At 59.3% G+C, this 230,686-nt stretch carries 194 protein-coding genes and 2 pseudogenes (1 of these 196 cut by a window edge); 95 read left to right on the top strand and 101 right to left on the bottom strand.

Annotated features, from left to right (window positions below):
- Positions 1-1,081, bottom strand: partial view of a monovalent cation:proton antiporter-2 (CPA2) family protein gene (locus ACM6I5_RS30130; RefSeq protein WP_414885270.1) — the 5' portion only. It extends 728 nt beyond the left edge of the window; the window shows 1,081 of its 1,809 coding nt (coding positions 1-1,081); its start codon is at positions 1,079-1,081; its stop codon lies off the left edge, out of view.
- Positions 1,082-1,265: 184 nt separating this feature from the next.
- Between ACM6I5_RS30130 and ACM6I5_RS30125 the strand changes: the two genes are divergently transcribed.
- Positions 1,266-1,571, top strand: coding sequence for an RcnB family protein (locus ACM6I5_RS30125; protein ID WP_414885269.1), 306 nt, complete (start codon positions 1,266-1,268; stop codon positions 1,569-1,571).
- 144 nt (positions 1,572-1,715) lie between these two features.
- Here the strand turns inward: ACM6I5_RS30125 and ACM6I5_RS30120 are convergent, their stop codons facing one another.
- The 3 genes from ACM6I5_RS30120 to ACM6I5_RS30110 all read right to left on the bottom strand — a co-directional run bounded on the left by ACM6I5_RS30120 (position 1,716) and on the right by ACM6I5_RS30110 (position 4,258).
- Positions 1,716-2,789, bottom strand: a complete 1,074-nt coding sequence (locus ACM6I5_RS30120) for a diguanylate cyclase domain-containing protein (protein ID WP_414885268.1) — start codon at positions 2,787-2,789, stop codon at positions 1,716-1,718.
- A 66-nt stretch (positions 2,790-2,855) separates the two neighbouring features.
- Positions 2,856-3,197, bottom strand: coding sequence for a protealysin inhibitor emfourin (locus tag ACM6I5_RS30115; RefSeq protein WP_414878446.1), 342 nt, complete (start codon positions 3,195-3,197; stop codon positions 2,856-2,858).
- Positions 3,194-4,258 carry a M4 family metallopeptidase gene (locus ACM6I5_RS30110; RefSeq protein WP_414885267.1) on the bottom strand — a complete coding sequence of 355 codons (1,065 nt, stop codon included), beginning with the start codon at positions 4,256-4,258 and terminating at the stop codon, positions 3,194-3,196. The genes ACM6I5_RS30115 and ACM6I5_RS30110 overlap by 4 nt, the downstream gene beginning before the upstream one ends.
- A 143-nt stretch (positions 4,259-4,401) precedes the next feature.
- On the opposite strand from ACM6I5_RS30110, the gene ACM6I5_RS30105 reads away from it, so the two are divergent.
- Entirely contained in the window at positions 4,402-4,740 is a 339-nt protein-coding gene (locus tag ACM6I5_RS30105) for an FKBP-type peptidyl-prolyl cis-trans isomerase (RefSeq protein WP_414885266.1), read from the top strand.
- Between the two features lie 41 nt (positions 4,741-4,781).
- On the opposite strand, the gene ACM6I5_RS30100 is transcribed toward ACM6I5_RS30105, so the two are convergent.
- Positions 4,782-5,090, bottom strand: a complete 309-nt coding sequence (locus tag ACM6I5_RS30100) for a hypothetical protein (RefSeq protein WP_414885265.1) — start codon at positions 5,088-5,090, stop codon at positions 4,782-4,784.
- Between the two features lie 23 nt (positions 5,091-5,113).
- On the bottom strand, positions 5,114-6,355 hold the full coding sequence (locus ACM6I5_RS30095; protein ID WP_414885264.1) for an S-type pyocin domain-containing protein: 1,242 nt from the start codon (positions 6,353-6,355) through the stop codon (positions 5,114-5,116).
- Positions 6,356-6,503: 148 nt separating this feature from the next.
- Between ACM6I5_RS30095 and ACM6I5_RS30090 the strand changes: the two are divergent.
- Positions 6,504-6,659: pseudogene (locus tag ACM6I5_RS30090) on the top strand (FKBP-type peptidyl-prolyl cis-trans isomerase); the annotation flags it as partial.
- 21 nt (positions 6,660-6,680) lie between these two features.
- On the opposite strand, the gene ACM6I5_RS30085 reads toward ACM6I5_RS30090, so the two are convergent.
- The 3 genes from ACM6I5_RS30085 to ACM6I5_RS30075 all read right to left on the bottom strand — a co-directional run bounded on the left by ACM6I5_RS30085 (position 6,681) and on the right by ACM6I5_RS30075 (position 9,895).
- A complete protein-coding gene (locus ACM6I5_RS30085) occupies positions 6,681-7,424 on the bottom strand; it encodes an SDR family NAD(P)-dependent oxidoreductase (protein ID WP_414885263.1) in 744 nt (247 codons plus the stop codon).
- Between the two features lie 185 nt (positions 7,425-7,609).
- On the bottom strand, positions 7,610-8,674 hold the full coding sequence (locus tag ACM6I5_RS30080) for a D-cysteine desulfhydrase family protein (RefSeq protein WP_414885262.1): 1,065 nt from the start codon (positions 8,672-8,674) through the stop codon (positions 7,610-7,612).
- 108 nt (positions 8,675-8,782) lie between these two features.
- Positions 8,783-9,895: a cytochrome P450 gene (locus ACM6I5_RS30075; protein WP_414885261.1), complete on the bottom strand. Its 1,113-nt coding sequence runs from the start codon at positions 9,893-9,895 to the stop codon at positions 8,783-8,785.
- An 82-nt stretch (positions 9,896-9,977) separates the two neighbouring features.
- On the opposite strand from ACM6I5_RS30075, the gene ACM6I5_RS30070 reads away from it, so the two are divergent.
- On the top strand, positions 9,978-10,742 hold the full coding sequence (locus ACM6I5_RS30070; protein ID WP_414878451.1) for an ArsR/SmtB family transcription factor: 765 nt from the start codon (positions 9,978-9,980) through the stop codon (positions 10,740-10,742).
- On the opposite strand, the gene ACM6I5_RS30065 is transcribed toward ACM6I5_RS30070, so the two are convergent.
- Positions 10,739-11,347, bottom strand: coding sequence for a LysE family translocator (locus ACM6I5_RS30065; RefSeq protein ID WP_414885260.1), 609 nt, complete (start codon positions 11,345-11,347; stop codon positions 10,739-10,741). The two genes, ACM6I5_RS30070 and ACM6I5_RS30065, sit on opposite strands and share 4 nt — an antisense overlap.
- A gap of 94 nt (positions 11,348-11,441) precedes the next feature.
- Between ACM6I5_RS30065 and ACM6I5_RS30060 the strand changes: the two genes are divergently transcribed.
- Complete coding sequence (locus ACM6I5_RS30060) at positions 11,442-12,374, top strand: LysR substrate-binding domain-containing protein (protein ID WP_414885259.1); 933 nt, start codon at positions 11,442-11,444, stop codon at positions 12,372-12,374.
- Positions 12,375-12,449: 75 nt separating this feature from the next.
- Here ACM6I5_RS30060 and ACM6I5_RS30055 read toward each other — a convergent pair whose 3' ends face one another.
- The 5 genes from ACM6I5_RS30055 to ACM6I5_RS30035 form a co-directional block, all read right to left on the bottom strand.
- On the bottom strand, positions 12,450-13,469 hold the full coding sequence (locus ACM6I5_RS30055; RefSeq protein WP_414885258.1) for a branched-chain amino acid aminotransferase: 1,020 nt from the start codon (positions 13,467-13,469) through the stop codon (positions 12,450-12,452).
- A gap of 242 nt (positions 13,470-13,711) precedes the next feature.
- Positions 13,712-15,094 (bottom strand): dihydrolipoyl dehydrogenase, encoded by a 1,383-nt coding sequence (lpdA, locus tag ACM6I5_RS30050; protein WP_017339476.1) that lies wholly within the window; start codon positions 15,092-15,094, stop codon positions 13,712-13,714.
- Between the two features lie 3 nt (positions 15,095-15,097).
- Entirely contained in the window at positions 15,098-16,369 is a 1,272-nt protein-coding gene (locus ACM6I5_RS30045) for a dihydrolipoamide acetyltransferase family protein (protein WP_414885257.1), read from the bottom strand.
- Complete coding sequence (locus tag ACM6I5_RS30040) at positions 16,370-17,428, bottom strand: alpha-ketoacid dehydrogenase subunit beta (RefSeq protein ID WP_414885256.1); 1,059 nt, start codon at positions 17,426-17,428, stop codon at positions 16,370-16,372.
- A gap of 1 nt (position 17,429) precedes the next feature.
- Positions 17,430-18,665 carry a 3-methyl-2-oxobutanoate dehydrogenase (2-methylpropanoyl-transferring) subunit alpha gene (locus ACM6I5_RS30035; RefSeq protein WP_414885255.1) on the bottom strand — a complete coding sequence of 412 codons (1,236 nt, stop codon included), beginning with the start codon at positions 18,663-18,665 and terminating at the stop codon, positions 17,430-17,432.
- Between the two features lie 185 nt (positions 18,666-18,850).
- On the opposite strand from ACM6I5_RS30035, the gene bkdR reads away from it, so the two are divergent.
- A complete protein-coding gene (gene bkdR / locus ACM6I5_RS30030) occupies positions 18,851-19,339 on the top strand; it encodes a Bkd operon transcriptional regulator BkdR (RefSeq protein ID WP_017339472.1) in 489 nt (162 codons plus the stop codon).
- A gap of 95 nt (positions 19,340-19,434) precedes the next feature.
- Here bkdR and ACM6I5_RS30025 read toward each other — a convergent pair whose 3' ends face one another.
- Positions 19,435-20,298 (bottom strand): MBL fold metallo-hydrolase, encoded by an 864-nt coding sequence (locus ACM6I5_RS30025; protein WP_414878458.1) that lies wholly within the window; start codon positions 20,296-20,298, stop codon positions 19,435-19,437.
- A 161-nt stretch (positions 20,299-20,459) separates the two neighbouring features.
- Here ACM6I5_RS30025 and ACM6I5_RS30020 point away from each other — a divergent pair, with 161 nt between their 5' ends.
- The 4 genes from ACM6I5_RS30020 (at position 20,460) to nahK (ending at position 26,626) form a co-directional block, all read left to right on the top strand.
- Complete coding sequence (locus ACM6I5_RS30020) at positions 20,460-21,266, top strand: sulfite exporter TauE/SafE family protein (protein WP_414885254.1); 807 nt, start codon at positions 20,460-20,462, stop codon at positions 21,264-21,266.
- A gap of 175 nt (positions 21,267-21,441) precedes the next feature.
- Entirely contained in the window at positions 21,442-22,626 is a 1,185-nt protein-coding gene (locus tag ACM6I5_RS30015) for a porin (RefSeq protein WP_414878459.1), read from the top strand.
- 270 nt (positions 22,627-22,896) lie between these two features.
- On the top strand, positions 22,897-24,060 hold the full coding sequence (gene nosP, locus ACM6I5_RS30010) for a nitric oxide-sensing protein NosP (protein ID WP_414885253.1): 1,164 nt from the start codon (positions 22,897-22,899) through the stop codon (positions 24,058-24,060).
- Positions 24,029-26,626, top strand: coding sequence for a hybrid sensor histidine kinase/response regulator NahK/ErcS' (gene nahK / locus ACM6I5_RS30005; protein ID WP_017339467.1), 2,598 nt, complete (start codon positions 24,029-24,031; stop codon positions 26,624-26,626). The genes nosP and nahK overlap by 32 nt, the downstream gene beginning before the upstream one ends.
- Before the next feature lie 161 nt (positions 26,627-26,787).
- Here the strand turns inward: nahK and ACM6I5_RS30000 are convergent, their stop codons facing one another.
- From ACM6I5_RS30000 to ACM6I5_RS29975, 6 genes are all read right to left on the bottom strand, one after another.
- The gene (locus tag ACM6I5_RS30000) at positions 26,788-27,453 is read right to left on the bottom strand and encodes a response regulator transcription factor (RefSeq protein ID WP_017339466.1); all 666 of its coding nucleotides are present in this window, start codon (positions 27,451-27,453) and stop codon (positions 26,788-26,790) included.
- Positions 27,454-27,509: 56 nt separating this feature from the next.
- Positions 27,510-28,067 (bottom strand): PQQ-dependent catabolism-associated CXXCW motif protein, encoded by a 558-nt coding sequence (locus ACM6I5_RS29995; RefSeq protein WP_414885252.1) that lies wholly within the window; start codon positions 28,065-28,067, stop codon positions 27,510-27,512.
- 142 nt (positions 28,068-28,209) lie between these two features.
- Positions 28,210-29,001, bottom strand: a complete 792-nt coding sequence (locus tag ACM6I5_RS29990) for an ABC transporter permease (protein WP_414885251.1) — start codon at positions 28,999-29,001, stop codon at positions 28,210-28,212.
- A complete protein-coding gene (locus ACM6I5_RS29985) occupies positions 28,998-29,729 on the bottom strand; it encodes an ABC transporter ATP-binding protein (protein ID WP_414885250.1) in 732 nt (243 codons plus the stop codon). Before ACM6I5_RS29985 ends, ACM6I5_RS29990 begins: the two co-directional genes overlap by 4 nt.
- Positions 29,726-30,685, bottom strand: coding sequence for a YVTN family beta-propeller repeat protein (locus ACM6I5_RS29980; protein ID WP_414878462.1), 960 nt, complete (start codon positions 30,683-30,685; stop codon positions 29,726-29,728). The genes ACM6I5_RS29985 and ACM6I5_RS29980 overlap by 4 nt, the downstream gene beginning before the upstream one ends.
- Positions 30,686-30,720: 35 nt before the next feature.
- On the bottom strand, positions 30,721-31,905 hold the full coding sequence (locus ACM6I5_RS29975) for an ABC transporter substrate-binding protein (RefSeq protein ID WP_414885249.1): 1,185 nt from the start codon (positions 31,903-31,905) through the stop codon (positions 30,721-30,723).
- 157 nt (positions 31,906-32,062) lie between these two features.
- Here ACM6I5_RS29975 and ACM6I5_RS29970 point away from each other — a divergent pair, with 157 nt between their 5' ends.
- Genes ACM6I5_RS29970 through ACM6I5_RS29960 form a run of 3 tightly spaced genes read left to right on the top strand, consistent with a single transcriptional unit; the run spans position 32,063 to position 34,085 of the window.
- The gene (locus ACM6I5_RS29970) at positions 32,063-32,185 is read left to right on the top strand and encodes a hypothetical protein (RefSeq protein WP_017339460.1); all 123 of its coding nucleotides are present in this window, start codon (positions 32,063-32,065) and stop codon (positions 32,183-32,185) included.
- A 2-nt stretch (positions 32,186-32,187) separates the two neighbouring features.
- The gene (locus ACM6I5_RS29965; protein WP_414885248.1) at positions 32,188-33,450 is read left to right on the top strand and encodes a histidine kinase; all 1,263 of its coding nucleotides are present in this window, start codon (positions 32,188-32,190) and stop codon (positions 33,448-33,450) included.
- Positions 33,447-34,085, top strand: a complete 639-nt coding sequence (locus tag ACM6I5_RS29960) for a response regulator transcription factor (protein WP_017339458.1) — start codon at positions 33,447-33,449, stop codon at positions 34,083-34,085. Before ACM6I5_RS29965 ends, ACM6I5_RS29960 begins: the two co-directional genes overlap by 4 nt.
- A 141-nt stretch (positions 34,086-34,226) precedes the next feature.
- Here ACM6I5_RS29960 and ACM6I5_RS29955 read toward each other — a convergent pair whose 3' ends face one another.
- Both ACM6I5_RS29955 and exaA read right to left on the bottom strand, forming a co-directional pair.
- A complete protein-coding gene (locus ACM6I5_RS29955) occupies positions 34,227-34,877 on the bottom strand; it encodes a pentapeptide repeat-containing protein (protein WP_414885247.1) in 651 nt (216 codons plus the stop codon).
- A gap of 232 nt (positions 34,878-35,109) precedes the next feature.
- Positions 35,110-37,002 (bottom strand): quinoprotein ethanol dehydrogenase, encoded by a 1,893-nt coding sequence (gene exaA / locus ACM6I5_RS29950; RefSeq protein ID WP_414885246.1) that lies wholly within the window; start codon positions 37,000-37,002, stop codon positions 35,110-35,112.
- Between the two features lie 254 nt (positions 37,003-37,256).
- Between exaA and pedF the strand changes: the two genes are divergently transcribed.
- From pedF to ACM6I5_RS29885, 13 genes are all read left to right on the top strand, one after another.
- Positions 37,257-37,718 carry a cytochrome c-550 PedF gene (gene pedF / locus ACM6I5_RS29945; RefSeq protein WP_017339455.1) on the top strand — a complete coding sequence of 154 codons (462 nt, stop codon included), beginning with the start codon at positions 37,257-37,259 and terminating at the stop codon, positions 37,716-37,718.
- Between the two features lie 3 nt (positions 37,719-37,721).
- Complete coding sequence (locus ACM6I5_RS29940; RefSeq protein ID WP_017339454.1) at positions 37,722-38,600, top strand: substrate-binding periplasmic protein; 879 nt, start codon at positions 37,722-37,724, stop codon at positions 38,598-38,600.
- Positions 38,597-39,358, top strand: coding sequence for a quinoprotein dehydrogenase-associated SoxYZ-like carrier (locus ACM6I5_RS29935; protein WP_414885245.1), 762 nt, complete (start codon positions 38,597-38,599; stop codon positions 39,356-39,358). The genes ACM6I5_RS29940 and ACM6I5_RS29935 overlap by 4 nt, the downstream gene beginning before the upstream one ends.
- Positions 39,359-39,374: 16 nt before the next feature.
- Positions 39,375-40,313, top strand: coding sequence for a quinoprotein relay system zinc metallohydrolase 1 (locus tag ACM6I5_RS29930; RefSeq protein WP_414885244.1), 939 nt, complete (start codon positions 39,375-39,377; stop codon positions 40,311-40,313).
- A 270-nt stretch (positions 40,314-40,583) separates the two neighbouring features.
- Positions 40,584-42,359, top strand: coding sequence for a PQQ-dependent methanol/ethanol family dehydrogenase (locus tag ACM6I5_RS29925; protein ID WP_017339451.1), 1,776 nt, complete (start codon positions 40,584-40,586; stop codon positions 42,357-42,359).
- 278 nt (positions 42,360-42,637) lie between these two features.
- On the top strand, positions 42,638-44,158 hold the full coding sequence (locus tag ACM6I5_RS29920; RefSeq protein ID WP_052909709.1) for an aldehyde dehydrogenase family protein: 1,521 nt from the start codon (positions 42,638-42,640) through the stop codon (positions 44,156-44,158).
- Positions 44,159-44,417: 259 nt separating this feature from the next.
- Positions 44,418-44,489: a pyrroloquinoline quinone precursor peptide PqqA gene (gene pqqA / locus ACM6I5_RS29915; protein ID WP_003253598.1), complete on the top strand. Its 72-nt coding sequence runs from the start codon at positions 44,418-44,420 to the stop codon at positions 44,487-44,489.
- A 55-nt stretch (positions 44,490-44,544) separates the two neighbouring features.
- Entirely contained in the window at positions 44,545-45,459 is a 915-nt protein-coding gene (pqqB, locus tag ACM6I5_RS29910) for a pyrroloquinoline quinone biosynthesis protein PqqB (protein WP_414885243.1), read from the top strand.
- 108 nt (positions 45,460-45,567) lie between these two features.
- Entirely contained in the window at positions 45,568-46,320 is a 753-nt protein-coding gene (pqqC, locus tag ACM6I5_RS29905; RefSeq protein ID WP_414885242.1) for a pyrroloquinoline-quinone synthase PqqC, read from the top strand.
- Complete coding sequence (pqqD, locus tag ACM6I5_RS29900) at positions 46,317-46,589, top strand: pyrroloquinoline quinone biosynthesis peptide chaperone PqqD (RefSeq protein WP_017339446.1); 273 nt, start codon at positions 46,317-46,319, stop codon at positions 46,587-46,589. Before pqqC ends, pqqD begins: the two co-directional genes overlap by 4 nt.
- Positions 46,567-47,709, top strand: coding sequence for a pyrroloquinoline quinone biosynthesis protein PqqE (pqqE, locus tag ACM6I5_RS29895; protein ID WP_017339445.1), 1,143 nt, complete (start codon positions 46,567-46,569; stop codon positions 47,707-47,709). The genes pqqD and pqqE overlap by 23 nt, the downstream gene beginning before the upstream one ends.
- A gap of 204 nt (positions 47,710-47,913) precedes the next feature.
- Positions 47,914-49,077 (top strand): alcohol dehydrogenase-like regulatory protein ErcA, encoded by a 1,164-nt coding sequence (ercA, locus tag ACM6I5_RS29890; protein WP_017339444.1) that lies wholly within the window; start codon positions 47,914-47,916, stop codon positions 49,075-49,077.
- On the top strand, positions 49,061-50,788 hold the full coding sequence (locus ACM6I5_RS29885; RefSeq protein ID WP_414885241.1) for a NahK/ErcS family hybrid sensor histidine kinase/response regulator: 1,728 nt from the start codon (positions 49,061-49,063) through the stop codon (positions 50,786-50,788). Before ercA ends, ACM6I5_RS29885 begins: the two co-directional genes overlap by 17 nt.
- On the opposite strand, the gene ACM6I5_RS29880 is transcribed toward ACM6I5_RS29885, so the two are convergent.
- The 5 genes and pseudogenes from ACM6I5_RS29880 to ACM6I5_RS29860 form a co-directional block, all read right to left on the bottom strand.
- Positions 50,773-51,651, bottom strand: a complete 879-nt coding sequence (locus ACM6I5_RS29880) for an aldose 1-epimerase (RefSeq protein ID WP_017339442.1) — start codon at positions 51,649-51,651, stop codon at positions 50,773-50,775. The genes ACM6I5_RS29885 and ACM6I5_RS29880 overlap by 16 nt on opposite strands.
- Before the next feature lie 26 nt (positions 51,652-51,677).
- Complete coding sequence (locus ACM6I5_RS29875; RefSeq protein ID WP_414885240.1) at positions 51,678-52,565, bottom strand: SMP-30/gluconolactonase/LRE family protein; 888 nt, start codon at positions 52,563-52,565, stop codon at positions 51,678-51,680.
- Positions 52,566-52,618: 53 nt separating this feature from the next.
- Positions 52,619-53,437, bottom strand: coding sequence for an NAD-dependent epimerase/dehydratase family protein (locus ACM6I5_RS29870; protein ID WP_017339440.1), 819 nt, complete (start codon positions 53,435-53,437; stop codon positions 52,619-52,621).
- 283 nt (positions 53,438-53,720) lie between these two features.
- Complete coding sequence (locus ACM6I5_RS29865) at positions 53,721-55,022, bottom strand: OprD family porin (RefSeq protein ID WP_414885239.1); 1,302 nt, start codon at positions 55,020-55,022, stop codon at positions 53,721-53,723.
- Positions 55,023-55,152: 130 nt separating this feature from the next.
- Positions 55,153-55,282 (bottom strand): annotated as a pseudogene (locus tag ACM6I5_RS29860) (copper resistance protein CopD); the annotation flags it as partial.
- Between the two features lie 363 nt (positions 55,283-55,645).
- Here ACM6I5_RS29860 and ACM6I5_RS29855 point away from each other — a divergent pair.
- Positions 55,646-56,266, top strand: coding sequence for a TetR/AcrR family transcriptional regulator (locus ACM6I5_RS29855; RefSeq protein WP_017339437.1), 621 nt, complete (start codon positions 55,646-55,648; stop codon positions 56,264-56,266).
- Positions 56,267-56,381: 115 nt separating this feature from the next.
- Here ACM6I5_RS29855 and preA read toward each other — a convergent pair whose 3' ends face one another.
- The 3 genes from preA to hydA form a co-directional block, all read right to left on the bottom strand.
- The gene (gene preA, locus ACM6I5_RS29850) at positions 56,382-57,656 is read right to left on the bottom strand and encodes an NAD-dependent dihydropyrimidine dehydrogenase subunit PreA (RefSeq protein ID WP_017339436.1); all 1,275 of its coding nucleotides are present in this window, start codon (positions 57,654-57,656) and stop codon (positions 56,382-56,384) included.
- A complete protein-coding gene (locus ACM6I5_RS29845; protein ID WP_414885238.1) occupies positions 57,657-59,024 on the bottom strand; it encodes an NAD(P)-dependent oxidoreductase in 1,368 nt (455 codons plus the stop codon). It abuts the gene before it with no gap.
- 157 nt (positions 59,025-59,181) lie between these two features.
- Positions 59,182-60,621, bottom strand: a complete 1,440-nt coding sequence (gene hydA, locus ACM6I5_RS29840) for a dihydropyrimidinase (RefSeq protein ID WP_017339434.1) — start codon at positions 60,619-60,621, stop codon at positions 59,182-59,184.
- 554 nt (positions 60,622-61,175) lie between these two features.
- Between hydA and ACM6I5_RS29835 the strand changes: the two genes are divergently transcribed.
- The 8 genes from ACM6I5_RS29835 to ACM6I5_RS29800 all read left to right on the top strand — a co-directional run bounded on the left by ACM6I5_RS29835 (position 61,176) and on the right by ACM6I5_RS29800 (position 73,477).
- Complete coding sequence (locus ACM6I5_RS29835; RefSeq protein WP_414885237.1) at positions 61,176-62,660, top strand: NCS1 family nucleobase:cation symporter-1; 1,485 nt, start codon at positions 61,176-61,178, stop codon at positions 62,658-62,660.
- Between the two features lie 41 nt (positions 62,661-62,701).
- Positions 62,702-63,985 carry a Zn-dependent hydrolase gene (locus tag ACM6I5_RS29830; protein WP_414878476.1) on the top strand — a complete coding sequence of 428 codons (1,284 nt, stop codon included), beginning with the start codon at positions 62,702-62,704 and terminating at the stop codon, positions 63,983-63,985.
- Positions 63,986-64,266: 281 nt separating this feature from the next.
- Positions 64,267-65,037, top strand: coding sequence for a hypothetical protein (locus tag ACM6I5_RS29825; RefSeq protein WP_414885236.1), 771 nt, complete (start codon positions 64,267-64,269; stop codon positions 65,035-65,037).
- An 83-nt stretch (positions 65,038-65,120) separates the two neighbouring features.
- Entirely contained in the window at positions 65,121-66,617 is a 1,497-nt protein-coding gene (locus ACM6I5_RS29820) for a PAS domain S-box protein (RefSeq protein WP_414885235.1), read from the top strand.
- A 177-nt stretch (positions 66,618-66,794) separates the two neighbouring features.
- Positions 66,795-67,043, top strand: coding sequence for a DUF1652 domain-containing protein (locus tag ACM6I5_RS29815; protein ID WP_017339429.1), 249 nt, complete (start codon positions 66,795-66,797; stop codon positions 67,041-67,043).
- Positions 67,044-67,890: 847 nt separating this feature from the next.
- Positions 67,891-69,528 carry a hypothetical protein gene (locus ACM6I5_RS29810; protein WP_414885234.1) on the top strand — a complete coding sequence of 546 codons (1,638 nt, stop codon included), beginning with the start codon at positions 67,891-67,893 and terminating at the stop codon, positions 69,526-69,528.
- Positions 69,529-69,929: 401 nt separating this feature from the next.
- On the top strand, positions 69,930-71,273 hold the full coding sequence (locus ACM6I5_RS29805; RefSeq protein ID WP_414885233.1) for a hypothetical protein: 1,344 nt from the start codon (positions 69,930-69,932) through the stop codon (positions 71,271-71,273).
- 266 nt (positions 71,274-71,539) lie between these two features.
- A complete protein-coding gene (locus tag ACM6I5_RS29800) occupies positions 71,540-73,477 on the top strand; it encodes a hypothetical protein (protein WP_414885232.1) in 1,938 nt (645 codons plus the stop codon).
- A gap of 91 nt (positions 73,478-73,568) precedes the next feature.
- On the opposite strand, the gene ACM6I5_RS29795 is transcribed toward ACM6I5_RS29800, so the two are convergent.
- From ACM6I5_RS29795 to ACM6I5_RS29775, 5 genes are all read right to left on the bottom strand, one after another.
- Entirely contained in the window at positions 73,569-74,336 is a 768-nt protein-coding gene (locus tag ACM6I5_RS29795; RefSeq protein WP_017339427.1) for an SDR family oxidoreductase, read from the bottom strand.
- Between the two features lie 38 nt (positions 74,337-74,374).
- Positions 74,375-75,442, bottom strand: a complete 1,068-nt coding sequence (locus tag ACM6I5_RS29790; RefSeq protein WP_414885231.1) for a phosphotransferase family protein — start codon at positions 75,440-75,442, stop codon at positions 74,375-74,377.
- Between the two features lie 143 nt (positions 75,443-75,585).
- The gene (locus ACM6I5_RS29785; protein ID WP_017339425.1) at positions 75,586-76,569 is read right to left on the bottom strand and encodes a 2-hydroxyacid dehydrogenase; all 984 of its coding nucleotides are present in this window, start codon (positions 76,567-76,569) and stop codon (positions 75,586-75,588) included.
- 112 nt (positions 76,570-76,681) lie between these two features.
- On the bottom strand, positions 76,682-77,266 hold the full coding sequence (locus tag ACM6I5_RS29780) for a TetR/AcrR family transcriptional regulator (protein WP_414879310.1): 585 nt from the start codon (positions 77,264-77,266) through the stop codon (positions 76,682-76,684).
- A gap of 30 nt (positions 77,267-77,296) precedes the next feature.
- Positions 77,297-77,680: a tautomerase family protein gene (locus ACM6I5_RS29775; protein WP_017339423.1), complete on the bottom strand. Its 384-nt coding sequence runs from the start codon at positions 77,678-77,680 to the stop codon at positions 77,297-77,299.
- Positions 77,681-77,981: 301 nt separating this feature from the next.
- Here ACM6I5_RS29775 and ACM6I5_RS29770 point away from each other — a divergent pair, with 301 nt between their 5' ends.
- Complete coding sequence (locus ACM6I5_RS29770; protein ID WP_414879309.1) at positions 77,982-79,262, top strand: serine/threonine transporter; 1,281 nt, start codon at positions 77,982-77,984, stop codon at positions 79,260-79,262.
- Positions 79,263-79,414: 152 nt separating this feature from the next.
- On the opposite strand, the gene acnB is transcribed toward ACM6I5_RS29770, so the two are convergent.
- Positions 79,415-82,024, bottom strand: a complete 2,610-nt coding sequence (gene acnB / locus ACM6I5_RS29765) for a bifunctional aconitate hydratase 2/2-methylisocitrate dehydratase (protein ID WP_017339421.1) — start codon at positions 82,022-82,024, stop codon at positions 79,415-79,417.
- Positions 82,025-82,591: 567 nt separating this feature from the next.
- Between acnB and ACM6I5_RS29760 the strand changes: the two genes are divergently transcribed.
- Positions 82,592-83,062 carry a DUF1289 domain-containing protein gene (locus ACM6I5_RS29760; RefSeq protein WP_017339420.1) on the top strand — a complete coding sequence of 157 codons (471 nt, stop codon included), beginning with the start codon at positions 82,592-82,594 and terminating at the stop codon, positions 83,060-83,062.
- Positions 83,063-83,209: 147 nt separating this feature from the next.
- Here the strand turns inward: ACM6I5_RS29760 and ACM6I5_RS29755 are convergent, their stop codons facing one another.
- Positions 83,210-84,073, bottom strand: coding sequence for a universal stress protein (locus ACM6I5_RS29755; protein WP_017339419.1), 864 nt, complete (start codon positions 84,071-84,073; stop codon positions 83,210-83,212).
- Between the two features lie 160 nt (positions 84,074-84,233).
- Here ACM6I5_RS29755 and ACM6I5_RS29750 point away from each other — a divergent pair, with 160 nt between their 5' ends.
- From ACM6I5_RS29750 to ACM6I5_RS29740, 3 genes are all read left to right on the top strand, one after another.
- Entirely contained in the window at positions 84,234-84,842 is a 609-nt protein-coding gene (locus ACM6I5_RS29750) for a tRNA-(ms[2]io[6]A)-hydroxylase (RefSeq protein WP_017339418.1), read from the top strand.
- A gap of 244 nt (positions 84,843-85,086) precedes the next feature.
- On the top strand, positions 85,087-85,794 hold the full coding sequence (locus ACM6I5_RS29745) for a winged helix-turn-helix domain-containing protein (protein WP_017339417.1): 708 nt from the start codon (positions 85,087-85,089) through the stop codon (positions 85,792-85,794).
- Positions 85,795-87,081, top strand: coding sequence for an ATP-binding protein (locus ACM6I5_RS29740; RefSeq protein WP_017339416.1), 1,287 nt, complete (start codon positions 85,795-85,797; stop codon positions 87,079-87,081).
- 65 nt (positions 87,082-87,146) lie between these two features.
- On the opposite strand, the gene ACM6I5_RS29735 is transcribed toward ACM6I5_RS29740, so the two are convergent.
- The 10 genes from ACM6I5_RS29735 to ACM6I5_RS29690 form a co-directional block, all read right to left on the bottom strand.
- Entirely contained in the window at positions 87,147-87,941 is a 795-nt protein-coding gene (locus tag ACM6I5_RS29735) for a MipA/OmpV family protein (RefSeq protein ID WP_414885230.1), read from the bottom strand.
- Positions 87,942-88,262: 321 nt separating this feature from the next.
- Complete coding sequence (locus ACM6I5_RS29730) at positions 88,263-90,512, bottom strand: TonB-dependent siderophore receptor (protein ID WP_414885229.1); 2,250 nt, start codon at positions 90,510-90,512, stop codon at positions 88,263-88,265.
- Between the two features lie 99 nt (positions 90,513-90,611).
- Entirely contained in the window at positions 90,612-91,100 is a 489-nt protein-coding gene (locus ACM6I5_RS29725; RefSeq protein WP_017338231.1) for a GFA family protein, read from the bottom strand.
- A 57-nt stretch (positions 91,101-91,157) separates the two neighbouring features.
- A complete protein-coding gene (locus ACM6I5_RS29720) occupies positions 91,158-91,589 on the bottom strand; it encodes a PaaI family thioesterase (protein WP_414885228.1) in 432 nt (143 codons plus the stop codon).
- Between the two features lie 206 nt (positions 91,590-91,795).
- Positions 91,796-92,284 (bottom strand): copper chaperone PCu(A)C, encoded by a 489-nt coding sequence (locus ACM6I5_RS29715; protein WP_414885227.1) that lies wholly within the window; start codon positions 92,282-92,284, stop codon positions 91,796-91,798.
- On the bottom strand, positions 92,284-92,889 hold the full coding sequence (locus ACM6I5_RS29710; RefSeq protein ID WP_017338234.1) for an SCO family protein: 606 nt from the start codon (positions 92,887-92,889) through the stop codon (positions 92,284-92,286). The genes ACM6I5_RS29715 and ACM6I5_RS29710 overlap by 1 nt, the downstream gene beginning before the upstream one ends.
- A 233-nt stretch (positions 92,890-93,122) precedes the next feature.
- Positions 93,123-93,359 carry a hypothetical protein gene (locus ACM6I5_RS29705; protein ID WP_414885226.1) on the bottom strand — a complete coding sequence of 79 codons (237 nt, stop codon included), beginning with the start codon at positions 93,357-93,359 and terminating at the stop codon, positions 93,123-93,125.
- Between the two features lie 143 nt (positions 93,360-93,502).
- Positions 93,503-94,120, bottom strand: a complete 618-nt coding sequence (locus ACM6I5_RS29700) for a DNA-3-methyladenine glycosylase family protein (protein ID WP_017338235.1) — start codon at positions 94,118-94,120, stop codon at positions 93,503-93,505.
- A gap of 84 nt (positions 94,121-94,204) precedes the next feature.
- Complete coding sequence (locus tag ACM6I5_RS29695) at positions 94,205-95,287, bottom strand: bifunctional transcriptional activator/DNA repair enzyme AdaA (protein WP_414879656.1); 1,083 nt, start codon at positions 95,285-95,287, stop codon at positions 94,205-94,207.
- Between the two features lie 242 nt (positions 95,288-95,529).
- Positions 95,530-96,663 carry an aminotransferase class V-fold PLP-dependent enzyme gene (locus ACM6I5_RS29690; RefSeq protein ID WP_414885225.1) on the bottom strand — a complete coding sequence of 378 codons (1,134 nt, stop codon included), beginning with the start codon at positions 96,661-96,663 and terminating at the stop codon, positions 95,530-95,532.
- Between the two features lie 857 nt (positions 96,664-97,520).
- Here ACM6I5_RS29690 and ACM6I5_RS29685 point away from each other — a divergent pair.
- The 4 genes from ACM6I5_RS29685 to ACM6I5_RS29670 all read left to right on the top strand — a co-directional run bounded on the left by ACM6I5_RS29685 (position 97,521) and on the right by ACM6I5_RS29670 (position 100,263).
- Positions 97,521-97,904: a hypothetical protein gene (locus ACM6I5_RS29685; protein ID WP_414885224.1), complete on the top strand. Its 384-nt coding sequence runs from the start codon at positions 97,521-97,523 to the stop codon at positions 97,902-97,904.
- Between the two features lie 143 nt (positions 97,905-98,047).
- On the top strand, positions 98,048-98,602 hold the full coding sequence (locus tag ACM6I5_RS29680) for a GNAT family N-acetyltransferase (protein WP_414885223.1): 555 nt from the start codon (positions 98,048-98,050) through the stop codon (positions 98,600-98,602).
- Positions 98,603-99,167: 565 nt separating this feature from the next.
- On the top strand, positions 99,168-99,719 hold the full coding sequence (locus ACM6I5_RS29675) for a chalcone isomerase family protein (RefSeq protein WP_017338239.1): 552 nt from the start codon (positions 99,168-99,170) through the stop codon (positions 99,717-99,719).
- Between the two features lie 19 nt (positions 99,720-99,738).
- The gene (locus ACM6I5_RS29670; protein WP_017338240.1) at positions 99,739-100,263 is read left to right on the top strand and encodes a DUF3833 domain-containing protein; all 525 of its coding nucleotides are present in this window, start codon (positions 99,739-99,741) and stop codon (positions 100,261-100,263) included.
- A gap of 153 nt (positions 100,264-100,416) precedes the next feature.
- Here the strand turns inward: ACM6I5_RS29670 and ACM6I5_RS29665 are convergent, their stop codons facing one another.
- The 3 genes from ACM6I5_RS29665 to ACM6I5_RS29655 form a co-directional block, all read right to left on the bottom strand.
- Positions 100,417-101,247, bottom strand: coding sequence for a type 1 glutamine amidotransferase domain-containing protein (locus tag ACM6I5_RS29665; RefSeq protein ID WP_414885222.1), 831 nt, complete (start codon positions 101,245-101,247; stop codon positions 100,417-100,419).
- A gap of 234 nt (positions 101,248-101,481) precedes the next feature.
- A complete protein-coding gene (locus tag ACM6I5_RS29660; RefSeq protein ID WP_017338242.1) occupies positions 101,482-101,841 on the bottom strand; it encodes a DUF6124 family protein in 360 nt (119 codons plus the stop codon).
- Positions 101,842-102,223: 382 nt separating this feature from the next.
- A complete protein-coding gene (locus ACM6I5_RS29655; protein ID WP_017338243.1) occupies positions 102,224-103,120 on the bottom strand; it encodes a DMT family transporter in 897 nt (298 codons plus the stop codon).
- A 103-nt stretch (positions 103,121-103,223) separates the two neighbouring features.
- Between ACM6I5_RS29655 and ACM6I5_RS29650 the strand changes: the two genes are divergently transcribed.
- Together ACM6I5_RS29650 and ACM6I5_RS29645 are read left to right on the top strand one after the other, a co-directional pair.
- Positions 103,224-104,555 carry a PLP-dependent aminotransferase family protein gene (locus ACM6I5_RS29650; RefSeq protein ID WP_414885221.1) on the top strand — a complete coding sequence of 444 codons (1,332 nt, stop codon included), beginning with the start codon at positions 103,224-103,226 and terminating at the stop codon, positions 104,553-104,555.
- Positions 104,556-104,640: 85 nt separating this feature from the next.
- A complete protein-coding gene (locus ACM6I5_RS29645) occupies positions 104,641-105,228 on the top strand; it encodes a LysE family translocator (protein ID WP_414878276.1) in 588 nt (195 codons plus the stop codon).
- 211 nt (positions 105,229-105,439) lie between these two features.
- On the opposite strand, the gene ACM6I5_RS29640 is transcribed toward ACM6I5_RS29645, so the two are convergent.
- The 4 genes from ACM6I5_RS29640 to ACM6I5_RS29625 form a co-directional block, all read right to left on the bottom strand.
- A complete protein-coding gene (locus tag ACM6I5_RS29640) occupies positions 105,440-106,273 on the bottom strand; it encodes an AraC family transcriptional regulator (protein ID WP_414885220.1) in 834 nt (277 codons plus the stop codon).
- A gap of 108 nt (positions 106,274-106,381) precedes the next feature.
- Entirely contained in the window at positions 106,382-108,862 is a 2,481-nt protein-coding gene (locus ACM6I5_RS29635; RefSeq protein WP_414885219.1) for a TonB-dependent siderophore receptor, read from the bottom strand.
- Between the two features lie 102 nt (positions 108,863-108,964).
- Entirely contained in the window at positions 108,965-109,948 is a 984-nt protein-coding gene (locus ACM6I5_RS29630; RefSeq protein WP_414885218.1) for a FecR domain-containing protein, read from the bottom strand.
- Positions 109,949-109,952: 4 nt separating this feature from the next.
- Positions 109,953-110,477: a sigma-70 family RNA polymerase sigma factor gene (locus ACM6I5_RS29625; RefSeq protein WP_017338249.1), complete on the bottom strand. Its 525-nt coding sequence runs from the start codon at positions 110,475-110,477 to the stop codon at positions 109,953-109,955.
- Between the two features lie 282 nt (positions 110,478-110,759).
- On the opposite strand from ACM6I5_RS29625, the gene ACM6I5_RS29620 reads away from it, so the two are divergent.
- Positions 110,760-111,008, top strand: a complete 249-nt coding sequence (locus ACM6I5_RS29620; protein ID WP_017338250.1) for a hypothetical protein — start codon at positions 110,760-110,762, stop codon at positions 111,006-111,008.
- A 99-nt stretch (positions 111,009-111,107) separates the two neighbouring features.
- Here the strand turns inward: ACM6I5_RS29620 and ACM6I5_RS29615 are convergent, their stop codons facing one another.
- Positions 111,108-112,031 carry a LysR family transcriptional regulator gene (locus ACM6I5_RS29615; protein WP_414885217.1) on the bottom strand — a complete coding sequence of 308 codons (924 nt, stop codon included), beginning with the start codon at positions 112,029-112,031 and terminating at the stop codon, positions 111,108-111,110.
- 115 nt (positions 112,032-112,146) lie between these two features.
- Here ACM6I5_RS29615 and ACM6I5_RS29610 point away from each other — a divergent pair, with 115 nt between their 5' ends.
- The 5 genes from ACM6I5_RS29610 to ACM6I5_RS29590 all read left to right on the top strand — a co-directional run bounded on the left by ACM6I5_RS29610 (position 112,147) and on the right by ACM6I5_RS29590 (position 117,160).
- Positions 112,147-112,992 (top strand): oxidoreductase, encoded by an 846-nt coding sequence (locus ACM6I5_RS29610; RefSeq protein WP_414885216.1) that lies wholly within the window; start codon positions 112,147-112,149, stop codon positions 112,990-112,992.
- A gap of 297 nt (positions 112,993-113,289) precedes the next feature.
- Complete coding sequence (locus ACM6I5_RS29605) at positions 113,290-113,745, top strand: (2Fe-2S)-binding protein (protein WP_010459764.1); 456 nt, start codon at positions 113,290-113,292, stop codon at positions 113,743-113,745.
- A 10-nt stretch (positions 113,746-113,755) separates the two neighbouring features.
- Positions 113,756-115,924, top strand: a complete 2,169-nt coding sequence (locus ACM6I5_RS29600) for a molybdopterin cofactor-binding domain-containing protein (protein WP_414885215.1) — start codon at positions 113,756-113,758, stop codon at positions 115,922-115,924.
- Position 115,925: 1 nt separating this feature from the next.
- Positions 115,926-116,504, top strand: coding sequence for a hypothetical protein (locus ACM6I5_RS29595; RefSeq protein WP_414885214.1), 579 nt, complete (start codon positions 115,926-115,928; stop codon positions 116,502-116,504).
- Positions 116,505-116,578: 74 nt separating this feature from the next.
- Positions 116,579-117,160 carry a GGDEF domain-containing protein gene (locus tag ACM6I5_RS29590; RefSeq protein ID WP_414878267.1) on the top strand — a complete coding sequence of 194 codons (582 nt, stop codon included), beginning with the start codon at positions 116,579-116,581 and terminating at the stop codon, positions 117,158-117,160.
- A gap of 41 nt (positions 117,161-117,201) precedes the next feature.
- On the opposite strand, the gene ACM6I5_RS29585 is transcribed toward ACM6I5_RS29590, so the two are convergent.
- A complete protein-coding gene (locus ACM6I5_RS29585) occupies positions 117,202-117,627 on the bottom strand; it encodes a VOC family protein (protein WP_414885213.1) in 426 nt (141 codons plus the stop codon).
- A gap of 114 nt (positions 117,628-117,741) precedes the next feature.
- Between ACM6I5_RS29585 and ACM6I5_RS29580 the strand changes: the two genes are divergently transcribed.
- Positions 117,742-118,629 carry a LysR substrate-binding domain-containing protein gene (locus tag ACM6I5_RS29580; protein WP_414885212.1) on the top strand — a complete coding sequence of 296 codons (888 nt, stop codon included), beginning with the start codon at positions 117,742-117,744 and terminating at the stop codon, positions 118,627-118,629.
- 67 nt (positions 118,630-118,696) lie between these two features.
- Here the strand turns inward: ACM6I5_RS29580 and fabI are convergent, their stop codons facing one another.
- The 8 genes from fabI to gloB all read right to left on the bottom strand — a co-directional run bounded on the left by fabI (position 118,697) and on the right by gloB (position 129,511).
- Positions 118,697-119,491, bottom strand: coding sequence for an enoyl-ACP reductase FabI (gene fabI, locus ACM6I5_RS29575; protein ID WP_017338258.1), 795 nt, complete (start codon positions 119,489-119,491; stop codon positions 118,697-118,699).
- Between the two features lie 21 nt (positions 119,492-119,512).
- The gene (locus ACM6I5_RS29570; protein WP_414885211.1) at positions 119,513-121,123 is read right to left on the bottom strand and encodes an ABC transporter ATP-binding protein; all 1,611 of its coding nucleotides are present in this window, start codon (positions 121,121-121,123) and stop codon (positions 119,513-119,515) included.
- A 1-nt stretch (position 121,124) separates the two neighbouring features.
- Positions 121,125-122,144, bottom strand: coding sequence for an ABC transporter permease (locus ACM6I5_RS29565; protein ID WP_017338260.1), 1,020 nt, complete (start codon positions 122,142-122,144; stop codon positions 121,125-121,127).
- A gap of 1 nt (position 122,145) precedes the next feature.
- Complete coding sequence (locus ACM6I5_RS29560) at positions 122,146-123,219, bottom strand: microcin C ABC transporter permease YejB (protein WP_017338261.1); 1,074 nt, start codon at positions 123,217-123,219, stop codon at positions 122,146-122,148.
- A 3-nt stretch (positions 123,220-123,222) separates the two neighbouring features.
- Positions 123,223-125,064, bottom strand: coding sequence for an extracellular solute-binding protein (locus tag ACM6I5_RS29555; RefSeq protein ID WP_414878263.1), 1,842 nt, complete (start codon positions 125,062-125,064; stop codon positions 123,223-123,225).
- Complete coding sequence (locus ACM6I5_RS29550) at positions 125,061-126,869, bottom strand: extracellular solute-binding protein (RefSeq protein ID WP_414885296.1); 1,809 nt, start codon at positions 126,867-126,869, stop codon at positions 125,061-125,063. Before ACM6I5_RS29550 ends, ACM6I5_RS29555 begins: the two co-directional genes overlap by 4 nt.
- Before the next feature lie 332 nt (positions 126,870-127,201).
- A complete protein-coding gene (locus ACM6I5_RS29545) occupies positions 127,202-128,644 on the bottom strand; it encodes a transglycosylase SLT domain-containing protein (protein ID WP_017338264.1) in 1,443 nt (480 codons plus the stop codon).
- 99 nt (positions 128,645-128,743) lie between these two features.
- Complete coding sequence (gloB, locus tag ACM6I5_RS29540; protein ID WP_017338265.1) at positions 128,744-129,511, bottom strand: hydroxyacylglutathione hydrolase; 768 nt, start codon at positions 129,509-129,511, stop codon at positions 128,744-128,746.
- Positions 129,512-129,576: 65 nt separating this feature from the next.
- On the opposite strand from gloB, the gene ACM6I5_RS29535 reads away from it, so the two are divergent.
- From ACM6I5_RS29535 to ACM6I5_RS29515, 5 genes are all read left to right on the top strand, one after another.
- Positions 129,577-130,335 carry a methyltransferase domain-containing protein gene (locus tag ACM6I5_RS29535; RefSeq protein WP_017338266.1) on the top strand — a complete coding sequence of 253 codons (759 nt, stop codon included), beginning with the start codon at positions 129,577-129,579 and terminating at the stop codon, positions 130,333-130,335.
- A 91-nt stretch (positions 130,336-130,426) separates the two neighbouring features.
- Positions 130,427-130,879: a ribonuclease HI gene (gene rnhA / locus ACM6I5_RS29530; RefSeq protein WP_003180633.1), complete on the top strand. Its 453-nt coding sequence runs from the start codon at positions 130,427-130,429 to the stop codon at positions 130,877-130,879.
- Between the two features lie 71 nt (positions 130,880-130,950).
- The gene (dnaQ, locus tag ACM6I5_RS29525; protein WP_017338267.1) at positions 130,951-131,715 is read left to right on the top strand and encodes a DNA polymerase III subunit epsilon; all 765 of its coding nucleotides are present in this window, start codon (positions 130,951-130,953) and stop codon (positions 131,713-131,715) included.
- Positions 131,716-131,853: 138 nt separating this feature from the next.
- Positions 131,854-134,109: an Orn/Lys/Arg decarboxylase N-terminal domain-containing protein gene (locus ACM6I5_RS29520; protein ID WP_414885210.1), complete on the top strand. Its 2,256-nt coding sequence runs from the start codon at positions 131,854-131,856 to the stop codon at positions 134,107-134,109.
- A 14-nt stretch (positions 134,110-134,123) separates the two neighbouring features.
- Positions 134,124-134,738, top strand: a complete 615-nt coding sequence (locus tag ACM6I5_RS29515) for a GNAT family N-acetyltransferase (protein ID WP_017338269.1) — start codon at positions 134,124-134,126, stop codon at positions 134,736-134,738.
- Here the strand turns inward: ACM6I5_RS29515 and ACM6I5_RS29510 are convergent.
- A complete protein-coding gene (locus ACM6I5_RS29510; protein WP_214383755.1) occupies positions 134,704-135,597 on the bottom strand; it encodes a LysR family transcriptional regulator in 894 nt (297 codons plus the stop codon). The genes ACM6I5_RS29515 and ACM6I5_RS29510 overlap by 35 nt on opposite strands.
- Before the next feature lie 88 nt (positions 135,598-135,685).
- Positions 135,686-135,946 carry a hypothetical protein gene (locus ACM6I5_RS29505; RefSeq protein WP_017338271.1) on the bottom strand — a complete coding sequence of 87 codons (261 nt, stop codon included), beginning with the start codon at positions 135,944-135,946 and terminating at the stop codon, positions 135,686-135,688.
- 174 nt (positions 135,947-136,120) lie between these two features.
- On the opposite strand from ACM6I5_RS29505, the gene ACM6I5_RS29500 reads away from it, so the two are divergent.
- From ACM6I5_RS29500 to ACM6I5_RS29490, 3 genes are all read left to right on the top strand, one after another.
- A complete protein-coding gene (locus ACM6I5_RS29500) occupies positions 136,121-136,681 on the top strand; it encodes an NADPH-dependent FMN reductase (protein WP_017338272.1) in 561 nt (186 codons plus the stop codon).
- A gap of 190 nt (positions 136,682-136,871) precedes the next feature.
- Positions 136,872-137,156 (top strand): ArsR family transcriptional regulator, encoded by a 285-nt coding sequence (locus ACM6I5_RS29495; RefSeq protein ID WP_414885209.1) that lies wholly within the window; start codon positions 136,872-136,874, stop codon positions 137,154-137,156.
- 28 nt (positions 137,157-137,184) lie between these two features.
- Positions 137,185-138,468 carry an arsenic transporter gene (locus ACM6I5_RS29490; protein ID WP_414885208.1) on the top strand — a complete coding sequence of 428 codons (1,284 nt, stop codon included), beginning with the start codon at positions 137,185-137,187 and terminating at the stop codon, positions 138,466-138,468.
- Positions 138,469-138,527: 59 nt separating this feature from the next.
- Here ACM6I5_RS29490 and ACM6I5_RS29485 read toward each other — a convergent pair whose 3' ends face one another.
- Positions 138,528-139,478, bottom strand: coding sequence for a DUF1853 family protein (locus ACM6I5_RS29485; protein WP_017338275.1), 951 nt, complete (start codon positions 139,476-139,478; stop codon positions 138,528-138,530).
- A 123-nt stretch (positions 139,479-139,601) separates the two neighbouring features.
- Between ACM6I5_RS29485 and ACM6I5_RS29480 the strand changes: the two genes are divergently transcribed.
- The 8 genes from ACM6I5_RS29480 (at position 139,602) to ACM6I5_RS29445 (ending at position 150,725) form a co-directional block, all read left to right on the top strand.
- Positions 139,602-140,492 (top strand): NAD(+) kinase, encoded by an 891-nt coding sequence (locus ACM6I5_RS29480; protein WP_007906781.1) that lies wholly within the window; start codon positions 139,602-139,604, stop codon positions 140,490-140,492.
- Positions 140,489-141,463, top strand: a complete 975-nt coding sequence (locus ACM6I5_RS29475; RefSeq protein WP_193393031.1) for a metallophosphoesterase — start codon at positions 140,489-140,491, stop codon at positions 141,461-141,463. The genes ACM6I5_RS29480 and ACM6I5_RS29475 overlap by 4 nt, the downstream gene beginning before the upstream one ends.
- On the top strand, positions 141,460-142,341 hold the full coding sequence (locus ACM6I5_RS29470) for a rhomboid family intramembrane serine protease (protein ID WP_414878260.1): 882 nt from the start codon (positions 141,460-141,462) through the stop codon (positions 142,339-142,341). The genes ACM6I5_RS29475 and ACM6I5_RS29470 overlap by 4 nt, the downstream gene beginning before the upstream one ends.
- 22 nt (positions 142,342-142,363) lie before the next feature.
- On the top strand, positions 142,364-142,624 hold the full coding sequence (locus ACM6I5_RS29465; protein WP_017338278.1) for a YeaC family protein: 261 nt from the start codon (positions 142,364-142,366) through the stop codon (positions 142,622-142,624).
- Positions 142,621-143,451 (top strand): DUF2797 domain-containing protein, encoded by an 831-nt coding sequence (locus ACM6I5_RS29460; RefSeq protein ID WP_017338279.1) that lies wholly within the window; start codon positions 142,621-142,623, stop codon positions 143,449-143,451. Before ACM6I5_RS29465 ends, ACM6I5_RS29460 begins: the two co-directional genes overlap by 4 nt.
- A gap of 10 nt (positions 143,452-143,461) precedes the next feature.
- Complete coding sequence (gene pepN, locus ACM6I5_RS29455; RefSeq protein WP_414885207.1) at positions 143,462-146,119, top strand: aminopeptidase N; 2,658 nt, start codon at positions 143,462-143,464, stop codon at positions 146,117-146,119.
- 1,119 nt (positions 146,120-147,238) lie between these two features.
- Positions 147,239-148,312: a WD40/YVTN/BNR-like repeat-containing protein gene (locus tag ACM6I5_RS29450; protein WP_414885206.1), complete on the top strand. Its 1,074-nt coding sequence runs from the start codon at positions 147,239-147,241 to the stop codon at positions 148,310-148,312.
- Between the two features lie 28 nt (positions 148,313-148,340).
- Positions 148,341-150,725: an efflux RND transporter permease subunit gene (locus tag ACM6I5_RS29445; protein WP_414885205.1), complete on the top strand. Its 2,385-nt coding sequence runs from the start codon at positions 148,341-148,343 to the stop codon at positions 150,723-150,725.
- A gap of 62 nt (positions 150,726-150,787) precedes the next feature.
- Here the strand turns inward: ACM6I5_RS29445 and ACM6I5_RS29440 are convergent, their stop codons facing one another.
- The 3 genes from ACM6I5_RS29440 to ACM6I5_RS29430 form a co-directional block, all read right to left on the bottom strand.
- Positions 150,788-155,485, bottom strand: coding sequence for a dermonecrotic toxin domain-containing protein (locus ACM6I5_RS29440; RefSeq protein ID WP_414885204.1), 4,698 nt, complete (start codon positions 155,483-155,485; stop codon positions 150,788-150,790).
- Positions 155,486-155,668: 183 nt separating this feature from the next.
- On the bottom strand, positions 155,669-156,388 hold the full coding sequence (locus ACM6I5_RS29435; protein WP_414885202.1) for a FadR/GntR family transcriptional regulator: 720 nt from the start codon (positions 156,386-156,388) through the stop codon (positions 155,669-155,671).
- A gap of 207 nt (positions 156,389-156,595) precedes the next feature.
- Complete coding sequence (locus tag ACM6I5_RS29430; protein WP_414878258.1) at positions 156,596-158,332, bottom strand: IlvD/Edd family dehydratase; 1,737 nt, start codon at positions 158,330-158,332, stop codon at positions 156,596-156,598.
- Positions 158,333-158,526: 194 nt separating this feature from the next.
- Here ACM6I5_RS29430 and ACM6I5_RS29425 point away from each other — a divergent pair, with 194 nt between their 5' ends.
- From ACM6I5_RS29425 to ACM6I5_RS29385, 9 genes are all read left to right on the top strand, one after another.
- Positions 158,527-159,849: an MFS transporter gene (locus ACM6I5_RS29425; protein WP_017338446.1), complete on the top strand. Its 1,323-nt coding sequence runs from the start codon at positions 158,527-158,529 to the stop codon at positions 159,847-159,849.
- A 65-nt stretch (positions 159,850-159,914) separates the two neighbouring features.
- Entirely contained in the window at positions 159,915-160,907 is a 993-nt protein-coding gene (araD1, locus tag ACM6I5_RS29420; RefSeq protein ID WP_414885201.1) for an AraD1 family protein, read from the top strand.
- Positions 160,908-160,917: 10 nt separating this feature from the next.
- On the top strand, positions 160,918-162,498 hold the full coding sequence (locus ACM6I5_RS29415; RefSeq protein WP_414885199.1) for an aldehyde dehydrogenase (NADP(+)): 1,581 nt from the start codon (positions 160,918-160,920) through the stop codon (positions 162,496-162,498).
- Positions 162,499-162,636: 138 nt separating this feature from the next.
- Positions 162,637-162,933, top strand: a complete 297-nt coding sequence (locus ACM6I5_RS29410; RefSeq protein ID WP_031318834.1) for a DUF5629 family protein — start codon at positions 162,637-162,639, stop codon at positions 162,931-162,933.
- Positions 162,926-164,095, top strand: a complete 1,170-nt coding sequence (locus ACM6I5_RS29405; RefSeq protein WP_017338450.1) for a lactonase family protein — start codon at positions 162,926-162,928, stop codon at positions 164,093-164,095. Before ACM6I5_RS29410 ends, ACM6I5_RS29405 begins: the two co-directional genes overlap by 8 nt.
- A gap of 155 nt (positions 164,096-164,250) precedes the next feature.
- Positions 164,251-164,430 (top strand): hypothetical protein, encoded by a 180-nt coding sequence (locus ACM6I5_RS29400; RefSeq protein ID WP_031318838.1) that lies wholly within the window; start codon positions 164,251-164,253, stop codon positions 164,428-164,430.
- 211 nt (positions 164,431-164,641) lie between these two features.
- Positions 164,642-164,767: a hypothetical protein gene (locus ACM6I5_RS29395; RefSeq protein ID WP_017338452.1), complete on the top strand. Its 126-nt coding sequence runs from the start codon at positions 164,642-164,644 to the stop codon at positions 164,765-164,767.
- Positions 164,768-164,882: 115 nt separating this feature from the next.
- Complete coding sequence (locus ACM6I5_RS29390) at positions 164,883-165,095, top strand: hypothetical protein (protein WP_017338453.1); 213 nt, start codon at positions 164,883-164,885, stop codon at positions 165,093-165,095.
- A complete protein-coding gene (locus ACM6I5_RS29385; protein WP_017338454.1) occupies positions 165,092-165,349 on the top strand; it encodes a hypothetical protein in 258 nt (85 codons plus the stop codon). Before ACM6I5_RS29390 ends, ACM6I5_RS29385 begins: the two co-directional genes overlap by 4 nt.
- A 149-nt stretch (positions 165,350-165,498) precedes the next feature.
- Here the strand turns inward: ACM6I5_RS29385 and ACM6I5_RS29380 are convergent, their stop codons facing one another.
- The 20 genes from ACM6I5_RS29380 to ACM6I5_RS29285 all read right to left on the bottom strand — a co-directional run bounded on the left by ACM6I5_RS29380 (position 165,499) and on the right by ACM6I5_RS29285 (position 195,592).
- Complete coding sequence (locus ACM6I5_RS29380) at positions 165,499-166,095, bottom strand: glutathione S-transferase (RefSeq protein ID WP_414885198.1); 597 nt, start codon at positions 166,093-166,095, stop codon at positions 165,499-165,501.
- Complete coding sequence (locus ACM6I5_RS29375) at positions 166,092-169,733, bottom strand: AAA family ATPase (RefSeq protein WP_017338456.1); 3,642 nt, start codon at positions 169,731-169,733, stop codon at positions 166,092-166,094. The genes ACM6I5_RS29380 and ACM6I5_RS29375 overlap by 4 nt, the downstream gene beginning before the upstream one ends.
- Entirely contained in the window at positions 169,730-170,974 is a 1,245-nt protein-coding gene (locus tag ACM6I5_RS29370) for an exonuclease SbcCD subunit D C-terminal domain-containing protein (protein WP_017338457.1), read from the bottom strand. Before ACM6I5_RS29370 ends, ACM6I5_RS29375 begins: the two co-directional genes overlap by 4 nt.
- 265 nt (positions 170,975-171,239) lie before the next feature.
- Positions 171,240-172,880 carry a BatD family protein gene (locus tag ACM6I5_RS29365; RefSeq protein WP_017338458.1) on the bottom strand — a complete coding sequence of 547 codons (1,641 nt, stop codon included), beginning with the start codon at positions 172,878-172,880 and terminating at the stop codon, positions 171,240-171,242.
- On the bottom strand, positions 172,877-174,613 hold the full coding sequence (locus tag ACM6I5_RS29360; protein WP_414878252.1) for a tetratricopeptide repeat protein: 1,737 nt from the start codon (positions 174,611-174,613) through the stop codon (positions 172,877-172,879). The genes ACM6I5_RS29365 and ACM6I5_RS29360 overlap by 4 nt, the downstream gene beginning before the upstream one ends.
- A complete protein-coding gene (locus ACM6I5_RS29355; protein ID WP_414885197.1) occupies positions 174,610-175,689 on the bottom strand; it encodes a vWA domain-containing protein in 1,080 nt (359 codons plus the stop codon). Before ACM6I5_RS29355 ends, ACM6I5_RS29360 begins: the two co-directional genes overlap by 4 nt.
- On the bottom strand, positions 175,682-176,176 hold the full coding sequence (locus ACM6I5_RS29350) for a DUF4381 domain-containing protein (RefSeq protein ID WP_017338461.1): 495 nt from the start codon (positions 176,174-176,176) through the stop codon (positions 175,682-175,684). The genes ACM6I5_RS29355 and ACM6I5_RS29350 overlap by 8 nt, the downstream gene beginning before the upstream one ends.
- Positions 176,173-177,117, bottom strand: coding sequence for a DUF58 domain-containing protein (locus tag ACM6I5_RS29345; RefSeq protein ID WP_017338462.1), 945 nt, complete (start codon positions 177,115-177,117; stop codon positions 176,173-176,175). Before ACM6I5_RS29345 ends, ACM6I5_RS29350 begins: the two co-directional genes overlap by 4 nt.
- A 5-nt stretch (positions 177,118-177,122) precedes the next feature.
- Positions 177,123-178,082, bottom strand: a complete 960-nt coding sequence (locus tag ACM6I5_RS29340) for an AAA family ATPase (RefSeq protein WP_008150800.1) — start codon at positions 178,080-178,082, stop codon at positions 177,123-177,125.
- 285 nt (positions 178,083-178,367) lie between these two features.
- The gene (locus ACM6I5_RS29335; protein WP_414885196.1) at positions 178,368-178,721 is read right to left on the bottom strand and encodes a hypothetical protein; all 354 of its coding nucleotides are present in this window, start codon (positions 178,719-178,721) and stop codon (positions 178,368-178,370) included.
- A 174-nt stretch (positions 178,722-178,895) separates the two neighbouring features.
- The gene (locus tag ACM6I5_RS29330) at positions 178,896-179,282 is read right to left on the bottom strand and encodes a BrnT family toxin (protein ID WP_414885195.1); all 387 of its coding nucleotides are present in this window, start codon (positions 179,280-179,282) and stop codon (positions 178,896-178,898) included.
- Complete coding sequence (locus ACM6I5_RS29325) at positions 179,266-180,495, bottom strand: MFS transporter (RefSeq protein WP_414885194.1); 1,230 nt, start codon at positions 180,493-180,495, stop codon at positions 179,266-179,268. The genes ACM6I5_RS29330 and ACM6I5_RS29325 overlap by 17 nt, the downstream gene beginning before the upstream one ends.
- Positions 180,492-188,744 carry an amino acid adenylation domain-containing protein gene (locus ACM6I5_RS29320; RefSeq protein WP_414885193.1) on the bottom strand — a complete coding sequence of 2,751 codons (8,253 nt, stop codon included), beginning with the start codon at positions 188,742-188,744 and terminating at the stop codon, positions 180,492-180,494. Before ACM6I5_RS29320 ends, ACM6I5_RS29325 begins: the two co-directional genes overlap by 4 nt.
- Positions 188,741-188,947 carry an MbtH family protein gene (locus tag ACM6I5_RS29315; RefSeq protein WP_414885192.1) on the bottom strand — a complete coding sequence of 69 codons (207 nt, stop codon included), beginning with the start codon at positions 188,945-188,947 and terminating at the stop codon, positions 188,741-188,743. The genes ACM6I5_RS29320 and ACM6I5_RS29315 overlap by 4 nt, the downstream gene beginning before the upstream one ends.
- Complete coding sequence (locus ACM6I5_RS29310) at positions 188,928-189,980, bottom strand: alpha/beta fold hydrolase (RefSeq protein WP_414885191.1); 1,053 nt, start codon at positions 189,978-189,980, stop codon at positions 188,928-188,930. The genes ACM6I5_RS29315 and ACM6I5_RS29310 overlap by 20 nt, the downstream gene beginning before the upstream one ends.
- The gene (locus ACM6I5_RS29305) at positions 189,977-190,846 is read right to left on the bottom strand and encodes a fatty acid desaturase family protein (protein WP_414885190.1); all 870 of its coding nucleotides are present in this window, start codon (positions 190,844-190,846) and stop codon (positions 189,977-189,979) included. Before ACM6I5_RS29305 ends, ACM6I5_RS29310 begins: the two co-directional genes overlap by 4 nt.
- A gap of 8 nt (positions 190,847-190,854) precedes the next feature.
- Positions 190,855-191,583, bottom strand: a complete 729-nt coding sequence (locus ACM6I5_RS29300; protein WP_414885188.1) for an SDR family oxidoreductase — start codon at positions 191,581-191,583, stop codon at positions 190,855-190,857.
- Positions 191,580-192,782, bottom strand: coding sequence for a hypothetical protein (locus ACM6I5_RS29295; protein WP_414885187.1), 1,203 nt, complete (start codon positions 192,780-192,782; stop codon positions 191,580-191,582). The genes ACM6I5_RS29300 and ACM6I5_RS29295 overlap by 4 nt, the downstream gene beginning before the upstream one ends.
- Positions 192,783-192,801: 19 nt before the next feature.
- A complete protein-coding gene (locus ACM6I5_RS29290) occupies positions 192,802-193,746 on the bottom strand; it encodes a chlorinating enzyme (RefSeq protein WP_414885186.1) in 945 nt (314 codons plus the stop codon).
- A 4-nt stretch (positions 193,747-193,750) separates the two neighbouring features.
- Complete coding sequence (locus ACM6I5_RS29285) at positions 193,751-195,592, bottom strand: amino acid adenylation domain-containing protein (RefSeq protein ID WP_414885185.1); 1,842 nt, start codon at positions 195,590-195,592, stop codon at positions 193,751-193,753.
- An 825-nt stretch (positions 195,593-196,417) separates the two neighbouring features.
- Here ACM6I5_RS29285 and ACM6I5_RS29280 point away from each other — a divergent pair.
- Positions 196,418-201,319, top strand: a complete 4,902-nt coding sequence (locus ACM6I5_RS29280) for an NAD-glutamate dehydrogenase (protein ID WP_414885184.1) — start codon at positions 196,418-196,420, stop codon at positions 201,317-201,319.
- A gap of 163 nt (positions 201,320-201,482) precedes the next feature.
- On the opposite strand, the gene ACM6I5_RS29275 is transcribed toward ACM6I5_RS29280, so the two are convergent.
- The 4 genes from ACM6I5_RS29275 to ACM6I5_RS29260 form a co-directional block, all read right to left on the bottom strand.
- A complete protein-coding gene (locus ACM6I5_RS29275) occupies positions 201,483-202,193 on the bottom strand; it encodes an ATPase (protein ID WP_414885183.1) in 711 nt (236 codons plus the stop codon).
- Positions 202,194-202,423: 230 nt separating this feature from the next.
- Complete coding sequence (locus tag ACM6I5_RS29270) at positions 202,424-202,834, bottom strand: cupin domain-containing protein (protein WP_414878248.1); 411 nt, start codon at positions 202,832-202,834, stop codon at positions 202,424-202,426.
- A 191-nt stretch (positions 202,835-203,025) separates the two neighbouring features.
- Entirely contained in the window at positions 203,026-203,319 is a 294-nt protein-coding gene (locus ACM6I5_RS29265) for a putative quinol monooxygenase (protein WP_414878247.1), read from the bottom strand.
- A 123-nt stretch (positions 203,320-203,442) separates the two neighbouring features.
- The gene (locus tag ACM6I5_RS29260; protein ID WP_414885182.1) at positions 203,443-204,876 is read right to left on the bottom strand and encodes a PLP-dependent aminotransferase family protein; all 1,434 of its coding nucleotides are present in this window, start codon (positions 204,874-204,876) and stop codon (positions 203,443-203,445) included.
- Positions 204,877-205,081: 205 nt separating this feature from the next.
- Between ACM6I5_RS29260 and ACM6I5_RS29255 the strand changes: the two genes are divergently transcribed.
- The 4 genes from ACM6I5_RS29255 to ACM6I5_RS29240 all read left to right on the top strand — a co-directional run bounded on the left by ACM6I5_RS29255 (position 205,082) and on the right by ACM6I5_RS29240 (position 207,799).
- A complete protein-coding gene (locus ACM6I5_RS29255) occupies positions 205,082-205,522 on the top strand; it encodes a carboxymuconolactone decarboxylase family protein (protein ID WP_414885181.1) in 441 nt (146 codons plus the stop codon).
- Between the two features lie 75 nt (positions 205,523-205,597).
- Positions 205,598-206,578: a LysR substrate-binding domain-containing protein gene (locus tag ACM6I5_RS29250; RefSeq protein WP_414885180.1), complete on the top strand. Its 981-nt coding sequence runs from the start codon at positions 205,598-205,600 to the stop codon at positions 206,576-206,578.
- A gap of 76 nt (positions 206,579-206,654) precedes the next feature.
- Positions 206,655-207,176, top strand: coding sequence for a GNAT family N-acetyltransferase (locus tag ACM6I5_RS29245; protein ID WP_017338471.1), 522 nt, complete (start codon positions 206,655-206,657; stop codon positions 207,174-207,176).
- Between the two features lie 128 nt (positions 207,177-207,304).
- Complete coding sequence (locus ACM6I5_RS29240; protein ID WP_017338472.1) at positions 207,305-207,799, top strand: hypothetical protein; 495 nt, start codon at positions 207,305-207,307, stop codon at positions 207,797-207,799.
- A 137-nt stretch (positions 207,800-207,936) separates the two neighbouring features.
- Here ACM6I5_RS29240 and ACM6I5_RS29235 read toward each other — a convergent pair whose 3' ends face one another.
- Positions 207,937-208,158, bottom strand: coding sequence for a hypothetical protein (locus ACM6I5_RS29235; protein ID WP_017338473.1), 222 nt, complete (start codon positions 208,156-208,158; stop codon positions 207,937-207,939).
- A gap of 15 nt (positions 208,159-208,173) precedes the next feature.
- Complete coding sequence (gene ccoN / locus ACM6I5_RS29230; protein WP_017338474.1) at positions 208,174-209,601, bottom strand: cytochrome-c oxidase, cbb3-type subunit I; 1,428 nt, start codon at positions 209,599-209,601, stop codon at positions 208,174-208,176.
- Between the two features lie 364 nt (positions 209,602-209,965).
- Here ccoN and ACM6I5_RS29225 point away from each other — a divergent pair, with 364 nt between their 5' ends.
- From ACM6I5_RS29225 to ACM6I5_RS29210, 4 genes are all read left to right on the top strand, one after another.
- A complete protein-coding gene (locus ACM6I5_RS29225) occupies positions 209,966-211,639 on the top strand; it encodes a nitrite/sulfite reductase (protein WP_414885179.1) in 1,674 nt (557 codons plus the stop codon).
- Positions 211,636-212,115, top strand: coding sequence for a DUF934 domain-containing protein (locus tag ACM6I5_RS29220; RefSeq protein WP_414885178.1), 480 nt, complete (start codon positions 211,636-211,638; stop codon positions 212,113-212,115). Before ACM6I5_RS29225 ends, ACM6I5_RS29220 begins: the two co-directional genes overlap by 4 nt.
- 157 nt (positions 212,116-212,272) lie before the next feature.
- Positions 212,273-213,241 carry a hypothetical protein gene (locus ACM6I5_RS29215; RefSeq protein WP_414885177.1) on the top strand — a complete coding sequence of 323 codons (969 nt, stop codon included), beginning with the start codon at positions 212,273-212,275 and terminating at the stop codon, positions 213,239-213,241.
- Between the two features lie 159 nt (positions 213,242-213,400).
- Positions 213,401-214,072: a DUF3313 domain-containing protein gene (locus ACM6I5_RS29210; RefSeq protein WP_017338478.1), complete on the top strand. Its 672-nt coding sequence runs from the start codon at positions 213,401-213,403 to the stop codon at positions 214,070-214,072.
- Positions 214,073-214,462: 390 nt separating this feature from the next.
- On the opposite strand, the gene ACM6I5_RS29205 is transcribed toward ACM6I5_RS29210, so the two are convergent.
- On the bottom strand, positions 214,463-215,254 hold the full coding sequence (locus ACM6I5_RS29205; protein ID WP_017338480.1) for a hypothetical protein: 792 nt from the start codon (positions 215,252-215,254) through the stop codon (positions 214,463-214,465).
- Positions 215,255-215,568: 314 nt separating this feature from the next.
- Here ACM6I5_RS29205 and ACM6I5_RS29200 point away from each other — a divergent pair, with 314 nt between their 5' ends.
- On the top strand, positions 215,569-216,534 hold the full coding sequence (locus ACM6I5_RS29200) for a hypothetical protein (protein WP_144425264.1): 966 nt from the start codon (positions 215,569-215,571) through the stop codon (positions 216,532-216,534).
- Positions 216,535-216,605: 71 nt separating this feature from the next.
- On the opposite strand, the gene ACM6I5_RS29195 is transcribed toward ACM6I5_RS29200, so the two are convergent.
- A complete protein-coding gene (locus tag ACM6I5_RS29195) occupies positions 216,606-217,031 on the bottom strand; it encodes a YciI family protein (RefSeq protein ID WP_017338482.1) in 426 nt (141 codons plus the stop codon).
- A 454-nt stretch (positions 217,032-217,485) separates the two neighbouring features.
- Here ACM6I5_RS29195 and tpx point away from each other — a divergent pair, with 454 nt between their 5' ends.
- From tpx to ACM6I5_RS29160, 7 genes are all read left to right on the top strand, one after another.
- Positions 217,486-217,986: a thiol peroxidase gene (tpx, locus tag ACM6I5_RS29190; RefSeq protein ID WP_008030203.1), complete on the top strand. Its 501-nt coding sequence runs from the start codon at positions 217,486-217,488 to the stop codon at positions 217,984-217,986.
- A gap of 178 nt (positions 217,987-218,164) precedes the next feature.
- Positions 218,165-219,481, top strand: a complete 1,317-nt coding sequence (locus ACM6I5_RS29185; RefSeq protein WP_414885176.1) for an MdtA/MuxA family multidrug efflux RND transporter periplasmic adaptor subunit — start codon at positions 218,165-218,167, stop codon at positions 219,479-219,481.
- On the top strand, positions 219,478-222,582 hold the full coding sequence (locus ACM6I5_RS29180; protein WP_414878240.1) for an MdtB/MuxB family multidrug efflux RND transporter permease subunit: 3,105 nt from the start codon (positions 219,478-219,480) through the stop codon (positions 222,580-222,582). Before ACM6I5_RS29185 ends, ACM6I5_RS29180 begins: the two co-directional genes overlap by 4 nt.
- Complete coding sequence (locus tag ACM6I5_RS29175) at positions 222,579-225,686, top strand: efflux RND transporter permease subunit (RefSeq protein WP_414885175.1); 3,108 nt, start codon at positions 222,579-222,581, stop codon at positions 225,684-225,686. Before ACM6I5_RS29180 ends, ACM6I5_RS29175 begins: the two co-directional genes overlap by 4 nt.
- Positions 225,683-227,158, top strand: coding sequence for an efflux transporter outer membrane subunit (locus tag ACM6I5_RS29170; protein ID WP_414885174.1), 1,476 nt, complete (start codon positions 225,683-225,685; stop codon positions 227,156-227,158). The genes ACM6I5_RS29175 and ACM6I5_RS29170 overlap by 4 nt, the downstream gene beginning before the upstream one ends.
- 213 nt (positions 227,159-227,371) lie before the next feature.
- A complete protein-coding gene (locus tag ACM6I5_RS29165; protein ID WP_414885173.1) occupies positions 227,372-229,453 on the top strand; it encodes a putative bifunctional diguanylate cyclase/phosphodiesterase in 2,082 nt (693 codons plus the stop codon).
- A 122-nt stretch (positions 229,454-229,575) separates the two neighbouring features.
- On the top strand, positions 229,576-230,322 hold the full coding sequence (locus ACM6I5_RS29160) for an SDR family oxidoreductase (RefSeq protein WP_017338488.1): 747 nt from the start codon (positions 229,576-229,578) through the stop codon (positions 230,320-230,322).
- A 133-nt stretch (positions 230,323-230,455) separates the two neighbouring features.
- Here the strand turns inward: ACM6I5_RS29160 and ACM6I5_RS29155 are convergent.
- Positions 230,456-230,686, bottom strand: a 231-nt coding sequence (locus ACM6I5_RS29155; RefSeq protein ID WP_414885172.1) for a hypothetical protein, incomplete at its 5' end; no start/stop codon positions are given.

Below are 230,686 nucleotides of genomic sequence, written 5' to 3'. Positions count from 1 at the left end.
ACAGGCGCGGCTCGAACAAGCCCTGATCCCGTCCGATCTTGAACACCACGAACGCGAATTCACCACCGGCGGCGAGCACGATGCCGAGGCGAATCGCACTGACCTTGCCCAGGCCACCGGCCAGTCGACCCACCACAAACAGCAGCGGCAGCTTGATGGCGATCAGCAGCAGTGTCAGCGCCAGCACCGTGATCGGCGCGCTGAGCAGCAAACTCAGGTTCGCGCCCATGCCGACGCTGATGAAAAACAGTCCCAGCAGCAAACCCTTGAAGGGTTCGATCTGTGCTTCCAGCTCGTGGCGATACTCGGAGTCCGCCAGCAGCAAACCGGCGAGGAACGCGCCCAGCGCCATCGACACGCCCACCAGGTCCATCAGCCACGCCGTGCCAATCACCACCAGCAACGCGGTGGCGGTGGAGACTTCCGGTAAACCGGTCCTGGCCACCACGCGGAACACGGGTCGCAGCAGATAGCGACCACCAATGACCACCACCGCAATGCTGCCCAATACCCGCAAACCGTGATTCAAATCCTCGGCCGCACTGCTGGTGTGATCGCCGCCCGCCAGCAGCGGCACCATGGCAATCAACGGGATCGCGGCGATGTCCTGGAACAACAGAATTGCAAAGGCCAGGCGCCCATGCGGACTGGTCAGTTCCTTGCGTTCAGCCAGGCTTTGCAAACCAAACGCAGTGGACGACAAAGCCAGGCCCAGGCCCAGCACAATCGCGCTGTTCAACGGCTGGCCAAACACGAACAGCGCCAACACGCCAATCACCGACCCGGTCAGCAGCACCTGCGCCAGGCCGACGCCAAACACTGACTTGCGCATCACCCACAAGCGCCGAGGCGACAGTTCAAGGCCAATGATGAACAGCAGCAACACCACGCCGAGTTCGGAAATATGACTGACACTTTGCGGATTGCCGATCAGGCCCAGCACCGACGGCCCGATAATCACGCCAGCAAACAGATAGCCCAGCACCGCCCCCAGTTGCAGGCGCTTGGCCAAAGGAACGGTGAGCACCGCCGCGAACAGAAACACGACAGCGGCTTGCAACAGGTTGCCTTCATGGGGCATTGGGAAACTCCAGAACTCGGTACGGCGGGGGGCACAAGGATAAAGGCTGCGACGGCAGGCGTCAGCCCGGATGGCAATGATTGTATGAATGGTGCGTCGTTGCCTCTGTCACGCAACCACAAGGAATGTTTCTGTGCTGCCGCAGTCGGAGTTCAGAGACCACGACATTACTGGAGCTTCATCCATGAACAGCAAGACCCTTATCGCCAGCCTCGCCCTCGTCGCAGGCATCGCCGGCATCAGCTCGATCGTTCAAGCCGATGAACCGCAAAAAACCGTCCAGCCCGGCGTCAACAACACCCGCGAGCTGGTGGTCGGCGACCGCGCCCCGGATGTTTACCAGCGCAGCGAGAAGGCCATCGGCAACTGGAAGGCGAAGGGCCTGAAAGCCCCGAAGGAACAGGCGCAGTGTGTGCAGATCAATGACAAGTACATGATGGTGATGATCACCAACGGGACGATCATGGATATCACGCCGGTGGAGCGTTAGGCCGCCAGCAACAATTGGGCATGGACGGTTGATTGTCATTGTCCAGGCTCGCGGTAAAGCTCCACGGCGATGTCGTTGACTGGACGTCTGGAGCGACTCGTTTTCAACGACGTTGCCTATGGCCAAGGTTACGACTGAACAGTTTCACTCAACCCGACTATGACTCAACGTCTGCTCACCCAGCCGATACTGGTTATTCCCGCTGCGTTTTGCCTCATACATCGCCAGGTCGGCAATATGAATCAACCGGTCCATGCTCGGCGCATGGTCCGGAAACACCGCGACGCCCAGGCTGGTGCCGATGTGGCGATGGTCGTTGCCGATGGTCACTGGCGGTGAGAGTTCGACGAAAATTTTCTGGCAGATACGTCGGGCTTCGTCTTGCAGGCAGCCACCTTGAGGCAGGCCCTGGAGGATGACCACGAATTCGTCGCCGCCGATGCGGGCGACGGTGTCGGTTGCGCGCAGGATCTTCTTCAGGCGCGTGGCGGTGGTGACGAGTACGCGGTCACCGGCGGCATGGCCGTAATGGTCGTTGATGGCCTTGAAACCATTGAGGTCGACGAACACCAGGGCTACTCGCGTGGCAGTGATTCGCGCCTGCTCCAGTGCTTGGGACAGGCGTTCTTCGAGCACCAATCGATTGGGCAGGCCGGTCAACGGATCGAAGTGGGCCAGGTGCTGCAAGTAACTGGCGGAAGCTTTTTCCTCGGTGATGTCACGGACCACGCCCATCATCTTGATCGTTTCATCGTGATCGTTCTTCACCACGTTGCCGGTCTCGCGTAGCCAGCGAACGGTGCCGTCGGGCCAGATCACCCGGTATTCCTCGTCATGATTCTCGCCGGTTTCCAGGCAACGCAGCTCACCGGCCCGCACCCTGACCCGGTCGTCGGGGTGCACGCAGGCGCAAAACAAGGCGTAGGAGGGCGTCACTTCGCCGATCTTGAAGCCGAACATGCCGTAGATCGCTTCCGACCAGTAGAGCCGGTCGGTGTCGACATCCCAGTCCCAGGTGCCGATCCTGGCGAAATACTGGCTGCGTTTGAAGCGTTCGGCGTCGCCATCCTGGTGGATGGTTTGTCGTTCGGACAGGTTGGTAATCAACGCACGGTACTCGGCCAACTGCTTTTGCTGCGAGCGTTCGCGGCAGATCAGCAGGATGATCAGGGCAACTACTAATGAGCCGAGGGCTGCGCTGGTCCAGACAAAATTCATTCAGGGTTTGCCATCATGGCGTGCCATCACACGAAAAGGTGTGTTTATGTTAGTTCAAGCGCTTGCTCAATTGCACGGTCCCCCCTGAAGAAGTACACCTTTGTCCCACAACTGCACCAGTTCCCCCGGTGCCTGATCCTCGGGAACATTCAGCACCCAACCACCACCCTGATCATTGACGCGCGAGCGCACTTCGATTTGATAGAAGCGTTGATCGCCCTGACCGCAAGACTCCCGGGCCAGTGGCAGGCAACCCTCCAGCAACGTGCAGATACGCGCGCGCTGATCGAGATCGCAGTGCGTGAACTCGATTTCACGGGGGCGGGTCAAGGCGTGGACCCTCGCGAAACCACCCTGACGGGACAGACGAACGACGGTTTCATCGCCCAATGCTGGCAGCGTTTTCATGAACCCTCCTGACTCGGTTTAACACCTACTTCGGCCCATCCGTGTTTTACCGCTCGGGCTTCGTCGGTGCCGAAGCGGTTGCGAGCGTGGGCAACGGTCAGTTGCGCGAACTGCTCGAACGACGCTTCGCCGGGCAGACGTTTGTCGCACAGCGTGTCGTACCAGATGCGCCCGGCCTTCTCCCACGCAAATCCGCCCAAGGTTTCGGCCACCAGATAAAACGCTCGATTAGGGATGCCGGAATTGATGTGCACACCGCCATTGTCTTCCTGAGTGATGACGAACTTGCGCATGTGATCCGGTTGCGGGTCCTGGCCGAGCAGCGGGTCGTCGTAAGCCGTGCCCGGATGAGCCATTGAACGCAAACCGACGCCCTTGATGCGAGGCGTCAGCAAGTCAGCGCCGATCAGCCAGTCCGCCTCTGCGGCTGTCTGACCCAGCACGCGTTGCTTGATCAGCACCCCGAAAACATCCGATATCGACTCATTCAATGCCCCGGACTGGTTGGCATAGACCAGGCCGGCTTCGCTTTCGATCACGCCGTGGCTCAGTTCGTGGCCGATCACATCCAGCGAGCGGGTGAAGCGCTCGAAGATCTCGCCGTCGCCGTCCCCGAAGACCATTTGTGCGCCGTTCCAGAATGCGTTTTCGTAATTCTGGCCGTAATGCACACTTCCGATCAGCGCAAAACCCTGATTGTCGATGGAGTCGCGCCCCAGCACCTTCCAGAAAAAATCGTGACTGGCACCCATTGCATCATAAGCCTCGTCAACCGCTGCGTCGCCCGTCGCGGGCTGGCCTTCAAGGCGCGCGGGCATTCCCGGCAGCAGCATTTTGCCTTGCGCATCATGAATGCTGCGCTGGACCTGACCGGGTTGAGCCGAAGTGGGCAGGATCGCCGCAGCGGAAGAAGGCACCGACAAACCCGGCGTGTGCCGAAGCGTGCGCACGTGGGTCAAGGTGATCATCGCGCTGGAGCGCTGACGCTCGGAACCGTGGGCGATGATTCGATTGAGAATGTAGGGCGGAATGAAACTGCGCGGTGATCGTTGATCGGTCATCTGAGCGTCCTTTGCTGAGCACGAGGTCGATACTCATGTGAGCGGAAGCCAAGGGCTTCGGTTCCATGGATTGCCTTCTGTGCAGAATTCTGCGAAAACCTTCGTCCGCGCCCCGGACCGGGCGACCGTAAACGAGTAGAAGCATGAACGACGAACTGCAAATCATCGATATTGAGCCGGGCGATGGCAAAGCCGCCGTCAAAGGTGCACTGATCACCACCCAGTATCGTGGCTGGCTGGAAGACGGTACCGAATTCGATTCTTCCTACAGCCGAGGCAAGCCTTTCCAGTGTGTGATTGGCACCGGGAGGGTTATCAAGGGCTGGGATCAAGGGATCATGGGCATGCAGGTCGGCGGCAAGCGCAAGTTGCTGGTGCCGGCGCACCTGGCCTATGGCGAGCGCACCCTGGGCAAGATCACGCCGAATTCGAACCTGGTTTTCGAGATTGAATTGCTGGAAGTGCTGACGCGGGATGATTGATTGCCGTATTAGCTGAAACGACAAAACTTTCTTTTGGCGACTCAGGTGAATGCGTCGATATCGTCGAGGGTATCCGCAACGATGCCTTCCAGGGCGGGAAATTTGTTCTTGACGTTTTCGAGTGCTAGAAGCACCGGTTTCCTATCTAGCTCGCCATGCCTGCGGGCTAGATGGCCGAGTGCGGTGACAGCGGACGCTGCAACCGATTCCACCTCACTCGTGAGGTGTTTAAGGCAAGTGTTCTGAGCCCATATTCTGTCTTCTTCATTCAGACCAATGGAAAGCAATGCCGCAATAACATTTGCATTTACGTCGCTGGTAAGGAGGTTCGTCGCTTCATCGTGGCTCATTGATGGATCTTGATAAAGAAGGCTCACTTGTTTTTCCCCAGAGTATTGCCCTTGTTGTCTGTCTTCTTAGCTTTGATCAGCGCATTTTTCATATTTTGGTGGAGTTTATCCCATGGTCTGACGTGGCCGTGATAAACGTCTCCTCCCGTACGATCAAAGACTACGAACTCATTTGTGTCCGGATCAACGCCAATCCTGCGTGGGGATGTAGGTTTCACCTGAACCGAGTTCTCCAGTGCTTCCTGTCCATTCGTGGGGCCCTTACTTTTGACCGGAGTGTCCGTCTTGCCATGGTAACTAGCCGCACCAAACTCCAGACTTAAGACAATATAAAGAGGTTTGATACCGGAGTCGGCAGGAAATACCAGGATGAAGTCACGGTACTCGGGAGGATAGATCGGGTTTACGATGATGCTGTCTGCCTGTTCAGTAGGCGGATAAATCCAGATGTTCGGAGCTTGTGGGGCACCTTCTAAAGCTGGGATTCCTGACGTGTTGGTCGGGTCGATGGCTGGAGTCCATATCAGTCTTGTCCCGTTGCCGAATTCAGCCACTTGCTGAGAGCCATGAGCTACGAATCGCACTACAGGAATCATTTCCCAATCGCTACGCTTCTGGGTGTTGTATCCGTATCCCCTTAAGGTGCCATCGGCCTGTTGTTCGAGATGCAGTCGGACACGGGTCCGGCCTTCGTCGAGCGACTTGAGCTGTTCTTCTGTGTAAAGGGAACTGTCCCCCAGACTTGAGGGCCAAAGCAGAGCCACCACCCCAGTCAATGCTCCAACAGCAACGCCTCCCGTAACGACAACTGCTCCACCAGCAGCACTTGTTCCGGTGCTGGCAGCACCAACCCCGCCTAGGAGAAGTGTTCCCAGTGCAGCAGGTAATGCACTGCCACTGATTTTTTTTAGAGGGATGTTTCCCTGTGTGTCCCTTTCGCGCCCGCCCAGCAGGGAGAACTTTCCGTAATCGGCCAGCCTCTCCACAGGGACAAACCCTGCTGGGTTGTCGTGGTTGATTACGCCGTCGGGAAGGTTGCAGCTTTTGGCGAACACACATCCCTTGGAACTGAGCTGGCCCTTTTGTTGAGGCCGTCTTATGAGGTGGTCTTCATATGCCTGTTGTCGGGACAACATATCGTCATAAGTTTTTTGTCTGGTTTCGCGCGCTGCTAGTTCTGTGGCAGTCATGTAGCGGCTTGTGACATGGTGTCCGTCGCCTGAAGGTGGATTCTGAACCCTCGGTATGTCTGTATTGCGAGCCATGAGCGTCCTTGATTCATCTTCTGAAAGCGATGCGGACGCTATATCAAACGGTATTTTATTGATGTAAGACGGTTCTGAAGTTCGAGCTGTTGTTACAAATGAAGCTCCTCGCTCAATCTCAGCTTGTCGCTATACGCTGGGCCGAAACGATCAGAGGATCATGGGCATGCAGGTCGGCGGCAAGCGCAAGTTGCTGGTGCCGGCGCACCTCGCCTATGGCGAGCGCACCATGGGCAAGATCACGCCGAATTCGAACCTGGTTTTCGAGATTGAATTGCTGGAAGTGCTGACGCGGGATGATTGATCCCACATCAGCTGAAACGCCTTATCGCAGCGTGTAACCACTGTCGACAATCCAGTCCTGCCCATGCACGCTGCGAGCACCGCGACTCAGCTGGAACAGGATCACGTCCGCCACCGCAGCGGCTTCGAGGAATTTTCCATCGAGCAGCCTCAGGTTGACCGCGGTGGCAACGTCACCCAGCTCTTCGGTCTTGAGCCCCAAGGTCGACCAGATCGGCGTCGCCGTTGGGCCGGGCGAGACGGTGTTGATGCGGATTCCGAAGGGGGCCAGCTCAACCGCCAGGGTTCGTGCATGGGCGATCAGTGCTGCCTTGGAGGCGATGTAAGCGGCCAGGCCGGGAAAGGTGATTCCGACCAGGAACGTGCCAATGAATACCACTGAAGCGGAATCGGCCAGGTGGCTGCGCAGGCACGCCAGGGTATTCAGCGCCCCTGCACCGTTCACTGCCCATTGCCGGTCGAAAGCTGAAACATCAAGGCCATCGGCCAGTTGCGCGATGCCAGCGTTGGGGACCACGAAATCCACCGGTCCCAGGACTTTGGCGCGCTCGGCTAACCGGTCGAGATCCTCCTGGCGGGTCACATCCCCATCGACCCAGGCCAACTGGTCGCTGAAGCGTTCCGCCAATCCCGCCAGTCCACCGAGCTGGCGTGACATTGCCAAGACGCGAGCGCCCTGTTCCAGCAGGCGTTCGGTGACGGCCAGGCCAATGCCGGAGCTCGCGCCGGTGACGACCGCCAGGCGATTCTGAAATTCATTGTGCATGCAGCAATCCTTTTACTCATGGGCAGCCTGTTTTTTGGTTGGTGCGTTCGCAGGCCAATCGAGCGCGCGAGAACGTCTTCAAAAAACGGGCCAATGCCAAAAGCCTTGCAGATTGCGGTTTGCACGGAGGGTGTTGTTATTTTGACTAAGTCATTGAAGAGTCTTAGTGACTGCTTTTGCAGTCATTAAGACTCTTCCTGTTTCTTGAGGATCGGCTTTTTATCCTGAAACGTTTCCCGATAGGCATACAACCCAGGCGTCCCGCCGGTCATCACGAACAGCACGTTGTCGCCGTCACGGAAACGACCTTGTTTCAGATCGGCCAACAGGCCCGCAAACGCTTTGCCGGAATACACCGGGTCGATCAACAGACCTTCCGCGCGCGCCATCAGGCGTACGGCGTCTTGCATGGCCTGGGTCGGCAGACCGTAACCATCGCCCAGCTGACTGCCGTCAATCACGATGTCCTCGGGCGGTACGAGGGCGTTGCTGCCCAGTAAAGCCAGGGTGTCCCGGGTCAGTTTCAGGGTCCGGGTCGCTGACGAGTCGCGATCCGATAACACCGAGTAAGACTTGACGAGGGATGTGCCTCGGCCCAGCAACTGGAAACCGGTCGCGAGCCCGGCGTGGGTGCCGGCGCTGCCGTTGGGCACCACGACCTGGGTGAAGGTTAGGCCGAGCGCCGTCTCCTGCTCCGCGATTTCCGCTGCGCAACGCGCATAGCCGAGACTGCCCAGCGGGGTTGAGCCGCCCATGGATATCACCAGCACCTTGCGCCCCGATTCCCGAAGTTGCGCCGCTCGCGCCTCGGCCCGGGCGAGTGAGTCGGTGCCTGCGGCCAGCACTTGCAGCTGTGCACCAAACAATTGGTCGAGCAGCACGTTGCCGTTGAGTTCGTAATCCACCTCGGATTTGGGCACCGAGCGGGTGAGGATTAATTCGCAATCGATTCCCAGACGCGCGCAGACCGCCGCGGTCAGTCGCGCATGGTTGGACTGCACACCGCCCACGGTAATGACCGTATCGATGCCGGTCTGCTGCGCGGCACCGATGTGGAATTCGAGTTTGCGCAGCTTGTTGCCGCCACCGCCCAGCAACATGTGATCGTCGCGCTTGAGAAACAGGCGGATTCCCCGGGTCTGCAGGCCCAACAGCTGTTCGAGACGTTCGGCGCGCTGAATGGGCGTTGGACCTTGCAGGAGGTCTGCTCGCGCAAAAGCACTCAGGGACTTGTCCAGTTGGGTTTGCATCGATGGCGCCTCGCTGACTGTTATCAGCCTGACTCTATGGAGAAAGTCCGTCGTGATAAACGCATCGCCAGTCATTTCACCTTTAACCTGATGTAACTAATTGGCCCTTCATGCGAACAGTGGAATTCGACCATTCAGGGAAGGGCGGTAGTGCCAGGTCAATCGGCCCAGCAAGGGTTTCAAGGCCAGGATCTGCGCCAATGTGGCGCTGGCGATGTTCAGGGCGAGCGTCTGGCCCGGGCATTGATGACGTCCCGAACCGAAAGTGAAGCTGTGACGCTGCGGACGCTCGAACATGAAGGTATCAGGCTGATCATTGAGCTGCAGGTCACGATTGGCCGAAGCCAGCAGCACCAGAATCACATCGCCGGGCTGCAGGCTCACACCTTCGATTTCACAGGGGGCGGCGACAAACCGGCGGGTGTTCTGAACCGATGGATCGAAACGCTGGGCCTCAGCTACCAGGTCGTCAATGCTGATCGAATCACTCAGCCACTGTGGGTTTCGAATCAACGCCAACAACGCGTTACCGATCAGCCCGGCGGTAGCCTCATAGGTCTGGGAGAGCAGGCCGATGAGATTGGCGATCATTGCATCGCTGTCGGCGGAACCCGCCGCAAACCGCTGGCGAATACCGGCGAGCAAGGCGCTTTGATGGTCCGGGTCATCCAGCAATTCAACGAAATAACCGCTCAACTGTTCCGCCGCCGCATGGGCATCGTCCAGTTGTGCCTGATCGCTGAGGGGCGACAGGCACGCGACGAACTCCGCGGTCAGCTCACTGACGATCCGGCCCTGCGCAGGCGTGAACCCCAGCAGGGCCGCCACCACGCACACCGGGCCACGGAACATCGCCTTGTGCAGCCCATCGGCATCCGCACTGATCAATCGCGCGCCGACCAGCGCAGTGATCTCATCCCTGTCGATCATCGCCAGCCCTGGTTGAATGGCCGACCTCGGGCAGCGCTGGCGTTCGCCTTCATTCATCCGCATCAACTGACTGAAGACCTTGCCGGCCACACCGCTGGCAATGGCCTTGGGCACCGGCTCATGAGCCGGCCGCACATGACAGTCAGCATGCGCGAGCACCGCCGCCACAGCCTTGGCGCTGCTGGCGACCCACAGCTTTAGTCCTTCGTGAAAAACCAGCCCACCTTGAGCGCGCAATTGCGCGTAATAAGGATAAGGATCGGCGTGAGTCAAAGCGATGATCGGGTCCATGGGGCGCAGCCTTGTTCGTGGTTGAAAAAGTGTTGCTACTATCTCCAGTCCGAATGGCCCTTGATTCGTCCGGGAGCGAAATATGAACGTAGAACAACACGACATCGGCGTTTCTCAAGTGGCCGCCGCGATTGCGGAACCGGCGCGGACCAGGATCCTCTGCTCATTGATGGACGGCCACGCCCGCACCAGCACCGAGCTGGCGGCGATTGCCGAGGTCAGCGCTTCCACCGCCAGCGCGCACCTGGCCAAGCTCAAGGAGTTGGCGCTGGTGCGCCTGCATGTTCAGGGGCGCCATCGCTACTACAACCTGGCGGACAAGCGCGTGGCCCAGGCACTGGAAGCATTGATGGTGATCGGCCAGAACACGGCGCCGACCTTCAACCCGCGCACGCCGGACCGCCTGCAATTTGCCCGCACGTGCTACGACCATATGGCCGGCACGCTGGCGGTGTTGTTGCATGACCGGCTGCTGGAAAACGGCTGGTTGCTGGACACCGATGAGCAGGCCTATCGGCTGAGCGACAGCGGCGAAGCGCTGTTTGAAGGATTGGGCATTGAGGTCAAGGACCTGAGCACCCTGAGGCGGCGGTTCGCCTGTCCCTGCCTGGACTGGAGCATGCGCCGGCCGCATCTGGGCGGTTCACTGGGGGCGGCGTTGCTGCAGACGGCGATCCAGCGCAAATGGGTGACTCAGGATCTGGACAGCCGCGCGCTGACGTTGACGGCAACGGGGCGAAAGGAATTCAGCAGCCGGTTTGCCGTTGAACTGCCGGTTCAGGTCACGACAGCACAGCCTGCGTCCACCGAGCCCAAGCGCCGCGCGATCGCCAGTTCTGTGCCTTAACGATTGGCCGAGGCCATCAGTACGCCGAAACCGGCGAAGGTCACGCCCGAGACTTTCGCCGCCAGCCAGGAACCTTTCGCGCTCGATAACCAGCCTTTGGCGGCATTGGCGAGCAAGGCATAGCTGCCATGCACCAGAACAACCAGTACGGCGTAGGAGGCGACGAGCTTGAAGAACTGGGTGGAGAAGTGCGCCGAGGTGTCGATGAATTGCGGGAACACCGCCAGAAAGAAAAACACAGCTTTGGGGTTCAAGAACTGGATGGAAGCCGCTTCAAGGAAGCGATAGCCCGGACTTGAGGGGCGCGTTTCAAGCTGCATACTGAAACGATCCGAGCGCCAGCTTTTGTAACCCAGGTACAACAAATAGATGGCCCCTGCGTATTTCAATACGGTAAAGGCATTGGCGGAGGTGCCGAGGATCAGGCCGACACTCGTGGCGCTGATGGTGGCTACGACAAACGCCCCCGACGCGATCCCCAGAATGCCCGGCACCGCCCCTGTCCATCCGTGGCGCACCGCGTTGGAAAGGGTCAGCACCACGCCAGGTCCTGGGCTCAAAATGGTCAGGGTGGCAAACAGTAGAAAGAGTCCGTAGCTGTTCATGTCTTGCTCCGTCAGGTGGTGCAGGCAGATTGGCGCGACGACGTGGGCGTGACAAACTCTTTAAATGCAGCGCATAGGTGACTAAATTAGACGCATGATTAATCAACTACCACCGCTTAATGCTGTGCGCGCTTTCGCTGTTGCTGCTCGTTATCAGAGTTTCAGCCTGGCGGCCGAGGAGCTGCATGTCAGTCACAGTGCCGTCAGCCGACATATCAAATTGCTTGAGGAACACTTGGGGGTGCTGCTGTTCGAGCGGCGTATCCGCCAATCGGTGCTGACGCCAGCCGGTCAGCGCTTTTATGAACAAGTCAGTGCCGGGCTGGCGCAGATCGCCAACGCCGCCGCTGCGCTCAAACACCATGCGTCGCTGCCGACCGTGAAGATCAATGTCCGTCCCTCCTTTGCCATGCTCTGGCTGATGCCCAGGCTGGAGGATTTCATTGCGCAGCACCCGGACATCACGCCGCAGGTGATCACCCAGACCCAGGCACCGGATCATGCACGCGACGGGTTTGACATCGTCATACGCCGTGGTCGTGACGATTGGGCCCCGGCGATTGAGGCGCAAGCCCTCTTCGAAGACGAGCTGTTGCTGGTCGCGGCACCCTCGCTCATCCAGCGCCAGGCCCTTGAGGACCTCGCGTCCCTGGGGCGGCACACGTTACTGACCGCCAAGGCGCGTCGCGAAGACTGGCACAATTGGGCCCTGCACTTTGGTCAAACCCAGTCAGCCGCTCAGCTCACCCGGCAGTTTGATCACATGCACCTGGTGCTTGAGGCCGCCGTGGATGGGCAGGGCATCGCCTTGTGCCCGACCTCTTTGCTGGGCGCCCACCTTTCGAGCGGTCGCCTGATTTGCCCATTGCCCGAGTTGCGGATGCCGTTGCCGCGTTATTACTACGGTGTTGCGCCGGATGTGACGGCGCAGGCACGAGTGTTTGTCGAGTGGTTGTTTGCGCGGATCGAAAAGGATTCCGGACAGGTGGGGGCGCAAGGTGATTCGCCTGCAAGTGACCGGCGCTGAAAGACGGCCGGCCAACAAAAAACCCACCCGACGCATTCGCGAGGGGTGGGCTTCTTTAGTGCCTGAAGCGCTGGATCAAACCTTGACGATCCAGCCTGCTGGCGCTTCGATCTCGCCAGTCTGTACGCCCGTCAGCTCTTTGTAGAGCTTCTGGGTAACCGGGCCGACCTCTGTTTCGCTGTGGAACACATGCAGGTGGTCGTTGTAGCTGATGCCGCCGATCGGGGTGATCACGGCAGCCGTGCCGCAAGCGCCGGCTTCCTTGAAGTCGGACAGCTTGTCGATGAACACGTCGCCTTCAACCACTTCCAGGCCCAGACGCGTCTTGGCCAGCTCGATCAACGACAGGCGGGTGATGCCCGGCAGGACCGACGGCGAGTTCGGGGTCACGAACTTGTTGTCGTAGGTGATCCCGAAGAAGTTGGCCGAACCGACTTCCTCGATCTTGGTGTGGGTCATCGGGTCCAGGTAAATGCAGTCGGCGAAATGCGCTTTCTTGGCCTGGGAACCTGGCATCAGGCTGGCGGCGTAGTTGCCACCGACCTTGGCCGCGCCGGTGCCTTGTGGAGCGGCACGGTCGTAGCTGGAGATCAGGAAGTTGTGCGGGGTCAGGCCACCCTTGAAGTAAGCGCCGACCGGGATGCAGAAGATCGAGAAGATGAATTCCGGTGCGGTACGCACGCCGATGTTGTCACCCACGCCGATCACGAACGGACGCAGGTACAGCGCGCCGCCGGTGCCGTAAGGCGGGATGAAACGCTCGTTGGCACGGACCACGTCCTTGCAGGCTTCGATGAACTGCTCGGTGGACACCTGTGGCATCAGCAGGCGGGCGCAGCTGCGTTGCATGCGTGCGGCGTTCTGGTCCGGGCGGAACAGGTTGATCGAGCCGTCCTTGCAACGATAGGCCTTCAGGCCTTCGAAGCACTGCTGGCCATAGTGAAGGGCAGTGGAGCCTTCGCTGATGTGCAGCACATTGTCTTCGGTCAGGGTGCCTTTGTCCCACTCGCCATTACGCCAGTGCGACAGATAGCGCTTGTCTGTCTTGATGTAATCAAAACCCAGCTTGTCCCAATTGATGCTTTCGTTACCCATGACACCCTCTATCACTTAACAACCGCCGAAACGGTTCAAGGCTTCTGACGTTTTTTGGATGGGGACAACAATACTTCATTCCGGGCCTGTTTCGCAGCCCGGACTATCGGATGACAGGCAGATAAATCGGGTTGGCCTCAAGAAATCGCCAGCAGGTTAGCTCCCACAGGAGAACGCATTCCAAACGTGGGAGCTAGCCTGCTGGCGATGGGGCCATCTCTGCCGCCATCCTTTTCTCTGAATCACAGGTGCAGCGCATGCCCCAAAGCACGCAACGCGGCTTCCTGCACCGCTTCACCCAAGGTTGGATGCGCGTGAATCGTGCCCGCAATGTCTTCCAGCCGGGCGCCCATTTCCAGGCTCTGGCCAAACGCGGTCGACAATTCCGAAACACCCACACCGACCGCCTGCCAACCGACAATCACATGATTGTCCCGACGAGCGACGACTCGCACGAAGCCGCTTTTCGACTCCAGCGTCATCGCCCGGCCATTGGCCGCGAACGGGAAGCTCGAAACGATGCAGTCCAGGCCCGCCGCCTTGACGTCGTCCGGGGTCTTGCCGACTACCACCAGTTCCGGGTCGGTGAAGCACACGGCGGCAATAGCGGTCGGGTTGAATTCGCGGGTTTTACCGCTGATCAACTCGGCGACCATCTCGCCCTGAGCCATGGCCCGGTGTGCAAGCATCGGTTCGCCGCTCAGGTCGCCGATGGCGTAAACGTTACGCATGCTGGTCTGGCAGCGGTTATCGATCTTGATCGCCGAGCCATTCATGTCCAGATTCAGCGCTTCGAGGTTCCAACCCTGAGTGTTCGGTTTGCGGCCCACAGCCACTAGCACCTGATCGGTTTCCAGGTTCATCGTGTCGCCACCCGGTTCAAGAACTTGCAGAGTATTGCTAGAAGAATCAAAGCCTTGGACGCTATGTTTCAAGTAAAGCTTCACGCCAAGTTTTTTCAGTTCATCGTGAACAGGCTGGGTCAGTTCGGCGTCGTAGGCCGGCAGGATACGATCCTGCGCCTCGACCACGCTGACGTCGGCACCGAGCTTGCGATAGGCAATCCCCAGCTCCAGGCCGATGTAACCGCCGCCGACCACGACCAGGCGTTTCGGTACAGCAGTCGGCGCCAGGGCTTCGGTGGAGGAAATGATCGGCCCGCCAATCGGTAGCATCGGCAGGTTCACGCTTTTCGATCCGGTGGCCAGCACCAGGTGCTCGCACTGAATCCGTGTGTCGCCGACTTCAACGGTCTTGCCGTCGATCACTTTCGCCCAGCCCTGAATGACCTGAACCTTGTTTTTCTTCAGCAGCGCCGAGACGCCGGTGGTCAGGCGATCAACGATGCCATCCTTCCACTCGACACTCTTGCTGATGTCGAGGGTCGGCGCGGAAACGCTGATGCCCAATGCCGAGTTTTTGCTGTGGTGCTGAGTCTGATGGAATTGTTCGGCAACGTGAATCAAGGCTTTCGATGGAATACAGCCGATGTTCAGGCACGTCCCGCCCAGCGATTCGCCTTCCACCAATATGGTTGAAATGCCCAGCTGGCCAGCACGAATTGCCGTCACATAACCGCCAGGGCCGCCGCCGACGATCAGCAACGTGGTGTTCAAAGTCTGCATGTCTTACTCCACGAACAGGGTGGCGGGTTGTTCGAGCAGGCCACGCACGGCCTGGATGAATTGCGCCGCGTCCATGCCATCGACCACGCGATGATCGAAGGAACTGGAGAGGTTCATCATCTTGCGGATCACGATCTGGCCTTTGACGACCATCGGGCGTTCGACGATTTTGTTGACGCCGACGATTGCCACTTCCGGCAGGTTCAGCACTGGCGTACTGACGATCCCGCCCAACGCGCCGAGACTGGTCAGGGTAATGCTCGAGCCGGACAGTTCATCGCGAGCGGCCTTGCCAGTGCGCGCGGCGGTGGCCAAACGGGAGATTTCCTGAGCGTTGTCCCACAAACTGCGAGCTTCAGCGTGACGCACCACCGGCACCATCAAGCCGATGTCGGCCTGGGTGGCGATGCCCACATGCACCGCGCCGAGGCGGGTGATGACCTGGGCTTCGTCGTCGTAACGGGCGTTGATCTGCGGGAAGTCGCGCAGGGCGACGACCAGCGCACGGACGAGGAACGGCAGCAGTGTCAACTTGCCCCGGGTCGCGCCGTGTTTTTCATTCAGGTGTGCGCGCAACTCTTCCACGGCCGTGACATCGATTTCTTCGACATAACTGAAGTGGGCAGCGCGTTGCGTGGCGTCCTGCATGCGCTGGGCAATCTTGCGACGCATGCCGATGACCGGGATTTGTTCTTCGTCGTTGCGCTGTGCGTATGCGGCAGTGGCGGTCGATGCATTCGACTGACCTTGCGCCAGATAGGCCTCGAGGTCTTCGTGCAGCACGCGACCGGCAGGGCCGGTGCCACGCACCAGACGCAACTGGATGCCGAGATCAAGGGCATGTTTGCGTACGGCCGGGGACGCCAACGGGCGTTCATCGGCTTCGCGAGCCACCATCGGGCCTTGGCATACGGCTGCTCGTGGCGCCGCAGCAGGGGCTGGTTTGCTTTCCACAACGGCTTCGACTTTCGGCGCCGGTGCTTCTTTCACGGCAGCAGCCACAGGCTGAGCCGACTCTTTAACATTGCCCGCGCCTTCGACTTCAATGCTGATCAGGACGCTGCCCACCGCCATGACTTCGCCGGGCACACCGCCCAGCGCGATCACCTTGCCGTGCACCGGCGAAGGAATGTCGACCATCGCCTTGTCGGTCATTACATCGGCCAGCACCTGATCTTCGACGACCATGTCGCCGACCTTGACGTGCCACACCGACAGTTCAACTTCTGCAATGCCTTCGCCAATGTCCGGCATTTTAATAACGTGCGTGCCCATTCAGACCTCCATGACCCGTTTCAACGCCGCGCCCACCCGGGACGGACCAGGGAAATACGCCCACTCTTGCGCGTGCGGGTAGGGGGTGTCCCAGCCGGTGACGCGTTCGATCGGCGCTTCCAGGTGATGGAAGCAATGCTCTTGCACCAGGGCGACCAGTTCGGCGCCGAAGCCGCAAGTACGGGTGGCTTCGTGAACGACCACGCAACGGCCGGTTTTCTTCACCGACTTGACGATGGTTTCCAGGTCCAGTGGCCACAGGCTGCGCAGGTCGATGACTTCAGCGTCGATCCCGGTTTCTTCCGCGGCGACTTGCGATACGTAGACCGTGGTGCCGTAAGTCAGGATGGTCACGTCCTTGCCTGGTCGGGTGATGGCAGCCGCGTCCAGCGGCACGGTGTAGTAACCGTCCGGCACTTGCGCAGCCGGGTGTTTCGACCACGGGGTGACGGGACGTTCGTGGTGGCCATCGAACGGGCCGTTGTACAGGCGTTTCGGCTCAAGGAAGATCACCGGGTCATCGTTTTCGATGGAGGCGATCAGCAAGCCTTTGGCGTCGTACGGGTTGGACGGCATGACCGTGCGCAAGCCGCAGACCTGAGTGAACATCGCCTCGATACTCTGGCTGTGGGTCTGGCCACCGTAGATGCCGCCGCCGCACGGCATGCGCAGGGTCATCGGTGCGGTGAACTCGCCGGCCGAGCGATAACGCAGGCGGGCGGCTTCGGAAATGATCTGGTCTGACGCCGGGTAGACGTAATCGGCGAACTGGATTTCGGCCACCGGGCGCAAACCGTAAGCGCCCATGCCCACGGCAACACCGACGATGCCGCTTTCGGAGATCGGTGCGTCGAATACGCGGGAGGTGCCGTACTTGTTCTGCAAGCCTTCGGTGCAACGGAACACGCCACCGAAATAGCCCACGTCCTGGCCGAACACCACGACGTTGTCGTCACGCTCAAGCATCACATCCATGGCCGAGCGCAGGGCCTGGATCATGGTCATGGTGGTCGTGGTCATGGCGGTTTCCAACTCGATTTTATTGTTGTGATCGTTCATGTCAGATCCCCAACTCTTGACGCTGGCGCTTCAAGTGCTCCGGCATCTCTTTGTAGACGTCTTCGAACATGGTCGCGGCGCTCGGAATCTGGCCGCCGGCGAGGGTGCCGTACTGCTCGGCTTCTTTCTGCGCGGCGATCACTTCAGCTTCCAGTTCGGCGCTGACGGCAATGTGTTCCTCTTCGGACCAGTGGCCGATTTTCACCAGGTGCTGCTTGAGGCGCGTAATCGGATCGCCCAACGGGAAGTAGCTCCAGTCGTCGGCAGGACGGTATTTGGACGGATCATCGGATGTCGAGTGCGGGCCGGCACGGTAGGTGACCCATTCGATCATGGTCGGGCCGAGGTTGCGGCGGGCGCGTTCGGCGGCCCAGGCAGAGGCGGCGTAGACCGCGACAAAATCGTTGCCATCGACCCGCAGGGAGGCAATGCCGCAACCGACGCCACGACCGGCAAACGTGGTCGCTTCACCGCCGGCAATCGCCTGGAAGGTGGAGATCGCCCACTGGTTGTTGACCACGTTGAGGATCACCGGCGCACGGTAAACGTGAGCGAAGGTGAGGGCGGTGTGGAAATCGGATTCAGCCGTGGCGCCGTCGCCGATCCAGGCCGAGGCGATTTTGGTGTCGCCCTTGATCGCCGAGGCCATGCCCCAGCCTACGGCTTGTACGAATTGGGTGGCGAGGTTGCCGGAAATGGTGAAGAAGCCGAAATCCTTGACCGAATACATGATCGGCAACTGACGGCCTTTGAGCGGATCGCGCTCGTTGGACAACAGTTGGCAGATCAGGTCTACCAGCGGCACTTCACGCGCCATCAGGATGCTTTGCTGACGGTAGGTCGGGAAGCACATGTCATCGACATTCAGGGCCAGGGCCTGGCCGCTGCCGATGGCTTCTTCGCCAAGGCTCTGCATGTAGAACGACATTTTTTTCTGGCGTTGAGCGACAACCATGCGGTTGTCATAGATCCGCGTCTTGAGCATGGCGCGCATGCCTTTACGCAGGATCTCGACCGGGACGCCTTCGGCCCATGGACCGAGGGCATTGCCCTGATCGTCGAGCACGCGAATCAAACCCTTGGCCAGGTCGGCGGTGTCGGCGGGTTCTACGTCAATGGCGGGTTTGCGCACCGTGCCAGCGTCGGTCAGACGCAGGTAGGAGAAGTCGGTTTTGCAGCCTGGGCGGCCCGAAGGTTCGGGAACGTGCAGGCGCAGCGGTTCGTACGCTTGGTTCATGGCTTCTACGCTCGATCTTGTGAATTTCTTGTAGTGAGCTGACCGTCATTCCTCTGTGGAGGAAATCTTGTCCTACAACAATCATAGGCCCGGCCAAGAAGAATATTTCTCTCTGTTTCGTTGCGCTTGAGATCATTTGAGGATAAAAAATCTGCATAAACATAAAAAACAGGTGGTTTTGTCTCATGCGCAAACTGGACCGTACCGACATCGGCATTCTCAACAGCCTCCAGGAGAACGCCCGCATCACCAACGCTGACCTTGCTCGCTCGGTGAACCTGTCGCCGACGCCGTGCTTCAACCGGGTCAAGGCGATGGAAGAATTGGGCCTGATTCGCGAGCAAGTGACGCTGCTGGACGCCGATCTGCTGGGGTTGCATGTGAACGTGTTCATTCACGTCAGCCTGGAAAAACAGGTGGAGGAGGCGTTGCAGCATTTCGAGGAAGCGATCTCGGATCGCCCGGAAGTGATGGAGTGCTATTTGATGGCAGGCGATCCGGATTATCTGATCCGGGTGCTGGTGCCGACCATTCAGTCGCTGGAACGCTTCATGATGGACTTCCTCACCAAGGTTCCCGGCGTGGCCAACATCCGTTCGAGCTTTGCGCTGAAGCAGGTGCGTTATAAAACCGCGCTGCCGTTGCCGGCGAATGGGTTGACACTGGCCAATTGAAAATCAAAGGATCGCAGGCTTCGCCGCTCCTACATTGACGGTATACGCCGTGACACCGAATCCTGCAGGAGCCTGCGATTCTTTGATTGTGATTTTCAGAGCTTGTTGATCGGGATCTTCAGGTATATGACGCCATTCTCTTCAGCCGGCGGAAAATGCCCCGCCCGCACGTTCACCTGAATCGCCGGCAGCAACAGCGTCGGCATGCCCAACCCCGCATCCCGCTGGGTGCGCATCGCAACGAACGCGGCTTCGTCGATGCCGTCGTGAACGTGGATGTTGCTCTTGCGCTGCTCGCCGACCGTGGTCTGGCATTGGGGCTCGCGCGTTTCAGGCGGATAGTCGTGACAAACGTAGAGCCGCACGCTGGCCGGAAACGCCAGCAACTTCTGGATCGAGGCAAACAACTGGCTGGCATTGCCGCCGGGGAAGTCGCAGCGCGCGGTGCCTACATCCGGCATGAACAAGGTATCGCCCACCAGAATGATGCTGTTGCCGATCAGATAGGCCATGTCCGCCGGGGTATGACCGGGCACATGCAGGGCCTTGGCCTTGAGGTTTCCGATCATGAACGATTCGTCCGGGGCGAACAGATGATCGAACTGCGAACCGTCCACCGCAAATTCCGGTTCAAGATTGAACAGGCTTTTGAACACCCCCTGAACCTTACTGATCGACTGGCCAATCGCAATTCTGCCGCCCAGCTTCCGGCGCAGATACGGCGCGGCGGACAAGTGATCGGCATGGGCGTGAGTTTCCAGCAGCCATTGCACCTGCAACTGATGTTCACCCACGAAAGCGATGATTTTATCGGCCTGGGTGGTGGCGGTGCGTCCGGCGGCCGGGTCGTAGTCGAGCACCGGGTCGACGATCGCACACGGGCCGCCGTCGGCTTCGTAGATCACGTAACTGTAGGTCGACGAGGCTGGGTCGAGGAAGGCTTCAATCAAGGCGGGCATGGTGGCCGTTTCTTTTGGGACAAGCCTTGAGGGTAGTGTCAATTTCCCTGCGCTGACCAGCCCTACAACAATTCAATTGATGTAAAAAGCTGCGCGGGTTCTATCCTGTCAGTCATCGATACCGGGCGTTCCCGGCTTTTGTCATGGATTACGAGCGTTCTATGTTGCTGGCAAGTTTTTTTGGTGTGGTCATGGGCCTGGTCCTCGGCTTGACCGGTGCCGGTGGCGGCATTCTTGCGGTTCCGGCCCTGGTGCTGGGGTTGGGTCTGACCATGACTCAGGCGGCACCCGTCGCCTTGTTTGCGGTGGGAAGCGCGGCGGCGGTCGGGGCGATTGACGGGTTGCGCCATGGTTTGGTGCGTTATCGCGCAGCGCTGTTGATTGCATTGCTGGGGGCGATTTTTTCTCCGGTCGGCATCTACTTCGCCCATCAGTTGCCGGAAAAGATCCTGATGATTCTGTTCAGCCTGCTGATGGTCATGGTGGCCTGGCGGATGCTGCGCCGCGAGCGCCAGGACGAAGGCCCGAGCGACCACGGGCACGCCAACTGGGGCCAGAAAAACTGCATGCTCGATCAACAGACCGGACGCTTTTCCTGGACGGCAAAGTGCACCGCGACTCTCGCGGCATTGGGCGCGGTGACCGGTGTGGTTTCCGGTCTGCTCGGGGTCGGCGGCGGGTTCCTGATCGTCCCGGCGTTCAAGCAACTGACCGATGTGCAGATGCGCGGGATTGTGGCGACGTCCCTGATGGTGATCAGCCTGATTTCCGCCATCGGCATGATCGGTGCGTTTCATGCCGGGGTGCGGATCGATGGCCTGGGCGTGGCATTCATCATCGCAAGCGTGGTCGGCATGATCATTGGCCGACAGCTGTGCGCTCGAGTCCCGGCCAGGGTCCTGCAGGTCGGCTTCGCCAGCGTCTGCGTCGTGGTCGCGGCCTACATGCTGTTCAGAGCGGGTGTCTAACGGTCTTACACCCTAAGTTCCGGGCCCTCGTCGTGGCCCGGTCTTACGCCGAATTTGCTGCACTCCACCCGCCACGCCAAAGCACTTCAATACCCCCTCCAAGGCAGCGTATGACGCCGCCGGTCAGCTTTCGATAATCGCCTCCGACATCCAGTCCCCCGCTGCGGAGCGCGTCATGCACAACAATAAGAATTTCAAGCATCGTTACTTGCCAGCCTTGATCGCCGGCCTGTCGACCCTCGGTTTGAGCTCAATGGCCGAAGCCGAGATCATGCTGTACGACAAGGACCAGACCACATTTTCCACCGACGGCTATATCAACGCGTTTTACGTGAACAGTGATGTGGACCGTGCCGGTGATCAATACGATCGTCGACAGGCGCGGGTCAAAATGGGCTTTCTGCCCAACTACCTGGGCTTCAACATGGGCAAGCAGGTCGATGATCTCAAGCTCGGCGCCCGGGCGTCGTTCTGGGTGACGATCAACGACAGCGAAACCAACGGCACCGACACGGCTATCGATGTGCGGCAGTTCTACGGCACGGTGGCCAACCCTGAATGGGGTGAAGTGCTGATCGGCAAGGACTTCGGCCTGTTTGCCCGTTCCAACATCCTGCTCGATGAATTGCTCGCCGGTTACGGTCAGGTCAGCGATACCCTGGGGCTGGTGGATGGTGGCGGGGTGTCGTTCGGCAACATCGGCAGCGGTTATCCGTACCCGTTCCCGACCTCGCAGATCACCTATCGCACCCCGGTGATGGACGGCTTGCGGGTGGCGGTGGGGATCATGGACCCGGTGGACACCAACGACAGCAGCCCGACGGGCAAGGCGTATCAGGAGAACCCGCGGACCGAGAGCGAGATCACCTATCAGTTCGACGTCGCCGGAGCGAAGATTTACAGCTGGGTCAACGGCAGCTACCAGACGTCGGACAACACCGACTCCACGGTGCAGTCCGTCACCTCCAAAGGCGTCGGCTATGGCGTTCAAGCGAAAATGGGCGGGTTGTCGCTGACCGGTTCCGGCTTCCAGGCCAAGGGCATCAACCCGTTCTTCACCAATAACGCCGGCGAACCGACGTTGCGCAACGTCGACAGTGACGGTTACCTGTTGCAGGGCTCCTACAAACTGGGGAAAAACCGCCTGGCCTTGTCCTACGGCAAGACCAAGGACGATGGCAACGGCGTGGTCGGCAGCGGCGCAGACTACGAGACTCGTGGCATTGCGCTGTTCCATGACGTCAACGACAACCTGAAGCTGGTGGCCGAGTACAACCAGTTCGAAATCAACGGTCACGACACCAGCGCGCAGAACGAAGACACCGACACCTTTGCAGTGGGGGCGGTGCTGACCTGGTAACCGCTGGCGATGTAGATCATCTGTGGTGAGGGAGCTTGCTCCCGCTGGGGCGCGAAGCGACCCTGGTTCTGGTCGCGCATCGGCCGGTTCCGGGCCTGCTTCGCAGTCCAGCGGGAGCAAGCTCCCTCGCCACAAATGTTTCAGCGACCAGCCTTTGATGTCCGACTCTCATCCCATCGAACCGCCTGACCGCTACCCAAGTAGCATACGTGGCAGCCCCTGGCCTTCGTACACTCCAACCTCATACATGCGCACCTGCGGGAGGCGACGATGCAGCAGGTCCAGAGCGAAGGTGTCGTCAGTGCAATGTCCCAGTCGACCGATGCCGAACAGGTGGCTCAAGAACTGGCGCGGCAACTGTTGCATCCGCATTTGGGGTTCGTGTTGTTTTTCTGTTCCGCCGAGTACGACTTGCAGGCGCTGGGTCAGGCCTTGCAACAAAGCTTCGGCGGTATTCGCCTGGTCGGCTGCACCAGCGCCGGTGAAATCACCCCGCTGGGCTACGGTCGCAACTGCGTGACGGCAGTGGGGTTCGACCATCGGCATTTTTCCATCGACGCCGAACTGATCGACGAGATGGAGCGATTCAGCCTGATCGACGCCCAGCAAATGGTCGAGCGTCTGGTCAGTGGCTGTCGCAGCAACACCCTGGCGCCGATCAAGGGCAACAGTTTTGCCCTGACCCTGCTGGATGGTTTGTCCAGCCGTGAAGAAATGGTCCTCGCAGCGCTGAGCGCAGCGTTGGGCGACATCCCGCATTTCGGTGGTTCGGCCGGCGACGACAATTACCTGACCCATACCCACGTCTATTTTAATGGCGAGTTTCACAGTGGCGCGGCGGTGGTGGTGCTGGTCAACACCTGGCTGGATTTCGAAGTCTTCACCACCCACCACATCCTGCCGCGGGCGGAAAAACTGGTGGTCACTGGCGCCGACAGTGCTTCGCGCCGGGTGTTCGAACTGAATGCCGAACCCGCCGCCGAGGAGTACGCCCGGCACATCGGCGTGCCCGTCGCCGAGCTCGATCACCGGGTCTTCGCCGCCCACCCGCTGGCGGTGCGGATCAACGATCAGTACTACGTACGGGCAATCCAGCAGGTTCATCCGGACCTGAGCCTGAGTTTCTACTGCGCGGTGGAAAACGGCATCGTCCTCACGGTCATGACGCCGGGCCCGATGCTGCCGAACCTGCAAAATCTGTTCGAGGGTTTGCAGGACCGCCTCGGTGACCTGTTGTTGACCATCGGCTGCGATTGTTTTCTCAGGCGTCTGGAACTGGAAGACGGCGGCAGCCTCGAGCAGATCGGTACGTTTTTGCGGGACCAGCGGGTGATGGGTTTCAACACCTACGGAGAACAGTTCAATGGCATGCACATCAACCAGACCTTCACCGGGGTTGCCATTGCCCGAGGCCGGTCCCCTGGACATCGTTGAGCTTCAGGCGCAAGTCGCCAGCCTGCGACACGAAAACCAGAAACTGCAGCGCATCAATGGCGCGCTGATCGAACGGATCGAATCCGGTATCACCCGCGGCAACGACCCGTACGCGGCGTTCCAGCATTCGGTGGTGCTGGCCGAACAGGTGCGTGAGCGCACCGACGCCTTGAACCAGGCCATGGCCGAACTCAAGTCGGGCAATCATTTGCTCAGCGAAGCGCGCTTGCGTGCAGAAACCGCGCATCAACACCTGATCGACGCCATCGAGAGCATTTCCGACGCTTTTGTACTGTTCGATGCCGACCAGCGAATCGTGCTGTTCAACAGCCGCTTCAAGGCGTTCTGGGGCAACAGTCGGGTGCGGATCAACGCCGGCATGCGCCTGGCTGAGGTCAAGCGGCTGATGCTGTCCACCGGCCTGTTCACCGAAGAACCGCGCGGGCAGGCGGACGAAAATCTGCTGTTCCGTTTGCAGGACGGTCGCTGGCTGCAAGTCAGCGAACGGCCGACGCAAGAGGGCGGGCGGGTGATCCTGTTCACCGACATTACCGACGTCAAACTCAGCGAAACGGTGCGCCGCGAGCAGGCGGTGGCGCAGAAATCCCATTTGCTGCAACGGGCGGTCGACAACCTGTCCCAAGGCGTGGCGATGGTCAACGCCGACGGCATTCTGGAGTTGTGGAACCGGCGCTTCCTTGAACTCAGCGGCCTTGCGCCGGTGGCAGCGCATCGGCCGTTCGCCGAAGTGATCGCCGACAGCGAGTTGAACCTGTTGACCCCGGCCAGTCGAGACGGCAACGGGCGCCCGGTGCAGGAATGCGAGCAGCGCCTTTACGATGGCCGGGTCTTGGAAATCCGCACCCATCCGTTGCCCACCGGCGGCTTCGTCAACACCTTCACCGACATCACCGAACGCTACCAGCACGCCGAAGCGCTGAGTGAAAGCGAGCGCTGGATTCGCCTGATCACCGACCACGTACCGGCACTGATCGCCTACCTCAATGCCGATCTGGTCTACGAGTTCACCAACAAGGTCTACGAAGAATGGTACTGCTGGCCGCGCGGCGTGATGCTCGGGCAGAGCCTGCGCGAGGTGCACAGCGAGCAACATTATCAGCGGCTGGAAGCCTACGTGGCCCGGGCATTGGCCGGTGAAAGCGTAACGTTCGAGTTCGCCGAAACCAACATCAACAATCAGGAGCGCTACATGCTGCGCTCCTATGTGCCGAATCGGCTGGCCACCGGAGAGGTGGTGGGGATTTTCGTGTTGATCCGCGATATCACCGAGCGCCGCCGCACCGCCGAGGCGCTGCACCAGGCCTATCAGAACCTTGAGCTGCGGGTACGTGAGCGCACGGCGGAACTGACGAACCTCAATGACCAGTTGCTGCGCGAGATCGATGAGCGTCGGCGCGTTGAATCACGCCTGCGCGAAGCCAAGCTCGAAGCCGAACAGGCCAACCTGTCGAAAACCAAATTTCTCGCCGCCGTCAGCCATGACTTGTTGCAGCCACTGAATGCAGCGCGACTGTTTACCAGTGCCTTGCTCGAACGCCGGGAACCGGTGGCCAACGAGATTCTGGTGCGCAATGTCAGTAATTCCCTGGAGGACGTGGAAAACCTGTTGGGCACCCTGGTGGATATTTCCAAACTCGATGCCGGGGTGATCAAGGCCGACATTGCGCCGTTCGCCTTGAGCGAGTTGTTGGAAAATCTCGCCGCCGAGTACACCCAAGTGGCCCGCAGTGAGGGGCTTGAGCTGCATTTCATCGCGTGTTCGGCGCTGGTGCGCAGCGACATTCAATTGCTCGCGCGGATCCTGCGCAACCTGTTGAGCAACGCGATTCGCTACACCTACAGCGGCCGGGTGGTGCTCGGTTGTCGGCGTCATCATCAGCGGCTGACGATCGAAGTCTGGGACAGCGGAATGGGCATTGCGGATAACCGTCTGGAAGAGATTTTCCAGGAGTTCAAGCGTGGCGATGTGCAGCGTCCGGATCAGGATCGTGGTTTGGGCCTGGGGCTGGCGATTGTCGAGAAAATTGCCGGGATTCTCGGGCACCGCATTCACGTGCGTTCGTGGCCGGGCAAGGGTTCGATGTTTTCCGTCGAAGTACCGCTGAGCGCCACGGCACCCATGGCGCCGCCGAGCCTGCAGATGAGTGAGCCGATGCTCGAGCGTCTGCGTGGCGCGCGGGTGTGGGTGCTGGACAACGACGCGGCGATTTGCGCCGGCATGCGCACCTTGCTTGAAGGGTGGGGGTGCCTGGTGGTGACGGCGCTGTCGGAGCAGGACCTGGCGCGGCAGGTGGATAACTACCATGAAGAAGCGGACTTGCTGATCGCCGACTATCACTTGGATGACGAGCAGAACGGCGTGGATGCGGTGGCCCGGATCAACGCCCGGCGCGGTTCAGCCATTCCGGCGATGATGATCACCGCCAACTACAGCAATGAGCTCAAATTGCAGATTCGCGAGCTGGGGCACACCTTGATGCACAAACCGGTGCGGCCGATGAAGCTGAAGACGGCGATGAGTCATTTGCTCGGCCTGTCCCGTTAACTCCCTCCGGACACTGAATCTGTGGCGAGGGAGCTTGCTCCTGTTCGACTGCGAAGCCGTTGTAAATCAGGCCACTCGGCTTATTGGGACGTTTGCAGGGGGCCGCTTCGCGACCCGGCGGGAGCAAGCTCCCTCGCCACAGAGATTGGTAATCCCGACATTCAACGCCGCAGATAAGACCCGAAATCAATATCCCCGGCACTCAGGATCGCCTGCACCCGGTTGTGCACGTTGAGTTTGCGCAGGATCGCCGAGACGTGGGCCTTGACCGTGGTTTCGGCGATTTCCAGGGTGTAGGCGATCTGTTTGTTCGACTCGCCCTTGGTCATGCGTTCCAGCACCAGCAACTGTTTGCGCGTCAGGGCCTGGAGCAGTTCCGGAGGGAAACTCGGGTTATCGTTCATCCGGCGGTGGGTGCCGCTTTTCTGCGTGCGGATGATGTCCGGCGGCAGGTAGACATTGCCGTTGAGAATCTGCTGGATCGCCTCGGTCATTTGCACCCGCGGCGAGGATTTGGTGATGAAGCCCACCGCACCATAGGTGATGGCTTGCAGCACGATCTGCTTGTCCTGCTCGGCGGACACGATCACCACCGGAATGGTCGGCGCCTCGTTGCGCAGGTTGATCAGGCCATTGAGGCCGTGCATGCCGGGCATGTTCAGGTCGAGCAAAATCAGGTCCAGGTCGTCATGTTCCTGAGTCAGCGCCAGGGCGCTGTCGAGGTCGGCGGTTTCCATGACCTCGCTGCCCGGGAACCCGTCGCTGATGACGTTATGAATCGCTTCGCGAAACAGCGGGTGATCGTCGGCAATCAGAATTTTGTACATAGCCTTTCACCTCATTATTTTGATTATGGTGTGGCAACAACACGCACGCGTAAAGGTCACGGAAAGGGTTCGGGCCGGGCGGGCGCCACGGGCAGGTTTGCCGCTTGCCACGCATCCAGGCCGTCGCGATACCAATACAGAGTCTTATAGCCCAAGGCGGCGGCACGTTTGACCGCGTTCCAGCTCAACCAGCAGTCGGAGCGGCAGTAGAAGACCAGCGGTCGCGCAAGGTCGCCCGCGGTCAATGTGTTCAGGTTACGCGCAAAATAGCCCTGCCAGTCGGGCGTCAGGTCGCCATCGCCGGTATTGGCCAGCCAATGACTGCCGGGCAGGTTCTCATGGGGCTGGTCTTCGATGAAGCGACCTTGCAGCCACTGACGGCGATAGACGTCGATCAGCACCGGACGTGGTGTCTGGGTGAGCAGGGTTTGCAGGGCCGGCGTATCGATGATGGACGCGCCTTGCAGTTGATTCGGGGTCGGACTGCGGTAAAGGCCGATGCGATAGCCTTCGGCGGAGAACAGCGGTGTTTCGGCCTGTGCCGCGCCCAGCAGCAGGCCCAGCGACAGCGCAGCGAGAGAAGGGCGTAGCAGACGACGTCGGGCACGCGGCATGGGGTTCAATCCTTATAGTTATGAACCCATTACATGCCAGTCTCGGTGCGTTGGGAATGCGACGATAGACAGGAAAACCAGTACTAAAGTAGTAATTTTCCCCCGTGTTCAACACGAATCCCCTGTGGGAGCGACGGTTTTGTCAGTTGGCTTTGCGCAAGGCTGCATGCTGCGGGTTGAAGGTCAGTACCGCCAGCAGCGCGAACACCAGCGTAAACCCCGCGCACACTATCAGCGCCAACGGATTGAAGCGTTCATACAGCGCAAACCGCACCAGCTCCACTGCATGGGTGAACGGGTTCACGGCGCACAGCCAATACAACCACTCGCTGGACTCACGCATCTTCCACAGCGGATACAGCGCCGAGGACAGGAAAAAAAGCGGGAAGATCACGAAGTTCATCACCCCGGCGAAGTTCTCCAACTGGCGGATGGCGTTCGACAGCAACAACCCCAGCGCGCTGAGCATCAACGCGACCAGCAACAACGCCGGCAGGGCGATCAACAGTCCCATGGCCGGTGGCTGCACGCCGTACACCCAGGCAATCGCCAGAAAGGCGTACACCTGCAACAGCGAAATCAACGACGTCGCCAACAATTTGCTGCACAGCAGAAAGGTCCGGGGCAAGGGGCTGGTTAGCAGTACGCGCATGCTGCCCATTTCCCGGTCATAGACCATCGACAATGAACCTTGCATGCCATTGAACAGCAGAATCATGCAGGCCAGGCCAGGGATGATGTAGACCTCATACGGGATGTACGTGTCGTAGGGCTCGATAATGGCAATGCCCAGGGCCGCGCGAAAACCGGCGGCGAACACCAGTAGCCACAGCAACGGCCGGACAAGCGCACTGAGAAACCGCGTGCGCTGCAACACAAAACGCAGCCATTCGCGCAGCACGATGCCGCTGAAACATTGCCAGTAAGCATTCATCGGGCGGCTCCGGAGGTGGTCAGGCGAGCGAAGGCGGAGCCGAGGTCGCCGCCGTGTTCCAGGCTCAGTGCATCGGCTTGTCCGCTGGCCACCAAATGCCCTTGGTGAAGAATCAGCAAATCATCGCTGGGCTGTACTTCATCCAGTAAATGGGTGGTCCAGAGCACACTGATGTGTTGCTCGCGGCACAAATTGCGGATGTGTTGATTGAGCGCCAGGCGACTGGCCGGATCGAGGCCGACGCTGGCCTCGTCGAGCAATAACAGACGTGGCTCATGCAGCAGCGCGCGGGCGATTTCCACCCGGCGACGATGTCCGCCATTGAGTTCGCGCACCCGCTCGCGCCGGCGTTCGGTCAGCGTTTGCCGCGCCAGTTCGGCGTCGACCCGCAGGCTGGTCTGGCGGCGCGACATCCCATGCAGCGCGGCGTGATACCGCAGGTTCTGCTCGACGCTGAGGTCCAGGTCCAGGGTACTTTGCTGAAACACCACACCCAGTTGTCTCAGCGCCGGGCGCAGCGCGTTACGCAGTGAACAACCGCCGACGCGGATATCGCCACGCTGCAAATCGTAGAGCCGGGTGAGCAGTGCGATCAGGGTCGATTTTCCTGCCCCGTTGGGCCCCAGCAGCGCCGCGAAACGCCCCGGCTCCAGGCAGAAACTCACCTGGCGCAACGCCTCGCGCGCGCCATAGGCAAAGCTCAGGTCGCTGACTTCCAGCGCGTTCATGGCGTCACCACCACGCCCCACGGATAACGCCCGACCTTCACCGATTTGCTCACTTTGAGGCTGTCGACATCGATCACCGACACATCGCCGCTGACACCATTGGTTGCCAGCAATTGCTTCTGATCCGGGGTAAACGCCATCTGCCAGACGCGGCGGCCGACCAGCAGATAATCGAGGATCTCGAAGGTTTTGGCATCGATCACCGCCACATGATTGGCCGGGCCAAGCGCGACGAAACCGTACTTGCCGTCGGCGCTGAGTTTGATGCCCACCGGCTGCACCTTGTCCGGGTGCACGCCTTTGATCTGGAAGCTCAAGGTCTTGAGCACCTGGCGGGTCGCGACGTCGAGAATGGTCACGGTGCCGCCGATTTCAGCCGAGGCCCAAAGTTGTTTGCCATCGGGCGCGAACTCGACGAAACGCGGTCGCTGATCCACCAGCGTGCTGTCGGCCAGGGTCTGGGTGCTGGTGTCGATCCAGTGCAGCATGTTGGTGGTTTCGCTGGTGTTTACCGCCCATTTGCCGTCGGGGCTGACCGCCATGCCTTCGGGTTCGACGCCGACGTTGATCTGGCCCAGCACCTTGGAAGTCTCGGTGTCGATCACTGTCACCAAAGCATCGTCCTCGTTGGAAACGTAGAGCCAGCGATTGTTCGGGTGCAGGGCGAATTGCTCGGGGTCCTTGCCTGAAGGCAGTTCCTTGATGATCTTGCGCGTGGCGACGTCCATTACCTGAACCCGGTCCGAATCGCTGGCGCAGATGTACAGCAGCTTGCTGTCGTGGGACAGCAACAGACCGCGCGGGCGCTGGCCGACCGGCAGGGTGTCGGTGACTTGCAAGGTCTGCATGTCGATCAGGCTGAGGCTGTTGTCTTTCTCGTTCGAGACCCAGGCGGTGCTGGCCACGGCATGCCCGGCAGCGAGCAGCAGGGCGCATGAAAGCAGGGTGCGGCGCATGGCAGATTCCTTATTGTTGTCGTTGTTGTGGAAGATCAGGGAAAGCGGCAGCTGACTTCGGGCTTGTCGTAACCGAGGCTGTCCATTTCGTTGAAAGGGTGCAGAAAGCCGTCCTGCGGCGAGGTGCTGACCAGCGCCCGGGGCTGGACGATGGGGATCGGCTGGCGCAACTGGCCGTTCCACGGGCGATAACTGAGCTTGCGACCCTTGAAACCATCCAGTGGCAATTGATCGCTGATTTCCAGCGTGCGGATCGCCATCGGATCGGTCTGACGCAATTTGCTCACTGCACTGGCGATGCTGCGCACGGCCATCCACGCGGCAAAGTCGCGGTCGTTCATCCAGCGCCCGGCCATGGCTTCGAAGCGCTTTTGCAATTGGGCGGCGCCGTAGGTTTCCACGGTCTTGTGCCAACCCACCGGGGTCAGGCCTTGAGTGCCGGCCACCGGGCGCGGATACCAGGTCTGGTAGGGCACGTATTCGCCGAAGTCGCCGCGTTCATCGGCCACCAGCACCACGTCGTACTCGGCAGTCTGGGTGAACAGCGGCATGTCGGCCTGGGCGCTGCGGCGCTGGTCGTTATCGAAACTCCAGGCTTTTTCTGCGACCAGTTGCACGCCGAAGCGCTTCGCCGAGCGGCGCAGGGCGGCGGCATAGGCTTGATCGTCAGCGGTCGGGCCGACGATCAGCAGCGCCCGTTGCCATTTGCGCACCACCAGAAACTGCGCCAGCGCATCGGCCAGCATCGCCCGGCTCGGCAGCGTGTGCAGCACGTTCGGCAAGCAGTCGGTGGTGCGCAGGCTGTCATCCGGGCTGCCGGCGTTGAACAGCAAACTGTCGGGCAGTGCGGCGCTGAGTTGGCGAAGGCTGGCCACTGGCGCGTTCACCACAAACAGGCGCAGACCTTGCGCGTGCTGAGTCTTGGCGGCTTCAAGCAAGGCCTCGGGACTGTCGACGTTGGCGCTGGACAGGCTGTAACTGTGGTTGAGAAAGCGCCCGGTGCTGTTGCTGTCGGTGATCGCCAGCTCGGCGCCACGCCCTCCGGCATCGACCGGCTCGGGAATCACGTTGGACAGCAACGGTCCCGGATCAGGGCGATAACCCAGGTAGCCGATCTGCACCTGCAAGGGCGCGTCGGCCGCCTGGCTCTGGGTCGCCAGCCCGGCGGCGCAGGCAATCGCCAGCACGTAGATCAGGGCGTAAGGGGCAAGCTGGCGCATAAGGCACTCCACGAGGGTTAGCGCCAGCATAGGAAGCCTGAGGACAGGATGAAATATGCAGAAAGTACCAGTGAGGCAGTACCAAGGTAGTAACTCGCCGAGGGCGGCGCGGTTTTAGCATGGACAACAACGGCCATCACTCTGGAGGAGATCGACCATGCGTATTCTCAAAGCGCTGCTCCTGCCGTTACTGCTGATCCTGAGTCTGATCGGCGTCGACAAGCTCCACAGCCCGCGCCCCGCGTCGCTGCAGGTTTTGCCCGCGACACCGGGGCGCTAGGCATGTCAGCGCTATGGCGGATCAACCTCTGGGTCTGCGGATTCTTCGCCCTGGTCACCTTTGCGTGCATGGGCTTGCTGGTGCACCAGGCGCTGGCGGATGTGGAGCGTGAGCTGCAATCCGCCGAGGCGGTGGTCGAATACTTGAGCGAAACTGCCGAGCGTGATCCCGTCAGCCTGCAACCACGGCTGACGCAAAGTCTGCGTCACGTACGGGTGCGCTGGCTCGAACCGGGCGAGGCGGTACAACTGCCGACGCAGGACGGGCTCGACGCCTGGCTCGGGCGATTGCTGTTTGCCGAGGCCCGACACCACGCGCGGGTCCTGGATTTGCAGGATGGCCGACGCGTGCAGATCGCGGTCGACCCACGGGATGAAATCGATGAAGTCTGGGATTCCCTCCAGCAATTACTGAGCCTGTGCGGTCTGGCGTTGTTGTTGAGTCTGTTGACCATTCGCTGGGCCGTGCGCCGGGGCATGGGCCTGCTCGACGAGTTGCTGCGCGCGTTGCGGCAGGTCTCCGGCGGCCAGCTCAAGGTGCGATTGCGTGCGCAAGGACTGCCGGAAGCGCAGCAACTGGCGACGCATTTCAACCGCATGACCGAAGCGCTGGAACAGGCATGCGCCGACAACACGCAACTGACCCAGACCTTGCTGGCGGTGCAGGAACAGGAACGCACCCATCTGGCGCAGACCCTGCACGACGACCTCGGTCAATACCTGGCGGGGATTCGGGCTCAGGCCTGTCTGTTGCGGTTGGTCGCCGATCAACCCGACACCGTTGAGCGCACGGTGCGTGAGCTGGAGCACAACTGCGAACACCTTCAACACGGTTTCAGAGCGTTGGTTCACGACCTCTACCCGGTGGTGTTGCAACACCTGCCACTGGCCGAAGCCCTCGGGTTGCTGGTGGAACACTGGCAAGCCCGACAAGGGATCGATTGCCGGTTACGGGTCAGCGCGCACTTGCCGTCGTTGTCCGCACCGGACAAGACCCATCTCTACCGCCTGTTGCAAGAAGCCTTGACCAACGTCGCCCGCCACGCCGGTGCCAGTGAAGTGCGGGTGCGCCTGCACCACCGTGGCGGGCGGTTGCGCTTGCTGGTGCGTGACAACGGTTGCGGTGCGCACCCGCCACAGCGACCGGGCGTCGGTTTGTATTCGATGTTCGAGCGCGCCCGCAGTCTGGGCGGCGAGCTACGCATCATCAGCCACCCCGGCGCCGGTTGGGCGCTGGCCTTGAGCATGCCTTTGGAGGCGTCATGAATATTCTGCTGGTGGATGACCATGCGGTGGTCCGTCAGGGCTACGCGAGTTTGTTGCGCGCGTTGTTGCCGGCGATGGAAGTGCGTGAAGCCGCAACGGGTGAAGAGGCGCTGACCAAGGTTCAGGAAGCCGTGCCGAATCTGGTGATCATGGATTTCGGCTTGCCGGGGATCAGCGGGCTGGAAACCACGCGCCGCCTGCGACAGCGCCTGCCGCAATTGCGCGTGCTGTTTTTCAGCATGCACGATGAGCTGCCGTTGGTGCGCCAGGCGCTGGACGCGGGCGCCTCGGGCTACCTGACCAAAAGCTCGGCGCCGGATGTATTGATCGAGGCTGTGCGGCGCATCCTCGCCGGCCACGCGTACATCGAACAACCGCTGGCCACTCAACTGGTCTGTCATCCGCAGCAGGACGCCAGTGATCCGCGTTTGCAGAGCATGACCCAGCGTGAACTGGAGATTTTCGTGATGCTCGCCAAAGGCACCCCGGCCCGGTTGATTGCCGAGCAGTTGAGCATCAGCAGCAAGACTGTCTCCAATCACCTGACCTTGCTCAAGAGCAAATTGCAGGTCAGTTCCCACGCCGAGCTGGTGCATTTGGGGATTGATATGGGGGTGGTGCGGGTGGCGAGATGATTCAATCCACGGCAAGACCCTGTGGAAGCGAGCCTGCTCGCGATGAGGGCGTAACATTCAACATTGATATTGGCTGCCATACCGTCATCGCGAGCAGGCTCGCTCTCTCAGGAGGTCTGTGTTGCATTGTCGATTCGGGTCTCACTTATTCCACGTCGTCGGGCAGCCGCTGCAACCCTCCATATTCGCATCCTGAAAATTCGCATAATGCTGGCGCGAGCCATTGAGGTTCGCCTGCTCCAGGTTGCTTTCGCCAAACTTGGACTCCTGCAAATTGGCATCGCTAAGATCCGCGCCTTTGAGATCAGCCTTGCTCAGCCAGGTCATCTCCAGGTCGGCCGCCCGCAGGTTGGCGTTGTGCAATCTGGCCCCGGAGAGCCGGGCGAATTGCAGATAGGCGCCGCTGAGGTTGGCGTCTTCGAATTGCGCGCCTTGGGCGAACATTCCCCAACCCTGAATCGCCATCAGCGTCGCGCCGGTGAAATCGGCGAGACGCAGGTTGCTCTGTTGCAGGCTGGCCCGGGTCAGGTTGGCGCCTTGCAGCTGGGCTTTTTCCAGATTGGCGAGGTCGAGGCGGGCGTGACGCAAGTCGGCATCGCGCAGGTCAGCGCCGCTGAGGTTCATGTTGCGCAGGTCCTGATTGCTCAGGTTGGCGCCTTTAAGATTGGCGCCGGGGCAGGGGCTGTGTTCGGCGATGGTGCAGCCGTTGATGATCAACGGGGTGTCTTCGCCGTCATCGGTGGCGTAAGCCGGAAGTGCAGTCAGCAACAGTATCAAAGGTAGATAGTTCATGGCAGGTCCTCGGAATGGAGAGGCGGCGGGATACACAAAACTGTGGCCAGGCAGGTTCCTGTGGCGAGGAAGCTTGCTCCCGCTCGACTGCGAAGCAGTCGCAAACCCAGACAACCCGGTATTGCTGAAGTATGGAGGGGCCGCTTCGCGACCCAGCGGGAGCAAGCTCCCTCGCCACAGAAGGGCTTGCTGAATACAGGCAAGCCCCCTGTGACTACAGGGGGGAGGCGTGTTACTTCTTCGCCACCTTGCTATCCCAGCTCGGAATCTTGAACACCCAGAACGACCCGCCCTGAGCCACCGGTTTGGTCAGCTCGGCCATGTCGCCGCCCCACAACGGCACCGCACCGCCATACCCGACGGTCACGCCGATGTACTGCTCGCCGTCCTGTTCCCAGGTGATCGGCGGCGAGACGATGCCGCTGCCGGTCTGGAACTTCCACAGCTCCTTGCCGGTTTTCGCGTCGAAGGCCTTGAAGAAACCATCGCCGGTGCCGGTGAACACCAGGTTGCCCTTGGTCGCCAGCACGCCGGCCCACAATGGCAGGGGTTCCTTGTGCTCCCACACCACTTTGCCGGTGGTCGGGTTCATCGCGCGCAAGGTGCCGACGTGATCGTCGTACATACGCTTGATGCGGAAACCCATGCCCAGATACGCCGAGCCTTTCTTGTAGTTGACCTCTTCGGTCCAGTATTCCTCTTTCCACTGGTTGCCCGGAATGTAGAACAGCCCGGTGTCCTGGCTGTAAGCCATCGGGTTCCAGTTCTTGCCACCGAGGAACGGCGGCGACACTTCAACCGGTTTGCCTTTGGTTTCGCCCGGCAGCGGTTTCGCCGGACGCTGGCCTTCGTTCTCGACCGGCCGCCCGGTCTTCAGGTCGATGTGGCTGGCCCAGGTGATGTTGTCGACGAAGGGGAAGGCGTTCTGCAATTTGCCGTTGTTGCGGTCGACGACGTAGAAGAAACCGTTGCGGTCGGCGTGGCCGGTGGCCTTGACCGCTTTGCCGTCCTTGTCCTTGTAGTCGAACAGCACCAGCTCGTTGTTGCCGGAGAAATCCCAGGCATCGTTCGGGGTGTGCTGGTAGAACCATTTCACCTCGCCGGTGCTCGGGTCGACGCCGACCTGGCCCGAGGTGTAGAGGCTGTCGTAATCGTGCGGGTTGCCATCCTTGGAGGTGCGCGCCCAGGTATTCCACGGGCCAGGGTTGCCGGCGCCGACGATGATGGTGTTGGTTTCCGGATCGAAACTGGCGCTCTGCCAAGGGGCGCCGCCGCCGTGGCTCCAGGCTTCGACCTTGCCGGTTTCGGTGGTCGGATCGTTCGGCCAGGACGGCGCCTTGACGTCACCGGTCGGGGTACTGTCCTTGCCGTTCAAACGACCCATGTGGCCTTCGACGAAAGGCCGCATCCACACTTCTTCGCCGGTGTCCGGGTCGCGGGCAAACAGTTGCCCGACCACGCCGAACTCATCGCCGGAACTGCCATGAATCAGCAGTACCTTGCCGCTGGTCTTGTCCTTGATCAGCACCGGGGCGCCAGTCATGGTGTAGCCGGCGGCGTGGTCGCCGAATTTCTTGTTCCACACCACTTTGCCGGTGTTCTTGTCCAGCGCGATCAGGCGCGCGTCGAGGGTGCCGAAGTAGATTTTGTCGCCATAGATCGCCGCCCCGCGATTGACCACATCGCAGCACGGACGAATGTTGTCCGGCAGGCGATGGTTGTAGGTCCACAGGCGCTTGCCGGTCTTGGCATCGAGGGCAAATACCCGCGAGTACGAACCGGTGACGTACACCACGCCGTCACTGACGATCGCCTGGGATTCCTGGCCGCGCTGCTTCTCATCGCCGAATGAATAGGACCAGGCGGGCGTCAGTTTGAATACGTTCTTGTCGTTGACTTGGGCCAACGGGCTCCAGCGCTGGGCGTTGGTGCCCATACCGTATTGCAGAACATCCTTGGTGGTCAGGTGATCGTTGGCAATGTCTTCCCAGCTCACGTTGTGTGTCGGCTTCGCGGGTTCGGTCGCGGCTTGGCCGGCAGCGCTCAGGGTCAGGCTGCTCACCAGCAAAAAGGCTTGCACGGCGAGGGTCAAAGGGGAAAGGGCGGGTAGCGATCTTATTGTCATGGTTGCAGTTCCCAGTGGAGGTTTTGGCCTGCACAGGGTGGTGTGTACGACGGGGTGGCGAATACGGAAAAAGTCCCGCTGTTGCCGGGAATATTTCCCATGCGGCACCTGATTTGGGTGTGCGCCACAAGCCCTACTACCAAGGTACTGGACGGCGGCCACCAAAGCAGCATGGGGCTTGCGTGAAACGCTTCCTAAGATGGTTGCCATAGCCTCTGCCAAGAGGTTTTGCGTGCAATCCTGAGGGCATAACAATGACAACAAAACGCAACGCCTTGCTCGTTGCCGGACTGCTGGCCGGCTTTATCAGTGCAGGTTCGGTCTGGGCCCACGGCAACGTGGTGCCACAAGCCGTCGAAACCAAGGGACTGACCCCGATCAAGGACGCCGGCGTGCAGGTTGATGGCGATGGCTGGGCGGCAGTAAACCCTTACCGTACGACAGCCGAGCACGATAAAGCCGTCGAAATCGGCTCATCGGCCTACAACCAGAACTGCGCGGCCTGTCATGGTCTGGAAGCGAAATCTGGCGGCATCGCCCCTGATTTGCGCATGCTCGACGTCGGCGAGGCCGGTGATGAATGGTTCGTCGAACGGGTCCGCCACGGCGCCGTGAGGGATGGCCGGGTGTACATGCCGAAGATGGCTGATTACCTGAGTCAGGAAGCCCTGTGGGCTGTGCGCACTTACCTGGACAGCGTTCACGTCGAGGAGTAATGCATGCGCCTGCTCGCTGTGTTGATCAGCGCTGTGCTGCTGTGCTGCCAGGTGGTGCAGGCGCAGATTCGTACCTATGACGAAATGATCGCTGCCGGGGAGCTGAAGGTGGCGGTCTACAAAGACTTTGCTCCCTACAGTTTCGAAGACGCCGGCCAGCCCCGTGGTGTGGATGTCGAACTGGCCGAGGCCTTGGCCAAAGCCCTTGGCGTTCACTTGAAACTGATCTGGGCGCCTGCCGGCGAGAAGCTCGACGACGACCTGCGCGACTACATCTGGCGCGCCAGCCAGTTGCACGATCTGCAACTGGCCGACCTGATGATGCGCGTGCCCTATGACCAGGATTACGCGCGCAAGCGCAACGAACTGGGCGAGCTGGAAAACGGCCATGTGGTGATGTTCGGTCCGTACCAGAACGAGCAATGGCAGGTCGCGTATGACCGCCGCCGGCTGGAGTCGGTGGGCAGCGTCGCGGTGTTCGAGCACCACCCGATTGGCGTCGAGGTCGACAGCGTGCCGTCGTTCTACCTGACCTCGGTGTTCAGCGGCATGCTCGCCGGCAAAACCCGCCACTATCCCGGTGTGCCACAGGCGTTCGCGGCCATGAAGGCCGGTGAAGTCGACGCGGTCATGGCGATGCGCGGCGAGATCGACTGGCAGGTTCACGAGGCGGCGGACCCGCAACTCGCGCTGGCGGAAAACGCCTATCCGAACATGGGCAAGCAACTCTGGGAAATCGGCATGGCGGTGCACGAAAGCAATCGTCAATTGGCCTATGCCGTGGAAGAAACCCTGGAAACCCTGATCCGTGAAGGCTCGGTCAAAGCCATTTATGCCCGTTACGGCCTGCGCTATGACGTGCCGGAGATGTATCAACAGTGAACTGGAGCGCGTTTTGCCTGTTGGCCTGCTGGCTACCCTTCGCCGCGCACGCGGCAGTCATCGAACCGGGTAAAGACCCGGTGCCGTCGGTGATGTGGGCCTTCTATCACAAGCAAATGCTTGGCGATGCGCCGTTCGTGTTCGACGAGCGGGTCAAGCTGATGGCGCCGCCGTTCGCCGAAGATGCCCGGCAAGTGCCGCTGGAAATCGACGCCCGGGCGTTCAAGGGCGAGGTGGTAAAAATCCTTGCCTGGGCCGAGCTTAATCCGTTGCCGAAAATTGTCGATTTTCAACCGCTGGATCGCGTGCTGCCGTGGCTGTCGATCCGCATTCGTGTCGAACAAGCCACGCCGTTGCGTGCAGCGGTGCTGACCCGCGATGGATTGTGGCATGTCGGCTCGACCCTGATCGATGCGGCGGGCGGCGGCTGCACGGCGCCCAGCGTGGTGCGCACCCAGCCGGGTTGGGAAGAACACATTGGCGAAGTCATCGGCGGGCGCTACCCGCGTGGCGAATACAGCCGCTTGCGCTTGCAGGTGGCGCATCCGATGGACAACGGCATGGTCAGCGGTATCCCGGAATTCTTCATCAACCATGCCGAGTTGCGCGATCACAACGACCGGTTGCTGGCCCGCCTCGAACTGTTTCCCGCCGTCAGCGAAAACCCCAGCCTGGCGTTCGACATTGAAGGGGCAGGGCAGACGCGCTTGTTGCTGCGCGACAACAGCGGCAACCAGTTTGATGCGGCCATACCCTGACTCAAAGGAGCGCGTGATGCGCTGGATGCTGCTGTTGTTAATGAGCCTGAGCCTTCCTGCGTTGGCTGATCTCGACTATTCACTCAAGCCCCGGCAGATCGCCGCAGACACCTGGCTGCTGGAAGGCAGCACCGACAATTTCGCCAAGGACAACGGTGGCAACATCGTCAACACCGCGTTCATCGTCACCGAACGCGGCGTGGTGGTGGTCGACACCGGGCCGTCCAGGCGATACGGCGAAGCGATGCGCAAAGCGATTGCCGCGACCACCGACAAACCGGTGATCCAGGTGCTGCTGACCCATCATCATCCCGATCATGTGCTGGGCAATCAGGCCTTCAGCGACGTACCGATTGGCGCGTTGGGCGGTACAGTCGAGCTGTTGAAACAGCAGGGCGATGCCATGGCCGAGAACATGTACCGACTGGTGGGCGACTGGATGCGTGGCACCGAAGTGGTGTTGCCGACCGAGACGCTGACGCCGGGCGTGCGAACTTTTGGGAATCACGATCTGCGTCTGCTGAGCCTGGGTGGGCACACGGGCGCTGATCTGGCTATTCTCGACCAGACAACCGGCGTGCTGTTTGCCGGGGATCTGGTGTTTTATCAACGGGCGCTGACCACGCCCAACAGTCCGGGTTTGTCGGTGTGGCTGGCGGACATTGCGACGCTGCAAGGCTTGCCGTGGACGCTCATCGTCCCCGGCCACGGCCCGGTCGCCACGGACGCAAAACCCTTCGAGCAAATGCGCGATTACCTGGGCTGGCTCGATCAACTGATGCGTGATGGCGCGGCCAATGGCAGCGACATGGGCGAGATGATCCGCAGTCCCATCCCTGAACGGTTCGCCAGTATCAGCCTGAGTCGCTATGAGCTGATTCGCAGCGTCAGTCATCTCTACCCGCGCTACGAGCGTGCACAAATGCCCCGAGTCGATTCCGCCGCAACCAAGTGAAAACACGCAACCCTGTGGGAGCGAGCCTGCTCGCGATAGCGGTGTAGCAGTCAATAAAGATATCGACTGTCAGGCCCTCATCGCGAGCAGGCTCGCACACAGGGAACTGGTGTCGATCACAAAAACCGGTGTTCATCTCCTCCGACCCGCTACTAAGGAACTAGCAATCTCCGCACTGCGGGCAATTGTTGCAAGGGCGGCGGCGCCCAAGAATCTGCACCAGACCGGGAAAATTTCCCGGGTATAACAAAAACCGCAGAGGCAGCCGTCATGACCCAACCCGCACGTCGCCAACCCTTCGTCTTGAGCCTGTTGCTCAGTGCCATGCTGTTGTCCGGCACGGCATTGGCCGCCGTCACCGACCAGGACATTCTCCAGGACCCCAAGAACCCGGAGCAGATCGTCACCAACGGTCTGGGCGTCCAGGGTCAGCGCTACAGCCCGCTCGACACCCTCAACGTCAACAACGTGAAGGATTTGCGGCCGGTCTGGGCCTTCTCCTTCGGCGGCGAAAAACAACGCGGTCAGCAAGCACAGCCGATGATCAAGGACGGCGTGATGTACATGACCGGTTCCTACTCGCGGGTGTTTGCGGTGGACGCGCGCACCGGCAAGAAGCTCTGGCAATACGATGCGCGCCTGCCCGATGACATCCGCCCGTGCTGCGACGTGATCAACCGGGGCGTGGCGCTGTACGGCGACCTGGTGTTCTTCGGCACCCTCGACGCCAAACTCGTGGCGCTGAACAAAGACACCGGCAAAGTCGTCTGGAGCAAGAAAGTCGCCGACCACAAGGAAGGCTATTCCATCAGCGCAGCGCCGCTGGTGATCAACGGCAAGCTGATTACCGGTGTGGCCGGTGGCGAGTTCGGGGTGGTCGGCAAGATTGAAGCCTATGACCCGAAAAACGGCGACTTGCTGTGGAGTCGCCCGACCGTCGAAGGGCACATGGGTTATGTCTACAAGGACGGCAAAGCCGTGGAGAACGGCATTTCCGGTGGCGAAGCGGGCAAGACCTGGCCGGGCGATCTGTGGAAAACCGGCGGCGCGGCACCTTGGCTCGGCGGTTACTACGACCCGGAAACCAATCTGTTGCTGTTCGGCACCGGCAACCCTGCGCCGTGGAACTCGCACCTGCGTCCTGGCGACAACCTTTATTCCTCGTCACGTCTGGCGCTGAACCCTGACGACGGCACGATCAAATGGCACTTCCAGAGCACGCCCCACGACGGTTGGGACTATGACGGCGTGAACGAGCTGGTCTCGTTCAACTACACCGAAGGCGGTAAGGAAATCAAAGCGGCGGCAACTGCCGACCGTAACGGTTTCTTCTACGTGCTGGACCGCACCAACGGCAAATTCATTCGCGGCTTCCCGTTCGTGGACAAGATCACCTGGGCCACCGGGCTCGATAAAGAGGGCCGGCCGATCTACAACGAGGCCAGCCGTCCTGGCGCACCGGGCACTGAAGCCAAAGGCAGTTCGGTGTTCGTCGCACCGGCGTTCCTCGGCGCGAAAAACTGGATGCCGATGGCCTACAACAAGGACACCGGGCTGTTCTACGTACCGTCCAACGAATGGGGCATGGACATCTGGAACGAAGGCATTGCCTACAAGAAAGGCGCGGCGTTCCTCGGTGCCGGTTTCACCATCAAGCCGTTGAACGAAGACTACATCGGCGTGCTGCGCGCCATCGACCCGAAAACCGGCAAGGAAGTCTGGCGTCACAAGAACTTCGCGCCGCTGTGGGGCGGGGTGCTGACCACCAAGGGCAACCTGGTATTCACCGGCACGCCGGAAGGTTTCCTCCAGGCATTCAACGCCAAGACCGGCGAGAAAGTCTGGGAATTCCAGACCGGCTCCGGCGTGCTGGGTTCGCCCGTGACCTGGGAAATGGATGGCGAGCAGTACGTCTCGGTGCTGTCCGGTTGGGGCGGTGCTGTTCCGCTGTGGGGTGGTGAAGTGGCCAAGCGCATCAAGGACTTCAACCAGGGCGGCATGCTCTGGACGTTCAAGTTGCCGAAAGACCTGGTCGCCAAACACTGACCCAACCACCACAACCCTGGGGTAATGACGTACCTGTGGCGAGGGAGCTCGCTCCCGCTCGGCTGCGAAGCAGTCGTAAATCCGTCTGGGTTCGGGAGCGCTTCGCACTCCAGCGGGAGCAAGCGCCCTCGCCACAAAAGCCTGCTGACCCGGCGGCGACTACTACCAAATAACGAGAACCCCCCTGCCAACGGCGCATTCGTTCGGCACGCGGGGCTCTCTACTATCGGTTCATCGCCTGTTTGCCCGACAGGCATCGACCCAGACAGAGGCTCACCATGATCTACGCACAACCCGGAACACCAGGCGCCGTCGTCACGTTCAAGGCGCGCTACGGCAACTTCATCGGTGGCGAGTTCGTCGCGCCAGTCAATGGCGAATACTTCACCAACACCTCGCCGGTCACCGGTGAAGTGATCGCCGAGTTCCCGCGCTCCAGCGCCGCCGACATTGACAAGGCCCTCGACGCCGCTCACGCCGCTGCCGATGCCTGGGGCAAAACCTCAGCGCAGGACCGCTCGTTGGTGCTGCTGAAAATCGCTGATCGCATCGAGCAGAATCTGGAAATCCTCGCCGTCACCGAAACCTGGGACAACGGCAAGGCCGTGCGCGAAACCCTGAATGCCGACGTGCCGCTGGCCGCCGACCATTTCCGCTACTTCGCCGGCTGCATTCGCGCGCAGGAAGGCGGCGCCGCCGAGATCAACGAGCTGACCACCGCCTATCATTTCCACGAACCGCTGGGCGTGGTCGGGCAAATCATTCCGTGGAACTTCCCGCTGCTGATGGCCGCGTGGAAACTCGCCCCGGCCCTGGCGGCCGGTAACTGTGTCGTGCTCAAACCGGCCGAGCAAACGCCGTTGTCGATCATGATCTTCGCCGAACTGATCGCCGACCTGCTGCCGGCCGGTGTGTTGAACATCGTGCAAGGTTTCGGTCGCGAAGCCGGTGAGGCGCTGGCCACCAGCAAGCGCATCGCCAAGATCGCCTTCACCGGTTCCACCCCGATTGGTGCGCACATCATGAAATGTGCGGCCGAGAACATCATTCCAAGCACCGTCGAACTGGGCGGCAAGTCGCCGAACATCTTCTTCGAAGACATCATGAACGCCGAGCCGCAGTTCATCGAGAAAGCCGCCGAAGGCCTGGTGCTCGCCTTCTTCAACCAGGGCGAAGTCTGCACCTGCCCATCGCGAGCGCTGGTGCAGGAATCGATCTACGACGACTTCATGAAAGTGGTGATGAAAAAGATCGTCAAGATCAAGCGCGGCAACCCGCTGGACACCGAAACCATGGTCGGCGCCCAGGCGTCGGAGCAGCAATACGACAAGATCCTCTCGTACCTGAAAATCGCCCAGGAGGAGGGCGCCGAACTGCTCACCGGCGGCGCGGCCGAGCGGCTCGAAGGCGACTTGTCGACCGGTTACTACATCCAGCCGACCCTGCTCAAGGGGCACAACAAGATGCGCGTGTTCCAGGAAGAAATCTTTGGTCCGGTGGTGGGCATCACCACGTTCAAGGACGAAGCCGAAGCCCTGGCGATTGCCAACGACAGCGAATTTGGCCTCGGCGCCGGCCTGTGGACCCGCGACATCAACCGTGCGTACCGTATGGGCCGGGCGATCAAGGCCGGGCGTGTCTGGACCAATTGCTACCACCTGTACCCGGCGCACGCTGCGTTCGGTGGCTACAAGAAATCCGGTGTCGGCCGTGAAAACCACAAGATGATGCTCGATCACTATCAGCAGACCAAAAACCTGCTGGTGAGCTACGACATCAATCCGCTCGGGTTCTTCTAACCCCCGCAAGAACACCACAATCCCCCTGTGGGAGCGGGCTTGCTCGCGATGAGGCCAGTACATTCAACATTGATGTTGACTGTCACGCCGCCATCGCGAGCAGGCTCGCTCCCACATTGGTTTGTGTGTGCTTGAACTCCCCGCCATACCCCCTACCAACGCACCCCACAACCTCCTTCGAAAGTAGCATTCGGGCGCCTGCCGCCCCGTGCATTAATGGCTTTACCGGAATCGTCCGGCACAAGAAGAGGAATGACCCATGTGGACTAAACCCGCGTTTACCGATCTGCGCATTGGCTTCGAAGTGACGATGTATTTCGCCAACCGTTGATCGTCCACCCGGCCAGCCGCTGCGTTGGCCGGGCCTGCCTTCTGGAGCATCGCCCATGTACATTCGGGTTCTCGGTTCCGCCGCTGGCGGTGGTTTTCCGCAGTGGAACTGCAACTGCCGCCAGTGCGCCGGTATGCGCAATGGCAGCCTGCGCGCGCAACGACGCACGCAGTCTTCCATTGCCCTGAGCGAAAACGGTGTGGATTGGGTGCTGTGCAATGCGTCCCCGGACATTCGCGCGCAACTCGAGAGTTTCGCGCCGTTGCAACCGGCCCGCCGCTTGCGCGACACGGCGATTGCCGGCGTGGTCCTGATGGACAGCCAGATCGACCATTGCACCGGCCTGTTGAGCCTGCGCGAAGGTTGCCCGCATTCGGTCTGGTGCACCGAGCGGGTTCATGAAGACCTGAGCAGCGGTTTCCCGTTGTTCACCATGCTCAAGCATTGGAACGGCGGCTTGCAGTGGCAACCCGTGGGGCTTGACCGCGAGCCGTTCACTATCGCGGCGTGCAGCCATTTGCAGTTTCGGGCGATTCCATTGGTCAGCAACGCGCCGCCGTATTCGCCCAATCGCGGCAATCCGCAACCGGGCGACACCATTGGCCTGTTCATCGAAGACCTGCGCACGGGCGGGTCGCTGTTCTATGCCCCGGGCCTGGGCCAGATCGACGCTGAGGTGCTGAGCTGGATGCAACGTGCCGATTGTTTGTTGCTGGACGGTACGTTGTGGCGCGATGACGAGATGCGCGTGTGTGAAGTCGGCCAGAGCCTGGGCAGTGAAATGGGCCACCTGCCGCAAAGCGGACCGGGCGGCATGCTTGAAGTGCTGGAGGGTTTCAGCCGCCAGCGCAAGGTGCTGATCCACATCAACAACACCAATCCGATCCTCGATGAAGACTCGGCTGAGCGGGCGTTGCTGGAGCGGCGGGGCGTTGAGGTCGCGTTCGATGGCATGAGTATTGAGCTGTAGCTGATGGCCTCATCGCGAGCAGGTTTGTGTACACCGCAGATCCCTTGTGGGAGCGAGCCTGCTCGCGATGGGGCCAGACCAGACACCGCATATTCCCGGAGAACCGCAATGACTGACACCCCAATGACCCCCACCGAATTCGAAGCCGCCCTGCGCGCCAAAGGTGCGTACTACCACATCCATCATCCTTTCCACCAAGCCATGTACGCCGGACGCGCCACTCGCGAGCAGATCCAGGGCTGGGTCGCCAATCGCTTTTACTACCAGATCAACATTCCGCTCAAGGATGCCGCCATCCTGGCCAACTGCCCGGACCGCGACGTGCGCCGCGAATGGCTGCAGCGGATTCTCGACCACGACGGCGCGCCCGGCAGCGGAGGCGGCATCGAAGCCTGGCTGCGCCTCGGTGAAGCGGTGGGCCTGGATCGCGAACAGATCCTGTCCCAGGAACTGGTATTGCCCGGCGTACGTTTCGCCGTGGACGCCTACGTCAATTTCGCCCGGCGCGCCTGCTGGCAGGAAGCGGCCAGCAGTTCGCTGACCGAGCTGTTCGCGCCGCAGATCCACCAGTCGCGGCTCGATGCCTGGCCCACGCATTACCCGTGGATTGACGTCGCCGGCTACGACTATTTCCGCACGCGCCTGAGTCAGGCGCGGCGTGATGTCGAGCACGGTTTGCGCATCACCCTGGCGCATTACGTCACCGTCGAAGGCCAGCAGCGGATGCTGGAAATCCTTCAGTTCAAGCTCGACGTGCTGTGGAGCATGCTCGATGCCATGAGCATGGCTTACGAGCTGCAACGCCCGCCGTATCACACGGTGACGACCGAACGCGTCTGGCATCGGGGGATTGCGCTGTGAGCCTGATCAACCGTGCGCAGGCGCCGACGTTGCGCCAGGGTTTCCGCTTGCAGTGGGAGCCGCGTCAGGACTGCCATGTGCTGCTGTACCCCGAAGGCATGATCAAACTCAACGCCAGCGCCGGGCAGATTCTCGATCTGCTGGACGGTCAACGCAGTGTGGCGGCGATCATTGATTTACTCTCCGCGAGTTTTCCCGGTGTGCCGGGGATCGACGAGGACGTGCTGGCGTTTCTGGAGGTGGCCCATGCTCAATTCTGGATCGAATGATTCGCGCCCGGGACCGCCGCTGTGGCTGTTGGCGGAGCTGACTTATCGTTGTCCGCTGCAATGCCCGTATTGCTCCAATCCACTGGATTTCGCCCAGCAAGGCGCGGAGTTGAGTACCGAAGAATGGATTCGCGTGTTCCGCGAGGCCCGCGAAATGGGCGCTGCGCAACTGGGCTTTTCCGGTGGCGAGCCGTTGGTGCGCCAGGACCTGGCGGAGCTGATAAAAGCCGCACGGGACATGGGTTACTACACCAACCTGATCACCTCGGGCATCGGTTTGACCGAGCAGAAAGTCCATGATTTCAAAGTCGCCGGGCTCGACCATATCCAGATCAGCTTCCAGGCCGCCGACGAAGCGGTCAACAACATGCTCGCCGGCTCGCGCAAGGCTTTCGCGCAGAAGCTTGCCATGGCGCGCGCGGTGAAAGCCCAGGGTTATCCGATGGTGCTGAACTTCGTCACCCATCGGCACAACATCGACGAGATCGCGAAGATCATCGACCTGTGTCTTGAGCTGGAAGCGGATTTCGTCGAACTGGCCACGTGTCAGTTCTATGGCTGGGCCGAGCTCAACCGCGTGGGCCTGTTGCCGACCCGCGAGCAATTGCAGCGCGCCGAACGCATCACCAACGAATACCGTGAGCGGCTTGAGGCGCAGGGCCATCCGTGCAAGCTGATCTTCGTCACCCCGGATTACTACGAAGAACGGCCCAAGACCTGCATGAACGGCTGGGCCAATCTGTTTCTCGACATCACCCCGGACGGCACGGCGTTGCCCTGTCACAGCGCCCGGCAGTTGCCGGTGACGTTTCCGAATGTGCGTGAACACAGCATCGAGCACATCTGGACTGATTCTTTCGGCTTCAACCGCTTTCGTGGTGATGACTGGATGAAGGAGCCGTGCCGCTCCTGTGATGAAAAGCACAAGGATCTCGGCGGCTGCCGCTGCCAGGCGTTCATGTTGACCGGTGACGCCGCCAATGCCGACCCGGTGTGCAGCAAGTCGCCGCACCACGGCGTGATCCTCAAGGCTCGCGAGGAAGCCGATGCACCGGGGCAGGGCATGGAACACCTGACGTTGCGCAATGAAAAGGCCTCGCGCTTGATCTATCGCGGATGAATACAGCGACACAAATCCCTGTGGGAGCTAGCCTGCTAGCGATAGCGGTTTGTCAGGCAATACAGATGTTAAATGTGCCGCCCCCATCGCGAGCAGGCTCGCTCCCACAGGGATCTGCGGTGTACCCATTGGTCTGATTGCATTCGCAGCCGGATGGGGTAGTGTGGGTTTACCTTTCAAAACAATAAAAAAACAGGCTTTCCAATGAGCCAGAGTCTCAGCCAGCTGCGTAAATTCGTTTCACCTGAAATCATCTTTGGTGCCGGTTGCCGGCACAACGTCGGCAACTACGCCAAGACCTTTGGTGCCCGCAAGGTCCTGGTGGTCAGCGATCCTGGCGTGATCGCCGCCGGTTGGGTCGCGGATGTCGAGGCCAGCCTGCAAGCCCTGGGCATCGATTACTTCCTCTACAGCGATGTTTCGCCCAACCCACGGGTCGAGGAAGTCATGCTCGGCGCCGAGTTGTACCGGGAAAACCACTGTGACGTGATCGTCGCCGTCGGTGGCGGCAGCCCGATGGATTGCGGCAAAGGCATCGGCATTGTTGTCGCTCACGGGCGCAGCATCCTCGAGTTCGAAGGGGTGGACACCATCCGCGTGCCCAGCCCGCCGCTGATCCTGATCCCGACCACCGCCGGCACCTCGGCGGACGTCTCGCAATTCGTGATCATCTCCAACCAGCAAGAACGCATGAAGTTCTCCATCGTCAGCAAAGCGGTGGTGCCGGACGTGTCGCTGATCGACCCGGAAACCACCCTGAGCATGGACCCGTTCCTGTCGGCCTGTACCGGCATCGACGCGTTGGTGCACGCCATCGAAGCCTTTGTGTCCACCGGTCACGGCCCCTTGACCGACCCGCATGCGCTGGAAGCGATGCGCCTGATCAACGGCAACCTGGTGCAGATGATCGCCAACCCGAGCGATATCGCCCTGCGTGAAAAAATCATGCTCGGCAGCATGCAGGCCGGGCTGGCGTTCTCCAACGCGATCCTCGGCGCGGTGCATGCCATGTCCCACAGCCTTGGCGGCTTCCTCGACTTGCCCCATGGGCTGTGCAACGCGGTACTGGTGGAGCACGTGGTGGCCTTCAATTACAGCTCCGCGCCGGAACGGTTCAAGGTGATTGCCGAGACGTTCGGCATTGATTGCCGTGGCCTCAATCACCGGCAGATCTGCGGGCGTCTGGTTGAGCATCTGATCGCGTTGAAACATGCGATTGGCTTCCATGAAACCCTTGGTTTGCATGGCGTCAGCACGGCGGACATCCCGTTCCTGTCGCAACACGCCATGCATGACCCGTGCATCCTGACCAACCCACGCGAATCCAGTCAGCGCGATGTCGAGGTCGTCTATGGCGAAGCCCTCTGACGAGCAACAACGGGCGCTGGCGGGGTTACTCGGATTAGGCAGTCACTCGGCGCGCAAGAGCCATTACCCGGAACTCGCCGCGCGCCTCGACGAGCTCGAAGCCGAGCGTAATCGTTACAAGTGGCTGTTCGAAAATGCGGTGCACGGGATCTTCCAGGCCAGCCTGCTCGAAGGTATGCGCGCCGCCAACCCGGCGCTGGCGCGGATGCTCGGCTATGAAAACCCTCAGGACGTGCTGTTTTCCCTGGCGGATCTGGCAAGTAACCTGTTTGTCGGCGGTGCGCGGGAACTGGAAAACATCGGTGAGATCCTCCGGCATCAGGGCAGTCTGCACGGTTATGAAACCCAGTTGCGGCGCAAGGATGGCAGCAGCCTCGATGTGCTGATGAACCTGCTGCTCAAGCCTGATCAAGAGGCGCTGGTGGAGGGTTTTGTCGCCGACATCACTGAACGCAAACAGGCGCAGCAACGGCTGCAACAGCTCAATGACGAACTGGAGCAGCGCGTCACTGCGCGCACCGACGAATTGCTCGAAGCCAATCGCAACCTGCAGCAACAGATCACCCAGCGTAAACAGATCGCCGAGGCTTTGCGCGATGCCCGGGACGCCGCCGAGGCCGCCAATCGCAGCAAGGACAAATACCTCGCCGCCGCCAGTCACGACCTGCTGCAACCGCTCAATGCCGCGCGTTTGCTGATTTCGACCTTGCGTGAACGCAAACTGCCGGACGTCGAACAGGTGCTGGTCGAGCGCACGCATCAGGCCCTGGAAGGGGCGGAAGACTTGCTTACCGATTTGCTCGACATCTCCCGGCTCGATCAGGCCGCGGTCAAACCGGATGTCGCGTTGTACCGCCTCGATGAATTGCTCGGGCCGCTGGCGTCCGAGTTCCGGTCAGTGGCCGATGCGGCCGGGTTGCGTTTGCGCGTGCACATGGGCGATTTCGCCATTCGCACCGACCTGCGGCTGATGACCCGTATCCTGCGCAACTTCCTCAGTAACGCCTGCCGCTACACCGACGAAGGCAGCATTCTGCTCGGGGCCCGGCGGCGGGGTGACAGGCTGCGCCTGGAAGTCTGGGACACCGGGCGCGGGATACCGGCGGATCGCCTCGACTCGATTTTCCTCGAGTTCAATCAACTGGACGTCGGCCGCGCCGCCGACCGCAAAGGTGTGGGGCTGGGGCTGGCCATCGTCGAGCGCATCGCCAAGATCCTCGACTACCGGATCCAGGTGCATTCGCTGCCGGGACGCGGCTCGATGTTCAGCATTGAGGTGCCGATCTCCCATGAGATTCCGTTACCCATCAGCCTCGCGGCGCCCCAGTCGGGGACCGGAAATCCGTTGCCGGGCCGGCGGTTGCTGGTGCTGGACAATGAGGTGAGCATTCTGCAAAGCATGAGCGCATTGCTCGGGCAGTGGGGCTGCGAAGTGGTCGTCGCCACCGACGAAACCTCGGCACTGGCCGCGTTGCAGGGCCAGGCGCCGGAACTGATCCTGGCGGACTACCACCTCGATCACGGGGTGGTGGGGTGTGAGGTGGTCCGGCATCTACGCGAGCATTTCAGCCAGACCATTCCGGCGGTGATCATCACCGCCGACCGCACGGACCAGTGCCGACGCTCGTTGCAACGACTCGACGCGCCGCTGCTGAACAAACCGGTGAAACCCGGCAAGTTGCGCGCAGTGCTGAGTCAGCTATTGGGGTAGGCGCGGTACTGCATGCTGAAAGCCAGTTCAGCGGACTGATCCTGCTCCAGCAACACCAATCCCGGCCGGCCGGGCAAGTGGTGCGCATTGACCGGATGGCTCACCGGTTCGATGCAGAAAAACGCCAGGTCCACCGGGCAGTAGAGCAAGTAGTAATCGCTGCCGCTGGCCTGGCATTCCAGTTCATAACCGAGGTCGGGTTGCTGGATCAGGCAGTGGCCATCCCATTGGCAGAATCCGTTGTCGACCAGCGTGCCGGGCAAGGCCTTGAGTTGCTGAAAGTCCCAGTCGGCCGGCAATGTGCTGAGCCGTGTGGGCAGTTTGGCCGCGTCGCATAACCAGACTTGCCCGGCTTTTGCCTGCAACCGCGTGCCAGCGGTGCGCGGCAGATACGGGTGCAATCCCAAGCCATGCCACGCAGCGCGTTCGGCCAGATGCGAGACGTGCAATTCGATGCTCAGTTTGCCGTTGCTCAGATGGATACGCTGCCGGGCGCGATACGCGAACGGTGTGGTGCTGTCGAGTTGCAGCACGACTTCATCCTGCGTTTGCAAAACCACCTGCCACGGCTGCTGCCAGGCGCTGCCATGAATCGGCAGCGGATCAGTGAGGCTGTTGGGCTCGAGCGCGAGCCAGCCATCCGGGCGATCAAAACCACCGTCGGAAATGCGGTTCGACCATGGCACCAGCGGAAAACATCCGAGCTTGCCCGGCAGGCCGGTGTTGAGCGCGTGAGCGTCGCTGTGGCGCAACAGCGGCTGACCCGAACTGCGCACGGTCCAGTTGACGATGCTCGCACCGAGTTCGGGGGCGAGGGTGAGGAGGGTGAGTCCGTCGTTGAGTTCGAGCAAGGTTGGCGTCATGTTCACCAGCGATACGAGCGTTTCAGTCAGTGGTTGAAAACGGGTTCCGGCAATCCCTTTACACCGGGTTCAAGGGCGAACACGCCCCCGGCCAGTGACTGTGGGTCGTGGTCGTCACCGGGGCGGATCGAGGTCACGAACAGCGTGTCCAGTCGACTGCCACCGAAGGCGCACATGGTTGGTTTTTTCACGGGTACGGCGAGGGAACGATCAAGACGACCGTCGGGAGTAAAACGGTGAATCAGCCCAGCGTCGTTGGCGCAGATCCAGTAGCAGCCATCGGCGTCTACTGCGGCGCCGTCGGGGCGGCCAGGGAACTGATGCATATCGACGAACAGCCGCCGGCTGGACGGCGTGCCGCTGTCGATGTCGTAGTCGAAAGCCCAGATCTGCTGGACCGAGGGATGCGAGTCCGACAGGTACATCGTGCGGCCATCCGGGCTGAAGCCGAGGCCATTGGGCACGATGAATCCACCCAGTTGCGCGCCGAGCGGCCCGCGCTGTCCGGCACTGTAGCGATACAACGCGCCGTCGGCCGCATTGGCGCCCATGTTTAGCACCATGCTGCCGGCCCAGAAACGCCCCTGACGGTCACAACGACCATCATTGAGGCGCATGTCGGTGCGGGAATGGTCGACGTGCGCCAGCAATTCACTGTCAAGGCTGCCATCGTTGTGCGTGTGAAGGCGAAAGAATCCGCTTTCCATCCCGGCGACCCAACCGCCGTCAGGGCTTCGCACGATGCAGGCGAGCATTTCCGGTGCGGTCCAGGCCTCGACACGGCCGGTTTCGGCGCTCCAGCGTTGCAGGCCCCCGGCGGGAATGTCGACCCAGTACAGGGCGTTTTCCTCAGGAACCCAGACCGGGCTTTCACCGACCCCGTTTCGGGCATCGACAATCAATTCGGCTTGCATGGCGACTCATTCCCTTGGTTTTTTGTTGTGGAGATCAAGTGAAACGAATGGGGTCAGTCGCCGAACGGGCCGGACGTGACGAAGGCACCACCCTGATAAACCATGGCCGGGTCATCTGCGGCCGGCATCGGCTGGGCTTCGACTTTGTCGCGGAACACTTCAGACGTGTCCTTTGGTACGTAACCCAGGGCGGTAGCATAGCGGTTATCCCACCAGACCTTCTTGTTGTCGGAGGCGCCGTAGACCACGGTGTGGCCGACACCAGGAGCGTACAGGGCGCGTTCGATCAAATGGGTCAGGTCGCCGAAACTCAGCCAGGTGCTCATCATCCGGCGGTTTTGCGGTTCCGGAAACGAAGAGCCGATGCGGATGCTGACGGTCTCGATGCCATAGCGATCGAAGTAGAAACTGGCCATGTCCTCACCGTAGGACTTGGACAAGCCGTAGTAGCTGTCCGGGCGGCGAGGGGAGTGGGCGTCGATCACTTCATCCTGTTTGTAGAAACCGATGACGTGGTTGGAACTGGCGAAAATCACCCGCTTCACGCCATGGCGGCGTGCGGCTTCATAGATGTGGAATACACCGCAGATGTTGGCGCCGAGGATGTCTTCGAACGAATGTTCCGTCGAAACGCCGCCGAAGTGCAGGATCGCATCCACGCCTTCCACCAGTTGATGCACGGCTTGCTTGTCCGCGAGGTCGCAGGTCACGACTTCTTCGCGATCATCGATGGCGGGGGCGATGTCAGCGATGTCCGACAGGCGAATCACGTTGGCGTAAGGCCGCAGGCTTTCGCGCAGGACTTTACCGAGGCCACCGGCGGCACCGGTCAGCAGCAGGCGATTGAAAGGGGCGTTGGGCGTAGTGGTCATGGCAGTTCCTGGACGCAAATTATTGTTGTCAGAATTGTTGTAGGTTGTCGTATGACTTGGTCGGAGTATCGTTAGGCTTTCCGGGTCTTGTCAACGCGACTTTGGTGGAAATGGACGGAGGGTTGTCAAGCGCCCATCTGTGGCGAGGGAGCTCGCTCCCGCTGGGGCGCGAAGCGGCCCCTGCAATCCTTCAGCAAGACTGGATTGTCCGGTTTTGCGACTGCTTCGCAGCCGAGCGGGAGCAAGCTCCCTCGCCACAGAGTTGTCCAGGCTTCTAAAGGTTTTACAGCAACGAAATCGGATAGCTGACGAAAATCCGGTTCTCATCGAATTCATTGGTGCTGAAGTCTTTGCGGATGCTCGCGTTGCGCCATTTGACGTTGAGGTTTTTCAGCGGGCCGCTCTGGACGGTGTAGGCCAGTTCCGATTCGCGACCCCATTCCTTGCCATCGGTAATCACCCCTGTGTGCACGTTATCGCCGCTGATGTAGCGGTTCATCATCGTCAGGCCGGGAATGCCGAGCGCCACGAAGTTGTAGTCATGACGCAGCTGCCAGGATTTCTCCTTGGCATTGTCGTAGCTGGAGTTGTAGCTGTCGTTGGCCAGGGTGCCGCCGCTGGTGCCGTTGACGCGCATCCAGACATCGTCGCCGCTGAGTTTCTGCAGGCCGACATAGAACGTGCTGCCACCGTACTTGGCCGAGAGCATGGCGAACGCGGTTTTGTTGTCGAGGTCGCCGGCCAGGGCGCTGCCGTCTTCCTTGCCGATGAAGTAACCGAGGTTGGCGCCCAGGGTCCAGTCGCCGATTGGCTGGCTGTGGCTCAGGTTGAAATACTGCTGCTGATAGATATCGCTGAGTTCCGCGTACCAGACACCGACCTGGGTACGTTTTTCGTTGAACGCATATTCACCGCCGCCGAAGTTGAAGCGGTCCGAGGTAAAGGCCGCCGATTTGCCGTTCATGAACATGTCTTCCATGCTCGCATCGTTACGCGGGCTGTTCTGGCGGAACTGGCCGCCGTAGAGCGTCAGGCCGCTGATCTCGGTGGACGTCACCTGGCCGCCACGAAAGGTTTGCGGCAGAGAGCGACCATCGTCAGAGCGCAGGATCGGCAGCACCGGCATCCATTCCCCGACTTTCAATTCGGTCTTCGAGACTTTGCCTTTCAGCGCCACGCCCATCCGGCCGAAATTGTCCGCCGGGCGGCCGTCATCGTGAATCGGCAGCAACTGGGTGCCACCCGTGCCTTTGCCGCCGTCGAGTTTCTGCGAGTACAAGCCGAGCACATCCACGCCGAAGCCGACCGGGCCCGGAGTGAAGCCGGATTTGGCGTCGAGGATGAAGCTTTGCGTCCACTCTTCAGCCTTGCCTTGAGGGTAGGCCGGGTTGGTGTAGTTGCGATTGAAGTAGGCGTTGCGCAGGTTCAGCGTGGCCTTGGCGTCATCGACGAATCCTTCGGCGTTGCTGGTCATGGGCATGGCGAGTACGGCCAGGCTGCTGCAACCGATCAGGCTCAGGGTATAGCGGCGTACTAAGGTTGGGCGAGGGGTGCAGGCGAAGGAATTACGGACGTGCTTGCTCACTGTGACGCTCCCGATGTTTCTTGTTGTTTTTATTGTTGTCATACGTCGTCGTACAACATTAGGGCGATTATTTGCGAGGGTTTAGCGGGTTGTCAATCGGAAGTTATACGATGACTTGGGGATTGTGCTGTCAGCTAGAAATCATGGGAGGCATGGTGCCCAGGAGGGAGACCGCAGCCACTGCGCCCATCCCCACCAACCATTCCGCAATCCTTGATCTGCAACCGATTGAACAGCACCAACCGCAAGATGCAGGAAACGGCACAGCACCAGCGCGCTCGTCATGAGTGACCCGCCAACCTTGAAGCTGTACGCGCCTTCGCTTTTATGGGTGTCGACCGACGCAAGTCCGACGGTGCACTCACGGCGCTGTCAGCGGCCGGGGTCTGGCCTTTCAGATGGGCGTGGCAAATACCGACGAGGCGGCGAGCAGCGAGCCGAGGAGGACGGCGATGGAGAGGGATTTCTTGAAAAGCATCGCGGAGATCTCAGAGGCAGGTTCGAAGAAGGGCGACAGTTAACTGCGAGCGTGAGCGGGTGGTGGTACGAAGTTTCGTTTTCCGCTGTCGCCGCGAGGTAGAGCGGATGCTAGTCTTGAGCAACGCTGTTGCCAGGGAGCCCCCATGGGCAATCACAAGATCGAGATTCGCCGCAGTAACGTCGAAAAAATCCTGCTCGGGGCCGAAAAGGTCTTTGCCGAAAAAGGCTTCGGCGGCACCGCCATGGCCGACATCGCCGCCGAAGTGCAACTGCCGCGTTCCAACCTGCATTACTACTTCAGCACCAAGACCGAGTTGTACAGCGCCGTGCTGTTCGATTTGCTGGAGGTGTGGAAGCAGGACGCCCTGTGTTTCGAGATGTTCGATGATCCGCGCGTGGTGCTCAGCAGCTACATCCGCGCCAAGATGAACCACTCCCGCAGCCGGCCTTACGGCTCGAAAGTCTGGGCCAATGAAATCATCCACGGCGCACCGACGTTGGGTGAGAAACTGGACGTCAGCCTGTACGACTGGGCCAAGATGAAAGAGGCGAAAATTCGCCAGTGGGTGGACGACAAACGCATCTTGCCGGTGGAGCCTTCAAGCCTGCTGTACATGATCTGGGCCTCGACCCAGCATTACGCTGACTTTGATCATCAGGTGAATATCCTGAACGATCATCAGCCGCTGTCGGACATGCAGTTCGAGCGGGCGGTGCAGACGGTGACGAGTGTGATTTTGCGGGGGATCGGTCTGGAGCCTTAAAATCTCGAGTGGTGCTGCCGGCCTCATCGCGAGCAGGCTCGCTCTCACATTGGAATGCATTTCAAATGTAGGAGCGAGCCTGCTCGCGATGGCGTCAGTTCAGGCGCCGAAGATTTCAGACCGCAACGTGATACGGATTCCTCGGATCATGATTCCAGTCCAGAAACGGCTTCCCGTTCTCCATCGGCACCATCTCTATGCAGTCCTGTACCGGGCAAGTGATCTGGCACAAATTGCAGCCCACGCACTCCTCGTCGATGACTTCATATTTATGCGTACCGTCCGCCTGCTTGAGACTGGCCACGGCCTGATGGGACGTGTCTTCGCAGGCAATATGGCAACGCCCGCAGCCGATACACGCTTCCTGGTCAATCTTCGCAATGACCTGATAGTTGATGTCCAGGTACTTCCAGTCAGTGGTATTGCCCACCGCGCGCCCGGAAAATTCCGACACGCTGGCGTAACCCTGACTGTCCATCCAGCGTGACAAACCGTCCTTCATTTCCTCGACAATCCGGAAACCATGCAGCATCGCCGCCGTGCACACCTGCACCGAGCCGCTGCCCAGCGCGATGAATTCCGCCGCATCGCGCCAGTTGCCAATGCCGCCGATGCCGGAAATCGGCAAGCCTTGCGTCTGCGGATCGCGGGCAATCTCGGCGACCATGTTCAGCGCAATCGGCTTCACCGCCGAACCGCAATAACCGCCGTGGGTGCTTTGGCTGCCGACGGTGGGGTTGGCGACCATGCGCTCAAGGTTGACGCTGGTGATCGAGTTGATGGTGTTGATCAGCGACACCGCGTCGGCACCACCGCGATGGGCCGCACGGGCGGCGACGCGGATGTCGGTGATGTTCGGCGTCAGCTTGACGATCACCGGCAGCGAGCAATACGTCTTGCACCAGCGCGTGACCTGCTCGACATACTCCGGCACCTGACCGACCGCCGCGCCCATGCCCCGTTCCGGCATGCCGTGCGGACAACCGAAATTCAGTTCGATGCCATCGGCACCGGTGGCTTCCACCAGCGGCAGGATGTATTTCCACGATTCTTCGACGCAGGGCACCATCAGCGACACAATCAACGCCCGATCCGGCCAGTCTTTTTTGACCTGGGTGATTTCCCGCAGGTTGATCTCCAGCGAACGGTCGGTAATCAGCTCAATGTTGTTGAAACCCAACACTTCACGGTTGGCCCCGAAGTGCGCCGAGTAGCGCGAGGACACGTTGACCGCCGCCGGGTCTTCACCCAGGGTTTTCCAGACCACGCCCCCCCAACCGGCTTCGAAGGCGCGGACCACGTTGTAGGCTTTGTCGGTCGGTGGCGCGGAGGCCAGCCAGAACGGGTTGGGGCTTTTGATGCCGGCGAAGACAATCGAAAGATCGGCCATTTACGCAGCCTCCACGTTGAGCATCAGTTGAGCGTTGATGGCCTCGGCCGCCAGTTTGCCGTGCTGCACCGCTTGCACGGTGAGGTCCTGATCGAGGCTGGTGCAGTCACCGCCGGCATACACGCCCGGAATGCTGGTGCGCAGGTGTTCATCGACTTGAATCCGATCGCCCGAACGCTTGAGTTCGCGAGCCAGCGGATCGCCAAGAGCGCTCGAGTCGAAGGCCTGGCCGATGGCTTTGAAAATCGCATCGGCCGCCAGTTCGAAGGTCTCGCCGGTGGTTTGCAGGCGACCTTCCACCAGGTGCGTGCGAGCAAAGCGCATGCCGCGCACGTTGCCTCGATCGTCGAGCAGCACTTCTTCGGGTTGCGCCCAGGTCAGCAAGCGCACCTGATTGGCTTTGGCGATGTCTTGTTCGTGGTGAGTGGCGCCCATGTCCTCGACGCCGCGGCGATACACCAGATTCACGTCATGCGCGCCGAGGCGGGCCATTTGCACGGCCATGTCGATGGCGGTGTTGCCGGCACCGAGGACGATGCAGCGGTTGGCCAAAGGCAGTTGTGTCAGATCATCGGCCTGGCGCAACTCACGGATGTATTCGGTGGCGGCGAGCAAGCCCGGTGCATCTTCGCGGGCCAGCCCAAGCTGTTTGCTGGCGTTGAGGCCAAGTCCGAGGAACACGGCGTCGAATTGTTGATGCAGCTCGCTGAGGGTCAGGTTCTCGCCGAGTTTTTGTCCGTGACGGATTTCGATGCCACCGATTTGCAGCAGGAAATCCAGCTCCTTCTGTGCGTAGTCGTCCACCAGTTTGTACTTGGCGATCCCGTATTCGTTGAGGCCGCCAGCCTTTTCCCTGGCTTCGAAAATCACCACGTCATGCCCGTGCATGGCGCTGCGATGAGCGCAGGACAAACCGGCCGGGCCGGCACCGACCACGGCGATGCGCTTGTCGGTGGCTGCGGCGCGACGGAAGGGGTGTTCGCTGAAGTGCGCGTTGTCCACGGCGTAGCGTTGCAAAAGGCCGATCAGCACCGGCGCGCATTCATGGGCGTTGTTGCGCACGCAGGCTTGCTGGCAAAGGATTTCCGTCGGACAGACCCGGGCGCAACTGCCGCCGAGGATGTTCGCCGAGAGGATTTTCTGTGCGGCGCCTTGCACGTTGTCCTGATGGATATTGCGGATGAACGAGGGAATGTCGATCTCACTCGGACAGGCATTCACGCACGGCGCGTCGTAGCAATACAGACAGCGCGAGGCTTCCAGATGCGCCTGGCGGTCGTTGAGCGGCGGCGCCAGATCGGTGAAATGGCCGGCGAGGGCGGCCGCATTCTCATAGGGATGCGGGAGGTGGGTCAGGGTCTTGATCACGGTGTGGGCCTCACGGTTATTGAGGTGATGCCTCTGGTGGGCATTGGTTTGTGCGGTGTCTGAACGGGCCTCATCGCCAGCAGGCTGGCTCCCACATTTGGAATGCGTTTACCCTGTGGGAGCCAGCCTGCTGGCGATGAGGTCGAAGGTCTCGATCTCAGCGTTTCACAGCAACCGGCTGATTCAACTCAGCCCGCTTGCTCAACAAATCAAACACCGCCGGATACGCCGGCCGCTCGACATACCGCCCGGCCCCACGCTCGGCGCGTAAATCCCCATCGGCCCAGACCACGCGACCCTGGCTGATCGTATGGCTCGGCACGCCGCGCACGGTCTTGCCTTCGAAGATGTTGAAGTCGACTTGCTGGTGATGGGTCTTCGCCGAAATTGTTCGTGTGCCTTCGGGATCCCACAGCACCAGATCCGCATCGGCACCGACGCGAATCGCACCTTTACGTGGATAGAGGTTGAAGATCTTCGCGGTGTTGGTGGAGGTCAGCGCGACAAATTGCTGCATCGAAAAACGCCCGGTGTTCACCCCTTCATCCCAGAGCACCGCCATGCGGTCTTCGATACCCGCGGTGCCGTTCGGGATCTTGCTGAAATCGTCACGCCCCGCGGCTTTTTGCTCGGCGCAGAAGCAGCAATGGTCGGTGGCGGTGGTGTGCAGGTTGCCGGATTGCAGACCATGCCAAAGTGCTTCCTGATGGCCGCGTGGACGGAACGGCGGGCTCATCACGTAGCCGGCGGCGGTCTGCCAGTCCGGGTGTTGATAGACGCTGTCGTCCAGCAGCAGATGACCTGCGAGCACTTCACCGTAGACTTGCTGGCCCTTGCTGCGGGCGTAGGTGATTTCGTCGAGGGCTTCCTTGGTCGACACGTGAACCAGATACAGCGGCGTGCCCAGGGTTTCGGCGATGCGGATGGCCCGGCTCGCCGCTTCACCTTCGACCTGCGACGGGCGCGACAGCGGATGCGCTTCAGGGCCGGTGATGCCCTGGGCCATCAGCTTGCGTTGCAGGTGATAAACCAGCTCGCCGTTTTCCGCATGCACCGTCGGCACCGCGCCCAGTTCCAGGCAGCGTTCGAAACTCGCTACCAAGGTGTCATCGGCCGCCATGATCGCGTTCTTGTAAGCCATGAAATGCTTGAAGCTGTTGACGCCGTGATGGCTGACCAGCTCGGCCATTTCCTCGCGGACCTGCTCGCTCCACCAGGTGATCGCAACGTGGAAACCGTAATCGGAGGCCGACTTCTCGGCCCATCCGCGCCACTGATGAAAGGCTTCCATCAGCGATTGCTGCGGGTTGGGAATCACGAAGTCGATGATCGACGTGGTGCCCCCGGCAAGGCCTGCCGCCGTACCGCTGAAAAAGTCCTCACTGGCCACAGTGCCCATGAAAGGCAGCTGCATGTGCGTATGCGGATCGATGCCGCCGGGCATCAGGTATTGGCCGCTGCCGTCGAGCACTTCGGCGCCTGCCGGAACATCAAGATTGTCACCGATGGCTTTGATCACGCCGTCGGCGCAATAGACGTCGGCGCGATAACTTTCATCATGGGTAATAACGGTGGCGCCACGGATCAACAGAGACATTCCGAGTTCCTCGCAGGCAATGACCGACTGGTGCCGGTTCTAAATGTTTTATATGAAGCAGGCGTAGACAGGAGTATTCCTGTCAACACTGTCAGGAATAGAAACTAGTATGAGTTCGTGGAATCAGCAAGAATAATTTTTATAAGCATATAACTGATTTAAGTATTTGAAATATAAGTACTAAAACGATTAATCACCAAAATGGTGAGGCCTCTCACCATTTTGACGCACTTGACAGGTTCCAAAAATGGTCAAGATTTCTTATGTGAAATCAGCCGCTTGAGGATGGTCTATGGTTGATGCGCAACTTTGAAAAAATGATCGACGCACCAGATTGAGTCCTGACGGTTCGGACCACTGGCCTGGCCTTTTAGCCTGAGGAAACAGGCAAGTCACCGAGGACTCACCAGATATATAAATAAAGCTGATAAACATCAGTGCTTTACGAAGCTTTTATGGAACTGCCCGATGCGCAATCGGGGTGCCCGGCACGTTTATTGATGCCACCAGCCCCTTGTTGAGCAAAAAATAATTCAAAGAACAGTGGAGCGGCCATGCAACAGATCAGATCGCAAGTGACCGAGCGCGACGGCTTGTTCGAGCTCGAAGCCGGCAGCGATGTCCTCGACAGTCCCCGTTACAACCACGATATGGCACCGACCAAGGTGCGCGAGCGAACCTGGAACAAATGGCACATCACCGCGCTGTGGGTCGGCATGGCGATCTGCGTGCCGACCTATACCCTCGGCGGGGTGCTGACCGCTTACTTCGGCCTGAGCGTCGGTGAGGCGCTGCTGGCGATTCTGTTTGCCAACATCATTGTGTTGATTCCGCTGACGCTGAACGCGTTCCCCGGCACCAAATACGGCATCCCGTTTCCCGTCCTGCTGCGTTCATCCTTTGGCATTCTGGGCTCCAACATTCCCTGTCTGATTCGCGCCTTGGTGGCGTGTGGCTGGTTCGGCATCCAGACGATGTTTGGCGGGCTGGCGATTCACCTGTTCCTGGGCTCGGTGTTCGAGGGCTGGAAATCCCTTGGCGCCACGGGTGAGGTCATCGGTTTCATGGTGTTCTGGGCCTTGAACCTGTGGGTGGTGATTCGCGGCGCCGAGTCGATCAAATGGCTGGAAACGCTGTCCGCGCCGCTGTTGGTGCTGGTCGGTGTCGGGCTGCTGGTGTGGGCCATGCCGAACGTATCGATGAGCGAATTGATGGCGATCCCGGCCAAGCGTCCGGAAGGGGCGAGCGTGGTCAGTTACTTCGCCGCCGGGCTGACTGCGATGGTCGGGTTCTGGGCCACGTTGTCACTGAACATTCCGGACTTCAGCCGCTACGCCAAAAGTCAGAAGGACCAGATCGTCGGGCAGATCATCGGCCTGCCGCTGACCATGTTCCTGTTCGCTTCACTGGGCGTGGTGATGACGGCCGCGTCGGTCAAGCTGGTGGGCGTGACCGTGTCCGACCCGGTGACGCTGATCGGGCACATCCAGAGCCCGGTCTGGGTCGCGCTGGCCATGGCGCTGATCATCATCGCCACGCTCTCCACCAATACCGCCGCCAACATTGTTTCGCCGACCAACGACTTCCAGAACATCGCGCCGAAGGTGATCAACCGCACCAAGGCGGTAATGCTCACGGGGGTGGTTGGCCTGGTGCTGATGGCGCATGAGCTGCTGAAGAAGCTCGGGCTGATCGTTTCCGATGTGAGCCTGGAAACGGTCTATTCGAACTGGCTGCTGGGCTATTCCAGTCTGCTCGGCCCCATCGCCGGGATCATGGTGGTGGATTATTTCCTGATCAAGAAACAGCAACTGGACCTGGCCGGGCTTTATCGCGATGACGTCTATCCGGCGTGGAACTGGTGCGGGTTTATCGCGTTTGGTGTGCCGGTGGTGTTGACGCTGCTGTCGCTGGGCAGCGATGCCTTCAGCTGGTTCTACAGCTATGGCTGGTTCACGGGTTCGGCGCTGGGTGGGTTGATTTATTACGGGTTGTGCTCTGTTCGGCCCAGTCCGTCTGTTGCGAAAACTGCGGTGTAGGTACAGGCATACACCTATGACAACTTCCTGAGGAGATCACCATGAACGCGGCCGTAGACGTTCTGCAATCCACCCATCAGCACATCAACCGCGACCGCCTGTGGCAGTCGCTCATGGACCTGGCCAGACTCGGCGCCACAGTCAAGGGCGGCGTCTGTCGCCTGGCCCTGACCGACCTCGACCGCCAGGCCCGGGACATCTTCGTCAAGTGGTGCGAGGAGGCCGGCTGCACCGTCAGTATCGACGCCGTCGGCAACATCTTCGCCAGGCGCCCCGGGCGCAATCCCAACCTGCCACCGGTGATGACCGGCAGTCACATCGACACTCAACCCACCGGCGGCAAGTTCGACGGCTGCTTCGGTGTGCTCGCCGGCGTCGAAGTCTTGCGTACGCTCAACGACCTCGGCGTGGAAACCGAAGCGCCGCTGGAGGTGGTGGTCTGGACCAACGAGGAAGGCTCGCGTTTCGCCCCGTGCATGATGGGCTCCGGCGTGTTCGCGGAAAAATTCACCCTTGAAGAAACCCTGGCCAAGGTCGACGCCGAAGGCATTACCGTCGGCGAAGCACTGAACGCGATTGGCTATGCCGGCCCGCGCAAGGTCAGCGGTCACGCCGTCGGCGCCTATTTCGAAGCCCACATCGAACAGGGGCCGATCCTTGAGGACGAACGCAAAACCATCGGCGTGGTCATGGGCGCCCTCGGCCAGAAATGGTTCGACCTGAAACTGCGCGGCGTCGAAGCCCACGCCGGACCCACCCCGATGCACCTGCGCAAAGACGCATTGGTCGGTGCGTCCGTCATTGTCGGCGCCGTCAATCGCGCCGCCCTCGGCCATCAACCCCACGCCTGCGGCACTGTCGGTTGCCTGCAAGCCTATCCTGGCTCGCGCAACGTCATCCCCGGCGAAGTACGCATGACCCTGGATTTCCGGCATCTGGAACCGGCACGCCTGGATTCGATGATCGCCGAAGTCCGCGAAGTGATCGAAGCCACCTGCGAAGAGCACGGCCTGACCTTCGAACTGACACCGACCGCCGACTTCCCGCCGCTGTACTTCGACAAAGGCTGCGTCGAAGCGGTACGCGGCGCGGCCCAAGGGCTTGGCTTGTCGCACATGGATATCGTCAGCGGAGCAGGGCACGACGCCATCTTCCTCGCCGAACTCGGCCCGGCCGGGATGATCTTCGTACCGTGCGAGGGTGGTATCAGCCACAACGAAATCGAAAACGCCGCACCGGACGACCTGGCGGCAGGGTGTGCGGTGTTGTTACGGGCGATGCTGGCGGCGTCGGCGGCGATTGCCGGAGGGCAAATCGCGGCATGAAGATCCGACGTTCGTGTTTTCAGGTGCACGCAACCCCAGGAGCCGAGCTTGCTCGCGAAGACGTCGGATCAGGCGGCGAAGATGTTGCATATGATGGACTCTTCGTGAGCAAGCTTCGCTACGACGTAGGTGTTGTGATTCTATTTTGGCTATTAAAAAGGCTGTTTATTCGAATTTGATTCTAAGCAACTGTCATATTTGACAGTGGCGCTGTAGTTTATTTTCTCTAATAGTAGTCGCGCATAGGCTGGTGTGTGAATCAATTAGAGGGAGATTGCATTATGGGAACTGTCGTAGATGCTGAATCAAGAAATGACCCGTACGATAATCTATTCATGGAGATCAACCAGAACAGACTAACGCGTGGCGCGCCTCTGCTGCTGCAAAGTTCTTTCGCAAATAAGTTGAGCATTAATATGCCCGGCTCGTTGGGGGAGTTTCGTCTGGGGGTAGTCTCTGATGGACAACCCATCTATTTAGAGCCGGGTACCGATACGTGGGTGAAACCGGTGGCTGGTAAGTTAAAGTGGACGATAACACCTGGAAGTACGGTAGAGCGTTTCACTTTGGTACTGTACAGCCGGGACTTTAATCAAACGTTGGCATTTCACTGCGAATCCTATGCGGCCGATCACCCTTGGTATTCAAGTTCAAGGTTTTACGTTTTTACGCCAACCAATAATGGATTTTTTGCTCATAAGGGTATTTTGCGCCTTACTCAAACTGACTACCGAAATGGCATCCAGCTTTGGCCCGTTGGGAACAGATTGTTTGGTAAAAAAATAACAATGACATTGACGGGGGAGCATGGAGTTCCCGATGTTACGCCTGCCGAGCCTCAGACGATGGGTCACTTAGAATTGAAGTGGAATTTTAGTTTCGATAAATTCGATAAAGTAGTGCCGGTAACCGCACGGTTTGAGGCTGAAGGTGTGCCGTTAGCTACTAGTTTTGACTTTTCGCCCACAGCAGATGTCATGACTGAAACCGTATCTGGCAAGTTGGAGCATTCAGAAGCAATTGAGAGTTCCACAGATTCAGCCAAGGAGTAGAAGTAACGCACGATCACAAACCCCTGAGGTCGTAATCTTCACAGAGCGCCGCACGTTGGCGCTCCCGCGATTGTGGAGATCCAATGAGCCAAGACGTCCTGACCACTGAAACCAATCGCCGTCAATTGCAGCAGATCATCGCCGGTCTGTCCGACGGCGTGATCCTGCTGGAGCTCGATCAGACCCTCCTCTGGGCCAATGAAGCCGCGCTGACCATGCACGGTGTCAGACGGATCAGCGAACTGGGCGCCAATGCCAAGGAGTACGCGAAACGCTTCGCCTTGCGTTATCGCAACAATCATCCGGTGCCGGCCGACAACTACCCGATCAATCGCGTGGCCCGTGGTGATACGTTCAGCGATGTATTGGTGGAAGTGACTCCGCTCGACGATGAAGCGCGTACCTGGGTCCACAACGTACGCAGCCTGGTCCTGACCGACAGCGGCGGCGAACCGGAGTTGCTGGTGCTGATCATGGACGATGTCACCGAGTGGGCCAGCGCCGAGCAGCGTTTCGAAAAGACCTTCAATGCCAACCCGGCCCCGGCGGTGATTTGCCGCCTCAGCGATCTGCGCTACATCAAGGTCAATGCCGGCTTCCTTGAAATGACCGGCTACAGCCGCGATCAGGTCATCGGTGTGTCGACCTATGAGCTGGACATTCTTGAAGGCGCCGAAAAGAAAGACCTGGCAATCGAGCGCTTGCGTGAACACGCCACTATTCCCCAGATGCAGGCCGAGCTGAAATTGCCTGAAGGCGGCAGCAAGCAGGTGATCGTCGCGGGCCAGCCGCTTGAGCTTAACGACGAAGACTGCATGTTGTTTTCCTTCGTCGACATGGAACCCCGGCATAAGGCCGAGGTTGCCCTTCGCCAGAGCGAGGAACGGTTTGCCAAGGCTTTCCGCCTGACACCGGTGCCGATCCTGGTGTGCAACGCCAGTGATCAAGTGGTGCTGGACGTCAACGAGGCGTTCCTCGAAACCCTCGCTTATCCGAGTGAAGAAGTGCTCGGCAAGACCATCGCCGAGATCGATTTCATCCATGACACCGGCGCACGCACTCGTCTGTTTGCGGCACTGGAGAAAACCGGCAGCCTGGATCGCATCGATGTCAGCGTACGTAAAAAAGATACCGAACTGATCGATTGCGCGATTTCCGCCGACACCGTGAACATTCAGGACAGCCCTTGCTACCTGCTGGTGTTGATGAACATCACCGAACGCAAACGCACCGAGCTGGAATTGGTGGCCGCGATTGAAGAGGTGATGAAAGACGCGTCCTGGTTCAGCCGTACGCTGATCGAAAAACTGGCCAACGTGAAAAGCGTCAACTCGCCGAAATTGCCCAGCGTCTCCTTCACTGACCTCACCGCCCGTGAACGCGATGTGCTTGGCCTGATCTGCGAAGGCCTGGCTGACAAGGAAATCGCAGCGCGCCTGAAACTGGCCCCCAACACCGTGCGCAACCATGTTTCGACGGTGTATTCCAAGCTGGACGTGCACAGTCGCAGTGAAGCGATTGTCTGGGCGCGCGAGCGCGGATTGTTCTCCAGCGAACGCCGACCGAAGCGGCAAAGGTAAGGTGCAATTGCACTAGATTAGCCAGTGCAAATGGATGTTCTGACCGGGCTTGGCGGTTCTTAAGCTGTAAGGGTGCGATACGAGTCTTCGCGAACCCCTTCGATACATGAAAAGGAACCGTCACATGGTCACGTTCACAGCGCACTGTTTGATGCGCCGCCGCCAAGGTGAATTGCAATGATTTCCCTGGCGCAATTACGTCTGCAACTGGAGCGCAGTTTTTCGCCGCTGGCTTGTGAGTGCACGCTGACGGGGGATCATTCGTTGACGGTGAAACTCTATCACCCGGTTTCCGGGCAGGTTGACTTGGTAGTCAGTGGCTTGAGGGTCCCGCTTGCGACTTTGGAAGCGGTAGAGGCACTGATTGAAGAACTGCGTTATGAACTTGAGAGCAACACGCTGCATCGCCCCGACCCTGTCCGATAGCGCGTGCCGGTTAGATCCTTGCTATGAAAAAGCCAAGCGATCTCAACCATGCGCCTATAAGAAAAGTGAACGTTTGTTTGCCGTGACCGGTCCACACTTTTGTAGTGTTTGCTGTTTGTCGCGGAATATGTCGATCACTTATCGCGGGTCAGTTTATGAACAGTCTTGGGAAATGCACGTTTGCATCATTGTCGCTCGCCTTTTGCATAACGATACTCGGCGGTTGTGCCAGTCCTCCGCCACCGCCGCCCGCCGCTCCACCTCCGATGCCTCAACGCACGTGTGAAACGTCCGAAAAAACCGATGTACTGGGTGATGTAAGGGCGGAGGGTGAGGTCACACGAGTGACTACGTTGACTCGGTGTGTGACTCAGTAGCGGCGTGTTGTTTATGAAAAATTGGCTTTTGATCGCAATTGGTTCTAGCCGAACTGTCAACTCTGACAGTTCCATAATTCATGCACTGTCTCGATAGTTGAGTGGTCGGTATTTCTTAATCCCACCCTGGATGTCGAGGCGGTGCTATGAGTCATCACAAGTCAGGTGAAATCAGCACACGCTGTAGCTGCATGGCTTGCTGATTTGTCCAGACGATAAAAAATTTTTGCTTCGCGAATTTTGAATCATTACCCGTCGCTTGAAAAAAAAGGCAGCCAAGGTTGTCTTTTGCTCATTCTACAAAACGAGCAATGCAATCTATTTTATGGCACCGATACGCTCGTCAATTCGTGTATTAATCGCGATTTGTTCTAACTTTGCTGTCAAATATGACAGTTCCATAAACCTGCATTTTTTCCGATAGTCGAGCAGTCTTTTTTAATGCGACTGCTGACTAACGGGATAACGCCATGACCTTCGAACGCCACGCCGGATCAACGTTACAACGCTTCTGGGATAACGCCAGGTTATTTATCAACGGCCAGGAGTTCCAGGAAGGGGAGGAGTTTTTCTTGCTCCGCGGCCAGCCAAATCAAGTAAAGGTGGAGGTGTCAGCGGATGTCGCGAAGCAGATAAGGTTGGAATTGGCTGAAGATGACGAGCTGGATCTTGTTTCATCGCCGGGATTTGGCGATTGGGTGGAAGGCGAATTCGCATGGGCGATTACACCGGGCGATGGTGCCAGTGGCCGTATCACGCTGGTGCTGATCAGCAAGGAAGTGGAGGTGCCTTGGGTGCTCTCTTGCCGCGTGATGTCAACCAACCTGCTGGACGAAGTGGACGGTGTACAGGTGAACGGTGCCCCTTATCCGACCCAGGGTGTCGTGCTGTTCAGGGACGAACCTCAGACCGTCACCCTGACCTATAAGCCGGGCAGCCCCGTGCAAGGCTGGCCTCTGGAATTGACGGCCACCTTGCTCAGCGGATTGCAGGATGGCGACCTGGTGGTCACTTTGGCCGGGCCGCATTCGTGGACGATTGTGGCTTCCAACAACAGCGGTACGTTCAAGCTGGATTTGACGGGGGCGGGCTTTACCGCAGGCGTCTCGACTCCTGTCAGCAAGGTGTTGTCGCGCAATCTGGCGGATGAGGCAACGGTTCAGATAGACGGAAAAGATGCGGAGCCCGGGACGCTTTATTTCAGGGGCGGGGTACACACGCTGACGCTTGTCCCCAAGGCAGGCAGCCCGATTGCGGGTTATGGGGTCGGGTTGTGGCTCGGGCGGTCGCCGCTCGTGACCAGCAACCCCCCGGCGGAAACCTTTACCGGGTTGCATTCCTGGACCATCACCTTCGCTTCGGACAGAAGCGGCACGTTTCATTTTGAGCTCGCAGGCCATGGTTTCGGGAGGGGCAACATAAAAATTGATGCCAACAAACTGTTGTCGCCGGATTTGGACGATGAGGTAACGGTTTTGCTGGACGGCGTGGCGCTACCGTCTAGCGGGGCGGATTTTACTGGGGGGCAGCCAAAGACACTCACGTTGAGTTACAAGAATTCAGATGTGTTGAATGGCGTCCCATTGGCCGCTGCCTTCGTGCCTGTCGAGGGAATTGGAACAGGTGATTTTTCCAGTCAACCGTCTTTTGGCGAATTCACCCGAGCGCACCAATGGAGGCTCACAGGTGCGCAGAACAAGGTGGGGACGTTCAAGCTGAAGCTGTTCAGCGAAGAAGAGAAGTCGGTGCTTTTTACAGCAATTAACCGATTGTCAAAACCTGATTATTCAGAGGCCACATTAAAGTTCTCGGTATTTGGCGTAGACGCACCGCTACCCCCCGAGTCAGTGAAAGTGAAGACGACAGACATATATCTTGTGAGTATAAAACTCCGACTGTCCGGTAATGTTCCGATTGCCAATGCCCCTGCAGAGATTGTACTTCCGGAGTGGGGCCGGTATGCCGGTACAACGACAGCCAACGGAAACTTCGTGGCGAAAAATGGCTCGTACAGAACCGTAGGCGTCAGAAGGATCACTGCAGAAGTGGAATTGCCGGACGGCACGGCGCGGACTGCAACATTGTTACTCGATGTTCGGGATTCCTAAAAATAATCATTCCAGGTGTTGGAAGAACGTCACGAAATATTCATCGAACGACAGAAAAGTAGCGCTGAGGTTGGGCTCCTGAGTTATAACAGCCATGGTCGTTGGCGATAGCACTTTCGAGAGTGCTATCGCCTTATATAGGCGTACTTAATTGCTTGTTGTCAACAGGCCGATCCTTGCTCTCCGCAATTGAAATTTTGTCATGGCTCTTAATATTGGAACTGGATCAAACAGTCTAGCCGCTAGTGTGGCCATTGGCAGCCAACAGAAATCTGGGGCAGTGTTGAGTTTTGCCTGGTTTATCGCAACTTTGTCTAAATTTACTGTCAGTTATGACAGTTACCCAGTCAATGTTTTTCCTCAATACTCGAGCGGCCAATTCGATATCTGAGAGTACCGTCATGACCAATGAAATCAAATCTGTATCAGCTCGGCCAAATGGTTGGGAAGACGCCAAGTTGTTCTTCAACGACAAACTGATCGAGGGGCCCATTATGCTGTGGCGTGGGCAGGTACACGATATAAGGGTGGAAGTCCCCTCGTCCTTTACTGGACAGATATCTCTCACGAAAGAGGATTCCCGCGACCTGGCCATCACCGCTTCCCCGGAGTTCGGCACCCCTGCCGATCCGGTCGGCAATGCATTCCGCTGGAAGGTTACGTCGGTAGAAGATGGCAAGAGTGGCAATATCTTCTTGGTTTTTTCGAGCAAGGACGTGATTACGGAATGGCGGGTTCCATGTGTGGTGCGCTCGGACTATGTGGGCGATGACTGGGGTTTCACGCTTTGGGATGATCCTCTACCTGCTGAAAAAATGCTGATAAGGAAAAATACCGGTATCAAATTAAATCTGGTTAACAAAACCGGCGTTGACTTTAACTGGGAAGCGTTGCGGATGAGTAAACGCGTCTTTCCGCCACTGGTACCGGCTGATGTGGAGATTTTTTCGGGTGGGAATGAATGGTATGTTAACGGATATAAAAATACAGGTGGGCGGTTTGAATTAATATTCGAGGAAGAGGGTATCCCTAAGCCGCTCACCTTGCACTGTCTGTTGCTGGCAACGGAGTTGGAAGATGAGGGGAGGATCAAAGTTGGAGGTGAAGACATTGCCGCTGATGGCTATGTTTTTTTTCGGGATCAACCTGTTTCCATTACCTTCGAGCCCAATCCTGGCAGCCTCATCAATGAAGTTCAAATGTGGTTGACGGGTAAAGCCAATTCTCCACTTCTTCCTGGCGATATTAGAAGTATGCCGGAGTTTGGCGTGAAGCAAACAGGAAAATATGAATGGGACGTCACCGGGTCAAACCGAAGCGGAACCCTCGTGATAACTCTTCGGGGCGGGAACGGAGGTACCGGATTTGGAGCAGAAGGTAACTATCTGGTTAACCTGCCTGGCAAATTACTATCGCGTAATCTGGAAGATGAGGTTGATGTCCTTATTGACGGTAAAGAACCTGTTGAGGGTATGAAGTTCGTTCATGACGTCACCTATTTTCTTACGCTCAGGCTTAAACCAGGTAGCCCATTGGGGGGGCATGCTCTACAACTGCATTGCGCTGGCCTGGAGGGGTTTAACCCTGGAGACCTGAAGTGTGAACCTGGCTTTGACCGGCCGATAACTTCTAACTATCTATGGCTCTTGACCGGTTTACAGGGGAGCGGAAGGTTTCAACTGAGCCTGTCCGGCGAGGGGATGGAGAAGGCGATCGACCTGCCGATTTATCAGGTTGGCGAGTGAAGTCTTTCCTGTAACGCCAAATTCCGAAAGTAAAGTGTCAGTAAACCCAAGGAGCTCCGGTCGTTCTGAGCTCCTTTTTTCAATGCTTGATCCTGACAATGTCGACTACCGGGGCTTCGGCGTTGAAAGGTTAAGGGAAAGGAAATTTACTGTTGTTATCGCGTTTTGTTCTATTAGTCTGTCAGTTTTGACAGTTACCCTGCCCTGTTTTTTCTTGAATAGTCGAATGGCCTTTTTCAACCATTGTCGATGTTCGAGGAAATGCCATGACCATCCAGATCAGGTCCAGTTCAGCCGAAAGAGCCGTATACCTCTGCTATGGCTCCGATAGTCATACGCTCAGAATTGAAGGCGCTGAGGATAGCCCTTGGGTCAGTCAGGGAGTGAGCCTCAATCACGCTTCCGCTGATTCGCCTTTGATCTTCGCCGACCCTGGATATGGCGAACTTCAGAAACTTGAACCTGAGGGCTCGGAATGGAAGCTCCGCTGTCCGGCCGATGGCATCGATCACGACTTCGAGTACTCGATTCAAAGTGAATTTACCGCCGTGCCTTACAAAATCTCGATGCGGTTGGGGCACTATCGTCGTGAGGTTCTGGACAGCCGCAGCCCAATCAGTGCGCCGGTGATAGGAGACACAGTAAAGGCCCAAATCACGGTCGGATCGTTCTACACAAAACAGGCGCTGGAAAATATTGAGGTCAAGTGGTCGATTGGTGGGACGACAACGACAGTACCGACATCGACGTCGGGCGTAAGCCAGTTCACCCATACGGTTCAAACATTGGGTGAGCAGACGATCACGGCAGAATTCTACAGCCCGTATGACGATAAAACGGTGAGTGAGTCTTTTGAGATCAAGGTTTATGAGACAAGTCCTTGGGAAGACGCGAAGTTGTACGTCAATGACAGGGAAGTGATGTGGGGCGATCCCATTGGGCTGACTCGCGGAAGAGCAAACGCTTTAAGAGTCGAAGTTGCGCCCGAGATTGCGAAGGTGTTGCGTCTGGGGGTGGGTGAGTCTGGAGGCTTGAACCTTGTATCAAACCCGCCTTTTGAAAGCGATGTCAGCCCGGTCGGCGAAACGTTCAACTGGACGGTCACACCGGACGATGGGCTAAGCGGTCTTGGCATGTTGGTTCTTTTCAGTACGGATGTGGTGTTGCCTTGGGAGCTTCCGTTCTGGGTGATGTCGCGCAATCTGGCGGATGAGGCCGATGTACTGATTGGTGGCAACATTGTTCCTCCAGAGGGTATCGACTTCAAGCATCTGCAACCCCAGGTCCTTACGCTAAGGTATAAAACCGACAGTCCATTGCCGGGACATCCCGTAAAACTGAAGTGCAGAATAGTAGAAGGGTTGGAAGAGGGAAGCTTGCCGAGTGAACCTGATTATGGCGAGGAGCAAACTACCCACCGCTGGACTATGACCGGTTTAAGAGGGGTCGGAAAGTTTCAACTGAGTCTGGCGGGCAACAACATGACCAGTGAACTCGTTGTTCCGGTCTGTCATTTGTTGGAGGGCGGTGTGCCGGATTACTTTACGGTTCAGTTCGATGGTAGTTCATTGAAACCTGGCGATAAGGCGCATGCGACACGATATGGGCGGCATACCATTACACTCATACCGAAGAGCGGCGCTCCCGATAACAAAGTCAAGCTCGATTGGGGCATTGAGGCGCCTGACGGGGTGACAATGACACCTGCCCCGGGTGTCTCTCAGGCGGTCCATCCGACAGAAGGGGCCACTTGGGAGCTGAGGTGCCTCGGCGTGGATGCCGAGTTTTCAGTGAAAGCGGAGTGGGAAGGGGCATCTTTGACTGCTTTGGAAACTCCAGTGTCGTTGAAGGCTGGAACCTACAATATGCGCTTCAAATTTCTTGACATACTTATGCCTTATCCACCGACAGAAGTACTCGCTGCGGAATTGATTCCCGGAGCAGGGTGGGGCGTTCAGCCTGCGGTACAAGTGACTACGCAGGAAGGGGTTCCGGTTGCGGGCGTTAACGTCGAGTTCATTACACCTGATCACCCAGTCGGTTTTGGAACAACTAACGCAACCGGGGGGGCCGGAAGCTCCGTGGCGATCAAGTATTATCCTAAAGAAAGGCATGTCATTGAACTTTTGGCAAAAACGACCGAAGCAACAGGTCGTGTTTCCATGATTCGGTTACTGTTATTACTTTTTCCTGCTAATGCGTAAGAAGGGCAAGGAGCTCCTGTCATTTGGAGCTCCTTTTCTCAATGCAAGATTCTGACCGCATCAATTGCCAGGCGCGCTGCCTACCATCAAATCAAGACAAGAACCCCCCATCCACATTCAGCGAAACCCCCGTCGTATAACTCGACGCATCACTCGCCAGATACAACACCGCCCCCGCCATTTCACTCGGATCCGCCACGCGTTTCAGTGGAATCTGCGCCAATGCCGTGTTCAAAATCGCCTCGTTCTTTACCAGCGCCGACGCAAACTTGGTGTCGGTCAGCCCCGGCAACAGGGCATTGCAACGAATCCCGAACTGCGCACATTCCTTGGCGAACACTTTGGTCATGTTGATCACCGCAGCCTTGGTCACCGAATAGATGCCCTGGAAGATCCCCGGCGAGATGCCGTTGATCGAAGCCACGTTGATGATGCTGCCGCCGCCGTTGTCGCGCATCAGCTTGCCGGCTTCTACCGACATGAAGAAGTAGCCGCGGATGTTCACGTCGACGGTTTTCTGGAAGGCGCCGAGGTCGGTGTCCAGTACGTTGCAGAACTGCGGGTTGGTCGCGGCGTTGTTGACCAGGATGTCCAAACGGCCGAACTGTTCGCGGATGCCGGCGAAGACCTGGCTGATCTGTTCCATCTCACCGATGTGGCAGGCCACGGCGGTGGCTTTGCCGCCGGCAGCGATGATTGCATCGGCGACGTGCTGGCAGCCCTCGAGTTTGCGGCTCGAGACAATCACATGGGCGCCTTGCTGGGCCAGCAGTTTGGCGATGGCTTCGCCGATGCCACGGCTGGCGCCGGAGACGAAAGCGATCTTGCCGTCGAGGTCGAACAACTGAGTCTTGGACATGGGATTCCCTTGTGAGAAGTCTTATTGGATGGCCTGGATCAGAGGCTGGATTTCTGGATGACCTGCAGGCTCATCTGCTCCAGCAGTTTGTTCATGTGAATGAACTGCGCGAAGCGTTTGTCCTGGGTCTGACCATGGAAAAAACGGTAGTAGATCTGCTGCACGATGCCGGCCAGGCGGAACAGGCCGTAGGTGTAGTAGAAGTCGAAGTTGTCGATCTGGATGCCCGAACGCTGGGCGTAGTAGTCGACGAACTCGCGGCGGGTCAGCATGCCCGGTGCGTGGCTTGGCTGGCGACGCATCAGTTGCACCGGCGCCGGGTCGTCGGCTTCGATCCAGTAGGCGAGGGTGTTGCCCAGGTCCATCAGCGGGTCGCCGAGGGTGGTGAGTTCCCAGTCGAGCACACCGATGATCTGCATCGGGTTGTTCGGGTCGAGGATCACGTTGTCGAAGCGATAGTCGTTATGGACGATGCTCGATGTCGGGTGATCGGCAGGCATCTTGTCGTTGAGCCAGGCCTTCACGGCTTCCCACTTCGGCGCGTCCGGGGTCAGGGCTTTCTCGTAGCGGTCGCTCCAGCCTTTGATCTGCCGCGCCACATAACCTTCGGGCTTGCCGAGGTCGCCCAGGCCATAGGCCTTGTAGTCGACCCGGTGCAATTCGACGAACTTGTCGATGAAGCTTTTGCACAGGGCTTCGGTTTTCGCCGAATCCAGGCCCAGTTCCGGTTGCAGTTCGGCGCGCAGGATGATCCCCTTGACCCGTTCCATCACATAGAACTCGGCGCCGATCACCGATTCGTCGGTGCAGTGCACGTAGGCTTTCGGGCAGTAGGGAAAACCGTCGCGCAGTTGATTGAGGATGCGAAATTCGCGACCCATGTCATGGGCGGACTTGGCCTTGTGACCGAACGGCGGCCGACGCAGGACGAATTCCTGCTCGGGGTATTCCAGCAAGTAGGTGAGGTTCGACGCACCGCCGGGGAACTGGCTGATCTGCGGCAAACCGCTGAGGCCCGGAATGTGGGCCTTGAGGTACGGATCGATCAGGCTGGCATCGAGTTCTTCGCCGGTGCGGATACGGGTGGACTGGTCAGTAAGCGCCATGCTTATCCCTTCTGCTTATTCTGGAGGCCTGAAACTATTGGCTAATCTAATGCGCACACCCCGTACCCACAACCACGATCGGCCCTTATAGGTGAGGGTGTTGCCGGGCAATCATTGCTTTTGATACACCTGTTTGAATTGCCCTACAGAACCGCCTTGTTTTCGGGCGGCGTCACCGATGCCGACGCCGGCAGGTCGATGGGAGTGAGTACCGGTTGGCCGGAAAAGAAGGCCATTAGGTTACGCCCGACCAGCTCGACGGTGCCCCGGGTTGCTTCGGGTGACAGCCCGGCAACGTGGGGCGTGAGAATCACGTTACTCAGTGACTTCAACGCATCAGGCACCTGCGGTTCATGATCGAAGACATCCAGTGCTGCGCCGGCAATGCGTCGTTGCTCCAGGGCGCTGATCAGATCGGCGGTCACCACCACGCTGGCCCGGGCAATGTTGACGAGGAATCCGTTGGGGCCCAACGCGTCCAGCACCGAACGGTTAATCAGGCTGCGGGTGCCGAGCCCGCCGGGCGTGGCCACCACCAGGAAGTCCGATGCGCGGGCCAGTTCGCTCGGTGTCGAGCAGAAGCTGTACGGCACGTCGCTGCGGTGCTGGCGGTTGTGGTAACTGACGGTCATGTCAAAACCGTTGGCTGCGCGTTTGGCGATGGCCATGCCGACGGCACCGAGGCCGAGGATGCCCAGGCGTTTGCCGGCCACGGAAGGGCGCATGATTTTCGGCCACTCGCCTCGGCGCACGGCGGCGTCGCAACGGGGGATGTCGCGCACCATTGAAAGCAGCATCGCCATCGCGTGGTCAGCCACCGACGAGGCGTTGACCCCGGCGCCGTTGGTCACGGTCAGGCCCCGGTCGGCTGCGGCCTGCAGGTCGACATGTTCGTAACCGGCACCAATCACGCAAATGATCTTGAGTGCCGGCAGCGCGGCGATTTCATCGGCATACAGGCCCAGCGGGCCTCGGGTCAGTACCGCATCGATACGCGCGCCGTGGGTCGAAATGGCCTCGGCCCGCTCGGCGGGGGTAGGCGCCAAGATCAGGTGAAAGCCCTGATGTTCGAGAATCGGCAAGTAATCATTGATCGTTTCAACCAGTACCAGAACGGTTGCGGGCATGCTGGGCTCCTGTGGCTTGAATATCCCTAGAGATTGCTGGCTTCAAAACGCATGGGCAACGATCAAAGATCGCAACACTGCCAGATGATCATAGCGGAACAGCAGCAGCAGGTTATGGCGCCGTCAGAAAGGTGCGCGCAGCCTCCAGGATTTCATCGGACAAAGCATCGCCACGGGTGGCGCGGGCGAGCGTCAGCGCGCCGACCATGAGGGCGTATTGCACCAGCGCCTGTTGACGATCACTGGCGTTGTCGCCGGTGTCCATCAGGGGGGTGAAGGTGTCGAGCAATGAGCCGAGGCCTTCCATAAAGGTCTGGCGCAGGCCGCTTTCGGCGGCTTCGTGGCACATGTCACCGGCAAACGCCACCACCGGGCAGCTATCGCCCGGGTTGTCGCGGCTGGCGGCCGACAGGTAGGGGCCGATCAAGGCCTGACGGGCGACGTTCTTGTCTTCGTTGGCGGCGATCCAGTCTTTCCAGCGGTCTGTCGATTGCTGGAATGCGCGGCCGCTGGCCTCCTGGGCCAGGGCTTCCCTGGACTCGAAATGCCCATAGAAGCCGCCATGGGTCAGGCCCGCCGCCCCCATCACATCAATCACGCTGATACCATGCAGACCCCGTTCGCGAAACAGGCGCGTGGCCGCCTCGACGATGATTTCGCGGTTGAGTTCGGCTTGCTTGCGGGAAACACGGGGCATTGGCGGCTCACAATGTTAAATGGCTGGTGATCATAGGGCGTACTGGGCAATTCCGTTGCCGAACGACCAGTTCTCTTTTTTCACTTCGACCAGATTAATGAATACATCCTCCAGCCGCACCGCCAGCTCCGCGTTCAGGCTCTCGGCGATGGTTTTATAGAGCAGTTTTTTCTGATCGACGGTTCGGCCTTCGCTCAGGGTGATCTGAATCACCACCAGTTGGTCGGAGCGATCGATCCCCAGGTATTGCGGATCGAAGATGAAGTGCTGCTCATCGTGTTCGGCGAGTATCTGGAAGTTATCGTTTTCCGGAACGCCAATGGCGCTGTGCATGGCGGCGTAAATCAGCTGGCCGATGCGTTTGGCGTGGGTGGGGTCCTGATGCTTTTTGATGTCGATACGAACCAGGGGCATGGCATTACTCCGGAAGAAATATCGGTCAGTTAAAAATACATGACGAACAACCTTTATCAAGCAGGATTTTTTGTCTGGCGATGAAACGCAGTCAAGCAAATCTCGAAGACAGTCCAAATCCCCCAGGGTTTATGTCGTCCACTATTATCTGACCCGTACAACCATTCCTCACCTAAGTCTTTGCTTCTGCTAATTAATCCCGGACAATCGCGCCCCTGTTTCGGCCAGGGCGCTGCCTGTCGGATTTTTCCGACTCGTCCTGACCGGGTAGCAACTGACCGGAATGTGGAGATCCCACCGGATGAATGATCAGGCCAATAGCGTCAACGAACGCTATGTAGCGGCGAAACCTGTCAGCCTTGAAGGCTGGAACCGCCACGACACCACCTGGATGCTCGGCCTGTTTGGCACGGCCATCGGGGCCGGTACGCTGTTTTTGCCGATCAATGCAGGCTTGGGCGGTTTCTGGCCGTTGCTGTTCCTGGCGCTGCTGGCATTCCCCATGACTTTTTACGCACACCGTGGCCTGACACGTTTCGTATTGTCCGGACGAGAAGGGGCGGACATCACCGAAGTGGTGGAAGAACACTTCGGCATCAAGGCCGGTGCGCTGATCACCCTGCTGTACTTCTTCGCGATCTTTCCGATCCTGCTGATCTACAGCGTGGCCCTGACCAACACCGTCGGCAGTTTCCTTGAGCACCAACTGCACATCATGCCGCCACCGCGCGCCGTGTTGTCGTTCGTGCTGATCCTCGGCCTGCTGGCGGTGGTGCGTTGCGGTGAGCAGGTGATCGTCAAGGCCATGAGCCTGATGGTGTATCCGTTTATCGTGGCGTTGCTGTTCCTGGCAGTGTTCCTGGTTCCGCACTGGAATGGCGGCATCCTGACCACTGCATCGACGCTGCCTGAGCCGTCGGCGCTGTTGAACACGTTGTGGCTGGCGATTCCGGTGATGGTGTTCTCGTTCAACCATTCGCCGATCATCTCGGCGTTCGCGGTGGACCAGAAGCGTCGCTACGGTGATCACGCCGAGGAGCGCAGCTCGCAGATTCTGTCCCGCGCGCACGTGTTGATGGTGGTGATGGTGCTGTTCTTCGTGTTCAGCTGCGTGCTGACCCTGTCCCCGGCACAACTGGCGGAAGCGAAGGCGCAGAACCTGTCGATCCTGTCGTACCTGGCTAATCACTTCAGCAACCCGACCATCGCCTTCGCGGCGCCGTTGATTGCGTTCGTGGCAATTTCCAAGTCGTTCCTGGGGCACTACATCGGTGCCAGTGAAGGCCTGAAGGGGCTGATTGTGAAGAGCGGCAAGCGTCCGGCACCCAAGACGCTGGATCGCATGACCGCGGCGTTCATGCTGGTGGTGTGCTGGATCGTGGCCACGCTGAACCCGAGCATTCTGGGGATGATTGAAACCCTGGGTGGCCCGATCATCGCGGCGATTCTGTTCCTGATGCCGATGTACGCGATTCGCAAGGTGCCGGCGATGGCGCGCTATCGTGGTCAGGCGTCCAATGTGTTTGTGACGGCGGTGGGTTTGGTGGCTATTTCGGCGTTGATTTATTCGCTGAGTGCCTGATTGGTGCTGCTCGTTTGATTTGATGACGGCTGATCCGCATTGCGGGTTGGCCGTTTTTTTTGAGCGGACATGTACACAAAACCCCAATCATCCAGCCATAAAAAAACGCCGCACATCTCACGATGGGCGGCGTTTTCTACAGCGTTGTAACGTTAGGCTTGAACGACCGGGATATTGGCGTTCGCAGCAGCCTCACGGAACTCGGCGATCTGGTCGAAGGACAGGTAGCGGTAGACATCAGCCGCCATGCTGTCGATCTTGCCAGCGTATTCCATGTACTCCTCGACGGTCGGCAGGCGACCCAGGATGGAAGCAACGGACGCCAACTCAGCCGAAGCCAGGTAAACGTTCGCGCCGTCACCCAGACGGTTCGGGAAGTTACGGGTCGACGTCGACACCACAGTCGAGTTCGGCTCTACACGTGCCTGGTTACCCATGCACAGCGAGCAGCCCGGCATTTCCATGCGTGCGCCGGCCTTGCCGTAGATGCCGTAGTAGCCTTCTTCGGTCAGCTGGTGAGCATCCATTTTGGTCGGCGGCGACAGCCACAGACGGGTTGGAAGCTGACCCTTGACCTGATCCAGCAACTTGCCGGCAGCGCGGAAGTGACCAATGTTGGTCATGCACGAACCGATGAACACTTCGTCGATCTTCTCGCCAGCAACGCTGGACAGCAGACGGGCGTCGTCCGGATCGTTCGGCGCGCAGAGCACAGGCTCTTTGATGTCGGCCAGGTCGATTTCGATGACTTCGGCGTATTCGGCGTCAGCATCGGCAACCATCAACTCAGGGTTGGCAACCCAGGCTTCCATCGCTTGAGCACGACGTTCCAGGGTACGCGCATCGCCGTAGCCTTCGCCGATCATCCAGCGCAGCAGGGTGATGTTGGAGTTCAGGTACTCGGTGATCGACTCTTTCGACAGCTTGATGGTGCAACCGGCAGCCGAACGTTCGGCCGAGGCGTCGGACAGCTCGAAAGCCTGCTCGATGCTCAGGTTGTCCAGGCCTTCGATTTCCAGGATGCGGCCGGAGAACGCGTTCTTCTTGCCTTTCTTCTCAACGGTCAGCAGGCCAGCCTGAATCGCGAAGTAAGGAATGGCGTGAACCAGGTCACGCAGGGTGACGCCCGGTTGCATTTTGCCTTTGAAGCGCACCAGGATCGATTCCGGCATGTCCAGCGGCATGACGCCGGTGGCTGCGGCGAACGCAACCAGACCGGAACCGGCCGGGAACGAAATGCCCATCGGGAAACGGGTGTGCGAGTCACCACCGGTACCGACGGTGTCCGGCAGCAGCATGCGGTTCAGCCAGCTGTGGATGATGCCGTCGCCCGGACGCAGGGAAACACCGCCGCGGGTCATGATGAAGTCTGGCAGGGTGTGGTGGGTGGTCACGTCGATCGGCTTAGGGTAGGCCGCGGTGTGGCAGAAAGACTGCATCACCAGATCGGTCGAGAAGCCCAGGCACGCCAGGTCTTTCAGTTCGTCACGGGTCATAGGACCAGTGGTGTCCTGAGAGCCGACGGTGGTCATTTTCGGTTCGCAGTAGGTGCCAGGACGAACGCCTTTGCCTTCTGGCAGACCGCACGCCTTGCCGACCATTTTCTGTGCCAGGGTGTAGCCCTTGCCGGTGTCGACAGGTGCTTCAGGCAGTTTGAACAGATCGGTAGGGCCCAGGCCCAATTCGGCACGCGCCTTGTCGGTCAGGCCGCGACCGATGATCAGCGGGATACGGCCGCCGGCACGAACTTCGTCCAACAGGACCGGGGTCTTCATTTCGAAGGTGGTCAGGACTTCGTCAGTGCCGTGTTTGCAGACTTTGCCAGCATGCGGATACAGGTCGATCACGTCGCCCATGTTCATGTTGGTGACGTCGAATTCGATCGGCAGTGCGCCGGCATCTTCCATGGTGTTGTAGAAGATCGGAGCGATCTTGCTGCCGAAGCAGAAGCCGCCAGCACGCTTGTTCGGCACGTAAGGAACGTCGTCGCCGAAGAACCACAGCACCGAGTTGGTGGCGGATTTACGCGAAGAACCGGTACCGACCACGTCACCGACGTAAGCGATAGGGAAGCCTTGGCCGCGCATTTCTTCGATCTGCTTCATCGGGCCGGTAACGCCCTGGACGTCCGGAACGATGCCGTCACGGGCCATTTTCAGCATGGCGAGGGCGTGCAGCGGGATGTCCGGGCGGGACCAGGCGTCCGGGGCAGGGGACAGGTCGTCGGTGTTGGTTTCGCCGGTGACCTTGAACACGCGCAGGCTGATCTTGTCGGCCAGGACCGGGCGGTTGCGGAACCACTCGCCGTCAGCCCAGGACTGAATCACGCCTTTGGCGTGTTCGTTGCCGTTACGGGCTTTTTCCGCGACGTCGTGGAACGCATCGAACATCAGCAGGGTGTGCTTGAGTTGAGCGGCGGCAACAGGAGCCAGTTCGGCGCTGTCGAGCAGGTCAACCAGGGTCACGATGTTGTAGCCGCCCTGCATGGTGCCGAGCAGTTCAACAGCGCGCTTCTTGTCGATCAGAGGGGAGGTGGCTTCGCCTTTGGCCAGGGCAGACAGGAAACCGGCCTTTACATAGGCCGCTTCGTCCACGCCAGGTGGAATGCGATTGGTGATCAGGTCAACGAGGAAAGCTTCTTCGCCAGCCGGGGGATTCTTCAGCAGCTCGACCAGGCCTGCAGTTTGTTCGGCGTTAAGCGGCTGGGGAACGATACCCAGTGCTGCACGCTCTTCGATATGTTTGCGGTAGGCTTCAAGCACAGTTATTACCCTCATCAGTGGTCCCAAATGGGTGTCCGGGACGCTCATCCCGAAATTGCCGTACTCATGCGCTGCGTGGCGTTGTGGGCCACTTAGCCAGAATTACCGACAATTCCTTACAGAAGCTGCTTTCAAAGTTTTACGCCTGCAGAACGGGGAGCTGATGAGGGTTGGCGTAGAGCTTTTCCCCGCTGGAAAAACCCTTCGCCAACACCGCTCTGAAGGAACGACTGTGCTCGTGACGCTTTGAAAACAGCTTCTAACGGACATTGGCGCCTTAAAAGGCTGGCTGATTCTACGGCAAAAAAAATTTAAAGGTAAGTGAGGGGCTATTGGACTTTGGTGGCGAGTCGCGATGTGTGCCTGCGTGTGCAAGGCAAGGCGGGGGATGCCGCTGATGGTTGTTCCCTTGGCAAATCCCGCGACGCCACCTCGCGCACGTAGGCGCGCAACGCGGCCGGCACCAAAGTCCAAGAGACCCTCAGCCCTTTCACTTTGAGGGGTGATGAATGTCAGACAAAGGGCTAACATGCCGGCCTGTTCTGCTTTCCCGTGTTTTTCTTATCTATGCCAAATCAGACCATCAAGACCCCCTGCGTCGGCCTCTGTTCCACTGTTTACGGTGACTTGGTCTGCCGTGGCTGCAAGCGTTTCCACCATGAAGTGATCCACTGGAACGGTTACAACGAGGAAGAAAAACGCGCGGTATGGCTGCGTCTCGAACAGCTGTTGTCCCAGGTGATGGCCGGCAAGGTAGAAATTTTTGATCCGGCGCTGCTGAGAATGCAGCTGGAACAGCGCAAGATCCGCTTCGTGCCGCATCAGTCGGAATATTGCTGGGCCTATCAGCTGATCGCTCGCGGGGCGCGGGTGATCAACAATCTGGACGCCTACGGGATGGTCCTGCTGCCGGAGTTTCGCGAGTGGAACCTGCCTGAGCTGCGGGATGCGATTGATCGGGAATTCTTTTTGCTCTCTGAAGCGCATTACCAGCGCTACATTGCGCCGGGCTTCCTCAAGGACGCCTTCGGCGGCTGACTCTCAGTCCTGTGGCGCTCCCGCTCGACTGCGCAGCAGTCGCAAATCGGCTGGCGAGTATTACCTGATAACACTGCGCCGTACGAATTGGGGTCGCTTCGCAACCCGGCGGGAGCAAGCTCCCTCGCCACAAATGCACCGCAAGTCTCAATGATGAGACACGATCTCCTGCAGATGGTCCTCAATCTCCAGCGTTTTCAGCACCAGCACATCACTCTCCACTGCATCCAGCACCACTTCCGCTGTATTCCCGATCAACGCCCCGGACAACCCGGACCGCGCCACGGTGCCAATCACCGTCACCGCCGCACCCAGTTTGTGCACCATGTACGGAATCAACACATCCGCCGGACCTTCCGCGATATGCAGGTGCTCATCATCAATGTCGAATTCGGCCTGAAACGCCTTGCACTGGTCACGATAACGCGCCTCGATCGTTTCACTCAGCTGCAACGTCGGGTCGGCCGCCGACAGCATCGGTGACGGATGGGCGCTGACCACATGCAGATGCGCCTTGGCCAGACTGGCGATGTCATAACCGTAATCGATGATGGTGTTGTGCAGGTGGCGGTGTTCGTTATCGGTATTGCCGACGTCGATCGCCGCCAGAATCACGCCGCCCGTCCAGGGCTTCGAGGTTTTGACCAGCAGCACCGGCGTCGGGCAAAAGCGCAGCAGTTTCCAGTCCGCCGGGGTCAGCAGGGCTTTTTTCAACGAGCTGTCGGGATAATGCTGTTTTATCACCAACCCGCAACCTTCCGCCTGCTGCACATCGACAATGGTTTCGTGCAGGCTTTCGTTCCACGCCTGCTCTGTAGTGACGCTGTAGCCGTCCTCAAGCAGCGCCGCCTTGAGCACGCCGAGCATGCCGCTGTGGTCATGCTTGCGGTCACAGACCAGCAGATGCAGATGCGCCTGGGTCACGCCGGCAATCAGCTTGGCCCGTTTGAGCGCCAGGCTTTCCGAGTGTTGGGGCTCGATGACCACCAGAATGCTGCGAATGGCTTGCATGATCGGGATCTCCAGAGGTTAAAAAAGCATGGCGTTGCACAACTATAGTTGTTGCGAGGCAACCGGGGAGTTGATGCATATCAACGGTCGTGACTGGTGGTCTGGCGGCGGGCCGGTATAATCGGCGCCCTTCGTTTTGAACCCTTTATCCGTGAGCCCCATGATCCTTCCCGAAATTCACGAGTTCCTTGGCTGCCGCACCCCTGACGGCTGGGTCCGGGCCGCGCTGGCCGATCAGGAAACCTTGCTGATCGACCACAAGAACTGCGAATTCAAGGCCGCCAGCACGGCATTGAGCCTGATCGCTAAATACCACTCCCACGTCGACCTGATCAACCTGATGTCGCGTCTGGCTCGGGAAGAGCTGGTGCATCACGAACAGGTCATGCGCCTGATGAAAAAGCGCAAGATCGAGCTGCGTCAGTTGTCCGCCGGGCGATACGCCTCGGGCCTGCGCAAAGTGGTGCGCAGTCACGAACCGGTCAAACTGGTGGATACCCTGGTGGTGGGCGCGTTCATCGAAGCCCGCAGCTGCGAGCGTTTCGAAGCGCTGGTGCCGCATCTGGACGAAGAGCTGGGCAAGTTTTACTTCGGTTTGCTGAAAAGCGAGGCCCGACATTTCCAGGGGTATCTGAAACTGGCTTATCAGTACGGTGACGCCAAGGATATCGCTCAGGTGATTGACCGGGTTCGTGCCGCCGAGCAGGAGCTGATCGAGTCGCCGGACGTGGAATTCCGCTTTCACAGTGGCGTCCCTGCTGCGGCGTGAAGATCAAAAGAGCGCCGCCTCGTTTCACTCGACAGCTCCTGCATTGGAGCGCATTTCCTGTAGGCGCTGTCGAGTGGAACGAGACTGCAATCTTTGCACGTGAATTGTTAAAAACTCTTAAGAGTATGAAAGATCACTGAAAACCGGCCCAAGAGGCCGGTTTTTGCTGCCTGGCATCACCGTCCCGTCACCGATTGGCGCCATAATGCCGCCCACTTCACTCAAGGGTTGGCAAGCGTTCGTTATGGATAACCTGGGTTTTGGCAAAGTATTGCTGGTGGAAGACGATGAGAGGCTCTCCGGGCTGATCGCGCATTTCCTGTCCCAACATGGCTTTGAGGTGTTGCAGGTGCACCGCGGTGACCTCGCGTTGGCGGCTTTCCTCGACTTCAAACCGAAAATCGTTGTACTCGACCTGATGCTGCCGGGCCAGAGCGGCCTGCACGTATGCCGCGAGATCCGCAGCGTGTCCGACACGCCGATCGTCATCCTCACCGCCAAGGAAGACGACCTCGATCACATCCTCGGCCTGGAATCCGGCGCTGATGACTACGTGATCAAGCCGATCAAGCCACCGGTGTTGCTGGCTCGCCTGCGCGCGTTGCAACGTCGGCAAACGCCGGACAGCAGCGTTTGCTGCGCGCTGGAGTTCGGCCATCTGAGTATCGACCGCAGTTGTCGCGAAGTGCGGCTGGCGGGCGAGGGCATCGAGTTGACCACCATGGAGTTCGAGTTGCTGTGGTTGCTGGCCAGCGCCGCCGGCAAGATTCTGTCCCGCGATGACATACTCAATCGCATGCGCGGCATCGCTTTCGATGGGCTCAACCGCAGCGTCGACGTTTACATCAGCAAGTTGCGCGGCAAGCTCAAGGACAACCCCCGCGAACCGGTGTGCATCAAGACCATCTGGGGCAAGGGTTACCTGTTCAATCCGTTCGCGTGGGAGCTGTAAATGCTGCGGTTATTTCTCGGGCTGTTTCTGGTGATGACGGTTGGCCTGGTCCTGGGGTTGCAAACCGTCGAGCGCACGTTCGATGCGCTGCTCGACGGTCAGATGCAAAGTTACAACCGAGAGGCGGTGCGTGGTCAGGCCTGGTCGCTGGTGGAGCAATTGCGCGGCCTCGACAATGAGGCCCGGGAACGCCAACTGGAAGCCGTGCGCCCTCACTATGGTTTGGGCCTGAGCCTGGTCGAAAGCGCTCAACTGGCCCTGACCGATCAGGAGAAAGCCGAGTTGGCCCAAGGCCAGCTGGTACTTCGCGACAAGTACACGCAGTTCATCTCGCGCATTGACGACGGCGCCCAACTGCTCAGCATCAAGCTGCCGGCCGAGCCGAGCCTGATGCCGTTCTACATTGCCACGGCCTATCTGATGATTGCGGTGATGATCGGTCTGGTGTTGATTTTCTGGGTGCGTCCACACTGGCGAGATCTGGAAAAACTGCGCCTGGCCGCCGAGCGTTTCGGCGATAACGACTTGTCGTCGCGTATCCAGCTGTCAAAGCGCTCGAACATCCGCGACCTGTCCGAACACTTCAACCTGATGGCCGCGCGTATCGAAGGCCTGATCGCCAATCAGCGCGAGCTGACCAACGCGGTGTCCCATGAGTTGCGCACGCCCATTGCGCGACTGTCGTTCGAGCTTGACCAGCTCAAGCAACAACCCGACCCGACCCGGAACCGCGAGCTGATTGCCGACATGTACGCCGACCTCGGCGAGCTGGAGGAGATGGTGTCGGAACTGCTGACCTACGCCAGCCTCGAGCGCGGTGCCACGGTGATCACGCGAGAAAATATCCAGGCCAACAGTTGGCTCGACAGCGTGGTCGGCAGCGTGGCGCTGGAGGCCGAGGCGGCCGGGGTGCAGCTGCTGATTGTCGAGTGTCGTGTCGATGAGGTGCGCATCGAGCCACGCTTCATGGCGCGGGCGGTGATCAACCTGCTGCGCAATGCCATTCGCTATGCCGAGGCGCGGGTGGAAGTGTCGTTGGTGCGCACCGGCGATCATTACGAAGTTCAGGTCAATGACGATGGGCCAGGCGTGCCGATGGCCGGACGGGAGAAAATCTTCGAGCCGTTTTCGCGCCTGGACGCCAGCCGTGATCGCCGCACGGGTGGTTTCGGTTTGGGCCTGGCGCTGGTCCGGCGGGTGTCGCAGTCCCATGGCGGGCAGGTGGAAGTGGCGGATTCGCCGTGGGGTGGGGCTTCGTTTCGTATGACGTGGGCGCATCAGGATTAATTGTGGCGTTCTTGCGTACGCCATCGCGAGCCTGCTCGCGATGGCGTCATCCGCATCACCTCAAATCAAAAGCTGTACACCACCTGCCCAGCCAAGGATGTCTGCATCCGCCGCTCGACAATCGGGCTGTCCGCGGCCTCTTTGGCCAGATACTGCACCGCCAGCACCGTCGACACATTCCATTGATCATTGACCGGCAACGACCAGGTCAAATCCGCCCCGCGACTCACCAGCCCGCCATGAGCGTCATACGCCCGAAACTGAGTGCGCGACGCCTGACCAGCGCTGACGCCGTACCAGGTGCGCATGTAATCGCCGTCGCCAAACTGACTGTTGAGGCTGCCGACGACCTTGCCATGCTCACCTTCGTAAAACGGCGCGCTGATGCTGAGTTTCAAGCGATTCCAGGCTGAACCCGTGTCCTCATCGTCATCGTCATCGTCCTTTTCCAGCGCATGTTCAAAACTCGCGCCGAGAATGATCGGCCCCATGTGATACGTGCCGTCGAGCCCCAACACCGGGCGGGACTTGATCGAGCCCATGCCGTCCAGCTCGTCCGAACCTTTGAACCCGGTCTTGCGATCCTTGCGCACATCGCTGGCGCCGACGTACACGCTGAGGCCGTAGTCATCCTCGTCAAAGGCCCAGCCCAGACCCTTTTGAGTGTCGAGAAAGACACCGTAAGGGCTGACGATTTTTCCACCCAACAGCGGCGCCACGACGCGTTCATCGCTGCCGCTGTAACGCGGCGCACTGGCCGCGCCGGCACGCAGGCTGTAATGCCAGTCTTCGGCATGCACGGAATGGGAGGGCAGGAACAGACAGAATGAAGTGAGCGACAGCGACAGCGAACGAAGCATGGGAGCACCCGAGGGGAGATTGGATGCGCCCATGCTAGGCGGGTGCCGGCGGGCAATCTTTGACAGCTTTGTCGGGAAACTGTCAAAGACTGTGAACGGAGCTGACCGTACAGCGAGCAACCTGTGGCCAGGGAGCTTGTTGTGGCGAGGGAGCTTGCTCTCGCTGGGGCGCGGAGCGGCGCCAAAAAATGGGCCTGCTGCGCAGTCCAGCGGGAGCAAGCTCCCTCGCCACAGGGGCAGTGTTTAGCCACAGGGTCAGTGTTTAGCCACAGGGGCGGTGCCTGGCCTCAGTGTCGCACCACAGTTCAGAGTGACCTCAGCTTAGAAATCCCACTTGGTGGTCAGCATCAGGTTGCGCGGCTCGCCGTAGAACGTCGTACCGAAGTTGCCCAGGCCCGTCAGGTACTTCTTGTCGAAGACGTTGTTGGCGTTGGCGGTGAAACTCAGGTGCTCGTTGTACTGATAACGGGTCATCAGGTCGACGAGGGTATAGCCGCCTTGTTTGAGCGAGGTGCTGCCCTCGGTCGGGCTGAAGCTCTGGCCGTAGAACGCGCTCTGCCAGCTGACGCCGCCACCGACGGTGACCTTGTCCAGTGCGCCAGGCAAGCGGTAGGTGGTGAACGTACGCACGACGTGTTCCGGTTTGGTGGTGGCCAGCGGGAAACCGTAGATCCGTTGCTCGTCCTTGTCGCGGGTACGGGCATAGGTATAGCCGGCCGACAGGTTCCAGCCATCGGACAATTCGCCCGCCAGTTCCAGCTCCACGCCTTTGGTGGTGGCGCCGGGGATGGCTTCGTAAACGTCCTGCCCGGTGGTGTCAGTGGTGACGTATTGGGCGATGTTCTCCTGCTCGATGCGGAAGAAGGCCAGGCTGGCGTTCAGTTTGCCTTCGAGGTACGCCGCTTTCAGACCGGTCTCGTAGCTGTTGCCTTCAACCGGCTTCAGGGTCGAACCGGCGGCGTCCTTGTAGGTCTGCGGCTGATAGATGTTGGTGTAGCTGGCGTAGACCGAATACGTGTCATCCAGGTCATAGATCACACCGGCGTAAGGGGTGACGACGCCGTGTTCCTTGTAGCTGGTCTGGGTGTCGGTCTGGCCGGCGCCCGGGTAGTAGCTGTAATCCTCGTTGTACTTGAAGGTGCTCACGCGGCTGCCGAGGATGATCGACAGGTCGTCGGTCGGGCGCAGGCGCGTGGCCAGGTAAGCACCGTTCTGACTGGTGGTGCGCTCGTACTTGCCGTTTTTCGGGAAATCCTGTTCCGGCAGGTCGCCGTTCCAGTCATAAATGCTGCCAGGGACATTTCCGGCACCGGGGATAACGCTGTTGAATGTCGCGCCGGTCTGGCGGGCATGGGACGTCATGAAACCGGCCACCAGTTCGTGCTCGCGACCGCCCAGGGTGAAGGGTCCGGACACGTTCACGTCCGCCGTGTTTTGCACGCGATGACCTTCCCAGCGGCCCCAGTAAAGGAACATGCCTTCACCGGTGGCGCGGTCCGGTGCGCCGCCGCTGGCCGAGGCCAGGCGCGTATCGTGATCGGTGGTTTTCTGGTTGAGATTGACCTTGAGTTTCCAGTCATTGGCCAGGGCCTGCTCCAGCGACGTGAAGTAGGTGACCGTGTCGAAATCACGACGGCTCCAGTCGGCGCCCGGGTTGAAGCTGCGCGAGAAGTCGGTGCGGCCGCCGTCGGCGAAGTACACCGTGTTGCCGGTCCAGGAGGTGCCGCGTGGGGTGGCGCTGGACTTGTCGATGCCGAAGGTCAGCAGGGTGTCGTCCGACAGGTCCGCTTCGAGGATGCCGTAAAACAGGTCTTTCTTCTGGCTGTAGTGATCGATGTAGGAATGCTTGTCCTGGTACGAACCGACGAATCGGCCGCGCACACTGCCGGTATCGTTCAGCGGACCGGAAATATCGCCGGTGGTGCGGTAGCTGTCCCACGAACCGACGGTGCCGCTGATCGAGGCCTTGAATTCCTTGGTCGGCTTCTTGCGAATCAGGTTGACGGTGGCGGACGGGTCGCCCGAACCCGTCATCAGGCCGGTCGAACCCTTGACGATTTCGATGCGGTCGAGGCTGGCCGCGTCATCGCTGTTGTTCGGGTTCTCACCGTAGACACCGTCGTACGGCTGGTTGACCCCGTCGTACTGGAAGTTGGTGATGGCAAAACCGCGGGCGGAAAACTCGGTACGGTCACTGTCGTATTTTTGCGTCGACACGCCGGGGGCATTGCGCAACGCGTCGCTGACACTCTGCACGCCGCGATCGTCCATTTGCTGACGGGTGACCACGGTGACCGATTGCGGCGTTTCACGGGGCGACAAGGCCAGGCCGGTGGCCGAGGACGTTGAGCCCGTGGTGTAGGAATGGGTGTCCTCGGTGGTCGCGCCCAAGCCTACGGCAGAAATACTCGTCGCACCCAGTTGCAGCGCGCCGTCGTCTTTGGGCGCCGGTTTGCTTTCCACCGTTTCGGCGGCGCGGGCGTTGCAGGAAAGGCTCAGCAGAGCGGCTGGCAGGGCCAGTGCCAGGGGGCACAGGGCAAAACGAAAACGGGCGGCAAGTGGGTGCGACATGGAAATCCCTTTGTATCGAATCGTTCGGTAAGTGAAAGGCTTCTGAGGGTTAACCGAACGAAAAACGCAAAGGGGAACTGCCGTGTGCAAAAAAATGAGCTAGCGGACCACATCCAGGCGCTCATGCCACTGCGCGATGGATTCCTCGGGCCAGGTTTCGCACTGCCGATCACCGTGATGCGGCGCAACCTCCACCCACGGCGCTTTCGAGCCAAGCATCACGTGCGTGTATTCGGGTGGCACAGGTAGCGCGGTGTCGATGGCCGAGGCGAACGGGTGGATCAGCTCTGGCCATTCAGGGCTGAACAGCCACAACCCCGAGCCACAGACCGAGCAGAAGTGCCGCTCTGCCGTGCTGCGGTGGGCGCGTTTGTCGCCTTCGTCCTTGAGTCGCGCGTGATAGATCGCAATGGATTTGCGACCGCGCACCTTGAGGCTGGCGGCATCACCGGCGATGTTGACCGAGTAACCGCCGCCGCCCTGGGTCTTGCGGCAGATCGAGCAGTAGCAACGTTGATAAGGGTAGGGGTGGGCGCTGTTCAGACTGAACGACACGGCGCCGCAATGGCACGAGCCTTCGAGTTGCATGGAATAACCTCCAAAAGATTGGCTGTTACTTCCCTGACCGCCCCGAAAACCGGTGGTTCACTGCTGGATCGGCACCAGGATCGCATCGCCGGTTGCCACCAGCTTCAACTGATCTCCGGTTTGTGCGAACAGTTCGGCGCGGGCAAACACCTGTTTCTTCCCGGCCTTCACCACCTGGCCGCGCGCAATGAACACTTCACCGATGGCGGGCGCCAGGCAATTCACCGAAAAATGCGCCGCCAGGACATTGCCAGCGACCGTTCCGGCCGCAAACCCACAGGCGGTATCGAGCAGCGCGCCGATCAGGCCGGCATGCAGGAAGCCAGCGTATTGCGCCATGTCAGTCTCGCGAAAAGCCATGGTCAGTTCCACCTCGCCGGGCTCGGCGCGAGTGACGTCGAAACCGGCCCAGCGGTTGAAGGCGGACGTTGAATTGATCTTTTTGAGTGCATCAAGCATGGCGAATCCCTCCGGTTGAGGCATCAACATGCGCCGGGTTCCGGGGGATGTCATGGTGGATAAAGGAGGGTGATGGGCCGGTGGATTGATGGTGAATATTCAGGCCTCATCGCTAGCAGGCTAGCTCCCACAGTGGATCTCCAGTGTTCATGAGACAGCTGTGGGGGCTAGCCTGCTAGCGATGAACGATAACGCGGTCCCACTGAACGCCACCGATGTCCGGTGACTTCCAGCGATCAATGCATTTTGCTGTGGTCCGGCATATTCAGCGCTCGCGCCTGAGCCTCAACCTTGATCGACTCCTTCTCGCCATTGGCGTTTTCGACAGTCAAGGTCAGCGGCACTGTGTCGCCTTCTTTGACCTGGCCGACCAGGTCGATCAGCATCACGTGATAGCCATGAGGATTCAGGGTGACCGCTGTCCCTGCGGGCAAGGCAACGAACTCGACGGGGTGCATGCTCATCACGTCGTTTTTCATCGTCGACTCGTGAATCTGCACAACTTTCGCGACCGGTGTTTGCACGCTTAGCAGTTTGCTGTCGCTGCTCGCGGTGATCGTCATGAACGCGCCGGTTGCTTGTTGCCCGGCAACGGTGGCACGTACCCAGGCGTCTTCCACTTGAGTCTGGGCTGAAACCTGAAGCGCCGTTCCCAGCAGAAAAAGCCCCAGGACAGCCGTTTTAACGCGCACATTGATGGCGGTTTTAATAGCATTCGAATTCATCAGCAGACTTCCATAACGGTTAGCAAGTCTTCCGTACACTCTTGTGCAGAAAGGGAAGGGGAAAGCCCGACGCGCAACCTGCCCCTTGTGTCATACACATAGCTGGTCGCTGTATGGGAGAGCGTATAGGTGGAGCCGCTCGGGATTTTCTCATAGAACACCCCGAACTCCTTGGCCGTTTCCGCCGTTTCCTCGAGTGTCCCGTGGAGCGCGACAAATGAGGGATCAAACGTTTTGACGTAGGCATCCAACACCGCTGGCGTATCCCGCTCCGGGTCCAGCGTGATGAAGACGACCTGGAGAATATCCCCGTCTTTTCCCATCAGCTTCTTGATCTGCACTGCGCGAGCCAGGGCGGTGGGGCATACCGCCGGGCACTGTGTGAAGCCGAAGAAAATCATCGGCATCAAACCACGAAAGCTCGAGAGCGTCGTGAGGTTGCCTTCTGAGTCTTTCAGCTTGAATGTCCGTCCGAGGATCTTGTCGCTCAGGTCCTTGCCGTACTTGTACGACAGGCTGACGCTATTGTCACAGCCAGCGAGGAGGCCGAGGCTGAACAAGCCCATACCTGCAACCACCTGGCGACGGGTCAACGAAACGCTCATGTTCTACAGACCTTTAGATGCGCCCGAACGGATAATCAACCTCGGACAGGACGTCTTTGATGCATGCCGGTTTAGCGGAGGGGAGCGATTATACGCGTCAAAGGATTATTCATAACTTGCGACAAACTGACGCAGCGAATTCCCCAACCGGCATCGGTTTTCGGGTCAGCCCTTGATCTCCATCGGGCTGCCAACCAATTTCTGATGGCTGTCGCCGAGGATGGCGGCGTTTTTCAGCTCCACGGATACGTCGAAATCGCCCGCCGCGCCGCGCCGCTCATGCGTACCTGGCGCTGGTTTGCGTCGGCATGCAGTTCAAGGCTCTGGGTACTGTTATCGTCGAGCTTGAACCGTGTGGTCAGGTCGACCGAGGAAAACACATCAGTGTCGAACTGAGCCAGCGCCTCCAGCTTGAGTTGCGGTGGAACGGCAGTGAGGCCCTGGATGGCTGATTCAAATCCTTCGGCCATTGCCCCAAGCGCAGTGCCGGTGGCTGTTAATGTGTGGTGAATGGGCTGACGCGATCGCTAGCAGGCTAGCTCCCACAGTGGATCTCCAGCGTTCATGAGACCCCTGTGGGAGCTAGCCTGCTAGCGATGAACGATAACGCGGTCTACTTGTTGGTCACCCGCCACAAATACCACGCCGCCACCGTCCGATAAGGGCTCCACCCCAACCCGATCTCCACCATCTGTTTACGCGTCGGCTGCACTTCCAGCCCCTTCAACCGCCGATACCCCTCACGCACCCCGAAGTCATCGGCCGGCAAAATATCCGGCCGCTCCAGGCTGTAGATCAGCAGCATCTCAACCGTCCAGCGGCCAACCCCGCGCAACGTGATCAACCGCTCGATCAACGCCTCATCATCCATCGCCAACGCCGTTGCATAATCGGGTACCACACCGTCCAGCGCCGCTTGAGCGATGCCCTGAATCGTCGCAATCTTGCTCGCGGAAAAGCCGCACCCGCGCAGCTGATCAAACCCGGTCGCCAGAATCTGATCAGGGCGCGGAAACGCCGTCGAAGGAAACAGCGCCAGCAACCGACCGACAATCGCATCCCCGGCTTTGGCGTGCAGTTGTTGATAGGCAATCGCCCGCACCAGCGACTCATACGGATCGCGCGCCGCATGCGGCTGGTGCAGACAGGGTCCGATGGCCGCGATGTGACGCGCCCAGTCATCATCAATGGCCCTGAGAAACGCCGTCGCTGGCAAGTAAGGATCGGTCAAGCGTTCACCCCAGGTTTAAGCACTGCGGAATGGCTGTTCGAGCGTGTTCATCGAATGTCCTTCTTCATGAAAAACACCGAAGCGTCAGAACGCAAGTTGTCGTGTGACCTGCACCGCCGCGTTTTCCAGCCTGAGCAGAAACGCCTTGCGCGGTTGTCCTCCACCATAGCCCGTCAATGAGCCGTCCGCCCCGATCACCCGGTGGCAGGGCAAGACAATCGAAATCCGGTTGTGCCCGTTGGCCAAACCCACGGCGCGGCTGGCACCGGGCTTGCCCAACAGCGCAGCGATGGTGCCGTAGGTGCTGGTCTGGCCGTAGGGGATTTTCGCCAGTTCGGCCCAGACCTGCCGGGAGAACTCGGAGCCAGGCAAGTGCAGCGGCACCTTGAATTCGGTCAGTTTGCCGGCGAAATACTGGGCCAGCTCTGTTTCGATCTGCTGCAAGTGTGCGTTGTGTCCCGGCGCCACGGCATAACCATGACGGTTCTGCAGGGCTTCGACTTCCCGGGTCAGCGCCGGTCGGTCAAGAAACTCCAGCAACACCAGCCCGCGCCGTTCGGCCATGGCGATCATCGGCCCCAGCGGCGTGGTCAGGCGCGTGAACAGCAAAGGCTCGCTATTGGCCGCACGACCGGGGGTGATGTGGAAGGATTTTTGAAAGGCGTCGCGAAAGCCGCTCAGGGATTCGTAACCGGAATCGAACGCCGCGCTGTCGATGGAATCGCCCTGCCTGATCCCGCCCAGCGCCATGCCCAGGCGTCGGGTGCGCAGCCAGGCGTGAAAGGTCATGCCGAAATGTTGTTTGAACCAGCGCCGCAGCTTCAGCGGCTCGATGCCCTCGGCCTGCAACTGGGCATCGCTCCAGCGCAGCTCGGGATCGGCGTCCACCGACTGGAGCAGCTTCTGCACCCAGTCCGGAGCAATGGCGGCCGCGTCCAGCGGTTTGCAACGCAGGCAGGCGCGATAGCCGGCGGACAGGCAGTCATCGGCATGGGCGAAGAACTCGACGTTCTCCGGTTTCGGTTTGCGCGCCGTGCAGCTGGGGCGGCAGAAGATGCCGGTGGTTTTGACCGCAGTAAAAAACACCCCCTCGTAGGTGGTGTCTCGTTCGAGCATGGCGCGAACCATCTCGGCGTGGGGCGGAAGCATCGCGTTTTGTAGGTTCATGGGGTGAGCATAGGGCGCGAGGCCTCAGGCCTCCACCGGAAAATCGACAGGAAATTTTTGATGCTTGTCATCACAGGTTAACCCCCCTGCAGGAGCGAGCTTGCTCGCGATGGTCTTAAGGATAATGCGTGTTTTCTGGCTACACGCGGCGCTCCTGAATTCATCGCGAGCAAGCTCGCTCCCAGGCAGGATACCTTCCTGGCATTCACACGTTCGGCATGTGCTGCGGGCAAAATGAGGGCTTAGTTAGCCATCACCTCGTCCAGCGCCTGCTCGAGGGTACTGACCGTGCGCTCGATATTGTGCAGCTTTTCGAGTCCGAAAAGACCGATGCGGAAGGTCTGGAAGTCGGCCGGCTCATCGCATTGCAACGGCACTCCGGCGGCGATCTGCAGGCCGTGATTGGCAAATTTCTTACCGCTCTTGATGTCGGCATCATCGGTGTAGCTCACCACTACGCCAGGGGCCTGAAAGCCGGCTGCCGCCACGCTCTTGATGCCTTTGCCGGTCAACATTGCGCGCACCCGATCACCCAGAGCCTGTTGTTCACCGCGGACCTTGTCGAAACCGTAGGCTTGCGTCTCTTTCATCACTTCGTTAAATCGCGCCAGGGCATCGCTGGGCATGGTCGCATGGTAGGCATGTCCGCCCTGTTCGTAGGCCTGCATGATCTGCAGCCACTTTTTCAGGTCGCAGGCGAAGCTGCTGCTCTGCGTCTGTTCGATGCGCTCGAGGGCCAGGGAACTGAACATCACCAGGGCGCAGCAAGGGGAGGCGCTCCAGCCTTTCTGCGGTGCGCTGATCAGCAGGTCGACTGCGCACTTGTGCATATCAACCCAAAGCGTGCCTGAGGCGATGCAGTCCAGCACGAACAGGCCACCCACCGCATGCACGGCGTCGCCGACGGCCCGCAGGTACTCGTCGGGCAGGATAATCCCTGATGAGGTTTCAACGTGGGGGGCGAAGACAATCTGCGGCTTCTGCGCCTGAATGGCTGCCAGCACTTCGTCCAGAGGGGGTGGGGCGTAGGCCGCCTGGCGACCCGTGTCGACCGGTCGGGCTTTCAGCACCGTGGTGGCCGCCGGGATGTGGCCCATCTCAAGGATCTGGCTCCAGCGATAACTGAACCAGCCGTTGCGTATCACCAGGCATTGCTGGTCGGTGGCAAACTGTCGCGCCACCGCTTCCATGCCGAATGTGCCGCTGCCCGGGACCACCGCAACCGCCTGGGCGTTGTAGACCTGTTTCAGGGTCTTGGAAATGTTCTTCATCACGCCTTGAAATGACTGCGACATGTGGTTGAGCGAGCGGTCGGTGTAGACCACCGAGTACTCGATCAGCCCTTCGGGATCGATACTGGGATAGAGCTTTGACATGGGGTGACTCCTTGGCAGAGATCTCAGTGGTATCGACCCTGCCCTAAGCCTTGGCAAATGACAAGATTGCTTGGGGTTGAATGGCGACTTCGGTTGAGCGGCTGGCATTGATCAGACCGACTGCTGGACGTAACGATGCTCGCAGGTGGCTGCTGAGTTGTGGGAGGGTGGGTCTGATAGGTTCCTTCCTCCTTATGTTCGGTCGATGACGACTTGTTACGAAGGGCAGCAATCGGCCAAAAGCGGCCCGTGGACAGGCTAATGGCGAAACAGTAATTTGTGCGACAAGGCTGGCGAGAAATGGTCGGCAGCGGATCATTCAATCGGGCGCCCACGTATGCCCACTTCGCTAACCTTTAGGTGCCGCTATGGACTCGTATCGCAAGCTGGTTTCAGCAATAGAGGCGTTTGATCGCTGGGAGCAGCCTTGGGAGTTTTATGAGTCTGTATCATCTGCACCATCACTCGACGCAAATGACCTCGAAAAACTGCGACGCGCTTGGGGTACAGCAATAGAGAGAGGAGGCTGGCTTGCGAGCAAGGACTTTGCCGATGGCTGCTCACTTGCAGATGCTCGTCTTGCGTCTGGATTTCCATGGCTTTCGAACAAGGCCCGACGGCAGCTTGTCAACGGGGCTTCCTACCAATGGCTGTAGCGCTAACAGCTTCGTCGAGGGCTGGATCAACGTTGGCGCATCTTGTTCAACAGCCCATTAACCGAATGAATACCTAGGGTCGGTTTCAGCCGGTCGTGGAAGGCAGAGATCGGCCAGAAGCAGCCTGAACATGAAAGACCTGTACGTACTCGTAAAGCTTGAACACAATCTGTCTATCTTAAATCTGGACCCCGGCGCCGTATGGACAACTATCCATTCACACTCGAGCAGCTAGCATCGCGCACCGGCACCCATCCTATGGATAAGCAGGTGAGAAACTGGCTGGTCAGCCTCCCACGGGCTGAGAGGGTCGATTTTTTAAAACGTTTATGGCCCATGAACTACAAGTACACCCTTGTACTGGTCCAAGCGGCGCAGTTGTCCTGGCAAGAAAACGAACACCTACTCAGGCACTGGCTTCGTTTAGGCCAACACAATGCAGCTGAGAGTCTCATCCAGCGGATGGAGCCGACCCTTGGGGAAAAGAGGTTTTGGCAGATAGCATCTGAAGAAAAGCTTTCAGCGGCTATGCGGGATTTTATGAACTACCACAGCCATGGACGCTTGGATTCGCATTTCGGTTAGGAGTAAGTATAGGGCCGCTTTGGGTCGTTTTCTGCCTCTCGCGACGGGCAGAATTCGGCCAAGTGTAGACACTCGACAAAGGCGCGATTGCTTTAGGAAAGTATTGGCAAAACCTGCAACGACTCTTACCAAGGACTTATGCTATGGATTGCCCCCCAAAGCTATACACCAGCCGTCTTATCCTCACGCCACTGCAAATGACTGATGCAGCCGCGATACAACAGCTGTTTCCCCAATGGGAAGTGGTCCGCTACCTTGACAGCCGTGTGCCATGGCCGTACCCGCAGGATGGTGCGCTGGTTTACGTTCGCGTTGTCGCTCTTCCCGCCATGGCTAGAGGGCAAGAGTGGCACTGGATGATTCGCACGCGCGCGCAACCTGAGCGCAGCATCGGGAGCATCAGCCTGTATGACCAGCCAGGTAACCATAGGGGGTTCTGGCTCGCGCCTCTGTGGCAAGGCAACGGCTATATGCGCGAAGCTTGCGAGGTCGTCAACGCGTACTGGTTCGCGACATTATTACGTCCGGTCATGCAGGTGCCCAAGGCTGTCGCCAACCACGCTTCGCGCAAGGTATCCCAACATGAAGGCATGCGGATGATCGGGACGCGGAACGGGCATTTTGTCTCGGGGCCCATGCAGGTCGAAGTCTGGGAGATCACACGTAGCGAGTGGCTCGGCGCGCGCGCTGAAACTTGACCCGAAATTTGTTCCGGTCCGAGTGACAGGCTGCTATCGGGTCGATTTCAGCCGATTGCCAATGGCCAAAAACGGCCCATTGCAGAGGTCAACAAATCACCGCCGAGCGTCTATGGCGTGCCGCCGTAGGAAGTTTATTTCTTGAGCTCAGAGCGGACATTCACCGTCAAAGTAAAGCGTGAGTGGTCACTGCTTTTTATTGTACGAGCCGGATAAGTCTGTATATGTTTCGTGCAAAATAGGCCTGAAAAACCAACTGACGATGGCAACTTCAGCACATATTGCTGACCTCCAGATCACCAGACGACGCTGCCGGCACATTAACGCGTGCCGAAGCCAACCCCTGGCACCACACATTGGTGAAATCTTTTCGTCAAAGTGTGCCTGGCACTCGCCTCATTTTTTCGGCGCAGATGGCGTTCGAATGCGTGGAAATCGAGTCATTTGACCGGGGCGGAGGTGTCCGTTTTTTGTCGGCACAGTCGAGTTTGAGACATTAGCTGTACAAAATCAGTATTTGGTATAACTTTTAAAGGCGCCTATTGAGTCATATCGAGGGCTTTGCATGGCTAGTCAGACGGTTCGCTTAATCCGCCACGCTATCTGTTTTGTTCTGATGCTCCAGAGCGCTGAGCTATTGGCTGATTGGCGCGAGGCTATTCCCAATGCTCGTCGGCTGGGTTACGGGGAGATGCGCGTATTCGGGTTTTCCATTTACAGCGCGCAGTTCTGGAGTTCACGCCTCATTGCCGGTGAAACGCCGGCTGCGGATGTGCCTTTTGCGCTGGAGCTGACCTACAGTCGCGCTATTAGTCGCGATGATCTGGTTGAGGCCAGCATCAAGGAAATCCGTCGCCTGTCGCCCAACACTCAGAATTCAGAGCTGATGGCCCGTTGGGAGTCGGAGATGTTTCAGGCGTTTGTCGATGTGCGTGCCGGTGACCGCATCACCGGCGTTTATATGCCTGGAGAGGGCGCACGTTTTTACGTCGGTGAGAACCTTCGGCATGTCGTGAGAGATGTTGCGTTCGCCAAAGCCTTTTTTGCGATATGGCTTGACCCCCGAACCCGCAACCCGGAGCTGCGCGCCCAATTGCTGGGTGCCGCTAAACCCTGAGACCGTTGAGGAAATGCACATGTTGAAGATAGGGTTACTGCTGCTTTGCATTGGCCTTGCAAGTTGCAGCCGGGTGGATGTGCAAACCTACAGCCAGGAGACGCCCACGCTTGAGTTGCGGGAATTTTTCGAGGGCCGGGTTGAAGCCTGGGGTATGTTTCAAAAGCGTTCCGGCGTAGTCGCCAAGCGCTTCCACGTGGAGATCATTGGCCACTCCGAAGGTGACAGGCTGATACTCGACGAATCATTTACGTACAGCGACGGTACCAAGCAAAAACGAGTGTGGACGTTAACCCCGGTTGGCTCCAGTCAATGGCGCGGAACCGCTGGCGACGTGGTGGGCGAGGCGCTTGGTGAGGTGGCAGGCAATACACTGCGCTGGAAATATGTGCTGAGCCTACCGGTGGATGGCAAGGTGTATCAGGTTCAGTTAGACGACTGGATGTACCTTATGGACAAGAACACGATGATCAATCGCTCGTTCATGACCAAGTTCGGGGTGGAAGTGGGCCAGATCACCTTGTTCTTTCGCAAGCAACCTTGATTCAACACCGGGTCGATTCCGCTCGCGAAGTTGGCGGGCGTCGTCTCCCGACACATAAGCTTGCAGCGTGTCGGGATAGACGGTGGTGCTGGAGCCAAAGCAGATCGGCCCCCAGCACCTACGGCCCGGCTTGCCCGGAACGGCCGCTTGGGATTACTTCAGTTTCGCCAGCATGGCCACGGCGACTGCCTTGGCCGACTGTGGGTTCTGGCCGGAAATGACTTCGCGGTCTTCGATCACGTTCTCGCTCCATGGCTTGGCTTCGGAGAAGTTAGCGCCGGCTGCCGTCAGGCCATCCTGCGGGAACAGTTTCATATGGCCGCCGCCGAGGAAACCTTTGGCCTGTTCCTCTTCCGCGTCGGTGAAGGCGGTGACTTTGTAGCCCTTGTAAATCCAATTGGCTGGCGCTGCCGGATGTTTGCCCGATTCCAGCGCGGAGACAAAACCGTGCGCGTCCGGGATCGCCGACAACATGGCGATGGTGCCATGGCAGGTGAAGCCGGTGATCTTGCCTTTTTCATGGAAGTTGGTCAGCAGTTGGCCCAGTTGCTTGTCTTTCAGCAGGTCCTGCATCGGGATATGGCCGCCAGGCACGAATACGGCATCGAACTTGTCGTAGCCGATTTTCTGAACCTGCGCGAAGCTGATTGCCGGCGAGCCGCTCTTGGAGGTCAGCTTCAGCGTGGCCAGCAGCGCGAGACTTTCCTGGCGGGCCTTTTCATCGCCGCCCCAGAAGCTCACATCATTGGATTTCTGGTCCGCGGTGGGCGCCTTGCCGCTAGGGGTGGCAAATACGACGGTTTGACCCGCCTCGATGAAGGTCTGCACCGGCTGCATCAATTCGTTCAGGAAAAAACCTGTTTGCATGACTTTGCCGTCTTTCAGGTCCAGTTGAGCCTGATCCGACAGTACAACCAATACCGTGCCGGCGTTGGCATAGTTAGCGGCAGTGGCTAACAGGGCGGCAATGATGGTTTTTTTCACGCGATTCTCCAGTAGGGATGGTTTGATGGGGCCATCTTATTACTAGAGCTGAAAGGGATAGAGCCCCTGAATTGAATTTCACTTATTACATTGAGTAATTAATTGTCGGCGTTTTTCTTGAGCGAAAGACCCTGCGCAACATCGAGTCGATGTGGCTGGTCGGGTGTTTGATGCTTTGCCACAGGTGCCGTGCGGCTTGACCCGCAGGCACCGTACATTCATGGGAGGCCGTGGCTATTCGATCGGGTCGAGTTGATCCAGCGCCCGGTTGACCGCCAGCTCGCCGAGCATGATGACTTGTGCAATGCCCAACAGGGTGTTGCGACTCGGCCCGTCCATGTGGTCCGCCAGGTCCATGGTCATGACGTTGGCCGAGGCCAGCGACTCACACGCATGGGCCAGCAGGGTTTCGGTATCGAGTTCAGGGTTGACGGTGAACATCTTTGTGATGGTGCGCGGGGTGCCTTTGAGGTCGGCAGCCGACGGGAAATGAAAGTCGAGGGCTCGTTCGGCGGCGTCGTTGAGTTTTTTTGAATCGGGTTCGTACGGGGAAACCGGATCGGTGTCTGGCGGGTTGGGCGTTACTTTGAACATAGGTACAACTCCTTGTGCAGCAACAAACCAGGAGCCATCACCTTCGCTACCAAACGAAGGTGGTGGCCATACGCAGGTTGGTAGACCGGGCACAAGGAAACCGGCGCGCCCGAAGGCGCCCTGTGCATGACCACCATAAAGTCGAGACAAAAAACGCCCCGAATGGTGATGCAATACACCTTGTATAACCCGGGCTACCAAACCCGATCGCTGTTCTTTTCAGCGACCGGAAAACGATAAATCCCAGGTCCAAGGTGCACAAGCCGGCGGATTCTGGCGTACCCGTAGGCAACGGCGCAAGGTCATGTAGCTTTCAGGAAGTAAATCTGATCGCACTTAAACAAGTCGGTTAAACAGCCAGAATCGAACGAAAACAGACCGGTTACTTCGCAAACTTCTTCGCGCCTGCCACACAGAGAATCACCGCCACCGTGACCGCCAGCATGCCAATGCTGACGTGCTCGTGCAGCAACGTCGCCGCCAGCGCCAAGCCAAAAAATGGCTGCAGCAGTTGCAGTTGCCCCACGGCCGCAATCCCGCCCTGCGCCAGCCCGCGATACCAGAACACAAAACCGATCAACATGCTGAACAGCGACACATAACCCAGGCTGAACCACGCCGGCGCACTGATCCCCGAGAACGAAACGGGCTTGAGCCACAAGGTCAACAACGCCATCACCGGCAGTGACAACACCAGCGCCCAGGAAATCACCTGCCAGCCGCCGAGTGTCCGGGACAGCTTTGCCCCTTCGGCATAACCGAGGCCGCAGGCCAGGATCGCCGCCAGCATCAGAAGGTCGCCTTCCGGCGAGGCGGTCAGGCCTTGGGACACGGCAAATCCCACCACCAGCACACTGCCTAGCACCGAGAAAAACCAGAACACCGGGCGAGGCCGCTCGCCACCGCGCACCACGCCAAACACGGCGGTCGCGAGCGGCAACAACCCCACGAAGACGATCGAGTGCGCCGAGGTCACGTATTGCAGGGCCAGCGCCGTCAGCAGTGGAAACCCGACCACCACGCCCATGGCCACGATGACCAGCGGCAGCAACTGGCTGCGCGCCGGACGTTTTTCCTTGAACAGCCACAGCAGGCACAGCGCAAGCACGCCGGCGATGGTGGCCCGGGCAACGGTCAGGAACACCGGATCGAACTCCAGCACCGCGACCCGCGTGGCGGGCAGCGAGCCGCTGAAGATCACCACGCCGATCAGCCCGTTGAGCCAGCCGCTGGTGAAGTTTTCCCGAGGCTGGGTGTTCAGATTCGATACGCGTTCCATTGAGGTCACACTCGACAGAGGGTTAAGACGGCGGGTTGCCTTGAGCGCATCGTATGGCCGACTATTAAGACAATCAAAAAATTGTCATGGATACATCCCCCCTATGCCTCGCTTGCGCTACAAGTCGTTGGTCGACACCTTTGCCGCGGACATCCGTTCAGGACATTTGCCGCCCGGTACGCGCCTGCCCACCCATCGGCATCTCGCCGCTGAGCATGGATTGGCGCTCGTCACGGCCAGCCGCGTGTACGCGGAGCTTGAGGCGATGGGCCTGGTCAGCGGCGAAACGGGACGAGGCACGTTCGTCAGGGAGACGTCGCTCCCGCACGGTCAGGGCGTCAGCCAGCACGTGGTGGCCGTGGGCATGGCCGACCTCAACTTCAACTACCCGTCATTGCCCGGTCAGGCCGATCTGTTGCGCACGGCCCTGCGCCAGCTCGCGTTATCCGGCGACCTCGAATCCCATCTGCGCTATCAGCCCCATGCCGGGCGCCTGCATGAGCGGGCATCGATTGCGAACCATCTGGGCTCACGTGGATTGAGCGTCCAGGCGGAACAGGTGTTGATCGTCAGCGGTGCTCAACACGGATTGGCGGTGACGATGATGGCGTTGCTCAAACCCGGTGATGTGATCGCCGCGGATGCGTTGACCTACACCGGTTTCAAGGTGCTGGCCGAATCGCTGCACCTGGAAATCGTGCCCATTCCGGCCACGGAAACCGGGCCTGATCTGGAGGCGTTGCAAGCGCTTTGCCGGCGCCGCTCGGTGCGGGCTGTCTACACCATGCCGACGCTGCACAATCCGCTGGGCTGGGTGATGGATATGCAATGGCGCACGCAGTTCGTGTCGATTGCGCGTCAGCATGACCTGTTGATCATCGAAGACGCCGCCTACGCCTTTCTGGTCGAAGACGCCCCGGCACCGTTAGCCGACTTGGCGCCGGAACGGACCGTCTACGTTTCCGGGTTCTCCAAGAATGTCGCCACGGGGCTGCGCGTCGGCTTCATCGCTGCGCCGGTCGAGAAGGTGCCTGCTCTGGAGCGTGCAATCCGGGCCACGACCTGGAACACCCCCGGCGTGATGACCGCGATTGCCTGCGCCTGGATTGACGATGGGACCGTGAGCCAACTGGAAGCGCAAAAGCGCGCGGACGCCCAGGCCCGGCAAGCCATGGCCGCCGAGCTGCTCAAAGGGCTGCGCTGCATGACTCATCCATTTTCGTACTTTCTGTGGCTACCGTTGGCGGAGGACGCCAGAGCGGACCAGATCGCGGTGGAATTGATGCACGAGCAAGTCGCCGTCTCCACCGCCGAGCCGTTTGCGACCTCGGTCCATGTGCCGCATGCGATCCGGCTGGCGCTGGGGTCGGTGGACATGGATTCGCTGCGACAGGCGTTGATCAAAGTGAAGCGGGTGGTCGGCGCGTATGCGTGACGCGGGTGGGCAGTTTTCTTCAATACGGGCGCCGGGCTGCTCTTTACCTTGAGGCCTGGTTCAACTGAATTGAAGAAGGTACGCAATGAGTCTGATTATTTCGATGGCGGCGTTTGCGCTGGTGGCGTCGATCACGCCGGGGCCGGTGAACATTGTGGCGTTGAGTTCCGGCGCGCAGTTCGGTTTTCGCGCCAGCCAGCGGCACGTGGCGGGGGCGACGCTGGGTTTTGTGTTGCTGCTGGTGCTGATGGGGCTGGGGTTGCATGAGGTGTTGCAGCTGTGGCCGGCGCTGACGCGGGTGGTGCAACTGGCCGGGGTGGCGTTTCTGTTGTTCATGGCGTGGAAGCTGGCGGCGGATAACGGTCAACTCGATGCCAAGGATTCGGCGCGGGCGCCGTCGATGCTGTACGGCGCGGTGATGCAGTGGCTCAACCCGAAAGCGTGGCTGGCCTGCGTTGCGGGCATGGGGGCGTTTGTCGCCGACGGCGAGGCACGATTGGTCTGGCAGTTTGCGGCGGTGTATCTGGTGATCTGCTACCTGTCGGTCGGCTGCTGGGCGTACGCCGGGACTTTTTTGCGCGGTTACTTGAATAACCCGGCAGGGATGCGGTTGTTCAATCGGAGCATGGCGGCGTTGCTGGCGATGAGTGCGATCTACTTGTTATTGCCTTAGTAGCCCGCTGACGAACTTTTGTGGTGATGGGTTTTTTGTGGTGAGGGGATTTATCCCCGTTCGGCGGCGAAGCCGTCGCAAAACCTGAATGCGAGGTCTTCCAGAAAGGATGCCGGGGCCGCTTCGCAGCCCAACGGGGATAAATCCCCTCGCCACAGATGTTCCCTCTTACCACAGGGGGGCTCGTCACAGATCAGTGGGCGTGCCGATCTCAGCCGCGATACTGCCCCGGCGTCGCCGCCAAATGCTGTTTGAACGCCCGCTGAAAATGCGCCTGATCGGCGAACCCCGCTTCCAGCGCGACGTCGGCGATCAGATGGCCGCTGCGCAGTCGGTCCTGGGCGAACTGAATGCGCCGGTTGACCAGAAAAGCGTGGGGCGTCATGCCGTAATGCTGTTTGAAGGCGCGGATCAGGTACGACGGCGACAGTTGCGCGGCTTCGCAAATGTCTTCGAGCTTGAGCAGTTGCGTGCAGTGGTCACGGATGTAATCCGCCGCCCGCTCCAGTTTGAAATTGGGTTCGCGCAGCGGTTGATCGCCGGGGTTGAGCTGTTGCTGCACGTCGGTAAAAAACTCGACCGCGGCGCTGTGTTTGCTCAGTACATCTTGCTCCGTGTCGACCAACACCTCATACAACGCCTTCAGGCCGGTAAACAGGCTGGCGTCACCCGTATGGGTGGTGGAAAACCGCCGAAACGCCAGGTCGCTGCTGAACCCCAGCTGATGCTGCAAGTCGGTCAGCCAAGGCGTATCGACATACAACATCAGATACGACCACGGCTGGTCGTCGATCGGGTTGCAGGCGTGGACATCGCCGGGATTCATCAGCACTACCGTGCCGGCGCTGACCTCACACTCCGATTGTTCATGGACATAGGTGCTGCGCCCGGCGGTAATCGCACCGATGGAAAAGTGCTCGTGAGCATGCCGGGTGTAGCAGACCTCACGGCCGTCGGCGATGGAGCGGGCTTCGATGAAGGGCAGGGCGTCGTCGCGCCAGAAGCGCGGGGCCTTGTCAGCGTCTTTGGCAGCGGTGGGCTTCATCGTCAGTGTCCTTGGCAGGTCAGCGTCTGAGTGTATTAGCTCTTGCCGTCAAAGGCTCGTTGCAGCGCCGTGATGTCGAGTTTTTTCATCTGCACCCTCGCGGCCCGGTCAGAAATCCCAGCGGGTGGTCAGTTGCAGGCTGCGCGGTTCGCCATAGAACCCGGTGCCGAAGTTGCCGAGCCCGGTGTAGTAGGTCTTGTCGAACAGGTTCTTCACATTCAGCGTCGTGCTCAAGTGATCGTTGAAGCGGTAGCGCGCCATGACGTCCACCAGGGCGTAGCTGTGCTGGGTGAGCGTCGATGACTGGCCGAAGTTGACCGTGTCGTCGGGGTTGGGCTGGAACACATTGCCGAAGAATTCGCTCTGCCAGTTCACACCGCCACCGACGGTGAGTTTTTCCAGTGCGCCCGACAGGCGATACGTGCTGAATACCCGAACGACCTGCTGCGGCGCGGTGGTTTGCAGGATCGAACCGTAGACGTAATCGCCCCTGGCATCGCGGGTGTGGTTGTAGCTGTAGCCGGCTGACAGGTTCCAGCCATCCATCACTTCGCCCGCCAGTTCGACCTCAAAGCCTTTGGTGGTCGCCCCTTGCACTGCACGGTACACCGACTCGCTATCGACGCCACTGACGTACTCGGCCAGGTTGTCCTGCTCGATACGGAACACGGCAAAACTGGCGTTCAAGCGGCCGCCAACGTATTCGGCCTTGATCCCCGCTTCGTAGCTGTCGCCTTGCACCGGGTCGAGTATTTTGCGCTGGGCATCCTTGCTCATCTGCGGCTGATAGATGCTGGTGTAGCTGGTGTACACCGAGTACGTGTCATCGAGGTCGTAGACCAGTCCGGCGTACGGTGTGACCACGCCGGTCTGGTGGTAACGGTCGTGCAGGCCCGGGGAGTTCGGGTCGCTGTAGTCCAGGTCATCGTTGGCCTTGAACTGACTTACGCGGGTGCCGAAGATGACCGCCAGATCGTCGCTGGGCTTGAGTCGCGTGGCGAGGTAGGCGCCGGTCTGGCGCTGGACAATGTCGTTGTCGCCCACCTTGGCAATGTCCGGTTTCGGGAACTCGCCATGCCAGTCGTAGATGCTGCCGTCGACGGGCGGGTAGATCGAGCCGTGTACCGGGATGTCCTGGCGGGTGTTCATCGACATGAAGCCGGCGATCAGCGCGTGCTCGCGACCGAACAGGCGGAACGGGCCGGTGAAGTTGACGTCGAGGTTGTCTTGTACCTGATCGCCCTTGAACTGGCCCATGTACATGAACATGCCGTTGCCGCTGACCGGGTCCGGATGGCCGCCGCTGGCCGAGGCGAGGAAGGTGTCGTGCTGGCGGTGCTTGCGGTCGTAGCTGACTTTGAGCGTCCAGTCGTTGGCCAGTTGCTGCTCCACCGAGGCGAAGATTGTCTGGTTGGTGAAGTCGCGCCGGCTCCAGTCGGTGGCCGGGTTGAACGAACGGGAAAAACGCGTGCGCGAACCGTCGCTGTTGTACATCGGGAAACCGGTCCAACTGGCGCCACGGGAGCGGGTGTTCTGCTGGTCGATGCCGAAGGTCACGAGGGTGCTCGGCGTCAGGTCTGCCTCGAGGATGCCGTAGGTGATATCGCGGGTGTTGCGGTAGTTGTCCAGGTAGGCGCTGCGATCTTGATACACACCGACGAATCGCCCGCGCACGTTGCCGCTCTCGGTCAGCGGGCCAGCAATATCACCGGTACTGCGAATGTTGTCCCAGGAACCGACGGCGCCGGTGATCGAGGCCTTGAACGCTTGGGTGGGACGCTTGCGGATCAGGTTGACGGTGGCCGAGGGATCGCCCGAGCCGGTCATCAGGCCGGTGGCACCCTTGATGATTTCGACGCGGTCGAAGGTCGCCATGTCGGTGCTGGTGGTGCCGTAATCGTAGACGCCGTCGTAGTCGGTGTTGACGCCGTCGTACTGGAAGTTGGTGATCGGCAGGCCACGGCTGGAAAACTCCCAGCGTTCGCTGTCGTAGTTCTGCACGCTGATGCCGGGCACGCGACGCAAGGCATCGGCGATGCTGGTGGAGCCCTGATCGTCCAGTTGCTGACGGGTAATGACCGTCACCGACTGCGGCGTTTCCCGCAAGGACAGTGGCAGGCCGGTGGCCGAAGAGGCCGATCCGGTGGTGTAGGAATGGGTGTCTTCGGTAATGGCGCCCAGTGCCTGGCCGGAAATGTTGGTGGCGTCCAGTTCCAGCGAACCCTCTGGGGCAGCTTTGAGCACATAACCGCGGTCGCCCTGAGGCTGAGCCTGCAAGCCGCTGCCCTGTAGCAACTGCTGCAAACCCTGCTGCTCGGTGAACTCGCCAACAAGGCCTGGACTGCGCTTGTCACTGGCCAGATCGTTATGACCGGCGAGGAAAATCCCCGCTTGTTCAGCGAAGCTGTTCAGTACGCTCACCAGCGAACCGGCAGCGATTGTGTAGTAACGCTTGTGGCTGCCTGACTGTTCACTGGCGGCGGATGTTTCGGCCTGAGTGTGCGTCGAAACAAGGCTGAGCAACGCGACCGGAAGGGCCAGGGCCAACGGTCGCAAGGCTGAGCGAGTGCGAATGAAGGCGTCGCGCAAAGGGGTGTTCCCTGGAATCAAATCGAACGGCAATTGAAAGGCTTCACAGGGTTAACCGAACGAGAAGCGCAAAAGGGAACTGCGGCGCCAAAAGTTTCTGGCTCACACCTTCGGACCGACGCTGACCCACCACGCCAGGGTTTTCTCCACGCGTATCGGTAAGGCTGCTTCCAGCAGGTGCAGGGCCTGATCGGTGTCCTTGAGCGGGAACGAACCCATGACCGGCAACCCGGCGATGGCAGGGTCGCAGGCCAGATGCCCATGACGGTAGCGGCTCAACTCTTCGATCAACTGGCCCAGCGGCAGGTTATCCGCCAGCAACACACCGCGACGCCAGGCTTCGCGCCCGGCCGCAGCCTCGGAGGAGGGCGGGAGGTGGCTTTGCGTGAACGCCAATTGGCGTCCGGCCTCAACCACGTGCACCTGGCCCTCAGTGGTTCGGACTTCGACCGCGCCTTCGTAGACGTTGAGCAATGTCTGTTGCTCTTCCTGACGCACACTGAAACGCGTGCCGAGTGCGCGCATCCGGCCCTGGGCGGTTTGCACCAGAAACGGTCGGCGGCTGTCCTTGGCGGTGTCGATCAACACTTCCCCGGCACTCAACAGCAGCAGGCGTTGCGTGGTGTCGAAACGCACATTCAAGGCGCTCAAGGCGTTGAGCCAGACCCGGCTGCCGTCGCTGAGCAGGCTTTCGCGGGTTTCGCCGGTGCCGGTTGAAAGGTCGGCCGTCCAGCGTCCCAAGGCATCCGGCAGCGAAGTGTCGCGCCAGGCGTTCCAGCCCAACAGCCCGCCCGAGGCGAGGATGAGCAGGCTCTTGACCGTTTGCCGACGCGTGATCGGCGAGCGCGCGGTGTTGCGCAGCACCAGGCCGGCAGCCTGCGGCTGATCGTCCTGCAACGCGGCGAAGCGCTGGCCGACACGCTCGACATACCGCCAGGCCGCCTGATGGTCGCCACTTTGCGCCAGCCAGGCTTGCCAGCGCTGACGCTCGTGTTCGCCGACCTGCTGGTCGTTGAGTTGCACATACCATTGCGCCGCCTGTTCGAGGCTGGCATGGCTGATGGAGTTGGAGGCGGCAGAGGGCATGCGCTTACTCGATCAACAGGCCGTCAAGCTCGGCTTCGAGCATCGCGCAATGCATCAGCGCTTGCGCCAGGTACTTTTTCACCATGCGCTCGCACACGCCGATTTCTTCGGCGATGGCGCGGTAGGGCAGGCCGTGCAACTGGGCGAGGATGAACGCGTCGCGCACCCGCGTGGGCAGGCGCATCAGCATGGCGTCCACTTCGTACAGGGTTTCGACGATGATCGCCCGTTGCTCCGGCGACGGTTGAACGGCTTGCGGGCGCGAGGCCAGCGTCTCCAGCCACGCCTGTTCGAGTTGCCGACGGCGCCAGTGATCGATGCACAAGCCCCGGGCGATGGTGGCCAGGTAGGAACGTTCGCGGGTTTCGCAGTCGAACACTTGCGGGCGCTTGAGCACCCGGATGAAGGTGTCATGGGCTAGGTCGGCGGCATCGAACGCGTTGCTCAAGCGACGGCGCAGCAACTCATGCAACCAGCGGTGATGAGTGACGTAGAGGTTCTGAATGCTGGAAGAGTCGGCGACCATCATCGTGAGCACGTGTCCATGGGCGACGGGCGCCTTCGGTGCGAATAAGAATTGGTCGCGATTAAAGCAAAAGGACGGGTTGCGCGCAAATGATATTGGTTCGCTTTTGTGGTGGGGCAGTCTGCATGCAGTCACTATGACATCAACTGGAGTCACATTGACTATTTTCTGATTGGGTCAATTTGACTTCAAAGGTCTTATATCATTGATTTTTAAACATAAAAAACCTGGCACGAAACCTGAAACAACAAACGTACAACTGGTTTGATTCAGGAGTACGAAAAAATGTTCGCTTACTTCAGCAATCCTCGGAACGTCCTGCATCTGTCGAGCAAAGTCCTGGGCGCGGGCCTGGCGCTGCTGCTCGCGGGGATCTACGGCGCCTATCTTTACGCCGGGCATTTGCCGATTGCGCTACTGGTTTCGATGCATGCCATGACCATCATCGGTCCGACCCTGATCAAGATCGGCTACGTCATGCGCCTGTTGGCCCAGCATCGGTTGGGCACTCGTCAGGTCAGGGTGGTGGCTTGATGCGCCAGCTCGCCGCTGCACCGGTTTTCAACCTTGGCTTTCCTTGATTGCGCTGCAAATGCCATTGCTGGCAGGGCTGGGTCGCGACCTGGTGGCCGCCTAAGCCGAGCGTTCAAGCCCTCCCTGTTCGGCGATCCAGCGTGTTGCCAGATCGATAAAGGCGCGCAGCTTCGGCTGAGTCTGGGTGCGGCTGGGAAAGTACAGGTATAGCGCCGAACTGAGCGGCACGAACGGCTCCAGCACCCGTTCCAGTCGACCGTTCGCCAACTCGTCGGCGATCTCCAGATCGCAGGCGTAGGCCAGGCCCGAACCGCTGCGAGCCGCCGCCACCAGCAGCCGTCGGTCATTGACGATCACGCCACCCTCGACGCCCACCGTAAAGTCGCGCCCCTCGCGGCGAAACTCCCAGCGGTGCGCACTGCCCGAGGTCGAGAAGCGAAAGCCGATGCATTGATGGCGGGTCAGGTCTTCAGGACTCGCCGGTGTACCCGCCTTGACAAAATAGTCCGGAGCGCCTACCACCGACCATTGCAGATCGGGGGTGAGGCGCACCGCGATCATGTCTTTTTCGATGGACTCACCCAGCCGAATCCCGGCATCGAAGCCGCCGGCCATGAGGTCCACCGTGGCGTCGTCGAGGGAAATGTCGAGGGTCACTTGCGGATACGCCTCGCGAAACAGCGGAATCAACGGTTCCATCAACAATGCCCCGGACAACCGTGGAGCCGTGATGCGCAGCGTGCCCATCGGCTGATCACGAAACCCGCTGAGCACTGACAGCGCTTCGTCGATCTCGCTGGCCGCAGGGCGCAAGCGGGCAAACAGACTGGCGCCAGCCTCGGTCAACGCCACACGGCGCGTGGTGCGTTGGAACAGCAACACGCCGGTGCGGCGCTCGAGCAATTTGATCGCATGGCTGACAGCCGTGGGTGTTACCGCCAGGCGGGTGGCGGCCAGGGTGAAGCTCTTGTGCTCGGCCACCGCCAGAAACTCGGTCAAGCCATCGAACGGATCGTGGTTCATTGTGGGTGCCATTATGAAAGAGCGTTTCATAGTGCTTGTAACACAAGGGCATTTTTCCGGGCAATCTTCCTGCGTACCTTGTGCCTACCCCCACTGCACACAAGGAAACACGCTCATGACCACTTCCCACTCCTTCAAACGTATCTGGCTCATCACTGGCGCTTCCCGTGGCATCGGCGCAAAAATCGCTGCCGCCGCGCTGGCCAACGGTGACGCCGTGGTTGCCACCGCACGTGACGCCAGCAGCATCACGCAGCGCTTTGGCGAACAACCCGGTTTGCTCGCCGCCAGCCTGGATGTGACCGACGAAGCACAAGGCGTTGCGGTCGCCCAGGCGGCCATTGACCACTTCGGGCGCATCGACGTGCTGGTCAACAACGCCGGTTTCGGTTTGCTCGGCGCGGTGGAAGAAGCCAGCGCTGATGAAGTACGGCGTGTGTACGAAACCAACGTTTTCGGTCTGCTGAACGTGACCCGCGCCGTCCTGCCACACATGCGCGCCGCTCGCAGCGGGCACGTGATCAACCTGTCGTCGGTGGGTGGTTACAGATCGGGGCCGGGCTTTGGCGTCTACTGCTCGACCAAGTTTGCCGTCGAAGGCTTGAGCGAGGCCTTGCACGCTGAGCTGGCACCGCTGGGCGTCAAGGTGACCGTTGTCGAGCCCGGGTACTTCCGCACCGAATTCCTCGAAGGCAATTCGCTGGTCGAGTCGCCGTCCTCGATTGTCGACTACGACAGCACCGCAGGCGAAGTGCGCAAGATCGCCAAGGCCGTGACCCTGAACCAGCCAGGTGATCCGGACAAACTCGCCCAGGTCATGATCACCCTGGTGGAAGCGCAACATGCGCCGTTGCGCTTGCCACTGGGCAGTGACTGCGTCGCAGCGATTGAAGCGAAAAACAGCTTTGTTGCCGATGAGTTGCAGGTTTGGCGTGAGGTGTCGGTGTCTACCGATTACTGATCAGCACTTTGGTAGCTGAGGCGCTTTTTGTGGCGAGGGAGCTTGCTCCCGCTGGGTTGCGAAGCGACCCCGAGTGTTCCTCCAGGCCTACCCGACATGCAGGTTTTGCGACGGCTTCGCCGCCGAGCGGGAGCAAGCTCCCTCGCCACAGGGTTGATACAAGGGCCGCCGATTTCAGGCGGCTTTTGTGTGACCGGTGGTCGATGAACCGGTCTCGCCCGGCATTTTGCGCTTAGATGAAAGGATCACGCCGACCGATCACAATAATGGCGTCACCGTGAGTCTGAGGAAATCACCATGCTGACCTTGAACATCAATGGCAAGGATCAGGAGCTGGACGTCCCCGCGGACATGCCGTTGCTCTGGGTCCTGCGTGACGTCGCGCACCTGACCGGCACCAAGTTCGGTTGCGGCATGGCCCAGTGCGGCGCCTGTACCGTGCACGTCGACGGCGCGCCACTGCGTTCCTGCATCACGCCCGCCACGGCCGTGGCCCACGGGCAAAAAATTCTCACCATCGAAGGCCTTTCCACTGATGGTTCGCACCCGGTGCAACAAGCCTGGGCCGAACTCGACGTGGTCCAGTGCGGTTATTGCCAGTCCGGGCAGATCATGTCGGCGGCGGCGTTGCTGGCGAAGATCCCCAAACCCACCGACAGCGATATCGACCAGGCGCTCTCCGGCAACATCTGCCGTTGCGGCACTTACCCAAGGATTCGTGCCGCGGTCAAACGCGCCGCCGAGATCGGTTGAGGGACTAGCCATGAACAGCATCAATCCGTTATCGCGTCGGGGCTTCCTAAAGGGCAGCGCGTTGTTGGGCGGTGGACTGGTGGTCGCGTTCGTCATCCCTGGCGCGCACCGTTTTGCCATGGGCGCCGAGAATCAGGGCAACGTCTTCGCGCCCAATGCATTTTTACGCATCGGTAACGACAACAGCGTCACCGTGCTGCTCGGCCACTCGGAAATGGGCCAGGGCATCTGGACCGGCCTGACCATGCTGATCGCCGAAGAACTCGACGCCGACTGGTCGAAAATCCGCGTCGAGCACTCTCCCGCATCGGCCGCCGATTATGGCCTGGCCGGGTTTGGCGGGATGCAGATCACCGGCGGTTCAACTTCGACCTGGATGGAGTTCGACCGCTATCGTCAGGCCGGCGCGGCGGCGCGGTTGATGCTGGTCGAGGCTGCGGCCAAGCGCTTCAATGTCGCGCCGTCGAGCATTCGTACCGAGTCGGGCGTGGTCATTGCGGGCGACCAGCGCGCCACGTACGGCGAACTGGCCGATGACGCGGGCCAGTTGCCGGTGCCGGCCCCCGCGTCGATAACCTTCAAGGAGGCCAAGGACTGGAAGGTCATCGGCAAACCCACCAAGCGTCTCGACACACCCGAGAAAATCACCGGCCGTGCCAAATTCGGCATGGACGTGCAGTTCGATGGTCTGATGACCGCCATGGTCGCGCGTCCGCCGGTATTGGGTGGCCACGTCAAATCCTTTGAGGGCGCCGAAGCGCTGGCGATACCGGGCGTGCATAAAGTGGTGCAAGTGCCGAGTGGCGTCGCGGTGATTGCCGACCATTATTGGGCGGCGAAGCTGGGGCGTGATGCACTCAAGGTCGATTGGGACTTGGGGCCGAACGCCGGGCTCGACAGTCAGAACCTGCTGGAGAGCTTCCGCAAACTGGCGGCCACGCCGGGGGCTCCGGCGAGCAAGGCGGGGGATGCCGAGGGCGCGTTATCCAAAGCGGCAAAAGCCATCGACGTCGAGTACAGCGTGCCGTACCTGGCTCATGCGCCGATGGAGCCGCTCAACTGCACGGTCAAAATCACCCAGGACAAGTGCGAGATCTGGACCGGCACGCAGTTTCAGACGCTGGATCAGATGATCGCCGGCAAAATCACCGGGCTCAAACCGGAACAGGTCGAGATTCATACCGAGTTTCTGGGCGGCGGTTTCGGCCGTCGGGCCAACCCGACGTCAGACTTTGTCGCGGAGGCCGTGGAGGTCGCGAAGGCAGCCGGCGGACCGGTGAAAACCGTGTGGTCGCGCGAAGACGACATTCGCGGCGGCTACTACCGCTCGGCATTCCTGCACCAGGCGCGCATCGGGCTGGATGCCGGCGGCATGCCGATGGCGTGGAAGCACGTGATGGTCGGGCAGTCGATCATGGCCGGGACCATGCTGGAGGCGACCATGGTCAAGGACGGCATCGACAAGACGTCGGTCGAAGGCGTTGCCGACAGTCCTTACCTTGCCGGGCTCGCCAATCATCAGGTAGACCTGCATTCGCCGAAAACCGGCATCACCGTGTTGTGGCTGCGTTCGGTCGGGCACACCCACACCGGGTTCGTGATGGAGTCGCTGATCGACGAGCTGGCCGAGGCGGCTGGCAAGGATCCGGTGGAGTACCGACGAACCTTGCTCAAGGCGCATCCGCGGCATCTGGGGGTGTTGAATCTGGCGGTCGAGAAAGCCAACTGGACAGCGCCGCTGCCGGACGGTCATGCATTGGGTGTTGCGGTGCATGAGTCTTTCGGCAGCTACGTCGCACAGGTCGCCGAGGTGTCCCAGGACAATCTGGCGATCCGCGTGCACCGGGTGGTGTGTGCGGTGGACTGCGGGATTGCGGTCAACCCGCTGAGCATCGCGGCGCAAATGGAATCGGCCATCACCTTCGGCCTGGGATTTACCTTGCACAGCAAGCTGACCTTCAAGAACGGCGAGGTGCAACAGTCCAATTATCACGACTATCAGGTGTTGCGGCTCAATGAAATGCCAGTGGTTGAAGTGCACATCGTGCCCAGCACCGACAAACCCGGTGGCATCGGCGAGGCGGGTGTACCGCCGACGGCGCCGGCGGTGGCCAACGCCGTGTTCGCCCTGACCGGGCAACGGTTGCGGGAATTGCCCTTGCAACTGTCGGGGGTGTGAAATGAAACGACATCTTGTGCTTGGCGCGGTGGTGCTGGTGGGCCTTGCGATCTATGCCTCGGACCTGTTTGCTGACGACAAGGAAGCCGTGAAGGCTTTCGATACGGTGCAAAAAGTCTTCCAGAGCCCGCGTTGCCAGAACTGCCATATCCCCGGTGATTCGCCGTTGCAGTTCGACGCCGGCATTCCCCATGCGATGAACGTGGTCCGGGGCATGGACGGCAAGGGCGCGGCGGGTTTGCCCTGCGCTACCTGCCACGCCGACAGCAACCCGCCCGCCAGTTACGGCCCGAACGCACCGCCGGGTGCGCCGCACTGGAGCCTGCCGCCCGCGGCGCACAAAATGGCCTGGATCGGGCTGCCGGCCGACAAGTTGTGCGCGATGATCAAGGATCGCGGCAGCAACGGTGATCGGGATTTCGCGGCGCTGATCAAGCATGTCAGCGACGACAAACTGGTGTTGTGGGGCTGGAATCCGGGTGAGGGAAGGGCGCCGGTGCCGGTGCCGCACGACATTTTCGTGACTCAATTCAAGCGCTGGGCCGAGGCTGGCGGGCCTTGTCCGGTGATCGATGGTTGACCGGCGGTCTGGTACCCGGGAGTCAAAGCGGGTTGGGACGACTCTAAAGTACATATCCGCCACTGGAGCAAGTCATGCTGATCCCAGGCAAACCGGTCAAACATGGCGCTAGCGCTGATCCTTCGCTTTCGCCGCAACAGGCACGCGAAGTACTGCGTCACAGGGCACGTCAGGCCGAGCAGGAAGTGATAGGCGTGACCATGGCGAGCATGGATGAGCTGACGCTGCTCTCTAATCGCCATGGCTTCACTTCACTGGCCCAATTGGGGCTGGAAACCTGTCAGCGCCTTGAGATTCCGGCCACCTTGCTGTTTTTCGACCTCGATGACTTCAAACGCATCAACTATCTGTACGGTCGTGCCGAGGGTGACGATGCGCTGAAAACCTTCGCTGACGTACTGCGTATCGCCTTTCGCGAAAGCGACGTGATCGGTCGGCTCGGCGATGATGAGTTTGTTGCGTTGCTGACGGGTTCCAGTGCTGTGGAGCTGACCGCGATCAAGGCGCGGCTCGAAGAAATCCTCGACGAACGCAATGCCACGATGCGTCGTGGCTATGACATTCGTTTCAGCATTGGGCAGGTTGAATATGACGCCTGTCTTCACCCCTCGATTGATGAAATGCTGGTTGAGGCTGAGAGGGCGTTGCATCGGTAGGCCGGCAATTCAGCGATGAGGCCCTCAAAATCACCCTTGTTTCACTTGGCAAACAATTGCCCGATATCCTTGAACGCCTTGAACTCCAGCGCATTGCCACAGGGATCAAACAGAAACATTGTCGCCTGCTCGCCCACCAGCCCCTGAAACCGAATCCCCGGCTCAATCACAAATCGGGTTTCACGCGCTTTCAACCGTTCGGCAAGACCCTCCCATTCGTCCATCCCCAACACCACGCCAAAATGCGGCACCGGCACATCGTGCCCGTCCACAGCGTTGGTGTGCGCCGCTTCCTGAGAGGCGTTTTTCGGCGCCAGGTGAATCACCAGCTGGTGGCCGAAGAAGTTGAAGTCGACCCAATGGTCGCTGGAGCGGCCTTCCTCCAGGCCGAAGACGTCACGGTAAAAAGTCCGGGCGGCCGCAAGGTCATAGACGGGGATGGCCAGGTGAAAAGGGGAGAGTTGCATCGCGGTGCCTCGTAGATTGGCGGTGGTTGAAGGGCAGTTTAGCGCTGTGCTTTTCGATTGAAAGACGATAGTTTTTGCGTCGAGCTCAAATAATTTCGATCAATCGAGACTGCCATGCTGCGTGAACTGAAGACCTTTATCGCCGTGACGCGTTATGGAACGTTTGCTGCGGCCGGCATGCACATCGGCCTGACGCAGTCGGCCGTCAGCGCACAGATGCGCAACCTTGAGCAGGCGCTGGGCATTCGGTTGTTTGACCGCACCGGGCGGCAGGCGATTCTCAATGCGGCGGGGCAACGGGCATTGCCGATGGCCAGGGAAATGCTGGAAACCTTCAGCCGGATGGCGGTCAGCGACGATGTCAGCGAGTATCGCGGCGAGTTGAAGATCGGCGCCGTGGCCACGGCCCAGACCGGGTTGCTGCCCCAGGCGTTGTTGCGCCTGCGCCAGCAAGCACCGTTGCTTGAGCCGAAACTGGTACCCGGCGTGTCGCTGAACCTGTTGAGCCAGGTCGACACCGGCGAAGTGGATCTGGCCATTCTGATCAAACCGCCGTTTGACTTACCCAAGGAGTTGTCGGCCCAGGTTCTCCGCAGGGAACCGTTTGTGCTGATCGTGCCGCGGGCGCTTGAGGGTGACGACCCGTTGCAGATCCTCGCGAGCCATCCCCATGTGCGTTACGACCGCAATTCATTCGGTGGCCGCCTGGTGACGCGGTTTCTGCGTGAGCAGCAGATGGACGTGCAAGTGGCCCTGGAACTGGATGAACTGGAAGCCATCGTCAAAATGGTTGAATGCGGATTGGGCGTGTCCCTGCTTCCCGAAGCCGGGTTGTGGCTGGAGTATGGCGCGAAGGTCAGGATTATCCGGTTGGGCGAGCTGACCTTCTACCGCGAGATCGTCCTGTTGCAGCGTTACAGCCAGCGCATGCAACCGATCCAGCAGCTGTTCGCGAAGTGTCTGGACCCCTTCAAGTCTGAACATACAAGCGGGCTTGCATGAACCCTGAAATCGCAGGCACAAAAAAACCCGTCTCGGGAGGCGGGTTTTTTAATGGCCGAACCGAAGATTACTCTTCGATGCTGCCCATGGCCGTGGTGTTGAAACCACCGTCCACGTACATGATTTCGCCGCTGATGCCGGACGCCAGGTCCGAGCAGAGGAAGGCGCCGGCGTTGCCGACTTCGTCGATGGTGACGTTGCGACGCAGCGGGGTTTGCGCTTCGTTGGCGGCCAGCATCTTGCGGAAGTTCTTGATGCCGGAAGCGGCGAGGGTGCGGATCGGGCCGGCCGATACGCAGTTGACGCGGGTGCCGTCCGGGCCCAGGGAGCCGGCCAGGTAACGCACGCCAGCTTCCAGCGAAGCCTTGGCCATGCCCATCACGTTGTAGTTCGGCATGGTGCGCTCGGCGCCCAGGTACGACAGGGTCAGCAGGCTGCCATTGCGGCCTTTCATCATTTCGCGACCCGCTTTGGCCAGGGCCACGAAGCTGTAGGCGCTGATGTCGTGAGCGATGCGGAAACCTTCACGGGTGGTGGCTTCGGTGAAGTCGCCGTCCAGTTGATCGCCCGGGGCGAAGCCGACGGAGTGCACGATGCAGTCCAGGCCGTCCCACTTCTTGCTCAGTGCTTCGAAGACCTTGGCGATTTCTTCATCGCTGGCCACGTCGCACGGGAAGCACAGGTCAGGGTTGGAACCCCAGCTTTGTGCGAACTCTTCGACACGACCCTTGAGTTTGTCGTTCTGATAAGTGAAGGCAAGCTCAGCGCCCTCGCGATGCATGGCGGCAGCGATGCCGGATGCGATGGACAGCTTGCTGGCGACACCGACGATCAGTACGCGCTTACCGGCGAGAAAACCCATGTGTTGCTCCTCTCTTTCAGGTTATTGCGCAGTGGCTGGTGCCAGGAAAGCGGCTTCCAACAACTGCTGTGTATACGGATGTTGGGGGGCGGCAAAGATACTTTGCGCGTCTCCCTGTTCGACCACTTGGCCATGCTTGACCACCATCAGCTGGTGGCTCAGCGCTTTGACGACAGCCAGGTCATGGCTGATAAACAGATACGTCAGGTTGTACTTGGTTTGCAGTGAACGCAAAAGCTCCACCACTTGGCGCTGCACTGTCCGGTCGAGGGCCGATGTAGGCTCGTCCAGCAATATCAGCGCCGGTTTTAGCACTAATGCCCGGGCAATGGCGATTCTCTGCCGCTGCCCGCCGGAAAATTCGTGGGGGTAGCGGTGCCGGGTTTCCGGATCCAGACCTACCTCCTTGAGTGCCGCAATGATCGCTTGTTCCTGTTCCGCCTCGGTGCCCATCTTGTGAATCCGCAGGCCTTCGCCGACGATCTGGCTCACGCACATCCGCGGGCTCAGGCTGCCGAACGGGTCCTGGAACACCACCTGCATCTCCCGCCGCAGCGGTCGAACCTGTTGCTGCGTCAGGCAGTCTAGCTGCTTGCCTTCAAACCGGATCGCACCTTTGCTGCCGATCAGCCGCAAAATCGCCAACCCGAGGGTCGACTTGCCCGAACCACTTTCTCCCACAATCCCCAGGGTCTGGCCCTGAGGCAGGCTGAAATTGATCCCGTCCACCGCTTTGATGTGGTCGACGGTTTTTTTCAGCAAGCCTTTCTTGATCGGGAACCAGACTTTCAGGTCCTCGACCTGCAGCAAGGGCGGCCCGATGACATTGGTCGCCGGCGTCCCGCTGGGCTCCGCTGCCAGCAGTTCCCGAGTGTACGGATGCTGCGGCGCGCGGAACAACTCTTCGCACGATGCCTGTTCGACGATGCAACCGCGCTGCATGACACATACGCGATGCGCAATTCTTCGTACAAGGTTCAAATCGTGACTGATCAGTAGCAACGCCATGCCCAGGCGGGCCTGCAATTCCTTGAGCAATTCGAGGATTTTCAGCTGAACGGTCACGTCCAGCGCGGTGGTCGGTTCATCCGCGATCAGCAGTTCCGGCTCGTTGGCCAGGGCCATGGCGATCATTACCCGCTGACGCTGGCCACCGGACAATTCGTGGGGCAGGGCTTTCAGGCGCTTCTCGGGTTGCGGAATGCCGACCATCTCCAGCAACTCCAGCGTGCGTTTGGTCGCGACTTTGCCGATCAGACCCTTGTGGATGCCCAGGACTTCGTTGATCTGCTTTTCGATCGAGTGCAATGGATTGAGCGAAGTCATCGGCTCCTGAAAGATCATCGCAATCCGGTTGCCACGGATATGGCGGATGGTTTTCTCTTTCAGGCTCAGCAGGTCTTGCCCCGAATACTCGATGGTGCCGGACGGATGCCGGGCGAGCGGGTAGGGCAGCAAGCGCAGGATCGAGTGCGCGGTCACCGATTTGCCGGAACCGCTTTCACCCACCAGCGCCAGGGTTTCACCGCGCTTGATGTCGAAACTGACGCCTTCGACCACACGCTGACAGCGATCGCCGACGACGAATTCGACGGACAGGTCGCGCACTTCGATCAGATTGTCCTGATTCATTTCACTTCCTCGGGTCGAAGGCATCGCGAGCGGACTCGCCGATGAACACCAGCAGACTCAACATCAACGCCAGCACCGCAAACGCGCTCATGCCGAGCCACGGCGCTTGCAGGTTGGATTTGCCCTGTGCCACCAGCTCACCCAGGGACGGCGCGCCCGGCGGCAAGCCGAAGCCCAAAAAGTCGAGGGCAGTCAGGGTACCAATGGCGCCGGTGAGGATGAACGGCATGAAGGTCATGGTCGAAACCATCGCGTTAGGCAAGATGTGGCGGAACATGATCGCACCATTCTGCATGCCCAGCGCCCGGGCGGCGCGCACGTACTCAAGGTTACGCCCGCGCAGGAACTCGGCACGCACCACGTCCACCAGGCTCATCCACGAGAACAGCAGCATGATCCCCAGTAGCCACCAGAAATTTGGCTGGACGAAACTGGCGAGAATGATCAGCAGATACAGCACCGGCAACCCGGACCAGATCTCCAGGAAACGTTGCCCGGCCAAATCCACCCAGCCGCCATAGAAACCCTGCAAGGCACCTGCGATCACGCCGATGATCGAGCTGAGAATGGTCAGCGTCAGGGCAAACAGCACCGAAATCCGGAACCCGTAAATCACTCGCGCCAACACATCGCGCCCCTGGTCGTCCGTGCCCAGCAGGTTGTCGGCCGACGGCGGCGCCGGAGCCGGGACTTTCAGGTCGTAATTGATGCTTTGGTAACTATAGGGAATCGGTGCCCACAGGACCCAGGCGTCCTTGGCCTTGAGCAATTCGCGGATGTAGGGGCTTTTGTAGTTGGCTTCCAGTGGGAACTCGCCGCCAAACGCGGTTTCCGGGTAACGCTTGATCGCCGGGAAATACCAGCTGTTGTCGTAATGCACCACCAGCGGTTTGTCGTTGGCGATCAGCTCGGCACCGAGGCTCAGGCCGAACAGCACGAGAAACAGCCACAGCGACCACCAGCCACGCTTGTTGGCCTTGAACAGTTCGAAACGCCGACGATTGAGAGGGGACAGGTTCATCTCAATGCTCCCGGCTTTCGAAATCGATGCGCGGATCGACAAAGGTGTAGGTCAGGTCACCGATCAGCTTCACCACCAGCCCGAGCAGCGTGAAGATGAACAGCGTGCCGAAGACCACCGGGTAATCGCGGTTGATCGCGGCTTCGAAACTCATCAGCCCCAGCCCGTCGAGGGAGAAAATCACCTCGACCAGCAAGGAGCCGGTGAAGAAGATCCCGATGAAGGCCGACGGGAAACCGGCGATCACCAGCAGCATGGCGTTACGGAAAACATGGCCGTAGAGCACGCGGTGATTGGTCAGGCCCTTGGCTTTTGCCGTCACCACATACTGCTTGTTGATTTCGTCGAGGAAGCTGTTTTTGGTCAACAGGGTCATGGTCGCGAAGTTGCCGATCACCAGCGCGGTGACCGGCAACGCCAGGTGCCAGAAGTAATCGAGCACCTTGCCGCCCATGCTCAGTTCATCGAAGTTGTTCGAGGTCAGTCCCCGTAACGGGAACCAGTCGAAATAGCTGCCGCCGGCGAACACAACGATCAACAGGATGGCAAACAGGAACGCCGGGATCGCGTAGCCGACGATGATCGCCGAACTGGTCCAGACATCGAAGTGGCTGCCATGTCGCGTCGCCTTGGCGATCCCCAGCGGGATCGACACCAGGTACATGATCAGCGTGCTCCATAGCCCGAGGGAAATCGATACGGGCATTTTTTCCTTGATCAGGTCGATGACCTTGGCGTCGCGGAAAAAACTGTCGCCGAAATCCAGGGTGGCGTAGTTCTTGACCATGATCCACAAACGTTCCGGCGCCGATTTGTCGAAGCCGTACATGTGCTCGATTTCTTTCACCAGTGCGGGGTCCAGGCCTTGCGCGCCACGATAGGCCGAGCCGGCCACCGACACTTCGGCACCGCCGCCGGCAATGCGGCTGGTGGCGCCTTCGAAGCCTTCGAGCTTGGCGATCATCTGTTCCACCGGCCCACCGGGAGCGGCCTGGATGATCACGAAGTTGATCAGCAGGATGCCGAACAAGGTCGGGATGATCAGCAGCAGTCGCCGAAAAATATACGCCAGCATCTATTACTCCGTGCCCGCAGGGTCGGCTTGCAGTTTGGTTTCGACTTCTATCGCCGGTGCCACGTTGGGCTTGATCCACCAGGTGGCCGTGCCGATGTCATACTTGGGTGAGATTTTCGGATGACCGATGTGGTTCCAGTAAGCTACACGCCAGGTCTTGATGTGCCAGTTGGGGATCACGTAATAGCCCCATTGCAGCACGCGGTCCAGTGCGCGGGCGTGGGCCACCAGGCTTTTGCGCGAATCGGCGTTGATCAGTTGCTCCACCAGTTGGTCCACCACTGGGTCTTTCAAACCCATGGAGTTACGGCTGCCGGGTTTGTCGGCGGCGGCAGACATCCAGAATTCACGCTGTTCGTTACCCGGCGAATTGGACTGCGGGAAGCTGCCGACGATCATGTCGAAGTCCCGTGAGCGCACGCGGTTGATGTACTGCGAGACGTCGACCCGGCGGATCACCAGGTCGATACCCAGATCGCTGAGGTTGCGCTTGAACGGCAGCAGCACTCGCTCGAACTCGGTCTGCGCCAGCAGGAATTCGATGGTCACCGGCTTGCCATTGGCGTCGACCATTTTGTCGTCGACGATCCGCCAGCCTGCTTCTTGCAGCAACTGGTAAGCCTTGCGTTGCTGTGTGCGGATCATGCCGCTGGCATCGGTCACCGGGTTCTGGAACGCCTCGGTGAACACTTGCTCGGGGATCTTGCCGCGGAACGGGTCGAGAATGGCCAACTGATCGGCATCCGGTAAGCCCGTGGCTGCCATTTCCGAGTTTTCGAAGTAACTGCGGGTGCGCACATAGGCACCGTTGAACAGCTGCTTGTTGGTCCATTCGAAGTCCAGCAGCAACGTCAGCGCCTGGCGCACGCGCACGTCCTGGAACACCGGGCGGCGAAGGTTGAACACAAAACCCTGCATGCCGGTCGGGTTGCCGTTGGGGATCTGTTCCTTGTTCAGTCGACCTTCGGCGACCGCCGGGATGTTGTAGGCGTTGGCCCAGTTCTTTGCGCTCATTTCCAGCCAGAAATCGAACTGACCGGCCTTGAGTGCTTCCAGGGCCACGGTGTTGTCGCGGTAGTAATCGGTGGTCATCACGTCGAAGTTGTAGAAACCACGGTTGGCCGGCAGGTCCTTGCCCCAGTAATCCTTGACCCGCTCGTAGCGAATCGAACGCCCGGCCTTCACTTCGCTGACCTTGTACGGACCGCTGCCCAATGGCATTTCCAGGTTGCCCTTGTTGAAATCCCGGGTCGCCCACCAGTGTTTCGGCAATACCGGCAACTGGCCGAGGATCAGCGGCAGTTCGCGGTTGTTGTTGTGCTTGAACTTGAACAGGACGGTGAGCGGGTCTTCGGCGACGGCTTCTTCGACATCGCTGTAGTAACCGCGGTACAGCGGCGCGCCATCCTTGATCAGGGTCTGGAAGCTGAACACCACATCGTCGGCACGGATCGGATGACCATCGTGGAAGCGCGCTTCGGGGCGCAGGTAAAAACGCACCCAGCTGTTGTCCGGGGCCTTTTCGATCTTGCCGGCGACCAGTCCGTATTCGGTGAATGGCTCGTCCAGGCCTTGTTTGGCGAGGGTGTCGTAGATGAGGCTGATATCGTCGGCCGGCACGCCTTTGCTGATAAACGGGTTAAGGCTGTCGAAGCCACCGAATCCGGCCTGACGGAAAATTCCGCCCTTGGGCGCATCCGGGTTCACGTAGTCGAAATGTTTGAAGTCGGCCGGGTATTTTGGCGGCTCGTTGTACAGGGTCAGGGCGTGTTGCGGGGCGGCACAGGCCAGCCCGGCGAACAACAGGCCGCTGGCCTGCAAGAGCAGGGCACGTATGGGTTTCATCGATCTTTCTCCGAAGACTTCAGCCACCACGCGCTCAGGCCCAGGGTGTAGGGCGGCGTGGTGACAAAGGCGAACCGGTTGCGGTAGGCCAGGCGGTGATAATTGAGGTACCAGTTGGGAATGATGTAGTGCTGCCACAACAGCACGCGGTCCAGGGCTTTGCCGGCGGCAACCTGTTCATCGCGGGTCTGGGCGGCGAGCAATTGTTCAAGTAAATGATCGACCACCGGATTGGCGATGCCCGCGTAGTTTTTGCTGCCCTTGACCCCGACCTGGCTGGAATGGAAATACTGCCATTGCTCAAGTCCAGGGCTGAGGGTCTGGTTGAGGGTCATCAGGATCATGTCGAAATCGAACTGATCGAGGCGCTGCTTGTACTGGGCGCGGTCCACCGTGCGCAGACGGGCGTCGATGCCGATGCTGGCGAGGTTCTCGACATAAGGCTGGAGGATGCGTTCCAGGTTCGGGTTGACCAGCAGGATTTCCAGGCGCAGTGGTTGTTTGGCCGCGTTCTGCAGGTGTTGGCCGTCCAGCTTCCAGCCAGCTTCGGCGAGCAGGCTCAGGGCCTTGCGCATGGTTTCCCGTGGAATGCCGCGCCCTTGGGTCTGCGGCAGGCTGAACGGCTCGGTGAGCAGCTTGGCGGGCAATTGCTCGCGGAACGGCTTGAGCATCAACCATTCATGACCGACCGGAAGACCGGTGGCCGAGAACTCGCTGTTGGGGTAATAACTCATGGCGCGCTTGTAGGCCCCGCTGAACAGCGTGCGGTTGGTCCACTCGAAGTCGAACATCAGCCCCAGCGCTTCACGGACCCTGGCGTCGGAAAACGCCGGTCGCCGGCTGTTCATGAACAGGCCCTGGCTCTGGGTCGGGATCTGATGGGGGATCTGCGCCTTGATGACATCGCCCCGTCGCACGGACGGGAAGTTGTAACCGTTTTCCCAGTTCTTCGCCTGATGCTCGATATAGATATCGAACTCGCCGGCCTTGAAGGCTTCGAACGCGACGTCGCTGTCGCGGTAGAACTCGACTTCCATGCGGTCGACGTTGTACTTGCCGCGATTGACCGGCAGGTCTTTGCCCCAGTAATCCTTGACCCGTTCAAACACAATCTGGCGTCCGGGCGTGACCGAGGTGATGCGATAAGGACCGCTGCCCAGCGGCGGCTCGAAGGTGGTGGCCTTGAAGTCGCGACCTTTCCAGTAATGCTGCGGCAGCACCGGCAACTCGCCCAGGCGCAGGATCAACAGCGGATTCCCTGCACGCTTGAAAACAAAACGAATGCGCTGCGGGTTGAGCACGTCGACCCGCAACACTTCCTGAAGATTGGTGCGGTATTGCGGATGGCCTTCTTTGAGCAGCAGCCGATAGGAGAACGCGACGTCGTACGCGGTGATCGGCGTGCCATCGTGAAACCGTGCTTCGGGGCGCAGGTTGAACACCACCCAACTGCGGTCTTCGCTGTATTCCACCGATTGGGCGATCAGGCCATAACTGGACGTCGGCTCGTCGCCGGACGGTGCGTATTGGCCAGTGCCGACCATCAGCGGTTCATTCAGCTCGTTGATGCCGTATTGCAGGAAATTTGCAGTGGAGACCGGGCTCGTGCCCTTGAATGTGTAGGGGTTGAGCGTATCGAAGGTGCCAAACGCCATCACCCGCAACGTACCGCCCTTGGGCGCTTGCGGGTTGACCCAGTCGAAGTGGGTAAATCTGGCCGGGTACTTGAGCGTGCCGAACTGCGCATAACCATGGCTTTCGCTGATCGTCGCGCTTGCGGAAGAGCTCAAGGCCAGGCTGATCAGGAGAAGGAGGAGGGGACGCTTCAAGTCAGAGATCCGATCCAGGCGGCTTGGGCTTTGTGGGCCGTACAGTAACAGCTTGTATGGACAGGAAAAAGACGGGGATTTAATGGGTGGTTAATTGTGAGGTGAAGGTCTGACCGATCGCAGAACCTGTGGCGAGGGAGCTTGCTCCCGTTGGGTTGCGAAGCAACCCCAAAAACTGGAGCCCGGTGATTTCTGGCACTCCGCGTATTTCGGTTTACGACTGCTTCGCAGCCGAGCGGGAGCAAGCTCCCTCGCCACAAAGTCCCGCAAGTGGCTACAAAAAAGCCCCTGAAGTCAGGGGCTCTTTTTTAGTGTGGCGAAGCAACTGTCAGCATCTGCCCCGGCTTCAGCGCTTGGCCGACACGCGGATTCCAGCGCTTGAGGTGTTGCATTTCAACGTTGAAACGCTTGGCCACCATGTAGAGCGAATCACCCTGCTGGACCTTGTATTGGGTTTGCGGCTTCTTGGTCTTCGTCTTGGCATTGGCGGCCACGACGGTGTTGATGCGCCCGTTGCTGCGCTTGGTTTTGTCCTGCATCACCAGCGTCTGGCCGACCTTGAGGTCCTTGCCGGTCAGCTTGTTCCAGCGTTGCAGGTCCTTGACCTCGACCTTGTTGGCCTTGGCGATGGTGCCAAGGTTGTCGCCCCGTTTAACCCGGTAGGCGCGTTTGAGGCTGGCGAGCTGGGTGTCGTCTGCGCCTTCAAATACCGGCTTGAGCGGCGTCTTGCTGATCAATTCTTCGGGACGCATGGTCGACAGGCTGGCGGTCAGCAGCTGCGCCTTGGACGTCGGCACCAGCAAATGCTGAGGACCGTCGATAGTGGTGCGTTGCTTGAAGGCCGGGTTGAGCTGGAACAGTTCGTCTTCATCGATATTGGCCACCGCGGCGACCTTGGACAGGTCCATGCGCTGGTTGATTTCGACGACCTGGAAGTACGGTTCATTGGCGATCGGGTTCAGGTTCACGCCGTAGGCTTCCGGGGCCAGCACCACTTGCGACAAGGCCAGCAGCTTCGGCACATAGGCCTGGGTTTCGGCCGGCAGCGGCAGGTTCCAGTAATCGGTCGGCAGGCCGAGCTTTTCGTTACGCTCGATGGCCCGGCTGACCGTGCCTTCACCGGCGTTGTAGGCTGCCAGGGCCAGCAGCCAGTCGCCGTTGAACATGTCGTGCAGGCGGGTCAGGTAATCCATGGCGGCGGTGGTCGAAGCGGTGATGTCGCGACGGCCATCATAGAAACGGGTTTGACGCAGGTTGAAATAACGTCCGGTGGAAGGAATGAATTGCCACAAGCCAACTGCATTGGCCCGGGAATAGGCCATCGGGTTGTAGGCGCTTTCAATCACTGGCAGCAGCGCCAGTTCCAGCGGCATGTTGCGTTCTTCAAGCCGTTCGACGATGTAGTGAATGTAGAGGCTGCCGCGTTCGCCGGCGTTTTCGAGGAAAGACGGGTTGCTGGCGAACCACAGGCGCTGTTGCTCGATGCGCGGGTTGACGCCCAGGCCTTCCTGCAACTGGAAGCCCTGGCGCATGCGCTCCCAGACGTCCTGTGGGATTTGCGGGGTCGGCTTTTCGCTGAGCCAGATGGGCTTCTGTTTGGCTCGAGCGGCGATATTCGGGGTGTGGGTCGCGTCGGTCTGTGGCACATGGCTGGAACAGCCCGCCAATGTGGCGGACACAGCCACCGCTATGGCTTGAGCCAAGCGGGTCAATGCGTCTGAATTGATGGCTTTACGAATAGATGACGACATTGGCTGGAAGTAAGTTCCGGGCAAAAATGTCGGGGGATTCTAGAAAGCGCACCCCCTGCGGTCAACCATTCAGATTTTTGCTACCAACGGCAACGCTGTTTAGAACGTATCTTTCCAAGCGCGCAGAGCCGCAAAAACCGCACTGGGAGCCCGGTTATGAGCGCCGTTCCGTTCGTCCACTTTTTCTTTAACGGATGTTTCGCCAGTGCGCAAAAACGGGTTTGTCAGCTTTTCAAGGCCCAGCGTAGAGGGCAGTGTGATGATTCCGGCTTCCCGTTGTGCGGTGACGTTGGCCAGGCGTTCGGCGGTGTGCGGGTTGCCAGGCTCGACCGCTGCGGCAAAGCGCAGATTGCTCAAGGTGTATTCATGGGTGCAATAGACCCGCGTATCCTCTGGGAACGAAGCGAGGCGCGTCAGCGACGCATGCATCTGCTCGGGCGTGCCTTCGAACAGGCGCCCGCAACCGGCGGCGAACAGGGTGTCACCGCAAAACAGCGTTCCCTCATGGTAGAAGGCGATGTGCCCCAGGGTATGACCGGGAACGGTGATCACATCGAAGTCCCAACCCAGCACGTTGATACGATCGTTGTCCTTGAGCGCGACGTCCCGCGCCGGGATGGTTTCGCTGGCCGGGCCGTAGACCTTCGCGTCTGTCGCTTTTTTCAGCTGCTCGACGCCGCCGACATGGTCGTGATGATGGTGAGTGATCAGAATGTCACTCAGCACCCAGCCCGGATTGGCCGCAAGCCAGTCCAGCACGGGCGCGGCATCGCCCGGATCGACCACGGCGCAGCGCCGGGTGTCGGTATCTTGTAACAACCAGATGTAGTTATCGGTGAAGGCGGGCAGGGCTGTGATCTGTATCATCGTCGGATTCGCCAAGCGGAAAACAATGGCGCATCTTAGAACTTCCTGGCGCGTTGGAGAATGCAATGACCGATAAAGCGTTCGCTCAGGCTGATCCTGACTGGCTGGCCTTGATCAGCGCGGCCCGTGAATGGCTGTCCGGCCCCCTCGGACAATTTCTGCTGGACGAAGAACGCCGCATGCTTGAAGACGAGCTGGGGCGCTTCTTTGGTGGCTATCTGGTGCATTATGGTCCTTCGGCCGAAACACCGCCGTCCGCCCCGCAGGTCCAGCGCAATGTGCGGCTGGGCGCGCCGTTGCCGGGTGTTGAAATCGTCTGTGAAGAACAAGCCTGGCCGTTGAGCGAGCATGCCGCCGATGTGGTGGTGCTGCAGCATGGCCTGGATTTTTGCCTCTCACCCCACGGTTTGCTGCGTGAAGCGGCGAGCAGCGTTCGCCCTGGCGGGCATTTGCTGATTGTCGGGATCAACCCCTGGAGCACGTGGGGGTTGCGTCACGTGTTCGCCCATGACGCCTTGCGCAAGGCCCGTTGCATTTCACCGTCACGGGTCGGCGACTGGTTGAACCTGCTGGGCTTCGCGCTGGAGAAACGCCGCTTCGGGTGCTATCGTCCGCCGCTGGCGTCCCCCGCCTGGCAAGCCCGTCTGGCCGGCTGGGAGCGCAAGGCCGGTGATTGGCAATTGTCTGGCGGCGGCTTCTATTTATTGGTGGCGCGCAAGATTGTGGTGGGCCTGCGGCCGCTTCGTCAGGAACGTCGCGAACCGATGGGCAAGCTGATCCCCCTGCCGATGGCCAAGGTCAACCGACGCAATATCGAACCGTAACCCCTGTTTTTATTCCCGGCCGGGTTTGCCCCGGCCTCGGGCATCGTCGATCGCTGATCGGCGAGCCACCGCATTTTCTGGATAGATTGGCATGAGCGATAGCGTAGAACTCTTCACCGACGGCGCCTGCAAAGGCAACCCTGGCCCTGGCGGCTGGGGCGCATTGCTGGTGTGCAAGGGCGTTGAAAAAGAACTCTGGGGCGGCGAAGCCAATACCACCAACAACCGCATGGAACTGATGGGCGCGATCCGCGGGCTGGAGGAACTCAAGCGTTCCTGTGATGTGCTGCTGGTGACCGACTCCCAGTACGTAATGAAAGGCATCAACGAGTGGATGGCCAACTGGAAGAAACGCGGCTGGAAAACGGCGGCGAAAGAACCGGTGAAAAACGCTGACCTGTGGAAGCTGCTGGATGAGCAGGTCAACCGTCACAACGTCACCTGGAAATGGGTGCGCGGGCACATCGGGCATCACGGCAACGAACGGGCCGACCAACTCGCCAATCGTGGCGTGGATGAAGTGCGTGGGTACAAGCAGGCTTGATTCGAGCTCAACCGGCGAGCGTGTTAACATCGCCGCTTTTGCACGATTGACCCGTTGAGAGCTGAGCACTGATGGCCACCAGATCCGTTGTACTCGATACCGAAACCACCGGCATGCCGGTGACCGACGGCCACCGGATTATCGAAATCGGTTGTGTCGAGTTGATCGGTCGGCGCCTGACGGGCCGGCATTTCCACGTTTACCTGCAACCGGACCGCGAAAGTGACGAAGGCGCCATTGGCGTCCACGGCATTACCAACGAATTCCTGGTGGGCAAGCCACGCTTCACTGAAGTGGCCGATGAGTTTTTCGAATTCATCAAGGGTGCGCAGCTGATCATCCATAACGCCGCGTTCGACGTTGGTTTCATCAACAACGAATTCGCCCTCATGGGTCAGCACGATCGTGCTGACATCACGCAACACTGTTCGATCCTCGACACCCTGATGATGGCCCGGGAACGTCACCCGGGGCAGCGCAACAGCCTCGACGCCTTGTGCAAACGTTATGGCGTCGACAACTCCGGCCGTGAACTTCACGGCGCCTTGCTCGACTCCGAGATTCTCGCCGACGTCTACCTGACCATGACCGGCGGCCAGACCAGCCTGTCGCTGGCCGGCAACGCGTCCGATGGCAATGGTTCCGGCGAAGGCGCGGACAACTCCGCCACCGAAATCCGCCGCTTGCCGGCTGACCGTCAGCGGACCCGGATCATTCGCGCCAGCGAAGATGACCTGGCCCGGCACGTGGCGCGGATGGAAGCCATTGCCAAATCTGCCGGCGCTCCGGCGCTGTGGGTGCAACTGGCTGAGGCTGAAGCTGAAGCTCAGGCGTAGGCCCTTCCAATAGATCTTGATAAAGCCTGCCGCCCACGATGACCCATTTCGGGGCATTGCACTCGCCACATCCGCCTCGACCCTCTACCCTGAGGGTATTGGCAGGCCAGGGCCTGCCGCCTCAGGACACTGAGCCCCATGTACAAAGATCTGAAATTCCCGGTCCTGATCGTCCATCGCGACATCAAGGCCGACACCGTCGCCGGTGATCGCGTGCGTGGCATCGCCCGGGAGCTGGAGCAGGAAGGCTTCAGCATTGTCTCGGCGGTGGATTACGCCGAGGGGCGGCTGGTCGCGTCGACCCATCACGGTCTCTCGTGCATGTTGATTGCCGCTGAAGATCCCAGCGCCAACTCTCATCTGCTACAGAACATGGCCGAACTGATCAGCCTGGCGCGGGTGCGTGCGCCGGACTTGCCGATCTTCGCGCTGGGCGAGCAAGTGACGCTGGAAAACGCCCCGGCCGATGCGATGGACGAGCTCAATCAATTGCGCGGCATTCTTTATCTGTTCGAAGACACCGTGCCGTTTCTGGCGCGGCAGGTCGCGCGAGCCGCACGTAAATACCTGGACGGCCTGTTGCCACCATTCTTCAAGGCGTTGGTGCAACATACCGCCGACTCCAATTATTCCTGGCATACGCCCGGCCATGGTGGTGGCGTGGCGTATCACAAGAGCCCGGTGGGGCAGGCGTTCCACCAGTTTTTCGGGGAAAACACCCTGCGTTCTGATTTGTCGGTGTCGGTGCCCGAACTGGGTTCGCTGCTCGATCACACCGGCCCGCTCGCCGAGGCGGAAGCACGAGCGGCGCGCAACTTCGGCGCCGATCACACTTTTTTCGTGATCAATGGCACCTCGACCGCCAACAAGATCGTCTGGCATTCCATGGTTGCCCGCGATGACCTGGTGCTGGTGGACCGCAATTGCCACAAGTCGGTGCTGCACTCGATCATCATGACCGGCGCGATTCCGCTGTACCTGTGCCCGGAGCGCAACGAGCTGGGGATCATCGGCCCGATTCCGCTGAGCGAATTCAGCCGCGAGTCGATCCAGGCCAAGATCGACGCCAGCCCGCTGACCAAGGGCCGCGCACCCAAGGTCAAACTGGCGGTGGTGACCAATTCCACCTACGACGGCCTGTGTTACAACGCCGAACTGATCAAGCAAAGCCTGGGCAACAGCGTCGAAGTGCTGCATTTTGATGAGGCCTGGTATGCCTACGCGGCGTTTCACGAGTTCTTCGCCGGGCGTTACGGCATGGGCACTTCCCGCAGCGAAGACAGCCCGCTGGTGTTCACCACCCATTCCACGCACAAACTGTTGGCGGCGTTCAGTCAGGCCTCGATGATTCATGTTCAGGATGGCGGCGCCCGGCAACTGGACCGCGACCGCTTCAACGAAGCGTTCATGATGCACATCTCCACGTCGCCGCAGTACAGCATCATTGCTTCGCTGGACGTGGCATCGGCCATGATGGAAGGCCCGGCCGGTCGTTCCCTGTTACAGGAAATGTTCGACGAAGCCTTGAGTTTTCGCCGGGCACTGGCGAACCTGCGGCAACACATTGCTGCCGATGACTGGTGGTTTTCCATTTGGCAGCCGCCGTCCGTGGAAGGCATCGAACGTGTGGTCACTGAAGACTGGCTGCTGCAACCAGATGCCGACTGGCACGGATTTGGCGGCGTGACCGACGACTATGTGCTGCTCGATCCGATCAAAGTCACGCTGGTGATGCCGGGCCTGACGGCGGGCGGCGCGTTAAGCGAGCGGGGGATTCCGGCGGCGGTGGTCAGCAAGTTTCTCTGGGAGCGCGGGCTGGTCGTCGAGAAGACCGGTTTGTATTCGTTCCTGGTGCTGTTTTCCATGGGTATCACCAAGGGCAAATGGAGCACGCTGTTGACCGAGTTGCTGGAGTTCAAGCGCAGCTATGACGGCAACGTCAGCCTTTCGACCTGCCTGCCGTGCGTGGCGCAGCAGGACGGTGCGCGCTATAAGGGCATGGGATTGCGCGATCTATGCGATCAATTGCACGCCTGCTACCGCAGCAATGCCACCGCCAAACATCTCAAGCGCATGTACACGGTGCTACCGGAAATCGCCCTGAAACCGGCCGACGCCTATGATCAACTGGTGCGAGGCGAGGTGGAGGCCGTGTCGATCGATGCGCTGGACGGCCGCATCGCCGCCGTCATGCTGGTGCCGTACCCGCCGGGGATCCCGTTGATCATGCCCGGTGAACGTTTCACCGAATCAACCCGCTCGATCATCGATTACCTGGCGTTTGCCCGCACGTTCGACAGTAGTTTCCCGGGGTTTGTCGCCGATGTGCACGGCTTGCAACACGAAGACGAGGGCAATGGGCGGCATTACACCGTCGATTGCATCAAGGAGTGAGGACCTTTCCCAGTATGCAACCGGTCATGAATCCGAAATACCCAGGGCTGTCAGTGCGCGTTGCCGACGATGGTTTCGCCGCTTATATCTGGGGCAGTGATTTCAGCTTTGAAGTCGCGGCCTATGGCGCAGCCGAAATCGGCAAGCCGGTGGAGCAGTGGCCGGTGACACCGATCACCCCTTACCGCAAGTGCTATGGCATAGATCCCGAGGAATTCAGCAGTTTCCGCGATGCCGCCGACAGTGCGATTTTCATGGCGTATCTCGATGATGAGCCCGTGGGCCACCTGGTGGTCAGCACCAACTGGAACGGCTTTGCCCACATCGACGAGCTGGCGGTGCATGCGCCGGCGCGGCGCCATGGCGTGGCCAAGGCGTTGCTGGATGTGGCGCAGTTCTGGAGTCGCAAGAAAAAACTGCCGGGCATCATGCTCGAAACCCAGAACAACAACCTGGGGGCTTGCCGGCTCTATGAGCGATGCGGGTATGTGATTGGCGGTATCGATCATCTGCGCTATCGCGGCATCGACCCCAACACCGCCGAGATCGCGTTGTTCTGGTATCGATTGTTCGATAATCCGCTGGAAAACCCGATCAGCTCGCCAACATCGCCACGGCTTGTTCCGTGACGATATCCAGCAAGGCCTGAGCGGCCGGTGAAGGCTCGCCGTTCTTCAAGGTCAGGGCGTAGACGCTGATCGGTACGGCGGGCGCCAGCGGGCAGGCGTCCAGGCCCGCGGATTTCGCCCCGAGTGCGGTGAACGGATCGACAATCGCCAGACCCTCACCGGCCTCGACCATGCTGCGCATCATCTGGTGTGTCTGAACCCGGGTGTGGACGACGGGGGCAGGGCGTAGCCCGTGCAGTTTGTTGTCGAGCGCCGGGCTCAGCGGATCATGACCTTCCAGGCCGACCATCGACTGGCCCGCCAGATCCTGCAGCGAAATGTACTTCTGCTTCGGTTGCAGCCAGCCGTGGGGGGCCAACAGCTGCAGTTTGCCCTGGGCAATGACCTGACAATGAATATCCGCGTGATCGGGGTCGTGCAGGCTCAGGCCCAGATCGCTTTCGCGCAGCAGCAGGCTTCGGACGATGTCGCGGGTGGGTTGGCTCAACAGGCTGCAAGGCACGTCGGGCAGACGCCGACGCAGGGCCGCGATGCTCTGGGGCAGCAACTGTTGAGCCAGAGGCGGCGTGCAAATGATGCGAAGGGGTGGGGCCTGATACTGCTTGAGGCTGCTGGCCAGACGCTGGACCGGTTCGAGCGCCTCGTAGACGTGGGCGATTTCGACCTGTAACTCCCGCGCCTCGCGCGTGGCTTGCAAGCGTCCACGCACGCTGGAAAACAACATGAAACCCAGCTGACTCTCAGCGTCACGCAGAATGCTTTCGACCTCGGCCACTGGCAACTGCAACCATTCGGCGGCGGTGCCCAGGTGACCGGTCTGCAGAAGCGCCTGTATCACTTCGATATGACGTAAACGCATGCGTGAAGTCCATGTTCAGCAGGTGAGGGAGTCAGTGGCTGAATCCTAACCCAAGTCCGCGCACAAGACTTCTGCTCATAACGCGAGGTTATGAGGCTACGTTGGTTTCCGGCAGTTTGTCGACATAGGTGTCGGGTTCACGCACGATGGTGACATCCGATTGCACCAGCAAAAACTGGTTGTCATCGAGTTTTCTTACGCGATCGCCAATGGCCAGCTTATAAGTGGTCACAGGCACGGAGCCGGCGAGACCGTCTGCCGACGGGGTGGATTCCTGGAACTCATGCACGGAATAGACACGGCCTTCTGCGTCTCTTGCATGGAACTGACCGACGAGTACTGCTGCCATCTGCTTAGAACCTCTGGAGATAAATCACTCAATTTGCGGTTCTGTAGACCGTGGTTGGGCGAGGTAAGTTTTCCTACAGGAAAAAAATAGTCAGGGACGGTATTTTCAGTCGTCCGCTGAGTGAATCGTCATCTATAACTACAAGCTCTTCCATCGGACAGTCGAGAATCTTCCATGAGCAACGTCTATACGATCGCCGTTCTGGTCGGCAGCTTGAGAAAGGAATCGATCAATCGCAAGGTCGCGTTGGCCCTGGCCGATCTGGCTCCTGCAAATCTCAAACTGAACATCGTCGAAATTGGCGACCTGCCGCTGTACAACGAAGACATCGATGGTGCTTCACCGCCGGCAGCCTACAGCACTTTCCGGCAACAAGTGAGTTCATCCGACGCGTTGCTGTTCGTCACGCCGGAATACAACCGTTCGGTGCCGGCGCCCTTGAAGAATGCGATCGACGTCGGTTCGCGGCCCTATGGCAAGAGCGCCTGGGGTGGCAAGCCTGGGGCGGTGATCAGCGTTTCACCGGGGGCGGTCGGTGGGTTTGGCGCCAACCATCACCTGCGCCAGTCCATGGTGTTTCTCGATGTGCCGTGCATGCAGCAACCGGAAGCGTACATCGGCGGTGCCGGCACAGCGTTCGACGAGACGGGTAAGTTGTCCGAGTCGCTCAAGCCGTTCTTGCAAAAATTCATCGATGCCTATGGGAAGTGGGTCGAACAGCACAAGAAGGTCTGACAAATGCCCGGCAACCCTGTAGGAGCGAGACAAGTCGGGTCGCCGTACCGCTCGCTCCTACAGGGTTGTTGGCAACGCCTGCTGCCAGTGGCGAGAGATCAAGCTAGCCCTCGCCACATGCGGTAGCCGGAAACGTCGCTTTACCGAATATTCGAAATTCCATATATTCACGCCTCGTTTGTCTGGAGGCGTGTTCCCACATGTCCTATTCCCGTGGTCCCGTCGATGTTTTCAAGGCCCTGCCGGGCTGGACCTCAGCCAACCGAAGATCTCGCGTCATCTGGCGCAATTGCGCAGCAACGGGCTGCTGTCGGATCGTCGTCAGGGGCAATGGGTGTTTTATCGCCTGCACCCGCAACTATCGCCGTGGGTTATCACACTGTTGCAAGGCGCATTGGCGGATCACGGCGAATGGCTCGCTGCTGACGTCGCCCGTTTGCAGGCCATGGCTGATCGCCCGGTGCGCTGCTGCTAACCCCGATTTCTTTTGAAGGCTGCTTTACATGCTTATAGCGTCGTTGATTTTCCTGCTGACCATTACCCTGGTGATCTGGCAACCCAAAGGCCTCGGCGTCGGCTGGAGTGCGGTACTCGGTGCGGTGCTGGCGCTGATTTTCGGGGTGGTGCACCTGAGCGATATCCCGCTGGTGTGGCAGATCATCTGGAACGCCACCGGCACCTTTGTCGCGCTGATCATCATCAGCCTGTTGCTGGACGAGGCAGGGTTCTTTGCCTGGGCGGCGTTGCATGTCGCGCGCTGGGGTCATGGCAGTGGGCGCAAGCTGTTTGCCTACATGGTGCTGCTCGGCGCGCTGGTGTCAGCGCTGTTTGCCAATGACGGTGCGGCGCTGATCCTCACGCCCATCGTGATTTCCATGTTACTGGCGTTGCGTTTTTCACCCGCAACGACGCTGGCGTTCGTGATGGGCGCCGGGTTCATCGCCGACACCGCAAGCCTGCCATTGGTGGTGTCGAACCTGGTGAACATCGTTTCCGCCGACTTTTTTCACATCAGTTTCAATCGCTATGCGGCGGTGATGATCCCGGTCAATCTGGTCAGCGTCGCGGCGACGCTGGCGGTGCTGATGTGGTTCTTTCGACGCGACATTCCCAAGGATTACGATCCGCAGCAACTGGCGCATCCGGCCAGCGCCATCCACGACAAAGCGACTTTTTTAGCGGGTTGGGTGGTCTTGGTGATCCTGTTGCTTGGCTGTTTTGCGCTGGAACCGCTGGGCATTCCCATCAGTGCCATTTCGGCGGTGTGCGCGGCGTTGCTGCTGGCCATTGCGGCCCGGGGCCACAAGATTTCCACGCGCAAGGTGATGAAAGAAGCACCGTGGCAGATCGTGATTTTCTCGCTGGGCATGTATCTGGTGGTCTACGGGCTGCGCAACGCCGGACTCACCGGGTATCTGGCGGGCTGGCTGAACGGTTTTGCCGGTTATGGCGTTTGGGGCGCAGCGATGGGCACCGGTGTGCTGACCGCGCTCCTGTCGTCGATGATGAACAATCTGCCGACGGTGCTGATTGGTTTGCTGTCGATTGATGCCAGCCAGGCAACAGGCGTGGTGAAGGAAGCGATGATCTACGCCAACGTCATCGGCAGTGACCTTGGGCCGAAGATTACGCCGATCGGCAGCCTGGCGACGTTGTTGTGGCTGCATGTGCTGGAGCGCAAGAGTATCCGGATCGGATGGGGGTATTACTTCAGGGTCGGGATTGTGTTGACGGTGCCGGTGTTGCTGCTGACGTTGGCGGCGCTGGCCGTGCGGTTGTCCGTTTAAACCGGGTTGGCCCTGTCGCGGGCTTGCCCGCGATGAGACCCGTCCATTCACCATGAATCTCAACCATTGCCCGGCACATTCGGCCAAAGATCCGCCACCAGAAACAACCGCTCTGCCTCTTCCCAATCGCCCTCGGCATTCTCGATCAAACGCACCAGCAACTGCGCCGGCGCCAGCGGCTCCAGCTCGCTGAGCCACGCCTCCAGTTGTTCCGTGTTCCAGGTCTGCTCCACCGGATAATGCGCCGGCGCCAGCCAGGCATGGCGGGGCAGGGGTTGCCAGCGCCCGAGCGGACGCTGTGCGACAAAATCCTTCCAGTCCTTTTGATGCAGCCAGCTTCCGCGTAAATGTTGCGGATGTGCGCCGTCCGGTGGTTGGGACTGCCCCGGCCACGGATACAACAAATACCCGCCCAGCCACAAATGCGCACTGAACTGCTGAATGTCCAGCGCCGCCAGCACTTCACGGCTCTCGGGCCGGGCGGAAATGGGCAACTGATGCTGACTCAGGTGAGCCAGTTTACGGTCCAGCCGATCGTGGCAACCCGGGCCCAGCCAATGTGCCGTGTCGTGCCCATCGCCGTCTTGCGGGCCCAGGTAAAGCTTGATTGCCAGTTCCAGGTGATGCACGCCGTCGCGATCACGCAGCAGCATGTCCAGCTCGCCCAGCGTATGCCCCTCGCGGCGGATCGGCATATTGGCGGCAATCAGATCGATGCCCGGCGCATGCCGCACGGCGTATTGCCACAGCCGTTCATAGTACAGACCCAGGCGCCGGGTCCGGGCCTGGGCCAGCCAGTGCAGCAAGTCATAACTGTCGCGATCCAGTTGCCGCAGCCAATGCTCCAGCCGCTCCGGCGCCTGCACCCAGTCACTACCGGCCAGCGGATGGCGTTGCGGCCACGGCGTAACCTCCAGCATCGGCGGCGCAAGGATGACCCACGCCAGGTCACGCACTTCCGGGTGGCGCAACTGGTGGGGTAACTGCAGCAAATCGGGAAATAGGATCATCTTGCGAGCATAGCCCTAAACATGAGTACACCCTTGTGGCTGAAAGGATTTTGTCTATCCCGCGCTTTCGCCCATAATCGTGTTTTTCGCCGTCGCAGGCCCCCGCGTCCCAATAGGAGCCCCATGGAGCAATTTCGTAATATCGGCATCATCGGTCGCCTGGGCAGTTCGCAGGTGCTGGACACCGTCCGCCGACTGAAACGGTTTCTGCTCGATCGTCACCTGCACGTGATCCTCGAAGACACTATCGCCGAAGTGCTGCCGGGTCATGGCCTGCAAACCTCGTCGCGCAAGATGCTCGGTGAAGTCTGTGACATGGTGATTGTGGTCGGTGGTGACGGTAGCCTGCTCGGCGCTGCGCGCGCACTGGCCCGGCACAATATTCCGGTACTCGGCATCAACCGGGGCAGCCTGGGTTTCCTCACCGATATCCGCCCGGACGAACTCGAAGTCAAAGTCGCCGAAGTGCTCGACGGCCACTATCTGGTGGAAAACCGCTTCCTGCTGCAGGCTGAGGTCCGGCGTCACGCCGAGGCCATCGGGCAGGGCGATGCACTGAACGATGTGGTGCTGCACCCCGGCAAATCGACGCGGATGATCGAGTTCGAGCTGTACATTGATGGACAGTTCGTCTGCAGCCAGAAGGCCGACGGCCTGATCGTCGCCACGCCGACCGGTTCGACCGCTTACGCACTGTCGGCGGGTGGCCCGATCATGCATCCCAAGCTCGACGCTATTGTGATTGTGCCGATGTACCCCCATACCTTGTCAGGCAGGCCAATTGTGGTCGATGGCAACAGTGAGCTGAAAATCGTCGTGTCCAAGGATATGCAGATCTACCCGCAAGTCTCCTGTGACGGGCAGAACCACTTCACCTGCGCGCCGGGTGACACCATCACCATCAGCAAGAAAGCGCAGAAGCTGCGGCTGATTCACCCGCTCGACCACAACTACTACGAAGTCTGCCGGACCAAGCTCGGCTGGGGCAGCAAGTTGGGGGGTGGAGGCGACTGATGCTCGATCCCGCACGAAGTTACGACCTGATCGGTGACGTGCACGGATGCGCTCTGACCCTTGAGCACTTGCTCGACCGGCTCGGTTATCACAAACAAGGTGGTGTCTGGCGGCATGCGTCGCGCATGGCGGTGTTCGTTGGTGACATCATCGACCGTGGCCCGAGGATTCGCGAGGCGCTGCACATCGTCCACGATATGGTCGAGGCTGGGCAGGCGTTGTGCATCATGGGCAACCACGAATTCAACGCACTGGGCTGGAGCACGCCGGCACCTCCGGGCAGCGGCAAGCAGTTCGTTCGTGAGCACACCCCGCGTCATGCGCGTCTGCTGGGCGAAACCCTGACCCAGTTTGAAGATCACCCCGGCGACTGGCATGACTTCCAGCAATGGTTCTACGAATTACCCCTGTTTCTGGATGCCGGGCGCTTCCGCGTGGTACACGCCTGCTGGGATTCGGGCCTGATCGAACCGTTGCGCGCGCTGTTTGCCGATGGTTGCGTCGATGAACATTTCCTCCAGGCGTCGGCCGTGCCGGGCAGCTTTGCCTGCACCGTGTTCGACCGCTTGCTGCGCGGCACCGACATGCGCCTGCCTCACGGTTTGACCATGACCAGCGGCGATGGCCTGACGCGCTCGTTCTTCCGCACCAAGTTCTGGGAAGACGACCCGCAAACCTACGGCGACATTGTGTTCCAGCCGGACGCCTTGCCGGAACCCGTGGCCCGAACGCCGCTGTCCTCCACCGAAAAAGACACCTTGTTGCGCTATGGCATTGACGAGCCCCTGTTGTTCGTCGGCCACTACTGGCGCAGCGGTAAACCGGCGCCGATCCGCCCGAACCTGGCCTGCCTGGATTACAGCGCGGTGCTCTACGGCAAACTGGTTGCCTATCGTCTGGACGGGGAAACCCGGCTCGATCCGCACAAGTTTGTCTGGGTCGATGTCGAACGCCCCGAGGCCTTGCGATGAGCGCCGTTCCGGTATTGCGCCTGCCGCTGGCGGTGGATCTGAGCGGGTTCGTCATACTGCTGCAACGCATGCAGGTGCCGCATAGGGTCAGCGAAGAGCAGGGCGAGCAGGTGCTGTGGGTGCCCGCCAGTATCAGTGAAGACGTTCGTGCGTTGTACGAGCGTTTCCCGGCGGGTGATCCCGATCACCAACTCGACATTCCGGTGGCGAAAACCACAAAGCGCCCCGGTTTCACCGAGCAATTGCGTCACGCCAAAGCAACTGCACTGGTGCTGTTGCTGAGCCTGATCGTCGGCGCGGTGACGCTGCTGGGCGAAAACCTCGACACCCTGCGCTGGCTGACCTTCCTCGATTTCCGGGTGGTCGGCGAGTACATCCATTTTGTGCCACTGGCTGACAGCCTGGCGGCGGGGCAGTGGTGGCGTCTGGTGACGCCGATGCTGATCCACTTCGGTTTCCTGCACCTGGCCATGAACGGCATGTGGTACTGGGAGCTGGGACGGCGCATCGAGTCGCGCCAGGGCGGCATCAACCTGATCGGCCTGACCTTGCTGTTTGCCCTCGTGTCCAATTACGCCCAGTTCGTTTTCAGCGGCCCCACCTTGTTTGGCGGGTTGTCCGGTGTGCTGTACGGCCTGCTCGGGCATTGCTGGATCTTCCAGATTCTGTCGCCGAACCGGGCTTATCGCCTGCCGCGCGGCGTACTGGTCATGATGCTGATATGGCTGCTGCTGTGCCTGTCCGGGCTGGTCTCGATGATCGGCTTCGGTGAAATTGCCAACGCCGCCCACGTCGGCGGGTTGCTCGTCGGATGCCTTACCGGTTTGTTGGGCGGTTTGTACAACCGCCGTAAACTGGCCGTCCAGAATCGTATGTGAATCAAAGAGCGCGGAGACCTTGATGTCCTCTTTTAACGAAATGATCAAAAACATCACCCCGGATATCTACCAGAGCCTGAAACTGGCGGTGGAAATCGGTAAATGGTCGGACGGTGGCAAACTCACCGCCGAGCAACGTGAACTGTCGCTGCAAGCGATGATCGCCTGGGAAATCCAGAACCTGCCGGAAGAAGAGCGCACTGGCTACATGGGCCCGCAGGAGTGCAGCTCCAAGTCGATTACCGTACCGAATATCCTGTTCAAGTCGGATGCCATCCATTGATCGAGATTGGCCGCGGTGCAGTCAGTAAAATGTCGGCTCGCCTGGACGGGTCCGACGTGCAGTACGCGTTTCGTCTGGGCGAGGTCGAGGTGCCGGTCAATCCGTTGATCGGCAGCACGGTTCGCCTGGAATACCTGGGGGCGATCTTCTGTTCCCATTGCGGGCGCAAGACCAAAACCAGTTTCAGCCAGGGTTACTGCTACCCGTGCATGACCAAACTGGCGCAGTGCGACCTCTGCATCATGAGCCCGGAGCGTTGCCACTACGACGCCGGCACCTGCCGTGAACCGGAGTGGGGCGAGAAGTTCTGCATGACCGATCACATCGTGTATCTGTCGAACTCGTCCGGGATCAAAGTCGGGATTACCCGCGCCACCCAGCTGCCGACCCGCTGGATCGATCAGGGCGCCCGTCAGGCGTTGCCGATCATGCGTGTTTCGACCCGCCAGCAGTCGGGCTTTGTCGAAGACCTGTTTCGCAGTCAGGTGGCGGACAAGACCAACTGGCGTGCTTTACTCAAGGGCGAGGCGATTTCGGTGGATCTGGCCGAGGTTCGCGATCAGCTGTTTGATAGCTGCGCCGAAGGTTTGCAAGGTTTACAGGAACGATTCGGCCTACAGGCAATCCAGACTATTGCCGACATAGAGCCGCTCGAAATCCGCTACCCGGTTGAGCAATACCCGGCCAAAATCGTCAGTTTCAACCTGGACAAAAACCCGATTGCCGAAGGCACGCTGCTGGGGATCAAGGGCCAGTACCTGATTTTCGACACCGGCGTGATCAATATTCGTAAGTACACGGCTTATCAGCTCGCCGTGCATCAGTAAGGACTCCAGCATGCGCACCGAACAACCGAAGATGATCTATTTGAAAGACTATCAGGCGCCCGAGTACCTGATCGACGAAACGCACCTGACCTTCGAGTTGTTCGAGGACCACAGCCTGGTCCATGCGCAACTGGTGATGCGCCGCAATCCTGAGCGGGGTCCGGGCCTGCCGCCCCTGGTACTCGATGGTCAGCAACTCGAGTTGTTGTCGGTGACCCTGGCCGATCGCGAGTTGAGCGATGCCGATTACCAACTGACCGAGAATCACCTGACCCTGCAGCCGACCAGCACCACGTTCACCGTCGACACCAGCGTCAGGATCCACCCGGAAACCAACACCGCGCTGGAAGGCCTGTACAAGTCCGGCACGATGTTCTGCACTCAGTGCGAGGCCGAAGGTTTTCGCAAGATCACCTATTACCTCGACCGCCCGGACGTGATGAGCAAGTTCACCACCACGGTGGTCGCCGAGCAGCACAGCTATCCGGTGCTGCTGTCCAACGGCAACCCGATTGCCAGCGGTCCGGGCGAAGACGGCCGTCATTGGGCCACGTGGGAAGACCCGTTCATGAAACCGGCGTACCTGTTTGCGCTGGTGGCCGGTGATTTGTGGTGCGTCGAAGACACCTTCACCACCATGACCGAGCGCTCCGTGGCGCTGCGCATCTATGTCGAGCCAGAAAACATCGACAAGTGCCAGCACGCGATGAACAGCCTGAAGAAGTCCATGCGCTGGGACGAAGAGGTCTACGGTCGCGAGTACGACCTGGACATCTTCATGATCGTTGCCGTCAACGACTTCAACATGGGCGCCATGGAGAACAAGGGGCTCAACATCTTCAACTCCAGCGCCGTGCTGGCTCGCGCCGAAACGGCGACCGACGCCGCACACCAGCGCGTGGAAGCGATCGTGGCCCACGAGTACTTCCACAACTGGTCGGGCAACCGCGTGACCTGCCGCGACTGGTTCCAGTTGTCGCTGAAGGAAGGCTTCACGGTGTTCCGTGATTCGGGTTTCTCCGCCGACATGAACTCGGCAACCGTGAAACGCATTCAGGACGTGGCTTACCTGCGCACCCACCAGTTCGCCGAAGACGCCGGTCCCATGGCTCACGCCGTTCGCCCGGACAGCTTCATCGAGATCTCCAACTTCTACACCCTGACCGTGTATGAAAAGGGCTCGGAAGTGGTCGGCATGATCCACACCTTGCTCGGCGCCGAAGGGTTCCGCAAAGGCAGCGACCTGTACTTCGAGCGCCATGACGGCCAGGCCGTGACCTGCGACGACTTCATCAAGGCCATGGAAGATGCCAACGGTGTTGACCTGACCCAGTTCAAACGCTGGTACAGCCAGGCCGGCACGCCGCGTCTGGCAGTGAGCGAGTCCTACGACGCCGCCGCGAAGACCTACAGCCTGACCTTCCGCCAGAGCTGCCCGCCAACCCCGGACAAGGTTGAAAAACTGCCGTTCGTGATTCCTGTCGAGTTGGGCCTGCTGGACTCCAAAGGCGCGGCCATTGCCTTGCGTCTTTCCGGCGAAGCCAGCGCACAGGGAACTTCGCGGGTTATATCGGTGACCGAAGCCGAGCAGACCTTCACGTTCCTCGACATCGCTGAACAGCCTTTGCCTTCGTTGCTGCGCGGCTTCTCGGCGCCGGTGAAACTGAGCTTCCCGTACAACCGTGATCAGCTGATGTTCCTGATGCAGCATGACAGCGACGGCTTCAATCGCTGGGATGCCGGTCAGCAACTCTCGGTTCACGTGCTGCAGGAACTGATCGCTCAGCAACAGAAGGGCGAGACGCTGGTCATGGATCAGCGTCTGGTTTGTGCGTTGCGCACCGTGCTGTCGGACGAAACGCTGGATCAGGCGATGGTTGCCGAAATGCTGTCGTTGCCGGGTGAAGCGTATCTGACCGAGATCAGCGAAGTGGCTGACGTCGATGCTATCCACATCGCCCGTGAGTTTGCCCGCAAGCAATTGGCGGACGGCTTGTTCGAAGCGCTGTGGCTGCGTTACCAGGCCAACCGTGATCTGTCGAAACAAACCCCGTACGTGGCCGAGGCCGAGCACTTTGCTCGTCGCGCCTTGCAGAATATTGCGCTGTCTTACCTGATGTTGAGCGGTAAGCCTGAAGTCCTGGCGGCGACGCTTGAGCAGTTCGAGACCAGCGACAATATGACCGAGCGCCTCACAGCGTTGGCCGTGCTGGTCAACTCATCGTTCGAAGAAGACAAGGCGCGGGCGCTGGCGAGTTTTGCCGAGCACTTCAAGGACAACCCGTTGGTCATGGACCAGTGGTTCAGCGTTCAGGCGGGCAGCACCTTGCCGGGTGGGCTGGAGCGGGTCAAGGCGTTGATGGAGCATCCGGCGTTCAACCTCAAGAACCCGAACAAGGTGCGAGCCTTGGTTGGTGCGTTTGCGGGGCAGAACCTGATCAACTTTCATGCGGCGGACGGGTCGGGTTATCGCTTCCTCGCGGATCTGGTGATCGAACTGAACGGCTTCAACCCGCAGATTGCTTCGCGCCAACTGGCGCCGCTGACGCGCTGGCGCAAATACGACGACGCTCGTCAGGCATTGATGAAAGGCGAGCTGGAGCGGATTCGCGCTTCGGGTCAGCTGTCCAGCGATGTGTTTGAAGTGGTCAGCAAAAGCCTGGCTTGAGTCTGGTTCGTTCCCACAGGGTTCACCCTGGACCTTGTGGGAGCTGGCTTGAACTGCGATGACGGGGTATCAGGCGACGAGTTTTTTGATGGTGTACATATCCATTCCTGCGGTAACGGCCGCTTAGGGTTTCGCCCTTACGGCGACTCACTTTTTTTTCAAACGCCAAAAAAAAGCAAGCAAAAAAAGGCTCGCCCCGAGCGTCCGGCCCCTCGCTGAGGCTCGGCGTTCCTTCGCTCCGGTATTCATCCGGGGACACTGCCCTCCGGTCTGCTTCGCGACGACCTACATGCAGCGTGTTCGACTGCGTCGAACGGCGCTGCGCGCCACTCCCCGGATGAACACCTCCACTCAGCCTCCCGAAGGGGCGGGTGGATCAAGATCAAGAGCTGCAGGCGAGCTAACGCTCGGCCTGATGAGTGGTGAAAAGCAAAAGCTACCGCGAGTCCCCTGTGGGAGCTGGCTTGCCGGCGAAGGAGGTCCAGACACCACGTTCATTCAGACCGCACGCGTCATCGTTAACGACCATCGCTGGCAAGCCAGCTCCCACAGGGAAATGCGTACGCTTCAAATGACAGGCCGGCCGGTCGGCCGCCTCGCGGTGCTGTGGCGGCGGTCGCCCCCTCGTTAGGCCGAGTGGAGGTTCTGCGCAGAGGGCAACCCGGCGTGGATGCCGGGTTAGCCGCCCCCGGCCATGGATGGCCGATGGCGGCGGGCCCACGGAGCAGGACCGGAAGGAGGGCATGCCGAGCCTTGGCGAGGCACCGAACGAAAGGGGCAAAAGCGTTTGGTTACTTGGCGCTTCTCCAAGTGACCCGCTGTAAGAGCGGAACCAATAGCCGCCGTTACCGCAGCAACGGACATGTACACCAACCACCAACCCAATCACCCAACCTGATACCCCACCATTCAGAACAAACCCATCCCATCCAGGTTAACAAAACATAACGTGGCGTCGATTGTCAGACCTTTCCAAACACCGATAGGATAAGCCAGCTTCCGAAGGGGCTCTGGATTGCGGGTTTCAGGACTATGCTCCTAACCATTCAATCCCGATGAGCACCCCTAACGGCGCCCTGAAAGGTTGAACGACCTAACAATAATAATGGGGGAAGGTCTATGAGTGAGCCTGTCATGGGTGTGGGTACCTGCCGCCCGCCGGCACTGCGCAAATTCGCGTTGCTGGCTACAGCGCTCTCGCTGTTGGGCTGTGCCATGTTGTCGGCACCTGTGCTGGCCGCCGCGGCGCCAGCATCTGACGTTGTCTATTCCGTTGAATCCGCCAAGGCCAGCAAAAGCCTGATGCTCGATGTCGTGCACGCCGGCAAGCGCCTGGTAGCGGTCGGCGATCGCGGGCACATCCTGTATTCCGATGACCAGGGCGCGACCTGGACCCAGGCCAAGGTGCCGACCCGGCAACTGCTGACCTCGGTTTATTTTGTCGACGACAAGCACGGCTGGGCCGTCGGCCATGACGCACAGATTCTCGCCAGCGAGGACGGCGGCGTCACATGGACCAAGCAGTTTGAAGATATGAAACGCGAATCGCCGCTGCTCGACGTCTGGTTCCAGGACGCCAGCATCGGCTTCGCCGTGGGCGCTTACGGCGCGCTGCTGGCCACCACCGACGGCGGCAAGAACTGGGAAGACGCCAGTGATCGCCTCGATAACGAAGACCAGTACCACCTCAATGGCATTGCCGCAGTCAAGGATGCCGGGCTGTTCATCGTCGGTGAGCAGGGCAGCATGTTCCGCTCCGCCGACTGGGGCCAGACCTGGGAAAAGCTTGAAGGCCCATACGAAGGCTCGCTCTTCGGCGTGATCGGCACCGCTCAGGCCAACACGCTGCTGGCCTATGGTCTGCGCGGCAACCTGTTCCGCTCCACCGACTTCGGCAGCACCTGGGAACCGGTCGAGCTGAAAGCCGCCCGCGGTGCACTGGAGTTCGGCCTGTCCGGCGCAACCTTGCTCGATGACGGCTCCATCGTGATCGTCGGCAATGGTGGCAGCGTGATCCGCAGCGAAGATAACGGCGAAACCTTCAGCGTGTTCAACCGCCCGGATCGCATATCCGTCGCGGCGGTGACTGCAGCGGGCAACGGCAATCTGGTCCTGGCGGGACAGGGCGGCGTTCGCGTCACCTCGCCAACCGGCGCCAGCGCCGAGAATGGAAAAAACGGGTCGTCCAAATGAGCCGGGCAAATAATAAGAAGGCGGGTCTATGACATCCTTGAGCAGCCATCACCAAGACAAGGCGACGTTTCTTGAGCGCCTGATTTTCAACAACCGCCCGGCAGTGATCGTGATCTGCCTGCTGGTGAGCATTTTCCTGTTCTGGCAGGCGACGCTGATCCGGCCATCCACCAGTTTCGAAAAAATGATTCCGCTCGAGCATCCGTTCATTCAAAAGATGATGGAGCATCGCAACGATCTGGCGAACCTGGGCAATACCGTGCGGATCTCGGTGGAAGCCACCGACGGCGACATCTTCTCCAAGGAGTACATGGAGACCCTGCGCCAGATCAACGACGAGGTTTTCTATATCTCCGGCGTCGACCGTTCGGGCCTCAAGTCGCTGTGGAGTCCGAGCGTACGCTGGACCGAGGTGACGGAGGAGGGCTTCGCCGGTGGTGAGGTGATTCCGCAGAGCTACAACGGCTCCCAGGAAAGCCTCGATCTGCTGCGCAACAACGTGCTCAAGTCCGGGCAGGTCGGGCGTCTGGTGGCCAACGATTTCAAGTCGAGCATCGTCGATATCCCGCTGCTGGAGTCCTACCCGGATCCGCAGGACCAGGGCAAGTTACTGGCCCTGGACTACCGCAAGTTCTCCCATGAGCTGGAAGAGAAGATCCGCGACAAGTTCGAGAAACAGAACCCCAACGTGCAGATCCACATCGTCGGCTTCGCCAAGAAAGTCGGCGATCTGATTGATGGTCTGGTGATGGTGGTGATGTTCTTCGGTGTCGCCTTCGTCATCACCCTGATTCTGTTGTACTGGTTCACCAACTGCATGCGCAGCACCGTGGCGGTGTTGACCACGACGCTGGTGGCGGTGGTCTGGCAGCTCGGCCTGATGCACTTCTTCGGCTTCGGGCTGGATCCGTACTCGATGCTGGTGCCGTTCCTGATCTTCGCCATTGGTATTTCCCACGGCGTACAGAAGATCAACGGCATCGCGTTGCAGTCCAGTGAAGCCGACAACGCGTTGACTGCGGCGCGGCGCACCTTCCGCCAATTGTTCCTGCCGGGGATGATCGCGATCCTTGCGGATGCGGTGGGCTTCATTACGCTGCTGATCATCGACATCGGAGTGATTCGCGAGCTGGCCATCGGCGCATCGATTGGCGTGGCGGTGATTGTGTTTACCAACCTGATCCTGCTTCCGGTGGCGATTTCCTACGCCGGCATCAGCAAGCGCGCTGTCGAGCGCAGCAAGAAAGACGCGCACCGCGAACACCCGTTCTGGCGCCTGCTGTCGAACTTTGCCAGCCCGAAAGTCGCCCCGGTGTCGATTGCCCTGGCCCTGTTGGCCTTCGGTGGCGGCCTCTGGTACAGCCAGAACCTGAAAATCGGCGACCTCGATCAAGGTGCTCCAGAGCTGCGTCCGGATTCGCGCTACAACAAGGACAACAACTTCATCATCAGCAACTACTCCACCAGTTCCGATGTGTTGGTGGTGATGGTCAAGACCAAGTCCGAAGGTTGCTCGCGCTACGAAGCCATGGCGCCGATCGACGAGCTGATGTGGAAGATGCAGAACACCGAGGGCGTGCAGTCGGCGATCTCGCTGGTGACCGTGTCCAAGCAGATGATCAAGGGCATGAACGAGGGCAACCTGAAGTGGGAAACCCTGTCGCGCAACCCGGACGTGCTGAACAACTCCATCGCCCGGGCTGATGGTTTGTACAACAACAGTTGCTCCCTGGCGCCGGTGCTGGTGTTCCTCAACGATCACAAGGCTGCAACGCTGGATCGTGCGGTCCATGCCGTTCAGGACTTCGCCAAGGAGAACAACAAGGAAGGCCTGGAATTCATCCTCGCGGCGGGTAACGCCGGTATCGAGGCGGCCACCAACGAAGTGATCAAGGAATCCGAGCTGACCATCCTGATCCTCGTCTACATCTGCGTCGCGACCATGTGCATGATCACCTTCCGGTCCTGGGCGGCGACCTTGTGCATCGTGTTGCCGCTGGTCCTGACCTCGGTACTCGGCAATGCCCTGATGGCCTTCATGGGCATCGGGGTGAAAGTCGCGACCTTGCCGGTGGTGGCATTGGGTGTGGGGATTGGCGTGGACTACGGCATTTACATCTACAGCCGTCTGGAAAGCTTCCTGCGTGCCGGACTGCCGTTGCAGGAGGCGTACTACCAAACGCTGAAGTCCACCGGTAAAGCCGTATTGTTCACCGGCCTGTGCCTGGCGATCGGCGTCTGCACCTGGATTTTCTCGGCCATCAAGTTCCAGGCCGACATGGGCTTGATGCTGACCTTCATGCTGCTCTGGAACATGTTCGGCGCGTTGTGGCTGCTGCCGGCGCTGGCGCGGTTCCTGATCAAGCCGGAGAAACTGGCAGGGCAGAAGGGCAACTCGTTGTTCGCTCACTGACCTCAGGCGAAAACAAGAAGCCGCAACCCGGGTTGCGGCTTTTTTATGAGCGATTGAAAAACTCAGCGCGGTTGCAGCGGCAAGAAATCGCGGCTGGCCAGTTCCTTGCTGATGATCCCATGATGAATAGCGATTTGTTGCTTCGGATCTTTTGCCTTGGCCATGGCCGATTCGTAGGTTTCGAAACGTTGCTCCCTGGTTTTCAGGTGCGCCTGGGTGTAGTCAGCCTTGGCATCCTCTGCGTTGGCATAGTGGAAGTGCGCGTACCACCAGGGTTGATTTTCTTTATTCAACAAGACGTACTCCTGCATGAAATCCTTGCGTCCGGTTTTCAGCTGAACCCGTTGGCCGATGATTCGCGCAACCATCGCATTGTTGCGCAGCAGAAACTCCACACCCTCGCTACTGGGCGGCCGGGCGAGGGTCATGCGAGTGCGAAGCTCGCTCGCCTTGGTGTCGAGGTTGCGCGCCTTTTCCCGGAGGCCGTCGATCAGCGAAACGTCGGGAGCCTGGTTGGCCGGAGGACTTTCGTGCTGTTCCAGGCTATCGGCGTACCCGATCAGTTTTTGTGCTTCGCGCTGCAGTTGTTCTTCGATTTCCTTGGGAGAACTGGCGCGTTGGGCGTAACCCTCGATCTTTTGCACGTGTTTATCGGTATCGGCCAAGGCTTTGCGCGCGTCACCCTTGAGCTGCTGATAGGGGCGTGGCGCCTTGGGTGTCGGGGGCCTGACATCGACAACTTCCACCCAGACATTGGGCTCGTGTTCATGAAACGAGGCCAATGGCTTTTCCTCGAAAGGGTCATTGATGTCGACAATGTCTCCTCCCTGGTTGGCGACTCGTTGGCGAAGATCTCCGATAAACGCGCCCTTGGCGGTATTGATAACCCGCTTGCGGCTGGCCCATGAATAAGGACGCTTCACCGGCGGCCTGGGCCCGGATGCAGAAGTGGACGGCTCCTCCGATTGCGGCTGCAGTTGAAGCGCTTCCGCCAGACGTCGCTCGGCATCCACGCGTAGCTGATCAATGAGCTCGCGCAGCCGATTGAACGGGTGTGTTTGCAGTTCATCGGTACTGAAAATGCCAATCGTCTCAAGACCATCCTGGGCCTTGTTGTACTGATCGACCAGGTTGTCCAGTACGGCGATCCGGTCACTGTTGATGTAGGTGTGCTCCGTTTGCAGTTCGGCATGGGAGCGAGACAACAGCAACAGGGGGCTGAGGGTACGTTCGAGCACACTCATGGTATTACTTCCCAGGGCCTTGAGACTGAGCAGGCGTAAGACGCTCAATTGGTAGCTCTTGATTCGCAGTGCCGTCATTTCATCTTCGGGCCTGTTGCCGGTCAGCCGCTTCCAGTACTCCATGCCCAGGCGAGGGATCTGCTTGAGTTCCAGCAGCCGACTGTCTACCTGTTCAAGAAGCTTGATCATGGTTTCGTTGATTTCGGCGGTTTTGCGCATGAACTCAAAGTAGCGATCCAGTATCACGTCACCCTCGCGGGTGATCGCTTCATGCAAATGCCTGACACCCCCTCTCAGGTCTGCGTACTGGCGATCTACAGCTTCGCGCTCCCAGTCAGTAATGACGACCCGTTTGCGAGCGTTGTTGATGAGGTTTTCAGACAGGCTGCACAATTGCAAAGGGTCGGGATCGGATTTGGTCAGTTCGTTCAATTCCCTGATCTCGGCCAACAGCGTGGCGTAGCTTTCGGTCTGTTTGTCCAGTTCATCAACGAAGCGTTGCCTATACGTTGCGCGATCGAGCTCGGTGCTGGCAGGGTCGTTTTTTTTCAGCTGCATCAGGTTCTCGGCAATGTCGACACGCTTCTGCACCCGGGCTTGTTGGTCCACGAACTCCTGGCGATTCAGTTCCAGCAGACTGATGCGTTGTTGCGTCATTTCACGCTGGGCGTTGATTCGCGCGTTGCGCCCGCCGCCGAGCAGTTTCAACCCTTGATCCAGGGTCCAGTGGCCATTGCCATCGGTCTTGAGCTTGATTCCCGGATGATCCGGGTGCTCGGGGTGTATCAGATACGCCTCGCCGAAGCCGGGCACGATACTGACGCGAAACAACAGGCCGGCGACGGTGGCGTGCCATGTGTTGCCGATCCGGTACAAGCCTTTGAAGGCGCCAGTTGTAATAGGCACAGGCAGAGGTGTCGGCCATGGCACCTGGACCTCCCGTAACGTGTCGAACAACCGGGCCGATGCCGAATCGCGAGCGCTCGACAGGTTGAAGTCGAGCAAGGTATTGCCACTGCCCGGCGGCTCGGAAGGCAGACCCGGGGTGTCCTCGATGATGGTCGATTCGGTGGGCCATGTGAATGTCTGTGAAGGCCGGCGCAGGGAGGCGAGGGGGCCCGGAAAATCCGTCGCCGCGCTGTCGGAGAGTGCCGGGGCGCCTTGCTCTCGGGCCACATGCAGCACCAGCAGACCAATGTTCAACAGCACATCGATCCATGCCTGGTTCCGCGCCTTCGGGTCATCACTGTCAAGCGCCGGGAGATCATTGATCAGGCTGTGGGCGATTTGCAGCATCCAGCCCACGACCATGGCGGGGCCGCGCAACAGCGGCAGAATCACGTTGTTGAATACCAGCCAGCCTCCCTCGAGGATGATCGCCCAACGACTCTCGGCATTCGACACCGATTGCCGGTCCGCCAGATCAATCAGTGCACGTGCGTTGTTGACGAACAGACTGGTCAGCAATCGACCTTCTTCCAGTGCGGTGAACCAGTCACCGACTGCTTCGTCGCCTGCGAGAATCGCCGGTTCCGGTTTTTCCGGAGGTGAAAACTCGTCGCCATTATGGAAGTGGACAATGTGGGGTTCGGTGAATCCGTTGTTGTCGTAGACCGGCCGTGCGCGATCCGGCAGCCAGGTCAGCACACTGGTTTGCAACGGGCCGGTTTGCGCAATGGCACTGAGCAGGTCCTGACGGCTGGGGTATTGGTGCAGGGAGTCGGGGTAAAGCGGTCGGAAAAGAATATGCGGGCCGTCCGCCTTCAAGTCTTTCGGCTCGATGATGAACATGTTGCTGACGACATCGCAGGTGGCGCCGGTCCTGCGTTGAAATGCCAAAGGCCTGATGACAATCGACTGCTCCTCAACCATCCGCTCGGCAGCCAGCGGTTGGAACAACGCTTCCACATATCGATAACCCAGGAGGCTGAAGCCGTGCTCACCCTTGATCGAGTGTTCCAGGGCACGCAGCGGCAAATGCAGGCTCAGTTCCAGGCCGAAAAGCCGCAGGCGCTCCCTGGCTTCGGGGTTCTGCCCAAGCAGTTGCGCTTCGAGGTACTCGGGGTAGTGTTTTCCGACATCGACCCGACTCACCAGATCCAGTAAATAGGCCTCGGTGGTCCAGTCTTGAATCAGTTGGTTCCCGGTGTGGCGGATGGTCATCCGGCCTCTGGGTTTGCCGGCGAGATTGTTGATTGCCAGATCGGTCAGCGACATTTGCACGGGTTCGAGGTAGCCGCTGCCCAAGTCGCCGACGGGCACATGAAAGGTCAGTTCCAGCTCATCGGACTTGTAGCCGGGTGCGAGGGGCTGGTCCTTGAGCATTTGCGCGTGCAGTGCATTTCTGGCGAACGTGCGAAGGTCAACGACGCCGTCGCGCAACGAGCGTCCCTGCGTCTGTTGTTGGGTGCTGGCCATTGATAACGTGTGTTTGCGCCACGCCATACGACCTGTGTCGCCCGCGCCCCGCAACCATTCGGGAATCGTCGCTTGCAAGGGCTGAAGGTTTGTCGGGTGGTTCTCGCTGGTGATAAACCGTGCGGCGACATCGGTGATCGCGTCAAACTGCTTTTCAAGGTCAGCCAGGCTTCGGCGTGCAGGCAGTTTGAGCGACTCCAGGTCTTGCAGTTGCCGGTTCAGCAGCAGGGCCGCCTGGGTATCAAAGAGGTTGCCGTCCGGTGCAAAACGCTTCCACGTGATGGCGTCAGCCATGAAGTCCTGCTGAAGCCGCGCGCTCCATGCCGTGCCAAAGGCTTGCCGGGTCGGGAAGGACTCGATATCGCCGGTCACGCTGCACAACAAATGGGTATCGCCGCAAATCACCAGGATATCCGGGGTCTGCAGCGTGATAGTCACGTCGCCTCTGCTCAACGTGACTTGAAGCGTGCAGGCTTCAATAGCACCTTTGGCCCAAGGTCGCTGAAGGCGTTGACGTTTGTCGGGTTGGCGGGCCAACTCCATGAGGATTTCGGCCTGCGACGCATTATTCGTCGCAAGACGCGTCGCGGAGGTTTTCAACACGCCGGCGAGCAGATCCCCCAGCCATTGCCAGCGGCTGACGCCGGTCTGGTCTTTTTCGTTCCAGCAGTCGGTCAATGATTCCTGAGCGCCGATATAGAGAATGTCGGGTAACTCGCGAATGACTTCCGCGATCACTTGCAGGTCAGGCAGCCGCGATGTCGTGTTGTTGACGGCGAGTCGTGCAGGGGCACGGTTGGTCAAAAAGCAGCTGCGACCGAATTGCTCGCTGAAATCGGGGAATGTACCGCTGGCCAGAAACTCAAGCACCACGTCAATAAGCGGTGTGAGCCGCCAGGCTCCACCCGGGATCGGTTGGGCAATCCTGGTTCGGTCAGGATCGAATGCCAGTTGCGGGTATTTTCCCAGAATACCGTCCTTGAGCATGCGGGCGGTTTGCGAGCGTAATGTCGGCCGGGTGTTGAATCGGGTGCGGACCGCACGCGCGATGATGTCGGTGTTGCTTGCGGTGGCGGGCGGTGATGCAGGTGTGGGCATGATGCAATCCTTTGCATGAGTGGTTGCTCAACGTAAAACCGAATCGAAAGGGATGTGCGGTAGCGGGTTACCGCACATTGATCGATTCGATCGGCATGAAGCATGCGTTCAGGCCAGAAACAGAAAAGCCGCAACCAGGGTTGCGGCTTTTTGTATCTGGAACTCTGCAAGGGGATCGCGTTTTTATGACGGATCGGCGCCCAACACCACATTCAGCGCACTGCGCGCATCATCCAATTGCACCAGCGTCGCGTGCCGTGCACCCAGCGCATCGCGGTTCTCGATGGCCGTGAGAATCGCCTTGTGCCGTGGCAGTGCAAGCTCATGCAGATTCGGACGCTGGTTGGAGTGCTTCAATGCTTCGGCGATCGCCACCGACAGCATGTTGCACAGGTTCGCCAACAGGTCGTTGTGGGTGGCATCGGCGATGCGGCTGTGGAAGTCCAGGTCCGGTTGCAACAGGGCTTCAGGCGTCGGCGCGGCTTCCATGCGTTGGTAGGCTTCACCGATGGAGGCGATGTCTGCGTCGGTGGCGAACTGCGCGGCGAGGGCCGCCGCTGCCGGTTCGATGATGCTGCGCACACTGGTCAGCAAATCGAAGAACTGATTCTGCGGGCTGCTTTGCATCAGCCAGTGCAGCACGTCCGGGTCGAGCATGTGCCATTCCTTGCGCTGCTTGACCACTGTGCCCACTCGCGGACGGGAATACACCAGGCCTTTGGCGACCAACACGCGAGTGGCTTCGCGCAGCACCGGCCGGCTGACCGCGTATTCCTCGCACAACAGGGCTTCGGCGGGCAACTTGTCGTCCGGTTTGAAGCGTCCCGAGACAATCTGCATGCCCAGTTCCTGGACGATGCGCGAGTGCATGCTTTTGCGGTCGGAGGGTTTGCGGTAATCCATGGGGAACGGCGCGATCCTGTGCGATGGAGGTGCCGCGCATGATAGCAGGCGTGGCGGGCATTCATCAGATTCGAAATCTGCGAATGCCTTGTGGCGAGGGAGCCTGTCCGAGAAAACGCAGCTGTGAGTATTGGGGCCGCTTCGCGGCCCAACGGGAGCAAGCTCCCTCGCCACAGGTTCTGTTGTGGTTGCAGAGTTCTCAGGGGGTTAATGCGAGTGGCGTGGCACCTCGGAACCACGGCAACCGACCAGGAAGTCAAAGTCACACCCCTGATCCGCCTGTAGCACATGGTCGATGTACAGCTGGCGATACCCGCCGACGATCAGGTTTTGCGGCGGTTGCAGATCGGCCATGCGCGCCGCCAGTTCCGCATCCGGAATGTCCAGGTGCAACCGGCCATTGGCGCAGTCCAGCTCGATCCAGTCGCCTTCCTTCACTGTCGCCAAAGGCCCGCCGGCCGCCGCTTCCGGTGCCACATGCAAAACGACTGTGCCATACGCCGTGCCGCTCATGCGCGCATCGGAAATGCGCACCATGTCGGTCACGCCTTGCGCCAACAGTTTGGCCGGCAAGCCCATGTTGCCGACTTCGGCCATGCCCGGATAACCCTTCGGTCCGCAGTTCTTCATCACCAGAATCGAGTTGGCATCGACGTCCAGCTCGGGGTCGTTGATCCGCGCCTTGTACATGTCGAAGTTTTCGAACACCACCGCGCGCCCTCGGTGCTGCATCAATTCGGCACTGGCGGCGGACGGTTTGAGTACGGCACCGAGCGGCGCAAGGTTACCGCGCAATACGCAGATACCGCCGTCGGCGCGGATCGGGTTGTCGAGGGTGCGGATCACTTCGTCCTGGCCGTAGATCGGCGCGTCCTTGGTGTTTTCGCCGAGGGTCTTGCCGTTGACGGTCAAGGCATTCGGATGGGGGATCAGGTTGGCTTCGCCGAGGCGACGCAGCACCGCAGGCAAACCGCCGGCGTAGTAGAACTCTTCCATCAGGAAACGCCCGGACGGTTGCAGGTCGACGATGGTCGGCATGCCGCGACCGATGCGGGTCCAGTCGTCCAGGTCCAGTTCGACGCCGATGCGCCCGGCGATGGCTTTCAAATGGATCACCGCGTTGGTGGAACCGCCAATGGCCGCGTTCACACGAATGGCGTTTTCGAAGGCTTCCTTGGTGAGGATTTTCGACAGCCGCAAGTCTTCGCGAACCATCTCCACTGCACGCATGCCGGACATGTGCGCCAGTACATAACGGCGCGCATCCACCGCCGGTATCGCCGCGTTGTGGGGCAGGGAAGTGCCGAGCGCTTCAGCCATGCAGGCCATGGTCGACGCGGTGCCCATAGTGTTGCAGGTGCCCGCGGAGCGGGACATGCCACCCTCGGCGGCGAGGAAGTCATCGATGGTGATGGTGCCGGCCTTGACCTGTTCGCTGAGCTGCCAGACCACGGTGCCCGAGCCAATGTCCTGGCCCTTGTGTTTGCCGTTGAGCATCGGCCCGCCGGTGACCACGATCGCTGGCACGTCGCAACTGGCGGCGCCCATCAACAAGGCCGGGGTGGTTTTGTCGCAGCCGGTCAGCAGCACCACGCCATCGATGGGGTTGCCGCGAATGGCTTCTTCAACGTCCATGCTCGCCAGGTTGCGGGTGAGCATGGCGGTCGGGCGCAGGTTCGATTCACCGTTGGAGAACACCGGGAATTCCACCGGGAAACCACCGGCCTCGATCACGCCGCGTTTGACGTGTTCCGCAATCTGGCGGAAATGCGCGTTGCACGGGGTCAGTTCCGACCAGGTGTTGCAGATGCCGATGATCGGCTTGCCGTGGAACTGGTGGTCGGCGATGCCCTGATTCTTCATCCAGCTGCGGTACATGAAGCCGTTCTTGTCGGCCGTGCCAAACCATTGGGCGGAGCGCAGGGTGGGTTTCTTATCAGACATGATCGATTCTCTTATTGTATGACTATATTGTTCGAGCTGAGGCGTAACATAAGCGCAATTTCGCCGCTTTGGAAGTGTTGCTTGCTTAAATAGTATTACTATATAGTCGGGCTCAACGGAGGGATGGCCCTGGCGGTTTTCCGCGAGAGGTGTCCCCCGAGGTTCTATAACAACAACAATCGGAGACCGATCTCATGAGCCAGGAACTGCGGCTTATACGTCGCATCACGCTGAAACTGATTCCCTTCCTGATCCTGCTGTACCTGATCGCCTATGTGGATCGCTCCGCCGTAGGCTTCGCCAAGCTGCACATGGGCGCCGACATCGGTATCGGCGACGCGGCTTACGGCCTCGGTGCCGGGTTGTTTTTCATTGGTTACTTCCTGCTGGAAATCCCCAGCAACCTGATGCTCGAGCGCTTTGGCGCACGGCGCTGGTTTGCGCGGATCATGGTCACCTGGGGTGCCATCACCATCGGCATGGCGTTCGTCCAGGGACCGCACAGCTTTTATGTGATGCGCTTTCTGCTGGGCGCCGCCGAAGCCGGGTTCTTCCCGGGCGTTCTGTACTACATCACCCAATGGTTCCCGGTTCGCCATAGAGGCAAGATCCTCGGCTTGTTCATCCTGTCCCAACCGATCGCCATGCTGATCACCGGCCCGGTGTCCGGCGGCCTGCTGGGTATGGACGGCATTCTTGGCCTGCATGGCTGGCAGTGGCTGTTCATCGTCATCGGCACCCCGGCGATCCTGCTGACCTGGCCGGTGCTGCGTTGGCTGCCGGATGGTCCGCAACAGGTGAAGTGGATGGATCAGCCCGAGAAAGACTGGCTGGCCGGCGAGCTGAAAAAAGACCTGGAAGAATACGGCCAGACCCGACATGGCAATCCGTTGCATGCGCTCAAGGACAAACGCGTGTTGCTGCTGGCGTTGTTTTATCTGCCGGTGACCCTGAGCATTTATGGGCTCGGCCTGTGGCTGCCGACGCTGATCAAACAGTTCGGCGGCACCGACCTGGTCACCGGTTTCGTGTCATCGGTGCCGTACATTTTCGGGATCATCGGCTTGCTGATCATTCCGCGCAGTTCCGATCGCTTGAATGATCGCTACGGCCACCTAGCGGTGCTCTATGTGCTGGGTGCCATCGGCCTGTTCCTCAGCGCCTGGCTGACGGTGCCGGTGCTGCAACTGGCGGCGTTGTGCCTGGTGGCGTTCGCTCTGTTCTCCTGCACGGCGGTGTTCTGGACCTTGCCCGGCCGGTTCTTTGCCGGCGCCAGCGCGGCGGCGGGGATTGCGTTGATCAACTCGGTGGGCAACCTCGGCGGCTACATCGGCCCGTTCGTGATTGGTGCGCTGAAGGAATACACCGGGAACCTGGCGTCGGGGTTGTACTTCCTTTCGGGGGTGATGGTGTTCGGGTTGGTGTTGACCGGCGTGGTTTATCGGTTGCTGGAGCGTAAGCATGTGCTGCCGGCCGACCAGTTTGCTGCCAGCGCACGTGGTGCCACCCGCACCTGACAAGAAAGAAACAATCACCGCCGCTGCCATAGGGCCGTGGTGTTCTGAACAATAGGAGAAGTCTCATGCGTCTGGTTCAATTCGAATTGATTAACGGCGAGCGCCGCGTCGGTGTGGTCGAGGACGATCGGGTCCGTGAAGTACAAGACGCGCGCACGGTGCGCGATGTGGCACTGGCGGCGATCGAGGCCGGCGTCAATCTTGAGCAGCAGGTACGAACCCAGGGCCTGGGCATCAGCCATGACTATGCACAACTGCTGGCCGAACTGCGCATCCTGCCACCGCTGGACCATCCGGACCCTGCGCACATGCTTGTCAGCGGCACCGGCCTGACCCATTTGGGCAGCGCCTCGGCGCGGGACAAGATGCATCAGCAGGCCGGCGACGAAGCGGCGATGACCGACACCATGCGCATTTTCAAATGGGGCGTGGAGGGTGGCAAACCGGCAACGGGGCAGGCCGGCGTACAACCAGAGTGGTTCTATAAAGGCGACGGCAGCATCGTCGTGCGCCCCGGCCATCCGTTCCCGCTGCCACCCTTCGCTGAAGACGCCGGCGAAGAGCCCGAGCTCAGCGGCCTCTACGTCATCGGCCACGATGGCAAGCCGTATCGCCTCGGGTTCGCAGTGGGCAACGAGTTCTCCGACCACGTCATGGAACGCAAGAATTACCTGTACCTGGCCCACTCGAAATTGCGCAGTTGCAGTTATGGCCCGGAATTGCGGGTCGGTGAACTGCCGGAACATCTGGCGGGCACCAGCCGCATTTTGCGTAACGGCGAAGTGCTGTGGCAGAACGAGTTTCTCAGCGGCGAGGCCAACATGTGCCACAGCCTGGAAAACCTCGAGTACCACCATTTCAAATACAGCCAGTTCCTGCGTCCGGGGGACGTGCACATTCACTTCTTCGGCACCGCGACCCTGTCCTTTGCCGACGGTATCCGCACCCGACCGGGTGACGTGTTCGAAATCAGTCAGGCCGAGTTCGGCGCACCGTTGATCAACGGTATTGCACCGGTTGCAGCGGCGTTCGAGCCCGGCACCATCGGCACTCTTTAAGGAGACATGCATGACCCGGATTCTTGGTCACAACTACATCGGCGGCCAGCGCTGTGCCGCCGGCGCCGTCAAACTCCAGAGCATCGACGCCAGTACTGGCGAAGCGTTGCCTTACGATTTCCTCCAGGCCACGCCGGAAGAAGTGGATGCCGCCGCCACGTCTGCCGCTGCCGCTTACCCGGCGTTTCGCAGCTTGAGTGCCGAACGCCGTGCGCAGTTTCTCGATGCCATTGCCGACGAACTCGACGCCTTGGGCGATGAATTTGTCGCCGTGGTTTGCCGCGAAACCGCGTTGCCCGCAGCGCGCATTCAAGGCGAACGCGGTCGCACCAGTGGTCAGATGCGCCTGTTCGCCAAGGTCCTGCGTCGCGGTGATTTCTATGGTGCGCGGATCGATCGGGCATTGCCGGATCGCAAGCCGTTGCCACGCCCCGACCTGCGTCAGTACCGCATCGGCCTCGGCCCGGTTGCCGTGTTTGGCGCGAGCAATTTCCCCCTGGCCTTTTCCACTGCCGGTGGCGACACCGCTTCAGCCCTGGCCGCCGGTTGCCCGGTGGTGTTCAAGGCCCACAGTGGTCACATGGCGACGGCCGAGCAGGTTGCGGATGCGATCATCCGCGCCGCCGAAAAAACCGGCATGCCGGCCGGTGTATTCAACATGATTTACGGCGGCGGGGTCGGTGAAGCGCTGGTCAAGCATCCGGCGATCCAGGCCGTCGGTTTTACCGGTTCGCTCAAGGGTGGTCGAGCCTTGTGCGACATGGCTGCAGCCCGTGCGCAGCCGATCCCGGTGTTCGCCGAGATGTCGAGCATCAACCCGGTGATCGTGTTGCCGCAGGCGCTGGAAGCCCGGGCTGAAACCGTCGCCCGTGACCTGACGGCTTCGGTGGTTCAAGGCTGTGGCCAGTTCTGCACCAACCCTGGCCTGGTGATTGGCATTCGCTCGCCGCAGTTCAGTGCATTCGTGCAGCAGGTGGCGGGGTTGATCAACGATCAGCCGGCGCAAACCATGCTCAATGCCGGGACGTTGAGCAGCTATGGCAAAGGCCTGCAAAAACTCCTCGCGCATCCGGGCATCGAGCATCTGGCCGGCCAGGCGCAACAGGGCAACCAGGCCCGGCCGCAACTGTTCAAGGCTGATGTCAGCCTGCTGATCAATGGCGACGAGGTGCTGCAAGAGGAAGTCTTCGGCCCGACCACGGTGTTTGTCGAAGTGGCGGATCAGGCGCAACTCAGCGCCGCGTTGAACGGGCTGCACGGGCAACTGACGGCGACGATCATTGGCGAATCAACCGACTTCGAACAGTTCGGTGAACTGACAGCGTTGCTGGAACAGAAGGTTGGGCGGATCTTGCTCAACGGCTATCCGACTGGCGTCGAGGTGTGTGATTCGATGGTCCATGGCGGCCCGTACCCGGCGACGTCCGATGCGCGTGGCACGTCGGTGGGCACGCTGGCGATTGACCGTTTCCTGCGGCCGGTGTGCTTCCAGAATTACCCGGACAGCTTGCTGCCGGAGGCTTTGAAGAATGGCAATCCGCTGCGCATTCAGCGGTTGGTGGATGGCCAGCCTTCGCGTGAGGCCCTCTAACGGCTAAACACCCATCCCTGTGGGAGCGAGCAGGCTCGCTCCCACAGTTGTTCGGGGTGTACATGCATTCTGCGCCCGACTCAGGCTACCCCCACATTAAGCTATCATTGCGTCTTTCCCCTTCAAAGATTGACTGCCATGACTGCCTCAACCGACACCTTGCTCAGCACCCTCGAACACTGCGACATGGTGGAAATCGACGGGCTGCATGCCTTTGAATTCTCCCTCGATGAAGACGACAACCTGCACATCGAATGCATGGACGGCCGTGCCGCAAAACGTTGGGAGTTCACCCCGGCGCAGATCCAGGCTGCGATCTTTGATCCTGCCTTGCAGAGCTGGGTCATCACCGGCAATTCCGGAGAGCATCGACTGGTGTGCATGACCGCTTTCCGCGGTGATGATGACGAGGATGAAGTGAATGAGGATGCGTAATCTCTGGCCACTGTTGATGGCTGGCAGCGTCGGCGCCATGGGCGTTCAGACGGCAGCGGCCGATCAATATCAGTTGTTGGTGGGGTCGTACACCGCCGGCCAGAGCCAGGGCATTTACCGCCTGAATTTCGACAGCGCCACCGGGCAGATCGACGCCAGGCCCCTGCAGGTGGTCAAGAGTGAAAACCCGTCCTGGCTGACCCTGTCCAACGATCAGCGCTATCTGTTCGCGGTCAACGAAAACGGCCCTGGTCAGAAAGACCCGGTCGGGCGCGTCAGCAGTTATGCGATCGATTCGAAGACCCATGAACTGAGCCTGATCAATCAGGTGCAGAGCCTGGGCAACGAGCCGACCCATTCGAGCCTCAGCGGCGATGCCAGCCATTTGTTCGTCAGCAATTACTCCGTGGCTGAAGATCCGGGCGGCACGTTGGCGGTGTTGCCGGTGGGCGCCGATGGCAAGCTCAAAACCGTCGTTCAGATGAGCAGTCACCCGTCCAGCCGGGTCAACCCCGAACGGCAGATGTCGGCACATGTGCATTCGACGGTGTCCTCGCCAGATGGCAAGTTTGTGTTCTCCAATGATTTGGGGGCGGACAAGATCTTCGTCTATCGTTTCGATCCGAAGGGCAACCCGGACTTGCCGTTGACCCCGGCGACACCGGCGTCGGTCCAATTGCCGCCCGGCAGCGGGCCGCGGCACTTGCTGTTCAGCGCGGACGGCAAGCACGCCTGGCTGACCATGGAAATGAGTGCGCAGGTCGCTGTGTTCGATTACCGGAACGGCACGCTCGAGCAAACGCAGATGGTCGATTTGGCGGCCGGGCAACCGACGTCGGACAAGGCGGCCGCTGCGTTGCATGCCTCAAGGGATGGCAAGTTCCTCTATGTCAGCAATCGCGGAACGGCCAATCAGCTGCTGGTGTTTGCCATCGACCCAGCCACCGGCCACCTCAAGGAGCTGCAACGCCGTTCGGTGGAAGGTGATCACCCGCGCGAGTTCAGCCTCGACCCCAGTGGCGGCTTCGTGCTGATCGGTAATCAGAAGAGCAACCAGATTGTCGTGGTCGAACGCGATGCCAAGAGCGGTCTGCTGGGTAAAACCGTGCAGAAACTGCCGATGGATGCCCCGAGCGACCTCAAGTTCGTGGTGCGTCAATAGGCCGCAGGCCCCGGTTGATGGGGCCTGCCTCCTTCTATTAATGACGCTGATATCTGCTAATGCTACAAAAGATTTCAAGGCGCCAGCCTCGACGGTTAAGTTTGCTTCACGGCCCCACCGGGCAAGCAAGCCAACTGACTTCGAGGAATACCGCCATGAACTTCAATCTTTTCTCTGTAATCGCCGCTTCCGCTATTTCTGCCACCGTTGCTCTGCCTGCCAGCGCCAACGTTGAAATCAGCGACAAAAAATCCCACACCCAAAGCTACACCCAGAAATACCTGCAACAGAGCGCCAACTTCTACGCCGCGCTGGATCACAAAACCCAAGCCTGAAAGCCTGGCCCTGCACCCTTTATGCAGGAGCGAAGTCACTTGCGCCGATCAAGCTGAAAAGCTTCGAGAACGCCTGAGTGATGTCGCTCCTGCATAACGCGTTTACGACAGCATCATATTGCTATCAATGCATTGCTTGATATCACATAGCCATGAGTTTAAATTTGACGCTGACTTATTGACTCCTTCTCTAATAAAAAGGATCGACAGCATGGCGATGCGTCTGGCCGTGGCACTTCTGTTCCTCTATTCGACCCCCATTTTATCGGCAGCAACGCCCATCCCAGGCGAGCCCGACGCAGCGCGTGAGCGCATGATTAGTTTTATTGAAGGCTGAAATAGACTGGCTTAATGATCAACGAAGCTGATGCTTACTATGGATAACCTTGAGTGGTTGTCACGGCTTTTTTGATCGATTCTGTGGGCACTGAAACATGCCCACGGAGAACATCATGGCCAGCACAATCCTCACTTCAGCCAAATACGGCGCCTACCTGGCCATCGGTCTTTACGTGGCGCTGGTGTCGGTCGTCAGCATTACCGCGCAATCGCAGCACGAATTCGAAGCACCGATTCAGGTCGCTTATCCCGCCATCCAGTTCGAACACCGTGTGCAAAACGCCGTGGTCGATCACGCAGACGTGGCGGGAGTGGCAGGGGCATGAAAGGGGTCAGACTCTGGATCATCGCCTTGCTGGCGTTCATGACCAATGGCTCATCCCTGTTGGGAATCGGGCAAGCCTCCGCAGGCTCTGTCGCGCGGTCGATCGAAGCCAATCACAACATGGCTCACAACATCCAGACCGCCAAGGCTCTGGGCCTGCTGGCCGGTAATCCGCCGATGAAACGCCCAGGCGATTTCTTCGGGCCGTTCCAGATTGATTGCTCGGTGCTGCAGATGTGTGAGGTGTTTGCTTGAATCGCGAACCGACGCGGTCGATTGTGGCGAGGGAGCTTGCTCCCGCTCGGCTGCAAAGCAGTCGTAAATCCAGAAGCTCGATGTGGCTGACGAAAAGAAGGGCCGCTTCGCAGCCCAGCGGGAGCAAGCTCCCTCGCCACAGGGGGTTGCTACTTGGCCATAATTGCGCAGAACAGGTCTGACTCCAAAAACCGTTGCAACCACGCCTGCAAACGCCGATAGGGCGTCTGCCCGAACCACTCGCGATCCACATGGGCGAATTGCCGAATGAACGGCATCAGCGCAACATCCGCCAGGCTCGGATGGTTCGCCAACAAATAGTCGCGCCCCTCCAGCAACTCATCCAGCTTGCGCAAGAACACCTCGCCCTCGGCGCGATAAAATTCCATCGGCTGCTCGGGGTAACGCTCGGCGTACTTGTAGCGATTCAGATGCACCTTGAACGCCTGATCGTTCTCTTCGATCAGCGCAGCGATCTGCGCTTGCGCCGCAGGATCCCCGGTGAGCAACCAATCCTGAGGATCGTGCTGCGCCAGCGCCCAGCGCATGATCGACAGGCTTTCATCGATCACTCTACCGTCCACACTCAGCACCGGCACCGTGCCTTTGCTCGACAGCGCCAGCATCTCGGCAGGCTTGGCCTTCAGGCTGACCTCGACGATGTTCACCGCAACCCCCGAGTAACGCAGGGCCATCCGCGCCCGCATCGCGTACGGGCAGCGGCGGAAGGAGTACAGCGTATTCATTTCACCTCCAGCGTACTCAGACCGTTGCCCTGGCGGTGGACCTGAATCTGTACCGGAATCCGTTCGTGCATTTCCTGAACGTGGGAAATCACCGCGACCTTGCGGCCCTGCGCCTGCAAACCGTCGAGGGCATCCATGGCCAGTTGCAGGGATTCCGGGTCAAGGCTGCCGAAGCCTTCGTCGATGAACAGCGATTCGATTTTCAGCGTGCTCGACGCCATCGACGCCAGGCCCAATGCCAGTGCCAGGGAGACGAGGAAGGTTTCGCCGCCGGACAACGAATGCACCGAACGCAGTTCGTCGCCCATCTCGGTGTCCATCACCAGCAACCCGAGCATGCTGCCGCCGCGCTTCAAGCGATAGCGCCGCACCAGTTGCCGTAGCTGGACGTTGGCGTGATGCACCAGCAGGTCGAGGTTGTAGGCCTGGGCGATCTTGCGGAAGGTGTCGCCGCTGGCGGAACCGATCAGCGCATTCAGGCGCGCCCAACGCTGGTACTCGGTGTAGGCGTCGGCGATCTGTTGGGTCAACGCCTGATTGGCGTTTTGTCGGCGCTGATCCTCGGCCTGTTCAGCGCGCAGTTCGGCGCAACGGTGCTCGCTGGCGGCAAACTGGCCTTGCAGTTCGTTCAGGGCGGTAGCCAGTTGCTCGGCATCGAGATTGCCGTTGTGCTGCGCCTGGTGAAGGGTCAGGCGTTTATCGCGCTCCTGTAACAACACCTTGGCTTGTTCGATGGCTTTTTCGTTGTGCTGCAACCGTTGGCGCAGTTCGCTGACCTGTTGGTCGTCGACGCTCAGCAACTGCTCCAGGCCGCCGTCATCCAGTTCCGGATGCAAGGCGCGCCAGTCGGCGATCTTCGTGTTCAGTTCGCGGTCTTCGGCTTCCAGGGCGATCAGGCGGTCTTGCTGCGCTTTCAGTTCCGCCGCCAGTTGCACCAGCCGTGTGCGTACGGATTGCAGTTCCTGATTCGCAGCCGTTTCGGCATGGCGCGCCTGTTCGACAGCCTGATCCAGCTGCTGCTGCCACTGTTCGGCGCTGCTGTGGGAGCCGAGCAATTGCGTCAGTTGTTGCTGGCAGGCCTGTTGCTGCTCGGCGAGGGCAGAGAATTGTTGCTGGGCCGCTTCCAGCTGCTGGACGCGGGTCAGTTGACGATCCTGTTCCTTCTCCAGCGTCTGCTGGCGTTGTTGCTGTTCGCTGAGTTCGTCGCGTTGCTGATCGAGTTGTTCCAGGCGCTGGGCGATCTGCCGGTCGAGCTGCATGAAGGTAGCGGCAGGCTCATTGCGCAAGGCGTCCAGTGTGTCGGCCGGGAGCAGGGTGCTGAACGCGGTCAGTTCTTCGTCCAGACGCTGGCGATCATTGCTTAGTTCGCGTTGCTGATTGGCCAGATGCTGGGCTGCCTGCAGGCTCGCGGTTTCAGCGCTGCGCAGTTGCTGTTGAAGGCGCGCGGCGTCCTGTTGCAGGGTGAGCAGGGCGGTTTGCCGCTGTTCGTCCTGGGTGATGCTTTGGTTCAACTGGCTGTTTTGCTGGTTCAGCCAGGCATCGCGTTTTGCGCTGTCCTGAGAGAACAACTGCGCCGACAGCGGGTGCGCATCGAGGCTGGGGGCCAGGTTCTGCTGCTGTGCGACGAGCTGTTCCTGCTGCTGCAGCAACTCCTTTTGTTGCGCAATCACACCGCCGACTTCGGTGCGCAGGTCGGTGAGTTTTTCCTTGAGCAAATCCACCGCTTTCTGTGCGTTGGCCTGTTCGCTTTCATCATGGCGACCGAGGCTTTGCAATAGCGCCTCGGGCTGATGATAAGGATGGTCCAGGCTGCCGCAAACCGGGCACGGCTGATCATCCTGCAACTGCTCGCGCAGTTCTTCCACGCTGGCGCTGCGGGCCAGGCGCTGGCGTTCCAGCAGTTCGCGAGTCACCGTCAGGGTCTGTTCGGCGACGGTCAATTCGTTTTTGGTTTTCACCCCGTCCTGGGTCAGGCGGTCACGTTCCTGCTGGGCAATGGTTTGGCGTTGCTGCAGTTCCGCGATGCGCTTGTCCAGCTCCTGCTGGCTGGCCCACAGACGCGTCAGTTCCTCAAAGCTGCGCAGTTGCTTGCGATTGTCTTGCAACAGATTGCCCAGCAACTGGATCTGTTCGGCCACCGCTTCCGGCTCGGCGCCGGCCTCTTTGTAGAGCACTTCCAGGTTTTGTTTTTGCGTGGCCCATTCTTCGGCGGCACGGCTGGCGTTGAGTTCCAGTGACGCCAGTTCGGCCTGCCCCTTGTTCAGGCGATTGCCGATCAGCATCAACTGCTGAAGACGGTCGCGGTAGGCGTTCCAGGCGTCGCTGAGCGGCGCAAGATGGGTGCTTTGCTCAAGCTCGGCAGCAATCCGTTGCAGACGCTCGGCGACCCGATTCTGCTGATCGAGCAAACCTTGGATTGTCTGTTGGCCTTCAGAGCAGGCCAGTTCTGCCTGCTGCTTGAGGTCGGCACTGAGGCCGGTGTCCTTGATCAGGCGGGCGAGGGTGCTTTGCGCCTCAAAGGCCTGACGCAGCAGTGGCACACTTGATGTGTGTTGGCTTTGCGCCTCGACCAGCGCGGTTTGCGCGGCGCCCAGACTGTGTTCGAGTTGCGTCTGACGCGCCTGCAACTCCTGTTCTTGCCGGGTGTGCTGCTGAATCTGCTCAGCCAGCGGCGTGAGGCGGGCACTGAGTTCGGTCTGACGGGCGAACTGGTGCCGTTGGGGCGCCAGGTGTTCCAGGCGCGTCAGCTTCAAGCGTTCGCCGGCCAGGCTTTCCCAATCCTGTTGGGCGCTGGTCAGTTGTTCGGTGGCGCTGAGCTGTTCGTCCTGCAACTGGCGCAGCTCTTTCAGCCACGTGTGTTGCAGCTCTAATTGCTTGAGTTGCGCCTGTTGGTTTTTGAGTTGCTGCTGCGCCTCATTGAAGCGTTCATCCAGCTCCGCACGGGCTTCGGGCGCCAGCGGTGTGACGCCGGTGGCTTGATCCAGCAACAGCTTGTGGGTTTCGCGGGCCTCTTTGGTCTTGTCGAACGCGCGGCGACCCAGGCGCGTATACAGCGCAGTGTCGGTGAGTTTTTCCAGCAGTTCGCTGCGCTCGTTGTCATTGGCCTTGAGGAACGCACTGAACTCACTCTGGGCCAGCAACACGGCGCGGGTGAACTGCTCGAAGTTCAAACCGAGGACGGATTCGAGCTGGGCCTTGAACTCGACTTTCTGACTGGCCAGCAGCTGATCCAGGTCGATGTCGCGCAAACTTTGACGGCTGGCTTGCAGCTTGCCGCCGGCCTTTTCCCGGGCGCGATTGGCTTCCCAGCGAGCGCGGTAGCGGCGGCCATCGATGCCGACGAAATCCACTTCGGCATAGCCTTCACCGGTGCCGCGACGCAGCAGTGTGCGAGGGTCGCCGGTGCTGATCTCGCCGTCGGCGTCTGGCGCCTTGGCCGACACTTGAGCGTTGCTCAGTCGTGGCACGGCGCCGAACAGCGCCAGGCACAAGGCATCGAGCAAGGTGCTTTTGCCGGCGCCGGTGGGCCCGGTGATCGCGAACAAACCGGCGCTGGCCAGCGGTTCGGCGGTGAAGTCGATTTCAAACGGCCCGGCCAACGAGGCGAGGTTTTTCAGGCGGATCGCGAGAATTTTCATGGCTGTTCGCTCTCCATCTGCACGTCCTGCAACAACTCGGCAAAGTCTTGCAGCGTTTGCTCGTCGACCTCGCTGCCGTAGTTGTCCAGCCAGGCGCGGCTGAACAGTTCCTGAGGGGTGAGTTGGTCCAGTTCGATCAGGGGGGCGCCGTCATCGACGCCATCGCGACTGCCGTTGCCCGCGTACTCAGCGGCGATGCGCACCAGGCGCACGGCTTTGCCTTGCAGGGCCGATTCCACCTGGTGGCGCAAATCAGGTTGCGGCTCATCCAGGCGAACCCGGACTTCCAGCCATGGCTGACGCTGAATATCCGCCAGCAGATCGATGTTCGGCAGGTCGGCAAGTTGCAGGAGGATATCGGCCAAGGGCGCGGGGCCGACGCGTTGCAGGTTCACGGCGCGGGGAATCAGTTTCGGCTCCACGCTGACCAGGGTTTCGCCGTCGAGCTGGATATCGAGAATCTGATGCTGATAGCCGATTTCGGAGAACGACAATGGAATTGGCGAGCCGCTGTAGCGAATGCGCTCTTCACCGTTGACCTTCTGCGGCTTGTGCAAATGACCGAGGGCGACGTAGCTGATGCTCGGGCCGAACAGGCTGGCAGGCAGCGCTTCAGCATTGCCGATGATCAGGCTGCGCTCGGAGTCTTCCGACACCGAGCCGCCGGCCATGTGCGCATGACTGATGGCAATCAGCGCCTGGCCCTTCTTGCGCTTGGCGTTGGCGGCTTCGATCAGCCATTCATGAACCTGGCCGATCCCGCGCAGATAATTGTCGCCCAGATGCGCGCCGGTCACTTCGGCAGGCCGCAGGAACGGCAGCGCCAGGCACCAGGCGACAGTTTTGCCCTTGGCGTCCGGCAGTGGCAGCAGCAAACGCTCGGCGTCGAGCTGCCCGTCATCCAGCCACAACACACGACCCAGAGCGTGGGTACGCAAACGACGCATCAGCGGTGCGGGCAGTTCGATGCGCGAACCTGAATCGTGGTTGCCGGCGATCATCACGATGGTCAGCTTCGGTTGTTGTTCATGGGCGCTGACGATGAAGTCGTAGAGGCGCTCTTGGGCTTTGACCGGTGGATTGACCGTGTCGAAGATGTCGCCGGCGATCAGCAGCACATCGGGCTGGTCCAGCTTCAACTGGCGCAACAGCCACTCGAGGAAACAACCGTGCTCGAAATCACGGTCCTGGCCGTGCAGGTTCTGCCCAAGGTGCCAGTCGGAGGTGTGAAACAGACGCAAGGCGAGCTCCGTAGGGAATGAGGTAATAGCCGCGAGGAAAATGACAGCGGCGAAAAGGGGGAGAGTTTACGGGTAAACACATTTGATCGCTCGATGGATCTGATCAAGCCGAAACCTGTGGCGAGGGAGCTTGCTCCCGCTGGGCTGCGAAGCAGACCCCTTCAATCTTTCTGATACACCGAGTCGCCTTGATTTACGACTGCTGCGCAGTCGAGCGGGAGCAAGCTCCCTCGCCACAAAAGCTCTCTTCATCTCAGGGCAGTGTTTATTTGGGATAAAGCGGCGGCAGGCCACTGTCGCCGACCGGATCATGAACCCGCTCGGCAATCGGGATCGCCTTGATCGCGCGCCACAACTCTTCTCCCTGCCAATGCTGGCCAGTTTCGCTGTACAGCGCCCCGTTCAAACCATCCAGCGCGTCCGATAACGGCACAAATCGCGCCGCCATGTCGGCCAGGGTTTCCGGTTGTTGCCGGGCCCAGGCGTCGAGGGCCTGACGGGTGGCGTGGGGGTCGTTGGCCTGGCAGGCGCGCTTGAGGTCGTCGAGCACGGTGCGCGGGCTCGGGCCGGCCTGGGCTGCGCGCAGGATCGCCGGTTGCCAGCGGGCGCGCCACCAGAGGCCAAAGCCCAGCAGAGTGGTGCAGGCCAGCATCACGGTGCTGAGTTTCCACCACCAGAGTGCTTCGTTGTCGGCAGCGGAAATGACCGTCGGCATGCCCGCCGGGCTATCGACCATCAATCCCGGATTGTTCGCTACTTGCAGGGTCCGGGCCGGCAGGCTGGTGTGCTCCAGGTGATCCTCGAACGTGTTCCACCAGACGACCTCCACCGCCGGCAACTCGACGTCACCGTCGCGAACAGGCACCAGCGCCTCACGGTCCTCACGGCTGCCGATCAGGCCGCGCTCGCTGTTCTGGTTGACCAGCACCGGCTGATCCGGATAACGGCGCAAGCCATTGACATCGGTCACCGGCAACGGGGGCAGTTGAGAACTGGCCAGGCCTTCCGCCCTCAAGGTCAGGCTGCGAGTCAGCGAATCGCCCACCTGCGCGTGATCCGGCTCAGGGTTCCAGCTCTCGCTCAAGCTCAGGCTGCGGGCCGGTAACCAAGGCACGTCAGCCGGATAGGTGGCTGGTTTTGCCTTGACGGTCAGCGGCAGTTGGGCCGAGCTGACGCGCATCAGTTTGCCAGACTTCGGCACCTGGGATTCGGCGTCCTGGGCCGGCTGGGCGTCGACCAGCGTGGCGCTGAAAATCTGCGCCGGAATGATCAACTGGCCGCTGTGTTGCGGGTAGATCGCGTAGCGCAGTTCAATCACGCCATGGCGCAGGCCGTTGATGTCTTTTTCGTATGTCCGCGACTCACCCAGTTGCTCGATGCGCGCATCGGGAATCTGCAACGGGGTCAGGCTGCTGTCGTCGTACAGCGAAACGGAATGGTAGATGCGCAAGGTCAGGATCGCCTGGGCCTGCACGTACACGCTGCTCTGATCGAGGCTGGCGTCGATGAACACCGGCGCCAGCTTGTTCTTGCTGTCCTGGGTTTCGCTTTCTACCACTTGCAGGGTAATCGGCTGGCTTTGCGCGTCGCCCAGTTGCAACGTGGGAATCACCACGCTGCCGTTCTGGCGCGGCAGCAGGGTGATGATCCAGCGGGTGGTGGCGCGGTTGTCGCCGTTAATGGTGGTCAACTGGTTGACCTGGCGGGTGCCGCGAACGTCGAACAGCGGCTCCAGCGCCGTCAGGTCGGGCTTGCCGAACTGCGTCACGTCGTTGGATTCCAGGGTCAGCTCGACCGTCTCGCCGGAGTTCAGGCGACTGCGATCGACACTGGCGACCAGCCCCGCAGCCTGGGCCTGAACCGTCCAGAGAAACATGGCAAGCAAGAAAGCGGTGAAGCGGGTCATCGAGTTTTTTCCTGATCCTGATGTTGTTGCTGTTCGTACCAGAATTTGCGTCTGAGCAATTCACCCGGATCATCCGGAATCTTGCGCAGCCATTGCTCCAGCGCCTGACGCTGTTCGCCATCGATGGCATCGCCGGCCGGGCGCAATGGCGGGGTGGTGCTTTGTTCGTCGCCCAACTCACTGCCGGGCACTTCATTGGTGCCGGGGCGCGGGGCTGTCGTATCCGACTGTTCCGCATCGGGTGTAGCCGTCTGGGCGTCGGACTTCGGTTCGCCACTGTTCGACGGTTGGGTGGCGGCGCCGGGCGGCGGTTCCTGCGGGGTTCCGGTCTCGTCGCCTTCGGTTTTGTCCGGCTCGACGGGGGCCGGTGTGTTTTTCTGTTTGAGCAGATTTTCCACCAAGGCCTTGTTGGTCTGCGCCGGGCGCAGGTCTGGTTGACGTTCCAGCGCCTGTTCGTAAGCATCCAGCGCGGCTTCCAGCTCTCCGCTCTTTGCCAGCGCGTTGCCACGATTGTAGTGGGCGTGGGCGTCATTGCCTTCGGCGAACCGCTGGGCGGCGCCGCTGTAGTCGCCGGACTCATAGAGCGCGACGCCCTGCCATTGTCGATCTTCGAAGTGTTGCGCGGCTTCGGCGGGGCGCTTCTTCTTGAGCAGGTGCAGCCCCTGTTGATCCGGGCGCAGCCACAAGTCCTCAAAGTCGAAGGCGTAGCTCGGTTGCGGAAACAGGAACAGCAACGGCAGGCAGAACAACCAGCCGCGACGACCGGCGCAGGCTGCCAACAGCAGCAATGGCAACAACAGCCAGTAACCCTGATCGGCCCAGGTATCGAGGCGCAAGGTCTGGCCGTCGTTGCGCAGATGGCGTGGACCGTCGAGCAGGCCGAGGGCGCGCAGGTCGGCGTCGTCCAGCCCCCCATGGCGATAACGCCCGTCGAGGCCGTTGACGAACGCTTTCAGGCTCGGCTCGTCCAGATGCGGGACCAGAATTGCGCCCTGATCGTCCTTGAGGAAACTGCCGTCTTCCTGCGTGATTGGCGCACCTTCGGCGGTGCCGATGCCGAGCATCAGGAATTCTGTCGACTTGCCGTCCAGCGCCTGCTGAATCCCTTCGCGTTCCAGGTCGGTCAAGGACGAGCCGACCAGCAGGATCCTGCCGTCACCCAAGGCACTCTGAGTCAACAGCGCAAGGGCCTTGTTCACCGCAAGGTCGGCGCGATGGCCGGCCAGGGGCATCAGCGACGGTTTGAGCGCATCCAGCAGATTACGACTGGTGGAGAGGTCATCCGACAGCGGCACCAGCGTGTGCGCGCTGCCTGCGTAGACAACAATGGCGGTCTGCGCGTCGCTGCGATTCTGCAGCAGGTCGAACAGCTTGCGCCGGGCCTGTTCCAGCCGGTTAGGCGTCACGTCGGTGGCGAGCATTTCCGGGGTCAGCTCCAGAATAACCACCAGCGGGTCGGCCGGTTTCTGACTGGTTTGCTCGACACGCTCCCAGCTCGGTCCGAGCAGCGCCAGTATCGTTAACAGCCACGCTACGCCGAGCGCGACCCACGGCAGTTTGCTCTCGCGTCCGTTGCCGCCACTGAGCAGCGCGGAATGAAAGGCGGGTGGCAGAATCATCTGCCAGCGACCGGCGCGCTTCTGCCGATGCCAGAGCTGCCAGAGCAACCAGCCAAGCAGCGGCAACAGCAGCAGCCACCAAGGGCGGAACCAGTAAGGCCACAGTTCGCTCATCGGCGCCTCCGCAGGCGCAGGCGCTTGAGCCGTTGGCGCCAGTCAGGCAATGGTGTCTGCAAGAACAGATCCCTGGTAAACAGACGCTGCAACGGGTTGTCCGGCCAGCGTTCGCGGATGACCAGCAGCATGCTCAACAGCAGCGCTATCGCCAGCGGCCAGTGATACAACGTCTGGGCCGGACGGGCCTGGGTCGGTTGTTGAGTCACCGGCTCCAGTTGATCGAGAGTTTCCTTGATCGCTTGCAACTCCTTGCCGTCGCGAGCGCGGAAATACTGGCCGCCCGTGGCGGTGGCGATGGCCTTCAACGCAGGTTCGTCGAGGTCCAGGCTCGGGTTGATCCCGAGGAATGCTGCGGTGCCGCTGTCCTCGGGATCGGCGCCGATGCCGATCGGGTAGATTTTCACGCCTTCATTGGCCGCCAGCCGCGCTGCCGTCAGCGGGTCGATTTCGCCGCCGTTATTGGCGCCGTCCGTCACCAGAATCAGCACGCGGCTTTGCGCCGGACGCATGCGCAGGCGTTTGATCGCGAGGCCGATAGCGTCGCCGATGGCGGTGTTCTTGCCGGCGATACCGATGCGCGCTTCGTCGAGCCAGACCCGCACAGTGCGCCGGTCAAACGTCAGGGGTGCCTGCAGATACGCCCGGCTGCCGAAGAGGATCAGGCCGACACGGTCGCCTTCGCGACTCTCCAGAAAATCACCGAGCAAATGTTGCACCAGCGTCAGGCGGCTGACTTCATCGTCTCGCCACTGCATGTCGGGGAAGTCCATGGAGCCGGAAACGTCCACCGCCACCAGCAGGTCACGGCCACTGGCGGCAATGGGTAACGGTTCGCCGAGCCACTGCGGGCGCGCCGCGGCGATCAGCAAAAACAGCCACAGCAGCATGAACGGCGCTTGCTGGCGCCAGGCCGGCAGATTGGCCCGAGCGCGACGCCGGGCCAGGCCTTCGAGGTCGCTGAGGAAACTGACTTTGAGCGCCGGTTCGCCGCTGTCGGCCACCGGCAGCACGATGCGCATTAACCAGGGCAGCGGCAGCAGGGCGAAGATCCAAGGCCAGGCGAACTCAAACATGTTTGCGAATCCACGTGTCGACGGCTTGCGTCAGGCCGGCGATGGCCTTGTCGTCGAGTTTGCATTCGGGTTTGTAGGCGCCTTCGACCAACACCATCCAGCGCGTCAGGCCGGCGGCCGGGCAACGGTTGTCGAGGAATGCCAGCCATTTGCGCCCGTTGAGGGTGTGGCTCTGGCTGTAGGGGTAATGGTTGCGGCACAGGCGTTTGAGCAGGCCGTTGAGCTGCTGCAGCCAGGCGCCGGCCGGTGCGCCGTCGTACGGTTTGGGCATCAACGCCAGTTCCGCCAGTGCGGCGAGGCGTACCGGGTCCAGCGGTTGTTCGGCACGCACGATGGGGCGCTTGTTGGGCAGGAAGCGCCGCGCCTTCCACAGGCCGAAACCGATCAGCGGCAGCAACAACAGCAACAACCACCAGCCCGGCGCGGGTGGCCAGAAGCCTGGTGGAGGAGGGGAAATCAGCGGTTGCAGTTGATCGAGGCTGCTCATCGATGTTTCCCCGGCTTCTGCGGGTTCAGGTACTCGCGCAGTTGTTCGACCATCTCGCTCTGGGTGCTCAGGGGCATCAACAATACGCGAAGCTTTTGCGCGAGCAATTCCCAATGGGCGATGCGCGCTTCAGCCTGGGCGCGGTAGGTCTGGCGCAAGTCGAAATTCAGCGTGTCGAGTTCCAGCTGCGCGCCGCGTTCGACAAACCGCAAAAGGCCGGCAGCGGGCAGGGCGTGGTCCAGTGGATCGGACAGCGGCAGCAGCAACAGGTCGCAATGGCGGGACAGCAAGCTTAGTTGCTGTTCGGAGCCCTCGGTCAACGCGCGCTCGTCGCAGATCACGATTACCAGGCTGCCGGGGCGCAGCACCTCCCGGGCACGACGCAGGGCCAGGTTGAGGGCATCGCGGTTCTGTTCGCTTTCGGTGTGCAACGACTGATTGACACGCACCAGTCGGTTGAGAAATTGCAGCAGGCTTTGTTTGCTGCGCCGGGGCTTGATTTCGTAGTGTTCGGTATCGCCGAACACCAGCCCGCCGACGCGATCATTATGGCCGAGCGCAGCCCAGCCAATCAGGCTCGCGGCCTGGGCGGCGAGCACCGATTTGAACATCAGCCCTGAACCGAAAAACAGCCGTCGGCTTTGCTCGACCATAATGAAAATCGGTCGCTCGCGTTCTTCATGGAACAGCTTGGTGTGCGGCTCCTGTGTGCGGGCGGTGACGCGCCAGTCGATGCTGCGTACGTCGTCGCCGGCCTGATAGACCCGCACCTGGTCGAAGTCCACGCCACGGCCACGCAGCTTGGAGTGGTGCAGGCCGATCAGCGGGCTACGCTGGCTCGGCGTGGAAAACAACTGCACTTCACGCACACGATGGCGCATCTCGATCAGCTCGGCGAGGCTGACGCGGATGCCCGGCTCGGGCGGCAGGATGGCGTTCATCGGGGTCAAGCGACGGCTACAACGTCGAGAATCCGCTGGACCACCCGGTCCTGGTCGATGCCAGCGGCTTCGGCTTCAAAGGAAAGAATGATGCGGTGGCGCAACACGTCGAACAGCACGGCTTGAATGTCTTCCGGGCTGACGAAGTCGCGACCGGCCAGCCAGGCGTGGGCCCGGGCACAACGGTCGAGGGCAATCGAGCCACGCGGGCTGGCGCCGTAGGCGATCCACTCGGCCATCTCCGGGTCGAACTTGGCCGGGGTGCGTGTGGCCATGACCAGTTGAACCAGGTATTCCTCCACGGCGTCGGCCATGTACAGACCGAGGATTTCCTTGCGTGCGGCGAAAATGGCCTGCTGGCTGACCCGGCGCTCGGGCTTGGTCTCGCCGTTCAAGGCTTCGCCACGGGCTTGTTGCAGGATGCGCCGTTCGACCGCCGCGTCCGGGAAACCGATTTTCACATGCATCAGGAAGCGATCGAGCTGGGCTTCAGGCAGCGGATAGGTGCCTTCCTGCTCGATCGGGTTTTGCGTGGCCATCACCAGGAACAGCGGCGACAGCTCGTAGGTACTGCGCCCGACACTGACCTGCCGCTCGCCCATGGCTTCGAGCAGCGCCGACTGAACCTTGGCCGGGGCCCGGTTGATTTCGTCCGCCAACACCAGGTTGTGGAAGATCGGGCCTTGCTGGAACACGAAACTGCCGGTTTCCGGGCGATAGATTTCCGTGCCGGTGATGTCGGCAGGCAACAGGTCGGGAGTGAACTGAATGCGATGGAACTGCGCTTCGATGCCTTCGGCGAGTTCTTTGATCGCTTTGGTCTTGGCCAGGCCCGGCGCGCCCTCGACCAGCATGTGGCCGTCGGCAAGCAAGGCGATGAGCAAGCGCTCGATGAGTTTTTCCTGGCCGAGAATCTGCGTTGAAAGAAAGGTTCGCAGCGCGAGCAGCGCTTCACGATGTTCCATCGATGACTGTTCCTGGAAAGGTGACCGAAGACGTTCGAATAACGCCAGGGCTGGGGGCGTTACTTTAATCCATCGCGGGGGGCGGCGACTAACGGCATTTTGTGCAAAGTGCGGGAATAGATGGGTGAAAGTGTTGGAAATTTGTGCGGGTCGGGGAGTGGTGTCGTTGATTGGGGCCTCATCGCGAGCGGGCTCGCTGCCACAGTGACCGGGTTCTGTCGGAAAAAACGCGATCGATTGTGGAAGCGAGCCTGCTCGCGACGAGGCCGGTACAGCTACTGAAATTCAGAGCTGGCTGATATAGGTGCCAGTATCTTTGAGAATGTTCTGCAACGTTTCTTCCACCTCAGCCAGATCACTCGCATCGGTACTGTGAATGATCTCCAGCGAATCATCGCCATTCAATGCATCCGCATCCGCCGCCGCGATTTCGATCAGTAACCGGGTAGGGCTGAGCGTCACTTTCACGCCGTCCAGCGTCGAAGGCTCGCCATCAAGGGTGATCTCCAGCTCGTCCTCGTCGGGATAGCGGCTCATCAGGAACATCTCACCCTGATCGCTGTGGCAGGCGAGCATGGCCATGTTGTCTTCTTCCTCGTCACACGGGTTGACGATCAACAGGGAGGTGGTCATTTGCATGGGGAAATCCTGGCTCGGCGAGCGTTGTGAACACGACAAAAGGCGATTCTGCCAGCTCGGAGGATATTCTGCCGACTTGTGTGGCACATCGCGACCAATTGTGGATTCTCCATATTCAAATTTTCATGGGGATAAACTGAGTAGAAATCCGCTGATTATGTAGTACATGGTCGCTTAACTCTGGTTTCCTTTGTGACGCGCGCGAAATCCGCGTGGCCCGAACCAACCCCGGTCATTCGAGCTCACAGCATGCCCGAGCACCTGTGTCCGGCGCTCGTCGTAAAACGATTCAAACTGTCTTCGCTCAGCATTCGTGATGCGTCGCGCGGAGATGATGCGGATGACCTCCATCTCGTCGAGATTCTCTTCGATCGCGTGCACAACGAGCAGTGCTGTTACTCCGTCGACCGTGCCGATGGTCTGCCAGCGCGGCTCATCTTTCTCGAATGAGACGAGTGATGTGATGCTCAGCGGGTCGTTGATCACCTGGGCTGCGGTATCGAAGGTCACACCATGTTTTGTTCGGTTGCTCTCGTTTTTCTGTTCATCCCACACGAACACTTTTTCTTCCTCCGCTCTCGGCCCGTCGGCAACCAACGTAATAGAACAACAAGCCAATTAGCGTCATGCAGATCAATGCGTAGAACATTGCACCAGGCATTGCGTATTTCAATGCTATTCCACACACAATTGGCCCAATGGCGACTCCCATGTAAACGAGGTTCTGCATACCGAAGTAGATACCGCGCAAGTGGTTAGGGGCGATTTTGTCGATGAACATGTATTCGGCCGGTACGATGATGATCTCCCCGATAGTGAAGATAGTGACTGCAAACACCCAGATCCAAAGTTCCTGCGACAGGGAAAGGCCAATAAGCCCCACTACGAAGGCGGCCGATCCTAGTGACACCCAAGCCAGGAGTTTCTCCTCTTTGATCCAGCTACCAAATAGATACTGCAATGATATGACAACGATGGCGTTCGCGGCAGATAGGTAGGCCACCGTTTCGTAAGCAACACTGGCCGTTTCCGCGATGATGAGATATTGCGACAGGTAGGTCAGCAATGGTCCGTAGACGGCCATGCTGAAAATGCCGCCGAGAGTGAATAGTAAAAGGCGTTGGTCCCCGCGTAACACTGCGAGGGTTCCTGCGAATTTCATTCGTTCGGTATCGGCGGGGGCTGCGGACGTGACGGGCGTGAAGGCGCTACGAAAGAACAGAAGGAGCAGCAGAATCAGCAGGGTGAAAGCAGCTGCTATCCAAAAGGGTGCGTTGAATACGTAGCGTACCGCCCACGCGCCCAAGAAAGGTCCAATCGCAGCACCTATGTTTTGGAGTGCGTAACGCAAGGAGTAGGCCTTGGCGCGAACCTCTTGGGGCAGTTGTTCCGACAGTAAGGTGTTGCCTACTACGGTGATCGTGGCCGAGGCCGTGTTGAGGAGAATGAGCAAGACAAGAAATACGATCGTATTCTGAGTTGACGGGAGTACCAGATACAGCAACAACAAACCCAGGTCCAAAGCGATCAAGAGTTTAACCTTGTCGATCTTGTCCGCGAGATAGCCACCATAAACGCTGGAAATCGTGCCGACCAATAGGCAGAGTCCGAGCACATAGCCAATTTGCTCGATGTCGAATCCAAGCACCTCATGAAGATAAATCGGCAGGAACGGTAGCAGTGCAAAAAAGCTAACGGACCGTGCAAGTGAGAGAGTAAGCAAGATCTTGACCGACAAGGGGAACTCGTTGATGGTCTGTAACAGTGAATTCATGAAACCTTTCCTTTGGTAGAGACGCGTTGACTTACGTCTGTGGCAATTGCCTCAAGAATTTCAATTAATGTGGTCTTGATTCCCTCGATTTGTATGGGTTTGAATAGCTGGTTGTGGTACCCAATCAGTAACGTTATGCACTTGTCGGGCAAGACAGTCAGCCCGAGCGGATAATGGGACACGCCCGCTGCTCCGTTGGTCATCTCCATGACGTGCAGATCGCCCGGATCGCCAAGTGTTACAGTCTGTTCTGGATAATTCTGGAAGACGAAGTAGGTATCAAACAGATCTCCCATTCCGACGAGACGCTGAATCTCTGTAAGCCCCAAGTGTTGGTGTTGCATGAGGTTAAGATGAGTTTTCTGAACTCGAATCAAAAGGCTCGCGAATGTATCGGACTCCTCAAGTACTAGACGCCGCGGGACGGTGTTGATGAAGAGTCCAACCATGCTCTCGATACCCTCGATCTCGGGCGGGCGTTCGGACACTGTGACTCCGAAGACGACGTCTGACTTTCCAACAAGGCGCATGAGGAGTAAAGCCCAGGCCGTTTGTACTACTGTGTTCAGTGTTACGCCAAGACGTGCAGCTTGGTGCGTGAGACTATCGGTCATCGCTGTCGTTAGTTCTATGTTTGTCGTGTCTGGAATTTCATGCGCACAAGTTGTTTTTGCAAAAATGTTCGTCGGGGTATCGAATCCGGCAAGGTATCCCTGCCATGCGGCTCGGGCACTATTTTGATCTTGTTTGACGAGCCAGGCGAGATAGTTTCTGAAAGGGACAACTACGGGCATCGTTTCGATGCCGTACCGATAGAGTGTAAAAATATCCCTTAAAACGATTGGCATTGACCAACCGTCAAGGAGGATGTGATGGTCGCTGATAATGAGATGATGTCGGTTGGCAGCCAAGCGAATTAGCATGAACCGCATCAGCGGAGGCTTGCTAAGGTCGAATCGTTGTGACAGGTCTTCTGTCATAACCCTTTCCAGTTGCAGGTGCTGCTCAATTGGCGCCAAGGAAGACAGGTCGTGGATTTTCCACGGTACCTCGACGTCTTGGGTGACGACTTGCACCGGGTTCTCCAGACCTTGGTAGATGAAAGCTGCGCACAGATTGGTATGTCTGAGCAGCAGATTATTCACAGCAGTCTTGAGTCGGGATATATCGAGTGTTCCCGCCAAGTCAAGGATTGTTTGACCTTGATAGGGGTCTCGATGTATTGAATTGTGGTTCGTATGAAGCAGCAAGCCCTGCTGCAACGGCGCGAGTGGCAGAATCTCTAGAAGTTTAGGGTACTTAGTTTTAATCGCATCGATGTCGGACTGTTTTAACTTGATGAGATTGACATCAGACGGCGTCAGCCCCCCGAGAGTGGGGTGTTCCGCCAGGCACGCAAGTGACTGGAGGGTATCGACCCAATGGTTAAGTAACGACGATGTTTCGTCTCTATCGAACTGGGCCTCATCCCACCCGATAGTCACCGTCAAGGTTGGGGAGGTGAGGTCATCATTTATGACGCCAGTGAGATCTAAGGCGTGAAGCGAACGAGTAATTGGTTCCGGTTTGTCACCATTGGTGTAGAACGCAAGACAGACTTGTGAGAGCGGAAACCTCTGTTGTGAGGCGGAATAGCTGCACTCTTCATTGGGTACTGAATTTACTTGTTCTTTTATACGCTTCAACAACCGCGACAGCGCGCGGGGATCTCCAAGGTGTTGCGTATTGATTCCGCCAGTATTGAGCTTGAGTGGAATGGTGTGCTGAGTTCGCGGGTTACGCCAATCGAGTCGCAGCAACGCCTTTGTGTTCATATCGCGGCGAAGACGCCAATCTGCCAAAGCCAGTGCAAAGCCTGCCAGCAAGACAGTGTCGGCGCAGGTATGGTAAAGACGTGGAATAGTGGTAGCCAATATATGCGTGAGTTCGTTCGACAATGAGCGTTTGAAGTGATGGTATATTCCGCATTCCGCATGTGGCGACTTCAGTGAGAGTCGCGGGTCCGGGGTCTGCGATACCTTTAGCCAATATGACTGATCTTCCCCGTCTTGCTCCGCAGCTGTCGGTAGCGAGGGGGGGGTGTTCAGAATGCTGATCAGTGCCTCGACACTTTGATGTTGGAACACTTCACGTGGTGTTATTATGAACCCCTCGACACGGGCTCGGCTGACTAATTGGATTGACCGGATACTGTCACCACCCAGATCGAAAAAGCGATCATCGAGACCGACTTGCTCTAAACCTAGGACCTCTGCGAATAGACGAGCGAGTTTTCGCTCTGTCGGTGTACGAGGCAAACGCACGTCTCGAGAGGTAAAATTGGGGGTTGGTAAAGCTCTTGTATCAAGCTTTCCATTGGGGGTGAGTGGTAGTCGATCAAGTATCACTATTGCTGCGGGAACCATATAATCCGGTAGCTTCTTTGCGACATAACGGCGTAGTTCAAGGCCCAGACTGCGAACCTCCTGGACGCAGTTTGGAGTATTGGCGAGTGTGGGGGCTGCGACATCCGTCTCGGATCGTGGCCGATAGAGATCTGCCAGCAAAAGATGATCATGAAATGGGGAGATAAAAATTGCGTCGAAACAGTCGCTGTTCGCGGTGTCCGTCCAAGTGATTTTGACTCTATATCCCAGTGAATCTGCCAATGCGTGCATCGATTCCGGATCCACGGCTGCGTTGGTTGGAGTCGTGATGGATTTCGCATTGAGAGAGAAATCGGTATTAGTTTGCACCCAAATCGTTTTATCCAGGTGTATTGCTGCTGCCACCCGTGCGTTTGGAACACCTGTCACCCGCAATATCGGTGGCCGCTCTTTCGACAAAAAGCGCTGAACGACATTGAGGCCTGAGCCATCGCGGCACCACCCAAGTTCATGTGAGCCTCTTGCGGAGAGACATAGGCTGCCGTGTTTATGCAAGACGACATCGTAGCGGAAGTCAGTCAATTCATTGCGCTTTTTACCGCGTTTAATCTGAAGGTCCACCCCCACGACTGCTTGCAGTTCTTGGCTGATCGTTGCAAAAAAACCAGGGTCGAGAAGCAACTCACTCTCGAGGCTGACGGTATTATCGATAATCTTGCGCAAATCGCAGACGCTCTCGTTGCGATGAAGACCTTTATGTACGGCCACTGCTGTGGCGAAGCACCGCATCAATCGGTAATTGCGGATGTCACCCAGGAAGACACGGCCGCCTGGAACCAAGAGGTTCATTGCTTGGCTAAGAACGTCGAGTAGATAACGGCTGCTTGGAAAATATTGCGCTACGGAGTTAATGACAACTGTGTCGAAACATTCCATAGGAAGCTCACCCAGTTGGTGGGCGGCAAGGTTTTTGAGGACGACGCGTTCACGTAATGACAGTGTGGCGTTCACCCGCTCATCAAGGGCTCGGATCACGGAGGGGGAGAAGTCGAGTCCCCAGTATGAATGACAGTGTGGGGCCACTTTCCATAAGATCAGGCCGGAGCCCACACCGATTTCGAGCACGCGACGCGGTTTCAAATCCAGAATTCTGTCGACGGTCGTTGCTTGCCATTCCAGCATGTCCTCAAGCGGAATCGGTTGGTTGTCATAGCTGCTATTCCACCCATTGAAGTCTTGAGGCGAAGCGAGGTTGGTTTGTTCGCTATAGTCGCGCTCGTGCATGGTCTGCCATATAGAAACACGTTCGATCTCGTTGGCCCGGTCGCGAGCTATTGCATTGACTTCATGTGGGACTATGTAGCCAATGAGTTGCTTGTGGTTGAGTTGATCCTCGTGAACTATCACCGCCGCTTGCGCAACAGTAGGGTGTGTAGCAAGTGCTGCTTCAATCTCTCCTGGTTCGATACGGAAACCGCGGATCTTGATCTGATCGTCGACGCGGCCGATGAAGTCGACAACACCGTCGCTGCGCCATTTGGCAAGATCACCTGTGCGATACATACGCGAACCGGGTGGTCCGAATGGACAGGCAACGAAGCGTTCAGCCGTGAGCTTAGGGCGATTTATGTATCCGCGCGCCAATCCGTGTCCGGCGATGTACAGCTCACCAATAACGCCAGGAGGTACAGCCATCAAAGCGGTATCTAGTACATAGATGCGTGTATTCCACAATGGATGACCGACAGGGACGGTTTCAGCATTCAAGTGGGGCTGGCATTCCCAATACAGCGCGTCGACCGTGGTCTCAGTTGGGCCATAAGCATTAATCATGCGGTGGTTGCGGGACCATTTTTTAGCGAGAGCTGGCGAACAGACTTCACCTGCAACCATGAGGTGAGGGCAGCTCCTGAGCGCGTCCTCCGACATGCTGCCGAGGATTGTTGGTGAGAATGTGATGTGGGTTGGCCGGTACTTTGCCATCGTTTGTATTTGTTGATTGGGCGACAGAAGCTCTTCGGGTGAGGCCAAGATAAGAGTCGCGCCGGACAGTAGCGTGCAACACATCTCGCAGAAGGTAGGGTCGAAGTTAATCGAAGAAAATTGTAGAAAACGTGAGTGCGCGTCTAAGCGGTAACACTCGATGTAGGCGCCTGCAAGATTGGGAATCCCGTAATGTGTAACGACCACTCCCTTGGGTTTTCCGGTCGAGCCCGATGTGTAGATAACGTACGCGGCATCATTGCGCGATATAGGTCTTTTTCGATCCGCATCAGTCGGGTTGCTCGTGGGTAGCTGCTTGAAGGCCTCTAGTGCGGCGGCATCGTCCCAAGCGATATACGGGATGCTTCGAGCAGCTTGCGGTAAATGCTCGACGATCACTTGGGTGGTGATGAGACACCTTGGACAGGCATCCTCTAGCATAAAGGTGATCCGCTGTGCAGGATAATCGGGATCGAGCGGTAGATAGGCCGCACCTGCTTTCAATATGCCTAGCAGGCTGGCTAACATCGCCGGAGAGCGCCGCATTGAGAGACCTACCAGATCTTCGGCGACGACACCTTGTGAGAGAAGCCAGTGTGCAACTTGGTTTGCGTTGCGATTCAATTCTTCGTATGAGAGAGCCATATCCTCATGGATTACGGCGGTGGCAAAGGGGGTTTCAGTGACTTGCCGTTCGAAAAGAAAGGGGTAAACCGTGTCTGGGATGTTTCGTTCAGTGGTGTTCCAGTGCTCTAAAATCATGCTGCGAGCATCTGAGTCGAGAATGTTGATCGCCGCGAGAGTGCTATCTGGATTGGCTGCAACTTGCTTGAGGATGTTGACGAGGTAACGAGCAAAGGCCTCGACTGTGGTTCGATCGTAAAGGTCCGTTGCGTATTCGATTTCACCGCTCATGCCGGCTATCGAACCGTCCTCATATTTTTGCTCAGTCAGTTCAATCGTCAGATCGAATTTGGAAGTATGCGTGGTGGTCGATCCCAACTCTACTGTCAATCCAGGCCATTCGAGGTTCGGTGCAGCATTGTTCTGGAGTACAAGCATGATCTGGAACAGTGGATGATGACTGGTCCTGCGGATTGGGTTCAGCGCGTCGACCAAGTAGTCGAACGGTATGTCCTGATTTGCATAAGCCGCTAGATTCACCTCCTTCACACGCGCTAGCAGCCTAAGAAAACTCGGATTTCCTGAAGTGTCGGTACGCAGTACGAGTGTGTTGACGAAAAGTCCGACCAAGTCGTCCAGTGCACTGTCAATGCGTCCGGCGATGGGACTCCCCAAGGGAATGTCGGTGCCAGCACCCAGCTTGCTCAAAAGTATGGCGGTAGCCGCCTGCAAAAGCATGAACAAGCTAACGCCTGCTTGGCGTGCGAGATTGGAGAGGCGTAGGGTTAAAGCGGCGTCCACATGAATTGGGACGATGTTGCCGTGGAAGCTTGGGACCTGAGGACGGGGGCGATCTGTCGGGAGTTCGAGATGCTCGGGCATGTTCGCCAATGCTCGGCGCCAGTATGACAATTGTTGCGATAGCGGACTTTGCGTATCGGCATCGGAACCGAGCCAGTCTCGCTGCCATAGTGTGTAGTCAGCATATTGTACTGGCAGCGCTGGAAAGTCAGCGACAGCACCAACTGTGTGTGCTGCATGGGCGAAGCTCATGTCGCGAATGAAAGGTGCGAGCGACCAGCCGTCGCCAGCGATGTGGTGGAGGGTCACGAGCAGCACATGATGCTCTTTGCTCAGACGGAAGAGGTCGGCGCAGATTGGGATTTCGCGGTTCAGATCGAAGTGATGACTGGCTGCTTGAGAGAGAACGTCAGATAGCTCGTCAGCGGAAGCCTCGTGTACCACCAATTCAATTTTGACACTTCCCTCCCGCGCAATGTCCTGCTCAGGACCTTGAATGCCTTCACGAAAACGCGTTCTGAGGACTTCGTGACGTATGAGTAAGTCGTTGAGCGCCTGCTGCAGCGCCTTGCGATCCAGCTTACCTTTCAAGTCAAGGTAAATAGGCAAATTGTAGGTTGCATTCGGCCCTTCCATCTGATGCAAGAACCAAAGGCGTTGTTGCGCAAATGAGAGAGGCAAGTGAGCGGGACGCTCCAATGCACGAATGGGAGGATGCGCAGGCTCAGCTTCGCTCAACCTGCACGCCAGGTTGGCGACAGTCGGTGCCTCGAAGATTGATCGGATGGGTAGTTCAATACCGAGCTCTGTACGTAAACGGTTAATCAGGCGTGTTGCCAAGAGCGAATTTCCGCCCAAATCGAAGAAGCTATCGTCAGTACCGGCGTATTTAATTTTAAGCACGTCGCAGAACAATTCGACTAGTAACAGTTCGTTTGTTGCTGTGGGAGTGCGTTGCTCCCTGGAGTGGAAACTAAGAGGCGGCAGACCGTTGCGATTCACCTTGCCGTTAGGGGTCAGTGGGAGCGTGGCCAAAGCCATGATACCTGCCGGGATCATATATTCAGGTAGGTGCGATGATATCGCGTGGCGTAGGATTGTGGTGTCCAATGAGTGACCCGCTATTGGCACGACGTATCCTGCCAAGTGTCGCAGGCCGGGTTGGTCCTCGCGTAGAAATACGCGCGCACGAGCGACGCCGGGTTGTTGCATCAGAATGGCCTCGACCTCTCCCAGTTCAATGCGGAAACCGCGGATTTTGACTTGCTCGTCCGCACGCCCCAGAAACTCCAGCATTCCATTTTCATTTAAACGGGTGATGTCTCCTGTCCGGTACATGCGGCTGCCCGCGGCGCCAAACGGGCAGGCCACGAAGCGTTCGGCGGTCAGTTTTGCATTACCCAAATAACCACGTGCCAAACCGTCGCCAGCAATGTAGAGCTCGCCTTCGATTCCCGCTGGTACGAGCCGAAGTGAAGCGTCGAGCACATAAACCTCAGTGTTCCATATCGGTTTTCCGATTGTGACCGGTTTGCCCCGACGAACAGCTACCATTAATGACCAGATTGTCGTCTCCGTTGGTCCATACAGGTTCCACACCTTGTTGGATGCGACGCTGAGAAAATCTGCGAGGTCCGGCGGTAGCGCCTCACCGCCACACAATATCTGCATCGAGCCGTCAGGTATCCAGGACGCTTCTCGCAGGAGCTGCCAAAGGGCAGGCGTTCCCTGCATCAGTGCAGGCTTCGCGGCAGCAATAAAACGGCTTAGGGCTCGGCCGTCTATGGCGATTTCGTGGGGCACCAAGTGCAGTTCAGCTCCACTCAAAAGTGGTAAGTACAACTCCAGCCCAGCGATGTCGAAGGAGATCGGAGTCGTCGACACGACAACGTCGCGGCAGGTGATCCAGAAATGATTCATCATGAAGACCATGAAGTTGGCGAGTGCATGATGAGTCACAATGACGCCCTTTGGCTGGCCGGTTGAGCCTGATGTATAAATGACGTACGCAGGATGCAGTGGTTGCAGCAGTTCGCTGCGTTCACGGACTAGAGGGTTCGTTGTTTTTGTGTTGGTCAACACTTCGTTGAAATCTTCAACGTATACGATACTTACAGATTGTGCCGCTGTACCGAGATGATCAAGGAGGGACCGCGTTGTAAGGAGGATCGCTGGCTGCGCGTCCTTGATCATGTATTCAAGACGTTCACTCGGATAACTTGGATCAAGTGGTAGGTACATCGCGCCCGCTTTAAGAATACCTAAAAGGCTCGCCACTGATTCAGTGGAGGGGCGTAATGATACGGCGACGGCCATCTCTGGCCCTATACCTTTGGCTATTAGCCAGTGCGCTACACGGTTGGCGCGCTCGTTCAACTCCATATAGGTCAACGATGACGTTTCGCAAACGAGTGCCGTGGCATATGGGGTGCGGTCGACTTGCTGTTGGAATAACAGAGGCAGAATGACACTCATATCAGGCTCTTCGGTTTTAGGTCTGTCCAGTTCTCGCCAATGAAGGAAAGACAGTTGTCCCGACTATTAGGCCCAAACAAGCGTTGCCATCCCGCCGGGGTGGCGACGTAGTCTGGCCACAGTGAGTGCTGACCTTCGTTGTTGACCAACACATAAAAGATGCCGGACTCTGTTTCGAATGGATTAGTCTTGTCTGACAACATGGTTTAACTCCTCTTTCCCCAGTAGATAGTTTTCGATCAGCGTCGCAATCGTCGTTGCATGTTGATCTTGCAAAAGACCATAGTGGGAGCCGGCGATGGGGCATGCAGTTAGTTTCCCGGCACTCAGCTTGTGCCAAGTCTCTATGGAATCGTTTTCTGGTACGTGCAAAAGAAGACCATGTGTCGGCTTCATTGTTGGCCGGTATTCGACTAAAGCGAAGATGTTTGCTCGATACATCTGAATGAGGCGATGGACGAACTCTATACTGGAACGCTGTTTGCCACCTTCCTGCCCAAACAAAGCCATTGTTATTTCTTGAGTGGTGGTCGGAGGATCAGCGCTTTCTGCTGCGACAGCGAATTTATTATTTGCTGCTACTTGGGCTAGGAGATCGTTGCGTAAGTCCTCTAGGAGCGCAGCCTCGTCCCACTTGATGGTCGGTACTTCCCATATATAGCTGTCAATGAGTACTAGTTTCCGCAGATTCAACCCTTTGTCGGCCGCTATTTTAGCGATCTCGTATCCGATGAGACCTCCGAGCGACCAGCCGACGAGATGAAAATCCTCCTCGCCGAAGTCATCGAAAATCAAGTTGGCATAATGCTCGGCAATCTGCTCAATGGTTTGCAGTCGCTCGACATTCGCTAGCGCTAAAGGCTGGATGCCGTAGCAACCACGGTCGTGACCAAGGCGTTGGACGAGCTTTGAGTAAGCGAAAACTAAACCGCTAACCGGGTGAATGAATATAATGGGTATCTTTGAGCCCCTGTTACTCATTCGTATAATTGCGCGCTCCTGGTTTGCGGCCTGTAATTGCGAGCCATCGGTGGCAAGTTCGCGAATTGTCGGATAACGCAGTAAGTCACCAAGGTTCAGACTCCAGCCGAGCCGTTGCTTGATTTGTTCTATCGTGGCTAGCGCCAGCAGCGAATCACCACCTAAGGCAAAGAAGTTGTCATTCTCTCCAATGTCTTTCCGACCCAAAGTAAAACTCCAGATCTCGTTCAAGCTCTGCTCTATGAAACTCGTCATGACCTGCTTCCCTCAACGTGATTAGGTTCAATCGTAACCCGGCTTTCAAAGGTCTTGAGACTTGCATGGTGGTGGAGCTGTGCGTAAACAGGGTCTTCCATCAAGAGTTCATGAGCTTTGCCAAAGCAATGAACTGGTATATAAGGGTAGAGGTGGTGAATGAGGTGATAGCAATCGTTACGTGGAAAGAAGAGGGTGCGGAGCACGGTATTGTGAACGATGAAGTTGCGAGACTTATATATTTCGTCGAGCTCTGTTGTATACAGTCCACCATGATCCACGATGTCAATCAGGTAGCGAAGGAACGGCAGGAATACAGCATGAGCCAAGATGAGCGTCCAAATGGCATAATTAATGTCTGCTATATATAGAGATGCGCCGATTCCCATATATAGCGCAAGCCCGAAACTGTGGTAGGGATCTTGCATGCTGGTCCTAGGAAAGTAGAACCAAACGAAACGCAGCATAATTAAGTCGCGCAAAACCCGTGGCCACGTGGTAGGGCGATTGTGGCCGAGGTTCAGGCGTAACTTAAAATCATCGTCCAAGGCATAGTTGCCAAGATGCATGTGATGGCTCCGGTGTTCTTTTTTGTACGATGCAAAGTTCATGAGCAATAGAGCGCATAGCAACTTTCCGACGCGATCGTTGTAGCTATGTGAGTCCGAGAAGGAGTTGTGCGAGCATTCGTGGACGATGTTGTTCAGACCTTTAAGGGTAACGGCGGTTAAGACTGCGAACACTACCGTTGTAAATAAATGGTGGGTGGCTTGCGCCAAAGCGGGCACTGCGACAATGGAGATCAAGTAACAGGCTAGAAAAAGTGAGCCTTTTATCGTCGATTGCGGGGTGCGAAGGTGCTTCATTCTCAGAGTCACGGCCAACCCCCTGCGAGTTTGATTACCTCGCCCGTGATGAAGTCCGCCGAACCGCTTGCCAGAAATGTTATTAGTGCGCCAATCTCGCTCGCCTTGCCGAGCCTACCTAGTGGGAGCAGCTTGTGCAGTTTCTTCCATCCAAGTTCCGTCTCCCACAGCTCTGCCGGATAATAGGTTTCGCTTTCCAGGAAGTTCGGAGCGATTGCATTAACAGTGATCCCGTAGGGTGCCAGCTCACGTGCTGCTGATTGGGCAAGGGCCGAAGCACCGGCTCTGGCTGAGTTGTACGTGGAGAATCCAGGCTCAGGCTTTGACGGCGCGGCGGATGTAACCAGAACTATGTAGCCTTTGCCGTGCCGCTTCATTTCGGTAGCCGCTCTCGCCAAGAGGGCGAACGGAGTGATGAGTAAAGCCTCGCATGCCCTGCGCATGTCGCAAGCCTCCCCAGCTTCGAGCGGTACGTGTTGTAAGGGGAAGATGTCGTTGCTAACGAGTAGATCAATGCGGCCGAACTCTTTGGCGACATACGCAATGAGGGCGCTAGAGGTCTTGTTCGGATAGGCTGATGCGCCTGTGTTTTTTGTTTGGAAGCTGTTGCGCAAATTCTCGTCGGGGAAGCTTTCATCATGGCAAACCACGACGTAGCCTGCAGCAAGGAGAGCGGTGACCGCGCCCGGTCCTGCGTATTTGGTGGCGTTCGTGACGACTGCAACAGGGCGTATCATTGAGCCTCCCCAACAAACGTGGTAATTGCAGCGAGCATGTCAGCGTTTATAAGCAGCGCGTCGTGGTGACTGCGAACCTCGCGCTCCTGCAAACGACTGCCATTTACGATATGGTGCAACATGAGGGACGCGTCTGGATGTGTCATGCGATCATTGCCGTTGATGACAATCAGCATTGGCAACTCTAGTTGTTGTGCAGCGGCCGTTGCGTCATATGCCATTAGCGCGAAGTTGATCTTTGCATAGCGATGAAATAGTTCAACGTCCGCATAGGGATAGAGAATGAAGGGCGCCAACGCTGGTGGGACACTGAACAACATAGCCGGATCCATGAAGAGAGAGTGCACCTCTCTCGCACGCTTGAGACTGGTCGAAGCCTCCGACAATAGGCTCTGAAATTGACGCTGGAATGGTGTGCGGGGCGTCTCAGGACCGAAGTTCAAGTCGCCGTGAAGAACGAATATAGAGGCGATGCTATTGGTGCATACAGCCGCTGCGGCGATAGCAATCGGTGCGCCGCCGCAGATTCCAATAAGGTGAGCGCGTTTGATGTTATAACCCGACATGATTGACTGGATGTGTCCTATTTCGGTCGTGATCTCGCAGGCGGGTTCTGCAAGTGAGCGCCAATCACCGAAGAGATAGGGGCTCTCAAACGTAATGACAAAGTGGTTTTGGCTAAGCGCCTTCATCCATGAGAGAAAAAATATTGAAGGCATACCGCAGGGGAGTATGAAAATAATCGCTTCGTTAGTGGGTGCGCCTAAGGTGAACGTAGCTAAAGGTGGTAAGTCGTTCGGAGATAATGTTCTTCGTCGGCTTTGCTCTGGTAATGCGGTCGTGCTAAACGCGGCGTCCAATGCATTCGCTTTTTCAATGTCTGCGAGCTTCTTCCAGTCGATTAGGTTTGCGAGCAAAAAGTTGCTAAGCGCAGTTTCCAAACTTGATGCATTCAGGGGCGTAGGCCATACGAAGTGTGGAACGAAGAGAGAATAGTGCAGGCCAATCGCGCGCAAGATCTCGTTACAGCGCCCAGAATCTTCTGCACGAAAGAAGGACGGATCTCCGGCAGTGTTTATGACAGGAAAAATTCTGAGCGTCGTGCTGCTTGCCGCGAGCAATGGTTGGCAGTGAGCCAATACCTCGGCGAGCTGTAAAAGCTGCGAGCTGTCTGCGGGATCAATAGGTTTAATAAGCATCTGAAGATCTCAGTTGGTATTAGAACTTCCTGCCGCGTGTTGTATGAGTCACTATTCGATTGCTCGGGCATTTGTTCATGCCGCATACCACAACACTTCCGTACTTTTCGAGGCTCACGCTGCCACCGTATTCTTCAACCACATTTGTATCAGGATAAACCTGTACGGATGACGGCACGTAACGCGTTGCATAACCCATGCGCATTTCCCTGGTCTTCCCGGAGTGTGGATGCGAGGCATGCATGAGGGTTGACCAGAATATGATGAATTGCCCGGCCTCCATTGTTATGGAGGTGGCGTCGTTTTCATTTGGTGCCCAGTTCGGATCAATCTGCAGCTCCCGATAGTCGTAGCCAAAAAAACCGCGCATTATGCCGTTTTTTTCTATCGAGTTGGTTTGCTCATCGCAGTAATGCATTCGCTTGGTTTCGTCATAGAACATAGTCTTGTGAGTGCCGGGGATGAACTGGAGGCACCCGTTATCGGTTGTCGCTTCGGTGAAGGCACTCCAGACAGTAATCGTGCCTCCGAATTTTGAATCCTCGGGCCAAACGATTTGCGGTGTACCGGACGCATTGGCGAAGGTGTCGGCTTGATGCCAGTCAGTACCTTCTTCACCAGAATGTTTAGGAAAAAACTCCGTGCGCCAGCAAATAACGTCTGGACCCAGAATGCTTGACACACGATCAACGATCTCACGTCGACATATGTGTTCAGCTAGGAAGTCAATATCGAGGTGGCGATCGTAGTTTGAGATGTTGGTGTTACCTGATACTGCTGCAGTTGATTGATAGGCGGCGTGACTGCGATCCAGTGCCTGAAGTCGCGTTTGCCGCCAGAGGATCTTCATTTCATCTGGCGAATAAAGCGTGAACGGACCTATATAGCCTTGACGATGGAATTGCTCAACTTCTTCAGGCGAAAGGTAAAAATGGTTCTCAGGTGTTTTAATGAGATCGGTCATGGGTCTATCTCTCTTGTTGTTCAGTGAGTGTCTCGATTAATGTCGAGAGGGTCGCACCTTTGCTGAAAATATCTATTCGTAGGTCTGTCTTGAACTTGAGATTAACGCGTTGGAGCATGATGATTAGCGAGAACGAAGTTCCGCCGAGATCAAAAAACTCAGCATGAGGGTCAATGTAGTCAAGCCCAAGAACATTTGTCCAAATGGAATATAGCTCTTGCTCTATGGACTTACTGCTTTGCGGGCTTTCGGATTCAGTTGGGCGTGCAAAGTCTCCTCGGGCGAGGGATATGAGGGCTTCGTTGTCTTGTTTTCCGTTAAGGGTAGTAGGAATGCGGTCTATGGTTATATAGCGCGACGGCACCATATAGCTCGGAAACTCTTTTATCGCCGCTGCGCGTAGTTTGGTAAGTAGCATTTCGTGGTTGCAATTTTCTGAAGCGGCACTAGGAATAATGTAGGCCACAAGTCTTGGGTCGCCCTCCCCGAAATCTACTGCAATGATCCTCGCATCTTGAACTTCCGCATCGCGTAAAAGGTAGGTCTCTATCTCAATTGGCTCGATACGATAACCGCGAACATTGAGTTGGCGGTCGGCTCGGCTTATATATGCGTAAGCATCAATTCCAATTTTTACCCCGACATCGCCGGAGTTGTACCAAATCCCAGAAATGCCCAAATGATCGGTACGATATTTGAAACGCTCATCAGTGAGATCGGAACGCCCAAGGTAACCACGTGTGAGACCTGCGCCGTGTACATAGATCAGCCCATGTTGTCCATGTGGTACGGTCTGACCGTTTATGTCTGCTATTTCAATTTTCATACCTGGGATGGGCGTGCCAATTGGACTGAACTCTCGCGCCATAAGGTCGCCGGGTTCAAGGAACTTCCATGTTGCGTGCACGGTCGTTTCCGTTATTCCGTACATATTGATAAGGCGGGGGTTGTCAAGGCCGTGTCGTGCTATCCATGGTGTTAGTGTCTGCGCGTCCAAGCGCTCTCCACCAAGGATAACGTAGCGTAGCGACAGTTCATCGCATGGTCTTGTCGTGTCAATGGCAATAAGGTTTCGGAACGAAGAGGGTGTCTGATTGAGTACAGTGACTTTCTCGCGTGTCAGTAAGTCATGAAAGTCTTGTGGATCACGAGCGGTGTGGTTTGACACCAGGACTAGGCGCCCACCGAACAGTAGCGCACCCCAAATTTCCCAAACAGAGAAATCAAAGGCTACTGAATGAAACTTGCACCATATGTCGTTTGCGTTAAACCCGAATGTTTCGTGTGTCGCGGTGAAAAGGTGCACGATATTTCGATGTTCGACCATCACGCCTTTTGGCTGCCCCGACGATCCCGAGGTAAAAATGACGTAGGCCAGACTAGTCTCATCGTCGCCGAACTCTCTCTCAATGAGAAAGTTCGGCACGGAAACATCGGCAGCGATGTCGACGACGGTCAGGTCTTCAAAGTGTGTAGCGGTCGAGGCATCGGCGACGACGATGTCCATTGTGCTTAATTGAGTGATTTGCTTGCGTCGCTCCTGCGGAAACGCTGGATCGAGCGGAACGTAAGCACCACCAGCTTTTAATATCCCCAAGACACCAATGATTAAGTCACATGTGCATTCAAGGCACAGTCCGATTAACTGATCACGCTTAACGCCGATATTGAGTAAGGATGTCGCCAGCTTTTCCGCGCGCTCGTTCAACTCCCGATAGGTCAATTGTGTCTGGCCATAGGAAACGGCTATGCGGTGAGGATATTTTTGAGAAACTCTCGCAAAGACGGCGTCAAGTGTCTTCGCGTCATTGAATTGGGGCGGTAAGCTAACTGTTTTCGTCGGCATCTTGGACACTCGAGGAAATTAAATAACTTGAAGCACATAATGTCTTGAAAAATTTAAAAAAAGCGATCAAAAATCGTGTAGGTCTTTTCCCAAAAAAACGTAGGTAAATTCCATGATTTATTGGTGTGATAATTGGTATCAATACATATGCAATGTGTTTCTCAGAGGTGCGCCTTTATTCGCACATCATCGATCTACACCGACAACGGGAGGAGGCGGTAAGCAAGTTCTGAAAAAAGTGAGAAAAAGGATGGGGACTTTGAATATCTTCGCTGTTCGATTAGAGAAGACCGATTTTTTGTGGTGTACAGCGGTTCGACTCGGAGAAAGGTCGATACTTTTCAGTCGCATACGTACCGATGTCCGAATGTGCCGCAGTATCGCAAACAGGGTCCTGCCGGCTGGCTAGAGGGTGTTTTGAGAACGGAATATGGACTATCGGTCACTTATGATGCACATATGACGTGAAAGTAGCATTTAAAACAACGTTTTCACCGGCGACTGCTAGCGTTGTTCGATGACTAGTGCGCGAGCTACGTACCGATGACCGAATATGTCGCAGCACCGCAAGCACAGGCCTTGCCGCTCTGGTTAAGCTGCGCATCGAATGGATACCTGTAAAGACATTGTGCAATTGATCGCAGAGTCGTTTTTGCAGATGCCCATTCATGGAAGGTGAATGTGACCTGAGTGTCTCGTCCAGCTTCACCCACCTGTCACCCTGTTTCCTCTGCCCGAGAATCAGGAACAGGGTGACGGATCGCCCCGAAAGGGGTTTTGCACGCGACGCTTCCATCAATAACAAGCCCAAGCGGAGTACCACAGATGGCGTTCTTCACCGCAGCCAGCAAAGCCGACTTCCAGCACCAACTGCAAGCGGCACTGGCGCAGCACATCAGTGAACAGGCACTGCCACAAGTGGCGCTGTTCGCTGAACAATTCTTCGGCATCATTTCCCTGGACGAGTTGACCCAGCGTCGGCTGTCCGACCTCGCTGGCTGTACCCTTTCTGCGTGGCGCCTGCTTGAGCGCTTCGATCACGCGCAACCACAGGTTCGCGTCTACAACCCTGATTACGAACGCCACGGCTGGCAGTCGACCCATACCGCGGTCGAAGTGTTGCACCACGACCTGCCATTCCTGGTGGACTCGGTGCGTACCGAGCTGAACCGTCGCGGCTACAGCATTCATACCTTGCAAACCACAGTGCTGAGCGTGCGTCGCGACAGCAAGGGCGAATTGCTGGAAATCCTGCCGAAAGGCACCCAGGGCGAAGGGATCCTGCAAGAATCCCTGATGTACCTGGAAATCGACCGTTGCGCGAACACGGCCGAACTGAACGTCCTGAGCAAAGAGCTGGAGCAGGTTCTCGGTGAAGTCCGCGTCGCGGTCGCCGATTTCGAGCCGATGAAAGCCAAGGTCCAGGAAATCCTGACCGGCCTGGACAACAGCCAGTTCGCTGTCGACGCTGAAGAAAAAGCCGAAATCAAAAGCTTCCTGGAATGGCTGGTGGGCAACCACTTCACGTTCCTGGGCTATGAAGAATTCGTGGTGCGTGATGAAGCCGACGGCGGCCACATCGTCTACGACCAGGATTCCTTCCTCGGCCTGACCAAACTGCTGCGCACCGGCCTGACCTACGATGACCTGCGCATCGAAGACTACGCCGTGAACTACCTGCGCGAACCGACCCTGCTGTCGTTCGCCAAGGCTGCACACCCAAGCCGCGTGCACCGTCCGGCTTACCCGGATTACGTATCGATCCGCGAGATCGACGCCGACGGCAAGGTCATCAAGGAATGCCGTTTCATGGGCCTGTACACCTCGTCGGTGTATGGCGAGAGCGTGCGGGTCATCCCGTACATCCGTCGCAAGGTCGAAGAGATCGAACGCCGCTCCGGCTTCCAGGCCAAGGCTCATCTGGGCAAGGAACTGGCGCAGGTGGTTGAAGTGCTGCCCCGTGATGACCTGTTCCAGACCCCGGTCGACGAGCTGTTCAGCACTGTGATGTCGATCGTGCAGATCCAGGAACGGAACAAGATCCGCGTGTTCCTGCGCAAAGACCCGTACGGTCGTTTCTGCTACTGCCTGGCCTACGTGCCGCGTGACATCTACTCCACCGAAGTGCGCCAGAAGATCCAGCAAGTGCTGATGGATCGCCTGAAAGCCTCGGACTGTGAGTTCTGGACATTCTTCTCCGAGTCCGTGCTGGCCCGCGTGCAACTGATTCTGCGCGTCGATCCGAAAAACCGTCTGGACATCGACCCGGTCCTGCTGGAAAAAGAAGTGGTACAAGCCTGCCGCAGCTGGCAGGACGACTACGCCAGCCTGGTCGTGGAAAGCTTCGGCGAAGCACACGGTACCAACGTGCTGGCGGATTTCCCGAAAGGCTTCCCGGCCGGTTACCGCGAGCGTTTCGCTGCGCATTCGGCCGTGGTCGACATGCAGCACCTGCTGAGCCTGAGCGAAAAAAACCCGTTGGTGATGAGCTTCTATCAGCCACTGGGCCAGGTATCCGGCCAGCGCGAGCTGCATTGCAAGCTGTACCACGCCGATACCCCGCTGGCACTGTCCGACGTGCTGCCGATCCTGGAAAACCTCGGCCTGCGCGTGCTGGGTGAGTTCCCGTATCGCCTGCGTCACACCAATGGCCGCGAGTTCTGGATTCACGACTTCGCGTTCACCGCCGCCGAAGGCCTGGAACTGGACATCCAGCAACTCAACGACACCCTGCAGGACGCTTTCGTCCACATCGTGCGCGGCGATGCCGAGAACGATGCGTTCAACCGTCTGGTGCTGACCGCCGGCCTGCCATGGCGTGATGTGGCGCTGCTGCGTGCCTACGCCCGCTACATGAAGCAGATTCGTCTGGGCTTCGACCTGGGTTACATCGCCAGTACCCTGAACAACCACACTGACATCGCTCGCGAACTGACCCGGTTGTTCAAGACCCGTTTCTACCTGGCGCGCAAGCTCACCAGCGATGATCTGGAAGACAAGCAGCAACGCCTGGAACACGCGATCCTGAGCGCGCTGGACGACGTCCAGGTGTTGAACGAAGACCGTATCCTGCGTCGCTACCTGGACCTGATCAAGGCGACCCTGCGGACCAACTTCTACCAGACCGATGCAAACGGGCACAACAAGTCCTACTTCAGCTTCAAGTTCAACCCGCACCAGATTCCAGAACTGCCGAAGCCGGTTCCGAAGTTCGAAATCTTCGTTTACTCGCCGCGCGTCGAAGGCGTGCACCTGCGCTTCGGCAACGTCGCTCGCGGTGGCCTGCGCTGGTCCGACCGTGAAGAAGACTTCCGTACCGAAGTCCTGGGCCTGGTAAAAGCCCAGCAAGTGAAGAACTCGGTCATCGTGCCAGTGGGCGCGAAGGGCGGCTTCCTGCCGCGTCGCCTGCCGCTGGGCGGCAGCCGTGACGAGATCGCGGCCGAGGGCATCGCCTGCTACCGCATCTTCATTTCGGGCCTGTTGGACATCACCGACAACCTGAAGGACGGCGCGCTGGTTCCGCCGGCCAACGTCGTGCGTCATGACGACGATGACCCGTACCTGGTGGTCGCTGCGGACAAGGGCACTGCAACCTTCTCCGACATCGCCAACGGCATCGCCATTGACTACGGCTTCTGGCTGGGTGATGCGTTCGCGTCCGGCGGTTCTGCCGGTTACGACCACAAGAAAATGGGCATCACTGCCAAGGGCGCATGGGTGGGCGTACAACGTCACTTCCGCGAACGCGGCATCAATGTCCAGGAAGACAGCATCACGGTCGTGGGCGTCGGCGACATGGCCGGTGACGTGTTCGGTAACGGCTTGCTGATGTCCGACAAGCTGCAACTGGTCGCTGCGTTCAACCACCTGCACATCTTCATCGACCCGAACCCTGAGCCTGCGAACAGCTTCGCCGAGCGTCAGCGTCTGTTCGATCTGCCGCGTTCGGCATGGTCGGATTACGACACCAGCATCATGTCTGAAGGCGGCGGGATCTTCTCTCGTAGCGCGAAAAGCATCGCGATTTCCCCGCAGATGAAAGAGCGCTTCGACATTCAAGCGGACAAGCTGACTCCGACCGAACTGCTGAACGCCTTGCTCAAGGCGCCGGTAGACCTGTTGTGGAACGGCGGTATCGGCACCTACGTCAAAGCCAGCACCGAAAGCCACGCCGATGTCGGCGACAAGGCCAACGATGCGCTGCGCGTGAACGGTAACGAGCTGCGCTGCAAAGTCGTGGGCGAGGGCGGCAACCTCGGCATGACCCAGCTGGGTCGTGTCGAATTCGGCCTCAATGGCGGCGGTTCCAACACCGACTTCATCGACAACGCCGGTGGCGTGGACTGCTCCGACCACGAAGTGAACATCAAGATCCTGCTGAACGAAGTGGTTCAGGCCGGTGACATGACCGACAAGCAACGTAACCAGTTGCTGGCGAGCATGACCGACGAAGTCGGCAACCTGGTGCTGGGCAACAACTACAAGCAGACTCAGGCCCTGTCCCTGGCGGCACGCCGTGCGTTCGTACGGATTGCCGAATACAAGCGTCTGATGAACGATCTGGAAGGCCGCGGCAAGCTGGATCGCGCCATCGAGTTCCTGCCGTCGGAAGAAGCGATCAACGAGCGTCTTGCGGAAGGCCATGGCCTGACCCGTGCCGAGCTGTCGGTGCTGATCTCCTACAGCAAGATCGACCTCAAGGCGCAGTTGTTGGACTCCCGTGTGCCGGACGACGACTACCTGACGCGCGACATGGAAACCGCTTTCCCACCGAGCCTGGTGAGCAAGTTCTCCGAAGCCATGCGCCGTCACCGTCTGAAGCGTGAGATCGTCAGCACCCAGATCGCCAACGATCTGGTCAACCACATGGGCATCACCTTCGTTCAACGACTCAAAGAGTCGACCGGCATGAGCCCGGCGAACGTGGCCGGTGCCTACGTGATCGTGCGTGACATTTTCCATCTCCCGCACTGGTTCCGTCAGATCGAAGCCCTGGACTACCAGGTTTCCGCTGACGTTCAACTGGAGCTGATGGACGAACTGATGCGCCTGGGCCGTCGCGCTACGCGCTGGTTCCTGCGTGCCCGTCGCAACGAGCAGAACGCTGCCCGTGACGTCGCGCATTTCGGTCCGCATCTGAAAGAGTTGGGTCTCAAGCTCGACGAACTGCTGAGCGGCGAGATCCACGAGAACTGGCAGGCCCGCTACGAGGCGTACGTCGAAGCCGGCGTGCCGGAGTTGCTCGCACGCATGGTGGCTGGCACTTCGCACCTGTACACCCTGCTGCCGATCATCGAGGCCTCCGACGTGACCGGCCAAAACCCTGCGGACGTGGCCAAGGCCTACTTCGCCGTGGGCAGCGCGCTGGACATCACCTGGTACCTGCAACAGATCAGCGCTCTGCCGGTTGAAAACAACTGGCAGGCCCTGGCCCGTGAAGCGTTCCGCGATGACGTCGACTGGCAGCAACGTGCGATCACCATCTCCGTCCTGCAACAGGGCGACGGCACTCAGGACGTGGAAACTCGCCTGGCGCTGTGGATGGAAGAGCACGTCGGCATGATCGATCGCTGGCGCGCCATGCTGGTGGAAATCCGTGCCGCGAGCGGCACTGATTACGCCATGTACGCGGTGGCCAACCGTGAACTGCTGGATCTGGCGTTGAGTGGGCAGGCGGTAGTGCCTGTTACTGCCACTGTCAGTGCAGAACTGGAGCCTGCGGCCTGATCAGTCGCTGAATGAAAAAGCCCCGCATTGAGAGATGCGGGGCTTTTTTTCTGCTTTGGGTTTTGTGGTGTTTGATAAGGCCCCATCGCGAGCAGGCTCGCTCCCACATTGGAATGCATTTCAAATTGTGGGAGCGAACCTGCTCGCGACGGGGCCGTTAGCCTTAATACAACTTACGGCTTGAGTTATTATCAATCATCGATACTTTATCTGTCGGCCCGGTCAATAAATTGCTGAGCGACTGGTCAAACTTCTGCAATGCCCGAACTTGCACATTTTGCTGTTCATTAATATCCGCCACGATCTCTTCGCTGCGTTTATAGTCCGCCCACACCGGGCTCAATGCTTTGGCATCGTGGCCTTGCGCAGTCCCGATGTAATTAAAGTTGGCATCATAAAAAATCGCACTCACATCGGCCTCGACGTCGGAACTGCGCGAGGTGATCAATTGGCTGCGGGTGTCGACAATCGCCACCATGTCCGGTTTCGCGACCTTGAGGCTTTGCATGTCCGGGTACACGGTTACCGAACCGAACTGACGTTGCAAGGATGCCTTGACCCAATCCACCGCCATGTCGGGCCTGGAGGTGGCAACGTAGGCATCATGAATCGGTTGCACCAGCAGACTCTGGCCGAAACCGGTGCCGGCATTCGCCTGGTAGTCCTGAAGATAGGCACGGTTGGTCTGAGTGTTGCGGCTGTAAACGATGCCCAGCGATACATGACTGCCGCTGGCGACATGGGTGGCGCTGCTGCGGCCGACGGGGGCGGTGAAGACACCGTCGAGTGAAGAAACGGCGGTTGGCGCGGTGGGAATTGAACATCCGGTTAAAACAGCGGTGATCGTCAAGGTACTGACAAGTGCAAGTTTCATGGGTGTTTCTCCAGTGAAACAACTTGAGTCGTCAAGTGTAAGTTGCCGAGCGAGTCGGCGGTGTTTTCAGACTAAACCTGTCGGTACTTAATGAAATAGCCAATAACCGCACTTATCAGGTGGCCAATAGTTTTTATTTGGTTTAAATCGTTTCGTTTAATTGCGTAGAGAAATAAAAAGGTCCGAACGTCAGATTCGGGCCTGTTTATTTATGGCTGTACGCTCAGCTATCAGTTTTCCAAGGGGATCAACACTTTCTCGTCGGGGGACAACACCATGAATACCAGGAGTTTGGCCGGCTTGGTCGCGCTGGCATTTTTCGAGACCAGATGCTCCGACCCGGCCGGTTCATACCAATACTCGCCGGCCTTGAAGGTTTTCGCTTGCTCGCCTTTCACCTGCGAAACGATCGATCCCGAAAGCACGTACGCCATGGCGGTACCTTCGTGTTTGTGGGCGATGGAGGATTGGCCGGGTTTGTAATCGACCTCGATCATCAGCGCCTTTTTCCCCGGGACGTTCTTGAGGACTTCGTCCTGCAGGATCGTGACTTTTTCCGAGGGGTCGTGGGCGAATGTCGAGGCAGATACGGTCAGGGCGAAGACGGCGAGCGGGGCAGCAAGTAAACGCAAAACTCTCATGATTCATCACCTGCGGTGGTTAGTTGTCAGGCACAACGTTAGTCCGGCAGTGACGGCAATCAAACAGCCAATATGCGAGAAGGACAGGGGACCAATTGCGGGCTTTGATACGTGAAGATCCCGGCTTGCGGCTGCTCTTGCAGAGGTACCCATTGCCCTGCAGGAATGACCGTAAGCCGGGACCTGACTCTCTAGACGATAGGAAAGCTGTTGAAGTCGACGGCGTTGGCCAGTCGGCTGTCGATCAGACCGATGAAGCCTTGGACTTCAGGGCAGTTGAAATGCATCTGCATGGCCGCTTCCGATTGCCAGCGGGCGCTGACGTGCCAGCGGTTGCTGTCTTCCGGGCAGCGGTCGACCATATAGGATTCGCAGCCCGGTTGTTCACGCAGGGTTTCGACAATCTTTTGCAGTTGCCTGCCCAGTTCGTCCGAGCGGCCGGCGGCGGCCTGCACCTTTACGGTATTGATCACTTCATTGGACATTGCTCACACTCCTGAATCAGGCCGGACGAATCCTGCTCATTGAGGGATAACGCTTATGCAGGATAGGCCCGCACCTTGGGACCGCCAATAGCCAATCGCCGGATAAAAACCCAGACCAATCTGTCAGGCGACTTGCTGCAAAATGTCCCGCAGACGGTCCAGGGCGGTGTCGATGTCGAGGGTTTCAATGGCGCCAAAGCCCATGAGAAGCCCGGCCCGTGGCGCTTGCTGGTAGTAGAAGTCCTCGATGGAATACAGTCCCACTTCAACCTTTTTCGCCAGTTCGATCACCAACGGCATATCGATAGGCACTTTGCACATAAGCACCATGTGAAACCCGGCGGTGCTTTGGATGGCTTCGAACCAAGGGGACAGGTCACCTGCCACACGCGTCAGGATTCGCTCGCGACGCCCGGCGTAGATCGTATGGCACCGGCGAATATGCTTGAGCAGGCAGCCTTCGGCGATGAACTTGGCCAGCGCCCACTGGGGCAGGGTGGAGGTATGTCGGTCGGTGAGTTGCTTGGCCTGGATCACCGCTTCAAGAATCGCTGGCGGCAAAATCGCATAACCGAGGCGCAACTCCGGCAGCAAGGTTTTCGAAAAGGTCCCGACGTAGGCGACGATTCCGCGCTCGTCCATGCTTTGCAGGGAGTCGGTGGGCCGGCCTTCATAGCGGAATTCGCTGTCGTAATCGTCCTCGATGATGATCGCGCCGAGCTCGTAGGCGCGCTCCAGCAATGCCACTCGCCGCGCCTGGCTCATCGGCATGCCCAGCGGAAACTGATGTGACGGCGTGACATAAATCAGCTGCGTACCGAGGGGGATCTTGTCGACCTGAAGGCCTTCGGCGTCGACCGGCACGCCGATCACCGTGGCGCCGTGGGTACCAAACAGCAGGCGCGCGGGCGGGTAGCCGGGGTCTTCCATGGCGACGATGCTGCCGGGGCGGGTCATCACGCGGGAGATCAGGTCCAGCGCCTGTTGCGCGCCGTTGCACACCACCACGTCTTCGTCCTGACAGTTCACGCCACGGGAAAAGGCAATGTGCCGGGCGATCGCGTTGCGCAGCGCCGGAAGACCTTCGGGCAGGCTGTAGAAACCCTTTGAACCGGTCATCTGGCGCAAGGCATGAGAGGTGCAGCGCCGCCAATCGTCCTGTGGAAACTGGCCCTTGCTGGTGGCTCCTCCGATGAAGTCATAGCGCAGCGAGCCTTCCAGTGTCGGATGGCGCAAAAACACGGGCAGGTTGCGCCACGACTCGATGACCTCGGCGCTCGCCAATTGCGAATGGCTTTGCTTGGGCAATGCTTTTGCGGTCCGGGCATTGACGTAGGTGCCTTTGCCGATCACGCCGGTGAGGAAGTTTTCATACGTCAGTTGCGCGTAGGTGTCGGAAATGGTCTTGCGCGAGATGCCCAGCTGCTCGGCCAGCAATCGGCTGGGCGGCAGCTGCGTGCCGGCTGTCAGACGGCCGGATTCGATGGCGCTGCGCAGTTGGTTGTACAACTGGCCTGCCAGGTCCTTGCGGCCGTTGATGACAACATGAAGTTCCATACCGGCGGGGCTCCTAGGGGCGGTTGAGACGCGTGTGCGTCGCGTCAGATTACCCGCAAGCACCGCTGCGCAGAAGTTGCGTGGGTGAAAAACCGAGGATTGGCCTGTTGCCGGGTGGTCCACCGGGATTTCGCTGTATTGGATCTGTAACGCTTGTGCATCGGCGCCTAGTGTAAAAAGCATCAATCGATCCACGAGGCACGCCATGACTTCCCGTCTGGATTACTACAGCGCGTCGCCCAAAACGATGAAAGCGATGATTGCCATGGAGGCGCTGACCAGTAACCTGAGCATCGAGCCGGCGCTGCTGCACCTGATCAAGATCCGCGCCTCCCAGCTCAATGGCTGCGCCTTTTGTACCGACATGCATTCGGTGGATGCGCGACGGCTCGGCGAGACCGACCGGCGCCTGTATTCAATCGTGGTCTGGCGCGACAGTGGCTTCTTCAACCCACGGGAACGTGCGGCGCTGGCCTGGACGGAGGCGGTGACCTTGCTCTCGCAAAGCCATGTGCCCGACGACGTCTACGCTCTGGCCCGGGAGCAGTTCAGTGAAAGCGAGATGGTCGACCTGACGATCGCCGTCACCACCATCAACAGCTGGAATCGCCTGGCGGTGAGTTTTCGCCAAACACCCAGCGTATGAAGCGGATGTCACACCAGGTTCATCATCGGTGCGCAGGATGAAGTTTTCAAAGGACATATCGACAGGGAGTCATCGATGTCATTCATGGAAACCACAGGGCGCCAAATCCCCGCCGGATACCGTTCGCCGGTAGCAACCACAGCGTCCTGGCGCACGCAAGCCATGGCGATCGATCCGCCACTGGCCCGGGCGTTCATGGTCAGTGCCCGCTGCGGCTGTTTCATGCAGGCAGCCCGCAGTCTCAACATCAAGGTCACCTTGCTGCGCAAGCAACTGGCACTGCTCGAAACGCAACTGCAATGTTCGCTGTTCAGCCATTGCGACAATGGCGTCACCCTCAGCCGTGAAGGCTTGCAGCTTCAGGCGCAGTTGATTGCGTTGGCTCATGAGCGCGATTTGCCGGTGATCGAACAACCGTTGGTGCGCCTGGCAGTGGCTGAATCGATCCTGCACGACATGCTTGGTCGCGACCTGGTGGCCTTGTTGCGCCGCAACGCCAGCGTACGCCTGGACATCATCACCCTCGACAGCGAACTGGCACTGCAAGCCGTCAGCGCCGATGTGGTGGTGTGGCTGGCTGGCACCGAATCGCCCCCGCCGGGCCCGAGCTTTGCGGTCAGCGAGCCCCGGCGCCTGGCGCGGCTTGATTACCTGCCGCATATCGCCAAGCGATACTCACGCACGGCGTCGCGTCCGGACAGCCTCGATGACCTCGCGGATTTCCTGTTGGTGCAATGGCAGTCTCACCGTCAGGTCGAGAGTTTCGTCCCGTGGAATGCCGTGGTGGACCAGCGCCTGGCCGGTGTCGTGCAGTTGCATTCCTATGAGCTGCTGCTGGAGATGATTCGCTGCAGTGCCTGCATCGGTTTGCTGCCCGGCTACATCAGCCGCTTCGACCGCGGTCTCATTGCGTTGCCGGGGCTGTTCGTCCAGCCGATGCAGCGTGCGGTGTGGATGGCGGTGAATGCGCAGTCCGAGGGCGAAGCGCAGGTGCAGATGATCGTCGAGCTGATCCAGAACACCTTCGAAGAGCGCCGGGAATGGTTTGAAGGCTGACACATCGGGTACTCGCCATGTTTGAAGTATGCGTTGTAGAGTGAGCGGCCATGTCTGTCTCAAGGATGAATCACCCATGCCCGTCACTGACGCTGTCGTCACCCTCGAACGCTTCAACGAAAGCCACATCGAAGGCATCACCGCGCTTTACAACGAGCCGGCCGTTACCCGGCAAGTGCTGCAAATGCCGTTTCAATCCACCGAGCTCTGGCGCAAACGCCTGGCGTCGGACAACGAACGCGAAATCAAACTGGTGGCGCTGCATCAGGGCCTGGTGATCGGCAGCATTGGCCTGGAGCAGTTTTCGCGGATCCGCCGCAGTCACGCCGGCAGCTTCGGCATGGGTGTTTTGCCAGGGTGGCAGAGCAAGGGCGTTGGCTCGAAGCTGCTGGCCACCGCGCTGGACATCGCCGACAACTGGATGAACCTGCAACGGGTCGAGCTTGCGGTGTACGCCGACAACGAAGCGGCCATCGGTTTGTACCGCAAGTTCGGCTTTGAAACCGAAGGCCTGTTTCGTGACTACGCGGTGCGTGACGGAAGGCTGGTGGACACCTTGAGCATGGCGCGCCTGCGTCGCACGCCCAAGGACGGTTGAGTGACTGCGCCAATGCGAGCCGCGAGTGTCCTGTGATGTGACCGTCTGTGCAATTGACTTGTACGCCCGGCGCCGGCATCTGCCATGCTCAAAGTCCGCAGCACGGCTTCAACCAAAGGAACACCGTAATGGACGATGTACAGCAACTGGGTGAGATGCTTCGCCACTACGCAGACAGCGAAGCGCACAAAAAACAACTGTTCGAGTCGCAGTCAGCCGTATGGGCGACGCGCATTGGCGAGCTGTTCGATCAGATCCAGCAATGGCTGGAACCGGTCCAGGCGCCCAACCTGCTGGAAGTGAGCCGTGAGGCCTACGTGGCCTCGGGGCCCAGCGTTCCGGTCGAGACGTCAACGTTCAAGACCGAGAAACTCGGCATCGTGATCGCCGGCAAACCGGTGGAGTTCGTACCGGATGTGATGGGCGCGGGCGGGCAGATTTCCCTGGCCGTGATGGGCCTGACCGCCGCGCGCTATGGCAGCATTTCTCTCGTGTGCCTGCCGCCTTCGAGCAACTGGCAGTGGCGCAAGACCAATGGCTTGAAAGACCCGGACACCTTTGCCTTCGATGCGAATTTCCTGGCGCAACAGTTGCAGAGCCTGATTCCCCGCGATCGCGGCTAAACCCGATCCCCTGTGGCGAGGGAGCTTGCTCCCGCTGGGTCGCGAAGCGGCCCCAGATGCTTTGCGACTGCTTCGCAGCCGAGCGGAAACAAGCGCCCTCGCCACACAAACCCGCTCCCACATTGGCTGGTGGTGATTCAGATTTCGAGGTTTAACCATCCCGGTTTCGGCTCTTCCGGCGCCACCGCTTTCACGACTTTCCCCGTCGCCAGTTCCACCCGCCGTGCCACCTCCGGGTCATCGGCAAACGGCATCAGGCTTGCCTCTTCCAGGCTCTGCGCCGTCTGCTGCTTCAGGCAGTACTCGACCGCCAGCCAAAGCCCCGCCACGCCTAAACCATTGAGTATCATCTCGATCATTTCCAGCTCCTCGCCTCAGGCAATCTGCGCTTCACGTTCTGCCATCGCCGCGTCGGAAACCCGCACGGTGCGCCAGGCGTTGTACGCCATCAGCAGCATGCCGCTGAGGAAGAACACGCCGCCGGCAAAACGCACCACAAATCCTGGATGGCTGGCCTGCAACGCCTCGACGAAGGAGTAGGTCAGCGTGCCGTCGTCGTTGATCGCGCGCCACATCAGTCCCTGGGTAATGCCGTTGACCCACATCGACGCGATGTACAACACGGTGCCAATGGTCGCCAGCCAGAAATGCAGATTGATCAGCGGCGTGCTGTACATCTGCTCGCGGCCGAAGACTTTCGGAATCATGTGGTAGACCGCACCGAAGGTGATCATCGCCACCCAACCGAGGGCGCCGGCGTGCACGTGGCCGATCGTCCAGTCGGTGTAGTGGGAGAGGGCGTTGACGGTCTTGATCGCCATCATCGGCCCTTCGAAGGTGGACATGCCGTAGAAGGCCAGCGACAGCACCAGGAAACGCAGGATCGGGTCGCTGCGCAACTTATGCCAGGCGCCCGACAGCGTCATCATGCCGTTGATCATCCCGCCCCAGCTCGGCGCCAGCAGGATCAATGACATTGCCATGCCGAGCGACTGCGCCCAGTCGGGCAGCGCCGTGTAGTGCAAATGGTGCGGGCCGGCCCAGATGTACAGGGTGATCAGCGCCCAGAAATGCACGATGGACAAACGATACGAATACACCGGCCGCCCGACCTGCTTGGGCACAAAGTAATACATCATTCCGAGGAACCCGGTGGTCAGGAAGAAGCCCACCGCGTTGTGCCCGTACCACCACTGCACCATCGCATCGGTCGCCCCGGAATACACCGGATAGGACTTGAACCAGTCCACGGGAATCGACAGGTGATTGACCACGTGCAGCATGGCAATCACCACGATGAACGCGCCAAAGAACCAGTTGCCGACGTAGATGTGTCGGGTCTTGCGTTGCACCACGGTGGTGAAAAACACGATGGCGTAGGCCACCCAGACCACGGTCATCCACACCGCGCCGGAGAACTCGATCTCGGCGTATTCCTTGGTGGTGGTATAGCCCAACGGCAGGGTGATCAGCATGACCACGATCACTGATTGCCAGCCCCAGAAAGTGAACGCGGCGAGGGTGTCCGAGTACAGCCGCACCTGGCAGGTACGCTGCACCGCGTAATAACTGGCAGCGAACTGCGCGCTGCCGGCAAAGCCGAAAATCACCAGGCTGGTGTGCAGCGGACGCAAGCGGCCGAAGGTGGTCCACGGCAGGTCGAGGTTCATCTCGGGCCACACCAGTTGCGAAGCGATCCACACCCCCATCGCCATCCCCACGACGCCCCAGACAATGGTCGCTACGATGAATTGGCGGACGACCTTGTAGTTATAGGCCTGTCCGATTGTCGCTGTGCTCATGGTCAATGCTTCCACGGTTGCAAAGTCTTGCCAGGCCACCCGGACTGGCATGCCGTGAACTGTAGAAACCTGATCGAAAACAAAACAGATTCAGGAAAGCGTAATTTATACGGATCAGTTGCGAGAGCCTGCACTTGGCAGAGTGGACAGTATCGGTGGATGGAATCCAGAAGTTTAATAAACCCCGGTCGGGGATTCGTACGATTGGACATCGTTGGGGAAATGCTGAAACGACCCCTGTAATGTGAAGGCTGATATGGTTTTTTCGCCGCTTTCTGAATCTGTAATGTTTTCCCGGCGCCCCTCATAGTCGCCTCATCGAGAACGAGCCGCAGAGCCCGATCAATCCTGATGAGGTAGCCACATGTATCAGTACGACGACTATGACCGGGCGCTGGTCTTCGAGCGGGTTGCACAGTTTCGCGATCAGGTCGAACGCTTCACGGCGGGCGAGTTGAGCGAAGAGGAGTTCCTGCCGCTGCGCTTGCAGAACGGCCTGTACATGCAAAAACACGCCTACATGCTGCGCGTGGCCATTCCCTACGGCACGCTCAGCGCCCGGCAGATGCGCACACTGGCGAGCATCGCCCGGGATTACGATCGCGGCTATGGCCACTTCACCACGCGGCAGAACATGCAGTTCAACTGGATCGAACTGGCCCAGGTACCGGAGATTCTCGAGCGCCTGGCCGAGGTGGAAATGCATGCCATCCAGACCTCTGGCAACTGTGTGCGCAACATCACCACCGAAGCCTTCGCCGGGGTGGCCGCCGACGAACTGATCGACCCGCGCCCCCTGGCGGAAATCCTGCGCCAGTGGTCGACCATCAACCCGGAATTCCTGTTCCTGCCGCGCAAGTTCAAGATCGCCATCTGCTCGGCCGAGCAGGACCGCGCGGCAATCATGATGCATGACATCGGCCTCTATCTTTACCCCGGCACCGACGGACAAATGCTCCTGCGAGTCATCGTTGGCGGTGGTTTGGGGCGCACGCCCATTCTTGGTTTGCAGATTCGCGAAGGCTTGCCGTGGCAGCACTTGCTGTCCTACGTCGAGGCGGTGCTGCGGGTTTATAACCGCCACGGCCGGCGCGACAACAAGTACAAGGCGCGGATCAAGATTCTGGTCAAGGCGCTGGGCATCGAAGCCTTTGCCAGGGAAGTGGAGGAGGAGTGGCAGCACTTGAAGGATGGCCCGGCACAGTTGACCGGCGTTGAATACGAGCGTGTCGCCAGTGCCTTCGTACCACCGGATTACCGTTCGTTGTCCAACACCGATCTGGAGTTCGGCACATGCCTGGCCGAGAACCCGACCTTCGCCCGCTGGGTGTCGCGCAACGTCCAACCGCACAAGGTGCCGGGCTACGCCAGTGTGGTGCTGTCGACCAAGCCGGGCATCGCGGCACCGCCGGGCGACGTCACCGGCGAGCAAATGGACGCCGTAGCCGGGTGGTCCGAGCAGTTCGGTTTCGGCGAAATCCGCATCGCCCATGAGCAGAACATCGTCCTGCCCGACGTGCCGAAGTCGGACCTGTTCGCTCTGTGGCGCCTGGCTTGCGAGCATGGCCTCGGCAGCGCCAATGCCGGATTGCTGACTGACATCATCGCCTGTCCCGGCGGCGACTTCTGCGCCCTGGCCAACGCCAAGTCGATCCCGATTGCGCAGGGCATCCAGGCGCGCTTCGAAGACCTGGACTACCTGCATGACCTGGGCGACATCAGCCTCAACATTTCCGGATGCATGAACGCCTGCGGCCATCACCACATTGGCAACATCGGCATTCTCGGCGTCGACAAGAACGGCAGCGAGTGGTACCAGATCACCCTCGGCGGCGCCCAGGGCAAGAATAGCGCGTTGGGCAAAGTCATCGGCCCGTCCTTCAGCTCCGCCGAAGTGCCCGACGTCATCGAACGAATCATCGCCACGTTCGTGCGTTACCGCGAGAGCGAAGAAATGTTCGTCGACACCTTGCAGCGCATCGGTCTGGAGCCGTTCAAGGAAGCGGTTTATCCGAAGCTGCTGGAGGTGTCGGCATGAACAATCTGCTGCGGCTGGAGGTGGGTAAGGCGCGGATTGTCCCTGACGACCCGTGGACGTTGCTCAGGGACCCCGATGCGGGATTGCCCACAGGTCCGCTGATTCTGCCGCTTTCCCGCTGGCTGGAAGATCCGCAACAGCGCGGGGTCTGGTTGGGCCCGGACGATGAGGTGGAGTGCCTCAAGCCATGGTTTGCGCAACTGCCGCTGATTGCCCTGGATTTCCCGAGTTTCCGCGACGGACGCGCCTACAGTCAGGCGTACCTGCTGCGCACCCGACTGGGCTGGACCGGCGAATTGCGCGCGATCGGCGATGTATTGCGTGATCAGCTCAGCCACATGCGTCAATGCGGTTTTGACAGCTTTGCCGTACGCGAAGACAAGTCCGCCGAAGATGCGCTCAAGGGGTTGGCGGGCATGAGCGTGCTGTATGGGCGCTCGGTGATTGAGCCGCGCCCGCTATTTCGACGGCGATAAGAGAAGATCAAAAGATCGTAGCCTTCGGCAGCTCCTGCAGGTGGACACAGCACTGTGTAGGAGTTGCCGAAGACTGCGATCTTTTTGCTTTGGACGGTGATCCCGGTTTGATAGAGTCCGCGCCTCACAAGGAAGTCAGCAAAGAAAGGAGTCTGGTTTGAGCGCGGGCAAGAAAATTCTGGGGCTGATCGCACTGGTGCTGATGGCGGCCCTGTGGGGCAGTTACTTCTATCTGTTTCAGGAAAACCGCAATGGGCAACTCGGGGAGTCATTCGACAGTGCTGCCTGGTGCGGAACGCCACCGGCCAGTGACGTGGCGGCCCTGGGCAAGGATTGGCTGACACTGCGCATCACCAGCAATGTGCGCGGCGAATTCATGCTCTCGGGGGCGGTCATCGTGTCCGAGCGTACCTTCGATCGTTATGACCTGGGCCGCAACGAATTGCGCCTGCGCCTGGAACCACTGCAATGGTCTTACGGCGTCACGCCGATTTTCCTCGAGCAGGTCAGGGTCAAGCCCCTGAGTCGCAATCTCTCCTCACTCGACAAGAGCGCCTACGCCGAGCTTGAAACCCGGCCCATCGGCGTCCAGGGGAGGGCAGCAGCATTTCCGTTCGATAGCTATCGCTACGGCTACAAGCCGGTGCTGTACATCCTCAAGGGCAATGAACGGATTGACCTGAAATTCAAGCGCATCACCACCCACATGGAGATGTCCAACACCTTCACGCCGATTCAGAAGTACAACCGCGCCGAGTACATCAATGAGAAGAATTCACTGGTCCGCGAGGAGGATTACAAACCTTACGCGGCCTATGAGTGCGCCTTCAGCGTCGAGCGCAAAGGCTCGTTCAAGGTGATCGTGCTGCTGTTGTTGCTGGTGATCTGCCTGCCGCTGATGCACGTGTTCTATCGCGACGAGCCGGGTATCGATTTTCTGGCGACGCTGGTGAGTATCGGTGCGATCCGGGTGCTGTTGGTGGGGCCGTTGAATGACTTTCAGCTGTACAACATCGACTTCCTGTTCGGCGCCGCGATTTTGCTGGTGGGCACGGTGTCGTTGATCAAGGCGATGCGGGCCAACAATCGGCGGGAGTTGGCGGCGAAGAGTGGTTCGTCCTGGTGATTGATAGGGGAGGCCGTGTCGGCGCTATCGCTGACACGGCCTCGTAGGGTGCAGTAACGAATGAATATTGATATTTATCAGAACAAAAAGTACGGCATTGGCTATACCTGTAACACCTGTTCCCCAAACTGTTGTCCACCGCCCTACAGGAGTTACAGCATGAAGCTAGCGTTAATGATGAGCACACTGTGCATTGCCTCGATCGGCGTGGTGGGCTGCACCAGTTCCAAGGTCGAGCCGGACCAGTATTCAGGGTTCCTCAAAGATTACAGTCAGCTCAAGGAAGCCAAATCCCCCTCGGGGGCGGTAGTGATGCGCTGGGTGGATCCGAAGTTCGACATCAACAAATACAAAAGCGTGTATGTCGAACCGACCCAGATGTATCCCAAGCCCCAGCCGACCGTGAAAATCCCTCAGACCACCTTGAACGGGATTACCAGTTATTACGATCAGGCGCTCAAACGCGAGATTGGCAAATCCCTGCCTTTGGCGGCAGGCCCTGGCCCTGGTGTGATGGTGGTGCGTGCGGCCATTACCGCCGTCAGCAGCAAGACCGAAGGGCTGAAGCCTTATGAAGTGATTCCGATTGCCCTCGTCGCGGCGGCGGTCAGCACCGCGAGCGGGATTCGTGATCAGCAGACCGATCTGGCCACTGAAGCGGTGTTCCTGGATGGCGGGAACAATAAGGTGCTGGCCCAGGTGGTGCGCAAGGGCACTGGCAAACCGCTGGAAAACGAGGCTCAGGTGATGAAGGCCGATGACGTGAAAATCGTGATCGATGGCTGGGCTTCGGATTTGCATCAGTCGTTTCTGAAATTGAAATCCAAATGATGCGGTGGGGCTAAGGGCCTTTTCGCGAGTTCGCTCCTACAGTAGATCTCTGTCGCACACATAATTTGTGCTCACTGGAGATCAATTGTGGGAGCGAGCCTGCTCGCGGAGACGGTGGTCCAGTCGCAAAATCGTTCTCCGACAAACCACCGGAAAAAACCGATTCCCACTATCCCCACGTATCACCTGGCGACGGTTCTGAGCTCTGCACTCTCCTGATCCACCGTCCGGGGGCAGCAAGCCCCACTGGTAATACCTCGAGATTCCTCCCCCATGGCGGTGAAGCTTGATGGGGCGACGCTGAAATCCCGGGCGCCAACCCCACAACTGACGAACATGGACATCAGGCTGTAACCGGCTGCGCGAAGTGCAATGTGCATGGCGAAATCCTTATTGACCGAAAGTGACATTAAGGCCGGCGAACAGCGTGAATTGCGGCAAGCCTTCACCCTTGTGTTCGACGGTCCACTGCGGCTCGATGAATACATTGAGGATATTGTCCCTTGATTTCCAGACCTTGCCGGCACCCAGACCAAGGGGGATGTAATGGGTGTCATTCTTCAGGTCGAAGGTCCAGGTCGCGGTTGAGCGCAGGTACCAACCTCTCTCCAGGTTGTGAATGACAAACGGTTGCAAGGTGGCTGATTCGACATGCGGGCGGTCGTTGTCGCCTGCGAAGGAACTCTGGTATTGCACCAACGCGCCGAGCAAGCCACGGGGCGATGACTCGATCGCAATGGCCGCCAGTCCCGCTTGCCATTTGCCGGTGCCGAACTCGTCCTTATCGGCATACGGCGCAGTGATCTGCGGACCGATGCCCAGCTGCACGCCCTCGGTCTTGAGCAGGAAGATATCGAGCAGATTCAGATCACCTTCACCGATGCTGTAACTCCCACCCGAATCAGGGCGAATGCTGATCGGCGCAGTGGCGCGCAGCAATTGCGGGACGCCAATGAAATCGTTGGGCGCAAGCGGCAGCGTACCGCGCACCAGCAGGTCGTTGGTGTGGATGTTGGAGTCGTAGTATTTCGGGGTGTAGTAATCCAGCAGGTTCATCCCCGGCTCGGGGTTCAATGGATTGTTGCTTTTGCTGACCATGTCGGAATCGTCCGCCTGGACACAAACCACAGATGTTAAAGAGATCGCCAAAAAAAAGGTGCGCGCTCCTGGATGCTTCGACATGATTCGCCGGTTCCTTGGTGTCTCATTGGTCTACTCGGCACTTGGCGGCCGTTACTGCGTAATCTCTTTCCTATCAAGCCTGTAGGACATGTCTGATGGACGTTAGCAGCTGCCGACGGGTTATCCAGTCGACAGGATTAATTGGTGGGTATCTGTGCACAGCTCACCCTTGGGTGAATCCGAATAAAAGGCATCTCTTTTAGTTCGGATTAGCCTTAACGATCTGTCATTTATGACAGTTCCGCGCGAGGTGCTTTTTACTGATAGTTGCAGTGGCGGATTTCAACCCACCGTCGATTATCGAGACCAAGGCCATGACTGTTGCATTCAAATCCGTATCCGCTGTTGAAAGCCCCTGGAAACAGGCCCGACTGATCATCAATGGCAAGGAGGTGCAATGGAATGGCGCTATCGTCCTGCGCCGCGACCAGGAAAACACCGTGAGCGTGGAAGTTCCACCGTCCATCGCGAGGCAGCTCTGTTTGGGCCTGGCTGAAGATGGAGGCCTGAACATCGTGGCGTCGCCTGCTTTTAAACACTGGGTGGACCCGGTTCGTGGCCGGTTTAACTGGGCACTCACACCGAGCGAAGGCAGCAGTGCTCATGTCACCTTGGTGTTTTTGAGCAGGGAAGTAACCGAGCCCTGGCCACTCCCGTGTCGGGTTATGTCACTGACCCTGTGGGATGAGGTGAAGGTCTTGTTCAACGGAGCCGAATATGATCCGGCCGGAAGCGCTTATCCAGTGCGAGGAAACCGTTACCCCGTCCAAATACAGCCACTGGCCGGTAGTCCATCCATCAACCTCAACGCGGTCGTGGTTTGGGGAATACCCCCCACAGGACTGGACGTGACCCTCGAACCATCGCCCGGCGAATCCAAAGTCCTGGAAGCGCAAGGCGCTTCCTGGGATCTGGTGTGTGGCAACACCCGGGATGGCAAGTTTTCGATGATCGTGTATCTGGAGGACGACCCCGAAATCCGTCTTGAAATAGCGTTGGAACTGGGAAATCACGATCTTGTTTTGTATCTGACGACGATTCTCAAGGGGACCGCTGGCAATCGAATAACACTGACGACTTTTTCCCAGGTTCCGCCGTTCCGACGTGTACCCGGCGTGGCTATCCAGTGGAGTTGGCGAGGTGGAGCGCTCTTGACTGGCGTCACCAGCAACCTGGGCGCCAGCTCCGTGGAGTTTGATGCGAGGGAAGTGAACGGGCCGGTTTCAGTGGAAACCTATGTGCTTGGCCAGCCTCATTCAGCAAAAACCGTTGTAATTTGAACCTTGGTTTGTCCATAGCAGGATGATTGACGGTTTTCGGAGCGCCGGACCCCGAAAACCGTTACAGGCACTCAGCGCTTGTTCATCTGCTCACGCTGCCGCTCCTCCTGCTCCCGCAGCTCCGGCGTGAATTCGGCACCGAAATCCTCGGCCTCAAACACCTGGCGAATCTCGATTTCGGCTTCGGTACCCGGCATCGGGTTGGGGCAGCGTTTGACCCACTCGATTGCTTCGTCCTTCGACTTCACCTGCCACAGCCAGTAACCGGCGATCAGCTCTTTTGTTTCGACAAACGGGCCGTCAATCACTGTGCGTCTGTCGCCCGAAAAACGTACGCGGGCGCCCTGGCTACTCGGGTGCAAACCTTCGCCTGCCAACATGATCCCGGCCTTGACCAGTTCCTCGTTGTAATTGCCCATCGCGGTCAGCAGTTCTTTACTGGGCATCACGCCAGCCTCGGAATCCGGGCTGGCTTTGACAATGATCATGAATCGCATGGTGGTGTGTCCTCTGGATTTGAATGATTCACTGTATGGTCGATTGGTGATTTGCCAAATCGACAACGTTTCAAAAAAAACGTCGTTTTAACGGGATTCGGTCGATTAATTTTCGACATTCATTCCGTCATTAATATGTCCCGAGAAGTCGGCGACCGGCGTTCCATCGGCGAAATGCTCAGGGGGCAGTGGCTGCCTTCCTCATCGGCAAATATGTACCCGGCGCAATTGAGGCCATTAGGGGCGAGGTGATCAGCCTCTGCACGTTCCTGATTTGTGCGCCGCAATACCGCACCTACCGGATCCCCACAGGCTTTTTTCTCTGCAAGGGTTGTATCCAGTCTCTGCGACGACCCTTCACAATTTGTATCCGCCCATAGGTCGTCAGCCCGTTTCGTGGTTAACTTCGGCCTCTTCAAAATTCTCCACACCAACGTTCAGAAGGACTCCTTTCATGGCTCAAGTCACTCTTAAAGGCAACCCGGTTCAAGTCAACGGCCAACTGCCACAAGCCGGTTCCAAGGCGCCAGCCTTTTCCCTGGTTGCCGGCAATCTGTCCGACGTGACCCTGGCGAGCTTCGCCGGCAAGCGCAAAGTGCTGAACATCTTCCCAAGCGTCGACACCCCGACCTGCGCCACTTCGGTTCGCAAGTTCAACGCCCAGGCCAATGACGTCGCCAACACCGTGGTGCTGTGCATCTCTGCGGACCTGCCGTTCGCCCAGGCCCGTTTCTGCGGCGCCGAAGGCCTGGAAAACGTGCAGAACCTGTCGACCCTGCGCGGTGCCGAATTCATCGAGAACTACGGCGTTGCCATTGCCGACGGCCCACTCAAAGGCCTGACTGCCCGTGCCGTTGTGGTACTGGACGAAAACGACAACGTGCTGCACAGCGAGCTGGTCAAGGAAATCGCTGAAGAGCCAAACTACGAAGCCGCACTTGCCGTTCTGAAATAAGCAGTTCATTACAATTGTTAACGGCCTGGCCCTGTCCAGGCCGTTTTCATTTGTGCTTCAGTGTCTTAGATAAATCTCCTGTTACGTAAGCCGAAGGTAAATTGCCGGTAAAGGCGCTTTGCTAAATACCCGCCAGTGCTTATCGTTCAGCCTCCCGTAGAAGAAGCCCACGCGCCCAATGGTTGATCATTCAATGCAATCCTCCGCTTCCCGTAGTCCTCGTCGCTGGCTGTTCGGCCTGCTTGTCCTGTTGGTCATCGCTGGCCTGTGCTGGAAATTCTGGCCCGGCAGCGCTGCGCCAAAAGAAGGTGCAGGACAAAAAGCCGTGGCGGGGCATACCGGTCGTTCGGGCGGCATGCGTCCGGGTTTCGGGGGCGCGACGGGGCCGGTTCCGGTGCGTGTCGCGCCAGCGGTCAAAGGCGACTTCCCGCTGTACTACAAGGCGCTGGGCACCGTGACGGCGCTGAACACCATCAATGTGCGCAGCCGGGTGGGCGGCGAGCTGATCAAGGTGTCATTCGAAGAAGGGCAGATGGTCAAGGCCGGCGATCTGCTGGCTGAAATCGACCCGCGTCCTTACCAGAACGCCTTGCTGCAGGCCGAAGGCACCTTGCTGCAAAACCAGGCGCAACTGAAGAACGCTCAAGTCGATGTCGAACGTTATCGCGGCCTGTACCGTGAAGACAGCATCGCCAAGCAAACCCTGGACACCGCCGAAGCGCTGGTCGGCCAGTATCAGGGCACGGTCAAGACCAATCAGGCGGCGGTCAATGACGCCAAGCTCAATCTCGAATTCACCAGGATCCGCGCGCCGATTACCGGTCGTGTGGGCCTGCGTCAGCTCGACGTCGGCAACCTGGTGGCTGCCAATGACACCACGGCGCTGGCGATCATCACCCAGACTCAACCGATCAACGTTGCCTTCACCTTGCCGGAAAACAGCCTCGACGTGGTGCTGGCCCGCTATCGCAGTGGCGCCAAACTGCCCGCCGAAGCCTGGGACCGTGGCGACACCAAAATGCAAGCCACCGGTGTGTTGCAGAGCCTCGACAACCAGATCGACGTCACCACCGGCACCCTGAAATTCAAGGCTCGCTACGCAAACCGCGATCAGGCGTTGTTCCCCAATCAGTTCGTCAACGTCCACCTGCTCGCCGACACGCTCAAAGACGTGGTACTCGCGCCTTCGGCAGCCATCCAGTTTGGCACCAATGGCACGTTCGTCTATGCAATGGATGGCGACAAGAAGGTCACGATCCGTCAGTTGAAAGTCGGCGCCAGCGACGGTGAAAACACCGTAGTCACCGAAGGCCTGACCGCCGGCGATCGCGTAGTCCTCGAAGGCACCGACCGCCTGAAGGAAGGCAGTGAAGTAGAAGTGGTCAATGACACCAAGGACGTGCCGACCTCTCCGACCGGGCACCTGCAGGGCAAACCGGCGGCCAGCGCGACTGATCCGGCGACCACCGACAAGGCGAAAAAGGGCGGCGCATGAACATCTCGCGGCTGTTCATCCTTCGCCCGGTCGCCACGACCCTGAGCATGCTGGCCATTATTCTGGCCGGCGTCATTGCCTATCGGCTGTTGCCGGTGTCGGCCTTGCCCCAGGTCGATTACCCGACCATTCGCGTCATGACCCTTTATCCCGGCGCCAGCCCGGACGTCATGACCAGCGCCGTGACCGCGCCGCTCGAGCGTCAGTTCGGGCAGATGCCCGGCCTGACCCAGATGGCCTCGACCAGTTCCGGTGGCGCCTCGGTGCTGACCCTGCGGTTCAGCCTCGACATCAACATGGACGTCGCCGAGCAGCAGGTGCAGGCCGCGATCAACGCCGCGACCAATCTGCTACCCAAGGACCTGCCCGCGCCGCCGGTGTACAACAAGGTCAACCCGGCGGACACCCCGGTGCTGACCCTGGCGATCACGTCCAAGACCATGTTGCTGCCCAAGCTCAATGACCTGGTCGATACGCGCATGGCACAGAAAATCGCCCAGATCAGTGGCGTCGGCATGGTCAGCATTGCCGGCGGCCAGCGTCAGGCGGTGCGGATCAAGGTCAACCCCGAAGCCCTGGCGGCCAACGGTTTGAACCTGTCGGACGTGCGCACCTTGATCGGTGCCTCCAACGTCAACCAGCCCAAGGGCAACTTCGACGGTCCGACCCGGGTCTCGATGCTCGATGCAAACGATCAACTGACCTCGCCCAAGGATTACGCCAACCTGATCCTGGCCTACGCCAACGGTGCGCCATTGCGGCTCAAGGACGTGGCGGAAATCGTCGACGGAGCGGAGAACGAACGTCTGGCGGCGTGGGCCAACGAAAACCAGGCCGTGTTGCTGAACATCCAGCGCCAGCCCGGCGCCAACGTCATCGAAGTGGTCGACCGGATCAAGGCGTTGCTGCCGAGCATCACGGATAACCTGCCGGCCGGCCTCGACGTCACTGTGCTGACCGACCGCACCCAGACCATCCGTGCGTCCGTCACCGACGTACAACACGAATTGCTGATCGCCATCGCGCTGGTGGTGATGGTGACGTTCCTGTTCCTGCGGCGCGCCAGTGCCACGATCATTCCTTCGGTGGCCGTGCCGCTGTCGTTGATCGGCACCTTCGGCGTGATGTACCTCGCCGGTTTTTCGGTCAATAACCTGACCCTGATGGCCCTGACCATCGCCACCGGTTTTGTGGTGGACGATGCGATCGTCATGCTGGAGAACATTTCCCGGTTTATCGAAGAGGGTGACAGCCCGTTGAACGCGGCGCTCAAGGGCGCCAAGCAGATCGGCTTTACCCTGATTTCCCTGACCTTGTCGCTGATCGCTGTACTGATCCCGTTGCTGTTCATGGCCGACGTGGTGGGGCGTTTGTTCCGCGAGTTTGCGATCACGTTGGCGGTGGCGATCCTGATTTCCCTGGTCGTCTCGCTGACCCTGACACCGATGATGTGCGCGCGACTGCTCAAGCGCGAACCCAAGGAAGAAGAACAGGGCCGTTTCTACCGGGCCAGCGGTGCCACAATTGATTGGATGATCGCGGCTTACGGGCGCAAGTTAAAGTGGGTTCTCAAGCATCAACCGCTGACGTTGCTGGTGGCGATCGGCACCCTGGCGCTGACTGTATTCCTTTACATGGTCGTGCCGAAGGGGTTCTTTCCGGTGCAGGACACTGGCGTCATTCAGGGCATTTCCGAGGCGCCGCAGTCGATTTCCTTTGCAGCGATGAGCGAGCGGCAACAGGAACTGGCCAAGGTGATCCTGGCGGACCCGGCCGTAGAGAGTCTGTCTTCCTATATTGGCGTCGATGGCGATAACTCGACGTTGAACAGCGGTCGTTTGCTGATCAACCTCAAGTCCCACAGCAACCGCGATTTGAGCGCCACCGAAGTGATTGCCCGCCTGCAACCGGAACTGGACAAGCTGGTCGGCATTCGTCTGTTCATGCAGCCGGTTCAGGACCTGACCATCGAAGACCGCGTAAGCCGTACGCAGTACCAATTCAGCATGTCGTCGCCGGATTCCGAGTTGCTCAACCTGTGGAGTGGTCGTTTGGTGGAAGCACTGGCCCAACGGCCGGAGCTGACCGATGTTGCCAGTGATTTGCAGGACAAAGGGCTGCAGGTCTACCTGGTGATCGACCGTGATGCGGCGTCGCGGGTCGGGGTGTCGGTGTCGAACATTACCGACGCGCTGTACGACGCGTTCGGTCAGCGGCAGATTTCCACCATTTACACCCAGGCCAGCCAGTACCGCGTAGTGCTGCAATCGCAGTCCGGCGAGAAGATCGGCCCGGATGCGCTGAACCAGATTCACGTCAAGACCACCGATGGCGGGCAAGTGCGCCTGTCCAGCCTGGCGCACATAGAGGAACGTCAGGCGCAGCTCGCGATCACTCACATCGGCCAGTTCCCGGCGGTGATGATGTCCTTCAACCTTGCGCCCGGCGTGGCGCTGGGGCATGCGGTGGAAATCATCGAGCAAGTGCAGAAAGACATCGGCATGCCGATTGGCGTACAGACCCAGTTTCAGGGCGCGGCCGAAGCGTTCCAGGCGTCGTTGTCGAGCACGTTGCTGCTGATTCTGGCAGCGGTGGTGACCATGTACATCGTGCTCGGCGTGCTCTATGAGAGCTACATCCACCCGATCACCATTCTCTCGACCTTGCCGTCCGCGGCGGTCGGCGCCTTGCTGGCGTTGCTGTTGAGTGGCAATGACCTGGGGATGATCGCGATCATCGGCATCATCCTGCTGATCGGTATCGTGAAGAAGAACGCGATCATGATGATCGACTTCGCCCTCGACGCCGAGCGCAATCAGGGCATGGACCCGGAGACGGCGATCTATCAGGCAGCGCTGCTGCGCTTCCGGCCGATCCTGATGACCACGCTGGCGGCATTGTTCGGTGCCGTGCCGTTGATGCTGGCCACCGGTTCCGGCGCTGAGCTGCGTCAGCCCCTGGGTCTGGTGATGGTCGGTGGTTTGTTGGTCAGCCAGGTGCTGACGTTGTTCACCACACCGGTCATTTACCTCTACTTCGACCGCCTCGGTCGGCGCTGGGGCCGTCAGGCCGAGCCCGTGGAAGTGGTCGAACAGCCATGAACCTCTCCGGACCTTTCATCAAGCGCCCGGTCGCAACGATGTTGCTGAGCCTGGCGATCATGCTGCTGGGCGGGGTGAGCTTCGGCTTGCTGCCGGTGTCACCGCTGCCGCAAATGGACTTCCCGGTGATCGTGGTCCAGGCCAGTCTGCCGGGGGCGAGCCCGGAGGTGATGGCTTCGACCGTGGCTACACCACTCGAACGTTCCTTCGGCGCCATCGCCGGGGTCAACACCATGAGCAGCCGTTCCAGCCAGGGCTCGACCCGGGTGATTCTGCAGTTCGACCTTGATCGCGACATCAACGGCGCGGCGCGCGAAGTGCAAGCGGCGATCAACGCCTCGCGCAACCTGCTGCCGAGCGGGATGCGCAGCATGCCGACCTACAAGAAGGTCAACCCGTCCCAGGCGCCGATCATGGTGCTGTCGTTGACCTCGGATGTGCTGGAAAAGGGCCAGCTCTACGATTTGGCCTCGACGATCCTGTCCCAGAGCCTGTCCCAGGTGCAGGGCGTAGGTGAAGTACAGATCGGTGGCAGCTCCCTGCCGGCGGTGCGGATCGAACTCGAACCCCAGGCGCTCAACCAGTACGGCGTGGCGCTGGACGATGTGCGCAACACCGTCGCCAATGCCAACGTGCGTCGGCCGAAAGGCTCGGTCGAAGACGGTCAGCGGTTGTGGCAGGTCCAGGCCAACGATCAGCTGGAAAAAGCCAAGGACTACGAGTCGCTGATCATTCACTACAACGGCGGTGCAGCACTGCGGTTGAAGGATGTGGCCAAGGTCAGCGACGGCGTCGAGGACCGTTACAACAGCGGTTTCTTCAACAATGACGCGGCGGTCTTGCTGGTGATCAACCGTCAGGCCGGCGCCAACATCATCGAGACGGTCAACGAGATCAAGGCTCAGCTCCCGGCACTGCAAGCCGTACTGCCGGCCAGCGTCAAGCTGAACCTGGCCATGGACCGCTCGCCGGTGATCAAGGCGACCCTGCACGAAGCGGAAATGACCCTGCTGATCGCCGTGGCGCTGGTGATCCTGGTGGTGTTCCTGTTTCTCGGTAACTTCCGCGCCTCGCTGATTCCGACCCTTGCGGTACCGGTGTCGCTGGTGGGCACCTTCGCGGTGATGTACCTGTACGGATTTTCCCTGAACAACCTGTCGCTGATGGCGCTGATCCTGGCCACCGGGCTGGTGGTGGACGACGCCATCGTGGTGCTGGAGAACATCACCCGGCACATCGACGAAGGCGTGCCGCCGATGAAGGCCGCTTACCTCGGGGCGCAGGAAGTCGGTTTCACGCTGCTGTCGATGAACGTCTCGCTGGTCGCAGTGTTCCTGTCGATCCTGTTCATGGGCGGGATCATCGAAAGCCTGTTCCGTGAGTTTTCCATCACCCTGGCCGCGTCCATCGTGGTGTCGTTGGTGGTCTCGCTGACCCTGACACCGATGCTCTGCGCCCGTTGGCTGAAGCCGCATACGCCGGGTGAGGAAAACCGCCTGCAACGCTGGAGCCACCGCGCCAACGAGTGGATGGTCGCTAAATACGCCACCAGCCTGGATTGGGTGTTGCGTCACCGTCGCCTGACCTTGCTCAGCCTTATCGTGACAGTTGGCGTTAACATTGCGCTGTATGTCGTTGTTCCTAAAACATTCATGCCTCAGCAAGACACCGGTCAACTGATCGGTTTTGTGCGGGGCGACGACGGTCTGTCGTTCAGCGTCATGCAGCCGAAAATGGAAACGTTCCGCCGCGCCGTACTCAAGGATGAAGCGGTGGAAAGCGTCGCCGGCTTCATCGGTGGCACCAACGGCACCAACAACGCCTTCATGCTGGTACGCCTGAAACCGATCAAGGAGCGGGGCGTTTCTGCGCAAAAAGTCATCGAACGCCTGCGCAAGGAAATGCCCAAGGTCGCCGGCGCGCAGTTGATGCTGATGGCGGATCAGGACCTGCAATTTGGCGGCGGCCGCGAGCAGACCACCTCGCAGTATTCCTACATCCTGCAAAGCGCCGACCTTGGCGAACTGCGCCAGTGGTATCCGAAGGTGGTGACCGCGCTCAAGGCGTTGCCGGAGCTGACCGCGATTGACGCCCGTGAAGGACGCGGCGCGCAGCAGGTGACCTTGATCGTCGATCGCGACCAGGCCAAACGCCTGGGGGTCGACATGGACATGGTCACCGCCGTCCTGAACAACGCCTACAGCCAGCGACAGATTTCAACCATCTACGACAGCCTCAACCAATATCAGGTGGTGATGGAGGTCAATCCGAAGTACGCCCAGGACCCGATCACCCTCAAGCAGGTTCAGGTAATCACCGCCGATGGCGCGCGGATTCCGCTGTCGACCATCGCCCATTACGAAAACAGCCTGGAGGACGACCGTGTCAGCCACGAAGGTCAGTTCGCCTCCGAGAGCATTTCCTTCGACATGGCTGAAGGCGTGACGGTGGAGCAGGGCACTGCGGCCATCGAACGGGCGATTGCCAAGCTCGGCATGCCGGAAGACGTGATCGTGAAAATGGCCGGCACCGCCGACGCCTTCGCCGCGACCCAGAAAAGCCAGCCGTGGATGATTCTTGGCGCACTGGTGGCGGTTTATCTGGTGCTGGGTGTGTTGTATGAAAGCTACATCCATCCACTGACCATTCTCTCGACCTTGCCGTCGGCCGGGGTCGGCGCGTTGCTGTCGATCTATGCGCTGGGCGGTGAGTTCAGCCTGATCTCGTTGCTCGGGCTGTTTTTGCTGATCGGCGTGGTGAAGAAAAACGCCATTCTGATGATCGACCTCGCATTGCAACTCGAGCGGCATCAGGGCCTGGAACCGCTGGCGTCGATTCGCAGCGCTTGCCTGCAACGTCTGCGTCCGATTCTGATGACCACGCTGGCCGCGATCCTCGGTGCCTTGCCGCTGCTACTGAGCCGTGCCGAAGGTGCGGAAATGCGTCAACCACTGGGCCTGACCATCATTGGCGGGTTGATTTTCAGTCAGGTCCTGACGCTTTACACCACCCCGGTGGTTTACCTCTATCTCGACAAACTGCGCCATCGCTTCAACCACTGGCGTGGGGTGCGTACCGATGCTGCCCTGGAAACTCCGCTATGACTGACCGTTTGCTAATCAACCTGTCCGCACCGCTGATCACGGCCCGAGGCTCGCGCCTGTTGAGCCTGTCGCTGTGCGTTGCGCTGCTCAGTGCCTGCGCCATCGGCCCGGATTACCAGCGCCCGCCAACCGCTGCGCCGGTGCAGTACAAGGAAGCGGCCGGTTGGCGTCAGGCCAATCCGAGCGATTCCCTGGCCCGCGGTGCGTGGTGGGAATTGTATGGCGATCAACAATTGAATGGCCTGATCGAGAAACTCAACAGCGCCAACCAGACGGTTGCCCAGTCCGAAGCCCAATACCGTCAAGCCCAGGCGTTGGTGCGCAGTGCTCGCGGTGCGTTTTTTCCGACCGTGGACCTGACGGTCGGGAAAAACCGCTCCAGCCAGGGCACCGGCAGCAGCAGTTCGAGCCTGACCAGTTCCTCCAGTGGTATCCGCGACACCTATACCGCACAGGCAGGGGTCAGTTGGGAAGCCGACGTCTGGGGCAAGCTGCGCCGCGGGCTGGAAGCCGACACCGCCAATGCCGAGGCGAGTTTTGCCGATCTGGCGGCGATGCGGTTGAGCCAGCAGTCGGAACTGGTGCAGAACTACCTGCAATTGCGCGTGATCGATGAGCAGAAACGTCTGCTGCAAGCCACGGTCGAGGCCTATCAACGCTCGCTGAAAATGACCGAAAACCAGTACCGCGCCGGTGTTTCCGGCAAAGATGCGGTGGCCCAGGCCACCACCCAGCTCAAGAGCACCGAGGCCGAACTGGTCGATCTGATCTGGCAGCGTGCGCAGTTCGAGAACGCCATTGCCGTGCTGATCGGGTTGCCGCCGGCCGAGTTCAGCCTCGCGGAATCCGCGGATATCCCGATGCTGCCCGAGGTGCCGCTGAACCTGCCTTCGCAGTTATTGGAACGCCGCCCGGACATCGCCTCCGCCGAACGCTCGGTCATGGCCGCCAACGCTAACATCGGTGTGGCCAAGGCCGCTTATTACCCGGACCTGACGTTGAGTTTGAATGGCGGTTACAGCAGCAGCACCACTTCCAACTGGATCAGTGTGCCGAACCGCTTCTGGTCGGTCGGCCCGCAACTGGCGATGACCTTGTTCGACGGCGGCCAACGCTCGGCGGAAGTCGACCGCAGCGAAGCAGCCTACGACGAAACCGTCGCCAAGTACCGCCAGACCGTGCTCGACGGCTTCCGCGAGGTGGAGAATTATCTGGTCCAGCTCAAGGTCCTGGAGAACGAATCGGCCGTGCGTCAGCAGGCCCTGGACGCGGCGCGTGAGTCCTTGCGCCTGACCCGGAATCAGTACAAGGCCGGGTTGATCGCTTATCTGGATGTAGTGGTCGTGCAAGCCACTGCGCTGAACAACGAACGCAACATGCTGGATTTGTTGCAGAGCCGCTTGATTGCCAGCGTGCAGTTGATTGCGGCGCTGGGTGGCGGATGGGATGGCCAGCTCGACCGTAACTTGTAGGTCACTCGACAGCGCCTACAGGGCGCCCGGCGGCGCGTGGGGTGGGCTCCGGGAACGCCAATCCAACATCATCGCCAGCAATCAAACAAGCGTTTCATCGGGTTGATGGCCTTTTGCTAATTTTGTCAGTGCGTTCTTTCATGCAATCAGTACAATCGCCGGATTTGTCCCCCGAGAATGGAAGCAGTACGGCGGGTCGTCACGAGAAGTCCCATGCTCATCGGTAGCTATTCCCCCACGCTGGTTATCATCTCGCTTTTTGTGGCGATTCTCGCGTCCTACACCGCGCTCGACATGACCGGGCGCATCGCCACGGCCAAAGGGCGTGCCGTGCATTTGTGGACGGCCGGCGGCGCTTTGGCGATGGGCATCGGCGTGTGGTCGATGCATTTCATCGGCATGCTCGCGTTTGAACTGCCGATTGACCTCGGCTACGACGTTACCCTGACGGCCCTGTCGCTGCTGACCGCCATTCTGTCCTGCGGCTTTGCCCTGTGGCTGGTCAGCCAGCCACAACTGCCGGGCTGGCAACTGGCGTTCGGGGCGCTGGTGATGGGGGCTGGCATCAGCGCCATGCACTACACCGGCATGGCGGCCATGCGCATGCAACCGGGTATCGATTACGACCCGACATTGTTCGGCGCCTCTTTGCTCATCGCCGTCGGCGCCTCGGGCGCTGCATTATGGATCGCCTTCCGCCTGCGCCGGCACACGCCTTCTGTCAGCCTGCTTCGAGGCGGCGCGGCGGTGATCATGGGCATTGCCATTGTCGGTATGCACTACACCGCCATGGCCGCTGCGCGTTTTCCAGACGGCAGTTTTTGTGGCGCGGCGATCAACGGTTTGAACGGCAAGGGCCTGGACAGCCTGGTACTGATCACTACGATGGCGGTGCTGAGCATTGCCTTGCTCACCTCGATTCTCGATGCGCGCCTGGAGGCTCGCACCGCCGAGCTGGCCCATTCGCTGACAGAGGCTAATCGCGAACTCACCCAACTGGCGCTGCACGACACCCTGACCGGTCTGCCAAATCGGGTGTTGCTGGCTGACCGTATCGACCAGGCCATGTCGAGAGTGCAGGAGCAAGGCGGTTGTTTTGCCTTGATGTTCATCGATCTGGACGGTTTCAAGCCGGTCAATGATGCATTCGGCCATCACATGGGGGACCAGTTGCTGCGCGAAGTCGCACTGCGCCTGCGTGAGGACTTGCGTAGCCAGGACACGCTGGCGCGGATTGGTGGCGATGAGTTCGTGCTGTTGGTGCAACTGGCTGATGAACATGACGCACTGAATCTGGCGGCGCGGCAAGTCGGGCTGATCGCGCGCTCGTTTCGCGTTGCTGAACATGATTTGCAAATATCCGCCAGTGTCGGCATCGCCCTTTATCCGGGAAACGGCCAGACCTGCGAAGAACTGCTGATGAACGCCGACGCGGCGATGTATCACGCCAAGGGCGCGGGCAAAAACGGCTACAGCTTCTTCGACGTCTCGATGAACAGCAACGCGCGCAAACAGCTGCAATTGCTGCAAGACCTGCGCAATGCAGTGGAACAGCAAGAATTCTGCCTCTACTACCAGCCAAAATTCGATGCCGGCAACGGCCGGCCTGTCGGCGCCGAGGCGTTGTTGCGCTGGGTGCACCCGACGCAGGGCATGCTGCTGCCGGACAAGTTCATCGAACTGGCGGAGAAGACCGGCCTGATCATCCCGATCGGCGATTGGGTGCTCAACGAAGCCTGCCGGCAAATGCGCGAATGGTACGTGCTCGGTTACACCGACTGGCGCATCGCCGTGAATCTGTCGGCTTTGCAGTTCTGCCACGCTGGCCTGGTCCAGAGTGTCGCCAAGGCGTTGGCTACGCATCATTTGCCGGCCAACAGCCTGACCCTGGAAATCACCGAAACCACCGCCATGAGCGATGCCGATGCGAGCATGATGGTGCTTAACGAACTCTCGGAGATGGGTGTCGACCTGTCGATTGATGATTTTGGTACTGGCTATTCGAGCCTGATGTACCTCAAGCGCTTGCCGGCCAACGAACTGAAAATCGACCGGGGGTTTGTTCGCGACCTGGAACGGGACAGCGACGACGCAGCCATCGTTTCCGCCATCGTCGCCCTCGGCCAGGCGCTGGATTTGCGCATCGTTGCCGAAGGCGTGGAAACCGATGTGCAGCAGGATTTCCTGACTCAACTCGGTTGCGACTCGTTGCAGGGCTATCTGTTGGGGCATCCGCTGCCGGCGGAGCGCTTCATGGTGGATATTCTTCGCGGGGAGCGGTTGGCGGTAAGTTGACCCCTCTGTGGCGAGGGAGCAAGCTCCCTCGCCACAGGACAACCACAGACCCCATGCAAAACCCGCCAATGGCGGTTATTCTTGGCCCCGACTGCAAACGCTTTAACGGGGGAAACGCTCGCATGGACAAAGTCATCGTCATCACCGGCGGCAGCCGCGGCATCGGCGCCGCCACAGCCTTGTTGGCCGCCGCACAGGGCTATCGGATCTGCATCAACTATCAATCCGACGAAGAGGCGGCGCACCGCGTGCTTGAGCAAGTACGCGCCCTCGGTGCCCAGGCCATCGCGGTACGAGCCGACGTCAGTATCGAAGACGAAGTGATCGGGCTGTTCAACCGCGTTGACGCCGAACTGGGCCGGGTGACCGCGCTGGTCAATAATGCCGGGACCGTGGGGCACAAATCCCGCGTCGACGAAATGTCCGAGTTCCGCATTCTCAAAACCCTCAAGACCAACGTCCTGGCGCCGATCCTCTGCGCCAAGCACGCCGTGCTGCGCATGTCGCCGAAACACGGCGGGCAGGGCGGCAGTATCGTCAACGTATCTTCGGTCGCCTCGCGCCTGGGAGCGCCAAATGAGTACGTGGATTACGCGTCGTCCAAAGGCGCGCTCGACACGTTTACCATCGGCCTGTCCAAGGAAGTGGCGGGCGAAGGCATTCGGGTCAATGCCGTGCGCCCCGGTTACATCTACACCGATTTCCATGCGCTGAGCGGCGATCCGGACCGGGTCAGCAAACTGGAATCGGCGATCCCGATGGCGCGCGGGGGCCGGCCGGATGAAGTGGCTGAGGCGATTGTGTGGTTGTTGTCGGACAAGGCTTCTTACGCGACCGGCACGTTTGTTGATCTTGGTGGTGGGCGCTGAATGGCTGTCTACTGTCATTTGTGACAGTAGACGTCGATAGCTCGCGCACCTAAATTACGAGTGGCCTCTCATCGGTGAGCGCCACGACTTGTTCAACCATACGCCATCAATCAGTGTCATTGAGCCCCGCGGTTTACTTGTCCGTGCCCTGGCCTATTATCGACGCGTCGCCGGCGAAGCGGTGGTGACGCGAGTCACGCACCAGCTTTATGACGCGGCGAGTCGGCTCACTGAACAGCGCGATCCTCGCTTGTTTGCCCTGGCGCAGTCCGGCGTCGCGGTGCCGCCGAATCTGGTCAGCATCCCAAGCCTTTCCGGCCAGCCACTGTGCAGCGACAGTGTCGATGCCGGCTGGCAGGTGAGT

Source organism: Pseudomonas sp. IT-P171, from assembly GCF_949767765.1.
GTDB classification, from domain to species: domain Bacteria; phylum Pseudomonadota; class Gammaproteobacteria; order Pseudomonadales; family Pseudomonadaceae; genus Aquipseudomonas; species Aquipseudomonas fluorescens_B.
This window is presented reverse-complemented; position numbering and strand designations above follow the sequence as displayed.

Bases quoted from the DNA above. Each gene is read 5' to 3' on its own strand.
- ACM6I5_RS30125 (WP_414885269.1), top strand. From the start codon at position 1,266: ATGAACAGCAAGACCCTTATCGCCAGCCTCGCCCTCGTCGCAGGCATC.
- ACM6I5_RS30120 (WP_414885268.1), bottom strand. From the start codon at position 2,789: ATGAATTTTGTCTGGACCAGCGCAGCCCTCGGCTCATTAGTAGTTGCC.
- ACM6I5_RS30115 (WP_414878446.1), bottom strand. From the start codon at position 3,197: ATGAAAACGCTGCCAGCATTGGGCGATGAAACCGTCGTTCGTCTGTCC.
- ACM6I5_RS30110 (WP_414885267.1), bottom strand. From the start codon at position 4,258: ATGACCGATCAACGATCACCGCGCAGTTTCATTCCGCCCTACATTCTC.
- ACM6I5_RS30105 (WP_414885266.1), top strand. From the start codon at position 4,402: ATGAACGACGAACTGCAAATCATCGATATTGAGCCGGGCGATGGCAAA.
- ACM6I5_RS30100 (WP_414885265.1), bottom strand. From the start codon at position 5,090: ATGAGCCACGATGAAGCGACGAACCTCCTTACCAGCGACGTAAATGCA.
- ACM6I5_RS30095 (WP_414885264.1), bottom strand. From the start codon at position 6,355: ATGGCTCGCAATACAGACATACCGAGGGTTCAGAATCCACCTTCAGGC.
- ACM6I5_RS30085 (WP_414885263.1), bottom strand. From the start codon at position 7,424: ATGCACAATGAATTTCAGAATCGCCTGGCGGTCGTCACCGGCGCGAGC.
- ACM6I5_RS30080 (WP_414885262.1), bottom strand. From the start codon at position 8,674: ATGCAAACCCAACTGGACAAGTCCCTGAGTGCTTTTGCGCGAGCAGAC.
- ACM6I5_RS30075 (WP_414885261.1), bottom strand. From the start codon at position 9,895: ATGGACCCGATCATCGCTTTGACTCACGCCGATCCTTATCCTTATTAC.
- ACM6I5_RS30070 (WP_414878451.1), top strand. From the start codon at position 9,978: ATGAACGTAGAACAACACGACATCGGCGTTTCTCAAGTGGCCGCCGCG.
- ACM6I5_RS30065 (WP_414885260.1), bottom strand. From the start codon at position 11,347: ATGAACAGCTACGGACTCTTTCTACTGTTTGCCACCCTGACCATTTTG.
- ACM6I5_RS30060 (WP_414885259.1), top strand. From the start codon at position 11,442: ATGATTAATCAACTACCACCGCTTAATGCTGTGCGCGCTTTCGCTGTT.
- ACM6I5_RS30055 (WP_414885258.1), bottom strand. From the start codon at position 13,469: ATGGGTAACGAAAGCATCAATTGGGACAAGCTGGGTTTTGATTACATC.
- lpdA (WP_017339476.1), bottom strand. From the start codon at position 15,094: ATGCAGACTTTGAACACCACGTTGCTGATCGTCGGCGGCGGCCCTGGC.
- ACM6I5_RS30045 (WP_414885257.1), bottom strand. From the start codon at position 16,369: ATGGGCACGCACGTTATTAAAATGCCGGACATTGGCGAAGGCATTGCA.
- ACM6I5_RS30040 (WP_414885256.1), bottom strand. From the start codon at position 17,428: ATGAACGATCACAACAATAAAATCGAGTTGGAAACCGCCATGACCACG.
- ACM6I5_RS30035 (WP_414885255.1), bottom strand. From the start codon at position 18,665: ATGAACCAAGCGTACGAACCGCTGCGCCTGCACGTTCCCGAACCTTCG.
- bkdR (WP_017339472.1), top strand. From the start codon at position 18,851: ATGCGCAAACTGGACCGTACCGACATCGGCATTCTCAACAGCCTCCAG.
- ACM6I5_RS30025 (WP_414878458.1), bottom strand. From the start codon at position 20,298: ATGCCCGCCTTGATTGAAGCCTTCCTCGACCCAGCCTCGTCGACCTAC.
- ACM6I5_RS30020 (WP_414885254.1), top strand. From the start codon at position 20,460: ATGTTGCTGGCAAGTTTTTTTGGTGTGGTCATGGGCCTGGTCCTCGGC.
- ACM6I5_RS30015 (WP_414878459.1), top strand. From the start codon at position 21,442: ATGCACAACAATAAGAATTTCAAGCATCGTTACTTGCCAGCCTTGATC.
- nosP (WP_414885253.1), top strand. From the start codon at position 22,897: ATGCAGCAGGTCCAGAGCGAAGGTGTCGTCAGTGCAATGTCCCAGTCG.
- ACM6I5_RS30000 (WP_017339466.1), bottom strand. From the start codon at position 27,453: ATGTACAAAATTCTGATTGCCGACGATCACCCGCTGTTTCGCGAAGCG.
- ACM6I5_RS29995 (WP_414885252.1), bottom strand. From the start codon at position 28,067: ATGCCGCGTGCCCGACGTCGTCTGCTACGCCCTTCTCTCGCTGCGCTG.
- ACM6I5_RS29990 (WP_414885251.1), bottom strand. From the start codon at position 29,001: ATGAATGCTTACTGGCAATGTTTCAGCGGCATCGTGCTGCGCGAATGG.
- ACM6I5_RS29985 (WP_414885250.1), bottom strand. From the start codon at position 29,729: ATGAACGCGCTGGAAGTCAGCGACCTGAGCTTTGCCTATGGCGCGCGC.
- ACM6I5_RS29980 (WP_414878462.1), bottom strand. From the start codon at position 30,685: ATGCGCCGCACCCTGCTTTCATGCGCCCTGCTGCTCGCTGCCGGGCAT.
- ACM6I5_RS29975 (WP_414885249.1), bottom strand. From the start codon at position 31,905: ATGCGCCAGCTTGCCCCTTACGCCCTGATCTACGTGCTGGCGATTGCC.
- ACM6I5_RS29970 (WP_017339460.1), top strand. From the start codon at position 32,063: ATGCGTATTCTCAAAGCGCTGCTCCTGCCGTTACTGCTGATCCTGAGT.
- ACM6I5_RS29965 (WP_414885248.1), top strand. From the start codon at position 32,188: ATGTCAGCGCTATGGCGGATCAACCTCTGGGTCTGCGGATTCTTCGCC.
- ACM6I5_RS29960 (WP_017339458.1), top strand. From the start codon at position 33,447: ATGAATATTCTGCTGGTGGATGACCATGCGGTGGTCCGTCAGGGCTAC.
- ACM6I5_RS29955 (WP_414885247.1), bottom strand. From the start codon at position 34,877: ATGAACTATCTACCTTTGATACTGTTGCTGACTGCACTTCCGGCTTAC.
- exaA (WP_414885246.1), bottom strand. From the start codon at position 37,002: ATGACAATAAGATCGCTACCCGCCCTTTCCCCTTTGACCCTCGCCGTG.
- pedF (WP_017339455.1), top strand. From the start codon at position 37,257: ATGACAACAAAACGCAACGCCTTGCTCGTTGCCGGACTGCTGGCCGGC.
- ACM6I5_RS29940 (WP_017339454.1), top strand. From the start codon at position 37,722: ATGCGCCTGCTCGCTGTGTTGATCAGCGCTGTGCTGCTGTGCTGCCAG.
- ACM6I5_RS29930 (WP_414885244.1), top strand. From the start codon at position 39,375: ATGCGCTGGATGCTGCTGTTGTTAATGAGCCTGAGCCTTCCTGCGTTG.
- ACM6I5_RS29925 (WP_017339451.1), top strand. From the start codon at position 40,584: ATGACCCAACCCGCACGTCGCCAACCCTTCGTCTTGAGCCTGTTGCTC.
- ACM6I5_RS29920 (WP_052909709.1), top strand. From the start codon at position 42,638: ATGATCTACGCACAACCCGGAACACCAGGCGCCGTCGTCACGTTCAAG.
- pqqB (WP_414885243.1), top strand. From the start codon at position 44,545: ATGTACATTCGGGTTCTCGGTTCCGCCGCTGGCGGTGGTTTTCCGCAG.
- pqqC (WP_414885242.1), top strand. From the start codon at position 45,568: ATGACTGACACCCCAATGACCCCCACCGAATTCGAAGCCGCCCTGCGC.
- pqqE (WP_017339445.1), top strand. From the start codon at position 46,567: ATGCTCAATTCTGGATCGAATGATTCGCGCCCGGGACCGCCGCTGTGG.
- ercA (WP_017339444.1), top strand. From the start codon at position 47,914: ATGAGCCAGAGTCTCAGCCAGCTGCGTAAATTCGTTTCACCTGAAATC.
- ACM6I5_RS29885 (WP_414885241.1), top strand. From the start codon at position 49,061: ATGGCGAAGCCCTCTGACGAGCAACAACGGGCGCTGGCGGGGTTACTC.
- ACM6I5_RS29880 (WP_017339442.1), bottom strand. From the start codon at position 51,651: ATGACGCCAACCTTGCTCGAACTCAACGACGGACTCACCCTCCTCACC.
- ACM6I5_RS29875 (WP_414885240.1), bottom strand. From the start codon at position 52,565: ATGCAAGCCGAATTGATTGTCGATGCCCGAAACGGGGTCGGTGAAAGC.
- ACM6I5_RS29870 (WP_017339440.1), bottom strand. From the start codon at position 53,437: ATGACCACTACGCCCAACGCCCCTTTCAATCGCCTGCTGCTGACCGGT.
- ACM6I5_RS29855 (WP_017339437.1), top strand. From the start codon at position 55,646: ATGGGCAATCACAAGATCGAGATTCGCCGCAGTAACGTCGAAAAAATC.
- preA (WP_017339436.1), bottom strand. From the start codon at position 57,656: ATGGCCGATCTTTCGATTGTCTTCGCCGGCATCAAAAGCCCCAACCCG.
- hydA (WP_017339434.1), bottom strand. From the start codon at position 60,621: ATGTCTCTGTTGATCCGTGGCGCCACCGTTATTACCCATGATGAAAGT.
- ACM6I5_RS29835 (WP_414885237.1), top strand. From the start codon at position 61,176: ATGCAACAGATCAGATCGCAAGTGACCGAGCGCGACGGCTTGTTCGAG.
- ACM6I5_RS29830 (WP_414878476.1), top strand. From the start codon at position 62,702: ATGAACGCGGCCGTAGACGTTCTGCAATCCACCCATCAGCACATCAAC.
- ACM6I5_RS29825 (WP_414885236.1), top strand. From the start codon at position 64,267: ATGGGAACTGTCGTAGATGCTGAATCAAGAAATGACCCGTACGATAAT.
- ACM6I5_RS29820 (WP_414885235.1), top strand. From the start codon at position 65,121: ATGAGCCAAGACGTCCTGACCACTGAAACCAATCGCCGTCAATTGCAG.
- ACM6I5_RS29815 (WP_017339429.1), top strand. From the start codon at position 66,795: ATGATTTCCCTGGCGCAATTACGTCTGCAACTGGAGCGCAGTTTTTCG.
- ACM6I5_RS29810 (WP_414885234.1), top strand. From the start codon at position 67,891: ATGACCTTCGAACGCCACGCCGGATCAACGTTACAACGCTTCTGGGAT.
- ACM6I5_RS29805 (WP_414885233.1), top strand. From the start codon at position 69,930: ATGACCAATGAAATCAAATCTGTATCAGCTCGGCCAAATGGTTGGGAA.
- ACM6I5_RS29800 (WP_414885232.1), top strand. From the start codon at position 71,540: ATGACCATCCAGATCAGGTCCAGTTCAGCCGAAAGAGCCGTATACCTC.
- ACM6I5_RS29795 (WP_017339427.1), bottom strand. From the start codon at position 74,336: ATGTCCAAGACTCAGTTGTTCGACCTCGACGGCAAGATCGCTTTCGTC.
- ACM6I5_RS29790 (WP_414885231.1), bottom strand. From the start codon at position 75,442: ATGGCGCTTACTGACCAGTCCACCCGTATCCGCACCGGCGAAGAACTC.
- ACM6I5_RS29785 (WP_017339425.1), bottom strand. From the start codon at position 76,569: ATGCCCGCAACCGTTCTGGTACTGGTTGAAACGATCAATGATTACTTG.
- ACM6I5_RS29780 (WP_414879310.1), bottom strand. From the start codon at position 77,266: ATGCCCCGTGTTTCCCGCAAGCAAGCCGAACTCAACCGCGAAATCATC.
- ACM6I5_RS29775 (WP_017339423.1), bottom strand. From the start codon at position 77,680: ATGCCCCTGGTTCGTATCGACATCAAAAAGCATCAGGACCCCACCCAC.
- ACM6I5_RS29770 (WP_414879309.1), top strand. From the start codon at position 77,982: ATGAATGATCAGGCCAATAGCGTCAACGAACGCTATGTAGCGGCGAAA.
- ACM6I5_RS29760 (WP_017339420.1), top strand. From the start codon at position 82,592: ATGCCAAATCAGACCATCAAGACCCCCTGCGTCGGCCTCTGTTCCACT.
- ACM6I5_RS29755 (WP_017339419.1), bottom strand. From the start codon at position 84,073: ATGCAAGCCATTCGCAGCATTCTGGTGGTCATCGAGCCCCAACACTCG.
- ACM6I5_RS29750 (WP_017339418.1), top strand. From the start codon at position 84,234: ATGATCCTTCCCGAAATTCACGAGTTCCTTGGCTGCCGCACCCCTGAC.
- ACM6I5_RS29745 (WP_017339417.1), top strand. From the start codon at position 85,087: ATGGATAACCTGGGTTTTGGCAAAGTATTGCTGGTGGAAGACGATGAG.
- ACM6I5_RS29740 (WP_017339416.1), top strand. From the start codon at position 85,795: ATGCTGCGGTTATTTCTCGGGCTGTTTCTGGTGATGACGGTTGGCCTG.
- ACM6I5_RS29735 (WP_414885230.1), bottom strand. From the start codon at position 87,941: ATGCTTCGTTCGCTGTCGCTGTCGCTCACTTCATTCTGTCTGTTCCTG.
- ACM6I5_RS29730 (WP_414885229.1), bottom strand. From the start codon at position 90,512: ATGTCGCACCCACTTGCCGCCCGTTTTCGTTTTGCCCTGTGCCCCCTG.
- ACM6I5_RS29725 (WP_017338231.1), bottom strand. From the start codon at position 91,100: ATGCAACTCGAAGGCTCGTGCCATTGCGGCGCCGTGTCGTTCAGTCTG.
- ACM6I5_RS29720 (WP_414885228.1), bottom strand. From the start codon at position 91,589: ATGTTGATGCCTCAACCGGAGGGATTCGCCATGCTTGATGCACTCAAA.
- ACM6I5_RS29715 (WP_414885227.1), bottom strand. From the start codon at position 92,284: ATGAATTCGAATGCTATTAAAACCGCCATCAATGTGCGCGTTAAAACG.
- ACM6I5_RS29710 (WP_017338234.1), bottom strand. From the start codon at position 92,889: ATGAGCGTTTCGTTGACCCGTCGCCAGGTGGTTGCAGGTATGGGCTTG.
- ACM6I5_RS29705 (WP_414885226.1), bottom strand. From the start codon at position 93,359: ATGGCCGAAGGATTTGAATCAGCCATCCAGGGCCTCACTGCCGTTCCA.
- ACM6I5_RS29695 (WP_414879656.1), bottom strand. From the start codon at position 95,287: ATGAACCTACAAAACGCGATGCTTCCGCCCCACGCCGAGATGGTTCGC.
- ACM6I5_RS29690 (WP_414885225.1), bottom strand. From the start codon at position 96,663: ATGTCAAAGCTCTATCCCAGTATCGATCCCGAAGGGCTGATCGAGTAC.
- ACM6I5_RS29685 (WP_414885224.1), top strand. From the start codon at position 97,521: ATGGACAACTATCCATTCACACTCGAGCAGCTAGCATCGCGCACCGGC.
- ACM6I5_RS29680 (WP_414885223.1), top strand. From the start codon at position 98,048: ATGGATTGCCCCCCAAAGCTATACACCAGCCGTCTTATCCTCACGCCA.
- ACM6I5_RS29675 (WP_017338239.1), top strand. From the start codon at position 99,168: ATGGCTAGTCAGACGGTTCGCTTAATCCGCCACGCTATCTGTTTTGTT.
- ACM6I5_RS29670 (WP_017338240.1), top strand. From the start codon at position 99,739: ATGTTGAAGATAGGGTTACTGCTGCTTTGCATTGGCCTTGCAAGTTGC.
- ACM6I5_RS29660 (WP_017338242.1), bottom strand. From the start codon at position 101,841: ATGTTCAAAGTAACGCCCAACCCGCCAGACACCGATCCGGTTTCCCCG.
- ACM6I5_RS29655 (WP_017338243.1), bottom strand. From the start codon at position 103,120: ATGGAACGCGTATCGAATCTGAACACCCAGCCTCGGGAAAACTTCACC.
- ACM6I5_RS29650 (WP_414885221.1), top strand. From the start codon at position 103,224: ATGCCTCGCTTGCGCTACAAGTCGTTGGTCGACACCTTTGCCGCGGAC.
- ACM6I5_RS29645 (WP_414878276.1), top strand. From the start codon at position 104,641: ATGAGTCTGATTATTTCGATGGCGGCGTTTGCGCTGGTGGCGTCGATC.
- ACM6I5_RS29640 (WP_414885220.1), bottom strand. From the start codon at position 106,273: ATGAAGCCCACCGCTGCCAAAGACGCTGACAAGGCCCCGCGCTTCTGG.
- ACM6I5_RS29630 (WP_414885218.1), bottom strand. From the start codon at position 109,948: ATGCCCTCTGCCGCCTCCAACTCCATCAGCCATGCCAGCCTCGAACAG.
- ACM6I5_RS29625 (WP_017338249.1), bottom strand. From the start codon at position 110,477: ATGATGGTCGCCGACTCTTCCAGCATTCAGAACCTCTACGTCACTCAT.
- ACM6I5_RS29620 (WP_017338250.1), top strand. From the start codon at position 110,760: ATGTTCGCTTACTTCAGCAATCCTCGGAACGTCCTGCATCTGTCGAGC.
- ACM6I5_RS29615 (WP_414885217.1), bottom strand. From the start codon at position 112,031: ATGAACCACGATCCGTTCGATGGCTTGACCGAGTTTCTGGCGGTGGCC.
- ACM6I5_RS29610 (WP_414885216.1), top strand. From the start codon at position 112,147: ATGACCACTTCCCACTCCTTCAAACGTATCTGGCTCATCACTGGCGCT.
- ACM6I5_RS29605 (WP_010459764.1), top strand. From the start codon at position 113,290: ATGCTGACCTTGAACATCAATGGCAAGGATCAGGAGCTGGACGTCCCC.
- ACM6I5_RS29600 (WP_414885215.1), top strand. From the start codon at position 113,756: ATGAACAGCATCAATCCGTTATCGCGTCGGGGCTTCCTAAAGGGCAGC.
- ACM6I5_RS29595 (WP_414885214.1), top strand. From the start codon at position 115,926: ATGAAACGACATCTTGTGCTTGGCGCGGTGGTGCTGGTGGGCCTTGCG.
- ACM6I5_RS29590 (WP_414878267.1), top strand. From the start codon at position 116,579: ATGCTGATCCCAGGCAAACCGGTCAAACATGGCGCTAGCGCTGATCCT.
- ACM6I5_RS29585 (WP_414885213.1), bottom strand. From the start codon at position 117,627: ATGCAACTCTCCCCTTTTCACCTGGCCATCCCCGTCTATGACCTTGCG.
- ACM6I5_RS29580 (WP_414885212.1), top strand. From the start codon at position 117,742: ATGCTGCGTGAACTGAAGACCTTTATCGCCGTGACGCGTTATGGAACG.
- fabI (WP_017338258.1), bottom strand. From the start codon at position 119,491: ATGGGTTTTCTCGCCGGTAAGCGCGTACTGATCGTCGGTGTCGCCAGC.
- ACM6I5_RS29570 (WP_414885211.1), bottom strand. From the start codon at position 121,123: ATGAATCAGGACAATCTGATCGAAGTGCGCGACCTGTCCGTCGAATTC.
- ACM6I5_RS29565 (WP_017338260.1), bottom strand. From the start codon at position 122,144: ATGAACCTGTCCCCTCTCAATCGTCGGCGTTTCGAACTGTTCAAGGCC.
- ACM6I5_RS29560 (WP_017338261.1), bottom strand. From the start codon at position 123,219: ATGCTGGCGTATATTTTTCGGCGACTGCTGCTGATCATCCCGACCTTG.
- ACM6I5_RS29555 (WP_414878263.1), bottom strand. From the start codon at position 125,064: ATGAAACCCATACGTGCCCTGCTCTTGCAGGCCAGCGGCCTGTTGTTC.
- ACM6I5_RS29545 (WP_017338264.1), bottom strand. From the start codon at position 128,644: ATGTCGTCATCTATTCGTAAAGCCATCAATTCAGACGCATTGACCCGC.
- gloB (WP_017338265.1), bottom strand. From the start codon at position 129,511: ATGATACAGATCACAGCCCTGCCCGCCTTCACCGATAACTACATCTGG.
- ACM6I5_RS29535 (WP_017338266.1), top strand. From the start codon at position 129,577: ATGACCGATAAAGCGTTCGCTCAGGCTGATCCTGACTGGCTGGCCTTG.
- rnhA (WP_003180633.1), top strand. From the start codon at position 130,427: ATGAGCGATAGCGTAGAACTCTTCACCGACGGCGCCTGCAAAGGCAAC.
- dnaQ (WP_017338267.1), top strand. From the start codon at position 130,951: ATGGCCACCAGATCCGTTGTACTCGATACCGAAACCACCGGCATGCCG.
- ACM6I5_RS29520 (WP_414885210.1), top strand. From the start codon at position 131,854: ATGTACAAAGATCTGAAATTCCCGGTCCTGATCGTCCATCGCGACATC.
- ACM6I5_RS29515 (WP_017338269.1), top strand. From the start codon at position 134,124: ATGCAACCGGTCATGAATCCGAAATACCCAGGGCTGTCAGTGCGCGTT.
- ACM6I5_RS29510 (WP_214383755.1), bottom strand. From the start codon at position 135,597: ATGCGTTTACGTCATATCGAAGTGATACAGGCGCTTCTGCAGACCGGT.
- ACM6I5_RS29505 (WP_017338271.1), bottom strand. From the start codon at position 135,946: ATGGCAGCAGTACTCGTCGGTCAGTTCCATGCAAGAGACGCAGAAGGC.
- ACM6I5_RS29500 (WP_017338272.1), top strand. From the start codon at position 136,121: ATGAGCAACGTCTATACGATCGCCGTTCTGGTCGGCAGCTTGAGAAAG.
- ACM6I5_RS29490 (WP_414885208.1), top strand. From the start codon at position 137,185: ATGCTTATAGCGTCGTTGATTTTCCTGCTGACCATTACCCTGGTGATC.
- ACM6I5_RS29485 (WP_017338275.1), bottom strand. From the start codon at position 139,478: ATGATCCTATTTCCCGATTTGCTGCAGTTACCCCACCAGTTGCGCCAC.
- ACM6I5_RS29480 (WP_007906781.1), top strand. From the start codon at position 139,602: ATGGAGCAATTTCGTAATATCGGCATCATCGGTCGCCTGGGCAGTTCG.
- ACM6I5_RS29470 (WP_414878260.1), top strand. From the start codon at position 141,460: ATGAGCGCCGTTCCGGTATTGCGCCTGCCGCTGGCGGTGGATCTGAGC.
- ACM6I5_RS29465 (WP_017338278.1), top strand. From the start codon at position 142,364: ATGTCCTCTTTTAACGAAATGATCAAAAACATCACCCCGGATATCTAC.
- pepN (WP_414885207.1), top strand. From the start codon at position 143,462: ATGCGCACCGAACAACCGAAGATGATCTATTTGAAAGACTATCAGGCG.
- ACM6I5_RS29450 (WP_414885206.1), top strand. From the start codon at position 147,239: ATGAGTGAGCCTGTCATGGGTGTGGGTACCTGCCGCCCGCCGGCACTG.
- ACM6I5_RS29445 (WP_414885205.1), top strand. From the start codon at position 148,341: ATGACATCCTTGAGCAGCCATCACCAAGACAAGGCGACGTTTCTTGAG.
- ACM6I5_RS29440 (WP_414885204.1), bottom strand. From the start codon at position 155,485: ATGCCCACACCTGCATCACCGCCCGCCACCGCAAGCAACACCGACATC.
- ACM6I5_RS29435 (WP_414885202.1), bottom strand. From the start codon at position 156,388: ATGGATTACCGCAAACCCTCCGACCGCAAAAGCATGCACTCGCGCATC.
- ACM6I5_RS29430 (WP_414878258.1), bottom strand. From the start codon at position 158,332: ATGTCTGATAAGAAACCCACCCTGCGCTCCGCCCAATGGTTTGGCACG.
- ACM6I5_RS29425 (WP_017338446.1), top strand. From the start codon at position 158,527: ATGAGCCAGGAACTGCGGCTTATACGTCGCATCACGCTGAAACTGATT.
- araD1 (WP_414885201.1), top strand. From the start codon at position 159,915: ATGCGTCTGGTTCAATTCGAATTGATTAACGGCGAGCGCCGCGTCGGT.
- ACM6I5_RS29415 (WP_414885199.1), top strand. From the start codon at position 160,918: ATGACCCGGATTCTTGGTCACAACTACATCGGCGGCCAGCGCTGTGCC.
- ACM6I5_RS29410 (WP_031318834.1), top strand. From the start codon at position 162,637: ATGACTGCCTCAACCGACACCTTGCTCAGCACCCTCGAACACTGCGAC.
- ACM6I5_RS29405 (WP_017338450.1), top strand. From the start codon at position 162,926: ATGCGTAATCTCTGGCCACTGTTGATGGCTGGCAGCGTCGGCGCCATG.
- ACM6I5_RS29400 (WP_031318838.1), top strand. From the start codon at position 164,251: ATGAACTTCAATCTTTTCTCTGTAATCGCCGCTTCCGCTATTTCTGCC.
- ACM6I5_RS29395 (WP_017338452.1), top strand. From the start codon at position 164,642: ATGGCGATGCGTCTGGCCGTGGCACTTCTGTTCCTCTATTCGACCCCC.
- ACM6I5_RS29390 (WP_017338453.1), top strand. From the start codon at position 164,883: ATGGCCAGCACAATCCTCACTTCAGCCAAATACGGCGCCTACCTGGCC.
- ACM6I5_RS29385 (WP_017338454.1), top strand. From the start codon at position 165,092: ATGAAAGGGGTCAGACTCTGGATCATCGCCTTGCTGGCGTTCATGACC.
- ACM6I5_RS29380 (WP_414885198.1), bottom strand. From the start codon at position 166,095: ATGAATACGCTGTACTCCTTCCGCCGCTGCCCGTACGCGATGCGGGCG.
- ACM6I5_RS29375 (WP_017338456.1), bottom strand. From the start codon at position 169,733: ATGAAAATTCTCGCGATCCGCCTGAAAAACCTCGCCTCGTTGGCCGGG.
- ACM6I5_RS29365 (WP_017338458.1), bottom strand. From the start codon at position 172,880: ATGACCCGCTTCACCGCTTTCTTGCTTGCCATGTTTCTCTGGACGGTT.
- ACM6I5_RS29360 (WP_414878252.1), bottom strand. From the start codon at position 174,613: ATGAGCGAACTGTGGCCTTACTGGTTCCGCCCTTGGTGGCTGCTGCTG.
- ACM6I5_RS29355 (WP_414885197.1), bottom strand. From the start codon at position 175,689: ATGTTTGAGTTCGCCTGGCCTTGGATCTTCGCCCTGCTGCCGCTGCCC.
- ACM6I5_RS29350 (WP_017338461.1), bottom strand. From the start codon at position 176,176: ATGAGCAGCCTCGATCAACTGCAACCGCTGATTTCCCCTCCTCCACCA.
- ACM6I5_RS29345 (WP_017338462.1), bottom strand. From the start codon at position 177,117: ATGAACGCCATCCTGCCGCCCGAGCCGGGCATCCGCGTCAGCCTCGCC.
- ACM6I5_RS29340 (WP_008150800.1), bottom strand. From the start codon at position 178,082: ATGGAACATCGTGAAGCGCTGCTCGCGCTGCGAACCTTTCTTTCAACG.
- ACM6I5_RS29335 (WP_414885196.1), bottom strand. From the start codon at position 178,721: ATGCAAATGACCACCTCCCTGTTGATCGTCAACCCGTGTGACGAGGAA.
- ACM6I5_RS29325 (WP_414885194.1), bottom strand. From the start codon at position 180,495: ATGAATTCACTGTTACAGACCATCAACGAGTTCCCCTTGTCGGTCAAG.
- ACM6I5_RS29320 (WP_414885193.1), bottom strand. From the start codon at position 188,744: ATGAGTGTCATTCTGCCTCTGTTATTCCAACAGCAAGTCGACCGCACC.
- ACM6I5_RS29315 (WP_414885192.1), bottom strand. From the start codon at position 188,947: ATGTTGTCAGACAAGACTAATCCATTCGAAACAGAGTCCGGCATCTTT.
- ACM6I5_RS29310 (WP_414885191.1), bottom strand. From the start codon at position 189,980: ATGACGAGTTTCATAGAGCAGAGCTTGAACGAGATCTGGAGTTTTACT.
- ACM6I5_RS29305 (WP_414885190.1), bottom strand. From the start codon at position 190,846: ATGAAGCACCTTCGCACCCCGCAATCGACGATAAAAGGCTCACTTTTT.
- ACM6I5_RS29300 (WP_414885188.1), bottom strand. From the start codon at position 191,583: ATGATACGCCCTGTTGCAGTCGTCACGAACGCCACCAAATACGCAGGA.
- ACM6I5_RS29295 (WP_414885187.1), bottom strand. From the start codon at position 192,782: ATGCTTATTAAACCTATTGATCCCGCAGACAGCTCGCAGCTTTTACAG.
- ACM6I5_RS29290 (WP_414885186.1), bottom strand. From the start codon at position 193,746: ATGACCGATCTCATTAAAACACCTGAGAACCATTTTTACCTTTCGCCT.
- ACM6I5_RS29285 (WP_414885185.1), bottom strand. From the start codon at position 195,592: ATGCCGACGAAAACAGTTAGCTTACCGCCCCAATTCAATGACGCGAAG.
- ACM6I5_RS29280 (WP_414885184.1), top strand. From the start codon at position 196,418: ATGGCGTTCTTCACCGCAGCCAGCAAAGCCGACTTCCAGCACCAACTG.
- ACM6I5_RS29275 (WP_414885183.1), bottom strand. From the start codon at position 202,193: ATGAAACTTGCACTTGTCAGTACCTTGACGATCACCGCTGTTTTAACC.
- ACM6I5_RS29270 (WP_414878248.1), bottom strand. From the start codon at position 202,834: ATGAGAGTTTTGCGTTTACTTGCTGCCCCGCTCGCCGTCTTCGCCCTG.
- ACM6I5_RS29265 (WP_414878247.1), bottom strand. From the start codon at position 203,319: ATGTCCAATGAAGTGATCAATACCGTAAAGGTGCAGGCCGCCGCCGGC.
- ACM6I5_RS29260 (WP_414885182.1), bottom strand. From the start codon at position 204,876: ATGGAACTTCATGTTGTCATCAACGGCCGCAAGGACCTGGCAGGCCAG.
- ACM6I5_RS29255 (WP_414885181.1), top strand. From the start codon at position 205,082: ATGACTTCCCGTCTGGATTACTACAGCGCGTCGCCCAAAACGATGAAA.
- ACM6I5_RS29250 (WP_414885180.1), top strand. From the start codon at position 205,598: ATGTCATTCATGGAAACCACAGGGCGCCAAATCCCCGCCGGATACCGT.
- ACM6I5_RS29245 (WP_017338471.1), top strand. From the start codon at position 206,655: ATGCCCGTCACTGACGCTGTCGTCACCCTCGAACGCTTCAACGAAAGC.
- ACM6I5_RS29240 (WP_017338472.1), top strand. From the start codon at position 207,305: ATGGACGATGTACAGCAACTGGGTGAGATGCTTCGCCACTACGCAGAC.
- ACM6I5_RS29235 (WP_017338473.1), bottom strand. From the start codon at position 208,158: ATGATCGAGATGATACTCAATGGTTTAGGCGTGGCGGGGCTTTGGCTG.
- ccoN (WP_017338474.1), bottom strand. From the start codon at position 209,601: ATGAGCACAGCGACAATCGGACAGGCCTATAACTACAAGGTCGTCCGC.
- ACM6I5_RS29225 (WP_414885179.1), top strand. From the start codon at position 209,966: ATGTATCAGTACGACGACTATGACCGGGCGCTGGTCTTCGAGCGGGTT.
- ACM6I5_RS29220 (WP_414885178.1), top strand. From the start codon at position 211,636: ATGAACAATCTGCTGCGGCTGGAGGTGGGTAAGGCGCGGATTGTCCCT.
- ACM6I5_RS29210 (WP_017338478.1), top strand. From the start codon at position 213,401: ATGAAGCTAGCGTTAATGATGAGCACACTGTGCATTGCCTCGATCGGC.
- ACM6I5_RS29205 (WP_017338480.1), bottom strand. From the start codon at position 215,254: ATGTCGAAGCATCCAGGAGCGCGCACCTTTTTTTTGGCGATCTCTTTA.
- ACM6I5_RS29200 (WP_144425264.1), top strand. From the start codon at position 215,569: ATGACTGTTGCATTCAAATCCGTATCCGCTGTTGAAAGCCCCTGGAAA.
- ACM6I5_RS29195 (WP_017338482.1), bottom strand. From the start codon at position 217,031: ATGCGATTCATGATCATTGTCAAAGCCAGCCCGGATTCCGAGGCTGGC.
- tpx (WP_008030203.1), top strand. From the start codon at position 217,486: ATGGCTCAAGTCACTCTTAAAGGCAACCCGGTTCAAGTCAACGGCCAA.
- ACM6I5_RS29185 (WP_414885176.1), top strand. From the start codon at position 218,165: ATGGTTGATCATTCAATGCAATCCTCCGCTTCCCGTAGTCCTCGTCGC.
- ACM6I5_RS29180 (WP_414878240.1), top strand. From the start codon at position 219,478: ATGAACATCTCGCGGCTGTTCATCCTTCGCCCGGTCGCCACGACCCTG.
- ACM6I5_RS29175 (WP_414885175.1), top strand. From the start codon at position 222,579: ATGAACCTCTCCGGACCTTTCATCAAGCGCCCGGTCGCAACGATGTTG.
- ACM6I5_RS29170 (WP_414885174.1), top strand. From the start codon at position 225,683: ATGACTGACCGTTTGCTAATCAACCTGTCCGCACCGCTGATCACGGCC.
- ACM6I5_RS29165 (WP_414885173.1), top strand. From the start codon at position 227,372: ATGCTCATCGGTAGCTATTCCCCCACGCTGGTTATCATCTCGCTTTTT.
- ACM6I5_RS29160 (WP_017338488.1), top strand. From the start codon at position 229,576: ATGGACAAAGTCATCGTCATCACCGGCGGCAGCCGCGGCATCGGCGCC.